Here is a 209,401-nt window from a genome sequence, read left to right as displayed (position 1 = left end):
ACCGCTGGGCCGTCCCAAGGTAAAAAGCGCCCCCTCGGGGGGCAGCAAGCCGAAGGCGCGGCGTGGGGGCTATTTTTTACCGCTGGGCCGTCCCAAGGTAAAAAGCGCCCCCTCGGGGGGCAGCAAGCCGAAGGCGCGGCGTGGGGGCTATTTTTCATTTGCTCTGTACGCGCAGACGCGGGTCCACGGCGAAGTACAGCAGGTCGACGACCAGATTGATGACAACGAACATGAACGCGATCAGCACCAGGTAGGCGGCCATCACGGGGATGTCCACCATGCTGATGGCCTGGATGAACAACAGCCCCATGCCGGGCCACTGGAACACCGTTTCGGTGATGATGGCGAACGCGATGATCGAGCCCAGCTGGAGTCCCGTGATGGTGATGACGGGCACCAGCGTGTTCTTCAACGCGTGACGGAAATTGATCAGCCGTTCGGGCAGGCCGCGGGCGCGCGCGAACTTGATGAAGTCGGCGCGCAGCACCTCCAGCATCTCGGCGCGTACCAGGCGCATGATCAGCGTCATCTGGAACAGCGCCAGCGTGATGGCCGGCATGATCAGCGCCAGCCAACCCGATTTGGTTAAAAAGCCGGTCGTCCACCACCCCAGGCTGACGACGTCGCCGCGCCCGAAGCTGGGCAGCCATCGCAGCTGCACGCCGAAGACCAGGATAAGCAGGATGCCGATCAGGAACGTGGGCAGCGAGATGCCGGCCAGCGAGATCGCCATGAAGGCCTTGGACAGCACGCCGTGCCGCTTGAGCGCGGTGTAGATGCCCATCGGGATGCCCAGCGCCAACGCCATCACGGCGGACACGAACGACAGCTCCAGCGTGGCGGGCATGCGCTCTTCGAGCAATTCGCTGACGGGGCGGCGCTGGCGGTACGAGATGCCGAAATCGCCCTGCGCGGCATTGCCGACAAAGCGGGCGAACTGCACGACGAAAGGGTCGTCCAGGCCCAGCTCGACACGCAGCTGCGCGCGTTGTTCAGGCGTGGTGTCCTGGCCGACCATGCTGGCGATGGGATCGCCCACATAGCGGAACATGGAGAACGCGATCAGCGCCACCGTCAACATCACCAGCACCGACTGGATAAGCCGTTGCGCAATAAAAGAAAGCATTATCGGGTGCCCTCGTTTGCAGATAACGCCGGGCCGCGTTTCCGTTGATGGCGGGAAGCGGGGCTGGGCCGGGCGCGCCCGGATGGCTTACGCCATCCGGGGCTCACATCGTCAGGAAATCAAGGCAGGGTGACGCAACGGGTTACGGCAACACCACGTCGCGCAGGTCCAGCACGTCGTCGGCGCGCTGGATGACCTTGATGTTGTCCTTCACGCCCCACGACATCGGCTGCTGGTGCAGCGGCAGATAGCCGAAGTCGCTGCGCACGATCTCGAAGGCTTCCTTGATCATGGCATTGCGCTTGGTCTGATCGGTTTCAACCCCGATCTTGTTGGTCAGGTCGTCGACCTTTTTGTTGCAGTAGCCGCCCAGGTTGAACTGGCCGGCGGCTGTCTTCGCGTCGCGGCAGGCCGCCAGGTTCAGCAGCGCGTTGTGCGCGTCGGTGGAGCTGGGCGTCCATCCCAGCATGTACATGCTGGTCTGGTTGCCCGCCTGCAGCAGGATCTTGCCGAAGTACTTGGACTTGGTCTGCGCCAGCAGGTTGATCTTGATGCCCACGCGGGCCAGCATGCCGGCGACCGCTTGGCAGACCTTTTCGTCGTTGACGTAGCGGTCGTTCGGGCAGTCCATCGTGACCGTGAAGCCCTTCGGGTAGCCCGCTTCAGCCAGCAATTTCTTGGCGCGTTCGGGATCGGGCTTGTACGGCGCGCCGTAGGAATCGGCATAACCGTTGATGGCGGTGGCCACCAGCGAGCCCAGCGGCTTGGCCGCGCCGCGCATGATCTTGTCGTTGATGGCTTTGGTGTCGACGGCCAGCACGACGGCTTCGCGCACCTTCGCGTCCTTGAAGGGGTTCTTGCCCTTCACATCCGAGAACAGCAGTTCGTCGCGGTCCTGGTCCATGCCGATGAAGATGGCGCGCGCTTCCGGCGCCGTCAGCGGTTTCACGCCCTTGGCGTCTTCAAGGCGCTTCCAGTCCTGGACGGGAACAGGTTGCACCAAATCCATTTCGCCGGAGATCAACGCGGCCACGCGCGTGGCTTCCTGCGTGATCGGCTGGAAGATGACTTCGTCGACGTTGGTCTTGATGTCCTTGTTCCAGTAGCCGTCATAGCGTTTGAGCACGGTCTTTACGTCGGGCTGGCGCGAGACCAGCATGAAGGGACCGGTGCCGTTGGCGTTCAGGTTGGCGTAGTTACCCTGGTTGTCGCCCTTGACGTTGGTGGCCTCGGTGGTCTTGTTTTTCTCGGCCCACGTCTTGCTCATGATGTACAGGAACACCCATTCGCGCGGCAGGATGGGGTTGGGCGTGGGGGTGGTGACTTCAATGGTGTAGTCGTCCACCTTCTTGATGTCGGAGGCTTTGGCGCCGTAGCCCTTCATGTCGGAGCCGGGCGTCAGGCTGCGCTTCCAGGAAAAGATGACGTCGTCGGCAGTGAAAGGCGAACCGTCATGGAACTTGACGCCCTTGCGCAGCTTGAACACCCATTTGGTGGGTTCGGGGTTTTCCCAGCTTTCGGCCAGCAGCGGGGTCAGTTTCAGATTGCCGTCGTAACCGGCCAGGGTCTCGTAGATGTTGCCCTGAAAGCCCAGCGTGAAGGTCTCGTTCAGGGCCATTGGGTCCATCGACGTGGCGTCGCCTTGATAAGACCAGTGGAACGTCTTGGCGGCCGCGCCGGCGCTGAATGCCAGCGATGCCGCGACGGCGGCCGCGAGCGCAGCTTGCTTTAGGTGGGGAAAAGTACGCATAGCCCTCATGCTCCGTGTGGTGCGCGGATCGCGCGACAGAAGTGACAGGGCCCCGGCCCCATCGGGATCCGGGGCATGGCGTTGCTGCTTACGACGAAAGACGGCGTGGGGCCAGAAGGCGCGTGGCGCGGACTGCGCACGCGCCTTGGAGGGCGATGCCGGGAATCACTGCCGAAGACTTCGACTTCACGATAGACCCAACCCCTTGTGAATGTCATGGCGGGGACGGACCGCGCCGATGCAGAACGAATCTTATAGATCCATTCGTTTAAGCGTCAATCGGTTTGAATTGGGGTTAGTCCGCGCTTGCCGTCGGCGTTGAATGGTGCGTTTGACGGCGTGGACAGAGGCGGATTCATGCGTCCGGCCGAGGCGTTGCGGCAAGGGTTTTCGCCAACTCGTGGACGATGCGCTTCCTGCGGTCGCTGTCTTCGTAGTGCTTGCCCAGCGCCGACCATTCGGGGCGGCTGCGCGCTTCTTTCAGCGCCTCGGGCAACGGCCCTTTTCGCCAAGCTTCGTCATCCGGAAGGGCGAGTTTCAATGGCTCTCGCGCGGCGTGGCCGCGGCGTTCCAGGGCATCGATCAATCGCCGCTGGCGCAGGGCCAGCAAGCGCAGGACGGCATCGTCCACACTGATCTCGCGCCAGCCGCGCAGTTTGCCGGCGACGCGCTTGCCCAGCTTTTCGACCCCTTGCCACAGCCCGCCGGCCGCCGCGCCGATCAGCATGCCGGTGCCCAGGCTGAGGCCCGCGCTGAACAGGTCTACCGCGGCACCCGCCATCGCGCCGGCGGCGGCGCCCATGCCGACCTGCACGCCCATGTCTTTCAGCGCCTGAGGATGGAACAGGTCCATGCCCCAGCGTTCGCCTTGCAAGGGCAGCGTGTCGTCCGAAAAATCAGACGGACGGAAGTTGTAGAGCGCCAGCAAGGCGTTCACGCAGGTCTGTTCACGTTGCCGGACCTGATCGCGCAATTGGTTCGATGTGGCGGTAAGCGCGGCCTCGTCGCTGGCGCTGGACAGGCGCAGCGCCGCGACGTCGACCAGCAGATCGGCCAGCAGTTCGTAGGCGGCGGCGTGGCGTTCGCGGCGTTGCAGCGACAGGCTGTCGGCCAACCGGGCCAGTGCGTCCGCGTGCCGGTCCAGCAGCACCCCCAGTTTGCTGTACAGCTGCTGTTCGCCATCGAGCGGCGGCGCGACCGTGTCGAATTCCACTACCGCATGCAGGCCCAGCCGCGCCATTGCGCCCCGCCATTCGTCGGCGCGGTGGGCGGGCGCATTCACAAAATTCAGCACTGGCAGCAAGGGCCGGCCGCAGGCGGCCAGGACGGAGAGTTCGTCACGATGCTTGCCCAGCACGGGATCGCGCGCGTCGATCACGTACAGGGCGGCGTCGCAGTCCAGCATCTTCGTCAGGACGCGGGCTTCCTGCTCGTAGCGGCCATGGGCTTCGGGCGTGTCCAGGAAGCGGCGGATGCGCGCGGGGCCGTCCAGCCGTTCGTCGGGGCCGTCCAGCCGTTCCAGGTATTCCAGCAGGGCGATGCTGTCTTCCATCCCCGGCGTGTCGAACCATTCCAGCACGGCGCGGCCTTCCAGGCGCAGCCGAGCGCCTTCGACGTGGCGGGTGGTGCCTGGGCTGTCGGCCACCTGGCCGAACGCGGTGTCCCGCGTAAGGGTGCGCAGCAGCGAAGTCTTGCCGGTGTTAGTGTGGCCCACCACCGCGATCTTGATGACGCCGTCAGCCATGGCCGAACTCCAGCCACGCCAGCGGCGCGGCGGGGGATTGCAGGATGGCATCTGCGGCCAGGCCTAGCGCCAGCAGCCGTTCGCGCCACAAGGCGGCGCGCGTACCCGCGCCGGTCACCTCGTCCGGGGACGGGGGGGTAATGAGCCAGACGCCGGTGGCTTGCGCGTGCGCGGACAGTTCGGCGATCAGCGACAGGGTGCCGCGATCAGGCGTTTGGCGCGCATCGCAGGCGATCAGCAGGCGCGACGCCGCGGCCTGGGCCAGCGCGTCCAGCACGCGGTTGCGTTCTTCCCGCGTGTCCAGGTTGCCGGCCAGCCGGATGCCGTCGGGCACGCCGGCGGGCGGCCAGGCCAGGTCGGCGGGCAATTCCAGGCCCAGCATCACGGGTTGTCCGGCCAGCCCGGCCAGCGCGGGCCCACGCACGCGGGGTTCGTGCAGCGGGTCCACGGGACGGTCGATGCCAGTGGATTGCGCCGGGGGCTCGAGGCGGTCGCGCAGCGGTGAAAAACCGGCAAGCAAGGGGTCGATGCGCAAACGACGCAGGGCGCGCAGCGCGGCGGCCCCGCACAGCGCGCCTGCCAGCAGACGGGGCAGGATGCCGTAGACCACCAGCACGCCGATCAACCACAGCGACCACTGCACCTGCGCGTCGGCTGACAGCGTCTGCGCGCCGTCGCTGGCGCGGATGATGGCGGCGTCTGGCATCGGAAAGCCCAGGTGCGCGGGCAGCCAGCCGATGGCCTGCGTCAGCCCCACGAAGGTGTCGGGCGCCAGCAGCGTGGTGGCCCAGATGAAACGGTAACTGGCGGTGGACAGCACCGCCAGCAAGGCGGCCAGCGCGGCGCACAACGCCGTTAGCCACAACAGATGGCTGATGGCCCCGAAGAGCCAGCGCAACGCGCCTGCGCGCGCCAGAAGGTTCAGGAGGGCCTGCGGCACCAGCGCGCCGTCGGGACCTCGCGACAGCTTGCGGGTGGCCCACAGCCACAGGCGGCCTAAGACGGTCACGGCCGACGGCCTGAGCAGAAAGCTGGCCAGCCACAGCAGGAAGGTCAATGCGTGCAGGCCGAGCAAGGCGCCCAGCGCCCAGAGCACGTTGACGGGGCGCGACCCATCGCCCAGCGCGCCCAGGGCCACGCCGATGCCGGACAACAGGGCCAGGACGAACAGCACGGCCAGGATGCCGCGCGCGCTGCGGCGCCAGGCATCGACCATGGGGGTGAGGTTTTCGCGTTGCGCCAGCAGGTCGGCGCGGGCCAGGATGCGCGAAGGCAGGTCGGCATCCAGCTGCCGCACGCGCCGGACGGCGTCGGCATCGTCCAGCGGGCCCCAGTGGGTTTCACGCAGGCGGATGAGTTCGGCCAGCCAATGCGCGCGCAGCGGGCGCGGGGCGGCCGGGCCGGCCAGGGGTTCGGAATCGCGAGAGGGCGAAGGCGGCATCGCGTCGTGGGCAAGCGCGGTTGGACCGCGGTGTCAGGCCGCTAAGGGCGATGCGCCATTGTAGACGCGCGGGTCGGGAAACGGGGCCGGACTGCTGCCGTGTTCAGTGCTGGCGGCGCGCGTTGCGGTACTGGCCGGGCGTGACGCCGACGGCGTCGCGGAAGACCCGGGACAAGTGGCTGGCGTTGCCGAAGCCGCTGGCCTGCGCGATGCCGGCCAGATCGCCTTTGCCGGCCGCCAACAGGCTGCGGGCGTGCGCCAGGCGGCGTCCCCGCACCCAGGCGTGCGGCGGTTCGCCGAACGAGGTGTGGAACATGCGGGCGAAATGGTAGGTAGACAGCGCGGCGATTCCCGCCAGCTGGTCCAGTGTCAGGGGTTCGTGCAAGTGCGCGTCCACGTAGTCCATGATGCGCCGGCGCACGGCGGGCGCGAGGCCGCCGCGGGCGGGTTGCGCGGTCTTGCGGGCCACGCCCTGGTTCAGCAAGTGATGCAGCACGGTTTCGGCGGCGCTGCTGGCCGCCAGCCGGTCCGCCGGTTGCGCCCAGTCGGTGCCCAGCAACTGGCGGCACACGTCAATCAAGGAATCGTCCTGGATGTAGGTGCGGTCGCGCAGTTCCAGCGTGCGGGGTTCGCAATCCAGCCGCATGACGGCTTCGCGCGCCAGCCGTTCGGGCGCGATGTACAGGTGCAGGAAATGCACGGTGTCGTTCATGCACCAGCGCGAATAGTGTTCGGCCGGCAGCACGCAGAACTTGCCGGCGCCGCCGTGCAGGGTGTCGTGGCCGACGCGGAACGACTTGTCGCCGCCGTGCAGGTACAGGGACAGCGTGTGATGCCCCGGCATGTCGTAGCCCAGGGTTTCATTGGCGCTGCGCGCCCATTGCGAAATGGCGATGCCTTCGCCCAGCGGCGCGGCGCGCTCCAGCGTGGCGGTGGAGCGCGACAGGGTGCGGAAGACGGAGAAGTCGGCGGGGGCCGACGCGATAGTGCCCATAGGACTGAAATGCTACTGCGATCTCGCGCACGCCGCGCGCGCGACCCTGCAAAAACCGCAAGAACCGGCAATTCCGGACCCCGGCGGCGGCGCACACTCGCGGCGAACGGATCGGCTGTCTGGCTGGCCCGTATCGCGTCCCTTTATTTTCGTCCCGCGCATCGTGAATCTCTTCCTGTATTTCCTGACTGTCGTCATCTGGGGCACCACCTGGATCGCCATCAAGCTGCAACTGGGCGTGGTGGCCATTCCCGTCTCCATCTTCTACCGCTTCGCGCTGGCCGGTCTGGTGCTGTTCGCCGCTTTGCTGCTGACCCGTAAATTGCAAAAGCTGGACCGGCGCGGCCATTGGCTTTGCGTGGGCCAGGGCCTGTGCCTGTTTTGCCTGAATTTCCTGTGCTTCTACACCGCCACACAGTGGATCCCCAGCGGATTGGTGTCGGTGGTGTTTTCCGCCGCGACGCTATGGAACGCGTTGAACGCCCGCGTGTGGTTCGGCACCCGCGTCGCGCCGCGTGTGATGCTGGCCGGGGCGTTTGGCTTTTCGGGGCTGGTGCTGCTGTTCTGGCGCGAGCTTGCCAGTCAGCAGGCCAGCCACGAAACGCTGTTGGGGCTGGGCTTCGCGCTGCTGGGCACGTTTTGCTTTTCCACCGGCAACATGTTGTCGTCGCTACAGCAGCGCGCCGGGATCCGGCCGCTGACGGGTAACGCCTACAGCATGCTGTATGGCGCGGCTATCCTGCTGGCGGGGTGCGTGGTGGCGGGCCTGCCGTTCCAGTTCGACCCGTCGCCGTCCTATGTCGGCGCCCTGCTCTATCTGGCCATTCCCGGGTCGGTGATCGGTTTCACCGCCTATCTGACGCTGGTGGGCCGCATGGGACCCGCCCGCGCCGCGTATTGCACCGTGCTGTTCCCCGTGGTGGCGCTAAGCGTGTCGACGGTGGCCGAGGGCTACCAATGGACGCCAGCGGCCTTCGCCGGCCTGGCGCTGGTGATGGTTGGCAACTTGCTGGTTTTCACGAAATGGTCGCCGTTCATACGCCGCGCGGCGGCTTGAGGCTTGTGCCGCCGGCTATCGCGCCAGCTGCCGCAGCCCGTCGAGCAATCGAGATATTTCGTCATCGCTGGTCAGATAGCTGACCGAGGCGCGCGCGATCTGGGTCAGGCCGCGCGCGTGCATGTCCAGCGGCGTATACGGGACGCCGTTGCTGCCAATGGTGATGCCCTGTGCCGCCAGCGCGCGTTGCACGGCCGTTGCGTCCTGGCCCGCCACATTGAAGGACACCAGGCCTGACAATTCCCGGCCTTGATCCAGCACCGTGATGCCCGGAATGGCCGCGAGTTCTGCGCGCAGCAATCGGGCGTTTGCATCGATGGTGGCGCGGATGGCCGCAAGGCCGATGTCCAGCGCTTCCTGCAAGGCATGGGCCAGGCCGCAGCGCAACGCCAGCGAGTTTTCGGCGGATTCCAGCCGGGCGGCGTCAGCACGCAATCGGGGCTGGCCGTCGTCGCCCAACGGGGCCGAATGGGTATCCACGAAAGCGGGCGTCAGCTGATCCAGGAAACCCTGCCGCACATACAGCAGGCCCGTGCCGCGCGGCCCGCGCAACGCCTTGCGGCCGGGGCCGCTCAAGACATCGCAGCCCACTTCCGCCACATCAATGGGTAGCTGGCCTACCGCTTGCGCGGCATCCACGAAATACGGAATGCTGTGCTGCCGCGCCACGCGGCCGATGGCGGCGGCGGGGTTGATCAGGCCGCCGTTGGCGGGCAGCCAGGTCAGCGCGATCAGGCGCACGCGCTCGTCCAGCATGCCGGCCAGCGCGTCGGCGTCCACGCAGCCGGTGTCGTCCGACGGGATGGTTTCCAGCACGGCGCCGGCGCGTTCGGCCCGCAGTCGCATGGCCGCCAGGTTGCCGCCCCATTCATGGCGGCCGACCAGGATGCGGTCGCCGGGCCGCCAAGGCGCAAGCGCCGCGAAGGCCGCGCCCCAGCCGGGAGAGTTGCCGGTGGTCAGGGCGATCTCTTCCGGCTGGGCATTCAGTAGCTGCGCCGACAGCGTGCGGGCGCTTTCGGTTAGCGCCCGCGAGGCCACGCCAGCCTCCATCGGGCCCTGGGTCGCTTCGCGCAGCAGATGCGCATGAATCGCTTCCAGCGTGCCGGACGAGGGCAGCGACGAGCCGGCGTGGTTGAAGTGGACGCTGGTTTGCGCGCCGGGCGTCCGGGCGCGCAGCGCCTGAATGGCGTCTGGGGTCAGAGGGGCGGGCATGGCAAAAGCGCTCAGGCGGGCGTCAAGGCGATGACGGCTTCGATTTCCACGGCCACGCCTTGCGGCAGGGACGCCACGCCAACCGCGCTGCGCGCGTGGCGGCCGGCGTCGCCGAACACGGCGACCATCAAGTCCGACGCGCCGTTGGCGATGGCGCTCTGGCGATTGAAATCGGGCGTGCTGGCCACGAAGACGCCCAGGCGCACGACGCGTGCCACGCGATCCAGGCGGTCGCCGGTGGCGGCGGCGATCTGCGACAGGATGCCCAGGCCCGACAGCTTGGCGGCTTCGACGCCGTCGGCGTCGGATACCTGGTTGCCCAACTGGCCCAGATAGCGCGGCTTGCCGTCCTGGCGCGAGATCTGGCCCGAGATGGTGAGCAGGTTGCCCTCCAGGACGAACGGCACGTAGTTGGCGGCGGGGGCGGCGGCGGCTTCCAGGGTATAGCCCAGTTCGGCCACGCGGCCGGAGATGGTGCGGGTCATGTTGATTCACCTGCAAAAGAGGTTAGCGAAAAAGTGCGAACTTCGATGCTATCGGGCACGGCGGCGCGTGACCAATCAATTCTTGCCTTATACGCATGAGCAAAACTAATGCGTATGGCGATTGGCCGGGTCTGCACCAGCGCCTGCCTCTGCGTCTGCCTCTGCCGTAGCCGAGGCAGCCAGCCAGTCATGGAAGGCTTGCGCCAAGGGTGTCAGCGCGCCGCGGGGGGCTACGAACCACCAGCCGATGCGGGGATCTTCCAGCACCGTGCCCGGCAGTGCGTCCACCAGCGCGCCGCTGGCCAGGTGCGGGGCGATCAGCCGGTGGCGGCCCATGGCCAGGCCCTGGCCAGCCAGCGCGGCTTCGACGACGATGTTGTAGTCGTGCAGGCGCACCGTCTGGGCGCGGCCCAGATCCATGCCGAAGCGTCGCGACCAGGCGTCCCATTCAAACGGCTGCCTGGCGTGCGAAGCCAGCAGCGGGTGGCGCAGCAAGTCGTCCGCTGTGCGGGGGCGCTTGCGGCCAGCGATCAAGGCGGGCGCGCACACGACGGACAGCCGTTCAGCCATCAGCAGGCGCGAGGCGACGCCCGGCCAGCCGCCGCGGCCGTAGCGGATCGCCACGTCCACCTCGCCGCCCGCCACATCGGCCAGGCCGATGTCGGTTTGCAGTTGCAGATCGATGTCCGGATGCGCGGCGGCGAACGCCGGCAGGCGCGGGGCCAGCCAGCGCGTGGCGAACGACGCCAGCAAGCCGACCTTTAGCGTGGCGCGGGCCGTGGCCGGCGCACGGATGTCGTCGGTGCCCTGGCGCAACAATTCAAAGGCGGCATGCACGTGTTCGTAATAGGCCTGCCCGGCGGGCGTCAGCGCCACGGCCCGCGTGCGCCGTTCAAACAGCGCCACGCCCAGTTCGCTTTCCAGCCGCTGGATGTGATGGCTGATCGCGCTTTGCGTGACGAAAAGTTCTTGAGCCGCCAACGAAAAGCTCAAGCGCCGCGCCGCCGCTTCGAAGGCGCGCAGGGAAACCAGGGCAGGCAGGGATCGCGTGGAACGCATGGGACGGATGGCGAAGCGCGTCGGAACGGGATGCGCGTCATCCTACGCGTTGTGGGCCGGTTGTGGGCCGGTTGTGGGCCGGACTTGTGAGCGGGTTGTGAGCCGATTGCGGGCCGCAATGCAAAAAGCCCGCAAACAAGTTGCGGGCTTTTTTAAGGGTACTGCGGGTATTGCTTGGTCTTGCAGATACAGCTTGTCTTGCTAGCGGTGCGGATGAACATTGCACGGCTGAATTCTTGGCTCCCCGAGCTGGGCTCGAACCAGCGACCTGCGGATTAACAGTCCGTCGCTCTACCGACTGAGCTATCGGGGAACAGGTAGAGGGGCCGAATTATGCACAAAAAATCGAAAGAATGCAAAACAGCGTGAAAAATTTCGATCAAGCGTGCTGGATCGCCTGCGCCGTGCGAAATAGCTGCGGCACGATGTCTTGCAGCAAGCGGTCAGCGGGATAGTCGTTGCGCGGCGCGCTGACACTGATCGCTGCCAACGGCTGGCCGCGCGCATCGCGCAGCAGCACGGCCGCGCCCACTTGGTTCTGTAGTACTTGGTCTTCGGTCAGCGCGTAGCCGTCTTCGCGCGCCTGGCGCACGAGCGCCAGCAGCGCGTCCGGGTCCACGACCGTGCGCGGCGTGAACGGGCGCGGCGGCGCGCGCAGCAGCGCCTGGCGGATGGCGTCGTCGTCCTGCGGGGTCAGCAGCATGCGGCCGCCACTGTTGCACCAGGCGGGCATGCGGCGGCCCGGCAGCATTTCGGCCAGCGTCATTTGCCGGCTGGGCAGGCGCAGCAGATAGATCATGTCGCCGCCGGCCAGCACGCTCATGTGCACGGCCAGGCCGCAACGGTCGCGCAATGCCACCAGATGCGGCGCGGCCATGGAGACCAGCCGGTCGCTGCGCAGGAAGAAGTAGCCCAATTCCACGACGCGCGGCCCCAACCGGTAGCGGCGCGATGATGCGTCCTTGATCAGGTAGCCCAGGCGCTCCCACGTGTGGATGAAGCGCTGCGCGGCGCTTTTCCCCAGGCCCGTCAGCGTGGCGATATCGGTCAGGCCCAGCGAGTCCGAGGCGTCGCGGAACGCGTCCAGCACCCGCATGCCTTTTTCCAGCGACGCGACGAACAAGGGATCGTCGGCGTTCGCCAGGGAGGGAGCGGCAACGGGGGGCGGGCGTGTCGTCATGAGTTTTTAGGCCGGGCGGCGCAAGGGGGCGGATGCGGTGGCGTCATGGGCAGCGCTAGTTTCCCCGAATTGTCCAGGGGCAGAATACCCACTATAAAGTTGATTATTCAATACTTTATATCGCATAGCAATACATTGCAGCTGCCCATGACCCAGAATTCTTCCTTATGCGACATGACCGCCGTGGCCTTGCGGGCCGACATCGCCGCCGGCCATATCAGCGCCCGCGACGTGACGGCCGCGCATCTGGCGCGCATCGACGCCTGCAATGCCCACGTGAATGCGGTGGTCACGGTAGACGCCGAAGGCGCGTTGGCGTGCGCCCTTTTAGCCGACGAACGCCAGGCGGCCGGCCATCCGTTGGGCCTGTTGCACGGCTTGCCCATCTTGCATAAGGATTCCTTCCTGACGGCGGGCATGCGCACCACCTACGGGTCGCCGCTATACCGCGACTTCGTGCCCGAGCGCGACAGCCTGATCGTCACCCGAGAGCGCGCGGCCGGCGCCATCACGCTGGGCAAGACCAACCTGCCAGAGTTCGGCGCCGGTTCACAGACGTTCAATCCGGTATTCGGCGCCACCCGCAATCCCTACGACCTGCGCCTGACCGCCGGCGGCAGCAGCGGCGGGGCCGCTGCGGCGCTGGCCTCCCGTATGGCGCCCTTGGCCGACGGCACGGACATGGGCGGATCGCTGCGCAACCCGGCATCGTTTTGCAACATCGTGGGCCTGCGTCCGTCGCCCGGGCGCGTCCCCCAATGGCCCACCGCCAATCCGTACAACGCATTGACCGTCGCGGGCCCGATGGCGCGCACGGTCGCCGACGTGGCGCTGCTGCTGGCCGCCACGGCAGGGGCGGATGCGCGCGACCCGCTGGCCATCGATCAGCACCCCACCCGCTTCCTGGACAGCCTGTCGCGCGATTTCAAAGGCGTGCGTATCGCCTACGCGCCGACGTGGGGCGGCTTGCCGGTGGAAGCCGCCGTGGTGCAGGCGCTGGAGCGCCAACTGCCTGTATTCGCAGACCTGGGCGCCCAAGTCGAAGCGGCTTGCCCGGACTTCACCGGCGCGGACGCCGCATTCCAGGCCCTGCGCGGGCAGGCCTTCGCGGTGGGCTACGAAACGGTGCTGCGCGAACACAGGCACCTGCTCAAGGACAGCGTCATCTGGAACATCGAGCTGGGCCTGCAACAACCGGCTGCCGCCATCGTCCAGGCCGAGCGCGACCGCGCCGCCTTGTTCGCGCGCATGCACGCCTTCATGCAGCAGCACGAATTCCTGATCGGGCCGGTCAGCCAAGTGCTGCCGTTCCCGGTCGAACAGGAAACCGTAACTGGCATCGAAGGCACGCCGATGCACAACTACATCGACTGGATGCGTTCGGGCTACTACCTGTCGCTGACCGGCCATCCGGCCATTTCGGTGCCCTGCGGCTTCAGCGACGCGGGCCTGCCCGTCGGCATCCAGATCGTCGGCCGCTATCGCCAGGAACATGCGCTGCTGCAACTGGCGCACGCGTTCGAACAAGCCACGCAGTATTGGCGCCAGGCGCCCGTGCTGCCGCACTGACTGACCACCACACCAACAACACAAGGGGAAAATAATGAACCACACCGTCGCCCGCGCTATTGCGCTGTGCGTCCTGACCGCAGCGCCGCTGATGGCCTCGGCACAGGCCTACCCGGAAAAGCCCATCACCATGGTGGTGCCGTTCCCGCCTGGCGGATCCACCGACGTCATCGGCCGCCTCTTCGCCGCGAAGCTGGGCGCGCGTCTGGGCCAGACCGTCGTCATTGAAAACAAGCCCGGCGCCAATACCGGCATCGGCGCCGCCGCCGTCGCCCGCGCCGCGCCCGACGGCTACACATTGATGATCACCGGCGCCCCGACGTTCACGTCGAACCCGCTGCTGTATCCCAACCTGAGCTACGACCCGATCAAGAGCTACGAGTACGTTGCCGTCGCGGGCAGCACGCCGTTCGTGATCCTGACGAACCCGCAGTCCGGCATCGGCACGGTGGCCGACATCACGACAAAATCCGCTGCGCAACCGCTCAGCTTCGGGTCGTTCGGCAACGGCTCCACGCCGCACATGGCGGGCGAATCGCTGGCCCAGCGTACCGGCGCCAAATTGCTGCATGTGCCCTACCGTGGCAGCGCCCCGGCCATGACCGACCTGATCGGCAACCAGATTCCGTTGTCGATCGACACGCTGGTGGCGGGCCTGCCCCAGATCAAGGCCGGCAAGGTCCGCGCCGTGGCGCTGACGGGCCGCGCGCGCTCGCCCCTGGTACCCGACGTCCCTGCCGTCGCGGAAGGCGGCGTGGCCGGCTACGACTTCGAAACGTGGTTCGGCGTCGTCATGCCCAAAGGCACGCCCGCGCCCATCGTCGCCCGGATGTCCAAGGAGATCGAAGCGGTGATGGCGGAACCGGACACGCGCGCCAAGCTGCAGGACCTGGGCTTTGACGCCACTTACCAGGACCCGGCCGCGTTCCGCCGCAAGGTGGAGACGGAACTGGAGCGCAACGCGGCGATCATCAAGGCGGCGGGTATCAAGCCGGATTGACGGATCGGCGCGTGGCGCCACGGTTGCGGTTTTGCCATGCTGCACGCGCGGTCACTCCGGTGGCCGCGTGTGTGACGAAGACGGGATTTTTTCTTGGATATTCGTCACGAGCTGATCGAAATCCGAGGTGAAGGTTTGATCTTGAACGACGCGGAATTTTTCATATTCCGATGCCGCTTTCTGTTTTGCGATGTCGGCTGGAATGCCCCCAGCGCCGATCAGCACGTCATACTCGTTGAATCGCAGGAAGTCGTCCAGCTTGACGGCCCATTGAGCCATGGTCATGGTGCGCCGACGTTCCGCCATTCCTTCAGCGAAGTCCAGGTACTGACCCACCAGACGATTCAGATGGCGGATCTCGTCTTCGCTGAGATAGTTTTTCGCGACGGAGATGTCGGACTTCAGGACTTTGCCGCCGATACGTTCATTCTTCCATGACGTCAATCCCATATTCGGCTTTGACGCGTCGGATCTGGCATTGATGAGTTCTGCCGCAGTTCCGCCATGGATGGCAAAGTGGAATTTGTTTTGCACCGCTGAATAGAAGCGCTGAGCGGTGCCTGAGGTCTTGTCATAGTCGACGCTACATTGAGCGAAGACATCGGTCAGCTTCTGGTAGAAGCGGCGTTCAGATGCTCGGATCTCACGGATTCGTTCAAGCAGTTCCTGGAAATAGTCGATTCCAAAGAGTTGCTTGCCCTGTTTGAGGCGGTCGTCGTCTAGCGAGAAACCCTTGATCAGGTGTTCCCTTAGGACGCTGGTTGCCCAAATCCGGAACCTGGTGGCTCTGGACGAGTTGACCCGGTAGCCGACGGAAATGATGCCGTCCAAGTTGTAGTGGTTGGTCGAATAGGTCTTGCCGTCGGTCGCAGTTATCCGGAATTTCCGGATAACTGCGGTTTCCTCCAGTTCATCGGAATTGAAGATGTTGCGCAGATGCTCGCTTATCGTGCGGACGTCGACACCGAAGATCTCCCCCATCCCCTTTTGGCTGGCCCAGACAGTCTCGCTATCCGTGATGACTTGAACGCGGGCTTCACCCTCTTTTGACGTATAGAAAAGGAACTCGGAAGGATTGTGTGTGGGAGATTCCATGGTATCGGCGCAAGGCATGATGACTGGATAAATATACAGTCATCATGCCTGTTGGCGTTACCTCGGCAATGGTGGATTCGGTCTGATATGTGCGAACAGCAGCCGTAAGGCCGATCCCTTATGATGGCACCCGGAAGGCTCGCGACCTCTCTCGTTTTTCTGGGTTCACACATGTCATCGTTCGACATTCAATTGCTGCTCACCGCCCTGGTGAGCGTCCTGGTGCTGGTCGCGCTGATTGTTTCGCGCATCCGCATGCACCCGCTGCTGGCGCTGCTGATCGTTTCCATCGGCGTCGGTTTCGCTACGGGCATGGAGCCCGTGGCCATCGTCAAGAACCTGACCGACGGTGCGGGCAAGACCCTGGGCGCCGTCGGCGTGGTGATCGCGCTGGGCGCGATGCTGGGCAAGATTCTGGCGGACTCGGGCACCACCGAACGCCTGGCCAATGCCATCCTGCGCCACACGTCGCCCCGCATGATTCCGTGGGCCATGACGCTAGTGGCGTTCGTCATTGGCATCCCGATGTTCTTCGAAGTGGGCCTGGTCGTGATGCTGCCGCTGATCTTCAGCGTGGCGCGCAAACTGGAAAGTCAGCAGCGCTTCAAAGGTTCTGCCTACGTATATGTGGGCGTGCCGGTGATTTCCGCGCTGGCGGCCATGCACGGCATGGTGCCCCCGCACCCGGGCCCGCTGACCGCCATCGCCACGTTGAAGACCACCGTCGGCCCAACGATGATCTACGGCTTCATCGCCGCGCTGCCCGCCATGGTCTTCGGCGGCCCGCTGTATGGCGCGTTCATCGCCCCGCGCATGACGACCCGCCCGGACGAAGCCCTGCTTGAGCAGTTCACCAACACCCGCGAAGCCGCCGCCGGCAACGGCGCGCCCAGCGTGGGCCTGGGGATCCTGGCGGCCCTGCTTCCCGCGCTGCTGATGCTGGTGCATGCCTTGGCCGAAATGTTGCTGCCCAAGGGGTCCAGCGGGCTGCACGTGGCTGCCTTCCTGGGCAACCCGGTGGTCGCCATGCTGCTGGGCGTGCTGTTTGCAGCCGTGACGCTGGTGTTCATGCGCCGCGGCGACGCGGAAAAGCTGCGCGAGGCGCTGGGCCAGAGCTTAAAACCCATCGCCGGCATCATGCTGATCATCGCTGGCGGCGGGGCGTTCCAGCAGGTGCTGACCAGCGCCAAGGTCGGCGACGCCATCGTCCACCTGACGCACCAGTTCGCCTTCCCGCCGTTGATCCTGGGCTGGCTGATTGCCATGCTGCTGTCGGTGTCCACCGGCTCGGCCACGGTCGGCATCGTGGGCGCGGCCGGCCTGCTGGCGCCGCTGGCGGGCGCCGACCCCACGTTGAATCTGCCGCTGCTGGCGCTGTCGATCGGTTGCGGTTCGTTGTTCTTCAACTACGCCAACCACGCCGGTTTCTGGATGGTGAAGGAATCCTTCGGCATGACGATGGGCGAGGCCACCAAGACGATCTCGGTGGTGCAGTCGATCGTGTCCGTGGTGGGCCTGATCATGGTGCTGTTGTTCAACCTGCTGCCGCCGCTGGGTTGATACGTGGCCTGGATAGCCGGTCGACGAATGGCCGGCTTTTCAGCGGTAGTCATGGGGCAGGTTGTGATTCGTCGTTCGGCGCCAGTATGGCCATTAAGCCTGCGGTTCCATCGAGACAGCCGCCGCGGCTGGTTTCCACGTACTTTCTTATCGCTTCCGCGAGAGGTCCCTTCGGACCTTGGATTCGTCTTAAGGTCGCCACTACCTTACCGACGGACTCAGCGGCCCCAATGGGCCTGCCGCCATCCATATCGGTTTCCAAATCATCATAAGGATCTTCGACGGCGGCTTGCACTTCGACCCGTCTTTTTCTCTGTTCGAGTTCCCAATACTGATTCAAGGCGACGAGTTTTGCTGCGTGGTCAGCGGGTTTCTGTCTGAACGCGTGATCCGAATCATTGACCAGGTAAGGCCGGATAATGTGCGTGCCCTGCTGGCGTTCGATGTAACGCTCACAATATTCTTTCACGAGCGTCGCGTTGACGGGTTGTCGGCCCTCCAGGCGATCCTCTATTGCAGTCAGCGGTGACGGCGTAGCGGCATCAATCCAGAAAACGGGATACGGGACGTCATTGGTCACCCCCTTCAGGGGGATACGGCCGAGGTAGTAATAGGTGAGCGGGGCAACGGATGTACTGGCCGCCGGGATCGCGGCCGATGCCGCGGCGAGCAACAGCGCCAAGTCGACCGTGAAGACAAATTGCCGCGGGTTCGACAGCGAAGCCACCCGGAAGCCTGTGTCTATGGACGGCCCGATGAAATCGCGAATCGCCGTGGGATCCTTGCCCATATCGTGCAGGCGGGTCAGGTTGGCAAAAATGAAGTCGCCATCGTCGTAGCCCAGGGAATCCTGGACGCTGGTGGTGCTGAGCACGACCTCCGCGTTATTGACCGGAAATCCCGCGATCCACGCAGCGCATTTCAGGTCAAGCCCGGAACTATGCGCCTTGATCGTATTCCGAAATTCGTGCACCGTTTTCAGCATCGCGGCGACACAAATGTAAGCTTCCTGGTGACTGCCCAGCTTCTTGGTGAAGATCAATTCGTCGCCCACGGCCTTCCATAGCTGCGGGGCGTCGCCTGGAGTCCAATGGCACTCAATGCGCGCCGCTTCGGACAGTGTCCGCCATTCATGCCCGAATCGCGCTGCCATCTGATCGTAAAACTGCAAGATCGGATTGAGCCACTTTCTGCCGGGGTGGGTTGCCGCTTCCCCGTTTGGTGTGTGTTGTTCGTCCGAAACCTTGGACGCCAACAATTGTTTGAAATTGGTAGAGCCAACAATGTCCACGCTAATGAAGATGCGCAGACAGGGGGCCAGAAATGCAGGTGACAATTCGGGTGATTGCGACATGTGCATCGATATGTCTACAGTCCGGCCAGATGCAGTGATTTCGCCCGCATCGAAACGGTCGATGTAGAGACGACGAAGTACTTGGCGATATCGTATGCGTCCCCGCCGGCGTTGTTATATACCCGCCTGAATTCAGCCTCCGGCATGAGGAAGGATGCGGCGAACCAATTCGCTTGCCATTCAGCTAGATCGCTTCCGTATCGCGTCGCTCGCATGGGTACAAAGTCTGCCTCTGCTTTAAGCGGCAAAAGGCAGTGCAAAAAGTAGTGGCCCAGCTCATGTGCGACCGTGAATCGGTCTCGCTCTTTGCTGGTATGGCTGGTGAGGACGATTCGGAATTTGTCCAGAGCGTCAATGATGATGGAACCGGGTTCTTCATCATTCAGGTCCCATATGCTTTGGTACCCGATCGTGCCGCCAAGGTTCCGTACTACAGCCTCGATATCGTCGCCAGCGTTGAAGCCAAGCAGTTGCGCTATGCGTTCAGCAAACTCGGCAACTTGAGCCTTGTTTAAAGGGGCTGCCACGGGAGTCCGCATTGACGTTTCAGACATCACAACGCCGCCGTTCTTAACGGCGTGTGGATCGGATTTATGCTGATCATGCGAAAGGCGGTCGATGCCATGCGACACCTCGTTTTCGTTGATAACGGAAAGCACGGGTAAAAATATACAGGGGCATCCGCACGCCAGGATGGTTGGCCAAGCCCGCGGAGCAAAAAAAAACCGCAACGCGTCAGCAGTTGCGGAGTTTCATGCAGCCTTAGGAGAATTTGGGCTGCGAACTGGTGCCGGTGAAAGGAATCGAACCCTCGACCTTCTCATTACAAGTGAGCTGCTCTACCAACTGAGCTACACCGGCACGGCGTGCAGGGCACGCGCAGGGACTGCATTGTAATGAAAAAACGCTTGCGCCGTGTACCGCCCATGCACACCGGCGTACCCCATTCCCCACTGCAGCGGTTCACGCTCAATGTGCGGTCTGGGGGGCACACGTAAACGTCGGGCAGCAAAACGCGCTGCGCGGGCAGGATGAACATCCTGCCACGCACAGTAAGCGGGAATCCGTCGGGCTTGCGGGGACATTGCGCCGGGCGCGCCGTCCCCGCGTCGCAGCGGCTATTTGACGATGGTCAGGCGCGGACGCTTGGGTTCGTCGTCATCGCCGCCGTCGTCGCCAGGCGCCACGTCGGCGTCGGTGCTTTCAGGCGCGTCGGCATCCGCCGCGCCTTGCGCACCCGCCGCCGGCGGTTCGTAGGGCTGCACTTCGAAGCCCATGCCGGCGCCGGTTTCGCGCGCGTAGATGGCGCTGACGGCGCCGACGGGGACGTAGACGTTTTCGGTCACGCCGCTGAAGCGGGCCTGGAATTCGATGAATTCATTGCCCAGCACCAGACGGTTGGTGGCCAGCGTGCCCACGTTCAGTGTGATCTGACCGTCACGGACATGCGCGACGGGCACCATGGTGTGCTCGTCGACCTGCACGGTGATGTACGGTGTGTAGCCGTTGTCGGTGCACCATTCATGCAGCGCGCGGATCAGATACGGTTTGGTCGAAGTTTCACCCATCACACAACCAGCCTTAACGACGCATCACTTTTTCCGAAGGCGTCAGCGCTTCGATGTAGGCCGGACGCGAGAAGATGCGTTCGGCGTACTTTTGCAGCGGGGCCGCGTTCTTGGGCAGTTCGATGCCGTAGTGGTCCAGGCGCCACAGCAGCGGAGCCACGGCCACGTCCAGCATGGAGAACTCTTCGCCCAGCATGTACTTGTTCTTCAGCAGCATGGGGGCCAGCTGGGCCAGGCGGTCGCGGATGTTCTGGCGGGCATTGGCCAGCTTCTTCTCGTCCGGCTTGGCGCTGCGGTCTTCCAGCGTCGAGACGTGAACGAACAGTTCTTTCTCGAAGTTGTAGAGGAACAGGCGGGTGCGGGCGCGCATGACCGGGTCGGCGGGCATTAGCTGCGGGTGCGGGAAGCGCTCGTCGATGTACTCGTTGATGATGTTCGACTCGTACAGGACCAGGTCGCGTTCGACCAGAATGGGCACTTGACCGTACGGGTTCATCACCGAGATGTCTTCGGGCTTGTTGTACAGGTCGATGTCGCGGATCTCGAAATCCATACCCTTTTCGAACAACACGAAGCGGCAGCGTTGCGAAAACGGACACGTGGTTCCGGAATAGAGCACCATCATGGTGTAAGTCCTTTATGAAAAACGAAAGGCCAGCGCCTAAATCTAGCAGGCGCTGGCCCCGATTGCCAGGCGGGATAGGCGTACAGCCCTATCCGCCACTGCTGTCCCTGTTTTTAAAGGGGGACGGCTTTCATGCCTGGCGGGGCGTTGCGGTTAGCGCACGTGCTTCCAGTACGAAGCGTTCAAGCGCCACGTAACCAGGAAGAACAACAGCAGGAACAACATGACACCGACGCCGATACGGACGCGTAACGTCTGGACGGGCTCGGCCATCCAGGACATGAACGCGGTCAGGTCTGCGACGTCGTTGTCGTATGTTGCGACTTGGGCCGGGTTGGCGGCCTTAAATTTGGCCTCAAAGGTGGTATGGCCGTGGTAATCAGCTACCGGTTCGGCCTTGACCGTGGAAAAACCTTGAGCATCGTACACCGTCGTGACGCGTTCCCAGGTTTTGGGTGCGCCTTCCTTGGCGTCCTTGACTTCCACTTCGTGCATGGCCACGGTCGTCAGCTCGCGCGGACCCTGAAGCTCCCAGAGCGCATGGGGCATGCCCACGGCCGGGAAAACCAGATTGTTCCAACCGGTGGCGCGCGACGAATCGCGGTAGAAAGTGCGCAGGTAGGTGTAAATGTAGTCGGCGCCGGACGGGCCGGCGTTGACCGATTTGGCGCGCGCGATCACGGACAGGTCCGGGGGCGTCGTGCCAAACCACTTCTTGGCGTCCTTGGGCGACATGGCGACGGTCATCATGTCGCCCACCTTTTCGCCGGTGAACAGCAGGCTTTCCTTGATTTGCTGGTCAGTCAGCCCGATGTCCTTCAGCTTGTTATAGCGCATCGACGATGCGCTATGACAGTTCAGGCAGTAGTTGACGAACAGCTTGGCGCCGTTTTGCAGCGACGCCATGTCGTTGACGCGATACGGCGCCTTGTTGAGCGGGAACCCGCCTTCGGCGGCGAATGCGGCGGTACACGTGAGCATCAAGGCCACGGCACCAATCAGCTTCTTGATCATGGTTAGTCCGTTATCTGGTGGGGCTCAGTGGGCGTGGAACGTAACGCGCTCGGGCACGGGCTTGAACGTGCCAAGGCGGCTCCAGACCGGCATCAGGAAGAAGAATGCCAGGTACAGCAGCGTGCCGATTTGCGACGTGATGTTCAACGGCGGACTGGGCGGCTGCGTACCGATGTAGCCAAGCACCAGGAAGTTGACCATGAAGATGCCGTAGATCCATTTGTGCCACGTGGGGCGGTAGCGGATCGACTTGACCGGCGAATGGTCCAGCCACGGCAGGAAGAACAGGATGACGACCGTGCCGCCCATGGCGACCACACCCCAGAACTTGGCGTCGATCGCGCGCAGCAGCACGGCCACGACGATCAGGATGCCGGGGATGGCCACGCGCAGGATGCCCTTCAGGTTGCTCTTGACGAGCAACGCGATGGCGCCCAGCACCGATGCGCCTGCCAGCACCCACGTGAATTCGTCGGTGGTGGCGCGAAGCATCGAGTAGAACGGCGTGAAGTACCAGACCGGCGCGATGTGCGGCGGCGTCTTCAGCGAGTCGGCGGGGATGAAGTTGTTGAACTCCAGGAAGTACCCGCCCATTTCAGGTGCGAAGAACACGATGAAGGCGAACACGAGCAGGAAGCCCGCCACGCCCATCAGGTCATGCACCGAGTAGAACGGGTGGAACGGGATGCCATCCTTCGGCCGGCCGTACTTGTCTTTCGGCCCCTGCTTGATCTCGATGCCGTCCGGGTTGTTCGAGCCGACTTCGTGCAGCGCCACCAGGTGGGCCGCCACCAGACCCACCAGCACCAGCGGAATCGCGATGACGTGGAAGGCGAAGAAGCGGTTCAGGGTGGCGTCCGACACGACGTAGTCGCCGCGGATCCAGATCGACAGTTCAGGGCCGATGAACGGAATGGCCGCGAACAGGTTCACGATCACCTGGGCGCCCCAATACGACATCTGGCCCCAGGGCAGCAGGTAGCCGAAGAAAGCTTCGGCCATCAGACAGAGGAAAATCGCCACGCCGAAGATCCACACGAGCTCGCGCGGCTTGCGGTAGGAACCGTAAAGCAGCCCGCGCAGCATGTGCAGGTACACGACGACGAAGAACATCGACGCGCCGGTGGAGTGCATGTAGCGCACCAGCCAGCCCCAGGGGACCTCGCGCATGATGTATTCGACGGACTGGAACGCGCGTTCGGCGTCCGGCTTGTAGTGCATGACCAGGAAAATGCCGGTCACGATCTGCAGCACCAGGACCAATAAGGCCAAGGAGCCAAAGAAATACCAGAAGTTGAAATTCTTCGGTGCGTAGTACTCGGACAGATGGGCTTTCCAGGTGGATGTCACCGGAAAGCGCCGGTCCAGCCAGCCCAACAGGCCTGTCGTCTCGACGGTTTTCTCGCCAGCCATGTAACGGCTCCTTCTCTAATACGTGGCGTATTTGTTTTACTTACGTAATCGGGAAAAAAGCGCGACGCGAGCGTCAGGCCTTGTTGTCTTCATCGACGCCCACGATGATGCGGGTGTCGCTGAGATATTGGTAAGGCGGTACTTCGAGGTTGTCGGGGGCGGGCTTGTTCTTGTAGACCCGGCCAGCCAGGTCGAACGTGGAGCCGTGGCAGGGACAGAGGAATCCGCCTTGCCAATTGGCGCCCATGCCGCCACCGCCGCCCGTTTCGAAGTGCGAGGTGGGCGAGCAGCCCAGGTGCGTACAGATGCCGACACAGACGAAGATCTCGGGCTTGCGCGAACGAGCCTCGTTTTCGGCGTATTTGGGGGTATAGCCAGGCCGTTTGGAATCAGGGTCGGCCAATAAAGGATCCAGCGTTTTCAGGGCAGCGAGCTGTTCGGGAGAACGGTGAATGATCCACACCGGCTTCCCACGCCATTCCACTGTCTTCATGGTGCCGACGGGAATGTCGCCGATATCCACTTCTACAGGGGCCCCGGCCGCGCGGGCCTTTTCAGAGGGAGAAAACGTGCTCACAAGCGGCAATGCCGTTGCGACACCTGCTACGCCACCCACGGCACAGGCGGTGGTAACCCAGAAACGTCGCGAAGGATCAGGTGGCAGGTTGGGATCAACCGCACCGTCATCATCGTGCACCAGCGTATCCTGACTCATCTTCCTATCCTTGTTGATGCGCCCGCTCTACGAGTAGCATCACCTCTGCGGCATCGGGTTCGCGGGAATATGTAACAACATAGCAACCGCGTATTATAGCGCCAGCCCACTGATGGGCGTATCACGAAGGGAGTGCTTTTATGAGCAAAGCGACTGGTTTCGTCAAAGAATTCCGAGATTTCGCGGTAAAAGGCAATGCGGTCGACTTGGCAGTGGGTGTCATTATCGGTGCGGCGTTCGGCAGAATTGTCGACTCGCTGGTGAAAGACATCGTCATGCCGCTGGTCAACTTCATCCTTGGCGGCTCGGTCGATTTTTCGAACAAGTTCCTGGTGCTATCCATGCCCGCCGGCTACAACGGCCCCATGACGTATGCCGACCTGACCAAAGCGGGCGCAAACGTCTTTGCGTGGGGTAATTTCGTCACCATCATCATCAACTTCGTGCTGTTGGCGTTCGTGATCTTCTGGATGGTCAAGGCCATCTACAAGGCGCGCACCAAGGCCGAGGAAGCGCCGGCCGCACCGGCCGCGACGCCCGAAGACGTGGCGCTGCTGCGCGAAATCCGCGATCTGCTCAAAAAGCCCTGATTCGCTGCCGCCGCGAACCCGGTATCCGCACGGATCCGGGCCGCGGCCAGCGGACGTTCCCGCCGGCGTAGGGTCCGCATGGTTGCGCGTGCGCCGGCCCCGCTGAACAATCCGCTGTTTTCTCCTGCTGGCCCTATTCCGCTGCCATCTGCCGTTCGACGCGTCGCGCGAACATGGCGAAGCTTGCGCGCACGATGCTGGGTTTCAGCAGAAAGTCGTGCGATTCGGCGGCCAGCTCGTCATTGACCGGTTTCACCTCGCCGTATGCGGCGGCGGCCAGCAGCTGGTTGCGGGCCGCGCGTTCGATCAGCACCGACAGGTACAGCGCTTCTTCCACGCAGGATCCGGCCGCCAGGAAGCCATGGTTGGCCAGCAGGATGCAGCGCTTGTCGCCCAACGCCGCGGAAATGATCTCGCCTTCCTGGTCGGCGATGGGTAGCCCGGGCCATTCCTTCAGATGAGCGCAGTCGTTGTGGAACGGCGTGGCGTCCATGTGCGCGACGACCAGCGGCTGGCCCGTCATCGACAGCGTCGAGACATGCGGCGGGTGCGTGTGAATGATGCACTGCACGTCGGGGCGCTGGCGATAGACCCAGAAATGAAAGCGCACGGCGGGGTTCGGCGTACCCGCGCCCTCAAGCACTTCCATGCTGTCGTTGATGCGGATGACCGAGGACGGGAGGATCTCGTCGAACGCCTGGGCCAGCGGGGTGGTCAGGAACGTGCCGTCGGCGTTGCGCACCGTGATCTGGCCTGCCAGCGTTTCCGAATGGCCTTCGCTGGCGAGAATGCGGCAGCTAAGCGCCACTTTTTCCTTCTCGCCCCAGTTTCCGAAGTCGAGCTTGTTCGCGGAGCGCGCAAAGAAGGCGTCGGCATGGGCTTGTTTTTCCAGCATGGGGTCTCCTTGGGGATAATGGCTTAATTACACGCCCGCCTCTGCAGCCTGCGATTGACCGATCACGAACGCGGGTTGACTCAACGCGACAGGAGGGCGGGCCCCCCTCGGCCCTTGTTGGCCGGCCCGACAGAGAGCTCCGAGCATGCCAAGCGCCAGCCAGACCGTGAATCGACCCGCCCGGCCCGCCTGTTCCGAGGCGGATCTCAACTTTGCGCCCCAGTTCCGCCCGTTTTACGCGCAGGAGATCGCCGGCTATGAGCGCGAGCTGGACAAGCTGGTCCTGCCGGGAGAATTCCGGGCGTTGACGGAACAGCCCCGGCTGCAATTGCAGGCCTGTCGACTGCGCGCGGGCGGGCTGGTGGTCAGCCTGGAATCCACGCCGATAAGCGTGCACCACCGTGCGGAGCACGCGGCCGATCTGGACCACGCGGAGTTCCTGGCCAGCTTCGTGGTCGCCGGGCATGGCGTCATCGTCCAGAATGACGCCACCCTGCCGCTGGAACCCGGAGACATCATCTTCCGCACGACCGCGCTGCCCTCCGACATCCGGATGTACACCGATTCGCGGATCGTGGTGGTGAAGGGGCCGCTGTCGCGCCTGCTGGGCGCGCACAGCCTGGCGATGTCCCAGTTCACCGCGCAACGCGGCGCGGCCGGCTTGCCGATGGTGCAAACCGCCCATCGTTGCCTGCATCATGTTTTTTTCGACAAGGCGGAATCCAACCCTACGTCGTCGCTCTTTGCCGAGCAGGCGCTGCTTGCCCTGCTGGCCTCGATATACACCAGCCAGGCGTTGGAGAAGATTCCGGGCGATGCGCGGGCGCCTGCCGATAACTGGCAGGTGCTGGCCAGTTACATCGATGCCCACATCACCGATCCGGAGCTGTCGGTGCAGGCGGTAGCGGACGTGCTGCGCGTCACCACGCGTTGGGTGCATCGGCTGTTCAAGACGCGTTCGCTGCAATACACCAGCTATGTGCGAGAACGCCGGCTACAACTGGCCAGGGAAGCGCTCGAGGACCCGCGGCGTTCGCACGTCGAGGTCAAAGAAATCGCTGCCTCTTGCGGCTTCCAGCATGCCAGCCATTTCATCCGCCGTTTCCATGAACGCTTCGGCATGTCGCCCGCCCTGTATCGCAAGACAGCCAGAAGCGGCAGCGGCGGCGCGTAACCCACGCCGCCCGCTCACATCGCGTGGCGCGTCATCCCCGGCGCAAATCCTGGGGCGTGGGTTTCATGAGAAACGCCGAGGTGCCGGCGACGATACCCAGAACCGCCAGATAGACGCCGACGGGAACAATGCTGTTGAACTTCTGGACCAGCGTGGCCGAGATCAGCGGGGCCAAGCCGCCACCAATGGCCGCCGAGAACTGGACCCCGATCGACAACCCGGAATAGCGCAGCTCGGCAGGGAACTGGGCGCTGTACAGGCTGGACTGAGGGGCGATCATGACCGCGTAGTTCAAGGCCATGGCGATGAAGACGGCAAGGCTGTACGCCATCAACGAACCGCTGCCCACCGCGAGGAAGATGGGAATGGCCATGAGCCCCAGGAGCATGCCGCCCCAGCCGCAGACCCGGCGCGCGCCGATGCGATCGGCCAGCATGCCGAACAACGGAATGGTGAACATCAACACGCCTGCGCCGTAGAGCAAGGCGTGCAGCGCGTCGGCGCGGCTGAAGCCTAGCTTGGACACGGCGTAGGACACCGAGAACACCAGGAAGGTGTAGATCAGGGTGACCTCGGCAATCTTGCAGCCTATGCACAGCAAGAGCGATTTGCCATGTGCGCGCAGCAGTTCGCGCAGGGGCATTTTGTCTTCCAGAGGCTGCCTGGTCCGTGCGCGTTCGCGTTTGACCTGCTCGAACTCAGGAGATTCGTCGATGCCGTGGCGGATGAACAGGCCTACGACGATGAGTACGGCGCTGGCCAGAAACGGCAGGCGCCAGCCCCAGGACAGGAAGTCTGCTTCCGGCAGCCGCGTCACCAGTGCGAAGGACCCTACCGACAGCAGGATGCCCAAGGGCGCGCCCACCAACGGCAGGCTGCCGAAGAACGCCTTCCACTTTGGCGGCGCGTGTTCCACCGCCATCAGCATGGCGCCGCCCATTTCGCCGCCGAACGATAGCCCCTGGCCGATGCGCAGGACCACCAACAGCACCGCCGCCGAGATGCCGATCTGTTCATAGGTCGGCAGCAGGCCGATGAGCACGGTGCACAGGCCCATCAACAACAGGCTCAGCGTCAGCATGGATTTGCGGCCGACGCGATCGCCGAAGTGGCCGAACAGGATGCCGCCGATGGGACGCGCCAGCATGCCGCTGGCGAAAGCGCCAAAGGCCGCCAGCGTGCCGGTTGCCGGATCGAACTGCGGAAAGAAGATCTTGTTGAACACCAGGGCCGCGGCGGTCCCGTAGGCGAGGAAGTCGAACGCCTCCACGGCGGTGCCGATGACGGTCGCGACGGCGACCCGGAACAGGTTCGGCTTCTTGTGTGGTCGGGCAGCGGGCTGCGCGGCGGGTATGGCGTCCATGTCGTTTCCTCTTGTCTTGTCGTAATGGTTTTGTGTCGTGGCGCGGCAGCTCAGGGGCCTGGCGTCACGTATCCCGGCAACTGCCGTATGCGTTCGCGCCATGCGGCCATGGCGGGATAGGCGGCAACGTCGATGGCGGCTTCTTCGGCCAGCGCCGCGTAGCCGTAGCAGGCGATGTCGGCCACGGTGGGCGCATCGGTACCGGCCAGCCAGCCGTTTTCCGCAAGGTGCTTGTCCATGCGGCGAAGCACGCGGTCCGTGCGGGCCTGCATGCCGGGAATGTCGAGCAGCGCTTCGCTTACGCCCAGGTGGTGCGCGGCCTCGGCGTTGCTGACGACGCGCGTCAACCGCAGCGGCTGCAGGCTGTTCGCGATTTCATTGGCGGAGACCGATAGCCAGGCGTGCATGGCGCCGATGCGGGGCAATGGCGCCAACCATTGGGGGGCGTAGTGATGCGCAAGATGCAGCAGGATGGCGTGACTGTCCCAGAGCGCGATGCCGCCATCGGTCATTGCGGGGATCTGCTGGAAGGCGCTGATGCGCTCAAACGCCGCGGTCTGGTTCTTGCGGGCCAGCACGTCGACAAATGTGCGTTGGTAGGCCTTGCCGATAAGGGCAAGAAATAGGCGGACCTTGTAGCAGTTGCCAGAGCGCGGGTGGTCGTAGAGGGTCAGCATTCAGTGGCTCCGTATGAAGGAGGCCCGGCCGGGAAGAGGCCAGCGGCGGGCAACTGCATGGAATGCTAGGGCGCGGTTTTCAGCCAGAATTGACAGGGAGAGAACCGCGATTGACCAGACGCGACGCACAGGCGCGGGTTTGATCAAACCCTCTGGTTTTCCCGGAGCCTGGTCCGGTGGATTCCCGGGGGCGTGGCGCACATGGCGACCGCAGGCGTCGTGAAATGAAAACGCCCCCTTTCGGGGGCGGATGGCAGGCCGTGCGCGACGCGTGTCAGGCCGGGTTATCGATGTCGACGAATTCGACCTTGATCCCGAACCGTTCGGCCACCGCCTGGCCCAGCGCTTCTGCGCCATAGCGCTCGGTTGCGTGATGGCCGGCGGCGATGAAGCCCACGCCGGTCTCACGTGCCAGATGCACGGTGGATTCCGAGACCTCGCCGGTGATGTAGGCGCTGGCGCCCGCGTCCACGGCGTCAGCCAGCATGCCCTGCGCGCCGCCCGTGCACCACGCCAGGCGCGATACGGGCTGGTCCGGGTCGCCCACGACCAAGGGCTGACGGCCCAGGCGTTCGGCCACGCGCGCGCCTAGTTGCGCAAGCGTTTGCAGGCCGGGCGCCTGGCCCAGCCAGACCAGGTTGTCTTGGCCACAGGTGCGCGGCGCGCCGTCGTCGCGGCGTTCCGGCGCCAGGCCCAGTACCCGCGCCAGTTGCGCGTTGTTGCCCAGCGTCGGATGCGCATCCAGCGGCAGATGGTAGGCGTACAGATTCAGGTCGTTCTTCAGGGCCAGGGCCATGCGCGTGCGGCGTGTGCCGATGACGCGGCGGTCTTCGTTGCGCCACATCCAGCCGTGATGCACCAGCACCGCGTCGGCCCCGCGTTCGACCGCCGTGCGCAGCAGGGCTTCGCTGGCGGTGACACCGGTGATAATGTGTCCGACTTCAGATCGGCCCTCCACTTGCAAGCCGTTGGGGCAGTAGTCCTTGAAGCGGGCGGCTTGCAGGGTGTCGTCCAGCCAGCTGGCCAGCACGTGGGAGTCCACTTTTTTCATTGCTCGTCCTATCAGAATCATGCGCCGATATTGGCTGATATTCGCTCAGGCCGTCACGGTCTGCCTGGCTATTCTATTCGTCGTCACCACCCTGCGGCCCGACCTGCTGCGCCTGGCCGGTCCGGGAACCGCGCCGCCCGCCGTGGCGGCTGCCGGGGCGCCGCGTCCGTCCGCGGGGCGCGGCGTGGGGCCGGTGTCCTATGCGGACGGCGTCGCCCGCGCGGCGCCGTCGGTGGTGAACGTCTACACCACCAAGCACGTCAACGTGCCGCTGGTTCCGCTGCCCGACGATCCCGTGCTGCGCCAGCTATTCGGCCAGATGCCGGGCATGAGCCGGCGGCAGGCCACGACCAGCCTGGGGTCTGGCGTCATCGTCAACCAGGACGGCCACGTGCTGACGAACTACCACGTGGTGCAGGCGGCGGACGCCATCGAGGTGGCGTTGGCCGACGGCCGCCGCGATACCGCCAAGGTCGTGGGGGCGGACCCCGATACCGATCTGGCCGTGTTGAAGCTGAGCACGTTGCGCGCCCTGCCCGCCGCCACCTTGGCGGCCGACCGCGGCTTGCGCGTGGGAGACGTGGTGCTGGCGATCGGCAATCCGTTCGGCGTGGGGCAGACCACCACCCAGGGCATCGTGTCGGCGCTGGGCCGCAATGGGCTGGGCCTGAACACGTATGAAAACTTCATTCAGACGGACGCCGCGATCAACCCGGGCAACTCGGGGGGCGCGCTGGTGGACGCCGAAGGCAATCTGGTCGGCATCAACACCGCCATTTATTCGGAATCGGGCGGGTCGATGGGCATCGGCTTCGCCACGCCCATCGAGATCGCGCGCAAGGTCATGGACGACATCGTCAAGACCGGCAGCGTCAAACGCGGCTGGCTGGGCGTGGAGCCGCAGGACGTTACCCCCGAACTGGCGCGCGCCTTCGGGCTGGGCGCCGACGCAAAAGGCGCGATCATCGCGGGCGTGATGCGAGATGGCCCGGCGGCGCGCGGCGGCCTGCGGGTGGGCGACATCGTGCAGTCGGTCAACGGCAAACCCATGGCCGACACGGCCCAGTTGCTGTCGGAAATTGCGCAACAGCCCCCTGGCCAGCGCGCGACGCTGGGCATTTTGCGTGCGGGCAAGCCGCAGGACGTGACCGTCGTGGTGGGCACGCGGCCCGGAAAGCCCCGATAGCCCTTCAAGGAACGTGCGCGGCGCCCTCCACCAAGATGCGCACCATCGACAGCACGGTTTTTTTCGTGCTGTCGGGTTGCTGGCGCAGCAGGGCGCAAATTTCAGCGCAGTAGCCGTCGATCGCGGGCGCGGTGGCCGGCATGGCGGGCAGCACGCCGGTGCTGGAAGGCACGCCGTGGGGGCCGGGTTCGGCGCCGCTGAGCACGCCGTCCGTCAGCCACGGCACGCTGGTTTCAAGCGCGACGGCCAGGCGTAGCAGCGTACTCCGGGACGGCGAGTAGCGATCTTCGCGGGTAAGAATGCGATGGATGCAGGATTGCGGCACGCGAGAGATGCGTGCCAGTTGATTCTGGCTGTGGATGCCGCGCCATCGCATCAGGGCGCGCAGCCTTTGGGCAAGCGACATACCTGCAATGTAGGATTGCAGGCATGTGCGGGCAAGAGTCAATCAGTCCTATCTTGCCCGCACATGCCGCGCCGGGGACGGTATCAGTGCCGTTCGGTCAGCGAATCCGTGGTGTCGTCGGCCGTGGCCGCGCCGGGCTTGGGCGACACCATTCGCGCGCAAATCAGACCCACCTCATAGAGCAGGCACAGCGGCACGGCCAGCATGAACTGGCTGACCACGTCGGGCGGCGTGACCACCGCGGCGATGATGAAAGCGCCGACCACGACATAGCCGCGCGCGGCGCGCAGCTTGGACAATTCCACAATGCCCGTCTTCACCAGCAGCACCACGGCCACGGGCACCTCGAAGGTAATGCCGAAGGCCATGAACATCGTCATGACGAAGCTCAGGTAGGCCTCGATGTCAGGCGCCGGCGTGATGGATTGCGGCGCGAAGGTGGCGATGAAGTGGAAGACCGTGCGGAACACCACGAAATAGCAAAACGCCATGCCCGCGATGAACAGGAACGTGCTTGAGATGATCAGCGGCAGCGCCAAGCGCTTTTCGTGCCGGTACAGGCCGGGGGCGACAAAGGCCCATGCCTGGTACAGGACAACCGGCAGCGCCACGATGAAGGCGGCCATCATCGTGACCTTGACGGGCACCATGAACGGCGTGATGACGCCCGTGGCGATCATGCGGGTGCCCTCGGGCAGCGAAGCCAGCATGGGCGCGGCCAGCACGTCATAGATGGCGGACGCGCCGGGGTAGATGAACAATACGATGAACACGGCCACGACGGCGCCGACGGCGCGCAGCAGGCGGGTACGCAATTCGACCAGGTGGGAGATGAAGGTCTCTTGCTGGCCTTCTTCTTGGGAGGCGTCCTGGGTCACGTCGGTGTTCCAGAGGGCGTGACGGGCTTGGCGGCGGGCGCGGCGTCGTCGGCCTTGGGCGCGCTGGGCGCCGGGGCGGGTTGTTGGGGGGCGGACGCGGCCGGCACGGGGGCCGGGGCGGGCACGGCGGGCAGCTCCAGGTCCAGGCTGTGATTCTGGCCGGGCGGGGCGATCGTGCGGGCCGGTTCGACGGATGCTTCCCCGGCCGGGGCGGGCCCGACCGAAGCGTCTCCAACGATCACCGGCGCGACCTTGCCGCTGGCTTCGCGGGCGACTTCATCGAGTTCCGCCCGGAATTGCTGAACCGGTTCCTGCAGCGAGGCCTGCGTGTCGTTCAACGACTGTTGCACGCCCTGCGCGGCGTCTTCCATTTCGTTCTTGAATTTGCGCAGCTCGTCGAGCTCGATTTCGCGCTGGATATCGGATTTCACGTCATTGACGTAACGCTGCGCGCGCCCAAGCAGGTGGCCGACGGTGCGGGCTACCTTGGGCAGGCGTTCGGGGCCAATGACGATCAAGGCGACGACGCCGATCACCATCAGTTCAGTGAGGCTGACATCAAACATTCGACGGCCGCTCGGGAATTGAAGCAATAAGGGCCGGCCCGTTCAGGGCGGGCCCGGGAGACGAGCCGCGGCTCAGGAGTTGGTCTTTTCCTTGGCTTGCACGTCGATGGTTTCACCGGAAACGCGCTGCTGCGCGATCGGATCCGCCGGCTTTTCGCCGTTGGCGTCCTTCATGCCTTCCTTGAACCCCTTCACTGCGCCGCCCAGGTCCGAGCCGATGTTGCGCAGTTTCTTGGTGCCGAAAATCAGCGCCACGATGACCAGAACGACCAACCAATGCCAAATGCTGAAACTACCCATGATGTTTCTCCGAATTACGCGGTGGGGGCTACGCGCCCTTTCCAGGGCCGCGAGCCGCCGATGATGTGGAAATGCAAATGCGGGACTTCCTGGCCGCCTTCGACGCCAGAGTTGATCATGATGCGAAATCCGCCATCAGGGCCCGGACGGCAACCGTTTTCGGCTGCTAGCCGCGGCGCCAACGACATCATTCTACCCAACCAACCTGCGTCCTCGCCCGTAATATCCTGCATGGATATGACATGACGTCGAGGGATCAGCAGTAAATGCACCGGTGCGGCCGGATTAATATCGTGGAATGCAACAAAGTCCTCGTCTTCGTAGACTTTTTTGGACGGGATGTCGCCACTGGCGATCTTGCAGAAAAGACAGTTGTTGCTCATTTTCCGGGCTCCGTGGTCAGTCTTTGGGGCGGCTTGCCTTCTCGGCCAGGCCCGACAAGCCTTCGCGGCGGGCCAATTCTGCCAGCACGTCTTCGGGCCGCAGCTTGAAATGCGTCAGCGCGACCAGGCAGTGGAACCACAGGTCGGCGGTTTCGCTGACGATGCGGTCCGGCACGCCGTCTTTGGCGGCCATGACCAGTTCCGTGGCTTCTTCGCCGATCTTCTTCAGAAAGGAATCGGGGCCTTTAGCCAGCAGCTTGGCGGAATACGATGCGGCGGGATCCCCCCCGTTTTCGGGGCGGCGGGTTTCCAGCGTGTCGGCGATGCGCGCCAGGATATCGGCGGCGCTTGCGGCGTGATCGGTCATTTGTAGATCATTTCCGGGTCTTTGAGCACCGGGTCCACCGTGACCCAGGACGCTTGGTCCGTCTGGCCTTCCAGGCGGCGGTAGAAACAACTGGCGCGCCCCGTATGGCAGGCGATGCCGCCTTCCTGGTGGATCTTCAGCAGGATGACGTCGCCGTCGCAGTCCAGGCGCAGTTCATGCACTTCTTGAATGTGGCCGGATTCCTCGCCTTTGCGCCACAGGCGCTGGCGTGAACGCGACCAATACACCGCGCGGCCGGTGGCGGCGGTTTCGGCCAGCGATTCGCGGTTCATCCAGGCCACCATCATGATCTGGCCGTTGTCGGCGTCTTGGGCGATGGCGGGGATCAGGCCGTTTTCGTCGAAAACGACGTCGGCCATCCAGGTGGGTTCAGTGCTCATATCAATCCAACCTTACTGCAATGCCTTGTTCGGCCATGAAGCGCTTGCATTCGCCCACGGTGTGTTGGCCGAAATGGAAGATGCTGGCGGCCAGCACGGCGCTGGCACGGCCGGTGGTGACGCCGTCGGCCAGATGTTGCAGATTGCCCACGCCGCCGGAAGCGATGACGGGCACCGGCACGGCGTCCGACACGGCACGGGTCAGTTCCAGGTCGAAGCCCGACTTGGTGCCGTCGCGGTCCATGCTGGTCAGGAGGATCTCGCCCGCGCCGTAGGCGGCCATGCGACGCGCCCATGCCACGGCGTCCAGGCCGGTGGCCTTGCGGCCGCCGTGCGTGAACACTTCCCAGCGCGCGGGTTCGCCCTCGGCTGATACGCGACGCGCGTCGATGGCGACGACCACGCATTGCGAGCCGTGGTAGTCGGACGCGGCGCGGACCAGTTCGGGATTGGCCACGGCGGCGCTGTTGATACTGATTTTGTCGGCGCCGGCGTTCAGAAGCCGCTGGATATCGGAAACCTGGCGCACGCCGCCGCCCACCGTCAGCGGGATGAAGACCTGCGAGGCGACCTGCTCGATGATGGGCAGGATCAGGTCGCGGCCGTCGCTGGTGGCGGTGATGTCCAGGAACGTGAGTTCGTCGGCGCCCTGCTCGTTGTAGCGGCGGGCGATCTCGACGGGGTCGCCCGCGTCGAGCAGGTTGACGAAGTTCACGCCCTTGACGACGCGGCCGGCGGTGACGTCAAGGCAGGGGATGATGCGGCGGGTCAGCGCGCTTGCTACGGGCGCGCCGGCCTCGGTGCTGCTGCTGGAGGTGGTCATTTTGCCAATTCGTCGGCGCGAGCCTGGGCTGCCTGGAAATCAAGCGTGCCTTCGTAGATGCTGCGGCCCAGGATGGCGCCTTCGACACCTTCTTCCTCGACCGCGCAAAGGGCTTCGATGTCCTGGATGCCGGCGATGCCGCCCGAGGCGTAAACGGGAATGCGCACGTGCTGGGCCAGGCGGACCGTGGCTTCGACGTTGACGCCCGACAGCATGCCGTCGCGGCCGATGTCGGTGTAGATGATGGCCTCGCAGCCGTAGTCTTCGAATTTCTTGGCCAGGTCCAGCACGTCGTGGCGGGTCAGCTTGCTCCAGCCGTCGGTGGCGATCTTGCCGTCGCGGGCGTCCAGGCCGACGATGATCTGGCCGGGGAATGCGCCGCAGGCGTCTTGCAGGAAGCCCGGGTTCTTGACCGCGGCAGTGCCGATGATCACGTAGGAGATGCCGGCGTCAAGGTAGCGCTCGATGGTGTCGAGGTCGCGGATGCCGCCGCCGATCTGGACGGGGATGTCGTCGCCGACGGCTTCCAGGATGGCCTTGATGGGCGCTTCGTTCTTCGGTTTACCGGCGACGGCGCCGTTCAGGTCGACCAGATGCAGGCGGCGCGCGCCTTGGTCGAGCCAACGGGTGGCCATGGCGGCGGGGTCTTCGGAGAACACCGTTGCATCGTCCAGGTCACCCTGGCGCAGGCGCACGCAGCGCCCGTCTTTAAGATCGATGGCGGGGATCAGCAGCATGGTGGGCAGCAAAAAAGAAAGAGGGGTTGAATGGGCTGGCGCACGTGGGCTCTAGGCCTACGGCTGCCAGTCTACAAAATTGCGATACAGGCGCAAACCGTGTTCGGCGCTCTTTTCGGGGTGGAACTGCACCGCGAAAATGTTAGCTGCCGCCACTGCGCAGGTAAAGGCGACGCCATAATCGGTTTCACCAACAGTCAGGCCGGCATCGTCCGGATCGGCGTAGTAACTATGGACGAAATAGAAGTGCGTGTCGTCCGGAATGCCGTCCCAGATAGGATGAGAGCGCGTCTGGCGGACTTTGTTCCATCCCATGTGCGGGACTTTCAGCCGTTCCGGGCGGGTGTCGGCCAGGCCCGCAGCGCCGGTGTCGGCCAGGCAGGCTTCATCGTCGGTGGCGATCAGGTCCGCGAAACGCGGCCCCGAGAAGCGGCGCACGACGCCGGGGAACAGGCCCAGGCAGGACGTGCCGCCTTCTTCAGACGAGTCGAACAGCATCTGTTCGCCCACGCAGACGCCCAGCAGCGGTTTGTTGCGGGCGGCGCGGACGACGGCTTCGCGCAGGCCGGATTCATTCAGGGTGCGCATGCAGTCCGCCATGGCGCCCTGGCCCGGGAAGACCACGCGGTCGGCCGCGTCGATGTCTTGGGGCTGGTTGCAGATGCGGATGTCCGCATCGGGGGCGGCGAACGTCAGGGCGCGAGCGACGGAGTGGAAATTGCCCATTCCATAGTCGACGATGGCGATAGTGGTCACTTCTTTTGCCTGGTGCGGTGGGTTTGGCGAACGGTTACAGCACGCCCTTGGTGGAGGGCACGACGTCGCCCATGCGCGGGTCGACTTCCATGGCCATGCGCAACGCGCGGCCACAGGCCTTGAACACGGTTTCCGCCTGGTGGTGGGCGTTGAAGCCGCGCAGGTTGTCGATGTGCATCGTGATCAGCGCGTGATTGACCAGGCCCTGGAAGAATTCGCGCGTCAGGTCGACGTCGAAATTGCCGATGTGGGCGCGCGTGAACGGGATGTGGTATTCCAGGCCGGGACGGCCCGAAAAGTCCACCACGACGCGCGACAGCGCTTCGTCCAGCGGCACATAGGCGTGGCCGTAGCGGCGCAGCCCGGCCTTGGTGCCGACCGCTTTCGCGATTGCCATGCCCAGGGTGATGCCCACGTCTTCCACCGTGTGGTGCGCATCGATGTGCAGGTCGCCCTCGGCTTTGATGTCGAGGTCGATCAGGCCGTGGCGCGCGATCTGGTCCAGCATGTGGTCCAGGAACGGCACGCCCGTGTCGATCGTCTGCTTGCCGGTGCCGTCGATATTGATGGCCACGCGGATGCGGGTTTCGTTGGTGTTGCGGGTGATCTCTGCGGTACGCATGTTAAGCACTCAAAATCTCTTGCAGGGCAGCCAGCAAGGCGGCGTTCTCGGCCGGGGCGCCCACCGAGATGCGCAGGCAGTTGGCCAGGAGCGGATGGGCGTTGGAGAAGTTACGAATCAATATTTTGCGCGTTTTCAGCGCAAGATGCACGGCGTTGCCGTCCAGCTTGCCGGAAAAGCGCGCGAGTATGAAGTTGCCGGCGGAAGGGAATACCCTGACGCCGGGCAGCGCCGCCAGGGCCGTGGCCAGCGGTTCGCGGTCGGCGCGCAGGCGCGCGGCCTGCTCGTCCAGCACGTCCTTGTGGCGCAGAACCGTCATCAGCGTGGCCTGGGTCAGCACGTCCAGGTTGTAGGGCGGGCGCACTTTATTCAGTTCGGCGATCCAGTCCGGGTGGCCGGCCATGTATCCGAAACGCAAGCCCGCCAGGCCGATCTTGGAGACCGTGCGCATCACGACGACATTGGGCGCGTCCAGCACCTGGGCCATCCAGGTGCGGTCGGCAAAGGGCTGATAGGCCTCGTCCAGCACCACCAGGCCCGGGGCGGCGGCGATGATCGCCTGCACGTCGCGGTCGGACCAGAGGCCGCCGGTGGGGTTGTTGGGCACGGCCAGGAACACGACCTTGGGTTGGTGCTCGCGGATGGCGGCCAGCATGGCCGGCAAATCCAGGGTCAGATCATCGGTCAGCGGCACGCCGACGAAGCGAGCGTGGTCGAACCGGGCCGCCATGTCGAAATAGACGAACGACGGCCACGGCGACATCACGGTGTCGCCGGGGTTGCAGCAGGCTTGCACGACGATGTGGATGAGTTCGTCGGAGCCGTTGCCGAACAGCACGTCGGCGGCATCGGGCACCCCGAACGCGGCCTTCACCGCCTGCTGCAGCGCGGTCAGGTCGGCGGCCGGGTAGCGGTTCAGCGCCGTGTCGCGCACGGCGCGGGCGATGTCGTCGCGGACCGCTTCGGGAAGCTCGTAGGGGCATTCCATCGCGTCCAGCTTGATGCAGCCTTCCGCGTTGGCCACGGGATAGGCGGCCAGTTCGCGGATGTCGGCGCGCACGGTGCCGGCGATGCGGCCGGCCACGCTCATGGTTTGTCGATCCGGTACTGGGCGCTGGCGGCATGCGCCTGCAGGCCCTCGCCCAGCGCCAGTTCGGCGGCGATGCGGCCCAAGGTCTGGGCGCCCTGATGCGATACCTGGATCAGGCTGGAACGCTTTTGGAAGTCGTACACGCCCAGCGGCGATGAGAAACGCGCGGTGCGCGACGTTGGCAGCACGTGGTTCGGGCCGGCGCAGTAGTCGCCCAGCGCTTCCGAACTGAAGCGGCCCATGAAGATGGCGCCGGCATGGCGGATCTTGGCCGTCCAGATTTCGGGCTGCTCGGTGGAGATCTCCAAGTGCTCCGGCGCGATGTCGTTGGCGATCTGGCAGGCTTCTTCCAGGCTTTGGACCTGGATCAGCGCGCCGCGGTTCGCCAGGCTGACACGCAGGATGTCGGCGCGCGGCATCGTCGGCAGGAGGCGCGCGATGGCGGCTTCGACTTCCGCGATGAAGGCGGCGTCCGGACAGAGCAGGATCGATTGCGCCAGTTCGTCGTGTTCGGCCTGCGAGAACAGGTCCATGGCGATCCAGTCGGCCGGCGTCTTGCCGTCGCAGATGACCAGGATTTCGCTGGGGCCGGCGATCATGTCGATGCCGACCACGCCGAATACGCGGCGTTTGGCGGCGGCGACATAGGCGTTGCCCGGGCCGACGATCTTGTCCACGGCGGGCACGGTATCGGTGCCGTAGGCCAGCGCGCCCACGGCCTGCGCGCCGCCAATGGCGAACACGCGGTCCACGCCGCCGATGGCGGCCGCGGCCAGCACGATGGGGTTGCGCACGCCGTCGGGCGTGGGCGTGACCATGATCAGTTCCTGCACGCCCGCGACCTTGGCCGGGATGGCGTTCATCAGCACCGACGACGGATAGGCGGCCTTGCCGCCCGGCACGTACAAGCCCACGCGGTCCAGCGGCGTGACCTGCTGGCCCAGCATCGTGCCTTCGGCGTCGGTGTAGGTCCAGGTCTCGGCGCGTTGGCGTTCGTGGTAGCTGCGGACGCGGTCGGCGGCGGCTTCCAGCGCGTTGCGCTGGGCGGCCGGCAGCGAAGCCAGCGCGGCATGCCAGTCTGCCTTGGGAATTTCCAGCGCGGCGGCCGATACGCCCGGCATGCGGTCGAAGCGTTGCGTGTATTCCACCAGCGCGGCGTCGCCGCGAGCGCGCACGTCGGCCAGAATGCTGGCCGCGGCGCGGTCGATGGACTCGTCCTCGTTGGCTTCGAAGGCCAGCAGCTTGGACAGGGCGGATTTGAATCCGGGATCGCGGGAGTCGAGACGATTGATCAGGGCCATGGCGTCATGGAGCAAAGCGGAAAGCGGCCGCCGCGGCATCGCGGCGGGCGGGGGTCAGGCGTTGCGGGAGGCAGCTCTTTCGAAGGCGTCCAGCAGCGGTTGCAGGCGGGCGCCGCGGGTCTTCAGTGCAGCCTGGTTGACGATCAGGCGCGACGAGATCGGCATGACGTCTTCAACGGCGACCAGGTCGTTGGCGCGCAGCGTGCCGCCGGTGGACACCAAGTCGACGATGCAGTCGGCCAGGCCAACCAGCGGCGCCAGTTCCATCGAACCATACAGCTTGATGATATCCACGTACACACCCTTTGCCGCAAAGTGTTCACGGGCTGAGTGGACGTACTTGGTGGCCACGCGCAGGCGCGCGCCCTGGTGCACGGCGCCTTCGTAGTCGAAGCCGTTGCGCACCGCCACGGCCAGGCGGCACTTGGCGATGTTCAGGTCGATGGGCTGGTACAGGCCGCCGGGCTGTTCCTTGGCGTGCTCGATCAGCACGTCCTTGCCCGCGATGCCCAGGTCGGCCGCGCCGTACTGCACGTAGGTCGGCACGTCGGAGGCGCGCACGATGATCAGGCGCAGGCCAGGGTCGCTGGTCGGCAGGATCAGCTTGCGCGAGCTTTCCGGGCTTTCCGTCACTTCGATGCCGGCCTCGGCCAGCAACGGCATGGTTTCTTCAAAGATCCGGCCCTTGGACAGGGCCAGGGTCAGGGGCTTCATCGTGGTGGCATTGTTCATTGCCGGGCAGCCTCAAAATGATCGGACCCAATCGGGGAGCAGCAAGCCGACGGCGCGGCGTGGGGGCTATTACTTTTCATGCCTGTTCCTTGCCGGTCACGCGTTGGATGTTCGCGCCCAGGGCGCGCAATTTGACTTCCATCTGGTCGTAGCCACGATCCAGATGGTAGATGCGGTCGACCAGCGTGTCGCCGTCGGCCGCCAGGCCGGCGATGACGAGGCTGGCCGAGGCGCGCAGGTCGGTGGCCATCACGGTGGCGCCCGACAGGCGCTTCACGCCGCGCACGATGGCGGTGTGGCCATCGATGTCGATGTCGGCGCCCATGCGGCGCAGTTCCTGCACGTGCATGTAGCGGTTTTCGAAAATCGTCTCGACGATGACCGAGGTGCCTTCCGCCACGGCGTTCAGCGCCATGACCTGCGCCTGCATGTCGGTGGCGAAACCGGGGTATTCCCGCGTGCGCAAGCCCACGGCCTTCGGGCGCGTGGACATGGCGCCGCGGATCCAGTCCGGGCCGGTTTCGATGGTCAGGCCGGCTTCGGCCAGCTTGTCCAGCGTGGCACCCAGGATGCCGGCGTCAGTGTTCTTCAGCAGGATGTCGCCGCCTGCCGCGCCCACGGCGCACAGGAACGTGCCGGCTTCGATGCGGTCGGAGATGACGCGGTGTTCGGCGCCGTGCAGACGCTCGACCCCATCGATCACGATGCGGTCCGTGCCGTGCCCCTGGATGCGGGCGCCCATTTTGATGAGCAATTCGGCCAGATCGACCACTTCGGGTTCGCGCGCGGCGTTTTCGAGCACGGTCCGGCCGTCGGCCAGCACGGCGGCCATCAGCAGGTTCTCGGTGCCGGTGACGGTGACCATGTCGGTGCGCACGGAGGCGCCCTTCAGGCGCTTGGCGCGCGCGACGACAAAGCCGTGTTCGATGCTGATCTCGGCGCCCAGCGCGGCCAGGCCCTTGATGTGCTGGTCGACCGGCCGCTGGCCGATGGTGCAGCCGCCAGGCAGGCTCACGCGCGCTTCGCCGAAGCGGGCGAGCAGCGGGCCCAGCACCAGGATGGAGGCGCGCATCGTCTTGACCAGGTCGTATGGCGCTTCCAGGTTGTCGACCTTGTTGGCCTGCAGCGTGACCACGCCGTCCGCGCCGCGCTCGGCGCGCACGCCCATGCGGTCCAGCAGGCGCAGCATGGTGGCGGTGTCGTTCAGGTGCGGAACGTTGGCAAGCGTCAGCGCGTCGGCGGTCAGCAGACCCGCGCATAGAATCGGCAAGGCCGAATTCTTGGCGCCGGAAATGGTGATTTCGCCGTGTAGCGGCGTGCCGCCGGTGATGCGCAGTTTGTCCATCACTTGCCTGCTTGCTGGTATTCGTCAGGGGTCAGGGTGCGCATGGACAAGGCGTGGATCTCGGCTTTCATGCGGTCGCCCAGCGCGGCATAGACCATCTGATGGCGCTGGATCAGGCGCTTGCCTTGGAAGGCCGCGCTGACGATGACGGCGTCGAAATGCGAGCCGTCGCCCTGCACGTCAAGATGTTCACAGGACAGGCCGTCCGCGATGTATTGGCGGACTTGCGCGGGAGTGGGAAGCATAGGACGTCAGTTCCTGAGTTTGTAGCCGCTGGCCAGAAGCCGCAGCGCGTAAAGCGATAGCGCCAGGAACACCGCCGTCACCACCGCCAGGCTGCGCCAGGGCGAGACGTCCGACACCGCGAAGAATCCGTAGCGGAATCCGTCGATGGCGTAGAAGATGGGGTTCCAGTGGGACACGCTCTGCCAGAAGGGCGGCAACGTGTGGATGGAATAGAACACGCCGGACAGGAACGTCGCGGGCATGATCAGGAAATTCTGGAAGGCGGCCAGCTGGTCGAATTTTTCGGACCACAGGCCCGCGACCACGCCCAGCACGGCCATGATGCCGCAGGACAGTACGGCGAAGGCAAGCAGCCACAGCGGGTTGGCGGGGATCAGCGACACGAAGAACAACGCCACGGCCCAGACGCACAGCCCCACGGCCAGGCCGCGCACGATGGCCGCCAGCACGAAGGCGCCGAACATGTCGCGGTGCGACAAAGGCGGCAGCAGCATGAAGACGAGGTTGCCGGTGATGCGGCTTTGGATCAGCGACGACGACGGATTGGCGAACGCGTTCTGCAGCATGCTCATCATCATGAGCCCGGGGATCAGGAACGCCGTGTAGGGCACGGTGCCATACACCATGAGGCGCCCTTCCAGCACGTGCGCGAACACCAGCAGGTACAGCAGCGCCGTGATCACGGGGGCGGCGATGGTCTGGAAGCCGACCTTCCAGAAGCGCAGCAATTCCTTGCGCAGTAGCGTCGGGAAACCGGAGCCCGCATCCAGGCGGGGCTGCACCAGCGGTTGGCTGGCGGTCGCGGTGGGCGGCGTCATGACGAAATCTCTTCGGGTTGCAGGGCAGGCGCGGCGGGCTCGTCGCCCTGATGCATGATGCGCACGAACGCGTCTTCCAGGTCGACGCCGCCAACGCGGGCCATCAGGGCCTGGGTGGTGTCCAGCGCCACGATGCGCCCGCGCTTGAGCATGGCGATGCGGCCGCACAGGGCTTCCGCTTCTTCCAGGTAGTGCGTGGTCAGCATGATGGTGTGGCCCGCCTTGTTCAAGCGCGAGATGAATTCCCACAAGGTGCGGCGCAAGTCGACGTCGACTCCCGCGGTGGGTTCATCCAGCACGATCACGGGGGGGCGGTGCACCAGGGCCTGCGCCACCAGCACGCGGCGTTTCATGCCGCCGGACAGCGCGCGCATGTTGTTGTCGGCCTTGTCGGCCAAGCCCAGGTTGAACAGGATCTCGTCGATCCAGTCGTCGTTGTTGCGCAGGCCGAAATAGCCGGACTGAATGCGCAGGGTCTCGCGCACCGTGAAGAACGGGTCGTAGACGAGCTCTTGCGGCACCACGCCCAGTGAGCGCCGCGCCGACTTGTAATCGGCGATGACGTCGTAGCCACAGACGGTGGCCCTTCCGGAAGACGCGTGCGCCAGGCCGGCCAGGATCGAGATCAGGGTGGTCTTGCCTGCGCCGTTCGGGCCGAGCAGGCCGAAAAACTCGCCGTGCTCGATATTCAGGCTGACGTGGTCCAGCGCCTGGAAGCCCGGCGCGGGCGTGCGCCCAAGCAGCTTCTGCCAGCCACGCTGGCGTGGCGAGTAGACCTTGGAGACGTTTTCTAGACTGACGGCTGACATGACGGCGGGGGACTGCCCGGAAAGAGCGAATTGATCATTATATAAGCGCGCCGTGGCGGCAAGCGCCTATGGCCCCGGGAATCGTAGGGGTGGCGGCTTTATCTGTCCCTTAAATAATCGGCCCGGCGGGCCGCTAGGGGCGCGCCGGGCCGGATGCAGCCGGAACCGGGGAATTGAATTACTGGTTGCGCTGGTTCAACGCCTTGATCAGGCCATCAATGCCGTTCTGGTTGATCTGCTGCGCGAACTGGTTGCGGTAGTTCTCGATCAGCCAGATGCCTTCGACGTTCATGTCGTAGATCTTCCAGCCTTGCGGCGTCTTTTCCAGGCGGTAGTCCACGCCCGTGGGCTGGCCGTTGTCCTGGCTGATCAGCGTGCGCACGACCACGTCGTCGGCCTTGGGGTCGCCGCGGAACGGCAGGGCCTTGACGGTGGTGGTGGGCGTCACGCGGGTCAGCGCGCCGCTGTAGGTGCGCACCAGCGTGCCGCGGAACGCGTCGGCCAAGGCCGTCTTCTGCTGTTCCGTCGCCTGGCGCCAGAAGCGGCCGGCGGACAGGCGGGTCGTTTTCTGGAAGTTGACGTAGGGCAGGATGTGCTGGTTGACGACTTCGTTGATACGGGCGGTGTTGCCGGCTTTGACCGAGCCGTCCGCTTTCAGCACGTCGAGGGCTTCATTGGCCGTGGCGACGACGAATTGGTCCGGAGGACCGTTGGGGTTGGGCTTGGCCTGCGCGGCGCCAGCCACGGCAAGGCCCAGCAGGCCCGCGAAGGCCAACCGCTGCAACAGGGAAATAAAAGCAAATCGCATCAAGACTCCTTACTGTACCGATGAACGCAAGCAACAGCTTACTTGGTTGCCGGCGCGGGCGCCGGGGCGCCCTGGGCCGGAGCATCGCCGTCGTCGTCCTCGTAGTTGGGCAGCGCATCGTCGTCGTTCACGCGTTGGCCCAGCACCATGGCGTTGCGGCGCTGCAGGTAGGCGTCGCGGATGAAGCTGTACGGATCCAGCGCGACGCGGTCGATCGTGTCGGTGGCGTTAAGCAGGCTGGCGCGCGTATCGACGAGACGCAGGCCCCACAGCGAGTTGCGCAGGCGCACGTTGTCGATGGAGTCGACGCCCATGTAGCCGTAGGTCGTGCCGTAGTAATCGCCGATCAGGCCCGCGCCGTCGCGCACCGTCGACGAACCGAAGATCGGCAGCACCAGGTACGGACCCTGGCCAAAGCCCCACACGCCCAGCGTCGTGCCGAAGTCGTTCGGGATCTTGCGCGCGCCGTTGGCCGAGGCGACGTCGAAGCAGCCGCCCACGCCCATCGTGGTGTTGAACAGGAACCGGCCCAGCGTGTTCACGAAGTCGTGGCCGCGGCCTTGCAAAAAGCTGTTGGCGCCGGACCAGAGGTCGCCGACGTTGCTGAAGATGTTGTGCACGCAACTGCGCACGGGCTGCGGCGTGACATAGGTGTAGGCCTGGGCAACCGGCTTGAAGACCGCGCGGTCGACCGTGTCGTTGAACTTGTAGACGCCCCGGTTGAAGCCTTCCCATGGATCGCGCGGATCCGGGTTCTGCGGCGCGGCGCAGCCGGCCATCAGCGCACCCGCCGCTGCGATGGTGGCGATTCGGGAAAGTGCGTTCTTGTTCATGATCAGGACATTCCTATCAACGATTCTTATGATGTTGCGATGGTGACGCGCAGCCTGTTACGGCGTCTGTCGCATCGTCTTCAATTTGGCGCTTTCGCGGCGGGTTCGGCTTCGGAGGCGGCGCCTTGCTTCTCGGCGGAGCCGTACAGGAACTGGCTGATCAGCTGCTCCAGCACGACTGCGCTTTGTGTATAGCGGATTTTTCCGCCGTCGGTAAAGTTCTCTTCTTCGCTGCCGGCCGTCAGGCCCAGGTACTGTTCGCCAAGCAATCCGGACGTGAGGATCGATGCCGACGTGTCCTTCGGGAACTGATAGGCTTTTTCCAGATTCACCGAGACGACTGCCTGGAAGGTCTTGTCGTCAAAGGTGATGCTGGACACGCGGCCCACGACGACGCCGGCGCTTTTGACGGCCGCGCGCGGCTTGAGGCCGCCTACGTTATCGAAATTGGCCGATAGCGTATAGGTCGGGGCGAAGGAAAACGTGCTGAGGTTGCCGGCGCGCAACGCCAGGAATACCAGCGCGATCGCGCCCAGCAGTACAAACAGGCCTACCCAGAAGTCGGTTTTTTCGCGTGACATGATCGATCCGTTTCAATTTCCAAACATCAAGGCAGTGAGCAGGAAGTCCAGCCCAAGTACTGCCAAGGAGCCCACCACCACGGTGCGCGTGGTGGCGCGGGCGACGCCTTCGGGCGTGGGCCGGGCCTGCCAGCCTTCGTAGAGCGCCACCAGCGTTACCGTGACGCCGAACACCACGCTCTTGATGACGCCGTTGGCCACGTCGTTCCAGACGTCCACGCCGTTTTGCATCTGCGACCAGAACGCGCCTGCGTCCACGCCGATCATCACGACGCCGACGACCCAGCCGCCCAGGATGCCCACCATGGAGAACACCGCCGCAAGGATGGGCATGGCGATGATGCCGCCCCACAGGCGCGGCACCAGCACGCGACGGATCGGGTCGACGGCCATGACTTCCATGGCGGACAGTTGTTCGCCGGCTTTCATCAGGCCGATCTCGGCGGTCAGCGAGGTGCCCGCGCGCCCGGCGAACAGCAGCGCCGTGACGACAGGCCCCAGTTCGCGCACAAGCGACAAGGCCACCAGCAGGCCCAGCGCCTCTTCGGAACCGTAGCGGTTTAGCGTGTAGTAGCCCTGCAGCCCCAGCACGAAGCCCACGAACATGCCGGACACGGCGATGATCAGCAGCGAATAGTTGCCGATGAAATGGACTTGCTGGGACACCAGGCGCGGGCGCGAGAACACGATGCCGCTGCGCGCCAGCATGCCGGCGAAGAACCGGGTGAAGTAGCCGACGCCGGAGACGACGCCGCGCACCCATCCGCCGAGCGCGCTGACGGGATTGTTGAAGCCGCTCATGCTTTGCGCCCTTTCTGTTCGGAAAGCCACTTTTGGAAGGCCGGCGTTTCAGGGTATTGGAACGCGACCGGGCCGTCGGGCTGGCCTTTCAGGAATTGCTGGACATAAGGGTCTTGCGACGCCGACAGCGTTTCCGGCGTGCCGGCGGCGGCCAACTTGCCTTGGCCGACCAGATACACCTGGTCGGCGATGGCGAAGGATTCCTGCACGTCGTGGGTAATCAGCACCGAGGCGCATCCCAGGCGGTCGGCCAGGCTGCGGATCAGGCGGGCAGTGATGCCCAGCGAGATCGGGTCGAGTCCGGCGAAGGGTTCGTCGTACAGGATCAGTTCGGGTTCCAGCACCACGGCGCGGGCCAGGGCCACGCGGCGCGCCATGCCGCCGGAGATCTCGGCCACTCTCAGGTGCGCGGCGGCCCGCAGGCCGACGGCGTCGAGTTTGTCGAGTACGCGGTCGGTGATGTCGGATTCAGACAGTCTGGTGTGTTCGCGCAGCGGGAACGCGACGTTTTCGAACACATTCAGGTCGGTGAACAGCGCGCCTTGCTGGAACAGCACGCCCATGCGCTTGCGCAGGGATTGCAGTTCGGCCGGCGTGGCGTGACCGATGTCCTGGCCGAATGCCAGGACCCGGCCCTTCTGCGCGACGAGCTGGCCGGTGGCCGCCCGCAGCAGCGTTGTCTTGCCGGAACCCGAGCCGCCCATGACGGCGACCACTTGGCCCGCGCGCACGTCCATGGAGATGTCGCGCAACACGGTGAAATCACCGTAGCCTAGCGCCACACCTTCCAGGCGCAGGGCGAATTCCGGGGTGCTGCTTGTTTGAGCGGGCATGGGCAACAAAATGGGTGTTTTGCAAGGACCAAGGCGGACTCTGGCCCCCAGCGGCGAGGCGCCATTGTAGCCCGACGCTTTGTAATCACAATGCGATACGCCGTGAATGGAACAGTGTATTCAGTGCCAGGGACAATCACCCGCCCTGCGACCGCCCGGAGAGCGGCTGCGGGGGCCCCGCCCGGCGCTCAGCGGCGCGCCTGGGCCGCCAACGTTTCGCGGGCCAGCCGCTGGACCAGTTCCGCCGTGCTTTCGCGGCGGGCCAGCGGCGCGGCCTGGCCGGCCCAGAGCGACAGCACGTTGATATTGCCGGCTTTGCCGCCGGCCGTGCGCATGGGGCGCGTCAGCGCATTCTGAAGGGGATACGGCAGGATGTCGGCGGCAAGCGCGTCGGCGTCCCGCATGAAGGCGTTGGAGATGCCGCGCGCCGGGCGGCCCGAGAAGGCCCGGGTCACGCGGGACTGCTCGGAGCGCGATGCCGGCAGCACGGCCTTGTAGGCGTCGCTGATGCCGGATTCATGCGTGGTCAAGAAGGCCGTCCCCATTTGTGCGGCATCTGCGCCCAGCGCCAGGGCGGCGGCGATGCCGCGGCCGTCCATGATGCCGCCGGACGCGATCACCGGGATGGACACGGCATCGGCTACCTGCGGCGCAAGCGCCATGGTGCCGATCAGCGATTGTTCGAAATCATCCAGGAAGGAGCCGCGGTGCCCGCCCGCTTCGGCGCCCTGTGCCACGACGGCGTCCACGCCGTCCTGTTCCAGCGCGACCGCCTCGCGCACGGTGGTCGCCGTGCCGATGGTCAGGATGCCCAGGTCGCGGCAGCGTGCCAGCACGTCGGCCGGGATCCGGCCAAAGGTGAAGCTGAAGACGGCCGGGCGCAGCCGCAGGACGGCGTCGATCTGTCCGGGTAGCGGATCGGGCTGCGGGCCGGGCGCGACGGGGGCCGGCAAGCCCAACTGTTCGTGGTAGCGGGCCATCAGGGCCAGCATGCGGCCCGTGTCGCCCTGCATGGGCACGTCGGGTACGGATGCGAAGAGGTTGATGGCGAAGGGCCGCGGCGTGCGGGCGCGGATGTCCGCCGCCGCCGCGTCGATCTGTTCGGGGCTCATGTAGGCCGCCCCGAGCGATCCCAGGACACCCGCTTTCGACGCCTCGGACACCAGTTCCACCGTGGTTGCGCCGCCCGCCATGGGGGCCTGGATGATGGGATGGTCCAACTTCAGAAGGTCAAGCAGACGGGTGGCCATGGGAAGACTCCTAGGGGTTATTGAAGCTGGATGTTCCCAGCTTTGATGACGTGGGCCCACTTCTCGGTTTCGCTCTTGATGAAGGCGGCGAATTCCTCGGGCGTGCCGCCGCCGGCCTGGCTGCCGGTGTCGGCGATGGCTTTCTGCACATCCGGTTCTTTCAGGATGCGGTTGAATTCGGCGTTCAGCTTCGCGATGATCGGGGCCGGCGTGCCGGCGGGGGCGACGATGCCCTGCCAGTTGTAGGACTCGAAGCCCGGCAGGCCGGATTCGGCCATCGTGGGCACGTCGGGCAGCACGGCCAGGCGCTTGGCGGACGTGACGGCGATGGGATGGATCTTGGCGCCCTGGATGGCGGGCAGCGCGGAATAGCCCATTTCGAACATCATCGAGATATGGCCGCCCATCAGGTCGGTCGCGGCCAGGCTGCCGCCCTTGTACGGCACGTGCACGATGTCGATCTTGGCCTGTTCGCGGAACATTTCACCCGACAGATGGTGCGCGCCGCCCACGCCCGACGAACCGAACGACAGCTTGCCAGGCTGCTTCTTGGCCAGCGCGATCAGATCGGCCAGCGTCTTGACCGGCAGCTCGTTGTTCACGCTCAGCACCAGCGGGCTGTTTTCGATCAGGATGATGGGCGCCAGGTCCTTTTGCGGGTTGTAGGGCATTTCCTTCATCAAGGACGGGTTCACGGCCATCGGGGCCAGGTTGCCCGTGCCGATGGTGTAACCATCGGGTGCGGCCTTGGCAATCAGGTTGGTGCCCACCACGCCGCCTGCGCCCGCCTTGTTTTCGACCACGATGGGCTGGCCCAGCGTTTCGCCCAGCTTGCGCGCCAGCAGCCGCACGCGCGTGTCGGCAAAGCCGCCCGGCGCGTAGGGAACGATCATGGTGATGGGTTTGGCGGGCCAGTCGGCGGTCTGGGCCTGCGCGGCGCCGCTGAAAGCGGCAACGGTCGCCAGGGCGGCGATCAGGGGGCGCAAAGATTTCATGCTGGGTGACTCCTCTTTCTTGTCTCTAATGTGTACAGCCTTGCGGGCCGATCGCATTATGCCCAGCGCCTATGTCTTCTGTCGTGATTTTTCCCAAGCGCCAGGCCGACAGCGCCAGCAACGCCGCGCCGGCCCCCAGCACTTGCGGCAAGCCCGCGCCCCAGTGGGACGCCCACGAAGCCAACAGCGGCCCCAATATCTGTCCGGCGGCGAACGCGGCGGTCATGATGGCGGCAGCCCGGGGCGCGGCGGCGCCAGCGGCGCGCCGCGCCGTCAGCATGCCGGCCTGGGTGATCACCATGAACGTGCCGCCCACCAGCAGCGCAGCCACGATCACGGCCGCGATGTGGTGCCACAGCGCCACGGCCAGCATGCCAATCGCCATCAGCGCCTGCGCGCCCTGCCAGACGCGCTTGTCGTCGCGGCCGCGCGCAAGCTTGGGCACCAGCAGGCAGGACACGGCCGCCGCCAGCCCGAACAACGGCCAGGCCCATCCGAAGACCGCCGGGTCTGCAATGACCTCCTTGGCCAGCGCGGGCAGGAACGTGGCCGGAATGATGTAGCCCACGCCGAATACCCCGTAGTGCAGGGCCAGGCGGGGAACCGCGCGGGATAGCCCGGCGGGGCGCGCGGTGGCGGCCGGCGGCCGGCCCGAGGCGGCGGGCCGGTTCAGCCCGGGCCAGGCGATGACGGACAAGGCCAGCGTCAATCCACCCAGGGCCAGCCACATGCCGTCGGCACGGACGCCCCAGGCCATCAGACCCAGGCAGGCCAGGCCGGTCAGCGCGATGCCCGCGCCCACGCCGGCATAGGTCAGCCCCGCGGCGGCGGGTTCGCGCGGGTCTCCCGCTGGCACGGGCCGCCAGCCGGCCACGCAGATGAAGGCGCTGGCGCTGGCGTAGCCTGCGGCCAGCCGCAGCGCACACCAGAACGCGACGTCGTGCATCAGCGGCATGGCCAGCGTCAGCAGCGCCACGGCCAGCAGGCTCAGCGCCAACTGGCCCCGGGGGTGCCGCACCGGCCAGACCACGGCCGCCAGGGCGCCCAGCAGGTAGCCGGCATAGTTGGCCGAGGCGATCCAGCTGCCCTGGGCCAGCGATAAGCCGCCTTCCTGCGCCATCAGCGGCCAGACGGGGGTAAAGGCGAAACGTCCAATCCCCATGGCGGCGGCCAGCGCCAGGGCGGCCGGCCAAGCCAGGCTGGCGGCGCTGCGGGAGTCGGGAACGGAAGGGTAAGCAGGCGTTGACATGCGTCCACTCTACGGCTGTACTAATATCTTTAATAGTGAATTATTAAGAACATAGGTTCTTGAAATGAGAAACTTGGATCTCGACGCATTGCAGATCTTCAAGGCGGTGGCCGATCAGGGCGGCGTGGCGCGCGCGGCCCAGCACCTGAACCGGGTGCAGTCCAATGTATCGACCCGCTTGAAGCAACTGGAGGCCTCGCTAGAGGCGCCGCTCTTTCGCCGCCAGAACCGCCGGCTGGTGTTGTCGGACCAGGGGCGCGTGCTGCTGTCTTACGCCGATCGCCTGTTGCGCTTGTCGGACGAGGCGCAGGCCGCAGTGCGTGATGGCGCGCCGCAAGGCGTGCTGCGTATCGGCACCATGGAAAGCACGGCCGCCGCACGCCTGCCCCCCATCCTGGCGGCCTATCACGCAGCTTGGCCGCAGGTAGGGATAGAACTCGTCACCGGAACGTCGGGCGCGCTGGCGACCAAGGTGCGCAATTACGAAATCGAGGCGGCGTTCGTGGCCCAGCCGTTTCCGGCCGATGGCCTGGCTGTCATGGATGCCTTCAACGAAGACCTGACGCTGATTTCGCCGCTGGCTTGGGGCAAGATCGCAAGTGCCCGCGATCTGGGCGGCCGTACCGTCATTGCGTTTGCGGCGGGGTGTTCGTACCGGCGCATCCTGGAATCGTGGTTGAACCACGAAGGCCTGGCGCCAGGCAGGGTGATGGAGTTTGCGTCGTACCACGCCATCGTGGCGTGCGTGGCGGCAGGCTCAGGTGTGGCCATCGTGCCGCGTTCGGTGCTGGCCGTCTTGGGAGCGGAACACTCGGTCTGTGTCAGTGCGCTGACCGGCCCGTATGCGCACGCGCAGACCCAACTGGTCTGGCGTGCAGATGACGACGCGCCTGCTTTGCAGGCGCTGCGGCAACAGTTGATGGCTTAGAACCGGTAACCAACGCCCAGCGTGGCTACCCACGGATCGATCCGTGCGGTGCCGATGTGCTGGCCGTCCAGCTTCACCTTCGATCTGATGTCGATGTAGCGGATGTCGGCGTTCATGAACCAGCGTTCGTTGATCTTGAAGTCCGCGCCCAATTGCGCGGCCACGCCCCAGGAATCGCCCAGCTTCAGGTCCGAACCCTTCAACGCGCCTTCGGCCTTGGTGTCGAAGAAGTGCGTGTAGTTGATGCCCACGCCGATGTACGGCTGGATCATGCTGTCCGGCAGGATGTGCCATTGCAGGCTGAGCGTGGGGGGCAATTGCTTGCTGGAGCCGATCTTGCCCAAGCCGCTGCCGCTGACGTCGTGCTGGAACGGCCAGGCACCCAGCAGTTCGATGCCGATGTTGCGCGTGACCATGTAGCCCAGCGTGAAGCTCGGGCGGACGTTGTTGTTGACGTCGAGTTTGACGCTGCCGTCCAGCACCGTGCCATTGTTGGACGAAGGACGGACCTGTGTCACGCCCACGCGGAACAGCACGTCGCCTGCCTCATGGGCATGCGCAGGAGCGGCGAGTGCGCCGGCGGCGATCAGTCCGGCGATGGCGGTGGCGCGGATACGCCCGTTCAGCGAAAACATTTTTCTTCTCCGATCTTTCCATGAGGGTGAGACGACAGGTTCTCAAACCTGGCTCTGGGCCAGATTGATATGTGTCAAACCGTGAAAAGATGGGGCACGCCCGTGGCCGTCAGGCAACAGGAATCAGACGGATCCTACGCAAACGCGACCAGAAATACCGCTGCGCCCACGCCCAGCATGATGAAAGGGCTGAACCGTGTGTAAATCAACGCGATGGTCGACAGCGCCGCAACCCCCCAGGCCCACGCCCCGCCCTCCGCCGCGCGCAACAAGGTGCAGGACGATGCCAGGATCATGCCCGCTGCCACCGGCACCAGGCCCGCTTCGATCGCGCGGATGCAGACGGTGCGCCGGTACCTCGCCCACACGCGCGCCAATGCGTAGATCAGTAATGAGCACGGCAGGAAGATGGCGATGGAAGCGGCGATGGCGCCACCCCAACCGCCCACGTGCCAGCCGATCAGCGTCACCAGCAGCGAAGCCGGCCCGGGCGTGATGCGCGACAACGCGAAGTAATCCAGGAACTGCGCGTCGTTGATCCAGCCATACCCGTCTACCGCTTGCCGATGGATGTCCGGCAGGATGCTCTGGCCGCCGCCGACCGTCAGGAACGACAGTGGCGTGAACACCGCGAACAGGTCGTGCAGCGTCGCCAGGTTCATTTTCCAGGCTCCTGCCGGCGCAGGCGCGTGTAGGCGATGAAGATCGACAAAGGAGCCATCACGCCCACCACCCACAGCAATGGCAGGCGCAGCAGGAAAATGGCGGCGAACGTACAGGCCATGACCGCGGCAGGCAGGCGGCCCATCAACGCACGACGCGCCGCGCGCAGGCCCGTTTGCAGCGACACGCCCACCGCGGCGGCCGCCACGCCGGCCATCGCCACGTGCAGGCCATGCGAATGCGCCATGCTGGCGAACACCGCCGCCAGCGCGATCGCCACCAGCATGGGCGGTACGGTAATGCCCAGGCCGCCCAGCAAAGCGCCGGGGCCGCCACGCAGCCGGAAACCGATCCAGATGGCCAGGTTCACGACGTTCACGCCGGGAAAGGACTGCGCCAGAGCCAGCCCGGACAGGAAGTCGGATTCGGACATCCAGCGCCGGTGCTGCACGAATTCACGCATCATCCAGCCGCTCAAGCCGCCGCCGAAACTCGTCAGGCCGACCTTGGTGAAGGCCAGGAATATCTGCGGCAAGGCAGGTGCATCAAGGGGCGCGTCGGCGGGCATGGCGAAACCGGGAAGGTGCGATGGCGCATCTTACGGAAATGACAATGTCGGCCGCCTGAATGCACTCGCCGCCTTGGCGCAGGAGCGCGAAGGCGGCGAATGGGGCATTGCCAGCGTCGGAAGGATCAGCGCGGCAATTCGCTAGCGCCCATCAGGTAGGCGTCCACCGAACGCGCGCACTGGCGGCCTTCGCGGATGGCCCAGACCACCAGCGACTGGCCCCGGCGCATGTCGCCCGCGGCAAACACTTTTTCCACGTTGGTGCGGTAGTCGTCGGTGTTGGCGCGCACGTTGCCGCGTGCGTCGCGGTCCACGCCGAACGCGTCCAGCACGGTCTGCACCGGCGATACGAAGCCCATGGCCAGCAGCACCAGATCAGCCTTGATCTCGAATTCCGAGCCCTCGACTTCGCGCATCTTCATCTGGCCGGTGGCGTCGTCCTTGAACCATTCGACGCGGGCGCCGACCAGCTTTTCGACCTTGCCGTTGCTACCCTTGAGCAGCTTGGTGGTGACGGACCAATCGCGTTCGCAGCCTTCTTCGTGGGAAGACGAGGTGCGCATCTTCAGCGGCCAGTACGGCCACGTCATGGTCTTGTTTTCGGACTCGGGCGGCTGGGGCATCAGTTCGAACTGCGTGACCGAGGCTGCGCCGTGGCGGTTGCTCGTGCCCACGCAATCGGAACCCGTATCGCCGCCGCCGATCACGACCACGTGCTTGCCCTTGGCCAGCGTCTGGTCGGTCAGGCGATCGCCGGCGACGGCCTTGTTCTGCTGACGCAGGAAGTCCATCGCGTAGTACACGCCCGACAGTTCGCGGCCCGGCACCGGCAGGTCGCGTGGGGTCTCGGAACCGCCCGTCATGACGATCGCGTCGAATTCGGCCTTCAGCGAATCCGGCGTGCGCACCGTCAGGCCGTCGGCCACGGGGTCCTTCGGGTTGCCGATGTAGGTCGACGGCGCGAATTCCACGCCCTCGGCTTCCATCTGCGAGATGCGGCGGTCGATCTGGTGCTTTTCCAGCTTGAAATCGGGGATGCCGTAACGCAGCAGGCCGCCGATGCGGTCGCTCTTTTCGAACAGCGTCACCGAGTGGCCGGCGCGCGCCAACTGCTGCGCGCACGCCATGCCGGCGGGGCCGGAACCCACCACCGCGACCTTCTTGCCGGTCTTCTTGGCCGGCACCAGCGGTGCGACCCAACCCTCGGCCCAACCCTTGTCGATGATGGCGTGCTCGATGGACTTGATACCGACAGCGTCGCTGTTGATGTTCAAGGTACAGGCGGCTTCACACGGCGCCGGGCAGATGCGGCCGGTGAATTCCGGGAAATTGTTGGTGGAGTGCAGCACGTCCAGCGCGCGGCGCCAGTCCTGCTTGTACACCAGGTCATTCCAGTCGGGGATGATGTTGTTGACCGGGCAGCCGTTGTTGCAGAACGGGATGCCGCAGTCCATGCAGCGCGCGGCTTGCTGCTTGGCCTGGTCGTCGGTCAGGTGCAGCACGAATTCGCGCCAGTTCTTCAGCCGCTTCTGCGGGGCCTCGGAGGCCTCCTGCAGACGCTGAAATTCCATAAAGCCGGTAATCTTTCCCATGGTATCCCTCACGCAGCCAGTTGTTGCTGGTTGGCTGCACGCCACATTTCACCCAATGCGCGACGGTAGTCCGTCGGCATGACCTTTACGAATTTGCCGCGCGAGGCTTCCCAGTCGCCCAGGATCTCGCGGGCGCGGTAGCTGCCGGTGTAGCGGAAGTGGTCTTCCACCAGGAGGCGCAGGATGGTTTCATCCGTCTCGCGTTCGCCACCGCGCTGCGCGCTGTGCCAGATGTCGATATTGTTCAGCGCTTGCTGTTCCGCATGCGGCGCCACGCCTTCCAGTTCCACCATCGACAGGTTGACGCGGTGCTTGAGCGTGCGTTCCGGATCCCAGACATACGCGACGCCGCCCGACATGCCGGCCGCGAAGTTGCGGCCCGTGGCGCCCAGCACCACGACCGTGCCGCCCGTCATGTATTCGCAGCCGTGGTCGCCCGTGCCTTCGACAACCGTCGCCGCGCCCGAGTTACGCACCGCGAAACGTTCGCCGGCCACGCCATTGAAGAACGCCTCGCCTGCCAGCGCGCCGTACAGCACGGTGTTGCCGGCAATGATGTGGTCGGGGCCGAAGCCGCGGAAGTCGTTGGGCGAACGCACGATGATGCGGCCGCCGGACAGGCCCTTGCCGACGTAGTCGTTGCCTTCGCCCACCAGGTCCATCGTGATGCCGTGCGCCAGGAACGCGCCGAAGCTCTGGCCGGCGGTGCCGTTGCACTGGATGTGGATGGTGTCGTCCGGCAGGCCGTCATGGCCATAGCGCGAGGCCACGGCGCCCGACAGCATGGCGCCGATCGTGCGGTTGCGGTTGCGCACCGGCACGATGAAGGACACCTTTTCGCCGCGTTCCAGCGCAGGGCGGCTGCGGTCGATCAATTGGTGGTCCAGCGCGCCGGCCAGGCCATGGTCCTGCTCTTCGGTCTGGCGCACGTCGGCATCCGACTGCGTTTGATGGAACACGCGGGCAAAATCCAGCCCCTGCGCTTTCCAGTGCTCAACACCCGAACGCATGTCCAGCAGATCGGCGCGGCCGATCAGGTCGTCGAACTTGCGGATGCCCAGTTGCGCCATGATTTCGCGCACTTCTTCGGCGATGAAGAAGAAGAAGTTGACGACGTGTTCCGGCTTGCCCTGGAATTTCTTGCGCAGGACCGGGTCTTGCGTGGCCACGCCCACCGGGCAGGTGTTCAGGTGGCACTTGCGCATCATGATGCAGCCTTCGACGACGAGCGGCGCCGTGGCGAAGCCGAATTCATCGGCGCCCAGCAGCGCGCCGATGACGACGTCGCGGCCCGTCTTCATCTGGCCGTCGGCCTGCACGCGGATGCGGCTGCGCAGGCGGTTCAGCACCAGCGTCTGCTGCGTTTCGGCCAGGCCCAGTTCCCAGGGCGTGCCTACGTGCTTGATGGACGACACCGGCGAGGCGCCCGTGCCGCCGTCGTGGCCGGCGATCACGACGTGATCGGCCTTGGCCTTGGCGACACCGGCGGCCACCGTGCCCACGCCCACTTCGGACACCAGCTTGACCGACACCGACGCCTTGGAATTCACGTTCTTCAGGTCGTGGATCAGCTGGGCCAGGTCTTCAATGGAATAGATGTCGTGGTGCGGCGGGGGCGAAATCAGGCCCACGCCCGGCACGGAATAACGCAGCTTGGCGATGTATTCCGACACCTTGTGGCCGGGCAGCTGGCCGCCTTCGCCGGGCTTGGCGCCCTGGGCCATCTTGATCTGGATCTGGTCGGCGGACGACAGGTATTCAGCGGTCACGCCGAAACGGCCCGAGGCCACCTGCTTGATCTTCGAGCGCAGCGAATCGCCCTTCTTCAACACGACGTCGGCTTCGATGCGGTCCGAGCCCAGCAGCGAGGCCAGCGTGTCGCCGTCCTTGATGGTGCTCTTGCCTTCGCGCATTTCGGCGCGGTAGCGCAGTTCGTCCTCGCCGCCTTCGCCGGTGTTGGACTTGCCGCCGATGCGGTTCATGGCCACGGCCAGCACCGAGTGGGCTTCGGTCGAGATCGAACCCAGCGACATGGCGCCGGTGGCAAAGCGCTTGACGATGTCCTTGGCGGACTCGACGTCATCCAGCGGGATGGCGCGCGACGGGTCGAAGCGGAATTCGAACAGGCCGCGCAGGGTCATGTGGCGACGGCTTTGGTCGTTGATGATCTGCGCGTATTCCTTGTAGGTGCGGTAGTTGTTGGCGCGCGAAGCGTGCTGCAACTTGGCGATGGAATCCGGCGTCCACATGTGCTCTTCGCCACGCACGCGGTAGGCGTATTCGCCGCCGGCGTCCAGGTCGTTGGCCAGCACGGGGTCGGTGCTGAACGCCGCGCGGTGCTGGCGCAGCGCTTCTTCGGCCACTTGGAAAATGCCGATGCCTTCGATGTTGGACGAGGTGCCGGTGAAGTACTTGTTCACCAGGTTGCTTTGCAGGCCCACGGCTTCGAAGATCTGCGCGCCGGTATAGGACATGTAGGTCGAGATGCCCATCTTGGACATGACCTTGTTCAAGCCCTTGCCGATCGCCTTGATGAAGTTCTTCACGGCCTTTTCGGGGTCATTCATCTTGCCCAGCGATTCCAGCGCCAGGTAGGGGTGAATGGCTTCGGCGCCGTAGCCGCCCAACAGCGCGAAGTGGTGCACTTCGCGGGCCGAACCGGTTTCCACGACCAGGCCGGTGTTGGTGCGCAGGCCGGCGCGGATCAGGTGCTGGTGCACGGCCGACGTTGCCAGCAGCGCGGGGATGGCCACGCGTTCGCTGTCGACCAGGCGGTCGGACACGATCAGGATGTTGTAGCCGCTTTGCACGGCATCGACGGCGCGCGCACACAGCGCGGCCACGCGGGCTTCAATGCCCTCGGGGCCCCAGGCGGCGGGGTACGTGATGTCGAGCTCGAAGCTGCGGAATTTCTTGCCCGTGACCTGCTCGATGTCGCGGATCTGCGCCATGGCGGCAAAGTCCAGCACCGGCTGGGACACTTCCAGGCGCAGCGGCGGGTTGACGTTGTTGATGTCCAGCAGGTTGGGCTTGGGGCCGATGAACGACACCAGCGACATCACCAGCTGTTCGCGGATGGGGTCGATGGGCGGGTTCGTGACCTGCGCGAACAACTGGCGGAAATAGTTGTAGAACGGCTTGGCGCGGTCCGACAGCACGGCCAGCGGGGCGTCGTTGCCCATCGAGCCGATGACTTCTTCGCCGGTGGACGCCATGGGTTCCAGGATGAACTTGTAGTCTTCCTGGGTCCAGCCGAAGGCTTGCTGGCGATCCAGCAACGATACGGACGACTGCGTGGCGACGGCGGCCTGGCGCGGGGCCGGCAGCGATTCCAGCTTGATCTGCAGGCGCTCGATCCACTGGCGGTACGGGCGGCTGTTGGCCAGTTGCAGCTTGATTTCAGCGTCGTCGATGATGCGGCCCTGTTCCAGGTCGATCAGGAACATCTTGCCCGGCTGCAGGCGCCACTTCTTGACGATGCGGTTTTCGGGAATCGACAGCGTGCCGGCTTCGGACGCCAGGATGACCATGTCGTCATCGGTGACCAGGTAGCGGGCGGGGCGCAGGCCGTTGCGGTCCAGCGTGGCGCCGATCTGGCGGCCATCGGTGAAGGCGACGGCGGCGGGGCCGTCCCACGGCTCCATCATGGCGGCGTGGTATTCGTAGAACGCGCGGCGCGACTCGTCCATCTGCGTGTGCTGTTCCCAGGCTTCCGGGATCATCATCATCATGGCGTGGGCCAGCGAGTAGCCCGAGTTGACCAGCAGTTCCAGGCAGTTGTCGAACGTGGCGGTGTCGGACTGGCCTTCGTAGACGATCGGGTACAGCTTTTTCAGATCGTCGCCCAGCACGGCCGACTGCATCATGCCTTCACGGGCGCGCAGCCAGTTGAAGTTACCTTTGACCGTATTGATTTCGCCGTTGTGGGCGATCATGCGGTACGGGTGGGCCAGCGGCCAGGCGGGGAATGTGTTGGTCGAAAAACGCTGGTGAACCAGCGCCAGGGCGGATACGGCGCGCGTGTCGGCCAGATCGCGGTAATAGCGGCCGACCTGGTCGGCCAGCAGCAGGCCCTTGTAGACCACGGTGCGCACCGACGCCGACGGCACGAAATATTCCTTGCCGTGGGCCAGATGCATGTTCTGGATGGCGTGGCTGGCGGTCTTGCGGATCACGTACAGCTTGCGTTCCAGCGCGTCGGGCACCATCACGTCGGCGCCGCGGCCGATGAACAGCTGGCGGATCACGGGTTCGCATTCACGCACGGTGGGCGACATCGGCATGTCGACATCCACCGGCACATTGCGCCAGCCCAGGACGACCTGGCCTTCGGCGCGCACCGAACGTTCAAGTTCTTGCTCGCAAGCCAGGCGCGAGGCGGTTTCCTTGGGCAGGAACACCATGGCCACGCCGTACTCGCCGGGAGGCGGCAGGACGATGCCTTGCTGGCTAAGCTCGTCGCGGTAGAGCGTGTCCGGAATCTGGATCAGGATGCCCGCGCCGTCGCCCATCAGCTTGTCCGCGCCGACTGCGCCGCGGTGGTCCAGGTTTTCAAGGATCTTCAGACCCTGCTGGATGATCGCGTGGCTTTTCTTGCCCTTGATGTGCGCAACGAAACCGACACCACAGGCGTCGTGCTCATTCTTGGGGTGGTACAGCCCTTGAGCCGCAGGCAAACCGATGCGGCTGGCATCGATAGGGGTCGCCTTAGGGGTGGGACAGGATTCGATCGGGGTAATTTGGGGCATGGCGCGCTCCGCAGTGGGCCTGCGTCGTAATGTTGCAGTGCAGGAGACGGACAATACCCCCGCAGCAAGTAGGGTGCAATAGGAATAAACGGGGTGTGACCCTATTTATATTAATGCTCCATCATAGTGCGTAAATATGGGGACGCATTAACATCCGCGCCGGTATTGGCTTGCCACGGCGAGTGCCCAGGGCGTCGCATGCCGACGGGGGTGAAATCCCTGAATTTACCTTTATGCGTCCCTAATTTTATGGAGATTTGCGGCCGGGAAATTGACGCGTCGATTTGGCGAAAAGTGCACGCGGACCTGCGTCGCGCCAAAAAAAACCCGCCATGCAGGCGGGTCGGGATGTCAGGAGCTTGTGGTCGGAGGGGATGGCGAGGGGACCGGAACACCGGACTCGGCATCCGCCGGCGCGGCCGGCTTCTTACGCGGCCGGCCGCGCTGGCCGGGGGCGACACGCCGGCTGGCGGTATGTGCCAGGCTGGCGATGAAGCTTGCGCCGCCCAGCGCCCATTGGCCCGAGACAGCTTGATCGATGCGTTGCGATTCTTCGCGCGACAGGCCGTCCTGCAGGCGTTTGCGGTAATTGGCCTGACGGTCGAACGGCGTATTGCCGCACGCCCAGTAGTCGGCGTGATCGGATTGCCACTGCGCGGGCGCCGCCGTCGTGTTGCCGGTATGGCTGGCCGCCGAAGACCAGGGCCAGGAATCGGGGTCTTGCGACGCGCCGCTGCGCACCGGGTAGGTTTCCAGCCAGACCAGCGCTGGCAATACCCAGGCGCCCGGTTCCAGCAGCGCGGACCGGTACCGGCCCGCGAACACGCGGCCACCGCGCAGGCGCGCCGCCAGATTCCGGCCCAGCGTCTGCATCAGCCTGGGCAGGCCTTCTTCGTCGGCCGGGGTGGCCAGCAGCAGGATGCGGTCATTGGCAAGCAGCCACCCATGAACCGACACCCGATGGCGTTGGGCGGATTCGCCCAGCCAAGTGGCCAGTTGGTTCAAGATATCGGCGGGCGCGGGTTGCGATGGCGCAGCCAGCGGCGAAATGAAGTTGGCCTGCACCAGTTGGGGCAGCCCAGGGGCGTACAGACGGGGCAGACGGGCCATAGTGTCAGGGCTTGCGTATCTGGAAGAACGGGTTGTCTTCGCTCACGGTATATAAATAGTGCCACGGTGGGCGCTGGTCAAGTCCCGTGATCACAATATGGGCACGGAATCTGTTTTTTTTTGCCGCCGGGCCCGTATGAAGCGCAGGTTAACATTCGGCGACGGAACGTCGTACCGTGGATATACCCTAACCCGTCGACGTTTTTTTCACCCCTGACCGGAGAAAATCCATGCCTGTGGCCTTGGAGCTCATTTCCCAGCATCGCTGCTTTGGCGGTACGCAGCGCTACTACCGCCATGAGTCCGCGGCGATCGGCCTGCCGATGCGCTTTTCGGTCTACGTTCCGCCGCAAGCGGAACACGGACCGGTGCCGGTGCTGTTCTATCTGGCGGGGCTGACCTGCACCGAAGAGACCTTCATGATCAAGGCGGGCGCGCAGCGTCTGGCGGCCGAACTGGGTGTGATGCTCGTCGCTCCGGACACCAGCCCGCGTGGCGCCAACGCGCCGGGCGAAGACGAAAGCTGGGATTTGGGCACGGGCGCCGGCTTCTATGTCGACGCGACGACGCCGGCGTGGCGTGGCCACTACCGCATGTACAGCTACGTTACCGACGAACTGCATGGCATCGTCACGGGCGAGGCCTTGCCCGGCGACGCGTCGCGCACCGGTATTTTCGGGCACTCCATGGGCGGCCACGGCGCTTTGGTGCTGGCGCTGCGCAATCCGGGCAAGTTCCGTTCGGTGTCTGCGTTCGCGCCCATCGCCGCGCCCAGCCAGTGCCCGTGGGGCAAGAAAGCGTTTGGCGCCTACCTGGGCGACGACGTCCAGGCCTGGGCGGCATACGACGCCTCTGCCCTGATGCGCGGCCTGCGGCAGCCCTTCCCGGCAGGCATCCTGATCGACCAGGGCGAATCGGACCAATTCCTGGCCGAGCAGTTGTATCCCGACGTGTTCGAGGCGGCCTGCGCCGCCGCCGGGCAGCCGCTGACGCTGCGCCGCCAGGCCGGTTACGACCACGGCTACTACTTCATTTCGACTTTCATCGAAGATCACATCCGGTTTCACGTCGAGCGGCTTGGAAAACCGGCGGCCTGAACACGCGCTTCTATACTGGGGAGCCTGCCGCGGCAGGCTCGTGGCGCCCTGGGCGCGCCGGGCTTGGCCCCGCGGCACCCTGAATAGGAACGCCTGACTTGATCAACGGTATCGCTCCCTTCGTCTGGATACTCCTGGCCGCCGTCGTCGTCCTTCTGCCCGGCATGATCATGCTGCTGGGCCGGGGCGGCCCGCGCGACGAACGCGGCCGCAAGATGTTCCAGTTCCGGCCGGTGCGCCGCCTGTTCGGCTTGATGCTGGTGCTGCTGGGATGCGTGTCCGGTCTGCTGGCGCTGTCGCTGGTCCAGTTCTTCCGGCTGACCACGGACGAATCCGTGGCCCGCATCGAGGTGCGCCAGCAGGCGGAGGGCCAGTTCCAGGTCACCGCCACGGCGCCGGGCGTCAGCCCGAAGCAATACGTGCTGTACGGCGACCAATGGCAGATTGACGCCCGGGTCGTGCGCTGGAAGCTGCCGGCGCTGATGGCGGGCGTGCCGCCCCTGTACCGGTTGGAGCGCCTGTCCGGCCGCTATAGCGACACGGCGCGCGAAGCCTCGGCCACGCGTTCGGTCCATGCGCTGGACGACTGGCCGGCGCCCGACCTGGGGTCGCTTAAGAAGACCTTCCCGAACTGGTTCCCCTTCGTTGATGTCCAATTCGGAAGCGGCGCCTATATGCCGCTGTTCGACGGCGCCAAGTACCAGGTCTTCATGGACCCCCGTGGTGCCTTGTTCATCCGGCCTGACGGTGAGGCGACGGCCGAAGGCCTCAAACGCCTGGGCTGGTAAGGGAAAGGCCCCCACGCGGCACGCGCGTTGCGCGCTTGCTGCCCCCCGAGGGGCCGTCTTTCCCTTGGGGCGGCCCGGCGGGAAAGAGTGCCCCCACGCTGCGCGCGTTGCGCTTGCTGCCCCCCGAGGGGGTGTCTTTCCCTTGGGGCGGCCCGGCGGGAAAGAGTGCTCCCACGCGGCGCGCGTTGCGCTTGCTGCCCCCCGAGGGGTGTCTTTCCCTTGGGGCGGCCCGGCGGGAAAGAGTGCCCCCACGCTGCTGCAGAGCGGTGTTTGAAATAAATGGGGACATGTTATTTTCTTGAAACTTTGACGCGCCGCAATAGTCGAATTAGCACTCCCTTTACTAGAGTGCTAACATCGAATCCATGTCGTTACCCCTTCGCTTTCCGGAGACCACCGCTATGAAACAACCCAGTACCTCGTTGGCCGCTTCTGGCAACGCCCTGGCGTTGGCCATTGCCAATCCGGGCGCACTTGGCACGATCGACGCGTATATTTCTTCGGTCAACCGCCTGCCGGTCTTGTCCGCCGAGCGTGAAACCGAGCTGGGCCGTCGCCTGCGCGACCAGGAAGACCTGGGCGCCGCGCGTGAACTGATTCTGTCGCACCTGCGCCTGGTGGTGTCGGTTGCCCGCCAGTATCTCGGGTATGGCTTGCCCCACGCCGACCTGATCCAGGAAGGCAACGTCGGCCTGATGAAGGCCGTGAAGCGTTTTGATCCCGAACGCGGCGTGCGCCTGGTGTCGTTCGCCGTGCACTGGATCAAGGCCGAAATCCACGAATACATCATCCGCAACTGGCGCTTGGTCAAGGTGGCTACCACCAAGGCCCAGCGCAAGCTGTTCTTCAACCTGCGCAGCATGCGTCCCGATGGTCAGACGCTGGACCCGGAACAGGTTGATCACATCGCGCGCGAACTGAACGTGCGCCGTGAAGACGTCAGCGAAATGGAAGTGCGCCTGTCCGGCCGCGACATGTCGCTGGAGAACCAGGACGACGACGACGACAGCTACGCACCGATCGCCTACCTGTCCGACGATGGCCGCCAGGAACCCACGCGGGTGCTGGAACGTGCCGCGCGCGATCAGTTGCAAAGCACCGGGCTGAATACTGCCCTTGAAGCGTTGGACGCCCGTTCGCGTCGTATCGTCGAAGCCCGCTGGCTGCAAGACGACGGCGGCGCCACGCTGCATGAACTGGCCCAGGAATTCGGCGTATCGGCCGAACGCATCCGCCAGATCGAAGCGGCCGCGTTGAAGAAGATGCGCGGCAACTTGGCCGCTTGATCCGCCGCCTTCGATCCGCTGGATCCACACCCATTCAGGGCCGCGCTAGCGGCCCTTTTCTTTTGCGCGGCGCCGCCGGCGATGCCGCAATCATTCGGGCGCTTGATCGATCAATAAATTGATACAAATTTAGCCCTGAATTTCGCGTGATCGCAGAAACTTAATGGGGATCGCGCCGACTAACTTCATGTAGACCGCGAACTTCGGTTAGCAGTCTTGTCATCCGTCTCGGCTTCTCCTCTTTCCCCTCCCCTATGAGACGGATGCTTGCGGGGCACCATGCATATCTTGGTGCCCCGTTTTTTATGCACGGCCGGAACGCGGATGCCTTGCCGTCCGAGGCCGATGCAGGGTTTTGCGTTGTAGATGCATGGTGCCAGGTCGTTCGATGGGTTGCGCGCGATGGGCGGTGCCGTCCTTTACGCAGGGATTGCCGCGCTCCACCCATCCTACAAGGACGGGTGGAGCTTCGTAGGATGGGTGGAGCGCGGCAATCCCGAAACAAGAACAGGGTCGCTACGCCGCGCGCAACCCATCAAGCCTCCACCTCAAGCCCCCACCTCAAGCCCCCACCTCAAGCCCCCACCTCAAGCTTCCGCCTCAGGCCGCCTGTGCGTCGTCGGGCGTCAGCGCTGTATGCCAGAGCGCATCTTGTACGCGGCGCACGCCGGTCGCCATCGATCCGTCCTGATAGAGCTTGATCCAGCGGTAGCCGGGCGCCATGTTGTCGACCACGTGCTTGCCGTCGCGGATGCTGAACTGAAAGCAGGTTGACGGCGTGGCGAGCATGCGCAGGTTGTGCCGGCGGCGGTCGAACTCATGGTGGACGTGCCCCCATAGCAGCACGCGAGCCTGCGGCCATCGGGCCAGGCGCTTGAACAGCGCCTGCGGGTTGTCGATCATCATCGAGTCATGCCAGTGGCTGTCGATCTGCATCGGGTTGTGGTGCATCGCGATCAGCGTGTGGCGGTCGGGGGCCTCGGCCAGGGCCGCCTCCAGCAGGTCAAGCTGGCTGTCGGGCAAGTGGCCGGCATTGGATCCGGGCACCGTGGTGTCCAGCGCCACGACGCGCCAGGCGCCGACGTCGGTCACCGGTGCCGACCATTGCGCCAATTCCTGGCGCAGTACGGCTGGCTGATCGTGGTTGCCTGGCAGGCAGCGGATCTGCGCGCGCGCCAACCCATCGGCTTCGCCCAGGATCGCGGCAAAGCGGCGGTAGGAGGCGGCTTCGCCATCTTGCGACAGGTCGCCCGTGGCCAGCAACAGGTCGGGATGCTTGCCGTCGGCCTCGATCTGGCGCAGCACGGCACGCAGGCTTGCGTCGGTATTGACGCCCAGCATCGCGGTGTCGGGTTCGCCGAACAGATGGCTGTCGGTCAACTGGACGAGCATGGCGGGCGCGTCGTGACGCCGGGCCAGGGAATGGACGCGAGGCAAGTGCGGCTCCTGCGGAGTGGATACGTTTGCACATTACCCAAAAAACAGAACCTGGCGCGCATTTCGCGAGCGCCTTGGGGTAACGAAACGTGCGTTGCCCGCGATTCTCTTCGATTTGCCGCCAGGGGCCGCAAGAAAAAGCCGCTATTCTTGGAAAACTTCACATTCGCTTCATGTTCGGGACACGGCGCTATCCATGGATGTCGGTTTTCTTGTTTTCGGTCTGGCCGGTTTGCTTACGCTGGTCTGCTTCATGCCTCCGCTGGCCGGCCGCCTCAAGCTGCCGTACTCGGTGCTGCTGGCTATCGTCGGCTGTTTGCTGGGCATCATCATTCACGTGCACGGCTGGGCGCCCAACTGGATCGCCGATTTCCTGGACTCGCTGGAACGTTTCGAGATCTCGTCTGAAACTTTCCTGATGGTTTTCCTGCCGGTGCTGTTGTTCGAGACCGCGCTGTCCATGAACGTGCGCCGCCTGATGGACGATATCGGCCCCATCCTGATGATGGCCATCGTGGCCGTGGTGGTGTGCACGGTGGTGGTCGGCGTGACGCTGGACGCAATCTCGTCTTACGGCCTGGTGGTCTGCCTGCTGCTGGGCGCCATCGTCGCCACGACCGACCCTGTCGCCGTGGTGGGCATCTTCCGCGAGGTGGGCGCGCCCAAGCGCCTGACGACGCTCGTCGAAGGCGAAAGCCTCTTCAACGACGCTGCGTCCATCGCCCTGTACTCCGTGTTGCTGGCCGTGCTGAGCGGCCATGGCGAACTGACCGCCAGCGGCATTTTCAACGACTTCATCGTGCACTTCATCGGGGGCGGCATTGCCGGCTTCGCGATGGGGCGGCTGGCCTGCTTCCTGTTTGCGTGGCTGCGTGGCTATCCCACGGCCGAGATCACGCTGACGCTGACGCTGGCCTACCTGTCCTTCTTTATTTCCGAGCACTACCTGAACGTTTCGGGCGTGGTCGCCACCGTGATCGCGGGCCTGGTCGTGGGGTCCACCGGCCGCACGCGCATGTCCCCGACCACCTTCGAATATCTGTCCAGCGCCTGGGGGCAGTTCGGGTTCTGGGCCAACTCGTTGATTTTCCTGTTCGCGGCCATGCTGATCCCCAAGCTGATGGCCGCCGCCGATTGGCAGGAACTGGTGCTGGTGGCCGTGGTGTTCGTCGCGACGCTGGTCGCGCGCGCCATCGTGGTCTTCGGGCTGCTGCCGTTGCTGGGGCTGACCAAACTGGGCACCAAGGTCAGCAACCCGTATAAGGTGGTGATGCTGTGGGGCGGGCTGCGCGGCGCCGTGTCGCTGGCGTTGGCGCTGGCCGTGACCGAGCAGACCGGCGTGCCCGAAGAGGCGCGCCAGTTCATCGCGGTGGCCACGACCAGCTATGTTCTATTGACGCTCTTCATCAACGGCATCAGCCTGCGGCCGCTGATCCGCATGCTGGGCCTGAACCAGCTATCGTCCGTGGAACGCACCATCCGCAATCAGGCGCTGGCCGTGGCGTTGGAAGACCTGCAAGGCAAAACCGACGAAGTGGCCAAGACGGAGCACATCGGCACCGAGGTCCGCGACCGCATCCGCGCCGTGTTCGACGCCAGCCTGACCAGTGTGCATGACGGCCAGGTGGGCCAAATGAGCGACGAGCAGCGCGTGGCCGTCGGCTTGGCCATCGTGGCGCAACGCGAAGAGGAAATGTTCTTCGACATTCTGAAGGCGCAGATCGTGGACTGGCGCATGGCCGAAGCCTTGCTGGCGCGGGCCGAACGGCTGGAGGACGCCATCCGTCTGGGCGGGGTGCCGGGCTTTGAACGCGCCATCGTGGCGGACGTGCGCTATTCCACCGGCTTCCGCGTGGCGCTACGCATGCATTATTTGTTCGGCTTTCAGGGCTGGCTGGCGCGCGAACTGGGGCAACGCTTCGCCAACCTGATGAGCAAGCGCTCCGTCGCGCAGCGGCTGATCGTCTTCGCGCGAGAGCAGATCACCCCGCTGCTGGGCGAAGACGCCACGCAGCACATCGTGTCGCTGCACCAGCGCCGCCTGGACCTTATCGAAAGCGCCATGCAGGCCCTGAACCTGCAGTACCCGTCTTACGCCCAGTGGTTGCAGGAAAGCTATCTGGGCCGGGTGGCCCGCGAGCTGGAGCGCATCCGCTACCGCGACATGCTTGAGCAGTTCCTGATCAGCGGCGAGGTCTATGCCGACCTGATGGCGCAATTGAAGAGCCGGTGGGCGCATATCGATACGCATCCCCCGCTGGATATCGAAATGAGCGCGGCCGAGCTTATCAAGCGTGTGCCGCTGTTCGAGGGCCTGTCGCCCGATTCGCTGCGCGCGATCAGCAAGCTGCTCAAGCCGCGCCTGTCCCTGCCCGATCAGCGCGTACTGACTAAGGGCCGCCATGGCGAGGAAATGTGCTTTGTGGCGTCGGGCGCCGTGGCCGTGCATCTGCCCGATCACACCATGATCGAACTGGGCAGTGGCGAATTCTTCGGTGAACTCGGGCTGCTGGGCGAACAGCAGATCACGCCGGACGTCACGTCGCTGGGCTATAGCAAGTTGCTGATGCTGTCTTCGCGCGATTTTCACGCGCTGCTGTCGCGTGACGAGCATCTGCGCGAACGCATTCAGGTCGTGGCCAAACAGCGGCTGCGCGCGATCGAGGTCTGGAAGCAGTTTTCGCAGGCTTCCGCGGCAGCGGCCGCGCCCATCCCCACCCCCGCCCCGGTGTCTGTCCCCAGCCCGGCCCAGGCCGCCGAAGCGGCGGAAGCCGCAGGCGTCGAAGCGCCGGCCGAGCCGCAGTCCGGCCTGGTGGGCGAGCCAGACACCGCCTCGCGCTGATTCAGATCTGGCCGGCGGCCTGACGCTGCATGATGTCTTCGATGATCACCAGCGCCGCTTCCAGCGTGAATTCGCCTTCGGCGACCTGCCGCACGGCGGTCGCTACGTCCACGGTGGCGATCTGCATGACTTCGCCGTCCCGGTTGGCGGGACGGGCGTCGGCCGCCAGCACGCAGGTGCTGGTCAGCACGTCTTCGACCTGATACCCCTCTGGCAGCCGGCGATGGATGCGCAGAATGGTGCGCAAAGGCGTGCGCCGGGCCAGGTCGGGCGCGTCCAGGCCCGCCTCTTCGCCGCATTCGCGCAGCAAGGCCAATTCCAGATCTTCACCGCAGCCGGCCAGGCCGCCCACCAGGGTGTCCCACATACCGGGATCGGTGGACTTGCTGAGCGCGCGCCGCGCAACCCACAGCCGGCCGTCCGGGGTCCAGGCGTTCAGGTGCACTGCCTTGGTCAACAGGCCCAGGGGCCGCACCGCCGCGCGCTCGATCACGCCCAGGGGCAGCACGCCGTCCATCACATCCAGCAACTCGTCGCGCCAGCCGCGCAGGCAGTTGGCTTGGCGCAACAGTTCCGCGGTGTTTTCCAGCACGGCGTTCAGCTCGGCGCCCGGCGCCAGGTCGCGGCCGATATGCAGCGACGTGTCATCGCACACGATGCGGGGTGCGTCGCGCAGCGCGTCGCATGCCGCATGCGTCACCCAGCCGCAGCGGCGGCCCGCTATATATAAAGCGTGCGCGCCGTCGGGGGCGGCTTCCTGTGCGCGGGCGCATAGGTCGGCATACAAATCGGACAACTGCTTGGGCATCGTTGGGCGCCGTGATGAAGTTGGCGGTGATTTTATGCCACCCTGTTTATGGCGCGCGGTCAAGAGGCGCGTGCAGATGGGGGCGGGGCCCACGAAATCAAGAGGCCTGTCTTACAACTGTTTGCGTGTCCGCTATAATCCGCCAGTTTCTTTGTGATTTCGAGTGGGAATGCGGGGGCCGCTCTATCTCCCTGCCTAGCCCTGCCATCTAATAATTGCGCGTAGTCCTGTTGAAGTGACACTCGTGCCACTAGGCGACAAGGGCCCTCGCGCCGTGTTTCGAGGTAAGCATGAAGAAGTGGAGAGGGATACTGGGGGCTTGTGCGATGCTGATTGGCAGCGTGGCCAGCGCTCAGGTGCAAGACATGCCCGGCGGCCCGAAGGTCAATCAGCTGAACCTGCATGAGGGTGTCACGGCGATTTCGCGCGACATCATGTGGCTGCATTGGTTGCTGCTAACGATCTGTATCGTGATTTTCATTGGTGTGTTCGGGGTGATGTTCTACTCCATCTGGGCACACCGGAAGTCCCGCGGGCACAAGGCCGCGACCTTCCATGAGCATCTGGGCGTGGAAGTCGCCTGGACGGTCATTCCCTTCATCATCGTCATCGCCATGGCGCTACCGGCCACCAAGACGGTCGTGGCCATGAAAGACACCTCAAGCGCCGACCTGACCATCAAGGTCACGGGCTATCAGTGGAAGTGGGGGTATGAATACCTCGACGGCTCCGCTGCCGGCGTCAAGTTCCTGTCCACGCTAGCCACGCCCCGCGCGCAGATCGAGAACCGCGAGCCCAAGGGCGAGTTCTACCTGATGGAAGTGGACAACCACATGGTCGTCCCGGTGGACAAGAAGGTCCGGGTCGTGCTGACCGCGGCCGACGTCATCCACTCCTGGATGATCCCGGACTTCGGCGTCAAGCAGGATGCCATCCCCGGTTTCCTGCGGGACGCCTGGTTCCGCGCGGAAAAGCCCGGCATCTACCGCGGCCAGTGTGCGGAGCTCTGTGGCAAAGACCACGCCTTCATGCCCATCGTCGTGGAAGTCCTGGCGCAAGCCGACTACGATAAGTGGGTTGAAGACCAGAAAAAGAAGATGGCGGCAAACGCCGACGATCCCAATAAAGAGTGGACGGAAGCCGAACTGGTTGCCCGTGGCGAGAAGGTCTTCGCCGCCAATTGCGTCGCCTGTCACCAGGCCAACGGCAAGGGCATTCCGGGCAGTTTCCCACCGCTCGACGGAGACAAGGTTGTTCTGGGCCCCAAGGCGGGCCAGATCAACACCGTGCTCAAGGGCAAGCCCGGCACCGCGATGGCGGCATTCGGCGGGCAGCTCAATGATGTCGAGATCGCAGCGGTCATCAGCTATACGCGCCATGCCTGGAGCAATGCAGGCAAGGGGCAGGACCCGACGGTTCTACCGAAGGACGTCGCGGCCGCGCGTTGATCGCGCGCCTGCGTTCCCACCGTTAGAACCGGTTCCGTTTAGTTAGAGATACCCTGCCGTCCCCGTGGAACGGGGGCGGCACTCAGCAGGAAGGAGTCCATCATGAGCAGCGTCACTGTAGACCACGTGTCGCCGGGCCACGGCCACGGTCACGATGACCACCATCACGCCATGCCCACGGGCTGGCGCCGCTGGCTATTTGCCACGAACCATAAAGACATCGGGACGATGTATCTCATCTTCTCGTTTGCCATGTTGCTGGAAGGTGGCACGCTTGCCTTGCTGCTGCGCACCGAATTGTTCGAGCCGGGCCTGCAGTTCTTCCGCCCCGAACTGTTCAACCAGTTCACCACCATGCACGGCATCATCATGGTGTTCGGCGCCATCATGCCGGCCTTCGTGGGCTTCGCGAACTGGATGATCCCGATGCAGATCGGCGCGTCCGACATGGCGTTCGCGCGCATGAACAACTTCAGCTTCTGGCTGCTGCCGGTGGCCGCGATCATGCTGACGGCGTCGTTCTTCGTGCCGGGCGGCGCCACCGCTGCGGGCTGGACGCTGTATGCGCCGCTGTCCCTGCAGATGGGCCCGGGCATGGACCTGGGCATTTTCGCGATGCACATCATGGGCGCGTCGTCGATCATGGGCGCGATCAACATCATCGTGACCATCCTGAACATGCGCGCGCCCGGCCTGACGCTGATGAAGATGCCGCTGTTCTGCTGGACCTGGCTGATCACCGCGTTCCTGCTGCTGGCCGTGATGCCGGTGCTGGCCGCGGCCATCACCATGGTGCTGACCGACCGTCACTTCGGCACGGGCTTCTTCAACGCGGCCGCCGGTGGCGACCCGGTCCTGTACCAGCACGTGTTCTGGTTCTTCGGGCACCCCGAGGTCTACATCATGATCTTGCCGGCGTTCGGTATCGTGTCGGCCATCGTGCCCGCGTTCGCCCGCAAGAAGCTGTTCGGTTATGCCTCGATGGTGTACGCCACCGCTTCCATCGCCGTGCTGTCGTTCATCGTGTGGGCCCACCACATGTTCACGACGGGCATGCCGGTGACAGGCCAGCTGTACTTCATGTATGCCACCATGCTCATCTCCATCCCCACCGGGGTGAAGGTGTTCAACTGGGTCGCCACGATGTGGCGCGGCTCGATGACGTTCGAAACGCCGATGCTGTTCTCGATCGGCTTCATCTTCGTGTTCACGATGGGCGGCTTCACCGGCCTGATCCTGTCCGTGGCCCCGATCGACATCCAGGTGCACGACACCTACTACGTGGTGGCGCACTTCCACTACGTGCTGGTGGCGGGTTCGTTGTTCGCGCTGTTCGCAGGCGCCTACTACTGGGTGCCCAAGTGGACCGGCCGCATGTACAGCGAAAAGCTGGGCAAGCTGCATTTCTGGTCGACGCTGATCTCGTTCAACGTGACCTTCTTCCCGATGCACTTCCTGGGCCTGGCCGGCATGCCGCGCCGGTATGCCGACTACGCCGCGCAATTCACGACGTTCCATCAGATGGCCACCATCGGTGCGTTCTGGTTCGGCCTGTCGCAATTGATCTTCCTGTGGGCGATCATTCGCTGCTACATGGGCAAGGGCGAAGTCGCCGCGGCCAAGCCGTGGGAAGGCGCCGAAGGGCTGGAATGGACGGTGCCCTCGCCGGCCCCGTTCCACACCTTCGAAACGCCGCCCGAAGTGAAGTGAACCCGCCTTTCATGTTCCAGGTAGCACAGCAATGACACCCGAGCAGCGCCGCCGTAACAAAATTGCAGGGCTGGTCCTGCTGGCTTTCGTCCTTGCCGTGTTTGCCTGGACCGTGTTGCGGGGCTCGGCGCTGCTGACCGGCAACGCGGTCGGCTAGGCCACGGCCATGAGCGACGACCTGCACGAAACCACTCAGCGCAAGCTGAGCTTCCTTCAGACGATGAAGGCGGTGGCGTGGGGGTTCTTCGGCGTGCGCAAGGGCGCGGGCTACCGGGAAGACAGCGCCAAGCTGAACCCGGTGCACGTGATCGTGGCTGGACTGCTGGCAGCGGCAATCTTCGTTACTGTGCTGGTATTAATTGTGCGTTGGGCCGTTTCCAGCCTGACTTGAATCACTTAATCTATAAATCTGTACCAGGGAGAAAGCCATGAGTGCAAGCCACTCGGTTCAAGGTAAAGAGGCACCGTACTACTTTGTGCCCGCCGACTCGGGGCATCCCGTGCGCACGGCGGTGGCGCTGCTGTTCATGGGGCTGGGCGCCGCGGCCTGGATCAACGGCGTCGACTGGGCCAAATGGGCGGTGCTGGCGGGGTTCATCGGCCTGATCGTCGTGCTGTACTACTGGTTCGGGGACGCCATCCAGGAATCCGAAGCCGGCATGAACAGCAAGCGCATCGATGGTTCCTACCGTTGGGGCATGAGCTGGTTCATCTTCTCTGAAGTGATGTTCTTCGCCGCGTTCTTCGGCGCGCTCTGGTACACCCGCACGATCACGACGCCGTGGCTGGGCGACATCGACCACCGCCTGATGCTGTGGCCCGACTTCAAGGCGGCCTGGCCCAACTTCGGCCCGGCCGGCGTGGTCGAGCAGTTCCAGACGGTGGGCCCCTTCTGGCTGCCCACGATCAACACCGCGCTGCTGCTGTCCTCGGGCGTCACGCTGACGATCGCGCACCATGCGCTGCGCGAGAACCACCGCGGCAAGACGATGTTCTGGCTGGCCGCGACGGTCATCCTGGGCTTCATCTTCGTGGCCTGTCAGGCCGCCGAATACCACCATGCGTACACAGAGCTGAACCTGAAGTTCAACTCGGGCGCCTATGGCTCGCTGTTCTACATGCTGACCGGTTTCCACGGGTTCCACGTGATCCTGGGCGCCACGATGCTCACGGTCATCCTGATCCGCCTGATCCGGGGCCACTTCACCGCCGACCATCACTTTGGCTTTGAAGGCGCGGCCTGGTACTGGCACTTCGTGGACGTGGTGTGGCTGGGCCTGTACCTGTTCGTCTACTGGTTCTGAGGCGAATCGGGACGTAGGATGGGTGCAGCGCGAGACGATCTCGCGCCAGCACTCGGGCGCCCAGCGCGCGAAACCCATCAAGCAGCGCCGCGGCGCTTGGCGGCTTCAGCCATGACGCCATCATGCAGCGATGCGGTGCTTGGCAGCTTCAGCCATGACGCCACCGCTGCTTGATGGGTTTCGCGCGCTGGGTGCCTGGGTTCTTGTTGGGGGGCGGGCGCGCTGCACCCATCCTACATGGGTACGTCACGCGGCGTGGGGCAATCGGGAACCTGCGCCCCGCGGGCCTATCTAAGCCCGGTGCTTTCTATCCAGCCCATGTGATGGGCGAACAGCACGAACAGGAACAGGGCAACCGACAGCCCGATGCGCACGGTCAGCGCATTGACAGTGCGGCTGGTAGTGCCTTTGTCCCGCATCAGGTAGACCAGGGCGGATGCCAGGCTGGCCAGAATCCCGATGAAGGCCAGTACGACGAAAACGCGCATGGTGGTCTCCGGACAAAACAGAGTTAGCAACGATACATGGCCCGACCGCATTCAACCCGCTACACGGTAGCCGCCTTACTGCTGCTTGGCATCGCCGTGGTGATTCTGGTGTCGCTGGGGCAATGGCAGTTGCGTCGCAGCGACGAGCGACGCGCCATTCTGGCGGCGATCGAGGCGGGCCGCAAGCAGGCGCCGCTGATGCTGACGCCGGCAACGCCTTCCGACGACATGACCGCATGGCGCGTGGCCCAGGCCAGCGGCACATGGTTGCCGCAGTTCAGTGTACTGCTGGACAACCGCAACCACGACGGCAGGCCGGGTTACTGGCTGGCCACGCCGCTGCTGCTGGATGCGTCGTCGCGGCAGGCGGTGGTGGTGCTGCGGGGCTGGCTGCCACGCGTGATCCAGGGCCAGGGCGAACCCAAGCTGCCGGCAACGCCCGACGGCGCGCAGACCGTCACGGGCGAACTCTCCGACCGCGTGCCCCGCATGTTCGAGCTTTGGTCGATGGGCGGGCAGGATCAATCCGCGCTGCCCCGCGCGCTGCCCGTGGCAAACGGCAGCGTGCCGCAGGTGCAGAACCTGCCGCTTGCCGACTATGCCCGCGCGACGGGGCTGAACCTGTTGCCGGTGGTGCTTAGCCAGACGGGCCCGGCGGGCCAGGGCGCCGCGGGCGACCTCGTTCGGGACTGGCCGCAACCGTCGGTGGATTTTCAGAAGAACACGTCTTACGCCGTGCAGTGGTTCGCGTTTGGTCTGATAGCCGCCATCGCATGGCTGGTGGTGCTGGGGGGCGCCATCAAGCGCATGCGCCAGCGCGCGCGGAATGGCCCCCGGGCCTGACGCGTGCGTCCATGAACGAATCATCCAGGATATAAAGTGGCTCGCGATATTTCATCCAACAAGCCTGCAGGCAAGCGCTCATTGATGCCCATGCTGCTGGTGTTTCTGTGTTCACTGGCGCCGATCGTGGCCGCCTTCGTGGTGTACATGAACCCGCAATGGTGGCCGGCGGATTCCAGCAATTACGGCACGCTGGTGTCGCCGCAGCGCCCGATGCCGGCGGCGGCCGAGCTTACGCTGACCACGCTGGACGGCAAGCCTTTCGACCTGCAAAGCTTGAAGGGCAAGTGGCTGCTGGTGACCGCCGACGGCGCGGCTTGCCCTGAAAGTTGTGCCCGCAAGCTCTACATCACGCGCAACAGCCACGCCAGCCAGGGCAAGAACGTGGACCGCCTGGCGCGCGTCTGGTTCATCACCGATGACGCGCCGGTGCCGGACAAGGTGCTGGAAGCCTACAAGGGCACGGTCATGCTGCGCGCCGACCCGGACCAGCTGGCGCGCTACCTGTTGGCGCGGCAAACGGCCGCCGGCCAGCCTGGATTGCCCGAGCCGATGTGGGTGATCGACCCGCTGGGGAACCTGATGATGCAGTACCCTGCCGAAGCCGACGGCGTGAAAGTGCGCAAAGACATCAGCAAGCTGGTCTATAACTCAAGAATAGGGTGACCCCCGATCGTGGGATGGCCGAGTGCCGCGGGATTCGCGCGGCGCGGCAGAGTAATGGTAGGGAAATGGAACGTATCAAAGCGCGGTATCGCAAACTTGTTTTTTTCACCTGGTTCCTGACGCTGGACCTGATCATGTTCGGCGCCTTCGTGCGCTTGACGGATTCTGGCCTGGGCTGCCCCGATTGGCCTGGCTGCTACGGCAGCGTGACGCCGCTGGGCGCGCAGGGCGACATCCACCAGGCGTCGCAAGCCATGCCCTTCGGTCCCGTGACGATGTCCAAGGCCTGGATCGAGATGATCCACCGCTATGTCGGAACCATCCTGGGCATGCTCATCATCGGCATCGTCTATATGGCGTGGCGCTATCGGCGCGAACTGGGCCGTTCGCCCGCGTTGGCCGTCACGACGCTGGTCGCCGTGTGCGTGCAGGGCGCGTTCGGCGCCTGGACGGTGACCCACAAGCTGATGCCCGTCGTGGTGACGTCCCATCTGGTGTTCGGGTTGTCGGTGCTGGCGTTGATGACCTGGTTGTCGGCCCGCGAGCGCCCGCATTTACCTATTGGCGCGGCGGCCGCCCGTTGGAAGCCGTGGGTGGCGGTGGGGTTCGGTCTGCTGCTGGTGCAGGTGACGTTGGGCGGTTGGGTCAGTACCAACTATGCCGCGCTGGCCTGCATGGATTTCCCCATGTGCCACGGGAAGTGGGTGCCGGACATGGACTTCCATGGCGGCTATTCGGTGATCCGCGGCCTGGGCGAATTGCCCTCGGGCGAGATGATCTCGCAGCCCGCTCTGACGGCCATCCATTGGGTGCACCGCAATTTCGCCTTTGTCGTGTTTCTGTACCTGGGCACGCTGGCCTGGCGGCTGCGGGCCGAGCCGGGCCTGCGCGGCCCCGCCACGCTGATGCTGGCGCTGCTGACCGCGCAGTTGTTCACCGGCCTGACCACCATCTTCTTTCAGTGGCCGCTGCTGATCGCCGTGCTGCACAATGGCGGAGCTGCTGGCCTGACGCTGGCCGCCGTGGTGCTGATGGTGCGTTTGTCCACAGCGGGACGCGCGCCGGCGGCGGGCTATGGCCCCAATTCGGTGCGCGTTTAAAATAGGGTCCACTATGACCAGTCTTGCCGCTCCCCAATCCGGATTGTTCCGCCAATACTTCGTACTCACCAAGCCGCGCGTCACGCAGCTGGCGGTGTTTTGCGCAGTCATCGGCATGTTCCTTGCCGCGCCGGGCATCCCCGACATGCGCCGCGTGCTGTTCGGCACCATTGGCATCTGGCTGCTTGCCGCGGCTGCTTTCGCCATCAACTGCCTGATCGAACAAGAGGTAGACGCGCGCATGCTGCGCACGGCCCGCCGCGCCACGGCACAAGGCACCATTTCGGCTTTCCAGGTGCTGAGCCTGTCGGGGCTGCTGGGCGGCGCAGGCATGTTCGTGCTGTACACGCTGGTCAATCCCCTGACCATGTGGCTGACCTTCGCCACTTTTGTGGGCTACGCCGTCATCTATACCGTCATTCTCAAGCCGCGCACGCCGCAGAACATCGTGATTGGCGGCTTGTCGGGCGCGATGCCCCCGGCGCTGGGTTGGGCCGCCGTGGCGGATTCGGTGCCCGCGGAAGCATGGGTGCTGGTGCTGATCATCTTCATCTGGACGCCGCCGCACTTCTGGGCGCTGGCGCTGTATCGCAACCACGATTACGCCAAGGCCGGCCTGCCGATGCTGCCGGTCACCCACGGCAACCAATTCACGCGCCTGCATATCCTGCTGTACAGCGTGGCGCTGGTGGCCACGACCCTGTTGCCCTACGCCATCCGCATGAGCGGCGAACTCTATCTGCTGTCGGCGCTGGTGCTGGGCGGGATGTTCGTGTCGTATGCGTGGCGCCTGTACCGTGCCTATAGCGACGAGCTGGCGCGCAGCATGTTCCGTTTTTCCATTCTCTACCTGGCGCTGTTGTTCGGCGCCCTGCTGGTGGACCACTGGGTCGGCCTGCTGCGCTGATCCCCTGGAGGTTGTCGATGTCCGTGTTTTCCGCCAGCCGCCGGCTGGCCCTGCGCTTCGGCGCCGCCGCCGCCTTCACTGCCGCCCTTGCCGCTTGCGGCGAAAGCGCGCCCACGTTCAAAGGCAGCGACATCAGTGGCACCCAGCTGGGCCGCGGCATGGAACTGACCGACACCAATGGCAAGACGCGTCAGTTGTCCGACTTTGCCGGCAAGGTGGTCGTGGTGTTCTTCGGATTCACGCAGTGCCCCGACGTGTGCCCCACGTCGCTGGCCGAGCTGACCGAGGTCATGAAAAAGCTGGGTCCGGACGCCGAACGCGTGCAGGTGCTGCTGATCACCGTGGACCCCGAGCGCGACACGCAAGAAGTGCTGAAGCAGTACGTCACGGCTTTCGACCCGCGCTTCCTGGGCCTGACCGGCACGCCGGACCAGGTCAAAAAGGCTGCCGCGTCGTTCAAGGCGTATTACGCCAAGGCGCCCACCAAGGACGGCAACTACACGATGGACCATACCGCCGCGTTCTACTTGCTGGACGGCAAGGGGGAATCCCGCGTGCTGGCCAACAATAATCTGGGCGTGGACGCCCTGACGCACGACATCAAGGCCCTGCTGAAAGGCTGATCAGGGGTCGGTCGGGGTGCGCGCGCCCGAAGCAGCCCAGCCGGCCAGCGCCGCCTGGGCTTTTTCATTGAGTTCGGCCACCGGGATGTCGTGCCGGTGCGTGATGATCATCAGGGCATAGGGCGTGGCCAGCGCCGCGGCTTCAGGGCACAGGCGAGATTCGTCGCCGACCGATGGCGACACGTTGCGCCAATAGTTGATCGCCTGTTCGAGCTGGGGCAGAGAAATGGAATCCATGCGCCTATTGTCCACGAATGGCATGGCCTGTCCACCGGCCCGGGGCTGCAAAGAAGCGTCACCATCGCAACATGCCGAAACGGCGCCCGAGTGCTATACCGATGCCGGTTAGTTACGATGGAGCTTCGTCATGAATACCACCCGAATAGACACCCCGCGCCGCGGCCTGCATCCGCTGGTCGCCGCCGCGGCGATAGCCGTCATTGTCATGTGCGCGGTGGGCGTGGCTGCGGTGATGGGCTGGTTGCCCTCGCCGTCGGCCAATCCCCACGCGGATACGCCCGTGGTCAGCGCTGGCCCCGAAAGCGCCAACCTGGCGCCCGCGCCCCAGGCTTCCGCCTCGCAAGCCTCTGAGCCGCCTGCGCCTGCGCCGGCCCAAACCGGCCGTCCGGCCTCTGCCGCGGCGCCCCGTCCCGCCGCCTCCGCCCCGGCCCCGGCGCCGCAAGCCTGCAAGAACTGCGGCGTGGTGGAGTCGGTGCGCCAGGTGCAAGTCCCCGTGAAGGACGATAGCAATCATCTGGTCGGCACCATCGGCGGCGGCGTCGTGGGAGGCGTTGTGGGTAATCAGTTTGGCGGAGGCAGCGGCAAGACGGCGCTGACCGTGCTGGGCGCCGTGGGCGGCGCTTTGGCAGGCCGTGAAGTTGAGCGTAATATCAGACAGCAACAAACGGTGACGCACTATGAGCTGACGGTCCGCATGGGCGACGGTAGTGCGCGCCAGTTCCGCAGCGCGCAGCCGTTCGCCTTTGCCTCGGGCGACCGGGTGCGCGTGGAGAATAACCAGCTGGTGCCGGGTTGACCGGCAGCCGGCGGAAACCATCCGCATTTGGGGAGACCTGGCATGAGCGACCAATTCACGAATCCGTTCGTCCTTCCTGGCATGGGACAGAATTCCGACCTGTCGGGCAATCCCCTTTTGGCCAGCATGGAAATGATGCGCCAGGCGTGGGCGGGCTTGACCGGGCCTGGCGGTCTGGCCAGTAGCTTGCCGATGGCGCCTCCCATGAACCTTGAAGACCTGGACCGCCGCATCGCGGAACTGCGCTCGGTTGAAAACTGGTTGCGCATGAACCTGTCCATGCTGTCGTCCACCATCCAGGGCATGGAAGTGCAGCGCTCCACCATCAGCACGCTGCGCGCGTTCGTGGATAGCGCGGCCAATATGGATATGGGCGCGATGCGCGATAGCGGCGCGGCGTCTCCCCTTGAAGTGGTGCTGGGCCTGAAACCCGCGCCCAAGGCCGCGGCCAAGCCAGCGTCGAATTCGTCGTCGACGCAAGGCCGCGCGCAAGATGCGCCGGCCGGCAAGGACGCGGAGGCGGATGGGGCCGCGGACCAGGCCACGCCGGAGTCGGCCATGCAAGGCATGAGCGAACAAATGGGCGCCGCCGCGCAATCGGCGTCCAAGGCGTGGTGGGATCTGCTGCAGCAGCAGTTCAACCAGATCGCGGCCGCCACCGCCGCGTCCATGCCGGGCGCGCCCGCCGCGCCAGGCGCGGAACCCGGTGCGGACACCGGTGCCAAGCCCGGCGAATCCAAGGCCGCCGCGAAGACCGAAGCGAAGGCTTCCAAACCGGCGTCGCGCAAACCTGCCGCGAAGACGGCCGGAAAATCCGCGCCGAAGGCCGCCAAGAAATCCGGGGCTGCCGACGGCAAGCCCTGACCCCTTTCAATCGACAAGCGAGCCGGCCGCCAGGCCGCTCGACCGTCCCAACCTTTCATGGAACTTATGCTTAACGTAGTGATTCTTGCCGCCGGACTGGGTAAACGCATGCAGTCCGATCTTCCCAAAGTGCTGCATACCCTGGCGGGCAAACCGATGCTAGGCCACGTGCTGGATAGCGCGCGCCAACTGAAACCGGCGCGCATCATCGTCGTGGTGGGCCACGGCGCCGATCGCGTCAAACAGGCATTCGACGGCCAGGCTGACCTGCACTTCGTGCTGCAGCAGCCGCAGCAAGGCACCGGCCACGCCGTGCAGCAAGCGGTGCCGCTGCTGCTGGAAGGCGACGGCAAGGACGACGTGACGCTGGTGCTTTACGGCGACGTGCCCCTGGTGCAGCCAGACACGCTGCAACGCCTGCTGACCGCGCGCGCCTCGGGCGCCGCCGTGCTGACGGAAGTGCTGACCGATTCCACGGGTTACGGCCGCATCGTGCGCGACGCCCAGGGCAATGTGTGCCGCATCGTCGAACACAAGGACGCCACGGAAGCGGAACACGCCATCAAGGAAGTGAACACCGGCATTCTGACCGCTCCGACCGCCAAGCTGAAAGACTGGCTGTCCCGCATCGACAACAAGAACGCGCAGGGCGAGTACTACCTGACCGACGTGGTCGGCCTGGCCGTGGTCGATGGCGTGCCGGTGGGCGCCGCCCAACCCGGCGCGGGCTGGGAAACGCTGGGCGTGAACAGCCGCGTGCAACAGGCCGAACTGGAACGCCGTTGGCAGGCCGAGCAAGCCCGCCGCCAGCTGGAAGCAGGCGTCACGCTGGCCGATCCGGCGCGCTTTGACGTGCGCGGCACGCTGACGTGCGGACGCGATGTGTTCATCGACGTGGGCTGCGTGTTCGAAGGCAACGTGACGCTGGCCGATGGCGTGCGCGTGGGCCCGCACTGCGTCCTGCGCGACGTGACCGTTGGCGCCGGCACCCAGATCGAAGCCTTCAGCCACTTGCAGCAAGCGGAAGTGGGCCGGGATGCGCGCGTGGGCCCGTATGCCCGCCTGCGCCCCGGTGCAGAACTGGGCGACCGCAGCCACGTCGGCAACTTCGTCGAGATCAAGAAGAGCGTGCTGGGCGCGGACAGCAAGGCCAATCATCTGGCCTATATCGGCGATGCCGACATCGGCCAGCGCGTGAACGTGGGCGCCGGCACGATCACGTGCAACTACGACGGCGTGAACAAGCACCGCACCGTCATCGAAGACGACGCTTTCATCGGCTCGGACACGCAACTGGTGGCGCCCGTGCGCGTGGGCCGCGGCGCGACCCTGGGCGCAGGCACGACCCTGACCCGCGATGCGCCGGCCGACAAGCTGACCGTGTCGCGCGCTAAACAGCTTACGGTCGAGGGTTGGCAGCGTCCGGTCAAAAAGTCGTGATGGCGGAGAACGACTCCGCGCAGGACAGGCCGCCGGGCGGGGGCGCCAAGCCCGCGCCGCCCGACGGTTTGCCGGCACCCCGCCGGTACTGGGCGGCCGCCACGGTGATGACGGGCATCAGCCTGTCGGTGCTGGACACCACGATCGCCAATGTGGCGCTGCCCACTATCGCCGTCGATCTTCACGCGTCGCCCGCCGAAGCCGTCTGGATCGTCAACGCCTACAACCTGGCGGTGGTGATGACACTGCTGCCCTTGTCGGCGCTGGCCGAACGCATCGGCTTTCGCCGCATGTTCACCTTTGGCTTGATGCTGTTCACCCTGGCTTCGCTGGGGTGCGCGCTGGCCGGCACGCTGTGGCAACTGACCGCGGCGCGGGTGTTCCAGGGCGTGGGCGCCGCCACCCTGATGTGCATGTTCGGCGGCCTGGTGCGCAACATCTACCCCCTGAAAATGCTGGGCCGGGGCATCAGCATCAACGCCACCACGGTGGCGGTGATGTCGGTGTTGGGGCCCACCATCGGGTCGGCCATCCTGTCGGTGGCCCCGTGGCCGTGGATCTTCGCGGTGAACCTGCCCATCTGCGTGCTGGCCATGTTCGGCCTGCGCCATCTGCCTGAAGTGCCGCGCAACGACGTGAAGCTGGACTGGGTCAGCGCCCTGCTCTGCATGGCGACGCTGGGCGTCTTCATTTCGGGCGTGGACATGATGGGTCAGGATCTGCTGCGGGGCATTGGCCTGGTGGCGATCGCGGCCGTGGCCGGCTGGGTGCTGGTGCGCCGCGTCAGCAAGCAACCGGCGCCGCTGGTACCGGTGGACCTGCTGCGCATCCGCCCGCTGGCGTTCGCCGTGGGCGCGTCGGCCTGCACCTTCGCGGCGCAAATGGCGTCGTATGTGTCGCTGCCCTTCTATTTCCAGCAGGTGCTTGGCCGTCCGTACCTGGAGGTGGGCATGTTGATGGGTGCCTGGCCCGTGGGTACCGCCATCATCGCGCCGCTGGCGGGCCGGCTGTCCGACCGCTATTCCGCCGCCACGCTTAGCGGCGTGGGGGCGGCGACCATGGTGGCCGGTATGCTGTGGCTGGCGTTGCTGCCGTCGTCGGTATCCAATTGGTTCATCGTGGCGGGCATGTTCGTGGCCGGAGTGGGTTTCGGCTTCTTCCAGACGCCCAACAACCGCGCCATGCTGTCGGCGGCGCCTCGCTCGCGCAGCGGCGCCGCGGGCGGTTTGCAAGCCACCACCCGGGTGTTCGGCCAGAGTTTCGGCACGGCGCTGGTGGCCATTGCGTTCAGCGTCAGCGTCGCGCATGGCCCCGGGCTGGCGCTGGTGCTGGGAACGGTTTGCGCCGCGCTGGCGGTGGTGGTCAACACCGTCCGGTTCAACAAACTGCGGGTCTAGCGCCGGTTAGTGTCGACGGGGCCTGGGGCGGGTCCGCCCTGGCGCCCTGGCCGCTTCTATAATGGCGGCCAGCGCCTGGTCCTGTGACCCGGCGCGCAAGATTCCCTATTTTGAAGGCGTGCAGGCATGAAAATCACGGTCGTGGGTACCGGTTACGTGGGGTTGGTGTCGGGAGCGTGCCTGGCCGACATGGGTAACGACGTCATGTGTCTGGACGTGGACGCGGCAAAGATCGCCCTGCTGCGCCAGGGCGGCATCCCCATCTACGAGCCCGGCCTGGAAGACCTGGTCCGCCGTAACGTGCAGGCGGGCCGCCTGCATTTCACGGACGACGTGGCGCAAAGCGTGGCCTTCGGCGACGTGCAGTTCATCGCCGTGGGCACGCCGCCGGGCGAAGACGGGTCCGCCGACCTGAAGTACGTGCTGGCCGCCGCCCAGAACATCGCGCGTCACATGACGTCCCGCAAGCTGATCGTGGACAAGTCCACCGTGCCCGTCGGCACGGCCGACCGGGTGCGCGCGGTGGTGGACAAGGAACTCGCCGCGCGCGGCGTCCAGCTTCCGTTCAGCGTGGCGTCCAACCCCGAATTCCTGAAGGAAGGGGCCGCCATCAACGACTTCATGAGCCCGGACCGCGTGATCGTCGGCGCCGACGACGACTACACGGTGGGCGTGATGCGCCGCATCTATGAACCGTTCCAGCGCACGCACGACCGGCTGATGGTGATGGACGTGCGCTCGGCCGAACTGACCAAGTACGCCGCCAACGCCATGCTGGCCACGCGCATCTCGTTCATGAACGAAATGGCGAACCTGGCCGAAGCGCTGGGCGCCGACATCGAGCAGGTGCGCCGCGGCATCGGCGCGGACCCTCGCATCGGCTACCACTTCCTGTACCCCGGCGCGGGTTACGGCGGTTCCTGCTTTCCGAAAGACGTGCAGGCGCTGGTCAACACCGCCGCGGAAAACGCCTTGCCCATGCGGGTCATCGAAGCCGCCGAGGCCGCCAACCATGCGCAGAAATTCCGCTTGTCGGAAAAGCTGGTGGCGCGCTACGGCGAAGATTTGCGCGGCCGCAAGATCGCGCTGTGGGGCTTGTCGTTCAAGCCGAACACCGACGACATGCGCGAAGCGCCCAGCCTGACGGTCATTGCCGAACTGACGCGCCGCGGCGCCGAGGTGCGCGCTTATGATCCGGTGGCCATGCACGAGGCCGCGCGCATCCTGGTCGGCCAGCCCGGCATCACGTTCGCCACCGACATGTACGACGCGCTGGACGGCGCGGACGCGCTGCTGATCGCGACCGAATGGAAGGTCTTCCGCGCGCCCGACTTCGACCGCGTGAAGGCCCTGCTCAAGACGCCGCTGATCATCGACGGCCGCAACCTGTACACACCGGCCGACATCCGCGGCCAGGGCTTCGAATATTCGGGCATCGGGCGCGCATGAAAATCCTGCAACTGAACTTCGAAAAAGGCTGGCGCGGCGGCGAACGGCAGACGCTGTATTGCATGCGCGCCTTCCGCAAGGCGGGCCATGACGTCGAAGTGATGTGCCGCGAGGGCGCGCCGCTTGCAGAGCGCGCCCGCCAAGAGGGTTTTGTGGCCCACACCTGCCGCAACGTGCCGGGCCAATTGGCGTTTCTGGCCGGCGCTGGCCGCTACGACATCATCCACGCGCAGACGGCCAACACCATCACGTGGGCCGTGCTGACGAAATGGCTGCATCGCAGCCCGGTGGTGTTTTCGCGCCGCACGTCGTTCGTGGTCAAGCCGGGCGATGAGTGGAAGACGGGTTTCAAGTGGCGCCACGCCAACCTGTTCGTGGCCATCAGCGAGATGGCCGCCAGCGAACCGCGCCGGCTGGGCATCGAACCGGTCATCATCCGCAGCGCCGTCGAACCGCACGAGATCAACGCGGAAAACGTTGCCGCCCTGGTCCGTGAATTCGATCTGGCGGGCAAAAAGGTCATGGCGACGTCGGCCGCGCTGATCCGCGACAAAGACCCGGTGACCTTGGTGCGCGCCGTGGGCGAGCTGGCCCAGACGCGCCGCGACTTCGTCTTCCTGCATTTCGGCGCCGGCGGCGACCGTGAGCAGCAGGCCAAGGACGAAGCCAAGAAGCTGGGCATCGAAGACGTCTACCGCTTTGCGGGCTTTCGCAAAGGGGTCGAAGACTTCTACAGCATTCTCGACGTGTTCGTGATGAGCTCCGAAGAAGAAGCGCTGGGCAGCAGCGTGCTGGACGCTTTCCTGCAGCGCGTGCCGGTGGTGTCCACCGACGCGGGCGGCTTGAAGGAAAGCCTGGCCGACGGCCGCGGCGTGCTGGTGGCGGTGGGCGACCACCAGGCCATGGCGGCCGGCATGGCCCGCTGCCTGGACGACGCCGCGTTCCGTGACGACGTCACGCAGCGCGCCTATGCCTACGTGAAGAGCGAACACGACGTCCAAGAGATGGGCAACCGCTACCTGGCGCAATTCGAGCGCCTGCTGGGCCGCCGGTAGACGGAACGCCTGGCGTTACCCGCGCACGTCGATCCGCGTCTCGAACTTGGCGCGGTGCACCGAGAAGAACGTGCGCACGTTGCGCACATTGGCTTGGGCCGTGAACGCCCGGTGCACCAACGCGTGATAGGCCGGCATGTCCTTGACCTGCGCGATCACCACGAAGTCCGGCCCTGGCGACACCCGATAGCACTGCAGCACGGCGGGTTCGACCAGCATGCTTTGCTCGAACGCATCCAGGCTTTCCGCTGCCTGCACGTCCAGTGTGATCTCGACGATCGCGGTCAGCGTGCTGCCCAGTTTTTCGGCAGCCAGGATGGCGACCTGACGGTCAATCACGCCTTCGTCCACCAATCGCCGCACCCGCCGCAGGCACGTCGGGGGCGACGCATGCACCCGCGCGGCCAGATCCTGATTGGTCAACGAGCTGTCTTCTTGTAACTGTTCAAGAATGCGCCGGTCCAGATCATCAAGTTCCGGTAGCAAAATCGGCACGTTTTGCATGATTAATTCAAAAATGTGGTTATTAAGAAAGATAATTTAATCACATTTATGTAAGGGAATTAAATTCCACTTATTTGTCTATAAAGAAATCATATTTCTTGGCGGGTCGCGCACAATGCGTCGGTACACGAACTTAGCGGAGTCTCTCCTATGTGCGGCATTGTTGGCGCCGTCGCCCAGCGCGACATCACCCCGATCCTCGTTGAAGGCCTGAAGCGGCTGGAATATCGCGGCTACGATTCCTGCGGCGTCGCCGTCTACGCCGACGGCCATCTGCGCCGCACGCGCAGCACGCAGCGCGTGGCCGAACTGGCCGAGCAGGTCGCCGAAGACAAGGTGCAAGGTTTCACCGGCATCGCCCACACCCGTTGGGCCACGCACGGCGTGCCGGCCACGCACAACGCCCATCCGCACTTTTCGCACCTGGGCAACGACGAACCGCGCATCGCGCTGGTGCACAACGGCATCATCGAGAACCACGACGAACTGCGCGCCGAGCTGCAGGCCGTGGGCTACGTCTTTGAAAGCCAGACCGACACCGAAGTCATCGCGCATCTGGTGAATCACCTGTACGCTGGCGACTTGTTCGAAGCCGTGCAAAACGCCGTGCGCCGCCTGCATGGCGCCTACGCCATCGCCGTGTTCTGCCGCGACGAACCGCACCGCGTCGTGGGCGCGCGCCAAGGCTCGCCGCTGGTGGTGGGCGTGGGCCAGAATGAGAACTTCCTGGCTTCTGACGCGCTGGCCCTGGCGGGCACCACCGACCAGATCATTTACCTGGAAGACGGTGACGTCGTCGACCTGCAGTTGTCGCGTGTCTGGATCGTGGACGCCGCTGGCAAGAACGTGGACCGCGAAGTGCACACCGTGCACGTGCACACGGGCGCCGCCGAACTCGGGCCCTACCGCCACTACATGCAGAAGGAAATCTTCGAGCAGCCGCGCGCCGTCGGCGATACCTTGCAAGACATCGAAGCCATCACGCCCGAGCTGTTCGGCGACGATGCCTTCAAGGTCTTCAAGGACATCGATTCGCTATTGATCCTGGCTTGCGGCACCAGCTACTACGCGGGCCTGACCGCCAAGTACTGGATCGAGTCCATCGCCAAGATCCCGGTCGCCGTTGAAATCGCCAGCGAATACCGCTACCGCGACAGCGTGCCCAACCCGCGTTCGCTGGTGGTGACGATCTCGCAGTCTGGCGAAACCGCCGATACGCTGGCCGCGCTGAAGCATGCGCGCTCGCTGGGGATGGAAAACACGCTGACCATCTGCAACGTGTCCACCAGCGCGATGGTGCGCGAGTGCAAGCTGTCTTACATCACGCGCGCCGGCGTTGAAATCGGCGTGGCGTCGACCAAGGCTTTCACCACGCAGCTGACTGCGTTGTTCCTGCTGACGCTGACGCTGGCGCAAGCGCGCGGCCGCCTGAGTGACGAACAGGAAGCCGAGCACCTGAAGGCGCTGCGTCACCTGCCGGTGGCCATCGGTTCGGTGCTGGCGCTGGAACCGCAGATCATGGCGTGGGCCGACCGCTTCGCGTCCAAGGAAAACGCCCTGTTCCTGGGCCGCGGCATGCACTACCCGATCGCGCTGGAAGGCGCGCTGAAGCTGAAGGAAATCAGCTACATCCACGCCGAAGCCTACCCGGCCGGCGAACTCAAGCACGGCCCGCTGGCGCTGGTGACGGAGCACATGCCCGTCGTGACCATCGCGCCCAAGGACGAGCTGCTGGAAAAGCTGAAGTCCAACATGCAGGAAGTGCGCGCGCGCGGCGGCGAGCTTTACGTGTTCGCTGACGCCGACAGCAAGATCCAGAGCGCCGAAGGCATGCACGTAATCCGCATGCCGGAGAACTACGGCAAGCTGTCGCCGATCCTGCACACCATCCCGCTGCAACTGCTGTCCTACCACACGGCATGCGCGCGCGGCACGGACGTGGACAAGCCCCGCAACCTGGCTAAGAGCGTGACGGTGGAATAGCGCGACGCCCGTAGCGGGCTTTCCTCGCTGTGAACATGACAAGGGCCGCTATTGCGGCCCTTCTTTTCGCTCGGGTGTATTGAGGCGGGGGCTCGTACCACTTCTGCCGGGCGCCCGACACCGGGGCGTCATGGCGCCAACGGCCTGTGCATTCAAGCCGTCGCGGTGCAGGTCCGTGCGACAGCTCGGGGAAGGCCTTGGCGCGCAGCGAAAACATGTTGCCCATGATGAAGCGTCGGCCGCCGGGGCCGGTTCTTCGCATCCATTGGAATAAAACGTACATATGTTGTTGCGGCAAATAGGGTGCCTAACACGGTATCCTTTCTGAATGATGGCGACTTCCCCGTTTGACTTTTATTTAGTCATATTTCGTGGCGCTATTAATAAATATCCCTGGGGATCGTATTATCTCTTTTCATTTTCGTTAAACCAAAATAAGAAAAACGAATTTTAATATTTATTAACAACCTCGCGATTCGGCTATGTTGCGGTTTGTGTAATGAATGTAATTATTTGAGGGGATTCCCTAGGTTTATTACGGACCCTCCGACTTATTTGCACAGCAATAAAAATTTTTAGAAAGAAGTTTGCTGTCTGCCCCCTTTACGATTCGTTGGCTCGTCGCCCAACACGTATATCTGGGTATCGAGCTGTAATCAATCTTAAGCAATCTGTCAGCCCAACCAGGACAAACGTCTCTCGATTTCATATCGAATTCGTGTCGTTGGGCGTCGATTTCTAGTGTCTCCGACACGACGAAAACAGTGAGGTCCCCGTGGTAAAGAGAATCGCAGTGTGTGGCCTTGGATATGTCGGCCTGCCCGTAGCCGTCGCATTTTCCAAGCGCTTTGATGTCATTGGCTTTGATGTGGATAAGCGTCGAATCGCACGGCTGAAAGAGGGTGATGACTGGACTGGCGAAATCGAACGCGACGCATTGCTGGCTTCCCCCATGCAGTTCACCGACCAGGTGACGGAATTGGAAGGCTGCGACTTTTTCGTCGTGGCCGTGCCGACACCCGTCGATGAGAAGAACAATCCGGATTTCTCGCTGCTGGTGCGCGCTTGCCGATCGATCGGCCCCGTACTGCGCCCTGGATGCATCGTGGTGTTTGAATCCACCGTCCACCCGGGCGCAACCGAGGAAATCTGCGGCCCCGAGCTGGAGAAGGTGTCCGGCTTGCGCTGCGGCGTCGACTTCAAGCTGGGGTACAGCCCCGAGCGGATCAATCCGGGCGACCGCGAGCATCCGCTGGAGAAGATCGTCAAGATCGTGTCCGGTCAGGACGAGGCCTCGCTGGAAGTCATCGCGGGCGTCTACGAGAAGATCATCGACGCAGGGGTGCACCGCGCCTCTTCGATCAAAGTGGCCGAAGCCGCGAAGGTGCTTGAGAACACGCAGCGCGATATCAACATCGCGTTGATGAACGAAATGTCGAAGATCTGCGATCTGGTCGGCATCCGCACGTCGGAAGTGCTGGCTGCGGCAGGCACCAAGTGGAACTTCCTGAAGTTCACGCCCGGCCTTGTCGGCGGCCATTGCATCGGCGTCGACCCGTATTACCTGACGTCCAAGGCGCAAGAGCTGGGTTATCACCCCGAGGTGATCCTGTCGGGCCGCCGCATCAATGACGGCATGGCCAATCACGTCGCCTCGCGCATCGTCCAGACCTTGGCCCGCAACGGCCGCCTGAATGCCTCGACCCGGGTCGGCATCCTGGGGATGACGTTCAAGGAAAACGTGCCGGACATCCGCAATTCGAAAGTGGTTGATCTGTACAACGCCCTGGGCAAGTACGGCATTACGCCGGTGGCCTGCGACCCGATGGCCGACGCGGGCCAGATGGAGCACGAGTACGGCATCAAGCTCGCCGACCGCGGCGATTTCCGAGACATGGATGTGCTGATTCTTGCCGTTCCGCACCGCGAAACCATGGACACCATCTGGGACGACATGCCCAGTCTGGTCAAGAGCGGCGGGATGGTCTGCGACCTGAAGTCCGTGCTTGACAGCAAACGGCTTGCTTCCGACCTCTTGTACTGGACTCTTTAAGTTCGGTCTCGCTACCCATCACTGCAGGAGAGACCCAGAATGACTGCATTTACCACTGCTCCGATTGGCACCTGCCGCATCCATACGCCGCTGCGCGATGCCGTGGGGCGCTATCCGATCAAACTGCAACTCGGGCGCAACTACGGTTTCGTGCATACCAGCGCCGAGGCGCTTCAGCAGGCGCGGTTCATGTTCGGCCAGGGCGATATTCCCGCCGACGTCCAACGTCTGATCTTTCGTCCCTCGAATGGCGAGCAGGCTCGCCGCGGAACGCATAAGCCGGCCGATCTTTACATGGTCGAGCTTTCTTCGCGCAAGCTGCTGACCATCGACGGCTATCCCATCCAGTCCAACTACGTGGTGCGCTACTTCAGCGAGTTCTTCGCCGACCGTACCCGCACCCGGACGTTCTGGTCGATGGCCCATGCTGACCGGCTGGCCGAAAGGCGCGCGTTGCTGGACCGGGACCCGGTCTTCAAGAGCCTGTCGTCCGAGGATCGCGAGCTGTTGGCGCGCATCGTCAAGCGCGATCAGACGGATGAAGAGATCGAGGCGGAAATGCGCCAGCTGGTCGATCTGATCGGCCATGACAAGGTGGTGTTCGTCACGCACGTCAACGCCCTGACGCCTGACAACATGCCAATCGAGCAGCGGCAGCAGTTGATCTCCGTCGTGACGGAAAGCGCGCAGCGCATCGGCGTGCCTTGCTACGATCCCACGCCGCTGATGAACAAGGTCGGGCAAGCCGAAGCGATGGAAGACGGCGGCCTGGACCTGACCCACTACACGCCGCTCTTTGCCGAGCGCCTGTACGTGGACTGGTTCAAGAACTTCATGCGTCCGCGGATGAGCGGCACCACGCCCCATATCGCCGTGCCCAAGCTCGCCGCCGAGGACAGCGTCGAACGCATCGAAAAGATCTGGGACTCGGGCAATTTGCGCGAGGCATCGCGCCGTGTGCGCGACGTGCTGCGCCGCCACCCCGGGCTGCCCGATCATGTTCTGCTGTTCGCCAGGATCCAGGAAGAACTGGGCGACTACGAAGGCTCGCTTGCGTTGCTGGGCAGCGCGGACGGCGCATTGGCGACCGGCAGCAAAGCCGAGCAGATCCTGATGCGCAATCAGTTCAAGCTGGGCCGTTTCGATGTGGCCTACTCGCTAGCGGCCGGCCTGCTGGGCGACGAGATCGAGACCCCCGAAATCGTCCGCATCGCGGCGGTGTCCGCGGGCCAGCTGGGCTACGTTGACGAGGCCCTGGGCAATTGGAAGCAGTTGTTCCGCATCTCGTCGCCGGAAGACGCGAGCGCGGTCGAAGCCGCCGATACGGTGCTGTCCCTGCTGCAGACGAGCGGCGACATGGAAGCCGCCATCCGCTGGGTCCATGAAGTCCGCGCGGTGATGCCCACGTATGGACGCGGCTTTGCCGTGCTGTGGCGAGACCGCCTGCTGGCCGGCGATCGCACCGGGCTGCGTGCCCTGGCCGCCGAGTCTCCCGCGCTGGATGGCGTCGTTGCGCTGGAGCTCGTCAAGGAAGCCTCGTGGCGCGGTTTCATCATGGCTTCGGCGGCGTTGGCCGCGTCTTGCCACCTGGCCGACAGCCAGCAGGAAGAGATTTCGGAATGGCTGCTTGCGCAGTCGGCGGCATGGGCCGAAGAAGGCAATCGCGCCTTGGAAGAAGGACGCCTGCGCGACGCGGCCGAAAGGATCTGCGCGCACCGCCTGCTTAATCCCAACGCCCTGACCGGCGCGCGCGCGCAGCGTGCATTCGAACGTGCCATGCGTCTTGGCGTGCGGGCCGCGCTGTTGGCGGGCAACCACAAGGAAGTGATCGACCTGACGGATATCGCCCTCGACACCCAGGTTGCCTTCCCCGAGTTGGACGCGATGCGAGGCCGCGCGGCCGACGCGCTGGGTGACAAGCAAACCGCCATGCGCCATCTTGCGCAGGCCGCAGCCGGCGAATCCGCTCCGCTCAGCGCGCAGCTGTTCTTCGCGCGCGCCGCGTTCAACGGTGGCTGGTACGGCGAAGCGATCGATGCCTACAAGATGGTTCTTGCCCATCCGTCGGCCGACCAGAGCGCCAAGGAAGAAGCAGAGCGCCAGTTGGGCAGGCTCGGGCCGCGCGCGATTCGCGGCGCCCGCGAGAGCCTGTCCGCCGGTGATCATCAAGCGGCCTGGACCTTGCTGGAGCGCGTTGCGCAGTCTTGGCCGGAGATGACCGAGGTCGACCGTGAAAAGCGCCGCATCCTTACCGTTTTGTATGCCGAAGCGCGTGCGCTGGACCCGGCGAGCGCAACCGAACGCCTGGCGCTTGGCGAGAAGATCGTGCAACTCGTGCCGGAAGATCCGATCGGCCTGCGTCTGGCCGCCGTTGGCGCCATGCGGCTGCATCGTTTCGAACAAGCGCTGCCGCACTGGAAAAAGCTCCAGGAACGTTCCGATAATCCGGCTCAGTTCGACCATTACATCGAGCGCTGCCAGGTCTGGATCGAGAAGATCAACCGGAGAAAGGCGGCATGAATCCACCACTGATTACCGAGCGTGCGGACGCCAAGTCCGACCTTCAATGGGTTCAGGCCCAATTAGAGGAAATCGTCGCGGCTTCAGGGCGGGTTCAAGTCGCACAGGAAAACCTGGCTCGCGCGAAAGTGCTGGCGCGCGATCACTTGGAAGATTCGAAGGTCCGTTTTCTTCTGCTCAGGCTGAAGGAGTCGGCGGGCTTGAACGAGGGCATGGCCGAACAGTGGGCAACGCTGTTGCAGGAATGCCCGGACGACCTTCAGATCGTCCGCTATTGCGCAACCCGCCTGGTGAAGGAGCGGCATGTCGACGCGGCGTTGGAGCTGGTCGACCGCCATCTACCCGAATCGGCGGAGAGCCCCGACCGCTTGTTCGCCCGGGCCAAGCTGCTTAGCGACATCCGCGCGCACGAGCAATCGGACGCGCTGTTCCGCCGGTTGATCACGCAATACACCGACCGGAATATGCGCGTCGAGTTCGCCAAGCGCTTGCGCAAACGCGGCTTGCTGGCCGATGCGTTCGAGGCGATTGCGCCGGTGGCCAAGCATCTGACGCCGGGCAGCAAGGCGGCGGAACTTGCCGACGGACTGGCAAGCGACTATGCCTTCTACCAGCGCTTCGAATCGGAAGAGGGACTGGTTGGAAAGGACATCAGGATCGTGTCGATGAAACACGCGATCTTGCACTTTCGGGATCGGAAGGTTGCCGAGAATTCGCCGGAAAAACCTGTGTCCGTGGCGCTTGTGACCGGCAGCCTTGGGCCGGGCGGCGCCGAGCGTCAGCTGACCCGGCTTGCCGGTGAACTGACCCGCTTGGCGGCGTTTCCCGAGCAGCGGCCGGCCGACGTGCTGATGAAGCCGAAGAAGGTGGAAGTGCTGGTGAAACAGCACACCGAGCCACCGGGTTCGCCCAAGAAGCAAGAGCTGGATTTCTTCCTGCCCGTGCTGGTCAAGGCGCAGATTCCGGTCACGGAAATCAATAAGCTTCCCGCTGTGTCCGTGTCCCATCAAGCCGTTCCCGAGGGCAGCCTGGGCCGGTTGCTGGAACAATTGCCTCCGCCGGTTCACTACGGCGTGACGCGGCTGGCGCCGGTGTTGCGCGCCGTCTCGTTCGACGTGGTGAGCCTGTGGCAAGACGGCACCTGCCTGTTTGGCGCGTTGGCGGCGCTGCTGGCCGGCACGCCGACCATTCACCTTGTCTTCCGCGGACTGCCGCCCAATATCCGCAAAGACCGCTTCCGCGAAGAGTATCCCGAGCTTTACCAGGCCTTGGCCCAGGTGCCCGGGGTGGTCTTCGTCAGCAATAGCCGCAAGGCGGCGGAAGCCTATTCCGAATGGCTGGGCATCCCCATCATGCGTTTTCACATCCTGTACAACGGCGTGCCGGATCTGGCGACTGACGCGTCCGACGCCGATAAGGAAAAGTGGAAGGCCTTCCAGGAAAGCACGACGGACGCCACCGAGACGATCGGCGGCGTCTTCCGGCTGGAGCCGGACAAGCGTCCGCAGCTGTGGATAAAGCTTGCCGCGCTCTATCTGAAGGAACGCCCGAAAGCGCGTTTCGTCATTGTGGGCGATGGACGCCTTCGAGAGAACATCGAGGCGTTGGCGCATGAGTTGAACGTGACCGAGCGGCTACTGCTTGTGGGCTTGTCGAACCACGTTGGTTATTGGTATTCGCAAATGGATGCCAGCGTGCTGCTGTCCCGGTACGAGGGGTTGCCGAATGTGCTGATCGAAGCCCAGTTGTTGGGGGTGCCGGTGATCTCGACGCCTGCCGGCGGCGCGGGCGAGTGTTTTGTCGAAAACGAGACCGGCCACTTGCTCAGCGATGTCGACCACCCGGACCTGCACGAGGCGTGCGAAAAAGTCGCGTCGATGGTGGACCAGGTGCGCAGCAACGAGCAATTGAGGGCGCATAGCCGCCACCGCGCGCAAAAACTGTTTTCGCTTGACGCCATGCTGACCAAGTTCCTGGCCTTGTGCATGCCCGTCTCCGAAAACGACGAACGCATGGATCTGCAGCCCATGCGCTTGATGCAAGCCTGATTGGCCGCTTATCTTTTCGAGCTGCTAACGCTAAAGGATTTTATGCAAATGAATGTCCCGGCTCCGGGCCTGCGGCGCAACGCGGCCCTGGCCCTGATGCTGCTTTCCGCGCTTTCACTCACGGGCTGCCAACTGCCGCGTTCTGGCCCGATGCTAAGCGAGATGACGGGGGCGCACGACGACAAGGATGTCGTGGTGATGCCTGTGTCGCGTGATCTGGTGCAGAAAAGCCGGGTGCCCGACGTTGCTGATTTTCCCGTGCGCTATCGCGATCTGACGCAAGCGGGATTCGACAGTCTGGTGCCTGGCGATGGTATCAATGTGAAGGTCTGGGAGCGGGGCGGGCTGGGCGTGTTCGCCGCCGACCCGTCTGGCGTGAGCGACCTGGGTAACCAGGAGATCGACCGGGCGGGGAATGTCACGTTCCCCATTCTTGGAAAGTTCCGGGCCGAAGGCCTGACGCTGGGCAAGCTGCATGACGCGATCGTCGCGCGCCTGTCCAAACTGGTCGTGGGCGCCGACGTCAGCGTGACGCGCGCGGCCGACGCGCGCGGGCAGATGGTGACCGTTCAGGGCAACCTGACCAAGCCCGGCATGTTCCCCATCACGCAGACCGCGCAGCGCCTGAGCAGCGCGCTGGCGCAGGCCGCGCCCGTGCAGACGAATCCCGAGCAGCTCGTCATCAGCTTGCGCCGCGATAACCAGGTTGCGTCGGTGCGGTTGTCGGACATCTATCGCAACCAGAACAACGACATCCTGCTGCGGCCGGGCGATGTCATCACCGCCTATGACTCGCGTGAATACCTGACTGTGCTGGGCGCGGCGGGCACGCAGGGGCGCGTGGCCATCAGCAAGCGCAACTACAGTGTGCTGGATGCCCTGGCCGATTCCCGGGGGCTTGACGACAAGCTGGCCGACCCGCGTTCGGTGTTCCTGTTCACGCCGGCAAAGGCCGGCGTTGCCGGCAAGCCCGACATGCTGCCCGTGGTCTACCAGTTTGACCTGACCCGGCCGGAGCAGGTGGCGCTGGCGCGCGAATTTACCGTGCAGGAAGGCCAGGCCATCTACATTTCGGATGCGCCGTTCACCCAGGTGCAGAAGGTCTTGTCGGCGTTCCGCGTCACGATGAGCGCAGGCTTCAGCGCCACGCGGGCTATCGACAGCGATTCGGGCTCCAGTTCATCCGGCGTATCGCAATAGCGTGTCGATGAGCAACGAGGATCGGATCAAGGGCTGGCGCTCGCGCCGGAAGGATAGTAACTACGCGGTGGGATCCGGCGTCGCCGCCTGGCGGCTGGATCCGGCAACGCTGTTCGAGGAAAAGGCCACGCCGGCCGTGTTGCTCAAGCCGTTGCTGGCGCGCCTTCAGGGCGAGCCGCACGACTCCGTGGGCGCCCGGCGGGTGGTGTACGAGGCCGTGCAGGCGGAGTTGGACGCGGAGATCGCGCGGAGCGCGGTCAACGAGACGCTGGCCGATTTTTCGCGGCGGCGCTTGCGGCTGATCGTGCGCCTGCTTGAGCAGGATATCCGCGCGGGCATCGACGTGTTCGTGCCGGGCCACATGCCCGCCAAGCTGGTGGCGGAAGATGAGCGCCTGGCCGCCGCGCACGCGCGGCGCGTTGAACGGCGCAAGCAGGACGAAGCGCGCGAGGCGCGGCGCCATGCGTCGCGCAACGATATCGCGCTGGAAGTCGAGCTGTCCGGGGACGAGGCCGGCGACCTTGCCATTTTGCGGGACCGCATGGCCGCGTTGCACGAAGGGGGCCACCCCCGGGATGCGGGACGCGGCCGGCCGGTCGGACGCACGCTGTTGGCGTTGTTCGTCTATCAGCTGCGAGTGATCCACGGCGAAAGCCGGATCGCTTTGCTGTGGGCCCTGGTGGGCCCGGTGGTGCTGCTGACGTTGATTTCGTCGCTGTACATCCTGATGGGCACGCATTACATCCTGGGCATGGACGTGCAAACGTTCTCGCTGTTGGGGGCAACCACGTGGATCATGTTCCGGCAGATCATCTTCAGAAGCAGCGCGGCGTACATATCGGCCCGCGGCTTGCTGAACTTTCAGGGCGTGACGCCATTGATGTGCGCGCTGGTGCAGGCGTTGATCTACCTATCGGTGTATCTCGTGGTGTTCGGGGTATTGATCAGCGCTGGCCATGCGTTGGGCCTCATCACGTTGCCGGAAAGCTGGGCGGGATTTTTGCTTTTCGTGGTGTTGATGGGCGTCTGCGGCGCGGCGATGGGGGTCTTGTTCGGGTCAATCGCAACCTTCTGGCATTTCTATCTGAGGCTTGCGCCGGTGATCGAGCGGTTCTTGCAGATTTTCTCCAGCGTCTTTTTTGTTTCGGAACAGTTGCCGGAACATCTGCGCCCGTGGATCCTTTGGTCGCCGTTCGCCCATGGCATGCAGCTTTTGCGCTCGGCGTACTTCGAGGCCTACGACTCCCAGGATGCAAGCTTGGGCTATTTCCTGACGTCGTTGGTGTTCTTGATGGTGGTCGCCCTGGCAGCCGAACGCTTGGCGCGTCCCAACGTCCAGCCGATGTAAGGGAAGACGATGATCCATTTGAATGGCGTCACTGACGAACCCTATGCTTTCGGAAGCCGGCAGCCGCTGCTGCTCAATGCCGACCTTGATATACCCGTTGGCCGCTACGCGTTGCTCTCGCATTCGCCGGAACTGCATCGTCAGATTGTCGACGTGCTGTGCTGCCTGCGTCCGCCGCGTCAGGGGTTCGTCAAGCACGACGGCGTCGTGTCTTGGGCGATCGGTCGGCAAGGTTTCATTCGCGGCAAGGCCAATGGCCTGAGCATCATCGATTTCGTCAGCGAGATGTACGAAATCGATGCGGCAGCCACGCACGAATTGGTCGCGGACCTGATCAGCGATCCCAAGTGCCTGGCCAAGCCGATGGAGCATTGGCCGCTTTACGCACGGCAGGAATTCTCGTTCGCCCTGGCGTTGGCGCCGGCGTTCGATGTGTACGTGATCGAAGGGGCCATTCCCTTCGAGCCTTGCCGTTTCACCCGCCTGTGGCTGGCTCTTTTTGAAGAGCGGCTGATTGGCCGGACACTTATTTTTTCCAGTTACCGCCAGAATCAGATGGCGGACTACTGCCTAAAAGGCTTGATTTATGAACGAAGCGCTCTCACCATCGAAGACGACCTCGACCAGTGCATCAGCAGGTTCCCCCCGCGACGATCACGGAGCGAATCCGGCACAGGCGACGACGGCTTCGGAGGCGGCTTCGAGGAAGGGCAGCTCGGCCTCTGAGGGCGGCTCCGAAATCGAACGGCGCCGCCGCGAACGGCAGTCGTCGCTGCGTGAACGCCGCCGCCACCGGTGGATCAACGCCTTCATTGTCGTTGCGCCGGTCGTCCTGGCCTTGGTCTACGTGCTGTGGATCGCGACGCCGCGCTATGAGGCGGAGTCGCGCTTCTTCGTGCAGTCGGGATCTGGCCAACAAGGCGGCGGAGGCGGCGCGGCAAGCCTGCTGACCACGGGAAACATGGGCGGCATGCTGGGCGGATTCGTGGACGGATGGGCGGTCGCCGACTTCCTGAAATCGCGCGATGCCATGCAGCAGCTGGACAGGAAAGTCGGCCTGCGCCAATACCTGATCCGTGCCGGCATGGACCCGTTCAGCCACCTGTCCGAAGATGCCAGCGAAGACGATCTTTATCGCGCTTACCGGGCGTCGGTTCAGGTGTCGTTCAACGCGTTGGAACAGATCGACGTATTGCGCGTCAGCGCGTTCTCCCCGGAAGACGCCGCGACCTTGTCGAAGGCGCTGATCGGCCTGGCGGAAGCGTTTGTCAGTTCCATGAACGAGAAAGGCGTGGCCGACAAACTGAAGGTCAGCGAAGAGTCTGTCCGGCTGGCCGAACAGAAGGCGTTTGCCGCGCGAGAGGCGCTGACGGCATGGCGGACCACGCACGGCAACATCGACCCGACCGCGACGGTGGCGATGTTGTTGAACTTGTCCAGCCAGCTGGAGTCGGAACTCAATAGCGCCCAGATCAATCTGGACAAGATCCGCGCGCTGGGCAACAAAGACCATTTCATGCTTAAACCCGCCGAATTGCAGGTGTCGGCCCTGAAGAAGCGGATTGCGTCATTGCGGCGCCGGCTTAGCGGCGAAGGCAATACGGAAGCGAAACAGTTGAAGTCGTATGAGGCGCTGCGCAACACCCAGGCCTTCGCGGATTCGAACCTGACGTTGGCGCAGCAGACCTACCAGCAGGCGGTGACGGATGCGCTGCGGCTGCAGCGGTACTTGTCCATCATCGCGCAGCCGGTGCCGACCGACCGGCCCAGCAGTCCGCGCATGGCAATCTTGCTACTGCAAGCATTGGCCCTGGGCTTTGTATTGATGTTCATCTTCCGCGTGGCGACGGCATTGTTGAGGGGGTTGCGTCATGGTTGAAACGGCTATTGCGAATCGCCAAGTGCAGGCCGACGCCACCACGCGGCTGCGCGAGGTCATCAAGGGCATCCATGCCGCGGACGACCCGGCGCGCGACATGGCGGCGCTGTCGCCAGCGTTGTTGCCGGTTGACGACGGCTGGCGCGATGTGCGGCGCTTGCTGGTGTCCCCCTTCGTGCGGGAAGGCAGGCTTGTTGCCGCGATTGCCGCACTTGAGGTGCTGGTCGCGGCGTATCCCTCGCGCGTCGATGATCGCCGCTTGCTGGCCAGCCTGCTGGGGCGCACGGAACAGTGGGACCGCGCCATCGCCGTGGCGGATGCCGCCGCCGGCATTGAGCCCGATACCGCGGCGCTGCATGCCGCGCGGATTCAGCTGCGGGTGCAGGCTGGACGGGTGGCCGAAGCCGCCGACGTCGCGCGCGCAACCGTTGGCCTGGTGCACCGCGAGCCCGGCGACGCCCATTCCTGGATGTTGGCCTTCGCGCGCAACGGCGACGTAGCCGACGCGGCCGGCATCGCGGCGGCCTTGGATCCGAATGCGTTGCCGAACGAACGCGTGGCGACGATGGCTGTGCGCGCTTTGCTTGAAGACGGCAGGGTGGCGGCGGCGATCCGGCTGGGCGATGCCGCCTTGGGCGCGGGCCACGATTGCGCCGCGCTGCGTTCGTCCCTGGGCTTGGCGCACCTGCGGCGCGGGTCCGAGGAAGATCGCAAGACGCATGCGCTGGCGCATTTCGAAGCGGGGCTGAAGGCGTCGCCTGCCGATGTCAGGCTGCTGACGCTCTATGGCGAAACCCTGTTGCGCGCGGGCCGCGCCAAGGAGGCGGTGACGCCGCTTGAGCAGGCCATCGCCTTGGCGCCGGATCTGGAACAGACGCGGGCCTTGTACGCGCGAGCCCTGCGCTACACGCTGCAATACGGCGAGGCCGCCGATCAGATGATGATGCTGGTCGAGAAATCGCCCGACAAGCTGCTTTGGCAGCGGGCCGCCATCGGTGCGCTGTCCCAGGCGGGCCGCAACGCAGAGGCCGAAGCGCTATACGCGCAATACGTGGCGAAACGCGGCGCCCATTTGCCGGCGACCTTCCAAGAGGCGCTGGACCAACTGGACGAGCGGCTGCATACCGCGCCGATACCGCAGGCGCGCCTGGACTGGGCCTGGTCGTTGCGCGGAGATCCCAACGCCGATCGGGCGGAATGGGAACGCCGCGCGCGGTGGGGCCACCTGGTCGACCACCTTTTGTACGACTGGCTTGAATGCCGCGAAGACAGTGCCGAAGAGGCCATGCAGGTGCTGGGCGAGCTCGACACCGGCGAACGTTTCTTTGCGCCGTTGTTGGCGGCTGGACGGGGCGTGGTGGTCGCCACCGCGCACGTCGGGCCCATGTATGCAGGACTGATGGCGCTGGAATTGCTTGGCATCCCGTCGCGCTGGCTTGCGACGGCGCCCAGCGTCGCCCAGAGCAGCTACGCCACGGCCCTGATTTCCACCGCGGACCAGACCGAGGCACAGGTCGCCAAGGCCTGCATGCGCGCGCTGGGATCGGGTTACGTGCTGTGCCTGGCCATCGACGGCGCGGCCAACCCCGCCGCCCCGCGCGTGACCTTTGAAGGGCAGGAAGTCACTTACTCCGGTTTTGCGGCCCATTTGGCACATCGCCTTCGGGTGCCTTCGGTGTTCTACGCGCCACGCTGGGAGAACGGTCACGTAGCGTATACGCTGGAGATGCTGCCCGCCGTCGAACCGGGCGAGGATGCCGATGCTTACTCGCTGCGATGGCAGAAGGCCTATTTCGAGCGGCTGCGTGAACACGTGGCCGGCCCGCCCGAGAACCTTCGCCTTAGCGGGGGAATCTGGCGTCATGTACAGGCCGCGGACCGGTCCGCGCAGCAATAGGAGCGATCGTCGATGAAGCCAGCAATGAATGCGATGCTGGGGCTGCTTGCCTTGGCGCTGTGGCACGGCGGGGCGGCGGCCGCGAAGGCATCATGCGAACGCCCCGATGAGCAGTGTCCGTTTGTCGCGTCGCTGCTTCAGCAACGCGAGGGCTATGGCGCCCGGGCCACGGGCGGCCTGGGTGGGAAGTTCATCGAAGTCACGTCCGACCAGGACGCCGGGCCCGGTACGCTGCGCGCCGCGTTGGCCCAAGCCAAGAAAGGCCCCACCTGGATCCGCTTCGCGTCCGACATGACCATCGTGCTGGATTCGCAGCTGCGCGTGCCGTCGAACATCACGATCGACGGGCGCGGTAAACGCGTCACCTTGATCGACGACGGCTTGGGCGTGTATGGCAGCCAGAACGTCATCCTGACGCATCTGACGATAGACGGGCGCTTGACCCGGCTGACCCAAGCGGTGAACGTGGCCAATGGCAGCCGCGACGTGTGGGTCGACCACATGGACCTGTCGCGGATGTCCGACCGGCTGCTCAATGTGAAGAACGGGTCGACCGACGTCACGATCTCGTGGACCAAATTCCATAATTCGAACAAGGTCATGTTGTTGAACAACATTACCTCGAAGAACCTGTTCCAGAATTACGACCGCGATTCGATCGCGCGGGTGACGCTGCACCACAATTACTTCTTCAATACCGTGCAGCGCAATCCGAGAGGGCAATTCGGCACGTTCCACCTTTTCAACAACCTGTTGGAGAACTGGGATTTCTACGGCATGAGTTTCAGCCTGGAAGCCAAGGCGTTTGTCGAAGGGAACATCTTCAGCAACGCCACGCAGCGCAAATGCGTAGAGCCCGAGTTTTCCCCCACGGTGGAAGGCATCAAGGTGAATTACTGCCACTACATTCCCATCGCCTCCAAACGTAGCGCGTTGGAGAATGGCGAATCGGATCGTGGCGCCTATGAAAAGCTGAAGGCGCAGCATGGCTACACACGGGATTACAAGGCGTTCTTACGCCTGAAAGACAACCTATACCTGGGTGATGCCAAGCCCGTGCTGGAAGACTATCGCCCCGAATCCGCGCCGACGCCGCCGTACTGCTACGGTTACGAGAAGGCCACGCCGGAATTGGCCGAAAAGATCCGCCAGTTCGCGGGCAATACGGCGGGGGATACGCCGTTACCGGCGTCACGGACGGGGTCGGGTTGCCCGGGGTTATAGTCGCGTCCATCCATAATCAGGCATGGACGCCCGCATGCCAACAGACAGGACGTGCAGAATGAATCAACAAGAACGCAACGGCGCTTCCTCCGAAGGGCGCGCGCCCACGGGCGGCTTCGCGGCGATGGTCCCGGAGCTGGACGTCACCAGCCTGCCGGCCAGCCTGGATTTCTGGTGTCGATTGCTGGGGTTTGAAATCGCCTATGCGCGAAGAGAGGCTGGCTTCGCGTATCTGGAGCGCGGGCCGCTTCAGATCATGCTGTGCGAAATCAATAATGCCTGGAACACGGCGCCGCTTGAGCGGCCGTTTGGTCGCGGCATCAATTTCCAGATGCAAGTGGATCGCGTGGAACCCATCGTGCAAGCGCTTGCGGATGCCGGATGGCCGCTCTTTCGGCCCATCGAGGAAAAGCGCTATCGGGTCGGCGCGGGCTGGTCGTCATGCAAGGAATTCCTGGTGCAAGACCCGGACGGTTACTTGTTGCGGTTTGCGGCGGACGCGGCCCCCGAATCTGCTGGCGCCTCGGTTGCCTGACTGCCGGTGATCCGCGGGCCACGCTGTGATCTATAAAAAGGGCCAGATGCCCTCGATTCGCATCAACTGCTCACATTAGACAGTTCTTGTCATTCCCCGTTACCACGGCGAAAATCCCCTCTTGGCGCGGCGCAGCTAGCGCAAGGACGATGCTGGATCCCGCCGCCGGGGGAATCGCACGTGAAGGATGCTGGCCAGTACCAGACGCACAACGCTACCGTGCTTGAAACCAGTCCGTCGTCGGACTGGCTGTATCACTGCGCGATGAGCCTGCTGAAACACCCGGTCGACGACGCGATTTCGGCGCTGCTGGCATTCATGGGCGAGACCTCGGACGTGGACCGGTCCTGGATGATCGAATACCGCCAAGACATGCTGCGCCTGCGCAATACGCATGAATGGTGCCGGGGCCAGACGCAGCCGTTCGTGGCCGAACTGCAGGATGTGCCCACCACCTTGATCGCATGGCTGCACCGGTTCATGGTGAAAGGCCAGGCCGTGGCCATCCATGATGTGAACGACCTGCCGCGCACCGCGCGAGCCATCCAGGTCGAGTTCCAGCGCCAGGGGAACAAAAGCGTGCTGAGCGTGCCGGTGTTCCATGACAAGAAGCTCTACGGAATCATCGGTTTCGACACGACCGCCAAGCACAGGACCTGGTCCGCCGACGAGGTCCGGGCGCTGTACCAATGCGCCAACCTGATCGGACAGGCCAAGTACGCGAATCGCAGCGATTCCGGCCGCACGGCCCGGTACGACGGTTCGACCGCGGTGATCTATCTGAGCATGCGTGGCGTGGTCCGGGGCGTACAGCCCGAGGCGATCGTGGGGGTACGGTCGGCGGGCAACTACAGCGAAATCTGGCTTGAGGACGGATCGATGGTGCTGGATTCGCGCGCCTTGGGCATGTGGTCGACGCTGCTGCCCGAAAAGACATTCTTCCAGGTTCACCGGACCGCCATTGCGAACGCGTTGCATGTCATGGATGTCGACCGCCGCAGCGTCGACAAGTGGGTGATCAGGATGCGGTCGGTGGATGGCAAATGGCCGGTGTCGCGTTCGTACCGGAAATTGTTGCGCGAACGCCTGGGCATCTGACCCGGGTGAATCGGCGGGCGCCTGGCGGGCGTATGCAGTTCGTCATGCCGGCCTGTTGTTTCGTCCTGATGGATGACGCCGTCCGTCTAGTTTTTGGGATCATCCTGCATGCGGTGGAACTCCCGTTCCCCGGGCTACCTTGTGAGAATCGGCATGCTGGCGTCCCGCGCTTTTCTTCGCATTACTTCCTTGGCGATATCGGCCGCGTGCGTGCTGGGCGCAACGCCGGCGCGTGCCGCCGATCTGGCCTTGCAGGACGCCGTGTCCATGGCGGGCATGCAGCTGTATTTGAACTCGGGCGCGCCCGCCGTGATTATCGCCGTGGTGCGCGGCGACGACGTGGTCATCCAAGGTTATGGCGAGACGGCGCCGGGCAATGGCGTGGAACCGGATGCGAATTCCATCTTTCGGATCGCGTCGGTGTCCAAGGTTTTTGCCGCCGACGTGCTGGCGTCGCTGGCCGCCAAGGGCCAGTTGAAGCTGACCGACCCGCTGGCGAAATACGCCCCGGCCAATACGCGTGTCGAGACGAATGGCCGGCCCATCACGCTGCTGGACCTGGCCACGCATTCGGCCGGCCTGCCGCGCGAATTGCCGGATCCGAACGCCAAGCCGTCCGACAACCCCTTTGCCGCCTTCGATCGCGCCTACTACTGGAAGTGGATGGGCAGCCACAAGCCGGCCTACGCGCCCGGCACCACCACGCTGTATTCGAATCTTGGCTTCGGGTTGCTGGGCGACGCGCTGGCCAAGGCGGGCGGCGCGGACTACTCGACAGTGCTGGCCAACGAAGTCACCAAACCGGCGGGCCTGGCGGACACTACCAATGCGCTGAACGACGCGCAGAAAAAGCGCTTGATGACGGGGTTGGATCCATTCGGCAAGCCGGACCCGAACGCCACGGTACCCGACGTGATGTACGCAAGCGCGGGCATTTATTCAACCGCGGCGGACATGGCGCGCTGGATGCGTTGGCATCTGGACGGCGCCAGGCAAGCCAAAGAGGTTTTTGCGCTGGGCCATGTGATGTGGCTGCCGTATGACGGGCTGAAGTCAGTGGTGGGCACCGAAGTGACCGACGCCGATGGCATGGGACTAGGCTGGGTGGTGACGCTGCCGCGCAACGGCGCGCCTTTGCTGCTGGGAAAAAGCGGCGGCCTGGGCGGCTTCATGAGCTATGCCGTGCTGTCGCCGAATCGCGACCTGGGCGTGTTCGTGGTGGCCAGCCGCGTGAATTTCGCCATGTTCGGCAACATCCATTCCCAGGTGCGTGAACTGGCGGCCGAGCTGGCGCGGTGATCAGCCCGGGGGTGCGCATGGCAATGGGAAACCGCAAGGGAAAATCGCTGGGCGCGGCCGCGATCGTGACGGCATTGCTCACGCAGGGCGCCTTTGCGCAGGAAGCCAGGGACATCTTCAAGACAGAGATATTCCTTACTCCGTACAGCGAGTTGGGCGAAGGCGAGGACACGTATCCGCAGTTGAATGGCCGCTTTCTGCTGATGACGGGATACACCGGTTTTTTTGGCATCAAGGACGCCAACGGCCAGATTCCGCGGTCGCACTGGAGCAGCGTGCAGCCTACGGCGGAAGCCGCACTGGTATTGCAGCTGACACGGGAATTCTCGATCCGCGCGAAGGCGACGTTCAACTCGTCGACCAATGAAACGAAAGACAACGCCTTTTCGGATCTAGGCGTGGACCTGGACAATCTGTTTGCCGCCTATACCGCCGACCGGTACGCCCTGTACGGCGGCAAGATGGATCTGGGTTTTGGCGATGCCTGGCACGTCATCGACGGCCTGTATAGCGGCTTTAACGAGAATTCGGAATTTCGGGGATCGATCGGGCTGGGCGGGCGCTACACCTTTGCGCCCGCGGGTTTTGGTACGCATTCCGTGGCCGCCGTGCTGTTCAAGCGCGACGACACCGGCTTGAACCACCGGCTGAGCCTGGACCAGGGTTTCATTGGGCCGGACCAGCCGCCGCGCTTCAGCGACCAGTTGAAGTCGTTCATCCTGTCATACGATTTCCGCGATCTACCGGGGTTTGAACGCCTGTCGGGCGGAGTGGACGCCGGACGCCTGCACGTGGATCCGGGCCATGGCGAAAGCGCCAACACCGTGTCCGCGCGGCTTCGCTACGACGCGCCGCTGGGCAATGCGTGGAATGTCGGCTGGTTCAACGAGGCGACTTTCTCCAGTGCCTTCCGGGGTGCCCCGGTCTCTAACGGCAATGCCGTGACGTCGGTGTCGTTCTCCCGCGACCGCTGGCAACTGACCGCGACGGCGGCCCTGCGCAAGCTGTCGGGCAGCGAACAGAAGCTGGCGCGGTTCGGGCTGGAAGACGATACCGATTGGGCAATTTCTGGCGCGGTTACTTATGTGACGCCAGTCGGGTTCATTGTGCAGGCGGGGCTGACGCATCAGCGCGACCAGACCACCCGCATCAACCAGGGCGTTTTTCGCATCGCTTATCAAGCGGGATTCTGAGGGCATCATGACTAGCAAAACACGACTTATCGCCGGCGCATGCGTGCTGGCGCTTGGCGGCCCCCTGGCGGCGGCGCAGCCGGTGGCCATCGAAAGCGCGCCGAATCCGCCGGCGGATGCCGTGGCGATCCCCGCCGCAAGCAAGACACAGGCGCTCCAGGCCCTGCCGGGCATCGTGGAAGACATCATGACGCGCAGCCGGGTGCCGGGCATGGCCGTCGCCGTGGTCATCGATGGCAAGACGGTGCTGGTGAAGGGCTACGGCACGCGAGAGGCGGGCAAAAAGGCGCCCGTGGATGCGCAGACCGTGTTCCAGATTGCCTCCATCTCCAAGTCGCTGTCCGCGACGGTGGCGGCGATGGAAATCTCGAAGGGCGCGGTTTCGTGGGACGATCCGGTCGCGCGGTATCTGCCGGACGCGAGGCTAAGCGACGGCTATGTGTCCACGCACGCCACGATCGGGGATTTCTTCGCGCACCGGTCCGGCCTGCCGGGCACGGCTGGCGACGATCTGGAAGACCTGGGATTCAAGCGGGACGACGTGATTGCCCGGCTGCGCCTGTTGCCGCTGGATACCTTCCGCACGTCCTATCACTACGCGAATTTCAGCACCACCATCGGCGCCGAGGCGGTAGCCCGCGCCGCCGGCCGACCCTGGGACGCGCTGGCCGATGAACGGCTGTTCAAGCCGTTGGGGATGAAGGCGACCAGCTATCGGTTCAGCGACTTCATGGCGCACGATAACCGCGCGGTGCTGCACGGTTACCAGAACGGCGTGTTCGTGCCCATGGGGCAGCGCGACGCGGATCAGCAGGCGCCGGCGGGCGGCGCGTCGTCGACGGTCGTGGATATGGCGGAATGGCTGAAGCTGCTGCTTGCCGACGGCCAATATCAGGGCAAGCGGTTGATCGACGCCGGCGCGCTGTTGCCGGCGCTGACGGCGCAGGCGTTCAGTGCGCGGGCGCATGACCTGAATTCTCGCGCAGGCTTTTACGGCTATGGCTTTAACGTCAATACCGAATTGGGCGGACGCCCATCCATGGGGCATTCCGGCGCGTTCCTGATGGGCACGGGCACCACGTTCAAGATCGTGCCGTCCGCCGGCATCGGCATCGTAGTGCTGACAAACGGCGCACCGGTGGGCGCGGCGGAATCCGTCGCCGCGTCGTTCATCGATACGGCGTTGTACGGGAAGCCGACGCGCGACTGGTACGCGGCGTACCACGGGGCGATGAAGGGCTTCTTTGAACCGCAGGCAGACCTTTCCGCAAAGGCCCCGCCCGCAAAGCCGGCGCCCGCGAAAGCGTTGTCGGCGTACACCGGCCGTTTCGACAATGCCTACTACGGCCCCGCCGACATCCAAGAATCGGAGGGCGGCCTGGTGCTGGTGCTGGGCCCCAAGGGCATGCGCTTTCCGGTCAAGCACTGGGACGGCGATACCTTCGCCTTCTCGCCGGCGGGGGAAGCCGAACTGGTCGATTCGCGGGCGTCCATCGTCTTCAAGACAGCGCAGGGCAAGGCTACCGGTTTCGATATCAAGTTCTATGACGACAACGGCCTGGGGCACTGGACGGGAAAGTAGCGGGGCCTTGGGCAAAGCCCGCCTGCCGCGCGGTCAAAAGCGGTAGGCGGCACGCAGCGTCAGCGATTGATCGCGGTATTGGCCGCTGCCGCGCAAGGCGTATTCCGTCTTCAGTTCCATGCCCTTGGGCGTGACGTACTCCAACCCGGCGGACAGGTTGCCGTAGGTTTTGGGCATACCCGACTTTAACGAGAATGGCGTGGTGTTGAACCCGCTTAACTGCATGGTCGTCACGACGTCGCCACCGCCCAGGAAGCTCATCCCGGCCGCCGCATAGGACCGCAGCGTCGCGCCATTGTCCAGGTCCGTGCGCGCGCCGACTTCGACCATGGGCGACACCATGAACGACGTCGTGTCGTTGCCGCGCACCTTCAGGTTGAACACGCTGGGGCCTTGTTCGCGATAGCCGTCCTGTCGGATATGGTTCACGTCCAGATCCACGTATGGCCGTAGATACCAGGACGGGTGGCTGAACTCGTAAGCCGTGCGCAGCCGCGCGGCCAGGAACGACGACTGCGGTTTGCTTTTGGCGACACCGTCCAGCGTGCCGCGCGCCATCCTGTTTTTCTCCACGCCGCCATGCACGGCGACGGCGACTTGCCAGGGCGCGTTGTTGTACTTCAAGGCCAGGCCGCCTGCATAGGTGTCGCTGTTGGCCGACAGGCTGGCTGACGACGAGGTCTTGCCAGCGGCATAGCTCAGCGATCCCCCCAGAAACCAATTAGTGACGAATTCGCGTTGCGCGCCGATCGTCAACGCCGTCTGGCGGATGCGATACCCCTGGTCATTCGACGTGCCTTCACGCGTCGTCCAGTTGGTGTCCAGGCGCGACCACACGCAGTTTCCTTCGCGCAGGATCGTGCTTTCGCCGACGAAACCCGGGCAGCTCATCATGCGGCCCATCGACGCGTAGGACGCGTGTATCTGATTCGAAGCGCGGGCGAATTGCCCATCGTGGGCGACGCCGTTCAGCGCGTCCCGGTACTGCTGCGGGGTCCGGACGCCGGTGAATTTGTCGAACAGCGAGGCGGTGCCTCTGCTGCCCTGGTTCCACAACGCTTGCAGCGAATTTGCGATGTTCCTGCGATCCGCGCTGAGGGGCAGCGCGGCCGGCGTGAAGTCGGCATCGACCGAAATCAGTGGGTCGCGAAAACCGTCGGCGCCATTGTTTTTCATCGCGAACTGGAATAGCGGGCTGTCGCTGGCCAAGGCCGGGACGTGGGTCTGCGCCGCATCGAAGTGGCCGATGCCCAGCCAGATGTTCTTGACGGGATTGCGTAGCACAGGATTGACGGTGCCGGCGAAGGTCGACGCACCGGATACGGAAATGAAATCGCTGTTGTGGTTGCCGAAATCCAGGTCCGGCCGATAGGTGCCGGTGTGGTTCAGCGCGCCCGTGATCCGTGTCGTCATGAACGTGCCCGGCCCGCCCGGGTTCAACGTGCCGGCGTTGTTCAGGTCACCCTGGAACCGGGCGCCGGTGTACAGGCTGGCGCCGGCATGGTTGTTGAAGGTGCTGCCGGCGCCCAACACAACATCGCCCGCCACGGTGCCGTTGTTGTCGACGACCGTCAGGCCGGACGCGTCGATCGCGGTCCTGGCCTGGATGGTGCCGGCGTTGGTGATGGTGGTGCGGGCCAGTGGCGCGATGGCAAGGATGGCGGTGCCGGATGCGCTATTGGCGCTTAGCAGCGCATTCGGGCCAACGCTGAGGGTGATGGGCCGGCCGCCGCCGTTGGCGCCATTGCTGACGGCGACGATAGCGGGCGAATTAGCGCCGCTGGCGACGACATGCGCGGCCTGTCCCACCGTGATGGAGATCGGCCCGCCGTATGTCAGGGCATTGTCCGGGGTGCCGTATTGATACAGCGTGCCGTCCTTGAAGACGCCGCCGCCGCCCACGCTCATCGCCAGGATCGCGGGGGCATTTGCCCCCGTGGTCTGAAGGGTGCCGCCCGTGCCGATGGATACGTTGACAGGGCCGCCATTGCCGATGCCGCCGTTAATCCCCGCGCTTTGGATGAGACCCGTCGTGTACCGCGCCGAGGATTGATCGCCCGTCAGCCCACCGCCGCCGCCCACGCTTTGCGCCAGGATGCCGGCGGCGCCGTTGCCGCTGGTGGCCACCAGGCCCGCGATGGTCAGGATGACCCCATTGCCGTCGCCGTCGATGGTGGAAGACGCCACGGGCTTCAGCGTTACCAGGCCAGGTTGGGTCGACAGCCCGGCGATGCCGCCGCCGCCACCGACGCTTTGCGCGACGATGCCGTGCGAGTTCACGCCGGACGTGGAGATGCGGCCGCCCACGTCCTGCGTCACCGTGACGGCGCCCGCGGCGCCGCTCATCGGCACATTCGACCCGAAGGTGATGTTCGCGGCATTGGCCGTGGGCTGCGCGCCATTGTCGATGGTGACCAGGCCGCCGCCGCCGCCAATGCTCTGCGCCAGCACTCCGAAGGACAGCACGCCGGAAGTCGTGATGCTGCCGCCCATGTTGGTGGCGCTGACGTTGCCGCCATTGCCGGTCGCCGTCGTCGGAAACGGGCCATTGTTGCTGGTCCCGATACTGCCCAGCTGGATATCGACGCTACCCAGCGACGCGCTGGACGACACGGCGGCCAGCCCGCCGCCGCCGCCCACGCTTTGCGCCAGGACCCCTGGCGACAACGCGCCTTGCGTCACGATGCGGCCCGTGTGGTTGCCGACGGTCACGGCGTCTCCGGACACCAGCGAAAAGTCGGACCCGCTAAAGCTGCCGTTCGGATATTCACCGCCCAACGTGATCGCCAGCGAGGCGGTCTGCGGCATGGCGGCCAAACTGGCATTGCGCAGGAGGAGCGTGCCGATGCCGCCGCCGCCGCCGACGCTTTGCGCGATGATCCCGGCGGATCCGCTGGCGCGGGTTCCAAGCGTGCCGCCATGAACAGCGTTGACGGCGCCGCCCATGCTGAGTTTTCCGCCGTTGCCATGATCGCCCGCCACGCCCAGCGCGATCGTCGTGGAGGCGGCGCTCCACAGGAACAAGGGCTGGTCGACCACCGATATGCCACCGCCTCCGCCCACGCTTTGGGCGACGATGCCGGGTGCCTGGTACCCCAGCGTGGTGATCCGGCTGGTTGAGGCGCTGGCGTCGACCGTGACCACGCCGCCCGCGCCATTGGCGCCGTCCAAGCCGCCATTGCGCACATTGATCAGCGACCCCAGGGCAGAGCCGCCTTTGGTGCCCAGGATGTTGATGATGCGGGTGATCTTGTCGATGATCTGGGGAGCGCCGCCGCCAGCTGCGGCGGACACCACTGATTGCAGATCCTGCCCGCTGGCTGCGCTGCGGCCGCCGCCGCCGCCAATGCTCTGCGCCACGATGCCGGCCGACCCGTCGCCTTGCGTGGTGATCGACCCCGTGTTCACGACCAGGGCGGGATCGGACGCCGTGCCGCCTCCCGAACCCGCCGCGCCGCCGCTGCCGCCGGTTTGATGCGTGATGCTGGTTTGCGGCAAGGCGACGGTAAACACGTTCTGCACGCCCGATTCGGCGGCCTTGATCAGCGCATCGATGCTGGAGAGCAGCGTGGAGGCGCCCGCCGAATCGATCATGCCGGCATTGCCGCCGCCGCCGCCCACGCTTTGCGCCAGGATGCCCGGCGCATGATCGCCGTGGGTCGAGATGGCGCCGTCGTTGCGCGCATTGAAGGGGCTTGCCGACGCGCCGTCGCCGCCGGTGCCGCCCGTCGTGACGCCGACGGACAAGCTGACCGCCTTGCTAAGCGCCATTTGCGGGCCGCTTTCCAGCCAGCTGGCGGCCTTGTCCAGCAAGCCGGCAAGGTTGGAGGGCGAACCCAGGATGTCATTGAAGGAATTGGCGTCGTGCGCCTGGACGATGCCGCCATTGCCCCCGCCGCCGCCCAGGCTCTGCACGACGATGCCGGCCGAGCCCGCTCCCGTGGTGGCGATGGTGCCCGAACCGGCATTGGCGATCCGCGCGCGGCCGCCATTACCGCCCTTGCCGCCTTGCGCGCCGTGCCGGATGCTCAGTTGCAGGTCGATCAGTGAATTGCCGATGGTCGGCGTCTTGACCGGCGCCAGGACGCCGCCGCCATTGCCGCCGCCGCCGCCAATGCTCTGCGCGACCACGCCGTGGCTTTGCGCGCCGGCCGTACTGACGGCTCCCTCGTTCGTGAGGATCGCCAGGTCGCCGTCGCCGGCCCCTTGCCCCACGCCGCCATTTGAAATCGCGAGCGTGACCGTGCCGCTGGGGTTGTCGCCCAATGGCGGTGCGATTGTGATGGCGCGGGCGTTCGCCAACCCACCGTTGCCCCCGCCGCCGCCGACGCTCTGCGCCAGCACGCCATGGCTTTGCGCGCCCAGCGTCGTGATGGCCGCCTGGCTTGCCTGCGTGAACGAGACGGTGCCGGCGCCGCCGCCGCTGCCTCCCCTGCCGCCCGTCGCCACCGTGACATTCAGCCCGATGCCCACGCCGACTGCGTTGGCGGACCCGCCGCTGCCGCCGCCACCGCCGATGCTTTGCAGCACGACGCCCGATGCGTTCCCCGCGCGGGTCAGAATCTTGCCTTGCGACGAAAACTGCACCAGGCCGCCGTGACCGGCCGCGCCGCCGGCGCCGCCGATCGCAATGGCCGCAATGACGCCGGTGGCGTTGGCGTCGCCGCCCATGCCGCCGCCGCCGCCGATGCTCTGGAGGATGACGGCGGCGCTGTTGTCGCCCGAGGTGTCGATGCTGCCGGCGTGGGTCATCGCTACGCCGCCGCCCGAGCCGCCCGTGCCGCCATGGCCGCCGCCCACGCCGATGATCCCGTTACTGGACGACGCCATGCCGCCGCCGCCGCCCGCGCTGTTGGCGACGATGGCCGCGGCGTCATTGCCAAAGGTGCTGATGGTTCCCTTGTTGGCGATGGTGATCGCTTGTCCGGCGACGGCGCCCGCGCCGCCATCGCCGCCTTGCCCGAACGCACCGTTGGCGCCGCCCGGCCCGCCTTCGCCGCCCAGTACGCTGGCCACGATGCCCTTGGCGCCCACGGTGCCAACCGCGCCGGCCGTGATCTGGCCGGTATGGGTGATGTTGATGGCGCCGGGCGCGCCGCCTGGGCCGCCGTTGTGCCCGTCGGCCCACGAACCACTGCCGCCGTTGCCGCCATTGCCGCCTTGTGTCAGCGCGTAGACGCCGATGGCGCGGTTGCCGGTCGTGGTGATCACGCCCCCGCTGGTGATGCTGACCTGCCCCGCGTTGCCGCCCGCGGCGGCCTTCGTGTCGGTGCCGTTGCGGGTCGACGCGCTGCCGGCGAGGGAACGGGCGATGACGCCATGCACGCCATCGCCGTGGCCGGTGACGGACGAACCGGCTGACGACACGAAGGTAACCGTCGACGCGTCGCCGCCCCGGCCGGCGTTCGCATGCCCGCCAAAGTCGCCGGTGTGCTCGGCGGCGCCGCCGCTACCGCCCGACGAGATCAAGCCAACTGCCGCGCTGACGTCGCCCGGCCCCGGGCCGCGTGCGGTGATCGATGTGCGGCCCTGCAAGGCCGCGTAGGCCTCGCCGGCGCTGCCCCCGTGCCCGGCGTTGTCCGCGCCGCCGAACCCGCCGACGATTCCACTGTCCGACCCCCCGCCGCCCCACGATTGCACCGCGACGCCAAAGCCGCTGCCCGTAATGGTGACGGCGTTCAGCGTGACGCCGGCCCGGTATCCATCGCCGCCGATGCCATAGCCGCCATCAGGCCCGTTGGCGTTCCCCCACAGGCCGCCGCTGCCTCCCGCCGAGTAAAGATCTATGCCGCGGCCGCTGGCGGTGACCGAGCTGGTTGCCAGGGTGTAGTCGATGATCCGCCCGCCTCCGCCGTTGCCGCCCCAGTGATTGGGGTTCGCGTCCCGGCCGTCGCCGCCCCGGCCGCCGCTGACATCGATGAGGATGCCGGTTTGGCCGGGCGCGGCCGCGTTGATGCGCTTATTACTGTCTTGGTGGACCAAGTCCGTAGGCGCCCATTGGCCGTCGTGGCCGTTGTCCGGGTAATCACCGCTAGAGCAGCAAGTCCCGTCCGCGCCCCGGTTGACATACGACAACGGTTCCGACTGCGCATAGGCCGGCCGGCCGAACACGTAAAGCGTCGAGATGCCGGCCTGCAGCAGGACGGCAAACCAGGGGAAGCGCAGGCGGTTGCGGCCCGGGTTCGAGAGAGCTTGCGTGGACATGGATGGCGGCGCGTCGACGGAGGATAGCGGCAGAGTAGAAATGACGCGCACCGCGGGACAAGGCCAAGATGACGAATCAACCATGCCGCCTGACGAGTCGCCTTCGGCGTCCTGTCACGCCGATGCAACGCCCCGGTGCGCTAATACCGGCGCCGAGGGCACGCGGCGATCTTGGCGCCGCCGCCTGCCCGATCCTTCCCTTGCGATGCCGCGTGTCGGCACCGCCTTACCGTGGGCATTCCTCGACATGGACCGCAGAAAATTCCTTAAGTGGGGCAGCTTCCTGACCGTCTCGGCGGCCACCGCCAGCCTGGCGGGGTGCAATAGCAGCGATGACGATGATGGCGACGACAATAGCGGCGGCGACCCCGGTGGCGGCACGCCGCCCGCCCGCTTCCAGTACCCGCAAGGCGTGGCGTCCGGCGATCCCCGTCCGGACAGCATCATCCTGTGGACCCGCGTGATGGGCGCCGACGATGCGGCGGTCCCGGTGCGGGTGCAGTTGGCGCGCGACGACGCGTTCACGCAATTGCTGGTCGACGCCAGCGTCAGCGCCGAGCCTGATTGGGACCATACGGTGCGCCACAAGGTCACGGGCCTGGATGCCGGCAGCAATTATTACTACCGCTTCGTGGCCGGCGCCAGCACGAGCCCCGTGGGCCGCACGCGCACGGCGCCGGCCGAGAATGCCGCCGTGGCGCAATTGAAGTTTGCCTTCATCTCCTGTCAGGATTGGAGCGTGAATCACTGGGCCGGCTTCGACGAACTCGCCGCGCAGGACCTGGATTTCGTGGTGCATCTGGGCGACTACGTATACGAGACCGTCAAGGCGGGCTTCCAGACGGGCGGCGTCGAAAGCGCGCACGCCCCGTTGTCGCTGCCCGACGGTACGGCGCGGGCCGATGGCGCGGTCTACGCCACCACGCTTGCCGACTACCGCAGCCTGTATCGCAGCTACCGCTCGGACCCGCGCCTGCAAGCGTTGCACGCGCGCTTTCCGATCATTGCCATCTGGGACGACCACGAGTTTTCGGATGATTGCTGGCAGGACCGCCAGACCTACGACGTTGCGGACGATGAAACCCCCAGGACGTCTCGGCGCCGCAGCGCCAGCCAGGCCTGGTTCGAATTCATGCCGGCCGATGTCTCGCTGGATCTGGCCAACCCGTCGTTCCAGAACCTTCAGATCTACCGCGCGTTCCGCTTTGGCAGCCTGGCCACGCTGTTGATGACGGATGAACGCCTGTACCGCGCCGACCACGTCATTCCCGAACAACAGGTCGGCAGCGAGATCGGCAGCCGCTATTTCGTACCCAAGCGCCTGCTTTCGCAAGTCGAGGCGCTGAAGATAAGCAACGCCGGCGGACAACTGACGCCCGTTTCCATCTTGGGCAATACCCAGCGCGACTGGTGGAAGGCGCAGCTGGGCGCAAGCACCACGGCGTGGAACCTGTGGGGCAATGAAGTCTCGCTGTTGCGTATGCAGTTCGACGGCACGCAGGCCGTTGCCGGCTTGCTGGCCCAGGGGCTGGCGGCGGCGCAGCCCGGTCTGCAGCCCTTGGTCCCCTTCATGACCGCGGCGCTGGCCCAGGACCTGGCGGGCGCGGATCACAGCAGCGGCAAGCCCGTCACCGCGTATCCCGCGTTGTCGGCGTTACTGGACGCGCAAGCGGGCATTCCCGCGCCCGCGTTCGCGGCGCAGATAAAACCTTTGCTGGACGCGCAATTGCCGCCGTCGCTGTTGTTGGACCAGTATCTGCTGAATGCCGACCAATGGGATGGGTACAACGCCGAACGCAAGGACCTGATGGCCTTTGTGCGCGACGCGGGCGTGCGCAACCTGGTGGCGTTGACGGGCGATATCCACGCCTTCTTCGCTGGCCCCGTGATGGACGACTACGACGCCGCGACGCCCAGGCCCGTGATGGTGGACCTGGTGACCGCGGGCATTTCCAGCAATTCGTTCTTCAGCTATTTCAAGAGTGTCGTGGACACCGATCCCACCTTCGCGCCGGCCAAGCCGCTGATCTACACCCAGGCCGCAGACGTGGTGAAGAACGCGTTCAACGATACGTTGAAGCAGTTCAATTCGAATTGGCTGCGCTACATCGATACCGACGCGCAAGGCTTTGCCGTGGTGACGCTGACGCCGACGGAACTGCGTTGCGTCTTCAACAAGCTCAAGCCTTTGGACGGCACGAAGGCGCCCGCGCTGCCGGCGGTGGCATCGCAAACGGTGCTGACGGTGGCATCCGGCATGCCCGAGGTAAGCGTGGCGGCCTGATCGGGACGGGTGGCGGGTGGTATCTTGTGCCTGTTTTCTCCACCCGCCCTTCCCAATGTCCGACACCACGCACTCCGCCGATTCGCCGCAACCCGACGAGCCGGCGGCCATTCACCGCCCTTTCGTTCAGAACAACGGCACCCGCCGCACCCTGCATTTCACGCAGAAAGAGATCCAGAGCAGCATGTCCGTGCTCAATCCCGATGCGCTGGAGCTTGAGTACACGCGGATGATGATGGGCTTTGTGCTGTTCAACCCCGAGCCCGCCCGTATCCTGATGGTGGGCCTGGGCGGCGGGTCCCTGCCGAAGTTCTGCTACCGCCACTTGCCCCGCACGGCGATCGACGTGGTCGAGATCGATCCCGCCGTCATCGCCTTGCGGGATGCCTTCATGGTGCCGCGGGACGATGCGCGCTTCTCGGTGATCCAGGCCGACGCGGCCGAGTATCTGCGCGGGCTGTCGGATCATGCCGACGTGATTTTCCTGGACGGCTTCGGCGTGGGCGGCATCCCCGATGCGCTCTGTTCCGAGGCGTTCTACGCCGACTGCCACCGTGCGTTGCGCGACGACGGCATCCTGGTCATCAATTTCCACGTCAACCACCCCAAGCACCACGACTACCTGAGCCGCGTGCGTGCCGCCTTCGGGCCCGCGATGTTCGAAGTGGTGGATGACGACATGACCAACAGCATTGTCTTCGCTTGCAAGGGCGACCTGCTGAACGACCCGGCCGCCGCGGAACTGACGCGCCCCGCCTCGATCGCGAAGGATGCGTGGCGGCAGCTGATGCCCACCCTGCGCGTGATCGGGGCGACGCTGGAGCTTCGATAGGCCGGCGGATAGGCCTCGCCGCGATTGCGGCGCGATGACCGGCGTGGGGCGCGGAACGGAATCAAAAAGATATAAAATGTATTAATGTGTATATAATCGCCGGTCCATTCCGTGACTAGAAATGCTTCCCCGGACGTAGGCGAGAAGGGTGGCTGGAGAAAAAAATGTTGAATAGGCTTGTGAAGATCGGCGCGCTGGCGATGTTGTCGGCGGTGATTTCGGGTTGTGCCACCGAGCGTTCGCAAGCACTGGCGGTGCCCGCCGTGGCAGCGGCCAGCAAACCGTACCAGGGCGTCCGCAGCCCGATCTCGGTGGGCAAATTCGACAACCGGACCAACTATCTGCGTGGTGTCTTCTCTGACGGCGTGGACCGCCTGGGCGGACAGGCAAAGACGATTGTGGTCAGCCACCTTCAGCGCAGCGGCCGCTTCCAGGTCATGGACCGGGAAAACCTGACGGAGATCGCGCAAGAAGCCGGCTTCAACAAGAAGGCCAGCCAGATCAAGGGCGCGCGCTACGTGGTGACGGGCGACGTGACGGCGTTTGGCCGCAAGGTCACCGGCGACCAGCAGTTGTTTGGCATTCTGGGCCGTGGCAAGGAGCAAGTCGCCTACGCGAAGGTAGACCTGAATGTCGTCGACGTCGTGACGTCCGAAGTGGTGTATTCCGCATCCGGCGCCGGAGAGTACAGCCTGTCGAACCGTGAAGTGATCGGCTTTGGCGGCACGGCGGGATACGACTCCACGCTCAACGGCAAGGTGTTGGACCTGGCGATCCGCGAGGCAGTCGATCGGCTGGTCGAAGGCATCGAGCAGGGCGCCTGGCAACCTGCCGCCAACTAAGGGGATCCCGTCATGTTGAATGCTCAGGCGATGCGTCGCCGGAACGTCGTTGCGCGCGCGGGGCGCGGCCTGGCTATCGCGGCCCTGGCCGGGTTGCTAAGCGCCTGCGTGCAGCAGCCCAAGCTTATGTACACCTGGCAGTCTTACCAGCCTTCGGTCTATGCCTACCTCAAGGACGACGGCGCCGACAGCACGCTGCAAATCCAGGCGCTGGAGAAGAATATCGAGACCGCGCGGTCGGCCAATGTCGAGTTGCCGCCGGGATTCCGCGCGCATCTGGGCATGCTGTACCTGAAGACTGGGGATGGCGATAAGGCGGTCGAACAAATGCAGGGCGAGAAGGTGGCTTTTCCGGAGTCCACGCCGTTCATGGATTTCCTGATGCGAAATGTCGGCAAGCCCAAGGCCGCTGCCGAGGCGGCGGGCACGCCCGCCGCCGGTATGCCCGCTGCCGGTATGCCCGCTGCCGGTATGCCCGCCGCCACCTCCAAAGCGCCTGGCGAGACGCTTGCTTCGAAGAAGGGGTCGTGATCATGACCAGGCTGTTCCGAGTGGGTCTGCTGGCCGCTGTCGCGTTGCTGGCAGGTTGCGTCGCACCGCCAAAAGACGTGGATTACACGGCATTCCGCGAAAGCAAGCCGGCGTCGATCCTGGTGCTGCCGCCGTTGAATACTTCGGTGGACGTTGCGGCCGCCGCGGCGGTGCTGTCCCAGGCGACTTTTCCGTTGGCCGAGTCGGGCTACTACGTGATCCCGGTCGGGGTCATGGACGAGACGTTCAAGCAGAACGGCATGAGCACACCCGACGAGATCCATGAATTGCCGCCGGCCAAGCTGCGCGAGATCTTCGGCGCCGATGCCGCGCTCTATATGGTCGTGAAGCAATACGGATCCAGCTATGCGGTGCTGCAAAGTTCGGTCACGGTGTCGATCGACGCTCAGCTCGTCGACCTGCGCAACGGCGCCAAACTGTGGTCCGGCAGCAAGCAAGTGGTGCATGCCAACAACAGCAGCGGCGGCTTATTGGGCATGCTGGTCCAGGCCGTGGTGGATCAGATCGTCAACACCTTGTCCGACCGTAGCTACAGTGTGGCGGGTATGACGAATAACATGCTGCTTGGCGCAGGCCGGCCCGGCGGCATCCTCTACGGCCCCCGTTCGCCGCGCTACGAGACGCAGTAGGACGGCGCATGGCCGTCTGGCCGTCCGGTCGTCCGTCCCACCCTGCCGGCCGCTTAGTCCCAGGCGGCCGCCAGGCCTTCCGGGCTGACTTCGCGGCCGTTGCGTTCCAGCGTGGCGATCGCGGCCATGTCGTCCGCCGTCAGCCGCAATTCCTGGGCAAGCAGATTGCTGGCCAGGTTGTCGCGTTGGGTTGAAGACGGAATTACGGCATAGCCCAGCTGCAGCGCCCAGGCCAGCGCAACCTGCGCGGGCGTGGCGTCGTGGCGTTCGGCGATTCGGTTGATGACGGGGTCTTTCAGCACCTTGCCGTAGGCCAGCGTCATGTAGGACGTGACGGGGATGCTCTGCGCTTTCAGGAAGGCGGTCAGCGCGGCGTTCTGCAGGTAGGGGCTAAGCTCGATCTGGTTGGTGGCGATCGCGTCCTGGCCCACGGCGGCGATGGCCTCGCGGGTTTCGGCGATGGGGAAATTCGAAATGCCGATCTGGCGGGTCAGCCCTTGCGCCTTGGCCTCGGCCAGCGCCGTCATGAATTCCGCGATGGTCACGCCATTGCCCGGCGCCGGCCAGTGGATCAGGGTCAGGTCGACGTAGTCGGTGCGCAGTTTGGCCAAGCTGTCTTTCAGGCTGGGCGCAAGCTTGTCCCGGGCATAGTTAGGCACCCATATCTTGGTGGTGATGAACAGGTCTTCGCGGGCGACGCCCGACTCGGCGATGGCCTGGCCGACGGCCGCTTCGTTTTCGTAGATCTGCGCGGTATCGATGGCGCGGTAGCCGACGTCCAGCGCATTGCGCACCGAATCGATAGCGACTTGGCCTTGCAGGCGGAACGTGCCGACGCCAAATGCGGGAATGCTCATGTAAAACTCCATGGTAGGGGTGCGGGGCCGGCGGATGTCGTCCGGGAATGCAGCAAGTGTGCCCGGGCGATACTTGCCGAAAAAGCCCTGTATTGGCGAAATACTTTTGATATAACGTCAATGATGAAAACCACACTCGACGAAATGCAGGTCTTTATCGCCGTGGTCGATAGCGGGTCGATCACCGCTGCCGCCGACGTGCTGGGACAGACCATTTCCGCCACCAGCCGGACGATGACCCGGCTGGAAGAGAAGCTGCAGACCACACTGATGCGACGGACCACGCGCCGGCTGGCGCTGACCGAAGAGGGCAAGGCCTACCTGGAACAGGTGCGGCGGATCGTGGCGGCGGTGGAAGAAACCGAAGACCTGATGAACGTGCGCCGCAACCAGCCGGCCGGGCTGCTGCGGGTGGACGCCGCATCGCCTTTCATGTTGCACGTGATCGCGCCGCTGGTGCCCGGCTACCGCAAGCGCTATCCGCAAGTGGAGCTGGAGCTCAACAGCAACGAGGGCAATATCGACCTGTTGGAACGCCGCACGGACCTGGCCATTCGCATCGGGCGGCTGAAGGATTCGTCGCTGCACGCGGTGCCGCTGGGCGCTAGCCGCGTGCGTGTGCTGGCCAGCCCCGGCTACCTGGCCGCGCAGGGCACGCCAAAGCGGGTGGCGGATCTGGCCTCGCATACGTTGCTGGGCTTTTCCCAGCTGGAATCGCTGAACGAATGGCCGTTGCTGGACAGCGACGGCCAGCCGCTGCACGTCAAGCCCGGCGTGCGCGCCTTCAGCGGCGAAACGTTGCGGCAGCTGGCGTTGAACGACGGCGGTATCGTCTGCCTGTCGGATTTCATGACGCGCGGCGACCGCGCGTCGGGCGCGTTGCAGCAGCTGCTGGTCAAGCAGACGCAGGACGTCCGGCAGCCGATCAACGCGGTCTACTACCGCAACACCGCGATCTCGTCGCGCATCAAGTCGTTCATCGATTACGTGGTGGAGACGATCGGCAAGGACGGCTTCTTGGAGCCCGCCTCGCGGTGAGAGATGTGTCCATTGGCGACATCGCCGGTGTGGGGCAACGGGGCAACCTTATACTGCCCCCGTTTATTTTCCAGGTCCCCGAATCATGAGCATCTTCTCCCGCTTTTTTGGCCGCAAGGAAGAAACCACGGACGCCCGCGCGCTGTCCGCCAACCCGGCCATCGAGAACCCCCTGAGCCTGCAGGTGCTCTTCAACGCGCCGCTGGCGGTCGCCGAAGACACGCTGACGGCGGCGCTGCGCGCCTATCATCCCTCCATGGGCGAGGCGCGCGCCGAGATCGCGCCCGACATGCCGGAATTCCTGGGCCTGGCAGGCTGGGACAAGCACGTGGTGCGGATGGTGGGCTTCAATGCGCCCTATCCCAAAGACGCACTGGAAGCCTGCGTGGCGCCCGCGCACTACCCGGCCACGGTGAAGGACGAGATTCGCGGCCACGCCAGCCACATCATTCTTTACTACGCCGGCTTTGAAGAAGACCCGTTGGAGCAATACGTGGCGCTGGCCGCCGCGGCGGGCGCGCTGACGGGCTTTGGCGCAATGGCGGTGCTGAACGAGCATGCGCGCGCGTCGTTGCCGGCCGGCGTGTTCGATGCCGAATCGCTGGGCGAAGAAAGCCTGGACCTGCTGCGCACCTTGCCGCTGAACATGCTGTATTGCGGCTTCGTGAAGTACGAAGTCGAAGGCGTGGACGGGGTGTGGATGCGCACGTTCGGCGGCGACGTGTTCGGCTTGCCCGATTTCGCGGCGCTGGCCGACGGCCACCACGAAGGCGAGACCTACTCGAACATGTTCAACAACATCATGGGCTACCTGCGCGAGAGCGGCGCAGAACTGGCTGCCGGCCATACGATGCAGATCGGCGAAAACGCCTACATGAAGCTGCGCGAACCGAGCAAGGAAGAGTATTTCCTGGACGGTCCGGGCCAGGTGCTTGTGGCGGAAATCATCACGGCCGACCAGATCAACCAGCCGGAATAAGCCGCAGCGCGCCGCCTACAGCAGCCCCGCGCTGCGGGCACGCGCCACGGCCTGGGTCCGGCTGTCCGCGCTGAGCTTGACGTTCAGATGGCGCAGGTGGGTGCGCACGGTGCTTTCCGAGACGAATAGCTGCTGGGCGATGGCGCTGTTGGAGTGGCCTTCGGCCAGCAGGCGCAGCACGCGCAGTTCCTTCGGCGTCAGCGCTTCCGCGCCATCGACGGCCGCTGCGGGCGCGACGGACTCGGCTTCGATGGGCGCCTGGGCCTGAAAGCGTGCCCACCAGTCGCGCGCGCCGTCGGACGCCATGGCGGCGCTGCCCGCGGCCGTGGCGACATGACGGTGGATCAGGCGATGCAACAACACGCCTTCGTCCACCAGCACCCGGCACAGGCCTTCCGCTTGCGCCGTCGCGATCACCGCCGCCAGTTGGTCGCCGGCCTTCGCTTCTTCGCCCGCCCGGTCCAGCGCCACCGCGCGAAACAGCTGCAGCTTGTAGGCGCGGCGCACGCGCCGCGTGGCTTCAGCCTGGCTGATGTCCTGATCCAGCTGGCGCAGCGCGGTAGCAGGGTCGCCTGCGTAGGCCTCCCATCGCAAGCGGCCAAGCCGCGGCGTCAGCAGATCGTTGGCAGGTAGTCGCAACGCTTCCACCCGGGTCCACAAGTCAGCATCGTCGGCGCGCCGCAGTTCGTCGCGCGCGGCCTGCGGATGCCCTTGCAGCAACAGCACGCGCGCGCGTTCAACGCGGGCGCTTGCCGCAATGCGGGGCAGGCGCCGCTGGTGGCCCAGATATTCCAGTTCGCCCAGCAAGTAGAAGGTCTGCTCGACATCGCCGTCGTAGAACGCCACGCGCGACAGCATCAGATAGCCCATGATCAGATGATCGGGGTGCGCCACGTCGCGGCCCAGCGGCACATACACCTGCAATAGCCGCGCGGCTTGCGCCAGGTCGCCCGTTTCGTACACCCATGCCGCATACAACACGCCGGCCCAGGCGTTGCCGTTGGCCTGGCCATAGGCGCCGTTGCGGGTGGCGCGCACCGCCATGCGAAAGCGCGCGCCGGCCTGCCGCATGCGTCCTTCCTGCAGATCGATAATGCCTTCCACCGCCTCGGAGTACATCAGATTGAATGTGCCGGCTGCGCCGCCTTGCGCGCGGCGCGCCGTGTCCAGCAACACGCGCGCTTCGTGATACCGGCCCAGTACCGCCGCGACGTTGGCCATGGCGTTGGCCAGCGCCGTCTCGGTAAACGACAACGTGCCGCCCAGGGCCTGGATGCTGGGCATGCCGATGGCGTAGGCGTCTTCTTGCCGATCCATCATCGACAACAGCAGCGGCTGCAGCGCGCGCACATGCGCCTGCACACCGGGATCGGCGCTGCGGGCGAGGCCCAGCTCTTCCAGTTGTTGCGAGGCCTCGCTAGGGCCGCGCGTAAAGCACGTGGCCCATATCTGCACTGCCAGCAGATGGGGCCGCGTGGCCAGCACCGTGGGCGGGACTTGCGTGAACCACCGCGCCAGCAGCCGCATGCGGCCCTCGGCCAACAGGGCGTCCGCATGCGTCTGCAGCAGCGACAAGGCGCGCGCGAAGTCGCCGCCGTCGATGGCGTGGTCGATGGCGGGAACGGGCCGGCCCTGTTCGTCGTACCAACGCGAAGCGGCCAGATGCAGCCGTGCGATGTCGCCGGGCGCTTGTGCCCGCAACTGCGATTGCAGGTAGCTGGCGAACAGGCTGTGATAACGGTAGTGGCGCGCGTCCGTGGCCGAACGCGTCAGCAGCACGTGGCCGTGTTCCAGCTGCGCAAGCAGCCGCGCGCAGTCCAGGTCCGGCAGCAGCGCCTGGCATAGCGGCGCGCTTAGTTGCTTGAGCAGGCTGGTGTGCAGCAAAAAGCGCTGCAGCTCGGGCGGCTGGCTGGCCAGCACGTCTTCGGCCAGATAGTCGGCCACGGATTGGTCGCTGCCCGAAAAGCGTTCGATAAAGGCGGCGGCGGACGGCTGGCGCGACAGGCTGGCGCCGGCCAGGCATAGCGCCGCGATCCAGCCTTCGGTCTTGCGATGCAGCTGGCCGACCTCGGCAGGCGTCAGTGCCGGCAGGCGGCGCGCAAAGAAATGGCGCGCTTCGTCCACCGAAAAGCAGAGCTGCGCGGCGTCGATCTCCAGCAGCTGGTTGGCGGCGCGCAGCCGCCCCAGCGCCAGGCCGGGCGTATGCCTCGACGCGATCAGCAGGCGGCCGTGCGCGGGCAGGCTGCCGATCAGATCCTGCACCAGGTCCAGCACGGCGGGCGCGGTGATGGCTTCGAATTCGTCCAGGATCAGCGCAAAGGGCGCGGACTGCGATGCGACGGCTTCGACCAGCGCCAACGCCAGCGCGTCGTCCGGCCCGTTGCCTTCGCGCAGCGAGGCCGCGGCATTACCCGACAGCGGACCCAGCGCCGCCGTCAGGCACCGCAGGAACCGCGACAGGTCGTTGTCGGCGCGGTCCAGCGTCAGCCACGCCGTGCGCATGGGCCGCGCCTGCATCAGCGCCTGGCATTGCGCCAATAACGTCGTCTTGCCATAGCCGGCCGGACCGCGCGCCACGACGACCTTGGGGCCGTCCGGGCGGCAGATCTGTTCGCATAGCCGCTGCCGCGCGATGTGGTCGCCATGAGCCGCCGGCGCGCTGAACTTGCCGCTGGCCTGCGCGTGTTCCACCGAATACGAATGACGCATGAGCTGCCTGTGGGACGAAGGGTCTATGCAGTGCGGCATCGCCCCGGGTTAACCCGCGTGGAACTGAAAAATCGTCGCTTTGGACGAAGGCGAAAACGCGTGCCTACGATACAAAAGGACGCTCCCCAGAGCAATACGCCGCATAGACGGCGCAAACCGATAACGGAGACAAGTCATGGCAATTCTGAAACTGACGTTCGCGCTGGCGGGCGCGGCCCTGGCCGCTGGCAGCGCGCAGGCGCAACCCGCGGCGGGCCCCGTGAAGATCGGCGTCATGGCCGATATGAGTTCAGCGTATTCGGACATCGGCGGCAAGGGCCTCGTTGAAGCGGCGCGCATGGCGGTACAAGATTTCGGCGGCTCGGTGCTGGGCAAACCCATCGAGCTGGTGTTCACCGACGGGCAGAACAAGGTTGACGTGGCCAGCGCGGCCGCGCGCCGCTGGATCGACCAGGACGGCGTGGACATGATCACCGATTTGCCCACGTCGGCGTTGGCGCTGGCCATCAGCGAATTGGGGCGGGAGAAGAAGAAAGTCGTCATGGTGACCAGCGCGTCCACCTCCGAGCTGACGGGCAAGGCGTGTTCGCCCTACACCGTGCACTGGACCTACGACACCTATGCGCTGGCCAACGGCACGGGCGCGGCGGTGACTGACCAGGGTGGCAAGAACTGGTACTTCCTGACGGCGGATTATTCGTTCGGCTACGCCTTGCAGGGCGACGCGTCGGCCGTCATCGAAAAGAAAGGCGGAAAGGTGCTGGGCGCGGTGCGCTCACCGTTGAATTCGCCGGATTTCAGCTCCTACCTGTTGCAGGCGCAAAGCTCCAAGGCGGGCATCATCGGCCTGGCGCTGGGGGGCAACGACGTCATCAGCGCCATCAAGCAGGCGGCTGACTTCGGCATCGGGCGCCCGGGCAGCCCGCAAAAGCTGGTGGCGTTGCTGGCGTTCCTGTCAGACGTGAAGTCCATCGGCTTGCCACTGGGGCAAGGCTTGCTGCTGACCGAGGCCTTCTACTGGGATCAGACCGACGCCACGCGCGCCTGGTCGCAGCGCTTTCAGGACAAGATGGGCCGCAAGCCCACCATGACGCAGGCGGGCACATACGGGGCCGTCACGCACTACCTGAACGCCGTGAAGGCCGCAGGCACCAAAGACGCCGACGCCGTCATGGCGAAGATGCGCGAGACGCCCGTCAACGACTTCATGACTAAAAACGGCACGCTGCGCGTGGACGGCCGCGTCGTGCGCGACATGTACCTGTTCCAGGTGAAGAAGCCCGAAGAATCCAAGGGCGAATGGGACCTCTACAAGCAGGTCGCCGTGATCCCCGGCGACGTGGCGTTCCGCCCGCTGGACAAGGGCGGCTGCGCGTTGGCCAAATCCGCCGGAGGCGCGGAATGATCAGTTACGACGTCGCGGCATTCGGCGAACCGCTGGCCCGTAACGAACGCCCGACGCCGGCCCCCGCGGGTGCCCAGGTGTTGTTGCGGGTGTTGGCGGCGGGCGTGTGCCACACCGATATCCATACATGGGAGGGCGCCTACGATCTGGGCGGCGAGAAGCGCCTGCGCATGGCGCAGCGCGGCGTGACGCTGCCGCTGACGCTGGGCCATGAAACCGTGGGCGAAGTCGTTGCGGCTGGCCCCGATGCGCGTGGCGTGCGGCCGGGTCAACGCTTTCTGGTCTACCCGTGGATCGGTTGCGGCGAATGCAAGGTGTGCCGCCGTGGCCGCGAAAACCTCTGCGCCGCGCCGCGATTTCTGGGGATCTTCCGGCCGGGCGGTTATAGCGATCACATCATGGTGCCGGACGCGCGCTATCTGGTCGGCATCGGCGACCTGCCGCCCGCGCAGGCCGCGCCCTATGCCTGTTCGGGGCTGACGACGTACAGCGCCATCCGCAAGATCCCGGCCGAAGTGCTGGCCGAAGAGACCGTGGTGGTGGTGGGCGCCGGAGGCCTGGGCTTGATGTGCGTCACCTTGTTGTGCGCCCTGGGTTGCCCGAACGTCGTGGTGCTGGAGCCCGACGGCGCGCGCCGAGGCGCGGCGTTGGCCGCGGGGGCGCATGCGGCAGTGGATGCCCGCGCGCCGGATGCGCTGGATCAGGTGCGGCACGCGGCCGGCGCCGTCTGGGCGGTGATTGATTGCGTGGGCGCGGCGACGACGGTGCAGCAAGGCATGGACCTGCTGACCAAAGGCGGGCAGTTGATCCTGGTGGGCCTGTTCGGCGGTGAACTTACCGTGTCGCCCGCGCTGATCCCCATGCGAGCCATCAGCATCGAGGGGTCCTACATTGGAAACCTGGACGAACTCAAGGCGCTGATGGCGCTGGTGCGCGAGCGCAAACCCCGCGCCATTCCCACGGCATGCCGGTGCCTGGACGATGCGCAATCCGCCCTGGCCGACCTGGCCGCGGGGCGCGTCGTGGGACGGCTGTTACTTACCCCTGGCTGGCTCGACGCCGATGCGGCCTTGATCCCTTCTTCACAGGCAATTCACCCATGACGTTGAATCTGGATTCCGATTACACGATGACGCTGGACGGCCGCGGCGAGTCTTCCGCGCAGACCTTCGATGTGTTGAACCCCGCCACGGAGGCACGCATTGCCACGGCGCCCGACGCGTCGCTTGAGCAATTGAACGCCGCGATTGCCGCCGCGCGCGCCGCGTTCGCCCCATGGCGCGACCGGCCCATCGCCGAACGCCAGCAGGCCTTGCGGGCGATGGCGGACCGCCTGGAGGCGCATGCCGACGGTTTCATGCGCCTATTGACGCGCGAACAGGGCAAGCCGCATGCGGACGCCAAGTCGGAAGTCGGCCGGTGCGTCGTGTGGCTGCGCGAATTCGCCGCGCGGGAGCTGCCCGTGGACCGCTATGACGACGGCGCGGGTCATCTGTTTGAAACGCGGCGCGTCGCGATCGGCGTGGTGGCGGCGATCTCGCCCTGGAATTTCCCGATGACGCTGGCCATCTGGAAAATCGCGCCCGCGCTGCTGGCGGGCAACACGGTGGTGCTCAAGCCTTCGCCGTTCACGCCGCTGACGTCGCTGAAAATGGGCGAGCTGTTCCGCGACGTATTGCCGCCCGGCGTGCTGAACGTGATCAGCGGCGGCGACCGCCTGGGGCCATGGCTGACCGAGCATCCGGGTATCGACAAGATCGCCTTCACGGGGTCGACGGTCACGGGCCGCCGCGTGATGCAAAGCGCCTCGGCGCGTCTGAAGCGCGTGACCCTGGAATTGGGCGGCAACGACGCCGCCATCGTGCTGCCCGATGTGGATGTTAAGGACACGGCCGCCAAGCTGTTCTGGGGCGCGTTCCGCAACTCGTCGCAGTATTGCCTGGCCACCAAGCGCCTGTACGTGCATGAATCCATCTACGACGCCTTCGCCGACGCGCTGGCAACGGTTGCCGCCGGGGTGGTGGTGGGCGACGGCGCGCAGCCCGGCACGGGGTTGGGCCCCATCCAGAACCGGGGCCAATACGAGCGCGTGAAGGAACTGATCGCCGATGCCCACCGCACCGGCGTGCGCTTTCTGGCGGGCGGAGAGGTGCCGGAGGGCAAGGGTTACTTCGTGCCAGTCACCATCTTGGACAACCCGCCCGACGATGCGCGCAGCGTGGTCGAAGAGGCGTTTGGTCCGGTGCTGCCCTTGCTGAAGTACCGCGACATCGACGAGGTCGTCCGCCGCGCCAACGACACCGAGTATGGGTTGGGCGGGTCGGTCTGGTCCCGTGATGTGGCCCGGGCACAGGCAATTGCCCGCCGGCTGGAAACCGGCACGGTGTGGATCAACCACATCCATGTCATGTCGCCGAACGTGGCCTTTGGCGGCCATAAGCAGTCCGGCGTGGGCGTGGAGAACGCGTTGGACGGACTGCTGGAATACACCAACGTGCAGACGGTGTCGGTGCTGGCCTAGGCGCTTATGCCGCGCAGCGGCCGGCGGGGCGGTTGCGGCAGACGCTTGGCCACACTCGCAGGGCCAGCGCCGCGGCCGCCGCGCCGGTCGCCACCAACGTAACGCCCGTCCAGCCCCATTGGGCCAGCGCCAGGCTGCCCAGCGCGCCGCCGGCGGCCATACCGATGAACACGCCCGTCATCAAAATGGCGTTAAGGCGGCTGCGGGCGGCGGGGTCGATACCGTAGACGATGCTTTGATGCGCGATCAGCGACGTCTGAATGCCCAGGTCGAACCCGATGGCGCTGCCCGCGATCAACCACAGCGCGGCATGCGCCGGCAACAGCGGCAACAAGAACATCGCGGCGAACGACACCATGGTCAGCCCCGCGCCCAGGCTGGCGACGGCCTGCGGACCCCGCGTGTCGGCCACCCGGCCGGCCAGCGGCGCGGCCAAGGCGCCCGCCGCGCCGGCCAGGCCGAACGCCCCTGCGGCGCCTGCGCCCTGGTGGAACGGCGCGCCGTGGAGCATCACGGCCAGCGTCGACCAGAACGCGCTGAAGCCTAAAGACAGCAAGCCCTGCGCCATGGCGGCGCGGCGCAGCGCAGGATGTTGGCGCCACAGGGTCGCAAGCGATCCCAGCAAAGCGCGGTAAGCCAGTTGCGTCGTGGGTACGAAACGCGGCAGGCCGCGCCAGAGCGCCGCGCCCAGCGCCACGATGGTCGCGGCTGCGGCGACGAACATCGCGCGCCAGCCGAATTGTTCGGCCACGAAACCGCTGACCACCCGCGAAAGCAGGATGCCCAGCAGCAGGCCGGTCATGACGGTGCCGACGATCTTGCCCCGTGATTCGGCGGGCGCCAGGTGGGCGGCGGCCGGCACGATGTCTTGGGCCAGCGTGGCCGACAGGCCCACGGCGAAGCTGGCCGCCAGCAGCAGGCCGATGGACGGCGCCACGGCGGCCGCCAGCAGCGCCAGGCTCAACACCGCTGCCTTGATCAGAATGATGTGCTTGCGGTCATGGCGGTCGCCCAGCGGCGCCAGCAGCAGGATGCCAAAGGCATAACCAAGCTGTGTCAGCGTGGGAATCCAGCCCAACGTCGCGGCGCTGGCGTCGATGTCCGCGCCCAGCACGCCCAGCATGGGTTGGCTGTAATACAGGGACGCAACCGCCAGGCCAGCGCCGACGGCAAGAAGAAGAACCAGGCTGCGGGACAGGGCAGCGGGAGAAGTCCGGGAGGTCATGTTGGCTATCCGAGGGATCAGGTACGGAACGGATTCTGGGCGCCGCGCCCGGGTTTTGGTAGCCGATCCCAAGGTACATCCGTTATACGATAGACGTATGACCCCCTCTGCCCTGAACGCCGCGGCCGGCACCGACCGCCTCCTGCTGATTGAAACTTTCGTGCGCATCGTCGAGGCGGGCAGCCTGTCGGCCGCCGCCGCGCAGATGGGGGGCACGCAGCCCACGGTCAGCCGGCGCCTGCAGCTGCTGGAACGCACGATGGGCGTGCGGCTGCTGCAGCGGTCCACGCATGCGATTCGCCTGACGGAAGACGGCCAGCGCTGCTACGAGCGCGCCAAGGACCTGATCGCCACCTGGCAATCATTCGAAAGCGAGGTGCGGGGCGCGGGCGATGAACCCATCGGCACGTTGCGCGTGGTGGCGCCGCATGCGTTTGGGCAGGATCAGTTCGTGGAGCCGCTGGCAAAGTACCTGCAGCAGTATCCGAACATGCGGGTGGAATGGCTGCTGCACGACCGCATGCCCGACCTGATCGCCGAGAACGTGGATTGCGCGATTCGCGTGGGGGCGGTCACCGACCCGTCGGTGATCGCCGTTAAGCTGGGCGACGTTCCGCGCATCGTCGTCGCGTCGCCCGCCTTGCTGCAAGGCGCGCCGGTGCCGCAACAGCCCGCCGAACTGGCGCGCCTGCCCTGGTTGGCGCTGCGCACGTTTTATCGCACCGAAGTCAGCTTGACGCATTGCGGGTCGGGCGATTCGGAGCGTTTCGGTATTCAGCCCCGCCTGTCCACCGATGGCTTGCATGCGCTGCGCAAGGCCGCCGTGCTGGGATTGGGCGTGGCGCTGGGGTCGGCCTGGGCCATGCAGGAAGATCTGGCGGCGGGCCGGCTGGTGCATCTGGCGCCGCAATGGCAGGCGGACCCGTTGCCGGTGTCCCTGGTCTATGCGCCCTCTCGTTTCCAGCCCGCGCGGTTGCGCCGCTTCATCGAAACCATGCGCGAACACCTGCCCATGGAATTGGCCGGCGGTTGACACACGCTTCGCAGCGTTATTGAAACAAACGGGTCTGCCGATGCGGATTCGGCGCCCCGGCCGCCTTCCTACGAGGCTTTGGCGCTATCCGACGCTTGCACCGCTTCATAGACCAGCGTGGCCAGCGTCAGGTCTTCCAGTGCGCTGCCCACCGCCTTGAACACGGTGATCTCTTGCGCGTTGCGCCGGCCCGGACGTTCGCCTGTCGTCAACTGGCGCAAGTCGCCCTGAATGGCCTCGCGCGTCAACACGCCGGCCTCGAAGGCGGACAGCAGGTCGCCCGATTTGGTGGGCGCTTCGTCGGTATCCACATAGACCGTCGTGCCGTCGAAGCAGGCGGCATCGGTCTCGCGCATTTCAGGTTTGAAACTGCCGATCAGGTCCAGGTGCGTGCCGGGCCGCAGCCACGCGCCCTGGATCAGCGGCACGGTGGACAGGGTGGCGCAGCTGATGATGTCCGCTTGGCGAACGGCCGCTTCCAGGTCGGTCGTGGCCTGGGCGTCGAAACCCTGTTCGCGCAAGCCTTGCGCCAGCGCTTCGGCGCCCGCGGCCCGCACGTTCCACACCCGCACGCGCTGGATGGGGCGCACCGTGCGCATGGCCTGCGCCACCAGCCCGGCGATGCGGCCCGAGCCCACGATCAGCAGCGTGCCGGCGTCCGGGCGGGCCAGGTAATCCGCGCCCAGCGCGGCGGCGCCGGCCGTGCGGTAGACGGTGACGATATCGCCGTCCACCTGGGCGATGGGTACGCCGGTCGTGGCGCTGTACAGGTTGTACGTGGCGTGCAGGCCCGGCAGGCCCAAGTGCGTGTTTTCGGGAAAGATGTTGATGATCTTCACGCCAAAATAGCCACGGTCGCTCCAGGCCGGCATGATCAGCGACGTGCCATGGGCCGTGCCGGACTGGATGGCGTGGACATGCCGCCCGGGCACGGTCGCGCCTTCGCGGAACGCGTCGCGCAAAGCCGGGATGACGGCGTCGAAGGACAGGGCGTCCCGGGTCTGTTCCGTGTCGATGAAGCGCATGGAGTCACTGCCTGAAGGAGGTCAATCAATCGAAGGGCCGCAGGCAGTCTAGCACCGCGCCTATTCGATCGGCGCCGCCGGCAGCGGGTCGCCCGCGCCCGTGCGCTCGGTGATCAGCTTGTAGTGCTGCGGGCTGCGGTGCTTGGCGAAATTGAAGACGTGGTCGCGGAACAGCTGGCCCATTCCCAGGTCGATCTTCGCCGTGATGACTTCGTCTTCTTCGCCGCTCGCGCGCGCCACGATCTCGCCGGAAGGCGCCACGATCATCGAACTGCCAATCATGTGGTGGCCGTCTTCGTGGCCGCACTTGGCGGCGGCGCCGACCCACACCGCGTTCTGGTAGGCGCTGGCTTGCAGCACGATCTCGTGCGTGGTGGTGCGCAGGTGCGCCGGCTCGTTCCAATGGATGTTGAGCGACGGCGTGTTGTAGCCCAGCACGATCAGTTCCGCGCTTTGCAGCGACATCACCCGGTACGTTTCCGGCCAGCGCCGGTCATTGCACAGGCACATGCCGATCTTGATGTCGTTGGTTTCCCAAACGCCGAAGCCCAGGTCGCCCACTTCGAAGAACTTCTTCTCCAGATGCTGGAAGGGCGCGCCGATCTTATGGTCGGAATGCCCCGGCAGATGGATCTTGCGGTACTTGCCGATAATCTTGCCGCCGCGGTCCACCAGAATAGCGGTGTTGAATTGGCGGCCTTCCGGCGTCAGTTCCGCATAGCCGAGATAAAAACCGATGCTAAGTTCGCGTGCGGTGTCGAACAGCGGCTGCACGTCGGCATTGGGCATCGCCTTTTCGAAGAAGCGGTCCACGGCCTCGGCGTCGTCCATCCAATAGCGCGGAAAGAACGTCGTCAAGGCCAACTCGGGAAATACAACGAACTCCGCCTGGCGGGCAGCGGCCTCGCGCATCATCTCGACCATTCGGCGGACCACGGCGGCGCGGGTGTCGGCAAGGTTCACGGCGCCCATCTGGGCGACCGCCAGGCCCATTTTGCGGGCGGGGGTGGCGTGGCTCATGGTGTCAATCTCCATAAAATTTCAGCCTTCAAGCATGCATGCGCGTGCCGAAATTCGATAGCGCAGGGGACGCCGCCGCGTCACGGGACAGCGCGCGCGCCAGCTGCGGCTAACGCGCTGATTGCATTGACGTTTTACGGAAATGGCTAGCTTGCGTCCGGGCGCGGGCATAACGCCAGCTGATGGACGGCATGCAAAGTTCTATATAGGGTTTACCCGCTTTTTTTAACGCCGCGACGGCGGCCTAGAACGCTTTGAACGTCTTCAGGTGGATGCTGGTTTCGGTGGCCGAAATGCCTTTCAGCGTGCGCAGGCGGTCCAGCACTTCGGACAACTGCTCGATGGTGGGCACGCGCAATTCGGCCAGCAGGTCCCAGCGGCCGTTCGTGTCGTGCAAGCCGGCAACGCTGGGTTCGCCCATCAGCAGGTTCACGATCTTGCGGGTCTCGTGGCCTTCGACGGCGATGCTCATCCAGGCCACGATGTCTTCGGTTTCGACTTCGGGGCGCAGCCGCACGGTATAGCCCACGATGATGCCCCGCTCTTCCAGCTTGCGGATGCGGTTGTCGATGGTGCCGCGCGAGACATCCAGCTTCTTCGCCAGCGTGGCGACGGATAAGCGGGCATTGGCGCGCAATAGGCCCAGCAGGCTCTGGTCTAGCGTGTCCATTGTGAAAAATGCTAAATGTTGCTGACGTAATGCCAGAATCTTAGCGTTTCGTATTGAATGTTGTCACTATGAATTGGTTTGGCCGTCCGCCAGAATTTCTGTTCCATAACTCGGGGAGAACATTTTGACGACACTGCTGACGACTTCGGACGTAGCCAACATCGTGGCCCTGCAAGGGCCGCGCAAGGTCTTCACCGACCTGCTGGACTATGTGCTGGCCGACTTTCTGCGATGGCAGGAATTCGATAAATGCCCACGCGTGGCCAGCCATTCCGCCGCCGGCGTCATCGAACTGATGCCCACTGCCGACAACGAGCTCTACAGCTTCAAATTCGTGAACGGCCACCCCGACAACCCGCTGGCCGGCCTGTCCACCGTGATGGCCTTTGGCGCCCTGGCGCAAGTCAGCACGGGCGAACCGCTGCTGATCAGCGAATTGACCCTGACCACCGCCTTGCGCACCGCCGTGACCTCTGCCTTGGCCGCGCGCGCTCTGGCCCGGCCGGATTCCCGCACGATGGCGCTGATCGGCAACGGCGCACAAGCCGAATTCCAGGCCCTGGCGTTCCATTACATTCTTGGCATCGACACGCTGCACGTTTACGACGTGGACCCCGAGGCCACGCGCAAGCTGGAAAGCAATCTGGCCGCCGTCGCGCCGTCCCTGCGCGTGGTGCGTTTCGACGGCACGGCCCAGGCCGTGCAGGGCGCCGACATCGTCACCACGGTGACGGCCGACAAGACCTACGCCACCATCCTGACCGCCGACATGGTCAAGCCGGGCATGCACATCAATGCGTTGGGCGGCGACTGCCCCGGCAAGACGGAATTGCATGCCGACGTGCTGCGCATGGGGCCGGTGTTTGTCGAATACGAACCGCAGACGCGTATTGAAGGCGAGCTGCAACAGATGCCTGCCGATTTTGCCGTGACGGAACTGTGGCGTGTGCTGACCGGCCAGCGCAGCGGCCGCCAAAGCGCTGCCGACGTGACCCTCTTCGACTCGGTTGGCTTTGCGCTGGAAGATTTCTCGGCCCTGCGTTGGCTGCGCGATAGCGCGGCCCGGCACGGGATCGGCACCCGCATTGAAGTGGCGCCGCAATTGCACGACCCCAAGAACCTGTTCAACGTGGTGCGCACGGCCCGTAACGGCCAATTCGCCCTGGCGCAGGGCTAGCTCGGGCGGTTTTCGCCAAAAAAGACGCCCCTTCTCAAGAATCGGCGTTTTTTTTTGGGGCGGAAGGGCAGGTTGCGGTTACATTGCCTTACGCGCTGCGCTTCCTCTTGATCGGCGCGGTGCCAGCGCCCCTTCCCCTGATGTCACGTTTCCGAATTGCGGCTGTAGTCCTGTCGATGTCGACGCTGGGTTTCCTGGCGGGACTGGCGGGCGGGCGTCTGATCGAAGTCAACCAGGTCGACGACAGGCTGGCCCGGCACAATACGCGCTTGCTGGCGCAAGCCGTGCGCGTGACCCAGGAAAGCCAGCGCCTCATCCAGGCGGCCACGCACAGCGCCGATCTGTGTTCGGACTCCGACGTGGCCACGTTGCGGGTGCTGCTGTTCAATGCCACGTTCCTGCGCGACGTCGGTCGCCTGAGCGACGGCATGCTGGTGTGTTCCGCCGCCTGGGGCGTGCTGGCCGCGCCCCACCCGCTGCCCCCGGCCACCTTCACGACGCGAAGCGGGACATCCTTGTGGGTAGGGGCCGCCAACATCATCGACCGCCGGATCATCGGCGACATGGCGGCGCGCAACGACGTGATCGTGTTTACGGCGCCAGGCGCCTTCGACGGTTTCCCGGAGCCCGGTTCAGGGATCGATTCCCTGGTGATGACCCGCGACGGCGCGCATGTCTTCCGCCGCTTTGGCCGCACGGATGGCCTGGCGCTCTATCGCGGCGACAGCCCGCCTGAAAACCGTTTGCGGGCCGAGCGCCTCATCGCGGAATGCGCCCCGCCCGCGACCTCGGATACTTGCGCGGTGTCGCGTGTCAGCTCGCATGACTGGTTCACGCTGCCCGCGCTGATCCTGGCGTGCACGGGCGCGCTGGCCGGGGGCTTGCTGGCAGGCTTGTGCGTGTTGTGGCGCCAGCAATCCAAGAGCGAGCGGACCGCGCTGCGCAAAGCCATCCGCGGCGGCGGCGTGCAAGTCCGCTATCAGCCGCTGCGCGAACTGTCGACGCGCCGCCTGGTGGGGGTCGAAGCCTTGGCGCGTTGGCGCGCGCGTGACGGATCGGCTGTGCCGCCCGCGCTGTTCGTGCCGCTGGCTGAAGAGATGGGCCTGGGGCGCGAGTTATCCCGCGTGGTGACGCAGCAGGCGTTGCACGATCTTGCCGGCCGGCTGCGGGACGCCTCCGGCTTCTACGTCAGCATCAACGTGTCGGCGAAGGACCTGCAGGACGACGCCTACCCCGACTTCCTGCTGCGCACGGTAAACGAACAGGGCATTGCGCCGCCGCGCGTAGCGCTGGAGATCACTGAAGGCTCGCCGCTGTCGGACGGCCACGTGCGGGGCATTATCCGTACCTTGCAGCGCCAGGGGTTCCGCATCCTGATCGATGACTTCGGCACCGGAAATTCCAATTTGAACTACCTGGCCGAAATGCAGGCCGACGCCATCAAGCTGGACCGCCGTTTCACGCAGGCCATCGGCGCGGAACCGGCGGGCACGCTCATCATTGACCACGTCATTGATATCTCTCGTGCGTTGGGCGTGGGGCTGATCGTCGAAGGCATCGAAACCGAAGCCCAAGCGCAATATCTGTCGGCGCGCCAACCGGCGGCCGTCGGCCAGGGATGGCTGTTGGGCCGGGCGGTGAGGCCGGAGGACATCCCGCCGGAATGAGCTCCGTGCCGTCAAACCTCAAACTCGGGCCGGCGCTTCCGCCGGCGGCGAGCCGTCATGGAACAGGCCCTTGAGCTGTGTGCGCAGCTCCGGCGAATCCGTATGTTTATGCACCGTGGTGGCATGCTGCACGGCGGCTTCCAGCAACTCATCGTCGGAATCCGCCGCCAGCGCCACCGAGCAGTTCATCTCGCTCGGGTACTCGCGGCAGTCGATGTATTTACGGGTCATGGCGTTCTCCCGACGCAGCGCGCCAAGGGCGGCTTGCGTGATGGAACATCCGACGCGCGGCGTGGAGGGCATCGGGTCGATGGCGCGTCGCAGCGCGCCCGATGGTGAGAAAAGTATAGGCTTGTCGGCGCCGGGTTGGGGCCCGTAATGCGGGGTCGGCCCCTGTTTGAAGCCGGTTAGTGGGGACGCGCCAAGCGGGTTTTCCGCAGGGCGCGACAAGCGCTAGGCGTAGGACGCGATGATGGCCTTGGATTCCACCAGCTCGCTGACGATCCAGTCTTCCACCAGTTTGACCTGCCTGCGATGGCGCAGCGCGGGTTGGCGCACCAGGTAATACGACACGCCGGTAGGCACCGCGCGGCGAAGCGGCACGACGACCCGGCCATCCCGGATGGCTTGATCGGCAAGCACGACGTCCGCGATGGCCACGCCCAGGCCGGCCTCGGCGGCGCTCAACGCCATGTCCAGCGCGTCGAAATCCAGGCCGCCTCGGGTGAATAGGTCGATGCCGGTCTTCTCGGACCACGTGATCCAGTCCTGGTGATCCGGCAGGGGATGCAGCAGCGTGGATTCCTGCAAGCCGCGCTCGGGGTCGGCCGCATCGATATGGCCGGGCGCGCACACCGGCACGATCCATTCGGCGTAGAGCTCGGTGGCGTCTTCGTGCGAAAAATTGCCCAACGCGTAACGGATCCCCAAGTCGGAATCCGTCTCGTCGGCCGTCATGTCGTTGAGCCGCGTGCGGACCACGACCTTGATCATCGGGTACTGCTCGTGAAAGCGCCGCAGCCGGGGGAAAAGCCAGCGCAACGCAAAGGTGGGGATCACCCGCAGCGTGACGATGTCCTGGTCGGTGTGCGTGGGGTCGATGGCGTGGCCGGATTGCTGGTGATGAAGGACGGGCAGGTCGCGTTCGAGACCTACCAGCGTGGCATCGCGCCGGAAACCCGCTGGAATTCGTGTTCGCTGGCCAAGTCGGTGGCGGCCACGCTGGTGGGCGTGGCGTTGAAGGAAGGCCTGATCGATTCGCTTGACGACCCGGTGACCCGGTACGCGGAGTTGGGCGGCGTCTACCGCGAGGTGTCGTTGCGCCAGATGTTGCGCATGTGTTCAGGGGTGCAGTGGAACGAGGACTACGGCGATCCGGCTTCCCAGCGCCGCCAGCTGCTGGATATCCAGACCCGGTGGCAACCGGGTGGCATTCGCGATTTCATGAAACGCCTGCCGGCGCGCCAGCCCGCCGGACAGGCTTGGGCCTACAACACAGGCGAATCGTATCTGCTTAGCGCGGTGATGGAAGGCGCCACGGGGCAGCGGTTGGTGGATTACCTGCAGTCGCGCCTGTGGTCGCGCATCGGCATGGAATCCGACGCCACCTGGTGGGCCGAATGCCCCGGGGGCATGACGATCTCGGGCAGCGGCATGAATGCGACGTTGCGCGATTACGCGCGGTTCGGGCAATTCGTGCTGGAAGGCGGGCAGGTGGACGGCGAACGCCTGCTGCCGGATGACTGGGTCGCGCAGGCAGGCTCGCCTTACCGCATTGGCGATACCGAGGTCCCGTATGGCTACATGTGGTGGGTGCCGGAATTGAAAGACCCCGCGTTGGCGGGCGCTTTCCAGGCCGAAGGCATCTACGGCCAGTTCATCCACATCAATCCGGCGCACAAGCTCGTTGCCGTGGTGCTTAGCGCGCGAAACAAGCCCAGCTATAAAAAGCGCGTGGAGATCAACGACGACGCGTTCTTCGCCGCGCTGGCCAGGGCGTTCTGACTGCGTTTGCCCGGCGGCGTTACCGCCGGATTTATAGCTTTACCCGCTGCTTCAGCGCCTGCGCGATCATGCCGATGTCGATATCCTTGCCAGGATTGTTCTGGCAGAAGTCGTACAGCACCGCCACGTAGGCGTTGCCCATCAGCTTGGTAATGGCGCCAGCGGTGGTGGCGGCGATGGTGCCGCCCACCGCGCTGCCCGCGCCCGGGATGAATTTCAGCATGCCCGACACGACCGAGCGCCCGATCAGCGTGGCGGCGGATGCCCCCAGCGTGGACGTCACCAGGGTGGTTATCGCGGTGGTGTCCAGTTCCATGCCGAAGGTGATGCCGATCTTGGCGATCATCCCCACCTGGATCGGCACCAGCGCGAACGCGTCCGAGAACGGGATGGGCGCGGCAGCCGCCGACGCGGCCAGGCCCGCAGCGATGTTGACCTCTATCTCAGCCCGCTTTTTTTTTACTTCCAGGGCTTTCTTGTTGCGCGTCGATAGCGCATTGGCGTAGGCGCGCTGCTGGCCTTCGGGAATGTATTCGGCCGTGACGCCGATCAGCGCGTCCAGCCCCATTGGCGGCAGTTCGGCATCCAGCTCTTCAATCCATTCCGGCAGCGCGCGCACCGCCACGACATCCTTGGCGCGCGGCAGCAGCCTGCGCGCTTCATCCACGAAGGGACTGCCTTTGCGGGCCTTGGTCAGCACCGCGATGACGGGGATGCCGGCATTGGCCAGCATGTCGCAAAGCTCGATCTCGGCGTCTTCAACGCGGTGGCTGCTGTCCTGGATGCAGAGCCAGGCCACATGCAGGTGCTTGTCCTGGTCGTCGGACGCCGCGCGTTCCTGGATCAGGTCGGCCAGTTGCTGGCGCGAGCGCGCGTAGTCGCTGACCTCCAGGCCACGGGTGTCGATGATGGTCAGCGGATGGCCTGGCCTGCTGTAGGCCTGGGTGGACTGGGTGACGGGCTTGCCCGCGCCGGTCTTGGCCAGGTCGCCGCGGAACACGGCATTGATCAGCGTGCTCTTGCCGACCCCCGTCTTGCCGGCGATCAGGATGTTCACGCGGCCCGCGCCGCGCGTCGCCGTGCTGATGGCGTCGGCGATGGCGTCCTGCAGGGCGGGAGAGTCGGGGCGAAGGGCGTTCATCAGTCAGTTGGGGAAAAGCCGGGGAGAGTTGGGGAACGATATCAGATGCGTCCGATTTGCGCGTGCATATCGAATTTCGGGCGCGGCTTGGGAGAAGATCGCTGTGCACATTGATGCAACGGCAGTCACAACACACAAAAGCGGGGGGGCATATGCACCAAGAGGGGACGCAGTTGCGGCGCGGCTTGAACGCGCGGCATATTCGTTTCATGGCGCTCGGGTCGGCGATCGGCACCGGGCTGTTCTACGGGTCGGCGGGCGCGATCCAGCGCGCTGGCCCGTCGGTCCTGCTGGCCTACCTGATCGGCGGGGCCGCCATCTTCCTGACCATGCGTGCGTTAGGCGAAATGGCGGTCAGAACGCCGGTGTCGGGCTCGTTCGGCCACTACGCCACGCGCTATCTCGGGCCGTATCTGGGTTTCCTGACCGGCTGGAGCTACGCGTTCTCGATGCTGATGGTGTGCCTGGCCGACGTTACCGTATTCGGCCTGTACATGGGCTTCTGGTTCCCCGATACGCCGCGCTGGATATGGGTGCTGGGCATCGTCCTGCTGATCGGCGGGCTGAACCTGTGTTCCGTGCGGGTTTTTGGAGAGCTCGAATTCTGGCTGTCGCTGTTGAAGATCGTGGCCATCGTCGCCATGATCGCGGCGGGGCTGGGCGTGCTGCTGGCGGGCATTCAGCCGGGCGGCGGCGCCAAGGTGTCGGGGTTCTCCAACCTGTGGCGGCACGGCGGCTTTTTCCCGAACGGGGTGCAAGGCATGATCGCGTCGTTCTCGGTGGTGATGTTCGCGTTTGGCGGCATCGAGGTCATCGGCATGACGGCGGGCGAAGCCCGCGATCCCCAACGCATGATTCCCCGGGCCATCAACTCGGTTCCGCTGCGCATCCTGCTGTTCTATGTGCTGACGTTGACGGTGCTGATGGCCATTTTCCCGTGGCCCGGCATCACCGGCGACAGCAGCCCGTTCGTGCAGATTTTCAGCCAGCTGGGGCTGGCTTCCGCCGCCTCGGTGTTGAACCTGGTCGTGATATCGGCCGTGATATCGGCGATCAACAGCGACATCTTTTCCACCGGCCGCATGCTGTACGGCATGGCCGCCAACGGCCAGGCGCCGATGGTGTTTTCGCGGCTGTCGCGTTTTGGCGTGCCATGGATGACGGTGCTGGTGATGGGCGTGGCCTTGTTGGGCGGCGTCGTGCTGAACTACCTGCTGCCCGACAAACTGTTCATGGCCTTCGCATCGATGGTCACGTTCTCAGTCGTATGGGTGTGGCTGATGATCCTGCTGTCGCAGGTGGCCATGCGGCGCGGCCTGAGCGCGCCTGAATCGGCCGCCCTGCATTTCCCGGTGCCGTTCTGGCCTTACGGGCAGCTATTCGCCATTGTCTTCATGCTCTTCATCTTTGTCGTGCTGGGCGTGTTTCCAGATACCCGCCTGGCGCTCTTTGTCGGCGCGGGCTGGTTGGCGCTGCTGACCGTGGCGTACTGGCTGTGGGCGCGGCCGAACCGCCCCGGCGACCGTGCACCGTCACCCCGGCATCCATGATTTTTCAGGAGGAACCCATGTTGTCGAACCGTCATGAATTCGAACTTCCCGCCTTGATGATCCAAGCCTTTCAGGAAGATGGCGCCGTCTGCGTGCGCCAGTTGTTCACGCCTGACGAAGTCGCGCTGTTGACGCGCGGCATCGAATCCAACCTGGCCGCGCCCAGTCCGCGCGCCAAGGTTGCCAGCACCCCTGACGACCCCGGCTGGTTCTTCGAAGATTTCTGCAACTGGACCGAGAACGACGACTACCGCCGATTCATCTTCGACAGCCGCGTCGGGTCTGTCGCCGCGCAGTTGATGTGCTGCCCCAGCGCGCGCCTGTATCACGACCATCTTCTGGTCAAGGAACCGAACACGCGCCAGCCAACGCCCTGGCACCAGGACCAGCCCTACTACAACGTCGAAGGCCAGCAGAACTGCAGTATGTGGATGCCGGTGGACCCAGTGGCGCGCGCATCCACGCTGGAGTTCGTGGCCGGGTCGCATCGGGGGCCGTGGCTGATGCCGCGCACGTTCCTGGACAACCAGGCCAGCTGGTTCCCCGAAGGCAGCCTGGCGGATTTGCCGGACATCGAATCGGACCGTTCGGCCTGGAATATCCTGGGATGGGAACTGCAACCCGGCGACGCGGTGTTCTTCCATATGCTGACCCTGCATGCGGCGGGCGGCGTAAGCGGCAACCGTCGCCGGCGCGCGTTTTCGCTCCGCTTTCTGGGCGAGGACATGCGGCACGCGCCGCGTCCGTGGCGGACCTCGCCAGAGTTTCCGGGCCTGGCCGACTCCCTGGCCGCAGGCGCACCTTTGGCGCACCCGCTGTTTCCGGTGCTTTGGCCCCGCGTCGCTGCGTAATTCGCTTTCAATTACCTTTCGCTTTGGCGCTAAACGTAATGGAAAGTACGGGCGCGGCGCATGCCGCGCCCGCACCCAAGCGCCATAAGAATGGCGGCGCTTGCACGGAAATGGTGCAGTTGCGGGGGCCAGGATTCGCTTTGTTCCGGAATGTGGGACATCGCCCGCGCACCCGCGAAAACGGGCAAAAAAAGGGCGGGAACAACGCCCCACCATGCGGTTACATCTCAAATGTTTCGAACCGGCCTTTGACGGGGATGCCTGCGTAGAATCAGGCGCTCGTAAGGTTTCGCCGCGTTTTCCGCGGCATCGTTCATGCCCCGTTTTGCCCTCGTTCCCCGCCTGTTGCGCTCGCGTCCTTTGACCAAGGGCTTTCGATATTTTTACCGCTATACGCGCGCCGCGGCCGATCGGCACAACGAGACGCTATGGCCTTTGGTGAAGATTCGCCGCCATGGCGGCGAACGGCTGGTGGGATGCGAACTGGTGGGCGTGAAAGGCCCCGCGACCCTGCCGATGGACGATGTGCCCCGCAATATCGAAGGCGATGCGCACTTGATCCTGAGCGGCCCATCGATCGCGCAGATCGACTACGCGCAATGCCGTCTTGGCGCCGTCATGGGCGTCAACGGTTCCATCGCGCTGCGTCGCCAGCATCCGTCGCTGCGCTTTGACTACTACGCGATGCTGGACGCCGGATTCGTCAAGCGGCGGCGCGACTTGGTGGCCGACGTGCTGTCGCAAGACCTGCTGCTGTTCGTGACGCCCGAGGTGTACCGCTGGATCGCGTTCCTGTTCGCCGCGCAGGACATTCGCTGCCGCATTGCCTTATTCGAAGAAGTGCATCAACGCGCCATGCAGCCGCGGGCAAGCCCCGAAGCCCTTGAGGCGCACTTGGCCGACGACCCTGAACTGGTGCTGTTCGACGCCTATCACCCGCAGCACGCGCATGGTTTCAGCTTGAATCCCGCACGCGGGCTGTTCGGCGGAGGCACCGTCGCCTACACCGGCTTGCAATTGCTGGCCTGGATGGGCGCCCGCACCTTGTACGTGCATGGGCTGGACCTGACCGCCAGCGCCGGGCCGCGCTTCTACGAAAACGCGGGCGCGCAGCTTGCCACGGCGTTGGACCGCCAATTCGCCAGCCATATCGAACCCGCGTTCCGCCAGGCCAGCCGGCTGCTAAGCGCGCGTGGCGTCAAGGTCTACAACTTGTCGCCGGGCAGCCGCCTGGGCGACGACGTGTTCGAAAAACGCCATTGGAGCTGTTTGCTCAATCAGGCGGAATCGCCGCCTTCCCCGCCTTCCCCGCTTTCCCCGCATTCGCTTTCGAGCCTGACATCATGAAGATCCTCTACACCAACTTTCACCAGGGCGACGGCGGCGGGCACACGACTTATGTCATGTCGCTGGCGCGCATGTTGCGCCAGCGCGCGCAGATCACCGTTGCCGCGCCTCGCAGCAGCCGCTTGCTGGCCGAAGCCGAGGCCTTGCCAGGCGTGCAGGCGATCGACCTGGAATTCAAGGGCCGGCCATTCCAACAGTTGAGCGCGCTGCGCCGCCTGCGCGCGTTGCTGCGCAAAGAACAGTTCGACGTGATCCATGTGAACGGATCCGCCGATCATCGTCTGTGCATGTTGGCCACGATGGGCATGGGCGCCAAGCGTCCGTTCATCGTGCTGACCCAGCACACCGACCGCACCGCCAACAGCTTGGGCGTGCGCATGCGCGCCAAGTGGGGCACCAACCGCGTCATCTGCGTCTGCGGGCATACGTTCCGCCGCATGAAGGACTCGGTATTCCGCGACGAGGACCTGCGGGTGGTGCACAACGGTGTTGATACCACGCAATTCCGGCCGGCCAGCGCGCGCGACGCGGAGCAGGCGCGCGCCGCGCTGTTGCCGGCCGCCATGCGGCGCCGGTTGGTGATTGGCAGCAACGCCGGCACCGCCAGCTACAAGAACTGGTTGGACATGGTGGCCGCCGTGTCGCTGTTGCCCGATTACCTGCGCGATCAGGTCGTGATCCTGATCGCCGGCAAGGAACCCGACGACGGCCAACGCCAGCGCGTGGCCGAGCTGGGCATGACGGACCAGGTGGTGTTCACGGGCTTGCTGGAAGACGTGGGCCCTTTCCTGTCCGCGCTGGACGTGGGCTTCGTGCTGTCGTCGCGGCTTGAGACGATCTCGTTCGCCTGCCGTGAAATGATGGCCTCCGGCAAGCCGGTCATCGTCAGCAAGGTGGGCGGCCTGACCGAGAACGTCACGGACGGCCGCAATGGCTGGGTGGTGCCGCCGGGCTCCGTAAACAGCGTGCTGAAAACCCTGGTCGAGATCCTGAAGAATCGCAGCCTGGTGGCGAAGATGGGCATCGACGCGCGCGACACCGCGCAGCGCGAGTTTTCGCTGGCGCAGTTCGTCGGGCGGACGGAAGAGGTCTACCTGGAACGCCCGACCGAGGCGCGCGGCCAGCTGCGGCTGACGTCCTGAACGCCGGCCGGGCCCGCCGGACGTTCACGCCGCCAGATTGAAGGCCAGGAACATCAGGCACGACCACAGCAGCAATGCGATGTGCGTTAGCTGCAGGGTGTCCTGGCGGATCCAGTAGCCAAACCACAAGCCGCTCAGATGCATGGCCAGCAGGCACGCAGACAGGGCGGCCAGCGCGCCGTTCAGCCAAGGGCGGGCCGCTTCCAGATCGCCCTGGATCATCAGCGCATAGCAGCCGGCCCAGGCCAGGGCAGCGCCAGCGGTCTGGACCACCAGCAACAGCCCCAGTGCCGCGCGATGCAGTGCCGGGGCGCGTTGCGCGCGGCTGAGCAAGGGCGTGGGGATGCGCGGCTCTTGCGTCAGCGGCAGCATCGCCATCGTGGCACCGACCGCGGCTGCCGCGCCGGTGAAATCGCGCCGGTTGTTCAGCGCCGCAAGGGTCAGCCATAAAGCCAGCCCCAGGGCCTGGACGGACAGGAACAGCCAGATCGCAATGGATGAACTCAAAAGACGGCCCTCATATTATGCAAGTATTTCCTTGCATAATATGAGGGCCGTCCGGTTAGCGCAATAAAGACCCTGCGGTCAGGTCAGGGGCGCGGCGGTCACTCGCTGTACGTCTTGGTGCTGTACAGGCTGACGGGCAGCAGGTTCAACACCGGCAGGCCGGATACCGGGTCCTTGGCCTGCTTGTCGATATAGCTTTGCAACACGTCGGCATCCAGCACGCCGATGTCCTGACGGCGGGCGGCGGGAACGTTGGCCAGGGTTTTGTAGCCGTCGCCGCCGGTGGCGTTGAAGCTCAGCACGAACAGCTTGTAGGTGCGCCCCGCGTCCAGCGGCAGCCAGTTGCCGCTGGCGGCATCCCGCACTTCAATGTTCGTCACACGGCTGCCCTGCGCCTGCGCCGCGTTTACATCCCAGCGCAAGCCGCCAGCATAGGGGTACGGGCCGGTCGATCCGCCTGGGCCGTAGACGGCCTGCATGCCGTCTTCCAGCATGCTCTTGACCTCGGCGCCCGTGACGTCCAGACGCCAGAGCATGTTGCCGAACGGCACCACTTCGATCACGTTGGCGGCCGTTACGTTGCCCAGCAGAGGCACGCGCACGCCGCCGCCGCTTTGCAACGAGATATCGGCGCCGCCGTAACTGGCGTTGGCGACTTCCAGATAGGCTTGCGCCACCAGCTGCTGGATGTCGCCGCCGCGCAGGCTGACACTGCCCAACGTGTTGCATGCGGCGCTGGAGCGACCGTAGTCGCGCGAGCCCGGGCCGCCCGGCACCCGGCGCGAGCAAAGCTCCTGCGGCACCGAGGCGACCAGGCTGGCGCTGAAGGCGTCGACACGGGCCTTGAAGGGCTGCAACACGGTGGCGGCCTGCGCGTCGGGTTGCTGGATGCGCAGAAAGCCGCTGGCGGCCACGTCGGCCAGGATGGCCGCTTTGTCGGCCGGGGCCGGCGCTGCGCCGGCCACCGTGAACGCATCGCCCATCAGCACGTGCGGCGTGCCGGCGCAAGCCGTGACGTCGCCGTTGGCGTCGAAGCTGACCTTCAGTTCACCAACCACTTGCGAGTATTCCCAGGCCTGCACCAGGCACACACGCTTGCCGTCCTTGTTTTGCAGCACGGTCGGGTAGGCGCCGGCGGGCGACCCCACGCCGTAAGCCGTCATCGCGTCGGGACCCAGCAACGTGTGAGAGTCGCCGCCGACCACCACGTCCACGCCGCTCAGATTGGGGATGATCTGCTTGTCGTAGCCGTAGCCGACGTGGCTCATCACCACGATCTTGTTCACGCCCTTGGCGCGCAGTTCGTCGATTTGCGTCTGCGCCGCCGCCGTTTCGTCCGAGAACAGCGTGCCGGCGTCCGGGCTGGACGACTGCTGCGTTTTGTTGGCGATCGTCAGGCCGACGATGCCGATAGGCTGGCCGTCGCGCTGCAGCACGATGGAAGGCTTGACCAGGCCGGGCGCGCGCGACGGATGTAGCGCCGACGTGGCGGCGAACGTGACGTTCGCGCTCAGCAGCGGCGTCTGGCAGGCGCCGGCATGCAGCAGGTCGATGAAGCGCTTCAAACCGCTGTCGCCCTTGTCGAACTCATGGTTGCCGAGCGTCATCGCATCAAAGCACACCGTGTTCATCAGGGCCGCGTCGGCCTCGCCGGCTTCGCCCGCGCGGTTGAAGTACAGCGTGCCGGTATTGGCGTCGCCCGCGTGCAGTTTCAGCACGTTGGCCGACTGCGAGGACAGCGCGTTGAAGGCGCCCGTCACGCGCGGAAATCCGCCGACTTCCACGTTCACGGCCACCGCCGCGCCGGCTGCATTTTTGAGCTTCAGGTCTTTCTTCTTGCTGTCCAGGTTGGAATGGTGATCGTTGATGTGCAGGATCGTCAGTTCCATCGGCCGGCTGGCGGCCGGCTGTTCGGGCGCGGGCTGTTCCGGCGCCGGGCTGGTCGTGTCGTCGTCATCATCGTCGCTGCCGCCGCAACCGGCCAGCAACAGGGCGCTTAGTATCGCCGCGCTTGCATTCCTCTTCCACGTAATCATTCGTGTGATCCCTCGTTATTGGAAGGGCGAATGGTTGCGGCCGAAGATGACGTCAAGATGAATGACAGGGTTGTCATGCGCGGGCGTCGCGCTGTCTTGCCCGTGTCACAAAAAAACAGGCCCGGCGCATCGCGCCGGGCCTGCTGGATGCCGCCAGTGGGAGGGCGGGCTTAGAAGTGGATCACGGTGCGGATCGACTTGCCTTCATGCATCAGGTCGAAGGCCTCGTTGATGCGCTCAAGCGGCAGCGTGTGCGTCACGAACGGGTCCAGGTCGATCTTGCCGCTCATGGCGTCTTCCACCATGCCCGGCAGTTGCGTGCGGCCCTTGACGCCGCCAAAGGCGGAGCCTCGCCAGACGCGGCCGGTGACCAGCTGGAACGGACGCGTGCTGATTTCCTGGCCGGCGCCGGCCACGCCGATGATGATGCTCTCGCCCCAGCCCTTGTGGCAGCATTCCAGCGCGGCGCGCATCACGTGCACGTTGCCGATGCACTCGAACGAGAAATCCACGCCGCCATCCGTGAGTTCGACGATGACGTCCTGGATGGGCTTGTCGTAGTCCTTGGGGTTGACGCAGTCCGTGGCGCCCATGGCGCTTGCCAGCACGAACTTGTTCGGGTTGGTATCCACGGCGATGATGCGGCCGGCCTTGGCCTGCACCGCGCCCTGGATCACGGCCAGGCCGATGCCGCCCAAACCGAACACGGCGACCGTGTCGCCCTCTTTGACTTTCGCGGTGTTGTGCACGGCGCCCAGGCCGGTCGTCACGCCGCAGCCCAGCAGGCAGACCTTTTCATGCGGCGCGGCCGGGTTGATCTTGGCCAGCGAGATTTCGTTCACGACGGAGTATTCGCTGAACGTCGAGCAGCCCATGTAGTGGTAAAGCGGCTTGCCTTCGTAGCTGAAGCGCGAGGTGCCGTCGGGCATGACGCCCTTGCCCTGCGTGGCGCGCACTTTCTGGCACAGGTTGGTCTTGCCGGACAGGCAGAACTTGCATTCGCGGCATTCGGCCGTGTAAAGCGGGATGACGTGGTCGCCGGGCTTCAGGGACGTGACGCCTTCGCCGACTTCCACGACGATGCCGGCGCCTTCATGGCCCAGCACGGCGGGGAACAGACCTTCGGGATCGTCGCCGCTTAGCGTGAAGGCGTCGGTGTGGCAGACGCCGGTGTGCGTGATCTGCACCAGCACTTCGCCGCGTTGGGGCGGCGCGACGTCGATTTCAACGATTTCCAGCGGTTTGCCGGGTCCGAATGCGACTGCTGCGCGTGATTTCATAGCGTTACTCCACGAATGTCGGGTGGGCTTATTTCAAATAGGAACGGACGATGCGCATCAGCTGATCGACCTCGGCTTCGGCATCGATCGTGGCGTCTTGCTGCCCGCCCTGTGCGGATTGCAGGAAGGTTTCCCGGAGATGGCTTTCCAGCACTTCGGCCATCAGGCCGGTGGCGGCGCCGCGCAAAGCGGCCAGCTGCTGCAGCAGGGCCCCGCACTCCGTGCCAACGTTTACCGCGCGTTCCAATGCTAACGCCTGCCCTTGAATGCGGCGCAGGCGGGTGACGACACGTTTTTTCTCTTCCGGCGAATGCGGCACGGCAGGCTCCGAAAACGATACAGGGGGGGAGTATAGGGAATCCGGCGCCGTCCGTCCACTGCCGGGAGCGCAAGGGGGACTGCAAGGGTGCCGGGGGTGTGCCGCAGGGCCGCTGCCGAGGCTGGCGCCGGTTTCGCCGCCCCATTCAGTCATGCAGCGGGTCCGCAAGATATCTATACCTGTCTATACTTGATGGTGATCGATTTCCGCAGCCTAGCAGCGCCCAACAGGAATTCCCGTGGCCTCTTCTCCTCCCAGATTACCCGCCCAGGCCAATGCCCTTCCCGCCCCGCTTTATGCGCAGGTCAAGCAGATGATCGCGCAGCAGATCCGCAGCGGCGCTTGGCCGGCGCACTACCGCGTGCCCTCGGAAAGCGAACTGGTCGATGAACTGGGGTTCAGCCGCATGACGATCAACCGCGCGCTGCGCGAGCTGACGTCGGAAGGGCTGCTGGTGCGCATGCAGGGCGTGGGCACGTTCGTGGCGCAGCCCAAGGCGCGCTCGGCGCTGTTCGCCGTCAACAACATTGCCGACGAGATCGCCGCGCGCAACCACCGGCACCATAGCCGCGTGGTGCGCCTGGCCGAAGAGCCGGCGGGCGCCGAGCAGGCGCAGGCGCTGGAGATCCGCGCGGGGCAGCCGGTCTACCACTCGGTCATCGTGCACTACGAAGACGACATTCCGATCCAGCTGGAAGACCGCTATGTGAATGTGCGCCTGGCGCCCGACTATCTAAAGCAGGACTTCACGCAAAGCACGCCCTATGAATACCTGACGCGCGTGGCGCCGCTGAGCGAGGGCGAACACGTCGTCGAGGCCATTCTGGCCAAGCCCCGGGAATGCCAGCTGCTGCAGATCGAGCGCGACGAACCGTGCCTGCTGATCAGCCGGCGCACCTGGTCCGGCGACCGCGCAGTCACGCTGGCCCGCCTGATCCACCCCGGATCGCGGCACCGTCTGGAAGGCAAATTCTCGTCATGATGCAACCCGAAGTCCGTCTCTATCGCGCCGTAGACTACCCGCGCATGCCGTGGCGCAATGGCGCTGGCACTACGCAAGAGGTGGCCTGCAACCCCGGGGGCAGCACGGCCGCCTTCGACTGGCGCCTGTCCATCGCCGATGTGGCGCAGGACGGCGGGTTCTCGGCGTTTACCGGGTATCAGCGCATCATCACCGTGCTGGAAGGCGCGGGCATCCAGTTGACCGTGAACGGATGCGAACAAGCGCCGCTGGCGCCGCGCCGGGCCTACGCGTTTTCGGGCGAGGCCCAGGTGCAGTGCCGCCTGCTTGACGGCCCGATTCGAGATTTCAATCTGATCTACTCTCCGGCGCGCTGCCATGCCCGGCTGCAATGGGCGGCGGGAGCCGGCCCATGGATCTTCCATAGCGCCGCGCCTAGCGTGCTGGTGTTGAACGCGGGCGCTGCGATGTCGGTGCGCGTCGATGCCGCAGCGCACAGGCTGCCGTCGCGCTACGACTGCCTGCATGTCGAAAGGCAGGACGGCGTGGCTGAATACCGGCTAGAGGGCGACGCCCCGCTGGACGCTTGCGTGATCGAACTGCTGCCGCGCGCGGCCTGATCCCATGGGATCCCCTTCTTGCCGCCTCCGGGCGGCATTTTTTTGCACGCAAGGCGCGGGGCCTTGTGCCACGGTCCGGGTCGCCGATAGGGGAAATCCCTGATCTAAATTTCAGTCTTACTATCTTGTATATACAAGCATAGGCATCCTATGATGCAGGCAACCGGCGCGCAGGCAATGGGCGCGCGAATGAACTGATCAAGGAGAGCCTCTTGGACCAATCGAACCGATACCGCGATGTCGTCATCCGCGCGCCGCGCGGCAATAAACTGACGGCCAAGAGCTGGCTCACTGAAGCCCCCTTGCGCATGCTGATGAACAACCTGGACCCCGACGTCGCCGAGAACCCGAAGGAACTGGTCGTCTACGGCGGCATCGGCCGCGCCGCCCGCAATTGGGATTGCTACGACAAGATCGTCGAATCGCTCACGAACCTGAACGACGACGAGACCCTGCTGGTGCAATCGGGCAAGCCGGTCGGCATTTTCAAGACGCACGCCAACGCGCCGCGCGTGCTGATCGCCAACTCGAACCTGGTGCCGCACTGGGCTACCTGGGAACACTTCAACGAGCTGGATGCCAAGGGTCTTGCCATGTATGGCCAGATGACGGCCGGCAGCTGGATCTACATCGGCAGCCAGGGCATTGTGCAAGGCACCTACGAGACCTTCGTCGAAGCCGGCCGCCAGCACTACGGCGGCAACCTCGCGGGCCGCTGGGTGCTGACCGCAGGCCTGGGCGGCATGGGCGGCGCGCAGCCGTTGGCCGCCACGCTGGCGGGCGCCTGCTCGCTGAACATCGAATGCCAGCAGGCCAGCATCGATTTTCGCCTGCGCACCCGCTACGTCGATGAACAGGCCCAAGACCTGGACGACGCGCTGGCACGCATCGCCCGCTACACCAAGGAAGGCCGCGCGGTTTCCATTGCCCTGTGCGGCAACGCCGCCGAGATCCTTCCCGAAATGGTACGCCGCGGCGTGCGCCCGGACATGGTCACCGACCAGACCAGCGCCCACGATCCGCTGAACGGCTACCTGCCTGCGGGCTGGACCTGGCAAGACTACCGCGAACGCGCCAAACGCGAACCGGCCGCCGTCATCAAGGCCGCCAAGCAATCGATGGCCGTGCACGTGCAAGCCATGCTGGCGTTCCAGCGCCAGGGCGTGCCCACCTTCGACTACGGCAACAACATCCGCCAGATGGCCAAGGAAGAAGGCGTGGCGGACGCGTTCGATTTCCCGGGCTTCGTGCCGGCCTACATTCGCCCGCTGTTCTGCCGCGGCGTCGGCCCGTTCCGCTGGGCCGCGCTGTCGGGCGATCCCCAAGACATCTACAAGACCGACGCCAAGGTCAAGGAATTGATTCCCGACGACGCGCACCTGCACCACTGGCTGAGCATGGCGCGTGAACGCATCAGCTTCCAGGGCCTGCCGGCACGCATCTGCTGGGTGGGCCTGGGCCAACGCGCCAAACTGGGCCTGGCGTTCAATGAAATGGTCCGTTCCGGTGAACTGTCGGCGCCTATCGTCATCGGCCGCGACCACCTGGATTCGGGGTCCGTCGCCAGCCCCAACCGCGAAACCGAATCCATGCGCGACGGTTCGGACGCCGTGTCCGACTGGCCGTTGCTGAACGCCCTGCTTAACACCGCCAGCGGCGCCACGTGGGTGTCGCTGCATCATGGCGGCGGCGTGGGTATGGGGTTCTCGCAGCACGCCGGCATGGTCATCGTGTGCGACGGCACGGACGAGGCCGCCGAACGTATTGCCCGCGTGCTGGCCAATGACCCCGGCACCGGCGTGATGCGTCACGCCGATGCCGGCTACGACATCGCGATCGACTGCGCCCGCGAACAAGGCCTGAACCTGCCAATGGTGACCGGCGGCCGCTAAGCAGGCAGATCGCCGCAACCCTGAACCCGCGGGCGCCGCGACCGGTAACGGGCGGTCCTCCCGCATCCCACGAGGCAATGCGATGGCAGACGATAGTGAAGCGGTACAGGCGCCATTGATCGAGCGGCGCTCCATTGATTTCATCCCGGAATCCGAGCGCCACGGCAAGCTGTACAGCCAGTTCACGCTCTGGATGGGCGCGAACTTGCAGATCACCGCCATCGTTACCGGTGCGTTGGCCGTAGTGCTGGGCGGCGACGTGTTCTGGTCATTGATCGGGCTGTTCATCGGGCAGGTGCTGGGTGGCGGCGTCATGGCGCTGCACGCGGCGCAGGGCCCCAAGCTGGGGTTGCCGCAGATGATCTCCAGCCGGGTGCAGTTTGGCGTCTACGGCGCGGCGATCCCGATCGTGCTGGTGTGCCTGATGTACCTGGGCTTCACGGCCACGGGCACCGTGCTGTCCGGGCAGGCGCTGGGCCAGCTGTTCGGCGTCAGCGATACCACCGGAATCTTGATTTTCGCGGCGGTGATCATCGCGGCCACCTTGTTCGGCTACCGGGTCATTCACATCATCGGGCGCATCGCGACCGTTCTTGGCATCGTCGCCTTCGTCTATCTGTTCAGCCGCGTGATGGCGGTGGGCGACGTGGGCCAGTTGCTGCAGATCCGGCATTTCAGCTGGAGCTCGTTCCTGCTGGCGGTGTCGCTGGCGGCGTCCTGGCAGATCGCCTACGGCCCTTATGTGGCGGACTACTCGCGCTATCTGCCCAGCGCCACCTCATCCACCAAGACGTTCCTGGCCGTGGGGCTGGGGTCGGTGGTGGGGGCGCAGATCGCGATGGTGCTGGGCGTGCTGGCCGCCGCCATGGCCGCGGGCCAGTTCGCGGGCCGCGAAGTGGCCTACATCGTAAGCCTGGGCGGAACGGGCACGATGGCCGCGTTGCTGTACTTCAGCATCGCCTTCGGCAAGATCACGATTTCCACGCTGAATTCCTACGGCAGCTTCATGTGCATCGCCACGATCGCCAGCGGCGTCAGGGGGCAAGTCCAGATTACGCGCCGCCAGCGGGCGGTTGCCGTGGTGTTGATCGTGGCCGCGGCCACCGCCGTGGCGCTGATCGGCCAGCATTCGTTCCTGAATGCGTTCAAGTCGTTCATCCTGTTTTTGCTGGCGTTCTTCGTGCCCTGGAGCGCGGTGAACCTGGTGGACTACTACTTCGTGAACCGCGGGCAGTATGACGTGGCCGCGCTGTCGGACCCCAACGGACGCTACGGGCGCTGGAACCTGCCCGGCATCCTGGTCTACGCCTTCGGCGTGCTGGTGCAGATGCCCTTCATCTCGACCAAGCTCTATACCGGCCCGATGGTCGAACGGCTGGGCGGCGTGGACATCTCGTGGATTATCGGCCTGATCGTCCCCAGCATCCTTTACTACCTGTTCGCGCGCCGTGATGCGCGGCCCGCCCTTCACGACCCGGCCCAAAAGCCGGCGTGACAATGAAATTGCATGATGCCGACGACCGGCACAGGAGACCTAGAATGGATTTGCATCTGAAACCCGGCCATTTGACGCTGTCGGATCTGCGGCGCGTGTACCAGCAGCCGGTGCGCGTGACGCTGGATCCCGGTGCGGGTGAAGCCATCGACGCCAGCGTGGCGACCGTCGAGCGGATCATCGCCGAAGGCCGCACCGTCTATGGCATCAACACGGGTTTCGGCCTGCTGGCGTCCACCAAGATCGCCCGCGAAGACCTCGAGGCGCTGCAAAGTTCGCTGGTGCGCTCGCACGCCGCTGGCGTGGGCCAAGCGCTGGACGACGCCATGGTCCGGCTGATCATGGTGCTGAAGATCAACAGCCTGGCCCGAGGCTACTCCGGCATCCGCCGCCATGTGATCGACAGCCTGATCGCGCTGGTGAACGCCGAGGTCTATCCGCACATTCCCCTGAAGGGCTCGGTGGGCGCCTCCGGCGACCTGGCGCCCCTGGCGCACATGTCGATGGTGCTGCTGGGCGAAAGCCGTGCCCGTTATCAGGGCGAATGGCTGCCCGCGCAAGACGCGCTGGCGCGCGCGGGCCTGGCGCCGCTGACGCTGGCGGCCAAGGAAGGCCTGGCGCTATTGAACGGCACGCAGGTGTCCACCGCGTATGCCTTGCGCGGCCTGTTCGAGGCCGAAGACATGATGGCGGCCGGCCTCGTGTGCGGCAGCCTCAGCGTGGAAGCAATGTTGGGTTCGCGTGTGCCGTTCGACGCCCGCATCCATGCCGCGCGCGGCCAGCTCGGGCAGATCGACGTGGCGGCCGTCTATCGCGCACTGCTGGACAACGACAGCGAGGTTGGCCATTCGCACGCGGATTGCGAAAAGGTGCAAGACCCTTATTCGCTGCGCTGCCAACCTCAAGTCATGGGCGCCTGCCTGACGCAGATCCGCCACGCCGCGCAGGTGCTGCAAATCGAAGCCAACGCGGTGTCGGACAACCCGCTGGTGTTCGTGGACCAGGGCGACGTAATCTCGGGCGGCAACTTCCATGCCGAACCCGTGGCGATGGTGGCCGATAACCTGGCGCTGGCCCTGGCCGAAATCGGCGCGCTGTCGGAACGGCGCATCGCGCTGATGATGGACAAGCACATGTCGCAACTGCCGCCGTTTCTGGTGGCGAAGGGCGGCGTGAACTCGGGCTTCATGATCGCCCAGGTGACGGCGGCGGCGCTGGCCAGCGACAACAAGGCGCTGGCGCATCCCGCCAGCGTGGACAGCATGCCCACGTCCGCCAACCAGGAAGACCACGTGTCCATGGCGCCCAACGCGGGCAAACGGCTTTGGGCAATGGCCGAGAACGTGCGCGACATTCTGGCGATCGAATGGCTGGGCGCTTGCCAGGGCCTGGATTTCCGGGAAGGCCTGAAGACGTCGCCGCAGCTTGAGCAGGCACGCCGCGCTTTGCGCGAACAGGTACCGCACTACGAAGAAGACCGCTTCTTCGCGCCAGACATCGCCGCCGCCAGCGGCCTGATCGCCGCGCAAGTCCTGAACGGTCTGATGCCGGCGGGCCTGCTGCCCAGCCTTTGAATCCGATGCGGCGGCCCCGATAGGGGCTGCGGTGACTTCCCGCCCGATGACAGCGCCCGCAGATGGCGCGCGCGGGCGGTCGACGGTGCTCGCCTATTACAAGTGTGTGGAGACAAGAATGCAGGCAAGAACACGGGCAACAGCGCAGGCAACAGCGCAGGCAACCGCGCAGGACCTGAAACGCGGGCTCAACGCTCGGCACATCCGCTTCATGGCCCTGGGGTCCGCCATCGGGACCGGGCTGTTCTACGGGTCGGCCAAGGCCATCCAGGAGGCCGGGCCTTCGGTGCTGCTTGCCTACCTGATCGCGGGCGCCGCCGTGTACATGGTGATGCGGGCGTTGGGCGAAATGGCGGTGCACAACCCGGTGTCGGGGTCGTTCGGGCAGTACGCCACCAGCTACCTCGGGCCTGTCGCGGGCTTTCTGACCGGATGGACCTACGCCTTCGAGATGATCATCGTCTGCCTGGCCGACATCACGGCCTTTGGGCTGTACATGGGCTTTTGGTATCCCGATGTGCCGCGCTGGATATGGGTGCTGTCCATCGTGTGCTTTATCGGCGCGATCAACCTGTGCTCGGTCAAGGTGTTTGGCGAACTGGAGTTCTGGCTGTCGCTGCTGAAAGTGGGCGCCATCATCGCCATGATCGCGGGCGGGCTGGGCATCATGCTGTTCGGCTTTGGGCTGAACGCGGACAGCGCGGCGACCGGCGTGCATAACCTGTGGGCGCACGGCGGTTTCATGCCGAACGGCGTGGGCGGACTGATCGCGTCGCTGGCGGTGGTTGTTTTCGCGTTCGGCGGCATCGAGATCATCGGCATCACCGCGGGCGAGGCCAAGGACCCGGGCCGCACGTTGCCGCGCGCCATCAACGCGGTGCCCCTGCGCATCCTGCTGTTCTACGTGCTGACGCTGTTCGTGCTGATGTCCATCTTCCCGTGGACGCAGATCGGCAGCAAGGGTAGCCCGTTCGTGCAGATCTTCGACAGCCTGGGCATCAGCTCGGCGGCCACGATCCTCAACATCGTGGTGATCTCCGCAGCCGTGTCGGCGATCAATAGCGACATCTTCGGCGCGGGCCGCATGCTGTATGGCATGGCGCAGCAGGGCCAGGCGCCGCGGGGGTTCGGCGCGGTGTCGCGTCACGGCGTGCCGTGGATGACCGTCGTCGTGATGTCGGCGGCGCTGCTGCTGGGCGTCGTGCTGAATTACCTGATTCCCGAAGGCGTGTTCGTGCTGATCGCCTCGATCGCCACCTTTGCCACGGTATGGGTCTGGCTGATGATCCTGTTGTCGCAAGTGGCGATGCGGCGCAAGATGAGCCCGGAAGCCGTCGCGGCGCTGAAGTTCCCGGTGCCGTTCTGGCCCGTGGGACCGATCGCGGCGATCGCGTTCATGCTGTTCGTGTTCGGAGTGTTGGGCTATTTCCCCCGGACGCAGGCAGCGCTGGCCGTTGGCGTGGTGTGGATCGCGCTGCTGTGCGTGGCGTACCGCATGTGGGTGCATCCCAACCATCCCTCGGGCGGCATGCCGGCGCCGGTGGCGCAGGGTTCGGATTGATGGGCGATTTTCAGGAGAAAGGGATGAGACAGGTCTGGCGCAATTGCCATGCCGCCACGATGGCGGACGGCGTCTATTCGGCGGTCGCGCAAGCCGCTATCGTGACGCTTGCCGACCGCATCGAATGGATAGGCCCCGAAACAGACCTGCCCGCCGTCGATGCCGCGCAGGTGCATGACCTGGGCGGCGCGTGGGTCACGCCCGGCTTGATCGATTGCCACACGCATCTGGTGTTCGGCGGCAACCGCAGCCTGGAGTTCGAGCAGCGCTTGCAAGGCGTGGACTACGCCACGATCGCGGCACAGGGCGGCGGTATCGCCAGCACCGTGCGCGCCACGCGCGCCGCCTCGGAAGATGCGCTGTACGTCAGCGCGCGCAAGCGGGCCTTGCACCTGCTGCGCGATGGCGTCACCACGCTAGAGGTCAAATCCGGCTACGGCCTGGATCTGCCCAACGAACGCAAGATGCTGCGGGTGGCGAGGCGGCTGGGCCAGACGCTGCCGCTGACGGTCCAGGCCACCTGCTTGGCCGCGCACGCGCTGCCGCCGGAATTTGCCGGGCGCGCCGACGACTACATCGACGAAGTGGCGCGCCGCATGCTGCCCGTGCTGGCGGCGGAAGGCCTGGTTGACGCGGTCGATGCGTTCTGCGAACACCTGGCGTTTTCGCCTGAACAGGTCGAACGTGTTTTCAAGGCCGCGGCGCATTTGAATCTGCCGGTCAAGCTGCATGCCGAGCAATTGTCGTCCTTGCATGGGGCGACGTTGGCGGCGCGCTATGGCGCCTTGTCGGCCGACCACCTGGAATACCTGACGGAAAGCGATGTGGTGGCGATGGCGGGCGCCGGCACTGTGGCCGTACTGCTGCCGGGCGCCTTCTACGCGTTGCGTGAAACGCAGTTGCCGCCGCTGGACCTGCTGCGCCGGCACGGCGTTCCCATCGCCATTTCCAGCGACCTGAACCCGGGCACGTCGCCCGTCCTGTCGTTGCGGCTGATGCTTGGCATGGCCTGCACGCTTTTTCGCATGACGCCCGAAGAGGCATTGGCGGGTGTCACCACGCATGCGGCCCGCGCCTTGGGCTTGCAGGCTACCCACGGCGTACTGGCCCCCGGCAAGACCGCGGACTTCGTGGCGTGGGACATCGCCCATCCGTCCGAACTGGCCTATTGGATCGGCGGCGATCTTCCCAAGCGCATCATCCGGCACGGCGGCGTGGTGGACATGGCGGCCCTGTACTGATCGCGCGGCATGGCCGCATTGCGCGGATCGCCCGCCATGGTCCAGCCCGGCAGCCGCTGCGGCAAATTCGGACCAACAGGCGTCCGATCCGGACCTGATGCGCCGCCGCCGTGCCGTGGGCCCGCGTGCTGTTTTACGATGTAGCGGGAAGGCGCCCGACGGCGGGCGCGCACGACGACGGCGTAGGGGCAAACGTATGCGGATCTGCATGATGGAAGGGCCGGTGGACCTGGCGCCGGAAGGCGCGACCTGGGAGGGCATCGCCGACCGTATCGGCGAACTGGCGCCTGACTTGCTGGTCACCAACGAGATGCCGTTCGGCCCCTGGCTGGCGGCGCTGCCCGCCTATGACGCCGCGCTGGCCGCCGAGTCGGTGCGTATCCACGAGGCCGGCTTGCGCGCGCTGGCGGCGCTGGAACTGCCCGCCGTCGTGTCGTCGCGCCCGGTGCCGGCCGGCGGGCGCCTGGCCAACGAGGCCTTCGCATTGCAGGGCGGGCGCTACACCCCGTTGCATCACAAGCAATTTTTCCCCGAAGAACCGGGCTTCTTCGAGGCCACGTGGTTCCAGCCCGCAATGCCGGGCTTTGAAGTCTTCGAAGTGGGCGGCATCCGCCTGGGTGTGCAACTGTGCACCGAGCTTATGTTCAACGAACGCGCGCGCCGTTACGGACGAGACGGGGCCGAACTGATCGTAGTGCCGCGCGCAAGCGGCGCCTCCGTGGGGCGCTGGTTGACGGCGGGTGCGATGGCGGCGCTGGTATCCGGCTGCTATGTGGTCAGCTCCAACCGGGCGGGCCGCGCCGCCGACGGGCAGGTATTCGGCGGCCGTGCGTTCGCTTTCCAGCCCGACGGCGAACCGTTGGCGCAGACCACCGACAGCGAGTCGATCGTGGTGGTTGACGTGGACCCGGCCCGGTCGCGGGCGCAGCAGGGACGATACCCCTGCTACGTGCGGGAGTGATTCAGGAACGGCTGCGGCAGGGGCCGCCGACGCCTTCGGCCCCTGCCCGCGCGCCGTTCAAGCGGCGATCGCCACGGCGCGCGCGTCCCGCACCCGCGCGGGCAGCTGGAACGCGCTGACCGCCTCTTGCAGCCGCTGCGCCTGGGTCTCCAACGAGGATGCCGCCGCGGCGGCTTCTTCGACCAGCGCCGCGTTCTGCTGCGTCACCTGGTCCATCTGGTTCACGGCGGTGTTCACCTGGTCGATGCCCGTGACCTGTTCGCGCGAGGCCGTCGCGATGTCGCTGACCAGCAGCGTCAGGCGTTCGATGGTGGCCAGGATCTCTTCCATGGTGCGGCCGGCGGTTTCGACCTGGGCCGACCCCGCCTGCACCGTGGCGCCAGACTCGCTAAGCAGTTGTTTGATCTCCTTGGCGGCGCCGGCGCTGCGTTGCGCCAGCGACCGGACTTCCGCCGCCACCACCGCAAAGCCCTTGCCCTCTTCGCCCGCCCGGGCCGCTTCCACCGCTGCGTTCAGCGCCAGGATATTGGTCTGGAAGGCGATGCCGTCGATGACGCTTACGATGGCCTCGATGCGGCCGGCGTCCTGCGCGATCTCGCGCATGGTGCTGACCGCTTCTTTCACGGCCTGGCCGCCGCGCTGTACCACCTCGCTGGCCGCGGCCGCCATCTGGTTGGCCTGACGGGCGTTTTCGGCGTTGCTGGTGACGGTGGACAGCAATTGCTCCATGCTGGCCGCGGTTTCTTCCAAGGACGCTGCCTGCTGCTCGGTGCGGCTGGACAAGTCCTGGTTGCCGGCGGCGATCTCGCTGGAGCCGGCGTTGATTTCGACCACGCCGTCGCGCACGGCGTGCACGGTGCGCACCAGGCTGGCCTGCATGTCCTGCAGATAGGGGATGATCTGGCCCACGCAGTTGTTGCCATACGGCGCGATGGGCGTGGTCAGGTCGCCGCCGGCGATCCGCCGGAAATGGCCTTTGATCGCATCCAGCGGTTGCCGGACGAACGTCACGACGTAGCGGTCGCCCAACGCCAGCAGCAACAGGCAGATGCCCAGCACGACCCCCATGCCGATGTAGGCCTGTTGGCGCGTGGCGGCGGCGTCTTCCCACAGCAGGGTCTCGCGTTGCTTGGCATAGGCCTCGTAGCTTTCGATGCTCTTGCCGAAAGCGCGGCTGGCCGTCACGACGGCGGTGGCTGCGTGCGCTCGGGCGCGGGCGATGTCGCCGGCCTCCAGGTGCTGGCGCTGCACGGCGATGCCGCCCGTGACAAGCGCGTTGAAACCGGCCTGCATGGATTCCAGGATGGCGGGCGGCGCGTCTTTGCGCGCCAGGTCCACGAATATCGCCTGCTGGCGCCTGGCCTCGTCCAGGGCGGTGTCGATGCTGCGGCCTTCTTCCGCCGCCTGCGCGGTCTGGCCTTCGCTGGCGTACTCCAGCTGGCGCGACAGCCGCAGCCGCGCGCGCATGATTTGATCGTTGACCCGGGACAGGGCGGAGACTTCGTGCAGGAGTTCGCTACTGGCGTTCAGCGCTTCGCCGGCACTACGCAAACCGTTGATGCTGATGGCCGACAGGCCGGTGAGCAGGGCGCTGATCATGAGCAGGGTGCACAGGATCATGCGGCGGATGGTGATGTCTTTCAAGAACTGTGTCATACGAGTCGTATCCCTGATACAGCGAGTGCTGCATCAGCAACAACGACCCGGCTTCACCGATATTTAGCGGCTGTTTCACAACTTACGAATATATCGGCTAGATGCCCGTATATATCGGAAAATAACGCAACATTGTTGCTTGTTAGCGTTTTCACGCGGCGAAACGCAAGCGGGAAAAACTGGCGATGCAGGCCAGCGCGGCGCACAAACCGCCCAGCCACAAGGCGGCGATCGCGCCGTGCGTCGTGGACACATGAAAGCAGGCGGCCACCAGCGCCGCGCCGCTGGCTTGCCCCAGCAGGCGCACGGTGCCGATCATGCCGCTGGCGCCGCCTGCCCTTGAGGCGGGCGCCGACGTCATGATGGCGCGCAGGTTGGGCGATTGAAAAAAGCCGAATCCCGCGCCGCAGATGGCCATGCGCCACGAGATGTCCCAGGCCGACGGCGCGGCGGGCATCAATGCCAGCAGCACCATCCCCAACGCCAGCAGCGCCAGGCCGACGCCGCCCAGAATGCCGGCGGGATAGTGGTCGGACAGGCGTCCGGCGATCGGGGCCATGATGGCCACCACGACCGGCCAGGGCGTGATCAGGAAACCCGTATGCACCTGGCTGTAGCCCAGCACGGACTGGAACAAGAAAGGCAGCGACACGAATGCCAGCGCCTGCGCCGCGAACGCGCACACGGCGGTAGCGGCGGACAAGGCGAACAAGGGCCGGCGCAGCAGGTCCACCGCCAGGATTGGCGCCGGGTGGCCCGCCTGCCGGCGCATCAGCAGCCACAAGCTGGCAATGGCGCCGCCCCACTCCAGCGCGATGCGCGGCCACGGCGCGCCGTGCGCCAGTTCATTCGAGCCCAGCACGAACAGGCCGAGCGTCAGCGCGCACAGCAAGGCGGCGATGCCGTCGAAGCCGTGCGGCGCGCGCGCGGTTTCGGGCAGGCCGCGCAGGGCCAGCACGGCGGCCACGATGCCGATGGGCACGTTGACCAGGAACAGCCAGTGCCAGGACCCCAACAGCAGAATGGCGGATGCCGCGGTGGGGCCGGCCGCGAACGACAGGCCGACCACCATTGCGTTCAAGCCCAGCCCGCGGCCCAGCATGTGCGACGGATAGATGAAGCGCAGCAATGCGCCGTTCACGCTCATCACGCCGGCCGCGCCCAGCCCCTGCAGGATGCGCGCCACCACCAGCACGGGCAACGATGGCGCCAGGCCACAGGCCAGCGACGACACGATGAACACCACCAGCCCCACGATGTAGACGCGCCGGTGGCCCAGGATCTCGCCCAGGGCGGCCGCGGGCAACAGCCCCGCCACCATGGCCAGCTGATAGCCGCTGATGACCCAGATCGACCCCGCGTCGCTGGCTTGCAGGTCGCGCGCGATGGTGGGCAACGCGGTATTGGCGATGGCCGTGTCCAGGCTGGCCATGCAGACCGCCAGCATGACGGCCAGCAATGCGCCCAGGCGTTCGGTGGCGGGCAGGCCGGCGCCAGCCGGATAGACGGTATTGCGGGAAAACGAGAGCATGGGGCGGGGGGCGGGCGAGGCGTCCGGGCGGAGCGTCCGGAATCAGGAGAACTGATTCTAATGCGGCATCGGGATTCAACGCTTCGTCAGCAACGGGCGCGGCCGCGCAGCATGTCTGTCAGTTCCGCATAGCAGCGCTGCACGGCGGCGCGCGCCTGCGTTTCGGGGGCGCGGGTCATCAGGCAGATGCGGCGCGTCATCTGCGGGCGTTGCACGGGCACGATGGCCAGGCCGTCCAGGCGCTGGCCTTGCGTGTACAAGCGCGAGATCAGGCCCACGCGCAGCCCGGCCCGCACCAGGCTGTAGAGCGTGTCGGTGTAGTTAAGCGTGTCGGTCGCGGCCAGGCCGGCGCCCTGCTGACGCAAGGTGGAGACGATCATCTCGTAGGTGCTGCCGCGCGACAGGACCGCCAGCGGCTCGTGCTTCAAGTCCTGCCAGGTGACCGCGCTGCGGCGCGATAGCCGGTGCGTGTCGGCCATGACCGCGACCAGCTCGTCTTCGGCAACGAAGGCGGCGGCCACGCCAGGCATCAAGCCGAAATCCAGCCCCAGGCCGATGTCGAGTTCGCCATTGTCCAGGGCGGCCATTAATTCATCGTTCAAGTGGTCGCTCAGGATCAGCACGGTCTCGGGGTGCCGCAAGCGCCACTGCGCCACGGCGGGCGCCAGCAGGTGCATGGTGGACGGAATGCAGCCGATGCGCACCGTGGCAGCCTGGGTATCCAGCAGGCGTTGCAGGTCGTCGGCGCCCTGCGTGTAGGTGTTCAGCAGCCATTCGATCTGAGCCCGCGCGGCAAGCCCCGCCGGGGTCAGGCGCACATGATGCGTGCTGCGTTCAAACAGCGCCACGCCCATCAGCGTTTCCAGTTCACGAATCGCCGAGGACAGGGCGGGCTGGCTCAGCGCCAGCGCCTGGGCGGCGCGGCTGAAGCTGGCGTGCCGAGCCACTTCTTTGAAACCGCGCAGCTGGCGTAGCGTGGGCTGGCGCGGCGGCGTGGCCGGGCGGTCCGGCTCGGGGCGCTTGGTCATAGATTTACCTGATGAATCTATAAAAATATACCATTTCAGTTATTACCCCGGGCTGCGTAGGATGACGCCGTCGCCTCCTTGCGCGCCCTGCCTTTCGCGCGCGTACCCGTCCCGTTCGCCCTCATCATGTTCAAACGCCTGCTCCTGTCCGTGTCCGCGCTGGCGGCCGCGCTTTGCCTCGCCCCTGCCGCGTGGGCCCAGACGCCTTGGCCCGGCGCGAAGCCGTTGACCCTGATCGTGCCCTTCAGCCCCGGCGGCAACGTGGACACGACGGCGCGCCTGGTGGCGCAGAAACTGTCGGAACGGCTGAACCAATCGATCATCGTGGACAACGTGGCGGGCGCGGGCGGCGTGCTGGGCGTGGCCCGCGCCACCCATGCCACGCCCGACGGCTACACGCTGGTGATGGGGTTCGACGGCCCCATCAGCGTGGCCAGGCTGATCAATTCGGCCGTGAAGTACGACGCCGAGAAGGACCTGGCGCCCGTCGCCCTGGTCACGACCGCGCCCGTGGTGCTGCTGGCGCGCCCGGGGCTGCCCGTGAACGACATGAGCGAGCTGATCGCGCTGGCGCGCGCCAAGCCGGATACGCTGACGTATGCGTCGTCGGGGGTTGGCACCGTGCTGCACCTGTCGATGGAAGTGATGCAGGACCAGGCCAAGGTGAAACTGGTCCATGTGCCCTATCGCGGCGGCGCGCAGATCACCAACGATGTGATGGGCGGCCAGGTGGACCTGGGCTTGCTCGTGACCACCAGCGCCACGCCGCTGGTGCGGCAGAACAAGCTGCGCGCGCTGGGCGTGACGTCGGCAGCGCGCGTGGCCACGCTGCCGGGCGTGCCGGCTTTCGGCGAAACGGCCCAGCTGAAAGGCTTTGAACTGAACACCTGGATGGGCGTGTTTGCGCCCACCGGCACCGACCCGCAAGTCGTGCGCCAACTGAATCAGGCCGTGAACGCCGTGCTGCAGCTGGACGACGTGAAAAAGCGCCTGGCCGAAGGCGGCGCTATCGCCGGTGAAGGTTCGCCGGAGGACTTTGCCGAGTTCCTGAAAAAGGAAAAGGCCGTGTACGCGCACATTGTGAAAAGCGCCAATATCCAGCAGGAATGACGCTGCTGACTTCCCAAGGATGTGCCACGACATGAACGATTCCGCGCTGGGGCCCGTGCTGCCTGAAATCCGGGCGATTCAACAAGAGATGGTGGCGCTGCGCCATCACATCCATGCGCATCCCGAACTGGCCTACCAGGAGGTCGCCACCGGCGATCTGGTGGCCGAGCGCCTGGAGGCCTGGGGCTACGAGGTGCATCGCGGCCTGGGCGTGACCGGGGTGGTCGGCACCTTGCGCCGGGGGCCGGGTGCGCGCCGGCTGGGCCTGCGCGCCGATATGGACGCCCTGCCCATTGACGAGACCACGGGCCTGTCTTATGCAAGCCAACACCCCGGCAAGATGCACGCCTGCGGGCATGACGGGCACACCGCCACCCTGTTGGCCGCGGCCCGGGCGCTGGCGCAGCGCGCGCAGTTCGACGGCACCGTGCACTTGATCTTCCAGCCCGCCGAAGAGGGCCACGGGGGCGCGCAGAAAATGATCGCCGACGGATTATTCGACCGCTTTCCGTGCGACGCCATCTACAGCTTCCACAACGAGCCCGGCTACCCGGCCGGCCACTTCGGCTTCCGGTCCGGCGTGATGTACAGCTCGTCCGACACCGTGGTGTTGACGGTCAGCGGCGTGGGCGGGCACGGCGCCATGCCGCACGTGGCCGTGGACCCGATCGTGGCCGCCGCCAGCATCGTCCTGGCCTTGCAGACCATCGTCTCGCGCGAGGTCGATCCCAACGACATGGCGGTCGTGACCATCGGCGCCATTCATGGCGGCGACGCGCCCAACGTGATCCCGAAGTCGGTGGAACTGCGCCTGACCGTGCGCGCCCGCCGCCCCGAAACGCGCGCCCTGCTGCGCGAACGCATCACCGCGATTGCCACGGCCCAGGCGGCGGTGCACCGCGCCACGGTCCAGGTCGACTACCGGTGGCGCTATCCGCCGGTCGTCAATGACCACGCCGCGACCCAATTCGCCGTCGCGGTCGCGCACGAGTGGCTGGGCGCCGAACGGGTGATCCCGGACCTGGCGCCCCTGCAGGCCAGCGACGACTTCGCCTTCATGCTGGAAGCCGTGCCGGGCAGCTACTTCATCGTTGGCAACGGCGAGGGAGAAGGCGGCTGCATGGTGCATAACCCCGACTACGATTTCAACGACGACATCCTGCCGGTCACGGCCAGCTATTGGGTCACGCTGGCAGAGCGCTTCCTGGCTGCCGGCTCGCCCGCGTTTTGAACCCGGCGTTCTCCGTATGACTGCTTCCCAAATGCCGCCCGCCGATCAGGCCCCGGCCTTCGACCCCACCACCGGCTACTGGCAAGAGATCGTGGCGGCCGGCGCGCTGTCCGTTCCGGCGGATCCGCCCTATTCCCGTGGCTATCCCGCGCGCTTGCCGGATGGCCGTTATCTGGTGCTGCCGCTGCGCAGCGTGCCGGGCGACCCCGACCGTTGCGTCGCGTCGCTGATCGCCAACCACGCCAGCCTGGATGTGGTCGAGACGCTAGCCGGGTTCATGGCCGACCGGGCGCGGGTGTTCGGGGCCGATGGGGTCGTGGGGCTGCCCACGCTGGGCCTGGCGTTTGCGCCGCTGGTGGCACGCGGGCTGGGCTTCACGCGCTACGTGCCGTTCGGCTATTCACGCAAGTACTGGTATGACGAAAATCTGTCCGTGCCGGTGCAGTCCCTGACCACGCCCGAGGCCGGCAAGCGCTTGTATGTCGACCCGAATCTGGCCGGCATGCTGCGGGGCCGCCGCGTGCTGGTGGTGGACGACGCCGTCAGCACGGGGCAGACGATGGCGTCCGCGCTGACGCTGCTGGCGCGTTGCGAAGCCGAGGTGGCGGGCATCGTCGTGGCCATGCGCCAGGGCACGCGTTGGCACGGGCGGCTGGTCGACCCGCAGGGCGTGCCGTTGCCCGTGGCCTGCGCGTTCGAGTCACCGCGCCTGCAGCGGGTCGCGGGGGGCTGGGCGCCCGAAACTCAGGCTTAAACGCGTTCGGGCGCCGGCCGGGGCTTGACCGGCCAGAACAGCGTTGCCGGCCGCTGCCAGATGCGCTGGCGCACGCTGGCGGACAGCGAATCGCGGTCGCCGCGGCGCAGGTTGCGCGAGCGTAGCGCCACATTGAACGCCAGCGCGAAACTCACGCCCACGTTCAGCAGCCCCGTCATGGCGGTGCCCGCCACCGCCATCCAGAACACTTGCGTGTGCACGACCTCCCATCCCAGCGTGCCCAGCGCGGTGCCGATCTGGCCCGCGCTGAGCGTCACGTGGCGAACTTCCACGTGCGGGCCGAAGAAGCTCACGATGGCCGGGCCCAGGCCCAGCATCAGGCCTAGCGACACGTTGCCCGCGATGCCCGAGATATTGCGTTGCCAGAATCCGGCCCAGCGCGCCGCGCCGCGTTCGCCGAACAGATGCCGGGCGCGCCGGTTGTAGGCCATGACGTCATGCACCCGGTGCAGCGCGAACCAGTTGTCGGCCCAGCCCGCGATCAGGCTGGACAGCCACAGCAGCACGCCGGTGGCGGCCGCATAGATGGGCGTGGCGCCCCAGATCGAAAACGACGCCAGCGTGTCGTGCGCCTTGTCGGCGCTGATCAATGGCCGGTCCAGGCCGTTCACGGCAATCCACTGCACCGCCCAGGCCAGGGGAAAGACCACGGCCAGGTTGCCCAGAATGGCGGCCGCGTTGGAACGGATCATGGACAGCGTGTCGTCCAGGAACGCGTCGCGGCCTTCGGGCGTATAGGCGTCATCCAGCCGATGGGCCAGCGCGGGGCCTGTCATGGCGGGCTGCTTGGTGGCCAGCGTGAAGTGGGCGAAGTGGATGGCGAGGAAGCCGCCGGCGTAGTTCAGCGACGCCAGCAGCCCTTCGATGAACTTGTCCAAATGCAGCGAGACGATGAAGAATTTCAGGTAGACCGTGAACACCATGATGAAGCCGCCGCCCAGCGACGCCTTTAACATCGTCAGGTACTCGGCGGCGTCGCGCGCGATGTAGTGTTCGCCGGTTTCGGCGGTGCGCTCCATGACGCGTCGCGCCAGTTGCGCGAACGACGAGGCGGCCAGGTGCCGGATGCTGCTGCGGGCCTGGGTCGAGCGGATCAGCTCGGCCGTCAGATGCACGTATTTGTGGCGCTGCGTAGGGTCCACCCACACGCTCAGCAGCAGTTCGATGCGGGCCAGCCGCAGCTTCATGCGTTCGATCTGGAACACCACTTCGACGGATACGCCGTTTTTCTCCAGTTCGTCGTAGACGCCTTGCGTGGCGGTGCGGCAACCGTCCAAGAGCGCGCGGAACATGTTCAGCCGCCGGCCGAACACATCGCGCGGGGTGTCCGGCCCGCTATCGCACAGTTCGGCCGCGGCGGCGGCCAGCGCGAAGAATGGCGTGTCCTGCACGCGGCCGGGCAGGCGCGTGCGGATGTCCTGGCTTAAACCGGTTGCGCGGACCTGGCTGACCAGCACCTGGATGCTGCTGGTCAGCGCCTGTTCAAGCCGCAGGGCGGGCGGCGCGGGGGCGGCCGGATCCTCGCGCGCGACGCCGTCGCCATGCCGGTACAGTGCGCGCATGCGGGCCAGGGTGTCGTCGTCCAGCGATTCGATCCAGCGCGCGTCGCCGGCCCGGCGGAAAATCAGCGAGAACAGGCCGAACATGTCACCGCGGTTGGGGGGTGGAGGCAGCAGCCGGGCCTGCGCGCGCTCCCAGAATTCGCCCCAGAAGCCGGGATGCGAGGCCACGCCCGTATCGCACAGGAGCGAGGTGGGGTCGTTGTCGGCCACCAGCGAACGCAGGGTGGCGGCGACGGGGGCGGCGCGGTCTGGATTGTTTTCCAGCACTTGCAGCAGGTAGCGCAGCCGCGCGTGCTGCGGGTGCCGAATGGCGTCGGGCGGCGTATCGGAGTCAGGGGCCGAAGAGGGGGAAGCCGCGGGCCGGCCGGGGCGGTCCAGCCACCGGCTCAGGTCCACCATCCACAGGTTGCGGTCGGCTAGCGGGGCATCGGGGTCGGCGCTGGACAAGATGACGTCCAGCTGCGGGCCGCCATGCCGCGAAGCCCGCCACTTGCGCCAAAGGGAGGAAAGCATGGACGGGCCTCGCGGGTCATAGGGATTCGGGGTCTCGGCGCAGGGAGAAACCTTGCGCTTCGTTCATGGCCAGGTAGCTGACGTTGCGCGACACGACCGGCGGCGTGTCGCCGCTGTGCAGGGCGCGCACTTCGTCCAGCACCATCTTGTCGGCCAGCGTCATGCGGTCGATCATGCGCAGGTATTGCATCCAGCTTTCCACCAGGAACACTTCGCGCCACACGCCTTCGCGTTCCAGGTCGCGGAACAATTGCCATTGCTGCGCGCCGTTGCGCAGGCGCAGCAGCCGCAGCGGATGCGCGGCGCCGATCAGCGCGGACAGTTTGTCGTGTTCGATCAGGTATTCCACCGCCACCAGCACCGCGCCGTGCTGGGTGTTGAAGCCGGCCGCGGCCATCGCGGGTTCGGTGCTGTCGACGCGCGCCAGGGACTGGGTGTCCACGTGTTCGGGCAGGCGGGACCGGTACAGCAGCGCGACGGTGATGCCCAGCATGATGCCGGCGCTGCTGAGCGCGCCGGATACGCCCATGGTGCCGGCGAAGTGGCCCCACATGAACGAGCCCGCCGCCAGGCCGCCGAAAATGGCCGTCTGGTAGAGCGCCAGCGCACGCGCCTTGACCCAGTCGGGCACGAGCATCTGGACGGTGGTGTTGTAGGTGGCCAGCACGCCGATCCAGCAGCTGCCCGACAGCAGTAGCGCGGGAAAGACGACCCACAGGGTGCTGGTCAGCCCCAGCGCCAACAGGCAGGCGGCCAGCAGCGCGGCGGCCACGGTGACCAGTCCGCCCGCGCCCCAGGCGGCCTGCACGCGGCGCACGAAGGCGCTGCCCAGGATGGCGCCGACGCCTAGCGCGCCCAGCATGTAGCCGTACAGCAGGGCGCTGCCTTCCTCGTGGTCGTGGGCCAGCAGCGGCAGCAGCGCCCACAAGGCGCTGGCCGACAGGCCGAAGGCAAACGAGCGCAGCATGACGACGCGCGTCACGGTGGAATGCTGGGTGTAGCGCAGGGCGGCGACGACGCCTTCGAACAGGCCCTCGGGCGGCAGGCGGCGCACGGGCAGATCACGCCGCCAGCGCCAGATCGCCCAGATCAGGCCGCCGTAGCAGAAGCAGTTCAGCAGGAACACCCAGGGTGCGCCCAGGGCGCCCAGCAGCAGGCCGCCGATGGCGGGGCCGACGGCACGCGCGACGTTGTAGTTGACGCTGTTGAGCAGGACGGCGCTGCCGACGTGGGCGCGCGGGACTTGTTCGCCGACGGCGGCTTGCCAGGCGGGGGTGACGATGGCGCTGCCGATGGCGATGCAGAAGACCGAGGCGATCAGCGTGATCGGGTGCAGCAGGCCGGCGAATGCCAGCAGGGTGATGAAGAGGCCGCCGGCCAGTTCCAGCAGCATGCCGGTCAGCATGACTTTGCGGCGGTCGTAGTTGTCGGCCAGCACGCCGGTCAGGATGGACAAGGCCACCAGCGGGAAGGCGGCGGCCACCTGGATCATGGCGACCATCAGGGGGCTGCTCTGTTCGGTGGTGATGATCCAGGCGGCGGCGACGGATTGCGCCCAGGTGCCCAGGTTGGCGAACAGGTTGGCGATCCAGATGATGCGGAACGCGGGGAAGGCGAAGGGGGAAAGCGTGCTGACCGTGAGGGGGGCGGCGGGCGCTGCGGGCGTGCCAGGGGGGAGGTCGGCGGAGGGAGAGACGGGGGTGAGCATACGGAGGGCTCGGGGGCGCGTCTTTTCTTGGGTCGTTTTTGGGGCGAAAGGGGTCGGGTAATGGTACGCCTGAATGATGGCGGGTTGTGTTGCGGGGAGTGTCTTTGGGGCGGTGGGTTTGCTTGGCCGTTGCGGGCGGGTTCTTGGGCCGCCCGGCGTGGCGGGGGCACGGGGTGCGCGGGTCAACGATTGCGGTCCGGAGCCTTCGCTCCGGACGGCCCCTGCGTCATCCTCGTCACTGCCTTTGGCAGTTCCTTCGGATTCCCTTGGGCGCATCGACTCCCCGCGCACCCCGTGCCCCCGCCACGCCGGGCTGCGGCGTAGAGGGTCGGGCGTCGCTGGGGAGGGTGGGGGGCTTGGCGTGTTGTTGACGCGCTAGCGGGTGGGGGGAGGAGTGTGCAGGGCCGCCAAAAGCGGCCGCGCGGGCGGCCTTTTTTGGCATAGGGATGGCTTGGCTTGGGGGTGGTTCGCTGGCGCGCTTGGGTGGACGCGGCCGCCCGGGGGCGGTGGATAAGGGTGTGGGTAAGTCGGTGGATTGGGGGTGGATAGGCAGTGGATAGGCGGTGGATAAGACGGGATAACTTTTGGGGCGGCTGGCCGCATAACCTTTGGTGACGCTTGTGTCGGAGGGGGACTCGGGTTTTCCCGTGGATATCTAGTACCCTGCTTCGTTGCCCGATGTTGATGCTCCGGGCTGCGACGGAGGCGCGTGAGGCGCATCCGCCCTTTCACTTCTTGCTGTTTGTAGCCATGACCCTGACGTTCAATGGGCGCGCGTTCGCCGCCCTGCTTGCCGTAACCGCGCTGTTGGCGCTGATTGCCCTGTATGGCGCGCCCTATCCGTTCTTGCGCGGATTCGTGGGGGATGTGATGGCCGTGGGCTGGGTTTATTTGGTGTATCGGACGTTCATCCGTGCGCGCGTGGGCGCGCTGGCCGTGGCGGCGTTGCTGACGGGGTATGCGGTGGAGTTCGGCCAATATCTGGCGCGGCAGAACGGGTGGCAGATCGAACAGCCGGTGTTGCGCGTGGTGTTTGGCAGCGTGCCGGATTGGTGGGACGTGGTGGCCTACACCGTGGGGTTCGCGGTCGTGCTGGTGCTGGCCCTTGCCAATGCGCACCGCCAGCGCAATGCCGCGTTGCGGGATGCCCGCGCACGGGCCAGCTTGCGCGCCCGCCGCTAAGCGACGGGGCGTTTTGGCCGGGGCGTGCGCCCCGGCGTCTTCCGATGGGTCAAGCCTGGCAGACCGGTTCGTTGTCGTTGTGACGGACCGCGGGGGCGCTTGCGCGCAGCGGTTGCAGACGCGCATTGCGGAACGGGGCGAACAGCTCGGCCCAGGACGACGGGAACAACGGGGTGGCGTGGCGCACCGCATCGCGGCGGGCGTAGTGCGTCAGCAACTGCTGGCCGATCGGGGTGTCTCCCAGGGGGTGTGGCGTATTCATGGTATTTCCGTATTGCATTGAAAGTGTATTCATTGTACTGGCGTGAGGTCGACGCGTCTACTTTCGCCCGTTCTGGCCTTGCGGCAGGTCAAGTGATTGATCTGAAAAGGTATGACCCTATTTTTGTGGCGTTATGCCTGCGCTCTGCGGGATTGCCCTAGGCGTCCAAAACGGTAGACGGTATACAATGTTCATCATGCCCGGGCTAAACCAGCCTGGAATCTCCCCACTGGACTGGAGCGCGTCATGGCAGAACTGATGAACCGAGATGAATTCCGTACCGCGTTGGAAAACGCGATCAAGGGCAAGAGCGCCAACGCGTCGCCCTTTTCCATTGCCTGGGCCGAAGGCAAGCTCAGCCGCGAGCACTTGTCGCGGTGGGCCGAGAACCACTATCACTACGTTGGTCCGTTCGCGGACTATCTGGGTTATCTGTATGCCCGCACGCCCGACACCTATACCGAGGCCAAGGATTTCCTGCTGGCCAATATGTATGAAGAGGAAATTGGCGGCGACCGCCACACCGATCTGCTGATCCGCTTTGCCGAGGCCTGCGGCACCACCCGGGAAAGGGTGACTAACCCCGACAACATGTCGCCCACCACGCGCGCGCTGCAAAGCTGGTGTTACGCCGTGGCCATGCGCGAAGACCCCATCGTGGCGGTGGCGGGCCTGGTCGTCGGGCTGGAATCGCAGGTGCCGTCCATCTATCGCAAGCAGACGCCGACGCTGCGCGACAAGTATGGCTTTACCGATGAAGAGGTGGAGTTCTTCGACCTGCACATCGTGTCGGACGAAATCCACGGCGAACGCGGCTACCAGATCGTGCTGGAACACGCCAACACGGTCGAACTGCAGCAACGCTGCCTGAAGATCTGCGAGATCGGCGCCCAGATGCGGCTGCTGTACACCACGGCGCTTTATACCGACTACGTGCAGCACGAGATCAAGCTGCCTGAGCTTGGCCTGGCAGCCTGACGCGTTGCCCCGCCCTATCCGGCCACGCCGCGACTGGCGCGGCCGATCCGCAGCTTCTGGACGACAGACCCATGCCTACCGTTGTATTTCATAAAGGCGGCCAGACCTACACCGATGTGGTGAAGGACAACACCAACTTGGTGGTGCGGGCCGGCATCAAGCAGTTTCCGTATCCGCACCTGCGCTACGAGTGCGGTATGGGCAAATGCGCCAAGTGCGCGTGCCGGGTGTTGGCCGGGGCCGAGCACCTGCCGCCCGTTAACTGGAAAGAGAAAAAACAGTTGGGCGACCGCGTCGACCAAGGCTATCGGCTGGCGTGCCAGTTGTGGCTCAGCAGCGACGTCGAGCTGATGCAGGATATGGAGGCATAGCAGCCATGGGCGCGGTATACGTGATCCTGACGACCAAACCCGGCGTGTTCCGCACCGAGGTGGGCGACGACGTCGACATCATCGAGACCTACGACTATGTGTTCTATGGGCGCGCGCTGGCGGTCTTTCGCATTGCGCGGCTGCATGGCGACACGCGGCTCATCGTGACGGAAGAGACCCCGCCTTATGTGGTGAACCGGGTGCCGTCCAAGTTCCTGGAGGCGTTCGCCTCGGTCGAGGCGGCCCGCAAGGAACTGGCGCACCTGACGCGCTTTGGCAGCATGGAATCCACCTTGACGCTGCGGGCCGGTACCGCGGCGGCGGAGCACTGACCGACATGGTCCAGATCACTTTTATTTCGAACGGCGGCAAGGTGGCGACCGCGCCCGAGAACAGCAATCTGCTGCGCGTGTCGCTGAAGGAAAAGGGCGGCATCCCGTTCAAATGCGGGGGCGGCCTGTGCGGCACGTGCAAATGCCGCATTGAAGAAGGGCTTGAAAACACCGACGCGATCAAGCCGAAAGAGCGCAAGCACCTGCGTCCCGAAGACTTCCAGGCCGGCTACCGCATGGCCTGCCAGACGTTCGTGAACGGCGACGTGAAAGTGTCGTGGGTGGTGCAGAACGGCAAGGGCGTGGTGGTGGGTGCGGCGTCCGACCCCGTCGAGGCCGCCACCTGAAGGCGCGGACGGCAGCGCCGCCCGCGTTGCTGCGTCAGTCCGCCGACCCGTGCTGTTGCGTGTCGGTATAGGCCTTGGCCGCGTTGTGCACGTGCTGGCTGGCCAGCAGCGCCGCCAGGTCGCCGTTGCCGGCAATGACCGCATTCAGAATCTGCGAATGCTCGTCCCAGTTTGCCTTGGCGCGGTGCATGTTGCTGGGTGCGAACAGCAGCGCCGTGCGGTCGCGCAGCGAACGCATCAGGTCGGTCAGCACCACGTTGCCGCCGATTGTGGCCAGCATCTCGTGAAACTGCGAATTCAGCGCCAGGAACTTGTCCAGTTGTTCGCCGCGTGCGGCTTCCGTGCCTTCGCGCAGGAAGGCCTGCAGGCGTTCGACGGTTTTCGCGTCGCGCCGCTGCGCCGCCAGTTTGGCGTTCAGGCCTTCCAGCGTGGCGCGCACTTCCACCATGTCGTAGGCCACGGCGTCCGACAGCACCGATACGGACGCGCCGCGGCGCGGTTCGATGGTGACAAGTCCCTCGGCCGCCAGCGCGCGCAAGGCTTCGCGCACCGGAATGCGCGACACGCCCATTTCTTCGGAAAGCCGGCCTTCGACCAGGCGGTCGCCCGGCGTGAATTCGCCGCTAAGGATGCGTTCGCGCAGCTTGTCGCGGATGACCGCGAACAACTGCGGGTGCTGCTCGCCGATCTTCAGCGGAGCGGAAGACTGCGTCTGTACGGCTTGCGGGCTGACGGGCGAAGTGGTCATGGCGAGCAGGTCTGGATTAATGGATACAGTCTCCATTGTATTACCGGGTGTAGCCGCGTGCCGTGGCGAAGGCGGCGCATCAGGCGCCCCAGAAGGCTTTGACCAGCACGCCTGCCGCGCCCAGCGCGCACACCGCCAGCAGCACGCCGCGCACGGCTTGCGGCGGCAGCAAGGCGCGCAACCGGTTGGAGACCGCGAAACCGGCCAGCAGGAAAGGCGCCAGGCTAAGCGCCAGCCCGGCGTGGTAACCCGTATACCGCTTGGCCAGCGCCAGCATGGCAAGCGAGAAGATCGACCCCAGAAACAACACCACGCCCAGGGTCGCGCGCAGCCGCGGCGGCGCCGCATGCTGCAGCACGATGGCGATGGGCGGCGCGCCCACCGAGGTCATCGTGCCCATCAGCCCCGAGGCCACGCCGGCGCCGGATACGCGGCCCGGCGTGGCGGTGAAGCGCAGGCCCGCCACGCTGAGGGCCACGGCGGCCAGGATCAGGCAGGCAAACAACACGCCCAGCGCCTGTGGCGCGAAGCTGGCCATGGCGTAGATGGCGATCAGCGTGCCGACTACGCGTCCCGCCAGCGCGTATGACACGGCGGACCAGTCGATGAACGCACGCTCGCGCAGCGCCGTCAGAAGCGAGATGAAGCCGCCTAACGTCAGCAGCGGGCCCGGGGCCAGTTGCGGAAAGAACATCGCGGCCACTGGGGCCGCGAACATCGCGAAGCCGATGCCGCCCACGCCTTGCGCCAGCGCGGCGCCAAACACCACCAGCGCCATCGCGGCGTAGTGCCATACATCGGGGAACGGCAAGTCGACAGGCATGCGAAGTTGTGGCCTTTTATGTATACGATAGTCAATTCGTGACAATCGTCGGGTTTCGCGGCAGCGAAAAATATCAGGGTAAATCCCTGATATTTCGGCGTAATTCAACCGTTTTTCAGAATTATCGGTTTCCCTATGCGCTGCATATTTCGATTGGTATGGCTTAAAACGAAATATAGTATACCGAATGTGGCGACCCAACAGCCACGTCACAAGGGGAATCTCGCATGCAATCCGACGTCGTGCTCAACGCTGCCCATTGGATGTACCTGCTGAGCGTTGCCGCGATCATCTTGACGATGATCTTGCGGGCCAACGTGGTGGTGCCTTCGGTGATTGGCACGTTCCTGGTAGTCCTGGCCATCACGGGCAATCCCATCAGCGCGCTGATTGGTATCTTTTCGGCCAGTTTCGTGGCCGCCAAAGAGCTGTTCAACATCTTCCTGGTCATCACCTTCATGACCGCCCTGCTCAATGCCTTGAAGACCTTGCAGGCGGATGTGCGCATGGTGCAGCCGTTTCGGCGGGTGATGCGCGGGGGGCATTCCTCGTTCATCATCATCGCCCTCTGTACCTATGTGATTTCGCTGTTCTTCTGGCCAACGCCGGCGGTGCCGCTGGTGTCCGCCATCCTGCTGCCCGCGGCGATCGCGGCGGGCTTGCCGCCGTTGGCCGGCGCCATGGCCATCGCCATTGCCGGCCAGGGCATGGCGCTGTCGTCGGACTATGTGATCGGCGTGGCGCCCAGCATCAGCGCCAAGGCGGCCGGCGCGGCGGTCAGCGCCGCGGTCGTGGCCGACCGCGCGTTGGTGCTGTCGCTGATCACCGGCGCCGTGGCGCTGGTGGCGGCCTATCTGCTGATCCGCAAGCACATCGTGCCCGCCAACCCGGCCTTGCTGGACGCCTGGCAGGCCCGCGCACAGGACGGCAGCCTGGCGCGCATCGAACAATCGGGCTCCTTCGACAAGGCCGAACTGGCGCGCGGCACGATGGGCGCCGACCCGGCCCTGCCGCAAGACGCCGCGCTGAGCGACGAAGCGCGCCGCCGCGTGCGCTGGTCCAAGACCTTCGCGGTGGTGACGCCGCTGGCGTTCCTGGCCGTGATCGCCGTGATGGTGGTGCCGCGGCTGTTCCCGTCGCTGCCCGCCCTGCGCGGCGGCGACGCGGCGGCGCTGGTCGGCGGCGTGGCCTTCGTGGTGATGATGCTGGTGACGCTGGCCGCCGAAGGCCCGCGCAAGATGCTGGACGTGTGCCCCGAGCACGTGACGGACGGCTTCGTCTTTGCCTTCAAGGCGATGGGGTCGGTGCTGCCGATCGCGGGGTTCTTCTTCGTGGGCGCGAACGAGACCGCCGCCCAGATCCTGGGCGTGCCTCAGGCACAGGCGCCGGGCCTGCTGTTCGAGGTGATCTCGGCCGGTCAGCACCTGATTCCAGAAAATCATTTCCTGGTGGCGTTCGGCGTGCTGCTGGTGGGCATGATCACCGGCATCGACGGCTCGGGATTCGCCGGCTTGCCGCTGACCGGCACGCTTTCTGGCGCGCTGGGCCCGGTGGTGGGCGTGGACCCGGCGACCTTGGCCGCCGTGGGCCAGATGGGCGCGGTCTGGACGGGCGGCGGCACGCTGATCGCGTGGTCGTCGCTGATCGCGGTGGCGGGGTTCGCGCGGGTGAATGTGCTGTCGCTGGTGCGCGCCCTGTTGCTGCCCGTGCTGCTGGCGCTGACCGTCTCCACCATCTGCGCCGTCCTGATCTGGCGTTGATTCCCTGGCCGGGACGGGCAGCGCGAAAAAGGGCTCTGCGGGGCCCTTTTTCATGGGCAGCCCTGGGGTTTCCACGTATTAGTAGAAACAGATTAAAGTATACAATGTTCACAGGCTATTCAAGACGACCGATTTCCGGCCATTCCCGTACAGGTAAAGGAAGCGCTTCCGTGGACGATCTCTCGCAGCAGTCATTCATGAACCACATCGGCGGCGCCTGGGTGCCCGCCGCTGCCGGGCGGACGGCCCCGAACCTCAACCCGGCGGACACCGCCGACATCGTGGGCCGGTTTCCGGTGTCGGACGCCGAAGACGCCCAACGCGCGGTGGATGCGGCCGATGGCGCCTTCGCCGCCTGGCGCGACATGCCGATTTCCAAGCGGGCCGCCATCCTGTTCCGAGCCGCCCAATACCTGGAAGACCACGCGGACGCCTTCGCGCGGGAACTGACCCGCGAAGAGGGCAAGAGCCTGAACCTGGCGAAAGACGAAGTACTGCGGTCCGCGCAGACGATCCGCTTCTACGCGGTGGAAGGCCAAAGCTTCACCGGCGAGACCTTCGTCAACGATGATCCCGACATGGTCGTCTACAGCCAGCGCGAACCGCTAGGCGTGGTTACCGTGATCTCGCCCTGGAACTTCCCCATTTCGATTCCCGCCCGCAAGATCGCGCCGGCGCTGATCACCGGCAACACCGTGGTGTTCAAGCCGTCTTCCGACGCGCCGTTGTCGGGCTATCGGTTGACCGAGGCGTTTGTGCAGGCGGGCTTGCCCGCGGGGGTGCTGAACCTGGTGATCGGCCCTGCCAGCGCGGTGGGCCCCGCCATCACCACCGCCCGGGCGGTCCGTGCGATTTCTTTCACCGGTTCGACCGCCGCAGGCAAGCAGATCCACCGGGGCGCGGGCCTGACCACCCGCACGCAGATGGAGCTGGGCGGCAAGAATCCGCTGATCGTGCTGGCCGACGCCGACCTTGACCGCGCCGTGGACCTGGCGGTGAAGGGCGGCTTTTCGCTTAGCGGCCAGGCCTGCACGGGCACCAGCCGCGTGCTGGTCGACGCCAAGGTGCGCCAGGCGTTCACCGACAAGCTGGTGGCGCGGATCAAGGCGCTGACCATCGGCAACGGGCTGGACGGCAATTTCGACCTGGGCCCGCTGGCCACGCGCAAGCAGTTGGACAACGTGTTGAGCTACGTGGCGGTGGGTAAAGAAGAGGCGACGCACGTATGCGGCGGCGACGCGCTGACGGGTCCCGGCTACGACCGCGGCTACTACGTCACGCCCGCATTGTTCACCGACGTGACGCAACAGATGCGCATCGCGCGTGAAGAGATCTTTGGCCCGGTCATCGCGCTGATCGAGGTCGACGGTTATGACGACGCCATCGCCAAGGCCAACGACACCGAATACGGCCTGTCGGCCGCCATCGCCACCACGGATGCGCGTTACGCGCACCGCTTCGCCCGCGACATCCAGGCCGGCACGGTGAAGATCAACCGCACCACCACCGGCAACCTCATCAATGCGCCCTTCGGCGGCCTGAAGCACTCCAGCACGTCCACGTTCCGCGAATCGGGCCGCGTGGGCCTGGAGTTCTATACCCAGATCAAAACCGTCTACCGCGCCGGTTAAGGCGCGGACAACCGAAAAGGCTACCCCTATGAAACAGATCTATCGGCTGGAACTGGAAGAAGCGCGCGTCATGGTGCGCGCCGCCATCGCCAAATCAGAAGCCATCGGCGTGCTGGAATCTATCTGCATCGTGGATGACGGCGGTTATCCCATCGCCTTGGAACGCATGGACGGCGCCCGCATCACCGGCCCGCAAATCGCCTGGAACAAAGCGTTCACCGCAGCCGGGCACAAACGGTCGACCCATCTGTTCAACACGCCGCCCAACGGCCCGGCGTTGCCCGGCAACGAGGCCTTTGGCATCCAGTGGAGCTTCGACGGAAAATTCGCCGTGTTCGTCGGCGGCTTTCCCATTGTCGTGAACGACGAAGTGATCGGCGGCATCGGGCTTAGCGGCGGCAACGGCGAACAGGACACGCAGGCAGGCGTGGCCGCGCTGGCGGCACTGGCCGAACTGCTGGAGCCGCGCGGCATGAAAGTGGTGGTGCAGGCCGACATCAAGAAATAAGCGAGGCCGGCCATGGCATACCGCGTGCACATCCTGGAAACCGGCGCCGTCTTCGACGTGGAGGCGGGCGAATCGGTGCTGGAGGCGGCCGGGCGTGCGGACGTCAGGCTGCCGCATGAGTGCACCTTCGGCGGCTGCGGCACGTGCCGCATCAAGCTGGCCGAAGGCACCGTGCGCTATGAGGAATTTCCCATGGCGCTGACACCTGAAGAGGCGGCCGAAGGCTACGCGCTGGCTTGCCAGGCGCGGCCGGAAAGCGATCTTTGCATCAGCGTGGCCAGCAGCCGCCAGGTGTTTCCCGAGCCGCGCCGCCTGCCGGCCACCGTGCAGCGCATCGACGCCTATACCGACGACATCGTTCATTTGACGCTGGCGTTGCCCGATGGGGGACTGGATTTCGTGCCCGGTCAGTACATGAACGTGCTGCTGCCCGACGGCGAAACGCGCAGTTTTTCCATGGCGTCGGCGGCGGCCGATGGGCAGCTGGATTTTCATGTGCGGCGCATTCCGGGCGGCCGCTATACCGACCATTGGCTGGGCCAGGCGCAGCCCGGCGCGGCCGTGGAGATCGAAGCGCCGTTGGGCGTCTTCAGCTATCACGAGGAAGACTGGCGCCCGCTCATCATGATGGCCACCGGCACCGGCATCGCGCCCATCAAGGCCATCCTGGAGTCCTTGCTGGACAAGGAAGATTGTCCGCCCGTCAGCCTGTATTGGGGCATGCGGACCGAGGCCGACCTGTACCTGCAAGACGAGATCGCGGGTTGGGCCGGCCGGTTGTACGAGTTCAATTTCGTGCCGGTGCTGTCGCGCGCCGGCGCGGGCTGGCAAGGCCGGCGCGGCCATGTGCAGGACGCCGTCCTGGACGACCACGACGATCTGTCCGAACACGCCTTCTACCTGTGCGGCGCGCCCGCCATGATCCAGCAGGCCAAGCCTATGCTAGCCGCACGCGGCGCCAGCCTGGATCACATGTACGCAGACAGCTTTACCTTCCAGCACGCGCTGGCCGCCGCCGGCTGACGTGGCCAGCGCGATAGGCGGGTATCGGCCCCGGCGGCGCGGCGAATCCTAGCGGAACACCAGCACCGGCAGGCGGGTCTTGGCCAGCACGCGCTGGGTTTCGCTGCCCAGCAGGAATCCCGTCATGCCATGGCGTCCGTGCGAGCCCATGATGATCAGGTCGCAACCCTGGGTCTTCCCAGCCTCGACGATCGCCTCGTGCGGGTGGTCGTTGACCACCACGACGGTGTTGCAAGGCACCAGGGCATGGCGCGCTTCCATTTCCAGGCCGTCCAGGTAGCCTTGCGCGTTCTTTCGCGCCTGGTCGGTGTGATGCGTCTGCGTGGTGCCCAGCATTTCGGCCTGATAGACCAGCAGGTGGTCCTCCGGGATGGCGCGGATGAGGGTGATGGTGGCGCCCATTTCCTTCGCGAAAACGAGCGCGCGCTTGAAAGCCGATTCAGACAGCAGGGAGCCATCCACGGCGATGAGCAAGTGCCTGTACATGTTGCCTCTCCTTTAGGAAAAGGAATGTCGAGCAACGGCGAATCCAGTATAGGCCCGCCGTTGTCCGCAATCCAGTCCCGCGTAAGGAGGAGGCGAACCCGCCCGCCCGGGTTGGCTCAGGCCGTCCTGCGCAGCGCCTCGCCACTTGGGGAAAGCCCTTGGGGCAGCGCATCGATCAGGCTGCGCGTATAGGGATGGCGCGGGTGGCGCCACAACGTGGCATTGGGGCCTTCTTCCACGATCCGACCCGCATTCATCACCAGCACCCGATCGGCCAGATAGTGAACCACTGACAAATCGTGCGAGATGAACAGGTAGGACAGCTGGAATTCGGCCTTCAGGTCCACCAGCAGGTTCAGGATCTGCGCCTGCACGGACACGTCCAGCGCCGACACCGGCTCGTCGCAGATGACCAGCGCGGGGCGCAGCACCAGGGCGCGGGCGATGCCGATGCGCTGCCGCTGCCCGCCGGAGAATTCGCTGGGATAGCGCGCCAGCGCCTCGCGCGGCAGGCCCACGGCGTCCAGGATCCGGGCGATGCGCAGGCGGCGTTCGTGCCGGTCCTTTACCCGGTGGATGCGTAGAGCGGCTTCCAGGATGTCGTTCACGGTATGGCGCGGGTTCAGCGACGCATAAGGGTCCTGGAAAATCATCTGCACGTTCTGCCGGTAGGCGGCCAGGCGGGCGCGGTCCAGCCGCGCGGTGTCTTCGCCGCGCAGCAGGATCCGGCCGGATGCCGGCGCAAGCAGTCGTACCAGCGTGCGGGACAGCGTGGATTTTCCGCAGCCGGATTCGCCGACCAGTCCAAGGGTTTCTCCGGGGGTCAACTGAAACGACACGCCATCCACCGCGTTGGTGACGCCGTGCGCGGTCTGGTATTGCACGCGCAGGTCCTGCACCTGCAGCAAGGGCGTCGCGCCGATGGGGGCAGGCGCATTGGCGGCGGCCCCGTTGGGCAGGGCCACGCGGGGAGGGGTGACCAGGTCGAACGTTGGACGCCCCGAGGCAGGGTCGAGCTGGGTGCGGATTTCGGGCAGCCGTAGCGTGCTGTAGTGCGTGGCGTCGTCCAGGCGCAGCGACGCCCCAAGCAGGCCGCGGGTATAGGGGTGGCGCGGCTGGCCCAGCAAGGTCGCCGCGGGACCTTCTTCGACCTTTTCGCCGCGCACCATGACGGCGACCCGGTCGGCCCATTCTCCAACCACGGCCAGATCATGCGTGATCAGCAATAGCCCCATGTTCAATTCCGCCCGCAGGTCATCCAGCAACTGCAGGATTTGCGCCTGGACGGTGACATCCAGCGCGGTGGTCGGTTCGTCGGCCACCAGCAGGGCGGGCTGGCAGGCGATGGCGGCGGCGATCATGGCGCGCTGGCGCTGCCCGCCCGACAGCAGATGGGGGTAATCGTCGACGCGGCGCTGGGGCTCGGGCACGCGCACCAGGTCCAGCAATTCGATGGCGCGGGCGCGGGCGGCGCGGGCGCTGGCGCCCCGGTGCAGGCGCAGGGCTTCGCCGATCTGGTCGCCCAGGGTCAGCACGGGGTTCAGGCTGGTCATCGGCTCCTGGAAGATCATGGCGATGCGGTCGCCGCGCAGCGCGCAGCGCTGGCGTTCCGGCAGCGCCAGCACGTCCTGGCCTTCGAACAGGATGCGGCCCGTCACGCGGGCCTGCCGCGGCAGCAGGCCCAGCAGGGCAAGCGCGGTCGTGGACTTGCCGCAGCCGGATTCGCCGACGAGCGCCAGCGTTTCGCCGCCGCGCAGTTGCAGGTCCAGCCCGTTCACGGCCTGGTGGCCGGGGAAGGCGACGTTCAGCCCTTGGATGTCGAAAAGCGTAGTCATGATGTCCTGGGGGCGGAATCGCGCACGGCGGTGGGCGCGGCGGTAACGCGCTGCCGGCGCAGTTTGGGATTGAGTGCGTCGTTGATGGCGTCGCTAAGCAGGTTCAGGGCCAGTACCGTGGCCATGATCGTCAGGCCGGGCAGGGCGGTCATGTACCAGGCGGTGCGCAATGCCTCGCGCCCCGCGCCGACCATGCTGCCCCAGCTGACCACGTTGGGGTCGCCCAGTCCCAGAAACGACAGACCGGCTTCCGACAGGATGGCTTGGGCCACCAGCACGGCGGTGGTCACGATGATGGGGGGCAAGGCATTGGGCAGGATTTCCAGGAAGATGATGCGGGCATGGCCGGCGCCCAGTGTCTGCGCCGCGCGGACGAACTCGCGTTCGCGCAGCGAAATGAACTCGCCCCGCGTCAGCCGTGCGATGCCGGTCCACGATGTAACGCCCAGCGCAAGGATGATGGTGGTCAGCGACGGGCCCAGGATGGCGACCAGCACGATGGCCAGCAGGAAGGACGGCACGGTCTGGAAGAGTTCGGTGATGCGCATCAGCACAGCGTCGGTGCGCGGGCCGGCATAGCCGGCGACTGCGCCCACAAGCAGGCCGATCGCCAGCGCGATGGCAGCCGACGCCCCGCCCACCAGCAAGGACACACGGGCGCCATGGAACAGACCGGCCAGGATGTCGCGGCCCATCAGGTCGGTGCCCGCGGGAAAGGCGGCGTCTTCGCCAGGCCAGGTGAAGGGCGCGCCGACCATCTCCAGCGGATCGTCCGGGAACAGCCAGGCGGCGCTGGCGGCAGCGGCCAGCACGACCAGCAGGATGGCGGCGCCGACGGCGGCGGACGGCGTGCGCAGCAGATGCGCGGCGGCGCGGGCAATCGGCTTCATGCTTTCCTCACACGGGGGTCCAGCAGACCGTAGCAGGCATCCACGGCGATATTCATCAGGGCCACCAGCGCCGCGCTCATCAGCAGAATGCCCAGCAGCAGGTTGACGTCGCGGCTGGCGATGGCCTCGAACGACAACTGCCCCAGGCCCGGCCACGCGAACACCGTTTCCACCACGATGCTGCCGCCCAGCAGCGCGCTGCTCTGCAGGCCCAGCATGGTGACGACGGGCAAGATCGCGTTCTTCAGCGCATGGCGCCAGATCACGCGCGCTTCGCCGTTGCCGCGTGCGCGGGCGGTGCGGATGTAGTCTTCCTGTAGCGTTTCGATCATCGACGCCCGCGACAGCCGCGCATAGATGGCCACGTAATAGATCGCCACCGTCGTCACCGGTAGCGCCAGGTGTCGCGCATAGTCGGCCCATAGCGCCCAACCTTGATACGCCGCGCCTACGTCGCGGATCCCGCCAACCGGCAGCCAATTCAAGTGCACGCCGAACCCGACGATCAGCATCAGCGCCGTCCAGAACATCGGCGCGGAATAGCCTGCCGTGGCCAGCGCGGACAGCAGGGTGTCCAGCCCGCCATGCGGCCGGCGCGCGGCCAGTACGCCCAGCAGCACGCCCACCGCCACCGACAGCGCCAGCCCGGTGCCGATCAACGCCAGCGTGGCGGGCAGCCGACCGAAGATCAGATCGGCCACGGGTTCGCCATAGCGAAACGAATAGCCCAGGTCCAGCGACAGCAGGCTTTTTAAGTAGTAGCCCAGCTGCGTCAGCACGCTTTGGTCCAGGCCGTAAGCGACTCGCAGTTGGGCAACGTGTTCGGGCGTGATGCCGCTGTTCTCCGACGCGATCACGTCGACCAGGTCGCCCGGCACCAACTTGAGCAGGAAGAAATTGGCGATGGCGGTCGCGCCCACCACGAAGACGATCTGGAGCAGGTAGCGAAGCGGACGGGGCAGGCGCAGAGGCATGGCGGATTTCCGGGGGGCCGTCAGGCCTTGCCCAGCCAGACGTTGGCGAAGTTGTTGCGTGAATGCGAGGACGCGTCGGTGACGTTACGCACCTGCTTGTCCCAGACGCCGAACCACCGGAACTCGAACAGCCCGATCAACGGCAGGTCGCGCTGCGCCAGCCGCTGCACCTCGTTGTATTGGTCGATGCGCTTCTTCGGATCTGTCTCGATCTGCGCGGCCTCGATGGCGCGGTCCATGTCGGGGTTGCTGTAGCCCGACGCGTTATACCAGGGCGTGCCTTTGGCTTCTGCCTTGCTCCAATACCTCGTCTCTACACCCAGCTGCGGATCGATCAGCACGGTGCCCCACGAACTGATGAGCTGAAAGTTGTAATCGGTGAAGACATTGCGCGTCCATGTGGCCAGGTCCAGCCCGCGCAGCGTTACGTCGATGCCGATCTTGCGCAGCGCCTGGCGCACGAACTCGCCGGTGCGGCGGTAGTCGTCACCGAACGGGATGTAGTCGTGCGTCAATGCAAAGCGCCAGCCGTCCGCCTTGCGGGGGTACCCGGCCTCGTCCAGCAGTTTTTCGGCCAGCGCCGGGTCATACGGGTATTGCTGCACGTTGGGGTTGTGATACGGCTTCACCAGCGACGGCACCGGGCTCACGAAGGGTTCGGCATAGCCATTCCACACGGTCTTCACCAGCACCTGCTTGTTGACGGCGTGCGCGATGGCCTGGCGGACTTTCAGGTTGGACAGGATAGGGTCGCGCAAGTTGGCTTCCAGCCAGAGCCAGGCGGCAAAGCCGTTGTAGCCCGAGGTGTCCACCGCCAGTTTGGACAGCCTGGACAAACGCGTGGCGTCCGTGAAGGCCACGGGGTTGCGTTCGCCGTATGCCACGCCGCCCGTTTCCAGCGCCGTGGCCCGGCCGGACACGTCGGGAATGATCTTCCAGACGATGCGATCCAGGTAGGGGCGTTCGGGCTGCCAGTACTTGTCGTTGCGCTCCAGCACGATGTAGTTGCCCCGGTTCCACTCCTTGAATACGAAGGGGCCGGTGCCGACGGGCTTGTTGTTGTAGGGATTGTTCTGGATGTCCGTGCCTTCGAACAAATGGCGCGGCAGGATGGGCGCGCCCAGCGAATCGATGGCGTTCAGCGCCACCGGCGTAGGCTGTGACAGGTGCAGCACGACAGTGTGGTCATCCGGGGTCTCGACCTTCTGCAGGTACTGGAACACCCGGCGCGCGCTGGGCGCGTGCTTGCGCCACACCTCTTCAGCCGACCATTTCACGTCGGCGGCGGTAAACGGCTTGCCGTCATGCCACAGCACGCCTTTGCGCAGCTTGAACGTGATGGTCTTGCCGTCGTCGGACACGCTCCAGCTTTCAGCCAAGACGGGGCGCGGCTTCAAGTCGGGGCCGTACTCGACCAGCCCGTCGAAGATCTTGCTGACCACCGCACCCGTGGGCGTGGACGAATTCAGGTAGAAGGCCAGCGTCGGTGGTTCCGGGTGGACCACCGCGTTGAGCACGCCGCCGCGCACCGCGCCGTCCACGGTATTGGGCAGGCTTTGGGTGTCGGCGTAGGCGGGCGCGAAGATCACGTTGGGAAAAAGCGCGCCTGCGCCCATCAGGGCGCCGGCGCTCATCAGCCAGCGGCGCAAGGGGTTGGCGGGCACGTCTTCGTGGCCGGGAGCATCGGCGGGGGGCAACGGTTGCGTCATGAAGGTTTCCTTCTGTTGTCGTGAAGTGCGGCCGGCTGTTTCAGGCGGCCAGGCTGGTCAGGGCGGGAAGATCGTCGGGGTCGCGGCGCACCAGCGTGGCCAGCAATTCGCGGCGCCACGCGTCGTACAGCGCGATGTGGCCGCGCGTGTCCAGGCCGGTGGCGCGCTGGTTCAGTTGCCAGGAATCGCGCAGATAGGGGCCAAGCTTGCGCTGGACGTCTTCGTCCGCCTGGATAAGGCTGGCCACCCAGTCTTCACGCTGCGCGGGTTCCGCGCGTTCCAGCTTGTTCAGCCACCATTGCGTGATACGAATGCGGTGCGCCTCTTCATCGGGAAGGATGCGGTTCTCGCCGAACTCGCGATGGCCGAAGTCCAGTACCTGCGCGGTGCGCCGGTTCACGAACAGGCGCGCCAGGATGTAGTGTTCGTAATGGAACTGCCATGCCAGAAAGTTCTGCCAGTTGCGCAGCGCGAAACCGCCAATCAGGTCCCAGGATTTCTGCACGCCTTGCAGCACCTGCGCTAGCGGGTCAGCGCCCAGCAGCACCGCCGCGCGTCCACGCGAGAACTCCGCGTGAGCGCCGTCGTCGCCAAGCTGGCGCGCCAGCGCGAACTGGAACTCGATGTCGTCCTTGAACAGGCCGGCAATCGCGTGGGCGGCAATCTGGGTGATGAAGAGGTCATGCACCGTGTTCCACACAGCGTACTCAGCGGCGTTGCGGCGTTCGTCCTCGCTTGCCAGATCGCGCGGCGGATCGATGCGCGCCGCGGGCAGATGCGGCGCGACGGCCAGGCGGACGTCGTCGAACAGGCGCGCTTCCAGCGCGCCGTCGTAATCCAGCGTCAGGGGCGATTGGGGAAAATCCAGTTCAGGCATGGCGAGTGACGGACGCGGAAAAGTCTCGACTCTAAGCAAGCGCGGACGTCGTCCACAAACATTCTTTGGTGATTTCGATATATGCGCGCAACGCTCGCTAATAGAAGGCGGACGGGGCGTGCCGGGCATATACCGATTTCAAATAACCGCATGCGGATTCCGTCCTTCCGTGTGCGGCGCGGCACCGATAGGCTGCATGTTTTCCCAATGCCGGGGCGCAACATGCCGCACGCTTCAAGTACTCCCTCACGCCAGGACGCGGACGAGGCGCCGCGCCTGGTCCCTGCCGCCCGCATCCGCGACGATGCGCACGCGGTCGAGTCGGCCCACGCACTAGCGGCCGATTTCGCGTTGGGCGCGGCGCAGCGCGACAGGGAACGTTCGTTGCCCTGGCGCGAGATCGAACGCTATTCGGCCAGCGGCCTGGGCGGTATCACGGTGCCGCGCGAATACGGCGGCGCGGATGTTTCGCATGTGACGCTGGCCGACGTGTTCCGCATCATCAGCGCGGCGGACCCATCGCTGGGCCAGATCCCACAGAACCATTTCGGATTCCTGAACCTGCTGCGGCTGGCCGGATCGCCCGCGCAGCAGCGCCACTACTACGCAGGCGTGCTGGCCGGGCGCCGATTGGGCAACGCGGGGCCGGAACGGCACACTCGCCATACGCGCGATATCGAGGCGAGGCTTGTGCCGGACGGCGACGGCTATCGCGTCAGCGGGCGCAAGTTCTATTCGACGGGCGCGCTGTTCGCCCATTGGATTCCGGCAAAAGTGCTGGATGGCGAAGGCAGGCTGGTCACCGTCGTCTTCGAGCGCGGCGCGCCGGGCGTGTCGGTGGTGGACGACTGGTCCAGTTTCGGCCAGCGCACCACGGCCAGCGGCACCGTGCTGCTGGACAACGCGCGCGTGGAGGCCGATAGCATCCTGCCCGCCTGGCGGGTGCAGCAAGCTCCCGTCCTGCTGGGGCCGTTCGCGCAGCTGATGCAGGCCGCGATCGATGTGGGCATCGCCGAGGGCGCTTTGCAGGACACCGTGGCGTTCCTGCGGGAGCGTTCGCGGCCCTGGATCGAGGCCAACGTGGAACGGGCCACGCAGGATCCTTACGTGATCGCGGACGTGGGCCAGCTCTATATCGATTTGCATGCCGCCCAGGCGCTGTTGACGGAAGCGGCGCAGTTCCTGGACGAGGCTCGCGGGCGGACGCTGGACGCGGATGACGTCGCCGCCGCGTCGATCGTGGTCGCCCGCGCCAAGGCCGTGTCCACCGAAACCGCGCTGGCCGCCGGCGAAAAACTGTTCGAACTGTCGGGCGCGCGGGCCTCTCTGGCCGAGTTCGGGCTGGACCGCCATTGGCGCAATGCGCGTGTCCACACCCTGCATGATCCCGTGCGCTGGAAGTATCACGCGGTGGGCAATTATCTGCTTAACGGCCAACGCCCCAACCGGCACTCCTGGATCTGACACCATGCCCACCGACAACATATCGTCCCTGGCGGTGCGCCGCGCCGCCGTGATCGACTCCGACGCGCAGGCGCTTGAGGTCGCGCGTGCGCTGGCCGGGGATTTTGCCCGCGAAGCGTCTCAACGCGACCGCGAACGCCGGCTGCCGCTGCCCGAGCTGGAACGCTATTCCCAATCCGGCCTGTGGGGCATCACCGTGCCGCGCGAGTACGGCGGCGCGGGGGTGTCGCGGGCGACGCTGGCGGAAGTCACGGCGCTCATTTCTGCCGCCGACGGTTCATTGGGCCAGATCCCGCAGAACCACTACTACGCGCTGGAAGTGCTGCGCGTGAACGGCAGCGCGGACCAGCAGCGACGCTTTTATGCGCGCGCGCTGGCGGGCGAACGCTTCGGCAATGCGCTGGCCGAGACCGGCACGCGCACGGCCGCCGAACGCCGCACGCGCCTGAATGCCAGCCCGGACGGCGGCTGGCGCATCAACGGCAGCAAGTTCTATTGCACGGGTGCGCTGTATGCCCAATGGATCCCGACCGCCGCCGTGGACGATGACGGTATGCAGCGCCTGGCCATCGTGCGCCGCGATAGCCCGGGCGTTGAAATCATCGACGACTGGTCGGGCTTCGGCCAGCGCGTCACCGGCAGCGGCACCGTCCATTTCAAGGAGGTGGCGGTGCCGGCCGAAGACGTCCTGCTGCTGGCCGACCCCGCCGCGCCGCCCAACACGATCAAGCCGCTGGCGCAGATCGTCCACGCGGCCATCGATCTGGGCATTGGCCAGGCCGCGCTGCAAGACGCCGTCGCGTTCGTAAGCGAGCGCTCGCGCCCGTGGATCGATGCCGGTGTCGAGCGCGCGGCGGACGACCCGCTGACCATCAGCGAATTCGGCCGCCTGTCCATCCGCCTGGAGGCCGCGCGTGCGCTCGTGTCGCGGGCGGGCCGCCTGCTGGACACGGCAACCGCCAGCGGCACGGCCGCCGATGTGGCGGCCGCGTCCATCGCCGTGGCGGAAGCCCGTGCGCTGACCACCGAAGCCTCGCTTGCCGCCGGCACCAAGCTGTTCGAACTGGCCGGCACGCAAGCCACGCTGGACCACCTGAACCTGGACCGCCATTGGCGCAATGCGCGCACGCACACGCTGCACGATCCGGTCCGCTGGAAACGGCACGCCGTGGGCAACTACTACTTGAACGACATCGCGCCTGGCCGCGTGGGCACCACCTGATCCTGACGGAACCGCACATCATGGCGAAGAAGCAAATCCTCCTGAACGCGTTCAACATGAATTGCGTGGGACACATCAACCACGGTTTGTGGACGCATCCGCGCGATACGTCGACGCAATACAAGACCCTGGAATACTGGACCGATCTGGCGAAGCTGCTGGAGCGCGGGCTGTTCGACGGCCTGTTCCTGGCCGACATCGTGGGCGTATACGACGTCTACGAGGACTCGGCCGACCTGACGCTGCGCGAGTCGGTCCAACTGCCGGTGAACGACCCATTGCTCACTATTTCGGCGATGGCGGCGGCGACGCGGCATCTGGGGTTCGGCGTCACGGTCAACCTGACCTATGAGGCGCCCTACCTGCTGGCGCGCCGTTTCTCCACGCTGGACCATCTGACCAATGGCCGCATCGGCTGGAACATCGTGACGGGCTATCTGGAAAGCGCGGCGCGCGCGATGGGGTTGTCCGAGCAGATCGCGCACGATGAACGCTATGACCGTGCCGACGAGTTCCTGGAGGTGGCGTACAAGCTGTGGGAAGACAGCTGGGACGGCGATGCGGTGAAAGCCGACAAAGGCAAGCGCATCTATGCGGATCCCGCCGCCGTGCGTCGGGTGGATCACGAGGGCAAGTACTACAAGGTGCAGGGCTTTCACTTATCGGAGCCGTCGCCGCAGCGCACGCCCGTGCTGTACCAGGCGGGCTCGTCGGGCCGTGGCCAGGCATTCGCGGCGCGGCATGCGGAATGTGTGTTCGTGTCCAGCCAGACCAAAGAGGGGTTGCGCAAGCTGGTGGCGGAGGTGCGCGAGTGGGTCGCCCGCGAGGGCCGCAATCCGCGCGATATCAAGTTCTTCATGGGCGTGACGGTGGTGGTGGGCAAGACGGAGGCCGAGGCGCGCGAGAAGCACGCGGAGTATCTGCGTTACGCGAATCCGGAAGCGGGGCTGGCGCACTATGCCAGTTCGACGGGCATCGATTTTTCGCGCTACGGCGCGGACGAGCCGATCCGGTATGTGAAGAACAACGCGATCGAGTCGGCCGTGAAGAACCTGACGGTGGCCAGGACGGACCGGACGGTGACGGACCTGCTGGCGGATATGGCGCTGGGGGGCCGATACCCGGCACTGGTAGGCAGCGCCGCGCAGGTGGCGGACGAGCTTGAGGCCTGGGTGGCCGAGACGGATATCGACGGCTTCAATCTGGCGCGAACGGTAACGCCGGAATGCTATGGCGATTTCATTGATCTGGTGGTGCCGGAGTTGCAGAGCCGGGGGTCTTATAAAACGGCATATGCGGAAGGGGCGTTGCGGGAGAAGCTGTTTGGGGCGGGGAGGGCGGAGTTGCCTTTGGAACATGTGGGACGGAAGGGGCTCATTGGGGCTTTGTAGGTTGCTTGTTAGCGCTTCGTAGGTCGCCCGTCGTCGGGGTCGGGCTGATGGCGCAGGCGGCCGCATTCTGCATACGTGGCGTTGATGCGTCGTGGCGATGATCGCTTGCGCGAAGCGTCCTACATCCCAAGACATAACTTCATACCGACTAAGTATTTTTCGCCGTTGATCCGCGATGACAGAATCCATCAATCACTTTTTATCCCGGGCTTTCAAACATGTCATCGCTGCTTCGCCTCTTGGCTGCATCCACGCTTGCCATTGCCTTTGCCGCGCCTGCGCAGGCTGAAGACAAGAACACCATCACGGTCGGCATCTCCGTGGGTACCGCCGAAAAGATCTTTGATGTTGTCCAGAAGGTTGCCGCCCGGGACGGTCTTGTCATCAAGCTCGTCAAGTTCAACGATTATCAACTTCCCAATGCCGCCCTTAACGCGGGCGATCTCGATGCCAACGCGTTTCAACACAAACCGTTCCTGGACAATCAGATCAAGGCGCGAGGGTTTGATATCGTGCCTGCGGGCTTGACCGTGACGGCGCCGCTGGGTTTTTACTCGCGCAAGATCAAGTCGTTGAATGACTTGCCCGAGGGCGCGTCGGTCGGGATTCAGAATGATCCCTCGAATGGCAATCGCGCGCTGCGCCTATTGGCGGCGTACAAGATCATCACGCTGAAGCCGGAAGCGGAACAGAAGAACACCGCGACGCCGCTGGATGTGGTGTCGAACCCGCGCAAGATCAAGCTGGTGGCGCTGGATGCCGCGCAGTTGCCACGGTCGCTGGACGATCTGACGGCGGCCTCCATCAATAACGATTACGCCGAACAGGCGGGGCTGGTGCCGGCGCGCGATGCGATCGGGCGCGAGGCCGCTGACGGGCCCTACGCCAATCTCATTGCCGTGCGGACGAAAGACCGCGACCAGCCCTGGGTGAAGCAGCTGGTGGCCGCGTACCAATCCCCCGAAGTGCGCGCCTATATCGAGAAGGAATTCAAGGGTTCCCTCATCCCCGCTTTCTAACGCGCGACTTTCGGCGAATCATCATGAGCATCATCACGTTGGCGGGCAGCCCGTCACAACGTTCCCGTTCTTCCGCGTTGCTGCGCCATGCCGCCCATCTGCTGCGTTCGCGCGGACTCGGGGTGGTGGAATTGGGCTTGCGCGACATACCGGCCGAAGAATTGATCGAAGGCTATTACTCAGGCGCCGCGGCCGGCGCGTTGCGGGCGCGCGTGTCGACCGCGGATGCCGTGTTGATCTCGACCCCGGTCTACAAGGCGTCGTTCTCCGGCGGGCTGAAGGCCGTGCTGGATTTGTTGGATGAAAAGGCGCTGGCGGGGAAGGTCGTGCTGCCTATCGCCACGGGCGGCAGCCCGGCGCATCTGCTGGCGTTGGAATACGGCTTGAAACCGGTGCTGTCGGCCTTGGGCGCGCGCCACATCCTGGCCGGCGTCTACGCCACCGACAAACAGGTCCAAGTCGAAGACGACGGCCGTATCCATATCGACGACGACGTCCGCGAGCGGCTGGAAGACTCCGTTGACCGGCTGGCCGAGCTGGTCTTGCCGCGCGGCGCCGTCGCCCATGAAGCCTATGACCTGGGACGCCTCGCGCTTGCGGGCGGCTTCAGCGTCTGACCCGGAGTTATGCAATGGACGTTTTCTGGTTCATCCCCACGCACGGCGATTCGCGCTACCTGGGCACCAGCCAGGGCGCGCGCGCCGCAAGCTACGACTATTTCCGGCAGGTGGCCGTTGCCGCCGACACGCTGGGCTACGACGGCGTACTGCTGCCCACCGGCCGGTCCTGCGAGGACGCATGGGTCGTGGCATCCAGCCTGATTGGCGCCACCCGCAAGCTGAAGTTCCTGGTGGCGATCCGTCCGGGTGTCAGTTCGCCGCAGTTCTCGGCGCGCATGGCCGCCACGTTCGACCGCCTGTCCGAGGGGCGGTTATTGGTCAATGTGGTGACGGGCGGCGATCCGGGCGAACTGGAAGGCGACGGCGTCTTCGTCAGCCATGACGAACGCTACGCCATCACGGCCGACTACCTGAACATCTGGCGCGGCATCCTGGAACGCAGCCACGACGCGGAAGGCTACAGTTTCCAGGGCGAACAACTTGTCTCCAAGGGCGGGAAGGTCATCTATCCGCCCGTGCAGAAGCCGTATCCGCCGCTGTACTTTGGCGGTTCGTCCGAGGCCGCCCATGAATTGGCCGCCGAACAGCTTGACGTGTACCTCACGTGGGGCGAACCGCCCGAGGCAGTGGCCAAGAAAATCGCGGACGTGCGCGAGCGCGCTGCCAAACACGGCAGGACCGTGCGCTTCGGCATCCGCCTGCACGTCATCGTGCGCGAAACGGAGGCGGCCGCGTGGGCCGCCGCCGACGAATTGATCAGTCACCTCAGCGAAGACTCGGTGCGCGCCGCGCAAGCCGCATTCTCCAAGATGGATTCGGAAGGCCAGCGTCGCATGGCTGCCCTGCATGGCGGCAAGCTCAGCGATGATCGGGGCGGCCGCTCGCACCTGGAAATTTCCCCCAATCTGTGGGCCGGCGTGGGCTTGGTGCGCGGCGGCGCGGGCACGGCGCTGGTCGGCGATCCGCAGACGGTGGCCGCGCGCATCCAGGAATACGCCGACCTGGGCATCGACACGTTTATTTTCTCAGGCTATCCGCATTTAGAGGAGTCCTACCGGTTTGCCGAACTGGTGTTTCCGCTGTTGCCCGGCAAGACGCAGCGCCAGGTCGGCAACACCGTGCTGACGGGGCCCTTCGGCGAAGTCATGGCGACCGAATTGGTGCCGAAGGAATCGGCAAGCTGATGTCCGCCTTTGGTCCATCTCGTCGCCGTCGCAAGGCGCTTGCGCCTTGGCTGGCGGCCGCCGCGTTGCTGGTGGCGTGGCAGTTGGCATCGCTGCTGGGGTGGCCGCTGCTTCGGGTCGACCTGCCGGGTGCGGTCGTGGCGCTGCTGCTGGGTGCAGGCCTGGGCGGCTGGCGGGGCGTGCGCGCCGCGGATCCGAAACTGATCGAGATGGGCCGATCGGTCGGGCTGGCCGGCTGGCCGCTGTGGCGCGACGTGTTTCTTCCCGGCGCTTTGCCCGCGTCGCTGTCCGGCGCGCGGCTGGCGCTGGCGCTGTTCTGGACGTGGCGGGGGATGGCCCAGACCGCCATCGTGCGATCCGGCGACGGCGCGGCGACGCTGGCGCCCATTTTTTCCTATGTGCTGTTGGCCTTGGCAGCCGATACGTTGATCCGCATGTTGGCGCGCCGCGCCTTGCCCTGGAATGCCGCCGCGTACTCCTGATGCGCCAAACCCTGACCGGAACCCAGCGATGAACCCGATTTCTCCCCTTCCCGCCGTGCCGCAGACGGTGATCCGCCTGGACGCGGTCAGCAAGTCCTACGCCACGCGCGCCGGCCGCTTCGACGCCGTGCGTGACGTGTCGCTGTCGATCCGCGCGGGTGACACCTTCGGCATCATCGGCAAGAGCGGCGCGGGCAAGTCCACGCTGCTGCGGCTGATCAACCTGCTGGAACGCCCGGATGCGGGCGCGGTGCATGTGGCGGGCACCGAGCTGACGGCGCTGTCCAAGCGGGATTTGCGCGGCGCGCGCCAGCATATCGGCATGATCTTCCAGCAGTTCAATCTGCTGCAGAACCAGACCGTGTTCGAGAACGTGGCGTTTGCACTTCGCGTGCACGGCGGGCGCAGCCGCGAACAGATCGCGCAGCGCGTGCGGCAGTGCCTGGAGATCGTCGGGCTGACGGACAAGACGGCCAGCTACCCCGCCCAGTTGTCGGGCGGCCAGAAGCAGCGTGTGGCCATCGCCCGCGCGCTGGCCAGCGAGCCGGCGGTGCTGCTGTGCGACGAGCCCACGTCCGCGCTTGACCCCGAGACCACGCGGTCCGTGCTTGCCGTGCTACGCGACATCAACAAGCGCCTGGGCGTGACCATCGTCATCGTCACGCACGAACTGGCGGTGGTGCGCGCCCTGTGCCGCCACGTGGCCGTCATGGAAAACGGGCAGGTGCTCGAGCAAGCCGAAATCTCGGGCGCCAATGTGCAGCTGTCGTCCGCGCTGGGCCGCGAACTCATCCGCGAGGCCACCCACCCTTATGAAGAGGTCGCATGATGCTGGATACCTTTGTGCAGTTGCTGCCCGAGCTGGGCGTGGCGGTCGGCCAGACCTTCCTGATGCTGGCGATCGCGCTGGCGGCGTCCATCTTGCTGGGCGGGCCGCTTGGGGTGCTGGTGTTCCTGACGGGGCCCGGCCAATCGCTGGACCGCCCGGTGCTGCACCGAGTGCTCAGCTGGACCGTGAATACCGTGCGCTCGTTCCCGTTCATCATCCTGCTGGTGGCGCTGGTGCCGTTCACGCGGGTGATCGCGGGCACGTCCATCGGACCCGTGGCGGCGGCCGTACCCTTGTCATTCGCGGCGATCCCGTACTTTGCGCGGCTGGTCGAACAGTGCTTGCGCGATGTGCCGCGCGGCGTGATCGAGGCCGCGCATGCCGCCGGCGCGTCGGAGCTGCAAATTGTGCGCCGCGTGCTGTTGGTGGAGGCGCGTTCCGGCCTGGTGCTGGCCCTGACGGTGCTGGCCGTCAGCTTTCTTTCGTATTCGGCGGTGGCCGGGGTGGTGGGCGGCGGCGGCATCGGCGACCTGGCCATCCGGTATGGCTACTACCGTTTCCAGACCGACGTGATGGTGCTGACCGTGGCGCTGCTCGTCGTGCTGGTGCAGATCATCCAGGTCGCCGGCAATACCGTCGCGCGCCGCATCGACAAGCGTTGATTCCAATGAGAACTCCCATGGCATTCCCCCGTTCGTCCCTGATCGCGGCGCTGATCGCCCTGTCCGTGGCCGGCGCCGCGCAAGCTGCGGACCCGGCCAAGAAAGAGATCGTGTTTGGCGCTACCGCCGGCCCCTATAGCGACCAGATCAAGCTGGGCATCAAGCCCATCCTGGAAAAGCAGGGCTACACGGTCAAGATCGTGGAATTCAACGACTACATCCAACCGAACTTCGCGCTGGCGCAAGGCGCGCTGGACGCCAACGCGTTCCAGCACGTGGTCTACCTGAAGAATTTCGCGGCCAAGAACAAGCTGGAACTGTCCGAATTGGTGAAGGTGCCCACCGCGCCCATCGCCATCTATAGCAAGAAATACAAGGGCGTGGACGCGGCGCCCGACGGCGTCAGCGTGGCGGTGCCCAATGATCCGACCAACCAGGCGCGCGCGCTGGTGGTGCTGCAGGACCTGGGCTGGGTGACGCTGCGCGAAGGCTATGACCCCTTGCAGGTCTCTGAAAAAGACGTGGCCGTCAATGTAAAGAAGATCAAGCTGATCCCGCTTGAAGCGGCGCAACTGCCGCGTTCGCTGGACGACACCGACTATTCGTTCGTGAACGGTAACTTCGCCCTGGCGTCCGGCCTCAAGCTGACGGCCGCGCTGGCGTTGGAGAAGACCACGCCCACCTATCAGAACCTGGTGGCGGTGCGCACGGCCGACATCGACAAACCCTTCGTGAAAGACATCGCGGCGGCGTATGCGTCGCGGGAGTTCCTGGCGGTCACCGAGCAATCGTTCGCCGGTTTCGTGAAAACCGATTATCAGCAGAAGCTGGAAGCGGCCCGCTAGGGTCATCCGGCGGGAGTGCAGGGCCATGTTTGTCCACCCGAACGAGTTCGAACTGCTGCAGCACCTGGAGGTGCCGGGGCGGGCGCGGCACGACGAGGCGCCGAACGCGGGGCAGGACGACTGGCGGGCGCTGCGCGTCACCGTGCGCAAGCTGAACAAGCGCCATGGCGCGCGCGATGTGCTCAAGGGATTGGACATTGATATCGCCGCCGGCGAATTCGTGGCGATCGCGGGCCGCAGCGGCGCGGGCAAGAGCACCTTGCTGCGCATCCTGGCGGGGCTGGAGCGCCCCAGCGGCGAGCAGGGCGGACCGCCCGCGCGATCCCCCATCCTGTTCGACGGCTTTCCGCAATGGGTCTCCGACGAACGGGTGCGGCTGCTGTTTCCCGACGCCCGCCTGCTGCCGTGGAAACGTGTCTGGCAAAACGTGGCGCTGGGCCTGCCGGGCGACGCGCGGGCACGGGCCGGCGAGGCCTTGCGGCAAGCGGGGCTGGGCGGGCATGGCGGCGACTGGCCGGCCCGGCTGACCGAGGCCCAGCGCCAGCGGGTGGCCTTGGCGCGTGCGCTGGCGCGCCGGCCGGGCCTGTTGCTGCTGGACGAACCGTCCAGCGGCCTGGATGCCCTGACCCGCATCGAGGCTCAGGCCGCCATCGAGCAAGCGTGGCGGCACGCCGGATTCACCGCCGTGTTGGCCACGTGCGACGTCTACGAGGCGGTGGCGCAGGCCGATCGCATCTTGGTGATCGACGACGGCGTATTGGTGTACGACGAACGGGTCGAACTGGCACGGCCGCGCGCCCGGGGATCCCCCGCCTTCGCGGCGATGGCGGCGCGCGTGTTGCGCGCCGTATTGCAGGAACCCGACCCGCCGGACGCGGACCGGCACTTGGCGCCGGTGGTCCAGCTTCGGCATTTACGGCTGGCGGTATAGCGCCGCGCGGCCAGCATTCACGCAATGGCGCCATGATGGCGCCGCCTTTTCCCTTTCAGGAGCAAGACCATGACTATTCAATCCATCAACGCCCGCAACCAGTTTCGCGGCAAGATCAAGGAAATCATCCTGGGCCCGGTGGTGTCCGAAGTGGATGTGGATACCCCGGCGGGCATCGTCACATCGGTGATCACCACGCGTTCCGTCAAAGAGTTGGACCTGCAGGTCGGCACCGAAGTGCTGGCCTTCGTGAAGGCGACCGAGGTGTCCGTGGCCAAACTGTGAAAACGAATAGATCGGCGCCGGCGCTTTCCTTGTGCCGGCGTTAGGCATATATTGTCAGCGCGATATCCGGCGGTTTCCTCCTGGCTTGTGGCTTCATGCGTTGCTTCACGGAGAACGGTTCATGCGTCGACTGCAAGGGTGGTTCATCGGCTGGTTATGCCTGGGGTTGGCGGTCTGCCTGCCTGCCATGGCGCAGACCAAGCTCGACAATGGGCAGTTGGATCAGTTGATGGCGCCGGTGGCGCTATACCCTGATGCCTTGCTGTCGCAAATCCTCATGGGGGCGACCTACCCCGATGACATCGCCGCCGCGGCGAAGTGGTCGGCCGCGCACACGTCGGAATCCGGCGATCAGGCCGTGAAGGCGGTCGAAGGCGAAGCCTGGGACCCCAGCGTCAAATCGCTGGTCGCGTTTCCATCCGTCATGGACATGATGGGTCGTCAGCCTGACTGGGTGAAATCGGTGGGCGATGCCTTTTTGGCGCAACCCGACGGCGTGATGGATTCTGTCCAGCGGCTGCGCGTGCAGGCGGAAAAGGCGGGCAACCTGAAGAGCACGCCGCAGCAGAAGGTCACCTCAAGCACCACCAACGACAAAACCGTGGTCGTGATCGAGCCGGCCGACCCGCAAGTCGTCTACGTGCCCAGTTACAACCCCACGGTGGTCTACGGGGCCTGGGCGTACCCCTCGTACCCCCCTTATTACTACCCGCCGCCGCCGGGTTCGGTCTTCGCGACTTCGCTGGTGGCCGGCATCGGTTTTGGCCTGGGCGTGGCCGCCGTCGATTCGATGTGGGGCGGATTCAACTGGGGACATAACGACGTCGATATCAACGTCAACCGGTACAACAACGTCAACGTCAATCAACGAATCGACAACGCCCGGAACAATAACGTGTCCTGGCAACACAATCCGGCCAACCGCGGCAACACGCCTTATGCGGATCAGGCCAATCGCCAGCGCTTCGACAGCCAGCGCCAGGCAGGCCTGCAGAATCGGCAGGCGGGGCAACAACGCGCGGGCCAAGGCGGCAGGGCGTCCGTGGGCGCCGCTGCACCGAATTCCCGCGATGCGGCGCGCGACCGCGCGGCGCAATCCTTCCAGGGGCGCACCGGGCAGCCGATTGCGGGCCATGCCGAACCGGGCGCCGGGCGCGGACAAGGCGCGGCCGGACGGGGTGGCGACGGCGCGGGTGGCCGGGCTCAGGGCGCGGGACAAGGCGCGCGTGACCATGCCCAGGGCGCAGGCGCGGGACAGGGCGCACGTGATCGGGCGCAGGGCGGGCAGACACAGCATGCCTCCGGCGCATCCACGCATGATCGCCAGGCGGCGGCGCAACGCCAGCGCGCAGATGAATCCGCGGCGCGTGACCGGGCGCGGGCGTCCAACAGCAGCAGCGCGCTGCACGACGCCGGCAACGGTGACCGCATGCGTCAGCAAAGCCACCGCAGCGACATGAACCGGGGCGGCGGCGGCGGCGGCTTCCAGCGAGGCGGCGGCGGGGGCGGCGGGCATCATATGGGCGGCGGTGGCGGCGGCGGTCATTTCGGCGGCCGGAGGTAAGCACCATGGACAAGGGAGCTTTCATGACGAATGCCTGGGTTCGTGCCCGCGTGCTGGGCGCCGCGACATTGCTGGCGTTGGGGCTGGCGGCACCGGCCGCGGCGCAAAGCGTGTATCCGACCTCGCAGGCAGCGGCGGATGCCTTTGCCGACGCGCTGGCCACCAGTGACCCGGTCGCCATTGCGAAGGTGTTGGGGCCTGATCACAAGCAGATCGTGCCGGGCGGCGTGGCGCAGGACGATATCTACCGTTTCCTGGCCGCGTGGGCGAAAAAGCACGAGATCGTCGCGGACGGCGGCCGCTCGTGGCTGGCCGTCGGCGATTCCGGATGGACCATGCCAGTGCCCATCGTGCAAACAGGCAAGGGCTGGCGGTTCGACCCGGCGGCGGGCAAGGCCGAAATCCAGCGCCGTGCCATTGGCCGCAACGAACTGACTGCCATCGAAACCCTGCAGCAGCTGCAGGCGGCGCAGACCCGCTATCAACAAGGCGTGGGGCAGGGCCGCTATGCGACCCGCCTGGTCAGCCGCCCCGGCACGATGGACGGCTTGTACTGGCCCGAGGTGCCGGGCGCGCCGCCGCAGGCCTTTGGGCCGGACGCGTTGGTGATGGGGCCTGAAGTGCCGGTGGAGGACGCCTATGCCGGCTACCGCTACAAGGTGCTGCCGGGTGGGCAAGACACGGCGTATCGCATCGTGGCGTGGCCGGCGCGCTACGGCAAGACCGGCATCGGCACCTTTGTCATCGGTCCGCAAGGCGGCGTGCGCGAAGCCGATCTGGGCCCCTCGTCGGCGGCCCGCGCGGCAGCCTTGCGCGAACGCGATATCGCGTCCGACGCCTGGGCCGACGCTGATGCGCAACCCGTTGGCGCCAAATGACTTTTCAGTGAATTCAGAGGGTTTTCAGGCGGGGGTTGTTGCGGGGTCGCAACAGGCGTGTACGTTTGTCGCCAAACCCCCGGCTGATGCCCTTTTGAAAGGTGGCTGTGCCTAAAATGGCGGGCATTGGGATCGGTGCCCGATCCTTACTTGCCGGACCTTGAAATTGAACCCCTTGCATTTTGTCCGCTACGCCCTGGCCGGCGTAGGGATGGCGCTTAGCGCAGCGGCGGCATCCGCCCCGATTTTCGTCCTGAACTCCCTGGACGCCAATGTCAGCATCGTCGATCCGGTTTCCTACAAGGAACTGCGGCGCGTGCCCACCGGCAAGGAACCGCACCACCTGTATCTGACCCCGGACGAAAAGTCGCTGATGGTGGCCAACGCCACGGGCGATTCCATCACGCTGATGGATCCCAAGACCGGTGAAGTACAGCGCACCCTGACCGGCATCGTCGACCCCTACCAGCTGCAATTCTCGCCGGACATGAAGTGGTTCGTCACGGCGGCCAACCGCCTGGACCATATCGACATCTACGCCTGGAAGCCGCTGGAAAAGGGGTTTGACCTGACGCTGGTCAAACGCATCCCGGCAGGCAAGACGCCCAGCCACATCATGATCGACAAGGCGAGCACGACGGCGTATGTGACCCTGCAGGACAGCGACCAACTGATCGCCATCGACCTCGCCACGCAAACGCCCAAGTGGACGGTGTCCGTGGGCAAGACGCCCGCCGACGTGTTCCTGACGCCTGACCAGAAGACGCTGCTGGTGGCGCTGACCGGCGACGCCTTCGTCGAAGCCTACGACGTCAGCAATGGCCCGGCCAAACTGGTCAAGCGCATCCCGACGGCCGCCGGCGCGCACGCCTTCCGCGCGCAGGGCGACAAGCGCCATCTGTTCGTCAGTAACCGCACCGCCAACTCCATCAGCCGCATCGACATGCAGACGCTGGCCGTCACCGACACCTTCGCGGTGCCTGGCGGCCCCGACTGCATGGACGTCCTGGCCGACGGCAAGACGCTGCTGGTTACGTCGCGCTGGGCGCGCAAGCTGACCGTGGTGGACCTGGAACAGAAGAAGGTCGTCAATCAGGTCACGGTGGGCAAGTCGCCGCACGGCGTCTGGACGCTGAACCATGCGCCAACCCGATAGGTGTAAGGGCCCCCACGCCACGCCCGCTGCCGCGGGCTTGCTGCCCCCCGAGGGGGCTTTTTCACCTTGGGGCGGCCCTGCGGTGAAAAGCCTTCTTGCCGCCGTCCTGGCGTTTGCCGTCCCGATGGTGCATGCGGCTGCGCCGACGACGTGCGACAAGCCGGTCTACCTGACCTTCGACACCGGCCACATGGGCGTGGCGCCGCTGATTGCCGATGTGCTTAACCGCCATCACGTCAAGGTCACCTTCTTCCTGGCCAATGAACGCACGAAGACCGACGGCGCCAGCCTGGACGACGTCTGGGCGCCGTGGTGGAAGGCGCGCGCGGCGGAAGGCCATGCCTTTGGCTCGCACACCTACGACCATGTCTACTGGCGGGGCGACCTGCCGGGCGGCAAGTTCCGCGTGAAGCCCAGCGCCGGCCCCGACACGGGCAATACCGCCGAATGGACGGCCGAGCAGTACTGCGCCGAGATCAAACGGTCCGCCACCCGATTCCACCAGATGACGGGCCAGAACATGCTGCCGCTGTACCGCGCGCCGGGCGGCAAGACCTCGCCCGCGTTGCTGAAGGCGGCCAAGGCCTGTGGCTTCGAGCACGTGGGCTGGGCCCCTGCCGGTTTCCTGGGCGATGAACTGCCCAGCGACAAATTCCCCAATGCCCGCCTGCTGGACCAGGCGCTGCGCACCATCAAGCCCGGCGACATCCTGCTGGCGCACTTGGGCATCTGGTCGCGCCAGGATCCCTGGGCCCCCGCCGTGCTTGAGCCCCTGATTGTGGGCCTGCAGCAGAAGGGCTATTGTTTCGCCACCTTGAATACGCATCCCGCCTACCGCGATTGGATCGCTACGCATCATTGATCATGGATACCCTCAGTCAATTGTTCGGGGAATGCCAGCAATGGCTTTTCGAGACCCTGATCCAGCCTGCGCTGTTTCACCTGGGGATGAGCAACCTTATCGAAGACGGCTACGACGCCACCATGTGGCTGCTGGTGGGCCTGGTGCAGGTCGCCGTGCTGGTGCTGGTGTTCGGGCCCTTGCAGCGCCTGCGGCCGGTTGAAGCGGTTACCGACCGCCGCCAGATCGGCATTGACGTGCTGTACACGTTGATCCACCGCCTGGGCGTATTCCGCCTGGCGTTGTTCTTCACGATCGACCCGTTCTGGGACAGCGTCTTCGGACAACTGCACATCTGGGGGTTCGCGCCGTTCCAGCTGGACCAGTATTGGCCGGGCGTGACCGACAAGGCCTGGGTCAGCCTGATCATCTACCTGCTGCTGTTCGACGCGGTCGACTACGTCTACCACCGGGCCCAGCACCGTTTCAGCTGGCTCTGGGCGCTGCACGCGGTGCATCACAGCCAGCGCCAGATGACCATCTGGAGCGACGACCGCAATCACCTGCTGGACGACATGCTGCGCGACGTGCTGGTCGTGTTCGTGTCGCAGCTGGTGGGCGTGCCGCCCGCGCAGTTCGTGGTCGTGGTGGCGATCACCCAGCTGGCGCAGAGTTTTTCGCACGCCAACCTGCGCATGCACTTCGGCGCGCTGGGCGAGCGCCTGCTGGTCAGCCCGCGCTTTCACCGCCATCATCATTCCATCGCCTACGACGCATCGTCGCCGGGGCCGGTGGGCGGCTACAACTTCGCCGCGCTGTTCCCGATCTGGGACGTGCTGTTCCGCACCGCCCGCTTCGGCGTGGGCTACGGCCCCACGGGCATCCACGACCAGCAGGCGGAATTGGGCGGCCGCGACTACGGCCGCAGCTTCTGGTCGCAGCAATGGCTGGGGTTGAAACGCATGGTGGGCCGCGACCGCGAACCCGCCTCCGCGCCGCCCAGCCCCCCGGGCGCCGCGGAACGCGCCTGACGGCGTCAGCCCCGCCCTGGCGCATGCAAGAAAAAACCGAGCCTGCGGGGCTCGGTTTTTTTTGTCTGGCGCGGCGTGCTCAGGCAGCCGGCGTGTCGTGCGTGGTTTCGCGCTTGATCTCGTCGTGGCGGCGTTCCATTTCCTGGCGCAGTTCGCGGCGCAGGCGCGCGGCCTCGAAGCGCTGTTTCTCTTCCAGGTTGCGCGGCGCAAGCGGCGGCACGGCGGTCGGCGCGCCTTGGTCGTCCACGGCCACCATCGTGAAATAGCAGCTGTTGGTATGGCGCACGAGTTTCTTGCGGATGTCCTCGGTGACGACCTTGATGCCGATCTCCATCGAGGTGCGGCCGGTGTAGTTCACCGCGGCCAGGAAGGTCACCAGTTCACCCACGTGAATGGGTTCGCGGAACACCACCTGATCCACGGACAGGGTCACCACATATTGGCCGGCGTACCGGCTGGCACAGGCATAAGCCACCTGATCCAGGTACTTGAGGATGGTTCCGCCGTGCACGTTTCCTGAAAAATTCGCCATATCCGGCGTCATCAGGATGGTCATCGACAATTGGTGGCTAAAGGCGTCGTCCATGGCGGGCGCTCATCATTCATGAATAAAACGCCTATGGTAGCGGCAGGCGCCTGTCATGGCGCCGTCATTCCTGCGCCGTCTAGGGTTTCTTGGCGGCGGGAGCCGGTGCCGGGGTAGCGGCCTTGGCCGGGGCGGCGGGCATCGCCTCGGCCACCGGTTCCGCCACAGGCGCGGCCTCCGGCTCCGCCAGCGGTGGCGGCGCATCGCGTACCAGTGGGGGCGGCATCCACAACCCGTCCAGCAGCGCGGGGCCGGGCTCATAGACGCGCAGTAGCAGCGTTACCGGCTCCGCGGCCGGGATGGACAGCCAATTGGCCTGATCTTCAGGCGGGGGCGGCGCCTGGCTTACGTGCACATCCAGCGAACCATCGGCGTTGTAGCGCAAGGGCGCGCGGTCACCCAGCGCGTAGCGGTTCAGCATGTTGGCCACCGGCATGCCCTGGCCGTCATAGGCGGCCAGCGACCATAGCGCGCCTGCGGGCGGCAACTGGCCGCTGTCAAAGCGCAGCACGTAGCGGTGCGCGCCATCGATCGGCGCGCCCTGGCTGTCGGCGGCCAGCAGCAGCACCGCCAGATCTTCGGGCAGGCCCGAACCGGGTTGCGCCTGGGCGGCCAGCGCGCGGCGCAGATAGGCGCTGCCGTAAACGCCGACGCTGGCCGTTTCCTGCTGCCAGCCGTTCAGGGCGCGCAGCGTGCCGCCGGCTGCAGCTTCCATGCGTTCGCGGCCTGCCCGCAGGCCACGGCGCATGCCCTGCTTGGCGGGATGCTCCAGGCGGTCGAAGTCGAAAGTCCTGCCGGGTATCAGGCCGACCCGGCGCAGTGGGGCCAGCACGGGCTGGTCGTTGGCGTGCGGCGGATGCTTGCGCAGCAACTCGGCCGCATAGGTGAAGAAGGCGTCGGTGGGCATGGATTCGACTTGCTCGCGCACCGGCACTTTCAGGTCCAGGTTCGGGTCGGACTTCACGCGTTGCGACTGGGCGGGCAGGTTCCACTGAGACAGCGGCGTCAGTGTGAATCCGTCCTGCAAGGTGTTGACGGCGGGGTAGTCCGCGGGTCCGTCGGCCTGGATCAGGGCCTTCGCCCAGACGTAGGCCGTGGGCGCATCGATGCGTGCCATGCCCGACGGCAGCGTGCCAGTCCAGCCCGGCGGCACGATCACGGTATTGCCCTTGGCCGTGCCCGTCGTGCGCTTGCCCAGCGTGGCGAACACGTCCGTCCACATGTCCAGCAGCGTCAGCGTGTACAGCCGCCCCTGGGTGTCCGGCACTGACAGCACCACGGGGCCGGCCGTCAGGTCCAGCCAGCCGGTGCTGCGCAGCATGTCGGGGTTGGCCCACGGCGTGGCCGCGCCCGGCTGGGGCAGGGCGCGGACATGCAGGAAGGTGTTGGACGGCGCGCCTTGGGCGCCCTGCGACGGATGCGTGAACTGGCGCCGGGTCAGGTCCATCGTGACCAGGGGATAGAAATACAGATAGCCGTCCATGGCCGCTTGATGGGCGGCTTCGGTGGCGGCCGCGGCCGGCGACAAGGCAGCCCGGGCGGGGGCGGCGGCGGCAGGGGCGGCGGTAGCAGGGGCGGCGGCCCCGGCCAGCGCGGCAAGGGACAGGGCCAAGGGGGCAAAGCGGCGCATCGGCGCTCCAGCGAATCAGGCGGTAAAGATGGAAAAGCGATGGAAAAGCGATGGAAAAGCGGCCGATCCAGCCACGGCCGCCGGCAATGGTAGCAGCCACCAGACCATCCAAAATCTGCGAACAACTCCCATTTCGCCGCCAAATCCCGGCTGAAAGCGGGGACTACCCATGGCACGGCGATGCGGCTTCGGAATATACTTGTTGAAATATCCTTGGAAGTTGTAGGGCTTTTTCCTTCGGGCGAGCCTCCGGCTTTCGTCATTCACCAGGAGAGGAGTGCTTCATGGTCAACATGAATCGCCGCCAGTTCTTCAAGGTGACAGGTGCAACCCTGGCAGGCTCCAGCCTGGCATTGCTCGGGGTTGCTCCCGGCACAGCCATGGCTGAGGTGCGCCAGTACAAACTTGCGCGCATGACCGAAACGCGCAACACCTGTCCCTACTGTTCGGTCGCCTGCGGTTTGCTGATGTACGGTCTGGGCGATGGGTCCAAGAACGCGCGCGCCAGCATCATGCACATCGAAGGCGACCCCGATCACCCCGTCAACCGCGGCACACTCTGTCCGAAGGGCGCTGCCCTGATCGACTTCATCCACAGCCCCAATCGCCTGAAGTACCCGGAATACCGGGCGCCCGGGTCGGATAAATGGGTGCGGATGTCGTGGGACGACGCGCTGACCCGCATCACCAAGCTCATGAAAGCCGACCGCGACGCGAACTTCGTCGAGAAGACCGCGGACGGCAAAACGGTAAACCGGTGGTTGACCACCGGCATGCTGGCCGCCTCGGCAAGCAGCAACGAGGTTGGCTACATCACGCACAAAACCGTGCGCAGCATGGGATTACTGGCGTTCGACAATCAAGCCCGTGTCTGACATGGCCCGACGGTGGCAGGTCTTGCCCCGACGTTTGGCCGTGGAGCGATGACGAACCATTGGGTCGACATCAAGAACGCGGACGTAGTGCTTATCATGGGCGGCAATGCCGCCGAGGCCCACCCGTGCGGGTTCAAGTGGGTCACGGAAGCGAAAGCCCATAACAAGGCGAAGCTGATCGTCGTGGATCCGCGCTTCACGCGCTCGGCATCCGTGGCGGACTTCTACGCGCCCATACGCACCGGCACCGACATCATCTTCCTGGGTGGCGTCATCAAGTACCTGTTGGATCACGACAAGATCCAGCACGAGTACGTGCGCAATTACACCGACTTTTCTTTCATCGTCCGTGAAGACTTCACGTTCGAGGAAGGCTTGTATTCCGGCTACAACGCCGACAAGCGTTCCTACGACAAGGCCAGCTGGGACTACGAGCGCGGCGAAGACGGCTTCGTCAAGACGGATCCGACGCTTGCGCATCCGCGCACCGTCTACCAACTGATGAAGAAGCACTATTCGCGCTACACCGAAGACATGGTCGAGCGCGTGTGCGGCACGCCCAAGGACAAGTTCCTGAAGGTGTGCGAAATGCTGGCATCCACCGCCAGCCCCAACCGCGCCGGAACCATCTTGTACGCGCTGGGCTGGACGCAGCACTCCATCGGTTCGCAGATCATCCGCACCGGGGCGATGGTGCAGCTGCTGCTGGGCAACATCGGCATCGCCGGCGGCGGCATGAACGCGCTGCGCGGGCACTCGAACATCCAGGGCCTGACCGACCTGGGCCTGATGTCGAACCTGCTGCCGGGCTACATGACCCTGCCCAACGAGCCCGAACAGGACTACGGCAAGTACATCGAAGCGCGCACGCAGAAGCCGCTGCGCCCCAACCAGCTCAGCTACTGGCAGAACTACAACAAGTTCCACGTCAGCCTGATGAAGGCCTGGTGGGGGGCTGCCGCCACGGCGGAAAACAATTGGGCGTTCGACTACCTGCCCAAGCTGGACAAGCTCTACGACATGCTTCAAGTCTACGAGCTCATGGTCCAGGGCAAGATGAACGGCTACATTGCGCAGGGCTTCAACCCGCTTGCCGCCGCGCCCAACAAGGCCAAGCTGAACGACGGGTTCGCCAAGCTGAAGTTCCTGGTCATCATGGACCCGCTGGTCACCGAGACCTCTGAGTTCTGGCGCAACGCGGGCGAAGCCAACGATGTGGATCCCACCAAGATCCAGACCGAAGTCTTCCGCCTGCCCACCACCTGCTTTGCCGAAGAAGACGGCGCGCTGGTCAATTCCGGCCGCTGGCTGCAATGGCACTGGAAGGGCGCCGAGCCCCCGGGCGAAGCCAAGAGCGACATCGAGATCATGGCGCTGATCTTCACGCGCCTGCGCAAGATGTACCAGGAAGAAGGCGGCAAGTATCCCGACCCCATCGTCAACCTGTCCTGGCCTTACTCCAATCCGCAGAACCCCACCGCGGAAGAGCTGGCCAAGGAATACTCGGGCCGCGCGCTGGTGGACTTGGTCGACCCGAAGGACCCCGCCAAGGTCACCCGCAAGGGCGGCGAGCAACTGGCCGGATTCGCCGAGCTGCGCGACGACGGCTCCACGGCCAGCGGCTGCTGGATCTTCGCTGGCGCCTGGGGGCCGGGCGGCAACCTGATGGCGCGCCGCGACAACAGCGACCCGACCGGCATCGGCCAGACCCTGAACTGGGCCTGGGCGTGGCCGGCCAACCGCCGCATTCTGTACAACCGTGCGTCGTGCGACGTGGCCGGCAAGCCGTTCGATCCCCGCCGCAAGCTGATCTCCTGGACCGGCAAGATCTGGGCGGGCGCCGACATCCCCGACTTCAAGGGCGACGAGAACCCCGACGGCGGCATGGGCCCGTTCATCATGAACCCGGAAGGCGTGGCGCGCTTCTTCGCGCGGGCGGGCATGGCCGAAGGGCCGTTCCCCGAGCACTACGAACCTTTCGAGACGCCGCTGGGCTACAACCCGCTGTATCCGAAGGCCAAGGGCGTTACCAGCAATCCGGCCGCGCGCGTCTTCAAGGACGACCTGGCCGCGATGGGCACGGTGGACAAGTTCCCGTATGTAGCCACCACCTACCGCCTGACCGAGCACTTCCACTACTGGACCAAAAACGTCCGCATCAACGCGATCCTCCAGCCGGAGCAGTTCGTCGAGATCGGCGACGCGCTGGCCAAGGAACTCGGCATCGCCAACGGGACGCGGGTGAAGGTGTCGTCCAACCGCGGCTACATCAAGGCGGTGGCGCTGGTCACCAAGCGCTTGCGGGCGCTGACCATCGAGGGCAAGACCGTGCACCACGTGGGCATCCCCATCCACTGGGGCTTCGTGGGCCTGGCCAAACCCGGCTTCCTTACCAACACCCTGACGCCGTTCGTGGGCGACGGCAATTCCCAGACACCGGAATTCAAGTCGTTCCTGGTCAAGGTCGAGAAGGCTTAGGAGAACCGACATGTCCATGCAATCCCTAGACATCAAGCGGCGCTCCGCCACGACCACGCCGCCGCCGGGCATCCGTGAACCCGTCACGGGTTCGGTCGCCAAGCTGATCGACGTCTCCAAGTGCATCGGGTGCAAGGCTTGCCAAAGCGCCTGTATGGAATGGAACGACCTGCGCGACGAGATCGGCACCAACGTGGGCGTCTACGACAACCCGGCCGACCTGACCGAGCATTCCTGGACCGTCATGCGCTTCTCGGAATACGAGAACCCCGCTGGCGACCTGGAATGGCTGATCCGCAAGGACGGCTGCATGCACTGCGAGGACCCCGGCTGCCTGAAGGCCTGTCCCTCGCCGGGCGCCATCATCCAGTACACCAACGGCATCGTGGATTTCCACGAGGAAAA

At 65.4% G+C, this 209,401-nt stretch carries 188 protein-coding genes and 2 tRNA genes (1 of these 190 running past the window's edge); 100 read left to right on the top strand and 90 right to left on the bottom strand.

Going from position 1 to position 209,401, the window contains the following annotated elements:
- Positions 1 to 154: 154 nt before the first annotated feature.
- The 5 genes from ACI0FO_RS19520 to ACI0FO_RS19500 form a co-directional block, all read right to left on the bottom strand.
- The gene (locus ACI0FO_RS19520; RefSeq protein ID WP_416029271.1) at positions 155 to 1,126 is read right to left on the bottom strand and encodes an ABC transporter permease; all 972 of its coding nucleotides are present in this window, start codon (positions 1,124 to 1,126) and stop codon (positions 155 to 157) included.
- Between the two features lie 142 nt (positions 1,127 to 1,268).
- Positions 1,269 to 2,876 carry an ABC transporter substrate-binding protein gene (locus tag ACI0FO_RS19515; protein WP_416029269.1) on the bottom strand — a complete coding sequence of 536 codons (1,608 nt, stop codon included), beginning with the start codon at positions 2,874 to 2,876 and terminating at the stop codon, positions 1,269 to 1,271.
- 355 nt (positions 2,877 to 3,231) lie between these two features.
- A complete protein-coding gene (locus tag ACI0FO_RS19510; protein ID WP_416029267.1) occupies positions 3,232 to 4,620 on the bottom strand; it encodes a GTPase/DUF3482 domain-containing protein in 1,389 nt (462 codons plus the stop codon).
- Positions 4,613 to 6,061 (bottom strand): DUF2868 domain-containing protein, encoded by a 1,449-nt coding sequence (locus tag ACI0FO_RS19505; protein ID WP_416029266.1) that lies wholly within the window; start codon positions 6,059 to 6,061, stop codon positions 4,613 to 4,615. The genes ACI0FO_RS19510 and ACI0FO_RS19505 overlap by 8 nt, the downstream gene beginning before the upstream one ends.
- Positions 6,062 to 6,164: 103 nt before the next feature.
- Positions 6,165 to 7,055, bottom strand: coding sequence for a helix-turn-helix domain-containing protein (locus ACI0FO_RS19500; protein ID WP_416029264.1), 891 nt, complete (start codon positions 7,053 to 7,055; stop codon positions 6,165 to 6,167).
- Between the two features lie 163 nt (positions 7,056 to 7,218).
- Here ACI0FO_RS19500 and ACI0FO_RS19495 point away from each other — a divergent pair, with 163 nt between their 5' ends.
- Positions 7,219 to 8,112: a DMT family transporter gene (locus ACI0FO_RS19495; protein ID WP_416029262.1), complete on the top strand. Its 894-nt coding sequence runs from the start codon at positions 7,219 to 7,221 to the stop codon at positions 8,110 to 8,112.
- A 15-nt stretch (positions 8,113 to 8,127) separates the two neighbouring features.
- Here the strand turns inward: ACI0FO_RS19495 and ACI0FO_RS19490 are convergent, their stop codons facing one another.
- From ACI0FO_RS19490 to ACI0FO_RS19470, 5 genes are all read right to left on the bottom strand, one after another.
- Positions 8,128 to 9,324 (bottom strand): aminotransferase class V-fold PLP-dependent enzyme, encoded by a 1,197-nt coding sequence (locus tag ACI0FO_RS19490; protein ID WP_416029260.1) that lies wholly within the window; start codon positions 9,322 to 9,324, stop codon positions 8,128 to 8,130.
- Between the two features lie 11 nt (positions 9,325 to 9,335).
- Positions 9,336 to 9,809: a RidA family protein gene (locus ACI0FO_RS19485; protein WP_416029258.1), complete on the bottom strand. Its 474-nt coding sequence runs from the start codon at positions 9,807 to 9,809 to the stop codon at positions 9,336 to 9,338.
- Between the two features lie 105 nt (positions 9,810 to 9,914).
- Positions 9,915 to 10,868, bottom strand: a complete 954-nt coding sequence (gene gcvA, locus ACI0FO_RS19480; RefSeq protein ID WP_416029256.1) for a transcriptional regulator GcvA — start codon at positions 10,866 to 10,868, stop codon at positions 9,915 to 9,917.
- Between the two features lie 237 nt (positions 10,869 to 11,105).
- Positions 11,106 to 11,181, bottom strand: a tRNA-Asn gene (locus tag ACI0FO_RS19475).
- Between the two features lie 66 nt (positions 11,182 to 11,247).
- Positions 11,248 to 12,048 (bottom strand): IclR family transcriptional regulator, encoded by an 801-nt coding sequence (locus tag ACI0FO_RS19470; RefSeq protein WP_416029254.1) that lies wholly within the window; start codon positions 12,046 to 12,048, stop codon positions 11,248 to 11,250.
- A gap of 147 nt (positions 12,049 to 12,195) precedes the next feature.
- On the opposite strand from ACI0FO_RS19470, the gene ACI0FO_RS19465 reads away from it, so the two are divergent.
- Together ACI0FO_RS19465 and ACI0FO_RS19460 are read left to right on the top strand one after the other, a co-directional pair.
- Positions 12,196 to 13,617 (top strand): amidase, encoded by a 1,422-nt coding sequence (locus tag ACI0FO_RS19465; RefSeq protein WP_416029252.1) that lies wholly within the window; start codon positions 12,196 to 12,198, stop codon positions 13,615 to 13,617.
- Between the two features lie 34 nt (positions 13,618 to 13,651).
- Positions 13,652 to 14,617, top strand: coding sequence for a Bug family tripartite tricarboxylate transporter substrate binding protein (locus ACI0FO_RS19460; protein ID WP_416029250.1), 966 nt, complete (start codon positions 13,652 to 13,654; stop codon positions 14,615 to 14,617).
- 51 nt (positions 14,618 to 14,668) lie between these two features.
- Here ACI0FO_RS19460 and ACI0FO_RS19455 read toward each other — a convergent pair whose 3' ends face one another.
- Positions 14,669 to 15,712 carry a virulence RhuM family protein gene (locus ACI0FO_RS19455; protein WP_416029248.1) on the bottom strand — a complete coding sequence of 348 codons (1,044 nt, stop codon included), beginning with the start codon at positions 15,710 to 15,712 and terminating at the stop codon, positions 14,669 to 14,671.
- Positions 15,713 to 15,883: 171 nt separating this feature from the next.
- Here ACI0FO_RS19455 and ACI0FO_RS19450 point away from each other — a divergent pair, with 171 nt between their 5' ends.
- Complete coding sequence (locus tag ACI0FO_RS19450; RefSeq protein WP_416029246.1) at positions 15,884 to 17,272, top strand: GntP family permease; 1,389 nt, start codon at positions 15,884 to 15,886, stop codon at positions 17,270 to 17,272.
- Between the two features lie 49 nt (positions 17,273 to 17,321).
- Here the strand turns inward: ACI0FO_RS19450 and ACI0FO_RS19445 are convergent, their stop codons facing one another.
- The 8 genes from ACI0FO_RS19445 to petA form a co-directional block, all read right to left on the bottom strand.
- On the bottom strand, positions 17,322 to 18,626 hold the full coding sequence (locus ACI0FO_RS19445; protein ID WP_416029244.1) for a hypothetical protein: 1,305 nt from the start codon (positions 18,624 to 18,626) through the stop codon (positions 17,322 to 17,324).
- 14 nt (positions 18,627 to 18,640) lie between these two features.
- Entirely contained in the window at positions 18,641 to 19,285 is a 645-nt protein-coding gene (locus ACI0FO_RS19440; RefSeq protein WP_416029242.1) for an ImmA/IrrE family metallo-endopeptidase, read from the bottom strand.
- Positions 19,286 to 19,411: 126 nt separating this feature from the next.
- Positions 19,412 to 19,487 (bottom strand) — tRNA-Thr (locus ACI0FO_RS19435).
- Positions 19,488 to 19,744: 257 nt separating this feature from the next.
- Positions 19,745 to 20,194, bottom strand: a complete 450-nt coding sequence (locus tag ACI0FO_RS19430; RefSeq protein ID WP_105560500.1) for a ClpXP protease specificity-enhancing factor — start codon at positions 20,192 to 20,194, stop codon at positions 19,745 to 19,747.
- A gap of 13 nt (positions 20,195 to 20,207) precedes the next feature.
- Complete coding sequence (locus ACI0FO_RS19425; protein ID WP_006388039.1) at positions 20,208 to 20,819, bottom strand: glutathione S-transferase N-terminal domain-containing protein; 612 nt, start codon at positions 20,817 to 20,819, stop codon at positions 20,208 to 20,210.
- A 153-nt stretch (positions 20,820 to 20,972) separates the two neighbouring features.
- Positions 20,973 to 21,833 (bottom strand): cytochrome c1, encoded by an 861-nt coding sequence (locus ACI0FO_RS19420; RefSeq protein ID WP_416029239.1) that lies wholly within the window; start codon positions 21,831 to 21,833, stop codon positions 20,973 to 20,975.
- A 24-nt stretch (positions 21,834 to 21,857) separates the two neighbouring features.
- Positions 21,858 to 23,246, bottom strand: a complete 1,389-nt coding sequence (locus tag ACI0FO_RS19415) for a cytochrome b (protein ID WP_416029237.1) — start codon at positions 23,244 to 23,246, stop codon at positions 21,858 to 21,860.
- Positions 23,247 to 23,319: 73 nt separating this feature from the next.
- Positions 23,320 to 23,961: a ubiquinol-cytochrome c reductase iron-sulfur subunit gene (petA, locus tag ACI0FO_RS19410; RefSeq protein WP_416029235.1), complete on the bottom strand. Its 642-nt coding sequence runs from the start codon at positions 23,959 to 23,961 to the stop codon at positions 23,320 to 23,322.
- A gap of 140 nt (positions 23,962 to 24,101) precedes the next feature.
- Here petA and mscL point away from each other — a divergent pair, with 140 nt between their 5' ends.
- Positions 24,102 to 24,551: a large conductance mechanosensitive channel protein MscL gene (gene mscL, locus ACI0FO_RS19405; protein WP_006224521.1), complete on the top strand. Its 450-nt coding sequence runs from the start codon at positions 24,102 to 24,104 to the stop codon at positions 24,549 to 24,551.
- Between the two features lie 133 nt (positions 24,552 to 24,684).
- Here the strand turns inward: mscL and ACI0FO_RS19400 are convergent, their stop codons facing one another.
- Positions 24,685 to 25,446 (bottom strand): aldolase, encoded by a 762-nt coding sequence (locus ACI0FO_RS19400; protein WP_416029232.1) that lies wholly within the window; start codon positions 25,444 to 25,446, stop codon positions 24,685 to 24,687.
- Positions 25,447 to 25,591: 145 nt separating this feature from the next.
- Here ACI0FO_RS19400 and ACI0FO_RS19395 point away from each other — a divergent pair, with 145 nt between their 5' ends.
- Entirely contained in the window at positions 25,592 to 26,620 is a 1,029-nt protein-coding gene (locus tag ACI0FO_RS19395; protein ID WP_416029230.1) for an AraC family transcriptional regulator, read from the top strand.
- A 31-nt stretch (positions 26,621 to 26,651) separates the two neighbouring features.
- On the opposite strand, the gene ACI0FO_RS19390 is transcribed toward ACI0FO_RS19395, so the two are convergent.
- From ACI0FO_RS19390 to ACI0FO_RS19380, 3 genes are all read right to left on the bottom strand, one after another.
- Positions 26,652 to 27,983: an MFS transporter gene (locus ACI0FO_RS19390; protein ID WP_416029228.1), complete on the bottom strand. Its 1,332-nt coding sequence runs from the start codon at positions 27,981 to 27,983 to the stop codon at positions 26,652 to 26,654.
- A gap of 50 nt (positions 27,984 to 28,033) precedes the next feature.
- Positions 28,034 to 28,660 carry a glutathione S-transferase family protein gene (locus ACI0FO_RS19385; RefSeq protein ID WP_416029226.1) on the bottom strand — a complete coding sequence of 209 codons (627 nt, stop codon included), beginning with the start codon at positions 28,658 to 28,660 and terminating at the stop codon, positions 28,034 to 28,036.
- Between the two features lie 274 nt (positions 28,661 to 28,934).
- Positions 28,935 to 29,711 carry a Nif3-like dinuclear metal center hexameric protein gene (locus ACI0FO_RS19380; RefSeq protein WP_416029224.1) on the bottom strand — a complete coding sequence of 259 codons (777 nt, stop codon included), beginning with the start codon at positions 29,709 to 29,711 and terminating at the stop codon, positions 28,935 to 28,937.
- A gap of 19 nt (positions 29,712 to 29,730) precedes the next feature.
- Between ACI0FO_RS19380 and ACI0FO_RS19375 the strand changes: the two genes are divergently transcribed.
- Positions 29,731 to 30,897 carry a trypsin-like peptidase domain-containing protein gene (locus ACI0FO_RS19375; protein WP_416029222.1) on the top strand — a complete coding sequence of 389 codons (1,167 nt, stop codon included), beginning with the start codon at positions 29,731 to 29,733 and terminating at the stop codon, positions 30,895 to 30,897.
- A gap of 4 nt (positions 30,898 to 30,901) precedes the next feature.
- On the opposite strand, the gene ACI0FO_RS19370 is transcribed toward ACI0FO_RS19375, so the two are convergent.
- The 26 genes from ACI0FO_RS19370 to ACI0FO_RS19245 all read right to left on the bottom strand — a co-directional run bounded on the left by ACI0FO_RS19370 (position 30,902) and on the right by ACI0FO_RS19245 (position 50,827).
- Positions 30,902 to 31,303: a helix-turn-helix domain-containing protein gene (locus ACI0FO_RS19370; RefSeq protein ID WP_416029220.1), complete on the bottom strand. Its 402-nt coding sequence runs from the start codon at positions 31,301 to 31,303 to the stop codon at positions 30,902 to 30,904.
- An 83-nt stretch (positions 31,304 to 31,386) separates the two neighbouring features.
- The gene (gene tatC / locus ACI0FO_RS19365) at positions 31,387 to 32,181 is read right to left on the bottom strand and encodes a twin-arginine translocase subunit TatC (RefSeq protein ID WP_416029218.1); all 795 of its coding nucleotides are present in this window, start codon (positions 32,179 to 32,181) and stop codon (positions 31,387 to 31,389) included.
- Complete coding sequence (gene tatB, locus ACI0FO_RS19360; RefSeq protein WP_416029216.1) at positions 32,178 to 32,747, bottom strand: Sec-independent protein translocase protein TatB; 570 nt, start codon at positions 32,745 to 32,747, stop codon at positions 32,178 to 32,180. Before tatB ends, tatC begins: the two co-directional genes overlap by 4 nt.
- A gap of 72 nt (positions 32,748 to 32,819) precedes the next feature.
- Entirely contained in the window at positions 32,820 to 33,047 is a 228-nt protein-coding gene (tatA, locus tag ACI0FO_RS19355) for a Sec-independent protein translocase subunit TatA (protein ID WP_006216828.1), read from the bottom strand.
- A gap of 14 nt (positions 33,048 to 33,061) precedes the next feature.
- Positions 33,062 to 33,430, bottom strand: coding sequence for a histidine triad nucleotide-binding protein (locus ACI0FO_RS19350; RefSeq protein ID WP_416029213.1), 369 nt, complete (start codon positions 33,428 to 33,430; stop codon positions 33,062 to 33,064).
- 16 nt (positions 33,431 to 33,446) lie between these two features.
- Positions 33,447 to 33,797, bottom strand: coding sequence for a phosphoribosyl-ATP diphosphatase (locus tag ACI0FO_RS19345; RefSeq protein ID WP_416029211.1), 351 nt, complete (start codon positions 33,795 to 33,797; stop codon positions 33,447 to 33,449).
- Positions 33,794 to 34,198 carry a phosphoribosyl-AMP cyclohydrolase gene (gene hisI / locus ACI0FO_RS19340; protein ID WP_416029209.1) on the bottom strand — a complete coding sequence of 135 codons (405 nt, stop codon included), beginning with the start codon at positions 34,196 to 34,198 and terminating at the stop codon, positions 33,794 to 33,796. Before hisI ends, ACI0FO_RS19345 begins: the two co-directional genes overlap by 4 nt.
- A gap of 1 nt (position 34,199) precedes the next feature.
- Complete coding sequence (gene hisF / locus ACI0FO_RS19335; protein WP_416029207.1) at positions 34,200 to 35,021, bottom strand: imidazole glycerol phosphate synthase subunit HisF; 822 nt, start codon at positions 35,019 to 35,021, stop codon at positions 34,200 to 34,202.
- On the bottom strand, positions 35,018 to 35,758 hold the full coding sequence (hisA, locus tag ACI0FO_RS19330) for a 1-(5-phosphoribosyl)-5-[(5-phosphoribosylamino)methylideneamino]imidazole-4-carboxamide isomerase (RefSeq protein ID WP_046805342.1): 741 nt from the start codon (positions 35,756 to 35,758) through the stop codon (positions 35,018 to 35,020). Before hisA ends, hisF begins: the two co-directional genes overlap by 4 nt.
- 57 nt (positions 35,759 to 35,815) lie before the next feature.
- Positions 35,816 to 36,514 (bottom strand): imidazole glycerol phosphate synthase subunit HisH, encoded by a 699-nt coding sequence (locus ACI0FO_RS19325; protein WP_416029205.1) that lies wholly within the window; start codon positions 36,512 to 36,514, stop codon positions 35,816 to 35,818.
- A 34-nt stretch (positions 36,515 to 36,548) separates the two neighbouring features.
- Positions 36,549 to 37,136, bottom strand: coding sequence for an imidazoleglycerol-phosphate dehydratase HisB (gene hisB, locus ACI0FO_RS19320; RefSeq protein ID WP_416029203.1), 588 nt, complete (start codon positions 37,134 to 37,136; stop codon positions 36,549 to 36,551).
- A 1-nt stretch (position 37,137) separates the two neighbouring features.
- Complete coding sequence (gene hisC, locus ACI0FO_RS19315) at positions 37,138 to 38,226, bottom strand: histidinol-phosphate transaminase (RefSeq protein WP_416029201.1); 1,089 nt, start codon at positions 38,224 to 38,226, stop codon at positions 37,138 to 37,140.
- Positions 38,223 to 39,527 (bottom strand): histidinol dehydrogenase, encoded by a 1,305-nt coding sequence (hisD, locus tag ACI0FO_RS19310; protein WP_416029199.1) that lies wholly within the window; start codon positions 39,525 to 39,527, stop codon positions 38,223 to 38,225. Before hisD ends, hisC begins: the two co-directional genes overlap by 4 nt.
- Positions 39,528 to 39,581: 54 nt before the next feature.
- Positions 39,582 to 40,259: an ATP phosphoribosyltransferase gene (hisG, locus tag ACI0FO_RS19305; protein ID WP_100853529.1), complete on the bottom strand. Its 678-nt coding sequence runs from the start codon at positions 40,257 to 40,259 to the stop codon at positions 39,582 to 39,584.
- Positions 40,260 to 40,335: 76 nt separating this feature from the next.
- Positions 40,336 to 41,604, bottom strand: a complete 1,269-nt coding sequence (gene murA, locus ACI0FO_RS19300) for a UDP-N-acetylglucosamine 1-carboxyvinyltransferase (protein WP_416029197.1) — start codon at positions 41,602 to 41,604, stop codon at positions 40,336 to 40,338.
- Positions 41,604 to 41,849 carry a BolA family protein gene (locus ACI0FO_RS19295; protein ID WP_416029195.1) on the bottom strand — a complete coding sequence of 82 codons (246 nt, stop codon included), beginning with the start codon at positions 41,847 to 41,849 and terminating at the stop codon, positions 41,604 to 41,606. The genes murA and ACI0FO_RS19295 overlap by 1 nt, the downstream gene beginning before the upstream one ends.
- Positions 41,850 to 41,855: 6 nt before the next feature.
- Positions 41,856 to 42,668 (bottom strand): ABC transporter permease, encoded by an 813-nt coding sequence (locus ACI0FO_RS19290; protein ID WP_416029193.1) that lies wholly within the window; start codon positions 42,666 to 42,668, stop codon positions 41,856 to 41,858.
- A complete protein-coding gene (locus ACI0FO_RS19285; protein ID WP_416029191.1) occupies positions 42,665 to 43,477 on the bottom strand; it encodes an ABC transporter ATP-binding protein in 813 nt (270 codons plus the stop codon). The genes ACI0FO_RS19290 and ACI0FO_RS19285 overlap by 4 nt, the downstream gene beginning before the upstream one ends.
- 178 nt (positions 43,478 to 43,655) lie before the next feature.
- On the bottom strand, positions 43,656 to 44,285 hold the full coding sequence (locus ACI0FO_RS19280) for an MlaC/ttg2D family ABC transporter substrate-binding protein (protein WP_416029189.1): 630 nt from the start codon (positions 44,283 to 44,285) through the stop codon (positions 43,656 to 43,658).
- A gap of 38 nt (positions 44,286 to 44,323) precedes the next feature.
- Entirely contained in the window at positions 44,324 to 45,118 is a 795-nt protein-coding gene (locus ACI0FO_RS19275; RefSeq protein ID WP_416029187.1) for an MlaA family lipoprotein, read from the bottom strand.
- Positions 45,119 to 45,198: 80 nt separating this feature from the next.
- On the bottom strand, positions 45,199 to 45,699 hold the full coding sequence (gene mlaD / locus ACI0FO_RS19270; RefSeq protein WP_310033754.1) for an outer membrane lipid asymmetry maintenance protein MlaD: 501 nt from the start codon (positions 45,697 to 45,699) through the stop codon (positions 45,199 to 45,201).
- 12 nt (positions 45,700 to 45,711) lie between these two features.
- Positions 45,712 to 46,500 (bottom strand): lipid asymmetry maintenance ABC transporter permease subunit MlaE, encoded by a 789-nt coding sequence (gene mlaE, locus ACI0FO_RS19265; protein WP_416029185.1) that lies wholly within the window; start codon positions 46,498 to 46,500, stop codon positions 45,712 to 45,714.
- Complete coding sequence (locus ACI0FO_RS19260; protein ID WP_416029183.1) at positions 46,497 to 47,333, bottom strand: ABC transporter ATP-binding protein; 837 nt, start codon at positions 47,331 to 47,333, stop codon at positions 46,497 to 46,499. Before ACI0FO_RS19260 ends, mlaE begins: the two co-directional genes overlap by 4 nt.
- A gap of 188 nt (positions 47,334 to 47,521) precedes the next feature.
- Entirely contained in the window at positions 47,522 to 48,583 is a 1,062-nt protein-coding gene (locus tag ACI0FO_RS19255; RefSeq protein ID WP_416029181.1) for an NAD(P)H-dependent flavin oxidoreductase, read from the bottom strand.
- Positions 48,584 to 48,600: 17 nt separating this feature from the next.
- Positions 48,601 to 49,578 carry a Bug family tripartite tricarboxylate transporter substrate binding protein gene (locus ACI0FO_RS19250; RefSeq protein WP_416029180.1) on the bottom strand — a complete coding sequence of 326 codons (978 nt, stop codon included), beginning with the start codon at positions 49,576 to 49,578 and terminating at the stop codon, positions 48,601 to 48,603.
- Positions 49,579 to 49,603: 25 nt separating this feature from the next.
- Positions 49,604 to 50,827 (bottom strand): YbfB/YjiJ family MFS transporter, encoded by a 1,224-nt coding sequence (locus tag ACI0FO_RS19245; RefSeq protein ID WP_416029178.1) that lies wholly within the window; start codon positions 50,825 to 50,827, stop codon positions 49,604 to 49,606.
- A gap of 64 nt (positions 50,828 to 50,891) precedes the next feature.
- Between ACI0FO_RS19245 and ACI0FO_RS19240 the strand changes: the two genes are divergently transcribed.
- The gene (locus tag ACI0FO_RS19240; RefSeq protein WP_416029176.1) at positions 50,892 to 51,755 is read left to right on the top strand and encodes a LysR family transcriptional regulator; all 864 of its coding nucleotides are present in this window, start codon (positions 50,892 to 50,894) and stop codon (positions 51,753 to 51,755) included.
- On the opposite strand, the gene ACI0FO_RS19235 is transcribed toward ACI0FO_RS19240, so the two are convergent.
- The 6 genes from ACI0FO_RS19235 to ACI0FO_RS19210 all read right to left on the bottom strand — a co-directional run bounded on the left by ACI0FO_RS19235 (position 51,752) and on the right by ACI0FO_RS19210 (position 61,071).
- Positions 51,752 to 52,390 (bottom strand): OmpW/AlkL family protein, encoded by a 639-nt coding sequence (locus tag ACI0FO_RS19235; protein WP_105560391.1) that lies wholly within the window; start codon positions 52,388 to 52,390, stop codon positions 51,752 to 51,754. The genes ACI0FO_RS19240 and ACI0FO_RS19235 overlap by 4 nt on opposite strands.
- 134 nt (positions 52,391 to 52,524) lie before the next feature.
- Positions 52,525 to 53,052 (bottom strand): chromate transporter, encoded by a 528-nt coding sequence (locus ACI0FO_RS19230; protein WP_416029171.1) that lies wholly within the window; start codon positions 53,050 to 53,052, stop codon positions 52,525 to 52,527.
- The gene (locus ACI0FO_RS19225) at positions 53,049 to 53,621 is read right to left on the bottom strand and encodes a chromate transporter (RefSeq protein ID WP_416029167.1); all 573 of its coding nucleotides are present in this window, start codon (positions 53,619 to 53,621) and stop codon (positions 53,049 to 53,051) included. The genes ACI0FO_RS19230 and ACI0FO_RS19225 overlap by 4 nt, the downstream gene beginning before the upstream one ends.
- A 125-nt stretch (positions 53,622 to 53,746) precedes the next feature.
- Complete coding sequence (locus ACI0FO_RS19220) at positions 53,747 to 55,213, bottom strand: glutamate synthase subunit beta (protein ID WP_105560390.1); 1,467 nt, start codon at positions 55,211 to 55,213, stop codon at positions 53,747 to 53,749.
- 8 nt (positions 55,214 to 55,221) lie between these two features.
- Positions 55,222 to 59,961: a glutamate synthase-related protein gene (locus ACI0FO_RS19215; protein ID WP_416029165.1), complete on the bottom strand. Its 4,740-nt coding sequence runs from the start codon at positions 59,959 to 59,961 to the stop codon at positions 55,222 to 55,224.
- A gap of 351 nt (positions 59,962 to 60,312) precedes the next feature.
- A complete protein-coding gene (locus ACI0FO_RS19210; RefSeq protein WP_416029163.1) occupies positions 60,313 to 61,071 on the bottom strand; it encodes a hypothetical protein in 759 nt (252 codons plus the stop codon).
- Positions 61,072 to 61,301: 230 nt separating this feature from the next.
- Here ACI0FO_RS19210 and fghA point away from each other — a divergent pair, with 230 nt between their 5' ends.
- The 3 genes from fghA (at position 61,302) to rpoH (ending at position 64,242) form a co-directional block, all read left to right on the top strand.
- The gene (gene fghA, locus ACI0FO_RS19205; protein ID WP_416029161.1) at positions 61,302 to 62,168 is read left to right on the top strand and encodes an S-formylglutathione hydrolase; all 867 of its coding nucleotides are present in this window, start codon (positions 61,302 to 61,304) and stop codon (positions 62,166 to 62,168) included.
- 98 nt (positions 62,169 to 62,266) lie between these two features.
- Complete coding sequence (locus ACI0FO_RS19200) at positions 62,267 to 62,956, top strand: hypothetical protein (protein WP_416029159.1); 690 nt, start codon at positions 62,267 to 62,269, stop codon at positions 62,954 to 62,956.
- A gap of 401 nt (positions 62,957 to 63,357) precedes the next feature.
- Complete coding sequence (gene rpoH, locus ACI0FO_RS19195; RefSeq protein WP_105560385.1) at positions 63,358 to 64,242, top strand: RNA polymerase sigma factor RpoH; 885 nt, start codon at positions 63,358 to 63,360, stop codon at positions 64,240 to 64,242.
- A 600-nt stretch (positions 64,243 to 64,842) separates the two neighbouring features.
- Here rpoH and cpdA read toward each other — a convergent pair.
- Positions 64,843 to 65,679 carry a 3',5'-cyclic-AMP phosphodiesterase gene (cpdA, locus tag ACI0FO_RS19190; RefSeq protein WP_416029157.1) on the bottom strand — a complete coding sequence of 279 codons (837 nt, stop codon included), beginning with the start codon at positions 65,677 to 65,679 and terminating at the stop codon, positions 64,843 to 64,845.
- A gap of 196 nt (positions 65,680 to 65,875) precedes the next feature.
- Here cpdA and ACI0FO_RS19185 point away from each other — a divergent pair, with 196 nt between their 5' ends.
- A complete protein-coding gene (locus ACI0FO_RS19185) occupies positions 65,876 to 68,521 on the top strand; it encodes a cation:proton antiporter (protein ID WP_416029155.1) in 2,646 nt (881 codons plus the stop codon).
- A 1-nt stretch (position 68,522) separates the two neighbouring features.
- On the opposite strand, the gene ACI0FO_RS19180 is transcribed toward ACI0FO_RS19185, so the two are convergent.
- Positions 68,523 to 69,329, bottom strand: coding sequence for an NUDIX hydrolase (locus ACI0FO_RS19180; protein ID WP_416029153.1), 807 nt, complete (start codon positions 69,327 to 69,329; stop codon positions 68,523 to 68,525).
- 290 nt (positions 69,330 to 69,619) lie between these two features.
- Here ACI0FO_RS19180 and coxB point away from each other — a divergent pair, with 290 nt between their 5' ends.
- The 5 genes from coxB (at position 69,620) to ACI0FO_RS19155 (ending at position 73,791) form a co-directional block, all read left to right on the top strand.
- Positions 69,620 to 70,777 (top strand): cytochrome c oxidase subunit II, encoded by a 1,158-nt coding sequence (gene coxB / locus ACI0FO_RS19175; protein ID WP_416029152.1) that lies wholly within the window; start codon positions 69,620 to 69,622, stop codon positions 70,775 to 70,777.
- Between the two features lie 102 nt (positions 70,778 to 70,879).
- Positions 70,880 to 72,487 (top strand): cytochrome c oxidase subunit I, encoded by a 1,608-nt coding sequence (ctaD, locus tag ACI0FO_RS19170; RefSeq protein ID WP_105559029.1) that lies wholly within the window; start codon positions 70,880 to 70,882, stop codon positions 72,485 to 72,487.
- Between the two features lie 31 nt (positions 72,488 to 72,518).
- Positions 72,519 to 72,644, top strand: coding sequence for a cytochrome oxidase small assembly protein (locus ACI0FO_RS19165; RefSeq protein ID WP_006224567.1), 126 nt, complete (start codon positions 72,519 to 72,521; stop codon positions 72,642 to 72,644).
- Between the two features lie 9 nt (positions 72,645 to 72,653).
- Positions 72,654 to 72,878 (top strand): DUF2970 domain-containing protein, encoded by a 225-nt coding sequence (locus tag ACI0FO_RS19160; protein ID WP_105559028.1) that lies wholly within the window; start codon positions 72,654 to 72,656, stop codon positions 72,876 to 72,878.
- Between the two features lie 37 nt (positions 72,879 to 72,915).
- Positions 72,916 to 73,791, top strand: a complete 876-nt coding sequence (locus ACI0FO_RS19155; protein WP_105559027.1) for a cytochrome c oxidase subunit 3 — start codon at positions 72,916 to 72,918, stop codon at positions 73,789 to 73,791.
- Between the two features lie 287 nt (positions 73,792 to 74,078).
- On the opposite strand, the gene ACI0FO_RS19150 is transcribed toward ACI0FO_RS19155, so the two are convergent.
- Entirely contained in the window at positions 74,079 to 74,279 is a 201-nt protein-coding gene (locus ACI0FO_RS19150; protein WP_006224570.1) for a twin transmembrane helix small protein, read from the bottom strand.
- 36 nt (positions 74,280 to 74,315) lie between these two features.
- On the opposite strand from ACI0FO_RS19150, the gene ACI0FO_RS19145 reads away from it, so the two are divergent.
- The 5 genes from ACI0FO_RS19145 (at position 74,316) to ACI0FO_RS19125 (ending at position 78,418) form a co-directional block, all read left to right on the top strand.
- Complete coding sequence (locus ACI0FO_RS19145) at positions 74,316 to 75,122, top strand: SURF1 family protein (RefSeq protein ID WP_416029149.1); 807 nt, start codon at positions 74,316 to 74,318, stop codon at positions 75,120 to 75,122.
- An 84-nt stretch (positions 75,123 to 75,206) separates the two neighbouring features.
- The gene (locus tag ACI0FO_RS19140; protein ID WP_416029302.1) at positions 75,207 to 75,788 is read left to right on the top strand and encodes an SCO family protein; all 582 of its coding nucleotides are present in this window, start codon (positions 75,207 to 75,209) and stop codon (positions 75,786 to 75,788) included.
- A gap of 65 nt (positions 75,789 to 75,853) precedes the next feature.
- Positions 75,854 to 76,888 (top strand): COX15/CtaA family protein, encoded by a 1,035-nt coding sequence (locus tag ACI0FO_RS19135; RefSeq protein WP_416029147.1) that lies wholly within the window; start codon positions 75,854 to 75,856, stop codon positions 76,886 to 76,888.
- A 13-nt stretch (positions 76,889 to 76,901) separates the two neighbouring features.
- Positions 76,902 to 77,795 carry a heme o synthase gene (gene cyoE, locus ACI0FO_RS19130; RefSeq protein WP_416029146.1) on the top strand — a complete coding sequence of 298 codons (894 nt, stop codon included), beginning with the start codon at positions 76,902 to 76,904 and terminating at the stop codon, positions 77,793 to 77,795.
- A 17-nt stretch (positions 77,796 to 77,812) separates the two neighbouring features.
- On the top strand, positions 77,813 to 78,418 hold the full coding sequence (locus tag ACI0FO_RS19125) for an SCO family protein (protein ID WP_416029144.1): 606 nt from the start codon (positions 77,813 to 77,815) through the stop codon (positions 78,416 to 78,418).
- Here the strand turns inward: ACI0FO_RS19125 and ACI0FO_RS19120 are convergent, their stop codons facing one another.
- Positions 78,419 to 78,655: a DUF3717 domain-containing protein gene (locus ACI0FO_RS19120; RefSeq protein WP_416029142.1), complete on the bottom strand. Its 237-nt coding sequence runs from the start codon at positions 78,653 to 78,655 to the stop codon at positions 78,419 to 78,421. It abuts the gene before it with no gap.
- A gap of 130 nt (positions 78,656 to 78,785) precedes the next feature.
- Between ACI0FO_RS19120 and ACI0FO_RS19115 the strand changes: the two genes are divergently transcribed.
- The 6 genes from ACI0FO_RS19115 to ACI0FO_RS19090 all read left to right on the top strand — a co-directional run bounded on the left by ACI0FO_RS19115 (position 78,786) and on the right by ACI0FO_RS19090 (position 85,659).
- A complete protein-coding gene (locus tag ACI0FO_RS19115) occupies positions 78,786 to 79,454 on the top strand; it encodes a glycine zipper 2TM domain-containing protein (RefSeq protein WP_416029141.1) in 669 nt (222 codons plus the stop codon).
- 42 nt (positions 79,455 to 79,496) lie between these two features.
- On the top strand, positions 79,497 to 80,318 hold the full coding sequence (locus ACI0FO_RS19110) for a PhaM family polyhydroxyalkanoate granule multifunctional regulatory protein (protein ID WP_416029139.1): 822 nt from the start codon (positions 79,497 to 79,499) through the stop codon (positions 80,316 to 80,318).
- 66 nt (positions 80,319 to 80,384) lie between these two features.
- Complete coding sequence (gene glmU, locus ACI0FO_RS19105; protein ID WP_416029300.1) at positions 80,385 to 81,758, top strand: bifunctional UDP-N-acetylglucosamine diphosphorylase/glucosamine-1-phosphate N-acetyltransferase GlmU; 1,374 nt, start codon at positions 80,385 to 80,387, stop codon at positions 81,756 to 81,758.
- Entirely contained in the window at positions 81,758 to 83,155 is a 1,398-nt protein-coding gene (locus ACI0FO_RS19100; protein ID WP_416029137.1) for an MFS transporter, read from the top strand. Before glmU ends, ACI0FO_RS19100 begins: the two co-directional genes overlap by 1 nt.
- 126 nt (positions 83,156 to 83,281) lie before the next feature.
- A complete protein-coding gene (locus ACI0FO_RS19095; protein ID WP_416029135.1) occupies positions 83,282 to 84,604 on the top strand; it encodes a UDP-glucose dehydrogenase family protein in 1,323 nt (440 codons plus the stop codon).
- Positions 84,601 to 85,659: a glycosyltransferase family 4 protein gene (locus ACI0FO_RS19090; RefSeq protein ID WP_416029134.1), complete on the top strand. Its 1,059-nt coding sequence runs from the start codon at positions 84,601 to 84,603 to the stop codon at positions 85,657 to 85,659. The genes ACI0FO_RS19095 and ACI0FO_RS19090 overlap by 4 nt, the downstream gene beginning before the upstream one ends.
- A gap of 15 nt (positions 85,660 to 85,674) precedes the next feature.
- Here ACI0FO_RS19090 and ACI0FO_RS19085 read toward each other — a convergent pair whose 3' ends face one another.
- Positions 85,675 to 86,163 (bottom strand): Lrp/AsnC family transcriptional regulator, encoded by a 489-nt coding sequence (locus ACI0FO_RS19085; RefSeq protein ID WP_416029132.1) that lies wholly within the window; start codon positions 86,161 to 86,163, stop codon positions 85,675 to 85,677.
- A gap of 150 nt (positions 86,164 to 86,313) precedes the next feature.
- On the opposite strand from ACI0FO_RS19085, the gene glmS reads away from it, so the two are divergent.
- The 15 genes from glmS (at position 86,314) to ACI0FO_RS19010 (ending at position 108,022) form a co-directional block, all read left to right on the top strand.
- Positions 86,314 to 88,146, top strand: coding sequence for a glutamine--fructose-6-phosphate transaminase (isomerizing) (gene glmS / locus ACI0FO_RS19080; protein ID WP_105559014.1), 1,833 nt, complete (start codon positions 86,314 to 86,316; stop codon positions 88,144 to 88,146).
- Positions 88,147 to 88,939: 793 nt separating this feature from the next.
- On the top strand, positions 88,940 to 90,199 hold the full coding sequence (locus tag ACI0FO_RS19075; protein WP_416029130.1) for a nucleotide sugar dehydrogenase: 1,260 nt from the start codon (positions 88,940 to 88,942) through the stop codon (positions 90,197 to 90,199).
- 39 nt (positions 90,200 to 90,238) lie between these two features.
- Positions 90,239 to 92,719: a hypothetical protein gene (locus ACI0FO_RS19070; protein ID WP_416029128.1), complete on the top strand. Its 2,481-nt coding sequence runs from the start codon at positions 90,239 to 90,241 to the stop codon at positions 92,717 to 92,719.
- Positions 92,716 to 94,767, top strand: coding sequence for a glycosyltransferase (locus tag ACI0FO_RS19065; protein WP_416029126.1), 2,052 nt, complete (start codon positions 92,716 to 92,718; stop codon positions 94,765 to 94,767). The genes ACI0FO_RS19070 and ACI0FO_RS19065 overlap by 4 nt, the downstream gene beginning before the upstream one ends.
- Before the next feature lie 42 nt (positions 94,768 to 94,809).
- The gene (locus ACI0FO_RS19060) at positions 94,810 to 95,967 is read left to right on the top strand and encodes a polysaccharide biosynthesis/export family protein (protein ID WP_416029124.1); all 1,158 of its coding nucleotides are present in this window, start codon (positions 94,810 to 94,812) and stop codon (positions 95,965 to 95,967) included.
- Positions 95,968 to 95,974: 7 nt separating this feature from the next.
- The gene (locus ACI0FO_RS19055) at positions 95,975 to 97,315 is read left to right on the top strand and encodes an ABC transporter permease (protein ID WP_416029122.1); all 1,341 of its coding nucleotides are present in this window, start codon (positions 95,975 to 95,977) and stop codon (positions 97,313 to 97,315) included.
- A gap of 9 nt (positions 97,316 to 97,324) precedes the next feature.
- Entirely contained in the window at positions 97,325 to 98,041 is a 717-nt protein-coding gene (locus ACI0FO_RS19050) for an ATPase (protein WP_416029120.1), read from the top strand.
- A 121-nt stretch (positions 98,042 to 98,162) separates the two neighbouring features.
- Positions 98,163 to 99,194, top strand: coding sequence for a sugar ABC transporter (locus ACI0FO_RS19045; RefSeq protein WP_416029298.1), 1,032 nt, complete (start codon positions 98,163 to 98,165; stop codon positions 99,192 to 99,194).
- Entirely contained in the window at positions 99,187 to 101,091 is a 1,905-nt protein-coding gene (locus ACI0FO_RS19040; protein ID WP_416029118.1) for a tetratricopeptide repeat protein, read from the top strand. The genes ACI0FO_RS19045 and ACI0FO_RS19040 overlap by 8 nt, the downstream gene beginning before the upstream one ends.
- A 12-nt stretch (positions 101,092 to 101,103) precedes the next feature.
- On the top strand, positions 101,104 to 102,315 hold the full coding sequence (locus tag ACI0FO_RS19035; RefSeq protein WP_416029116.1) for a pectate lyase family protein: 1,212 nt from the start codon (positions 101,104 to 101,106) through the stop codon (positions 102,313 to 102,315).
- A 58-nt stretch (positions 102,316 to 102,373) separates the two neighbouring features.
- The gene (locus ACI0FO_RS19030) at positions 102,374 to 102,850 is read left to right on the top strand and encodes a bleomycin resistance protein (protein WP_416029114.1); all 477 of its coding nucleotides are present in this window, start codon (positions 102,374 to 102,376) and stop codon (positions 102,848 to 102,850) included.
- Between the two features lie 180 nt (positions 102,851 to 103,030).
- On the top strand, positions 103,031 to 103,948 hold the full coding sequence (locus ACI0FO_RS19025; RefSeq protein WP_416029112.1) for a GAF domain-containing DNA-binding protein: 918 nt from the start codon (positions 103,031 to 103,033) through the stop codon (positions 103,946 to 103,948).
- Between the two features lie 153 nt (positions 103,949 to 104,101).
- Complete coding sequence (gene ampH, locus ACI0FO_RS19020; RefSeq protein WP_416029110.1) at positions 104,102 to 105,247, top strand: D-alanyl-D-alanine-carboxypeptidase/endopeptidase AmpH; 1,146 nt, start codon at positions 104,102 to 104,104, stop codon at positions 105,245 to 105,247.
- A 17-nt stretch (positions 105,248 to 105,264) separates the two neighbouring features.
- Positions 105,265 to 106,440, top strand: coding sequence for a hypothetical protein (locus tag ACI0FO_RS19015; RefSeq protein WP_416029108.1), 1,176 nt, complete (start codon positions 105,265 to 105,267; stop codon positions 106,438 to 106,440).
- Between the two features lie 7 nt (positions 106,441 to 106,447).
- Positions 106,448 to 108,022, top strand: a complete 1,575-nt coding sequence (locus ACI0FO_RS19010) for a serine hydrolase (RefSeq protein WP_416029106.1) — start codon at positions 106,448 to 106,450, stop codon at positions 108,020 to 108,022.
- A 33-nt stretch (positions 108,023 to 108,055) separates the two neighbouring features.
- Here ACI0FO_RS19010 and ACI0FO_RS19005 read toward each other — a convergent pair whose 3' ends face one another.
- Entirely contained in the window at positions 108,056 to 114,226 is a 6,171-nt protein-coding gene (locus ACI0FO_RS19005; protein WP_416029104.1) for an autotransporter outer membrane beta-barrel domain-containing protein, read from the bottom strand.
- 247 nt (positions 114,227 to 114,473) lie between these two features.
- Between ACI0FO_RS19005 and ACI0FO_RS19000 the strand changes: the two genes are divergently transcribed.
- The 5 genes from ACI0FO_RS19000 to ACI0FO_RS18980 all read left to right on the top strand — a co-directional run bounded on the left by ACI0FO_RS19000 (position 114,474) and on the right by ACI0FO_RS18980 (position 119,365).
- On the top strand, positions 114,474 to 116,510 hold the full coding sequence (locus tag ACI0FO_RS19000; RefSeq protein WP_416029102.1) for an alkaline phosphatase D family protein: 2,037 nt from the start codon (positions 114,474 to 114,476) through the stop codon (positions 116,508 to 116,510).
- A 55-nt stretch (positions 116,511 to 116,565) separates the two neighbouring features.
- The gene (locus tag ACI0FO_RS18995) at positions 116,566 to 117,342 is read left to right on the top strand and encodes a fused MFS/spermidine synthase (protein ID WP_416029100.1); all 777 of its coding nucleotides are present in this window, start codon (positions 116,566 to 116,568) and stop codon (positions 117,340 to 117,342) included.
- A 164-nt stretch (positions 117,343 to 117,506) separates the two neighbouring features.
- The gene (locus ACI0FO_RS18990; RefSeq protein WP_416029098.1) at positions 117,507 to 118,184 is read left to right on the top strand and encodes a CsgG/HfaB family protein; all 678 of its coding nucleotides are present in this window, start codon (positions 117,507 to 117,509) and stop codon (positions 118,182 to 118,184) included.
- A gap of 12 nt (positions 118,185 to 118,196) precedes the next feature.
- On the top strand, positions 118,197 to 118,715 hold the full coding sequence (locus ACI0FO_RS18985) for a DUF4810 domain-containing protein (protein WP_416029096.1): 519 nt from the start codon (positions 118,197 to 118,199) through the stop codon (positions 118,713 to 118,715).
- A gap of 2 nt (positions 118,716 to 118,717) precedes the next feature.
- A complete protein-coding gene (locus tag ACI0FO_RS18980; protein ID WP_416029094.1) occupies positions 118,718 to 119,365 on the top strand; it encodes a DUF799 domain-containing protein in 648 nt (215 codons plus the stop codon).
- Between the two features lie 53 nt (positions 119,366 to 119,418).
- Here the strand turns inward: ACI0FO_RS18980 and dkgB are convergent, their stop codons facing one another.
- Positions 119,419 to 120,222: a 2,5-didehydrogluconate reductase DkgB gene (gene dkgB, locus ACI0FO_RS18975; protein WP_416029092.1), complete on the bottom strand. Its 804-nt coding sequence runs from the start codon at positions 120,220 to 120,222 to the stop codon at positions 119,419 to 119,421.
- Positions 120,223 to 120,345: 123 nt separating this feature from the next.
- On the opposite strand from dkgB, the gene ACI0FO_RS18970 reads away from it, so the two are divergent.
- Both ACI0FO_RS18970 and ACI0FO_RS18965 read left to right on the top strand, forming a co-directional pair.
- Positions 120,346 to 121,260 (top strand): LysR substrate-binding domain-containing protein, encoded by a 915-nt coding sequence (locus ACI0FO_RS18970; protein ID WP_416029296.1) that lies wholly within the window; start codon positions 120,346 to 120,348, stop codon positions 121,258 to 121,260.
- Positions 121,261 to 121,345: 85 nt separating this feature from the next.
- Positions 121,346 to 122,239, top strand: a complete 894-nt coding sequence (locus ACI0FO_RS18965) for a DUF4261 domain-containing protein (RefSeq protein WP_416029090.1) — start codon at positions 121,346 to 121,348, stop codon at positions 122,237 to 122,239.
- Positions 122,240 to 122,254: 15 nt separating this feature from the next.
- On the opposite strand, the gene ACI0FO_RS18960 is transcribed toward ACI0FO_RS18965, so the two are convergent.
- A complete protein-coding gene (locus ACI0FO_RS18960) occupies positions 122,255 to 124,948 on the bottom strand; it encodes a LuxR C-terminal-related transcriptional regulator (protein ID WP_416029088.1) in 2,694 nt (897 codons plus the stop codon).
- A gap of 175 nt (positions 124,949 to 125,123) precedes the next feature.
- Here ACI0FO_RS18960 and ACI0FO_RS18955 point away from each other — a divergent pair, with 175 nt between their 5' ends.
- From ACI0FO_RS18955 to ACI0FO_RS18945, 3 genes are read left to right on the top strand one after another with little or no spacing between them, the layout of a single operon-like run.
- Positions 125,124 to 126,353 carry an ABC transporter substrate-binding protein gene (locus tag ACI0FO_RS18955; protein ID WP_416029086.1) on the top strand — a complete coding sequence of 410 codons (1,230 nt, stop codon included), beginning with the start codon at positions 125,124 to 125,126 and terminating at the stop codon, positions 126,351 to 126,353.
- Positions 126,350 to 127,456 (top strand): alcohol dehydrogenase, encoded by a 1,107-nt coding sequence (locus ACI0FO_RS18950; RefSeq protein ID WP_416029084.1) that lies wholly within the window; start codon positions 126,350 to 126,352, stop codon positions 127,454 to 127,456. The genes ACI0FO_RS18955 and ACI0FO_RS18950 overlap by 4 nt, the downstream gene beginning before the upstream one ends.
- On the top strand, positions 127,453 to 128,874 hold the full coding sequence (locus ACI0FO_RS18945; protein ID WP_416029082.1) for an aldehyde dehydrogenase family protein: 1,422 nt from the start codon (positions 127,453 to 127,455) through the stop codon (positions 128,872 to 128,874). The genes ACI0FO_RS18950 and ACI0FO_RS18945 overlap by 4 nt, the downstream gene beginning before the upstream one ends.
- 4 nt (positions 128,875 to 128,878) lie before the next feature.
- Here ACI0FO_RS18945 and ACI0FO_RS18940 read toward each other — a convergent pair whose 3' ends face one another.
- Positions 128,879 to 130,099, bottom strand: a complete 1,221-nt coding sequence (locus tag ACI0FO_RS18940) for an MFS transporter (protein ID WP_416029080.1) — start codon at positions 130,097 to 130,099, stop codon at positions 128,879 to 128,881.
- Positions 130,100 to 130,196: 97 nt separating this feature from the next.
- Between ACI0FO_RS18940 and ACI0FO_RS18935 the strand changes: the two genes are divergently transcribed.
- Positions 130,197 to 131,132, top strand: coding sequence for a LysR family transcriptional regulator (locus ACI0FO_RS18935; protein ID WP_416029078.1), 936 nt, complete (start codon positions 130,197 to 130,199; stop codon positions 131,130 to 131,132).
- A 68-nt stretch (positions 131,133 to 131,200) separates the two neighbouring features.
- Here the strand turns inward: ACI0FO_RS18935 and ACI0FO_RS18930 are convergent, their stop codons facing one another.
- The 3 genes from ACI0FO_RS18930 to ACI0FO_RS18920 form a co-directional block, all read right to left on the bottom strand.
- The gene (locus ACI0FO_RS18930; protein WP_416029076.1) at positions 131,201 to 132,157 is read right to left on the bottom strand and encodes an ornithine cyclodeaminase family protein; all 957 of its coding nucleotides are present in this window, start codon (positions 132,155 to 132,157) and stop codon (positions 131,201 to 131,203) included.
- A 60-nt stretch (positions 132,158 to 132,217) separates the two neighbouring features.
- Entirely contained in the window at positions 132,218 to 133,150 is a 933-nt protein-coding gene (locus tag ACI0FO_RS18925; RefSeq protein WP_416029294.1) for an N-carbamoyl-D-amino-acid hydrolase, read from the bottom strand.
- 271 nt (positions 133,151 to 133,421) lie between these two features.
- A complete protein-coding gene (locus ACI0FO_RS18920; RefSeq protein ID WP_006226764.1) occupies positions 133,422 to 133,847 on the bottom strand; it encodes an Lrp/AsnC family transcriptional regulator in 426 nt (141 codons plus the stop codon).
- Between the two features lie 124 nt (positions 133,848 to 133,971).
- Between ACI0FO_RS18920 and ACI0FO_RS18915 the strand changes: the two genes are divergently transcribed.
- Positions 133,972 to 135,024, top strand: coding sequence for an ornithine cyclodeaminase (locus ACI0FO_RS18915; RefSeq protein ID WP_416029074.1), 1,053 nt, complete (start codon positions 133,972 to 133,974; stop codon positions 135,022 to 135,024).
- 176 nt (positions 135,025 to 135,200) lie between these two features.
- Positions 135,201 to 136,691, top strand: coding sequence for an EAL domain-containing protein (locus ACI0FO_RS18910; protein WP_416029072.1), 1,491 nt, complete (start codon positions 135,201 to 135,203; stop codon positions 136,689 to 136,691).
- A gap of 18 nt (positions 136,692 to 136,709) precedes the next feature.
- Here ACI0FO_RS18910 and ACI0FO_RS18905 read toward each other — a convergent pair whose 3' ends face one another.
- Together ACI0FO_RS18905 and ACI0FO_RS18900 are read right to left on the bottom strand one after the other, a co-directional pair.
- A complete protein-coding gene (locus ACI0FO_RS18905) occupies positions 136,710 to 136,922 on the bottom strand; it encodes a DUF1059 domain-containing protein (RefSeq protein ID WP_416029071.1) in 213 nt (70 codons plus the stop codon).
- 222 nt (positions 136,923 to 137,144) lie between these two features.
- Positions 137,145 to 137,750, bottom strand: coding sequence for a LysR substrate-binding domain-containing protein (locus ACI0FO_RS18900; RefSeq protein ID WP_416029069.1), 606 nt, complete (start codon positions 137,748 to 137,750; stop codon positions 137,145 to 137,147).
- Positions 137,751 to 137,795: 45 nt separating this feature from the next.
- On the opposite strand from ACI0FO_RS18900, the gene ACI0FO_RS18895 reads away from it, so the two are divergent.
- On the top strand, positions 137,796 to 138,695 hold the full coding sequence (locus ACI0FO_RS18895) for a serine hydrolase domain-containing protein (RefSeq protein WP_416029067.1): 900 nt from the start codon (positions 137,796 to 137,798) through the stop codon (positions 138,693 to 138,695).
- A gap of 31 nt (positions 138,696 to 138,726) precedes the next feature.
- Here ACI0FO_RS18895 and ACI0FO_RS18890 read toward each other — a convergent pair whose 3' ends face one another.
- A complete protein-coding gene (locus ACI0FO_RS18890; protein WP_416029065.1) occupies positions 138,727 to 139,836 on the bottom strand; it encodes a YcjF family protein in 1,110 nt (369 codons plus the stop codon).
- A 152-nt stretch (positions 139,837 to 139,988) separates the two neighbouring features.
- Here ACI0FO_RS18890 and ACI0FO_RS18885 point away from each other — a divergent pair, with 152 nt between their 5' ends.
- The 4 genes from ACI0FO_RS18885 (at position 139,989) to ACI0FO_RS18870 (ending at position 144,726) form a co-directional block, all read left to right on the top strand.
- Positions 139,989 to 141,386, top strand: a complete 1,398-nt coding sequence (locus ACI0FO_RS18885) for an amino acid permease (protein ID WP_416029063.1) — start codon at positions 139,989 to 139,991, stop codon at positions 141,384 to 141,386.
- A 17-nt stretch (positions 141,387 to 141,403) separates the two neighbouring features.
- Positions 141,404 to 142,237, top strand: a complete 834-nt coding sequence (locus tag ACI0FO_RS18880; RefSeq protein ID WP_416029061.1) for a phytanoyl-CoA dioxygenase family protein — start codon at positions 141,404 to 141,406, stop codon at positions 142,235 to 142,237.
- A 315-nt stretch (positions 142,238 to 142,552) separates the two neighbouring features.
- Positions 142,553 to 143,584: a hypothetical protein gene (locus tag ACI0FO_RS18875; RefSeq protein WP_416029059.1), complete on the top strand. Its 1,032-nt coding sequence runs from the start codon at positions 142,553 to 142,555 to the stop codon at positions 143,582 to 143,584.
- The gene (locus tag ACI0FO_RS18870) at positions 143,581 to 144,726 is read left to right on the top strand and encodes a glycosyltransferase family 4 protein (RefSeq protein ID WP_416029057.1); all 1,146 of its coding nucleotides are present in this window, start codon (positions 143,581 to 143,583) and stop codon (positions 144,724 to 144,726) included. Before ACI0FO_RS18875 ends, ACI0FO_RS18870 begins: the two co-directional genes overlap by 4 nt.
- A gap of 24 nt (positions 144,727 to 144,750) precedes the next feature.
- Here the strand turns inward: ACI0FO_RS18870 and ACI0FO_RS18865 are convergent, their stop codons facing one another.
- From ACI0FO_RS18865 to ACI0FO_RS18850, 4 genes are all read right to left on the bottom strand, one after another.
- Positions 144,751 to 145,233: a DUF2165 family protein gene (locus ACI0FO_RS18865; RefSeq protein ID WP_416029055.1), complete on the bottom strand. Its 483-nt coding sequence runs from the start codon at positions 145,231 to 145,233 to the stop codon at positions 144,751 to 144,753.
- A gap of 98 nt (positions 145,234 to 145,331) precedes the next feature.
- Complete coding sequence (locus ACI0FO_RS18860; RefSeq protein WP_416029053.1) at positions 145,332 to 147,269, bottom strand: bifunctional metallophosphatase/5'-nucleotidase; 1,938 nt, start codon at positions 147,267 to 147,269, stop codon at positions 145,332 to 145,334.
- Between the two features lie 170 nt (positions 147,270 to 147,439).
- On the bottom strand, positions 147,440 to 148,549 hold the full coding sequence (locus ACI0FO_RS18855) for an S-(hydroxymethyl)glutathione dehydrogenase/class III alcohol dehydrogenase (RefSeq protein WP_306939568.1): 1,110 nt from the start codon (positions 148,547 to 148,549) through the stop codon (positions 147,440 to 147,442).
- Between the two features lie 28 nt (positions 148,550 to 148,577).
- Positions 148,578 to 148,868 (bottom strand): metal-sensing transcriptional repressor, encoded by a 291-nt coding sequence (locus ACI0FO_RS18850; protein ID WP_416029050.1) that lies wholly within the window; start codon positions 148,866 to 148,868, stop codon positions 148,578 to 148,580.
- Between the two features lie 238 nt (positions 148,869 to 149,106).
- Here ACI0FO_RS18850 and hutC point away from each other — a divergent pair, with 238 nt between their 5' ends.
- The 8 genes from hutC (at position 149,107) to ACI0FO_RS18810 (ending at position 159,173) form a co-directional block, all read left to right on the top strand.
- On the top strand, positions 149,107 to 149,850 hold the full coding sequence (gene hutC / locus ACI0FO_RS18845; protein ID WP_416029048.1) for a histidine utilization repressor: 744 nt from the start codon (positions 149,107 to 149,109) through the stop codon (positions 149,848 to 149,850).
- The gene (locus ACI0FO_RS18840) at positions 149,847 to 150,449 is read left to right on the top strand and encodes a HutD family protein (RefSeq protein WP_416029046.1); all 603 of its coding nucleotides are present in this window, start codon (positions 149,847 to 149,849) and stop codon (positions 150,447 to 150,449) included. Before hutC ends, ACI0FO_RS18840 begins: the two co-directional genes overlap by 4 nt.
- 212 nt (positions 150,450 to 150,661) lie before the next feature.
- Complete coding sequence (hutU, locus tag ACI0FO_RS18835; RefSeq protein WP_416029044.1) at positions 150,662 to 152,341, top strand: urocanate hydratase; 1,680 nt, start codon at positions 150,662 to 150,664, stop codon at positions 152,339 to 152,341.
- An 82-nt stretch (positions 152,342 to 152,423) separates the two neighbouring features.
- Positions 152,424 to 153,836 (top strand): purine-cytosine permease family protein, encoded by a 1,413-nt coding sequence (locus tag ACI0FO_RS18830; RefSeq protein ID WP_416029042.1) that lies wholly within the window; start codon positions 152,424 to 152,426, stop codon positions 153,834 to 153,836.
- A 44-nt stretch (positions 153,837 to 153,880) separates the two neighbouring features.
- On the top strand, positions 153,881 to 155,410 hold the full coding sequence (gene hutH, locus ACI0FO_RS18825; protein WP_416029040.1) for a histidine ammonia-lyase: 1,530 nt from the start codon (positions 153,881 to 153,883) through the stop codon (positions 155,408 to 155,410).
- A gap of 118 nt (positions 155,411 to 155,528) precedes the next feature.
- Positions 155,529 to 156,971: an amino acid permease gene (locus ACI0FO_RS18820; RefSeq protein ID WP_416029038.1), complete on the top strand. Its 1,443-nt coding sequence runs from the start codon at positions 155,529 to 155,531 to the stop codon at positions 156,969 to 156,971.
- A 23-nt stretch (positions 156,972 to 156,994) separates the two neighbouring features.
- On the top strand, positions 156,995 to 158,212 hold the full coding sequence (gene hutI, locus ACI0FO_RS18815; RefSeq protein WP_416029036.1) for an imidazolonepropionase: 1,218 nt from the start codon (positions 156,995 to 156,997) through the stop codon (positions 158,210 to 158,212).
- A 208-nt stretch (positions 158,213 to 158,420) separates the two neighbouring features.
- Entirely contained in the window at positions 158,421 to 159,173 is a 753-nt protein-coding gene (locus tag ACI0FO_RS18810) for a carbon-nitrogen hydrolase family protein (protein ID WP_416029034.1), read from the top strand.
- Positions 159,174 to 159,230: 57 nt separating this feature from the next.
- Here the strand turns inward: ACI0FO_RS18810 and ACI0FO_RS18805 are convergent, their stop codons facing one another.
- The 3 genes from ACI0FO_RS18805 to ACI0FO_RS18795 form a co-directional block, all read right to left on the bottom strand.
- The gene (locus ACI0FO_RS18805) at positions 159,231 to 160,829 is read right to left on the bottom strand and encodes a methyl-accepting chemotaxis protein (RefSeq protein ID WP_416029032.1); all 1,599 of its coding nucleotides are present in this window, start codon (positions 160,827 to 160,829) and stop codon (positions 159,231 to 159,233) included.
- Positions 160,830 to 160,980: 151 nt separating this feature from the next.
- Complete coding sequence (locus tag ACI0FO_RS18800; RefSeq protein WP_416029030.1) at positions 160,981 to 162,360, bottom strand: MFS transporter; 1,380 nt, start codon at positions 162,358 to 162,360, stop codon at positions 160,981 to 160,983.
- A gap of 86 nt (positions 162,361 to 162,446) precedes the next feature.
- Positions 162,447 to 163,388: a LysR family transcriptional regulator gene (locus ACI0FO_RS18795; RefSeq protein WP_416029028.1), complete on the bottom strand. Its 942-nt coding sequence runs from the start codon at positions 163,386 to 163,388 to the stop codon at positions 162,447 to 162,449.
- Between the two features lie 126 nt (positions 163,389 to 163,514).
- Here ACI0FO_RS18795 and ACI0FO_RS18790 point away from each other — a divergent pair, with 126 nt between their 5' ends.
- The 3 genes from ACI0FO_RS18790 to ACI0FO_RS18780 are packed head-to-tail and all read left to right on the top strand — an operon-like array spanning position 163,515 to position 166,483.
- Positions 163,515 to 164,498, top strand: coding sequence for a Bug family tripartite tricarboxylate transporter substrate binding protein (locus ACI0FO_RS18790; protein ID WP_416029026.1), 984 nt, complete (start codon positions 163,515 to 163,517; stop codon positions 164,496 to 164,498).
- Between the two features lie 31 nt (positions 164,499 to 164,529).
- Entirely contained in the window at positions 164,530 to 165,729 is a 1,200-nt protein-coding gene (locus tag ACI0FO_RS18785; protein WP_416029024.1) for a M20 aminoacylase family protein, read from the top strand.
- A 16-nt stretch (positions 165,730 to 165,745) separates the two neighbouring features.
- Entirely contained in the window at positions 165,746 to 166,483 is a 738-nt protein-coding gene (locus ACI0FO_RS18780; protein ID WP_416029022.1) for a phosphoribosyltransferase, read from the top strand.
- Here ACI0FO_RS18780 and ACI0FO_RS18775 read toward each other — a convergent pair.
- Positions 166,480 to 168,579, bottom strand: a complete 2,100-nt coding sequence (locus tag ACI0FO_RS18775; protein WP_416029020.1) for a site-specific recombinase — start codon at positions 168,577 to 168,579, stop codon at positions 166,480 to 166,482. The genes ACI0FO_RS18780 and ACI0FO_RS18775 overlap by 4 nt on opposite strands.
- A gap of 16 nt (positions 168,580 to 168,595) precedes the next feature.
- Positions 168,596 to 170,287 (bottom strand): MFS transporter, encoded by a 1,692-nt coding sequence (locus tag ACI0FO_RS18770; RefSeq protein WP_416029018.1) that lies wholly within the window; start codon positions 170,285 to 170,287, stop codon positions 168,596 to 168,598.
- A gap of 750 nt (positions 170,288 to 171,037) precedes the next feature.
- Here ACI0FO_RS18770 and ACI0FO_RS18765 point away from each other — a divergent pair.
- Complete coding sequence (locus ACI0FO_RS18765; RefSeq protein WP_416029016.1) at positions 171,038 to 171,469, top strand: DUF2809 domain-containing protein; 432 nt, start codon at positions 171,038 to 171,040, stop codon at positions 171,467 to 171,469.
- A 49-nt stretch (positions 171,470 to 171,518) separates the two neighbouring features.
- On the opposite strand, the gene ACI0FO_RS18760 is transcribed toward ACI0FO_RS18765, so the two are convergent.
- Positions 171,519 to 171,731, bottom strand: coding sequence for a hypothetical protein (locus ACI0FO_RS18760; RefSeq protein WP_313462041.1), 213 nt, complete (start codon positions 171,729 to 171,731; stop codon positions 171,519 to 171,521).
- 246 nt (positions 171,732 to 171,977) lie between these two features.
- Between ACI0FO_RS18760 and ACI0FO_RS18755 the strand changes: the two genes are divergently transcribed.
- From ACI0FO_RS18755 to ACI0FO_RS18740, 4 genes are all read left to right on the top strand, one after another.
- A complete protein-coding gene (locus ACI0FO_RS18755) occupies positions 171,978 to 172,709 on the top strand; it encodes a TenA family transcriptional regulator (protein WP_105559541.1) in 732 nt (243 codons plus the stop codon).
- Positions 172,710 to 172,780: 71 nt separating this feature from the next.
- The gene (locus tag ACI0FO_RS18750; RefSeq protein WP_416029014.1) at positions 172,781 to 173,080 is read left to right on the top strand and encodes a 2Fe-2S iron-sulfur cluster-binding protein; all 300 of its coding nucleotides are present in this window, start codon (positions 172,781 to 172,783) and stop codon (positions 173,078 to 173,080) included.
- 5 nt (positions 173,081 to 173,085) lie between these two features.
- Entirely contained in the window at positions 173,086 to 173,412 is a 327-nt protein-coding gene (locus ACI0FO_RS18745; protein WP_105559543.1) for a ferredoxin, read from the top strand.
- Complete coding sequence (locus ACI0FO_RS18740; RefSeq protein WP_416029292.1) at positions 173,409 to 173,759, top strand: 2Fe-2S iron-sulfur cluster-binding protein; 351 nt, start codon at positions 173,409 to 173,411, stop codon at positions 173,757 to 173,759. The genes ACI0FO_RS18745 and ACI0FO_RS18740 overlap by 4 nt, the downstream gene beginning before the upstream one ends.
- Before the next feature lie 34 nt (positions 173,760 to 173,793).
- Here ACI0FO_RS18740 and ACI0FO_RS18735 read toward each other — a convergent pair whose 3' ends face one another.
- Together ACI0FO_RS18735 and ACI0FO_RS18730 are read right to left on the bottom strand one after the other, a co-directional pair.
- A complete protein-coding gene (locus ACI0FO_RS18735) occupies positions 173,794 to 174,507 on the bottom strand; it encodes a GntR family transcriptional regulator (RefSeq protein ID WP_416029011.1) in 714 nt (237 codons plus the stop codon).
- Between the two features lie 79 nt (positions 174,508 to 174,586).
- On the bottom strand, positions 174,587 to 175,330 hold the full coding sequence (locus ACI0FO_RS18730) for a sulfite exporter TauE/SafE family protein (RefSeq protein ID WP_416029009.1): 744 nt from the start codon (positions 175,328 to 175,330) through the stop codon (positions 174,587 to 174,589).
- 227 nt (positions 175,331 to 175,557) lie between these two features.
- Here ACI0FO_RS18730 and ACI0FO_RS18725 point away from each other — a divergent pair, with 227 nt between their 5' ends.
- From ACI0FO_RS18725 to ACI0FO_RS18710, 4 genes are all read left to right on the top strand, one after another.
- Complete coding sequence (locus ACI0FO_RS18725) at positions 175,558 to 177,090, top strand: hypothetical protein (protein WP_416029007.1); 1,533 nt, start codon at positions 175,558 to 175,560, stop codon at positions 177,088 to 177,090.
- Positions 177,091 to 177,287: 197 nt separating this feature from the next.
- Positions 177,288 to 178,721, top strand: a complete 1,434-nt coding sequence (locus ACI0FO_RS18720; protein WP_416029291.1) for an aldehyde dehydrogenase family protein — start codon at positions 177,288 to 177,290, stop codon at positions 178,719 to 178,721.
- A 28-nt stretch (positions 178,722 to 178,749) separates the two neighbouring features.
- On the top strand, positions 178,750 to 179,229 hold the full coding sequence (locus tag ACI0FO_RS18715) for a GlcG/HbpS family heme-binding protein (protein WP_416029005.1): 480 nt from the start codon (positions 178,750 to 178,752) through the stop codon (positions 179,227 to 179,229).
- Between the two features lie 12 nt (positions 179,230 to 179,241).
- Complete coding sequence (locus ACI0FO_RS18710; protein WP_416029003.1) at positions 179,242 to 180,252, top strand: 2Fe-2S iron-sulfur cluster-binding protein; 1,011 nt, start codon at positions 179,242 to 179,244, stop codon at positions 180,250 to 180,252.
- Between the two features lie 48 nt (positions 180,253 to 180,300).
- Here ACI0FO_RS18710 and ACI0FO_RS18705 read toward each other — a convergent pair whose 3' ends face one another.
- From ACI0FO_RS18705 to ACI0FO_RS18680, 6 genes are all read right to left on the bottom strand, one after another.
- Positions 180,301 to 180,738, bottom strand: coding sequence for a universal stress protein (locus ACI0FO_RS18705; RefSeq protein WP_313462026.1), 438 nt, complete (start codon positions 180,736 to 180,738; stop codon positions 180,301 to 180,303).
- A gap of 116 nt (positions 180,739 to 180,854) precedes the next feature.
- Positions 180,855 to 182,573, bottom strand: a complete 1,719-nt coding sequence (locus ACI0FO_RS18700) for an ABC transporter ATP-binding protein (protein WP_416029000.1) — start codon at positions 182,571 to 182,573, stop codon at positions 180,855 to 180,857.
- A complete protein-coding gene (locus ACI0FO_RS18695; RefSeq protein WP_416028998.1) occupies positions 182,570 to 183,463 on the bottom strand; it encodes an ABC transporter permease in 894 nt (297 codons plus the stop codon). The genes ACI0FO_RS18700 and ACI0FO_RS18695 overlap by 4 nt, the downstream gene beginning before the upstream one ends.
- Positions 183,460 to 184,437, bottom strand: coding sequence for an ABC transporter permease (locus ACI0FO_RS18690; protein WP_416028996.1), 978 nt, complete (start codon positions 184,435 to 184,437; stop codon positions 183,460 to 183,462). The genes ACI0FO_RS18695 and ACI0FO_RS18690 overlap by 4 nt, the downstream gene beginning before the upstream one ends.
- Before the next feature lie 20 nt (positions 184,438 to 184,457).
- Entirely contained in the window at positions 184,458 to 186,146 is a 1,689-nt protein-coding gene (locus tag ACI0FO_RS18685) for an ABC transporter substrate-binding protein (RefSeq protein ID WP_416028994.1), read from the bottom strand.
- A 40-nt stretch (positions 186,147 to 186,186) separates the two neighbouring features.
- Positions 186,187 to 187,023: a hypothetical protein gene (locus ACI0FO_RS18680; RefSeq protein ID WP_416028992.1), complete on the bottom strand. Its 837-nt coding sequence runs from the start codon at positions 187,021 to 187,023 to the stop codon at positions 186,187 to 186,189.
- Between the two features lie 222 nt (positions 187,024 to 187,245).
- Between ACI0FO_RS18680 and ACI0FO_RS18675 the strand changes: the two genes are divergently transcribed.
- The 17 genes from ACI0FO_RS18675 to ACI0FO_RS18595 all read left to right on the top strand — a co-directional run bounded on the left by ACI0FO_RS18675 (position 187,246) and on the right by ACI0FO_RS18595 (position 203,427).
- Positions 187,246 to 188,487, top strand: coding sequence for an SfnB family sulfur acquisition oxidoreductase (locus ACI0FO_RS18675; protein WP_416028990.1), 1,242 nt, complete (start codon positions 187,246 to 187,248; stop codon positions 188,485 to 188,487).
- 4 nt (positions 188,488 to 188,491) lie between these two features.
- Entirely contained in the window at positions 188,492 to 189,709 is a 1,218-nt protein-coding gene (locus ACI0FO_RS18670; RefSeq protein WP_416028988.1) for an SfnB family sulfur acquisition oxidoreductase, read from the top strand.
- A gap of 20 nt (positions 189,710 to 189,729) precedes the next feature.
- Positions 189,730 to 191,100 carry an LLM class flavin-dependent oxidoreductase gene (locus ACI0FO_RS18665; RefSeq protein WP_416028986.1) on the top strand — a complete coding sequence of 457 codons (1,371 nt, stop codon included), beginning with the start codon at positions 189,730 to 189,732 and terminating at the stop codon, positions 191,098 to 191,100.
- Between the two features lie 218 nt (positions 191,101 to 191,318).
- Positions 191,319 to 192,119 (top strand): MetQ/NlpA family lipoprotein, encoded by an 801-nt coding sequence (locus ACI0FO_RS18660; RefSeq protein ID WP_310033961.1) that lies wholly within the window; start codon positions 191,319 to 191,321, stop codon positions 192,117 to 192,119.
- A 23-nt stretch (positions 192,120 to 192,142) separates the two neighbouring features.
- Entirely contained in the window at positions 192,143 to 192,736 is a 594-nt protein-coding gene (gene ssuE / locus ACI0FO_RS18655; RefSeq protein ID WP_416028983.1) for an NADPH-dependent FMN reductase, read from the top strand.
- Between the two features lie 14 nt (positions 192,737 to 192,750).
- Positions 192,751 to 193,923: an FMNH2-dependent alkanesulfonate monooxygenase gene (gene ssuD / locus ACI0FO_RS18650; protein ID WP_416028982.1), complete on the top strand. Its 1,173-nt coding sequence runs from the start codon at positions 192,751 to 192,753 to the stop codon at positions 193,921 to 193,923.
- The gene (locus ACI0FO_RS18645; RefSeq protein WP_416028980.1) at positions 193,923 to 194,405 is read left to right on the top strand and encodes a hypothetical protein; all 483 of its coding nucleotides are present in this window, start codon (positions 193,923 to 193,925) and stop codon (positions 194,403 to 194,405) included. The genes ssuD and ACI0FO_RS18645 overlap by 1 nt, the downstream gene beginning before the upstream one ends.
- A 28-nt stretch (positions 194,406 to 194,433) precedes the next feature.
- Positions 194,434 to 195,234 (top strand): methionine ABC transporter ATP-binding protein, encoded by an 801-nt coding sequence (locus tag ACI0FO_RS18640; RefSeq protein ID WP_416028978.1) that lies wholly within the window; start codon positions 194,434 to 194,436, stop codon positions 195,232 to 195,234.
- Positions 195,234 to 195,896, top strand: a complete 663-nt coding sequence (locus ACI0FO_RS18635) for a methionine ABC transporter permease (protein WP_416029289.1) — start codon at positions 195,234 to 195,236, stop codon at positions 195,894 to 195,896. Before ACI0FO_RS18640 ends, ACI0FO_RS18635 begins: the two co-directional genes overlap by 1 nt.
- A 17-nt stretch (positions 195,897 to 195,913) precedes the next feature.
- Positions 195,914 to 196,741 carry a MetQ/NlpA family ABC transporter substrate-binding protein gene (locus tag ACI0FO_RS18630; RefSeq protein WP_416028976.1) on the top strand — a complete coding sequence of 276 codons (828 nt, stop codon included), beginning with the start codon at positions 195,914 to 195,916 and terminating at the stop codon, positions 196,739 to 196,741.
- Positions 196,742 to 196,766: 25 nt separating this feature from the next.
- Positions 196,767 to 197,672, top strand: a complete 906-nt coding sequence (locus ACI0FO_RS18625) for an ATP-binding cassette domain-containing protein (RefSeq protein ID WP_416028974.1) — start codon at positions 196,767 to 196,769, stop codon at positions 197,670 to 197,672.
- Positions 197,673 to 197,741: 69 nt separating this feature from the next.
- The gene (locus tag ACI0FO_RS18620; RefSeq protein WP_046805592.1) at positions 197,742 to 197,957 is read left to right on the top strand and encodes a TOBE domain-containing protein; all 216 of its coding nucleotides are present in this window, start codon (positions 197,742 to 197,744) and stop codon (positions 197,955 to 197,957) included.
- A gap of 121 nt (positions 197,958 to 198,078) precedes the next feature.
- The gene (locus ACI0FO_RS18615) at positions 198,079 to 199,521 is read left to right on the top strand and encodes a DUF3300 domain-containing protein (protein ID WP_416028973.1); all 1,443 of its coding nucleotides are present in this window, start codon (positions 198,079 to 198,081) and stop codon (positions 199,519 to 199,521) included.
- A gap of 5 nt (positions 199,522 to 199,526) precedes the next feature.
- Positions 199,527 to 200,399, top strand: coding sequence for a DUF2950 family protein (locus ACI0FO_RS18610; RefSeq protein WP_416028971.1), 873 nt, complete (start codon positions 199,527 to 199,529; stop codon positions 200,397 to 200,399).
- 211 nt (positions 200,400 to 200,610) lie between these two features.
- On the top strand, positions 200,611 to 201,555 hold the full coding sequence (locus ACI0FO_RS18605; protein WP_416029287.1) for a YncE family protein: 945 nt from the start codon (positions 200,611 to 200,613) through the stop codon (positions 201,553 to 201,555).
- Positions 201,556 to 201,679: 124 nt separating this feature from the next.
- The gene (locus ACI0FO_RS18600) at positions 201,680 to 202,417 is read left to right on the top strand and encodes a polysaccharide deacetylase family protein (RefSeq protein WP_416029285.1); all 738 of its coding nucleotides are present in this window, start codon (positions 201,680 to 201,682) and stop codon (positions 202,415 to 202,417) included.
- A gap of 2 nt (positions 202,418 to 202,419) precedes the next feature.
- Positions 202,420 to 203,427: a sterol desaturase family protein gene (locus ACI0FO_RS18595; protein WP_416028969.1), complete on the top strand. Its 1,008-nt coding sequence runs from the start codon at positions 202,420 to 202,422 to the stop codon at positions 203,425 to 203,427.
- A 79-nt stretch (positions 203,428 to 203,506) separates the two neighbouring features.
- Here ACI0FO_RS18595 and ACI0FO_RS18590 read toward each other — a convergent pair whose 3' ends face one another.
- Complete coding sequence (locus ACI0FO_RS18590) at positions 203,507 to 204,013, bottom strand: acyl-CoA thioesterase (protein ID WP_105559569.1); 507 nt, start codon at positions 204,011 to 204,013, stop codon at positions 203,507 to 203,509.
- A 79-nt stretch (positions 204,014 to 204,092) separates the two neighbouring features.
- A complete protein-coding gene (locus tag ACI0FO_RS18585) occupies positions 204,093 to 205,643 on the bottom strand; it encodes a DUF1254 domain-containing protein (protein ID WP_416028967.1) in 1,551 nt (516 codons plus the stop codon).
- 284 nt (positions 205,644 to 205,927) lie between these two features.
- Between ACI0FO_RS18585 and fdnG the strand changes: the two genes are divergently transcribed.
- The gene (fdnG, locus tag ACI0FO_RS18580) at positions 205,928 to 208,996 is read left to right on the top strand and encodes a formate dehydrogenase-N subunit alpha (RefSeq protein WP_146121063.1); all 3,069 of its coding nucleotides are present in this window, start codon (positions 205,928 to 205,930) and stop codon (positions 208,994 to 208,996) included.
- A gap of 10 nt (positions 208,997 to 209,006) precedes the next feature.
- On the top strand, positions 209,007 to 209,401 hold the beginning of the coding sequence (fdxH, locus tag ACI0FO_RS18575; RefSeq protein WP_416028965.1) for a formate dehydrogenase subunit beta. The gene runs 505 nt beyond the window's last position; the window shows 395 of its 900 coding nt (coding positions 1-395); its start codon is at positions 209,007 to 209,009; its stop codon lies off the right edge, out of view.

Source organism: Achromobacter marplatensis (assembly GCF_049060505.1).
In the GTDB taxonomy this organism is placed as follows: domain Bacteria; phylum Pseudomonadota; class Gammaproteobacteria; order Burkholderiales; family Burkholderiaceae_B; genus Achromobacter; species Achromobacter marplatensis_A.
The sequence above is the reverse complement of the archived record's forward strand: the minus strand, read 5'-3'. Positions and strand labels throughout refer to the sequence as shown.

Excerpts from the sequence above, each read along its gene's own strand:
- ACI0FO_RS19520 (WP_416029271.1), bottom strand. The coding sequence starts at position 1,126 with ATGCTTTCTTTTATTGCGCAACGGCTTATCCAGTCGGTGCTGGTGATG.
- ACI0FO_RS19515 (WP_416029269.1), bottom strand. The coding sequence starts at position 2,876 with ATGCGTACTTTTCCCCACCTAAAGCAAGCTGCGCTCGCGGCCGCCGTC.
- ACI0FO_RS19510 (WP_416029267.1), bottom strand. The coding sequence starts at position 4,620 with ATGGCTGACGGCGTCATCAAGATCGCGGTGGTGGGCCACACTAACACC.
- ACI0FO_RS19505 (WP_416029266.1), bottom strand. The coding sequence starts at position 6,061 with ATGCCGCCTTCGCCCTCTCGCGATTCCGAACCCCTGGCCGGCCCGGCC.
- ACI0FO_RS19500 (WP_416029264.1), bottom strand. The coding sequence starts at position 7,055 with ATGGGCACTATCGCGTCGGCCCCCGCCGACTTCTCCGTCTTCCGCACC.
- ACI0FO_RS19490 (WP_416029260.1), bottom strand. The coding sequence starts at position 9,324 with ATGCCCGCCCCTCTGACCCCAGACGCCATTCAGGCGCTGCGCGCCCGG.
- ACI0FO_RS19485 (WP_416029258.1), bottom strand. The coding sequence starts at position 9,809 with ATGACCCGCACCATCTCCGGCCGCGTGGCCGAACTGGGCTATACCCTG.
- gcvA (WP_416029256.1), bottom strand. The coding sequence starts at position 10,868 with ATGCGTTCCACGCGATCCCTGCCTGCCCTGGTTTCCCTGCGCGCCTTC.
- ACI0FO_RS19470 (WP_416029254.1), bottom strand. The coding sequence starts at position 12,048 with ATGACGACACGCCCGCCCCCCGTTGCCGCTCCCTCCCTGGCGAACGCC.
- ACI0FO_RS19465 (WP_416029252.1), top strand. The coding sequence starts at position 12,196 with ATGACCCAGAATTCTTCCTTATGCGACATGACCGCCGTGGCCTTGCGG.
- ACI0FO_RS19460 (WP_416029250.1), top strand. The coding sequence starts at position 13,652 with ATGAACCACACCGTCGCCCGCGCTATTGCGCTGTGCGTCCTGACCGCA.
- ACI0FO_RS19455 (WP_416029248.1), bottom strand. The coding sequence starts at position 15,712 with ATGGAATCTCCCACACACAATCCTTCCGAGTTCCTTTTCTATACGTCA.
- ACI0FO_RS19450 (WP_416029246.1), top strand. The coding sequence starts at position 15,884 with ATGTCATCGTTCGACATTCAATTGCTGCTCACCGCCCTGGTGAGCGTC.
- ACI0FO_RS19445 (WP_416029244.1), bottom strand. The coding sequence starts at position 18,626 with ATGTCGCAATCACCCGAATTGTCACCTGCATTTCTGGCCCCCTGTCTG.
- ACI0FO_RS19430 (WP_105560500.1), bottom strand. The coding sequence starts at position 20,194 with ATGGGTGAAACTTCGACCAAACCGTATCTGATCCGCGCGCTGCATGAA.
- ACI0FO_RS19425 (WP_006388039.1), bottom strand. The coding sequence starts at position 20,819 with ATGATGGTGCTCTATTCCGGAACCACGTGTCCGTTTTCGCAACGCTGC.
- ACI0FO_RS19420 (WP_416029239.1), bottom strand. The coding sequence starts at position 21,833 with ATGATCAAGAAGCTGATTGGTGCCGTGGCCTTGATGCTCACGTGTACC.
- ACI0FO_RS19415 (WP_416029237.1), bottom strand. The coding sequence starts at position 23,246 with ATGGCTGGCGAGAAAACCGTCGAGACGACAGGCCTGTTGGGCTGGCTG.
- petA (WP_416029235.1), bottom strand. The coding sequence starts at position 23,961 with ATGAGTCAGGATACGCTGGTGCACGATGATGACGGTGCGGTTGATCCC.
- mscL (WP_006224521.1), top strand. The coding sequence starts at position 24,102 with ATGAGCAAAGCGACTGGTTTCGTCAAAGAATTCCGAGATTTCGCGGTA.
- ACI0FO_RS19400 (WP_416029232.1), bottom strand. The coding sequence starts at position 25,446 with ATGCTGGAAAAACAAGCCCATGCCGACGCCTTCTTTGCGCGCTCCGCG.
- ACI0FO_RS19395 (WP_416029230.1), top strand. The coding sequence starts at position 25,592 with ATGCCAAGCGCCAGCCAGACCGTGAATCGACCCGCCCGGCCCGCCTGT.
- ACI0FO_RS19390 (WP_416029228.1), bottom strand. The coding sequence starts at position 27,983 with ATGGACGCCATACCCGCCGCGCAGCCCGCTGCCCGACCACACAAGAAG.
- ACI0FO_RS19385 (WP_416029226.1), bottom strand. The coding sequence starts at position 28,660 with ATGCTGACCCTCTACGACCACCCGCGCTCTGGCAACTGCTACAAGGTC.
- ACI0FO_RS19380 (WP_416029224.1), bottom strand. The coding sequence starts at position 29,711 with ATGAAAAAAGTGGACTCCCACGTGCTGGCCAGCTGGCTGGACGACACC.
- ACI0FO_RS19375 (WP_416029222.1), top strand. The coding sequence starts at position 29,731 with ATGCGCCGATATTGGCTGATATTCGCTCAGGCCGTCACGGTCTGCCTG.
- ACI0FO_RS19370 (WP_416029220.1), bottom strand. The coding sequence starts at position 31,303 with ATGTCGCTTGCCCAAAGGCTGCGCGCCCTGATGCGATGGCGCGGCATC.
- tatB (WP_416029216.1), bottom strand. The coding sequence starts at position 32,747 with ATGTTTGATGTCAGCCTCACTGAACTGATGGTGATCGGCGTCGTCGCC.
- tatA (WP_006216828.1), bottom strand. The coding sequence starts at position 33,047 with ATGGGTAGTTTCAGCATTTGGCATTGGTTGGTCGTTCTGGTCATCGTG.
- ACI0FO_RS19350 (WP_416029213.1), bottom strand. The coding sequence starts at position 33,430 with ATGAGCAACAACTGTCTTTTCTGCAAGATCGCCAGTGGCGACATCCCG.
- ACI0FO_RS19345 (WP_416029211.1), bottom strand. The coding sequence starts at position 33,797 with ATGACCGATCACGCCGCAAGCGCCGCCGATATCCTGGCGCGCATCGCC.
- hisI (WP_416029209.1), bottom strand. The coding sequence starts at position 34,198 with ATGAGCACTGAACCCACCTGGATGGCCGACGTCGTTTTCGACGAAAAC.
- hisF (WP_416029207.1), bottom strand. The coding sequence starts at position 35,021 with ATGACCACCTCCAGCAGCAGCACCGAGGCCGGCGCGCCCGTAGCAAGC.
- hisA (WP_046805342.1), bottom strand. The coding sequence starts at position 35,758 with ATGCTGCTGATCCCCGCCATCGATCTTAAAGACGGGCGCTGCGTGCGC.
- hisB (WP_416029203.1), bottom strand. The coding sequence starts at position 37,136 with ATGCGTACCGCAGAGATCACCCGCAACACCAACGAAACCCGCATCCGC.
- hisC (WP_416029201.1), bottom strand. The coding sequence starts at position 38,226 with ATGAGCGTGGCCGGCCGCATCGCCGGCACCGTGCGCGCCGACATCCGC.
- hisD (WP_416029199.1), bottom strand. The coding sequence starts at position 39,527 with ATGGCCCTGATCAATCGTCTCGACTCCCGCGATCCCGGATTCAAATCC.
- hisG (WP_100853529.1), bottom strand. The coding sequence starts at position 40,259 with ATGAACAATGCCACCACGATGAAGCCCCTGACCCTGGCCCTGTCCAAG.
- murA (WP_416029197.1), bottom strand. The coding sequence starts at position 41,604 with ATGGACAAACTGCGCATCACCGGCGGCACGCCGCTACACGGCGAAATC.
- ACI0FO_RS19295 (WP_416029195.1), bottom strand. The coding sequence starts at position 41,849 with ATGCTTCCCACTCCCGCGCAAGTCCGCCAATACATCGCGGACGGCCTG.
- ACI0FO_RS19290 (WP_416029193.1), bottom strand. The coding sequence starts at position 42,668 with ATGACGCCGCCCACCGCGACCGCCAGCCAACCGCTGGTGCAGCCCCGC.
- ACI0FO_RS19285 (WP_416029191.1), bottom strand. The coding sequence starts at position 43,477 with ATGTCAGCCGTCAGTCTAGAAAACGTCTCCAAGGTCTACTCGCCACGC.
- ACI0FO_RS19280 (WP_416029189.1), bottom strand. The coding sequence starts at position 44,285 with ATGCGATTTGCTTTTATTTCCCTGTTGCAGCGGTTGGCCTTCGCGGGC.
- ACI0FO_RS19275 (WP_416029187.1), bottom strand. The coding sequence starts at position 45,118 with ATGAACAAGAACGCACTTTCCCGAATCGCCACCATCGCAGCGGCGGGT.
- mlaD (WP_310033754.1), bottom strand. The coding sequence starts at position 45,699 with ATGTCACGCGAAAAAACCGACTTCTGGGTAGGCCTGTTTGTACTGCTG.
- mlaE (WP_416029185.1), bottom strand. The coding sequence starts at position 46,500 with ATGAGCGGCTTCAACAATCCCGTCAGCGCGCTCGGCGGATGGGTGCGC.
- ACI0FO_RS19260 (WP_416029183.1), bottom strand. The coding sequence starts at position 47,333 with ATGCCCGCTCAAACAAGCAGCACCCCGGAATTCGCCCTGCGCCTGGAA.
- ACI0FO_RS19255 (WP_416029181.1), bottom strand. The coding sequence starts at position 48,583 with ATGGCCACCCGTCTGCTTGACCTTCTGAAGTTGGACCATCCCATCATC.
- ACI0FO_RS19250 (WP_416029180.1), bottom strand. The coding sequence starts at position 49,578 with ATGAAATCTTTGCGCCCCCTGATCGCCGCCCTGGCGACCGTTGCCGCT.
- ACI0FO_RS19245 (WP_416029178.1), bottom strand. The coding sequence starts at position 50,827 with ATGTCAACGCCTGCTTACCCTTCCGTTCCCGACTCCCGCAGCGCCGCC.
- ACI0FO_RS19240 (WP_416029176.1), top strand. The coding sequence starts at position 50,892 with ATGAGAAACTTGGATCTCGACGCATTGCAGATCTTCAAGGCGGTGGCC.
- ACI0FO_RS19235 (WP_105560391.1), bottom strand. The coding sequence starts at position 52,390 with ATGTTTTCGCTGAACGGGCGTATCCGCGCCACCGCCATCGCCGGACTG.
- ACI0FO_RS19230 (WP_416029171.1), bottom strand. The coding sequence starts at position 53,052 with ATGAACCTGGCGACGCTGCACGACCTGTTCGCGGTGTTCACGCCACTG.
- ACI0FO_RS19225 (WP_416029167.1), bottom strand. The coding sequence starts at position 53,621 with ATGCCCGCCGACGCGCCCCTTGATGCACCTGCCTTGCCGCAGATATTC.
- ACI0FO_RS19220 (WP_105560390.1), bottom strand. The coding sequence starts at position 55,213 with ATGGGAAAGATTACCGGCTTTATGGAATTTCAGCGTCTGCAGGAGGCC.
- ACI0FO_RS19215 (WP_416029165.1), bottom strand. The coding sequence starts at position 59,961 with ATGCCCCAAATTACCCCGATCGAATCCTGTCCCACCCCTAAGGCGACC.
- ACI0FO_RS19210 (WP_416029163.1), bottom strand. The coding sequence starts at position 61,071 with ATGGCCCGTCTGCCCCGTCTGTACGCCCCTGGGCTGCCCCAACTGGTG.
- fghA (WP_416029161.1), top strand. The coding sequence starts at position 61,302 with ATGCCTGTGGCCTTGGAGCTCATTTCCCAGCATCGCTGCTTTGGCGGT.
- rpoH (WP_105560385.1), top strand. The coding sequence starts at position 63,358 with ATGAAACAACCCAGTACCTCGTTGGCCGCTTCTGGCAACGCCCTGGCG.
- ACI0FO_RS19185 (WP_416029155.1), top strand. The coding sequence starts at position 65,876 with ATGGATGTCGGTTTTCTTGTTTTCGGTCTGGCCGGTTTGCTTACGCTG.
- ACI0FO_RS19180 (WP_416029153.1), bottom strand. The coding sequence starts at position 69,329 with ATGCCCAAGCAGTTGTCCGATTTGTATGCCGACCTATGCGCCCGCGCA.
- coxB (WP_416029152.1), top strand. The coding sequence starts at position 69,620 with ATGAAGAAGTGGAGAGGGATACTGGGGGCTTGTGCGATGCTGATTGGC.
- ctaD (WP_105559029.1), top strand. The coding sequence starts at position 70,880 with ATGAGCAGCGTCACTGTAGACCACGTGTCGCCGGGCCACGGCCACGGT.
- ACI0FO_RS19165 (WP_006224567.1), top strand. The coding sequence starts at position 72,519 with ATGACACCCGAGCAGCGCCGCCGTAACAAAATTGCAGGGCTGGTCCTG.
- ACI0FO_RS19160 (WP_105559028.1), top strand. The coding sequence starts at position 72,654 with ATGAGCGACGACCTGCACGAAACCACTCAGCGCAAGCTGAGCTTCCTT.
- ACI0FO_RS19155 (WP_105559027.1), top strand. The coding sequence starts at position 72,916 with ATGAGTGCAAGCCACTCGGTTCAAGGTAAAGAGGCACCGTACTACTTT.
- ACI0FO_RS19150 (WP_006224570.1), bottom strand. The coding sequence starts at position 74,279 with ATGCGCGTTTTCGTCGTACTGGCCTTCATCGGGATTCTGGCCAGCCTG.
- ACI0FO_RS19145 (WP_416029149.1), top strand. The coding sequence starts at position 74,316 with ATGGCCCGACCGCATTCAACCCGCTACACGGTAGCCGCCTTACTGCTG.
- ACI0FO_RS19140 (WP_416029302.1), top strand. The coding sequence starts at position 75,207 with ATGCCCATGCTGCTGGTGTTTCTGTGTTCACTGGCGCCGATCGTGGCC.
- ACI0FO_RS19135 (WP_416029147.1), top strand. The coding sequence starts at position 75,854 with ATGGAACGTATCAAAGCGCGGTATCGCAAACTTGTTTTTTTCACCTGG.
- cyoE (WP_416029146.1), top strand. The coding sequence starts at position 76,902 with ATGACCAGTCTTGCCGCTCCCCAATCCGGATTGTTCCGCCAATACTTC.
- ACI0FO_RS19125 (WP_416029144.1), top strand. The coding sequence starts at position 77,813 with ATGTCCGTGTTTTCCGCCAGCCGCCGGCTGGCCCTGCGCTTCGGCGCC.
- ACI0FO_RS19120 (WP_416029142.1), bottom strand. The coding sequence starts at position 78,655 with ATGGATTCCATTTCTCTGCCCCAGCTCGAACAGGCGATCAACTATTGG.
- ACI0FO_RS19115 (WP_416029141.1), top strand. The coding sequence starts at position 78,786 with ATGAATACCACCCGAATAGACACCCCGCGCCGCGGCCTGCATCCGCTG.
- ACI0FO_RS19110 (WP_416029139.1), top strand. The coding sequence starts at position 79,497 with ATGAGCGACCAATTCACGAATCCGTTCGTCCTTCCTGGCATGGGACAG.
- glmU (WP_416029300.1), top strand. The coding sequence starts at position 80,385 with ATGCTTAACGTAGTGATTCTTGCCGCCGGACTGGGTAAACGCATGCAG.
- ACI0FO_RS19100 (WP_416029137.1), top strand. The coding sequence starts at position 81,758 with ATGGCGGAGAACGACTCCGCGCAGGACAGGCCGCCGGGCGGGGGCGCC.
- ACI0FO_RS19095 (WP_416029135.1), top strand. The coding sequence starts at position 83,282 with ATGAAAATCACGGTCGTGGGTACCGGTTACGTGGGGTTGGTGTCGGGA.
- ACI0FO_RS19090 (WP_416029134.1), top strand. The coding sequence starts at position 84,601 with ATGAAAATCCTGCAACTGAACTTCGAAAAAGGCTGGCGCGGCGGCGAA.
- ACI0FO_RS19085 (WP_416029132.1), bottom strand. The coding sequence starts at position 86,163 with ATGCAAAACGTGCCGATTTTGCTACCGGAACTTGATGATCTGGACCGG.
- glmS (WP_105559014.1), top strand. The coding sequence starts at position 86,314 with ATGTGCGGCATTGTTGGCGCCGTCGCCCAGCGCGACATCACCCCGATC.
- ACI0FO_RS19070 (WP_416029128.1), top strand. The coding sequence starts at position 90,239 with ATGACTGCATTTACCACTGCTCCGATTGGCACCTGCCGCATCCATACG.
- ACI0FO_RS19065 (WP_416029126.1), top strand. The coding sequence starts at position 92,716 with ATGAATCCACCACTGATTACCGAGCGTGCGGACGCCAAGTCCGACCTT.
- ACI0FO_RS19060 (WP_416029124.1), top strand. The coding sequence starts at position 94,810 with ATGCAAATGAATGTCCCGGCTCCGGGCCTGCGGCGCAACGCGGCCCTG.
- ACI0FO_RS19055 (WP_416029122.1), top strand. The coding sequence starts at position 95,975 with ATGAGCAACGAGGATCGGATCAAGGGCTGGCGCTCGCGCCGGAAGGAT.
- ACI0FO_RS19050 (WP_416029120.1), top strand. The coding sequence starts at position 97,325 with ATGATCCATTTGAATGGCGTCACTGACGAACCCTATGCTTTCGGAAGC.
- ACI0FO_RS19040 (WP_416029118.1), top strand. The coding sequence starts at position 99,187 with ATGGTTGAAACGGCTATTGCGAATCGCCAAGTGCAGGCCGACGCCACC.
- ACI0FO_RS19035 (WP_416029116.1), top strand. The coding sequence starts at position 101,104 with ATGAAGCCAGCAATGAATGCGATGCTGGGGCTGCTTGCCTTGGCGCTG.
- ACI0FO_RS19030 (WP_416029114.1), top strand. The coding sequence starts at position 102,374 with ATGAATCAACAAGAACGCAACGGCGCTTCCTCCGAAGGGCGCGCGCCC.
- ampH (WP_416029110.1), top strand. The coding sequence starts at position 104,102 with ATGCTGGCGTCCCGCGCTTTTCTTCGCATTACTTCCTTGGCGATATCG.
- ACI0FO_RS19015 (WP_416029108.1), top strand. The coding sequence starts at position 105,265 with ATGGCAATGGGAAACCGCAAGGGAAAATCGCTGGGCGCGGCCGCGATC.
- ACI0FO_RS19010 (WP_416029106.1), top strand. The coding sequence starts at position 106,448 with ATGACTAGCAAAACACGACTTATCGCCGGCGCATGCGTGCTGGCGCTT.
- ACI0FO_RS19005 (WP_416029104.1), bottom strand. The coding sequence starts at position 114,226 with ATGTCCACGCAAGCTCTCTCGAACCCGGGCCGCAACCGCCTGCGCTTC.
- ACI0FO_RS19000 (WP_416029102.1), top strand. The coding sequence starts at position 114,474 with ATGGACCGCAGAAAATTCCTTAAGTGGGGCAGCTTCCTGACCGTCTCG.
- ACI0FO_RS18995 (WP_416029100.1), top strand. The coding sequence starts at position 116,566 with ATGTCCGACACCACGCACTCCGCCGATTCGCCGCAACCCGACGAGCCG.
- ACI0FO_RS18990 (WP_416029098.1), top strand. The coding sequence starts at position 117,507 with ATGTTGAATAGGCTTGTGAAGATCGGCGCGCTGGCGATGTTGTCGGCG.
- ACI0FO_RS18985 (WP_416029096.1), top strand. The coding sequence starts at position 118,197 with ATGTTGAATGCTCAGGCGATGCGTCGCCGGAACGTCGTTGCGCGCGCG.
- ACI0FO_RS18980 (WP_416029094.1), top strand. The coding sequence starts at position 118,718 with ATGACCAGGCTGTTCCGAGTGGGTCTGCTGGCCGCTGTCGCGTTGCTG.
- dkgB (WP_416029092.1), bottom strand. The coding sequence starts at position 120,222 with ATGAGCATTCCCGCATTTGGCGTCGGCACGTTCCGCCTGCAAGGCCAA.
- ACI0FO_RS18970 (WP_416029296.1), top strand. The coding sequence starts at position 120,346 with ATGAAAACCACACTCGACGAAATGCAGGTCTTTATCGCCGTGGTCGAT.
- ACI0FO_RS18965 (WP_416029090.1), top strand. The coding sequence starts at position 121,346 with ATGAGCATCTTCTCCCGCTTTTTTGGCCGCAAGGAAGAAACCACGGAC.
- ACI0FO_RS18960 (WP_416029088.1), bottom strand. The coding sequence starts at position 124,948 with ATGCGTCATTCGTATTCGGTGGAACACGCGCAGGCCAGCGGCAAGTTC.
- ACI0FO_RS18955 (WP_416029086.1), top strand. The coding sequence starts at position 125,124 with ATGGCAATTCTGAAACTGACGTTCGCGCTGGCGGGCGCGGCCCTGGCC.
- ACI0FO_RS18950 (WP_416029084.1), top strand. The coding sequence starts at position 126,350 with ATGATCAGTTACGACGTCGCGGCATTCGGCGAACCGCTGGCCCGTAAC.
- ACI0FO_RS18945 (WP_416029082.1), top strand. The coding sequence starts at position 127,453 with ATGACGTTGAATCTGGATTCCGATTACACGATGACGCTGGACGGCCGC.
- ACI0FO_RS18940 (WP_416029080.1), bottom strand. The coding sequence starts at position 130,099 with ATGACCTCCCGGACTTCTCCCGCTGCCCTGTCCCGCAGCCTGGTTCTT.
- ACI0FO_RS18935 (WP_416029078.1), top strand. The coding sequence starts at position 130,197 with ATGACCCCCTCTGCCCTGAACGCCGCGGCCGGCACCGACCGCCTCCTG.
- ACI0FO_RS18930 (WP_416029076.1), bottom strand. The coding sequence starts at position 132,157 with ATGCGCTTCATCGACACGGAACAGACCCGGGACGCCCTGTCCTTCGAC.
- ACI0FO_RS18925 (WP_416029294.1), bottom strand. The coding sequence starts at position 133,150 with ATGGGCCTGGCGGTCGCCCAGATGGGCGCCGTGAACCTTGCCGACACC.
- ACI0FO_RS18920 (WP_006226764.1), bottom strand. The coding sequence starts at position 133,847 with ATGGACACGCTAGACCAGAGCCTGCTGGGCCTATTGCGCGCCAATGCC.
- ACI0FO_RS18910 (WP_416029072.1), top strand. The coding sequence starts at position 135,201 with ATGTCGACGCTGGGTTTCCTGGCGGGACTGGCGGGCGGGCGTCTGATC.
- ACI0FO_RS18905 (WP_416029071.1), bottom strand. The coding sequence starts at position 136,922 with ATGACCCGTAAATACATCGACTGCCGCGAGTACCCGAGCGAGATGAAC.
- ACI0FO_RS18890 (WP_416029065.1), bottom strand. The coding sequence starts at position 139,836 with ATGAACGCCCTTCGCCCCGACTCTCCCGCCCTGCAGGACGCCATCGCC.
- ACI0FO_RS18885 (WP_416029063.1), top strand. The coding sequence starts at position 139,989 with ATGCACCAAGAGGGGACGCAGTTGCGGCGCGGCTTGAACGCGCGGCAT.
- ACI0FO_RS18880 (WP_416029061.1), top strand. The coding sequence starts at position 141,404 with ATGTTGTCGAACCGTCATGAATTCGAACTTCCCGCCTTGATGATCCAA.
- ACI0FO_RS18875 (WP_416029059.1), top strand. The coding sequence starts at position 142,553 with ATGCCCCGTTTTGCCCTCGTTCCCCGCCTGTTGCGCTCGCGTCCTTTG.
- ACI0FO_RS18870 (WP_416029057.1), top strand. The coding sequence starts at position 143,581 with ATGAAGATCCTCTACACCAACTTTCACCAGGGCGACGGCGGCGGGCAC.
- ACI0FO_RS18860 (WP_416029053.1), bottom strand. The coding sequence starts at position 147,269 with ATGATTACGTGGAAGAGGAATGCAAGCGCGGCGATACTAAGCGCCCTG.
- ACI0FO_RS18855 (WP_306939568.1), bottom strand. The coding sequence starts at position 148,549 with ATGAAATCACGCGCAGCAGTCGCATTCGGACCCGGCAAACCGCTGGAA.
- ACI0FO_RS18840 (WP_416029046.1), top strand. The coding sequence starts at position 149,847 with ATGATGCAACCCGAAGTCCGTCTCTATCGCGCCGTAGACTACCCGCGC.
- ACI0FO_RS18830 (WP_416029042.1), top strand. The coding sequence starts at position 152,424 with ATGGCAGACGATAGTGAAGCGGTACAGGCGCCATTGATCGAGCGGCGC.
- hutH (WP_416029040.1), top strand. The coding sequence starts at position 153,881 with ATGGATTTGCATCTGAAACCCGGCCATTTGACGCTGTCGGATCTGCGG.
- ACI0FO_RS18820 (WP_416029038.1), top strand. The coding sequence starts at position 155,529 with ATGCAGGCAAGAACACGGGCAACAGCGCAGGCAACAGCGCAGGCAACC.
- hutI (WP_416029036.1), top strand. The coding sequence starts at position 156,995 with ATGAGACAGGTCTGGCGCAATTGCCATGCCGCCACGATGGCGGACGGC.
- ACI0FO_RS18810 (WP_416029034.1), top strand. The coding sequence starts at position 158,421 with ATGATGGAAGGGCCGGTGGACCTGGCGCCGGAAGGCGCGACCTGGGAG.
- ACI0FO_RS18805 (WP_416029032.1), bottom strand. The coding sequence starts at position 160,829 with ATGACACAGTTCTTGAAAGACATCACCATCCGCCGCATGATCCTGTGC.
- ACI0FO_RS18800 (WP_416029030.1), bottom strand. The coding sequence starts at position 162,360 with ATGCTCTCGTTTTCCCGCAATACCGTCTATCCGGCTGGCGCCGGCCTG.
- ACI0FO_RS18795 (WP_416029028.1), bottom strand. The coding sequence starts at position 163,388 with ATGACCAAGCGCCCCGAGCCGGACCGCCCGGCCACGCCGCCGCGCCAG.
- ACI0FO_RS18790 (WP_416029026.1), top strand. The coding sequence starts at position 163,515 with ATGTTCAAACGCCTGCTCCTGTCCGTGTCCGCGCTGGCGGCCGCGCTT.
- ACI0FO_RS18785 (WP_416029024.1), top strand. The coding sequence starts at position 164,530 with ATGAACGATTCCGCGCTGGGGCCCGTGCTGCCTGAAATCCGGGCGATT.
- ACI0FO_RS18780 (WP_416029022.1), top strand. The coding sequence starts at position 165,746 with ATGACTGCTTCCCAAATGCCGCCCGCCGATCAGGCCCCGGCCTTCGAC.
- ACI0FO_RS18775 (WP_416029020.1), bottom strand. The coding sequence starts at position 168,579 with ATGCTTTCCTCCCTTTGGCGCAAGTGGCGGGCTTCGCGGCATGGCGGC.
- ACI0FO_RS18770 (WP_416029018.1), bottom strand. The coding sequence starts at position 170,287 with ATGCTCACCCCCGTCTCTCCCTCCGCCGACCTCCCCCCTGGCACGCCC.
- ACI0FO_RS18765 (WP_416029016.1), top strand. The coding sequence starts at position 171,038 with ATGACCCTGACGTTCAATGGGCGCGCGTTCGCCGCCCTGCTTGCCGTA.
- ACI0FO_RS18760 (WP_313462041.1), bottom strand. The coding sequence starts at position 171,731 with ATGAATACGCCACACCCCCTGGGAGACACCCCGATCGGCCAGCAGTTG.
- ACI0FO_RS18755 (WP_105559541.1), top strand. The coding sequence starts at position 171,978 with ATGGCAGAACTGATGAACCGAGATGAATTCCGTACCGCGTTGGAAAAC.
- ACI0FO_RS18750 (WP_416029014.1), top strand. The coding sequence starts at position 172,781 with ATGCCTACCGTTGTATTTCATAAAGGCGGCCAGACCTACACCGATGTG.
- ACI0FO_RS18745 (WP_105559543.1), top strand. The coding sequence starts at position 173,086 with ATGGGCGCGGTATACGTGATCCTGACGACCAAACCCGGCGTGTTCCGC.
- ACI0FO_RS18735 (WP_416029011.1), bottom strand. The coding sequence starts at position 174,507 with ATGACCACTTCGCCCGTCAGCCCGCAAGCCGTACAGACGCAGTCTTCC.
- ACI0FO_RS18730 (WP_416029009.1), bottom strand. The coding sequence starts at position 175,330 with ATGCCTGTCGACTTGCCGTTCCCCGATGTATGGCACTACGCCGCGATG.
- ACI0FO_RS18725 (WP_416029007.1), top strand. The coding sequence starts at position 175,558 with ATGCAATCCGACGTCGTGCTCAACGCTGCCCATTGGATGTACCTGCTG.
- ACI0FO_RS18720 (WP_416029291.1), top strand. The coding sequence starts at position 177,288 with ATGAACCACATCGGCGGCGCCTGGGTGCCCGCCGCTGCCGGGCGGACG.
- ACI0FO_RS18715 (WP_416029005.1), top strand. The coding sequence starts at position 178,750 with ATGAAACAGATCTATCGGCTGGAACTGGAAGAAGCGCGCGTCATGGTG.
- ACI0FO_RS18710 (WP_416029003.1), top strand. The coding sequence starts at position 179,242 with ATGGCATACCGCGTGCACATCCTGGAAACCGGCGCCGTCTTCGACGTG.
- ACI0FO_RS18705 (WP_313462026.1), bottom strand. The coding sequence starts at position 180,738 with ATGTACAGGCACTTGCTCATCGCCGTGGATGGCTCCCTGCTGTCTGAA.
- ACI0FO_RS18700 (WP_416029000.1), bottom strand. The coding sequence starts at position 182,573 with ATGACTACGCTTTTCGACATCCAAGGGCTGAACGTCGCCTTCCCCGGC.
- ACI0FO_RS18695 (WP_416028998.1), bottom strand. The coding sequence starts at position 183,463 with ATGAAGCCGATTGCCCGCGCCGCCGCGCATCTGCTGCGCACGCCGTCC.
- ACI0FO_RS18690 (WP_416028996.1), bottom strand. The coding sequence starts at position 184,437 with ATGCCTCTGCGCCTGCCCCGTCCGCTTCGCTACCTGCTCCAGATCGTC.
- ACI0FO_RS18685 (WP_416028994.1), bottom strand. The coding sequence starts at position 186,146 with ATGACGCAACCGTTGCCCCCCGCCGATGCTCCCGGCCACGAAGACGTG.
- ACI0FO_RS18680 (WP_416028992.1), bottom strand. The coding sequence starts at position 187,023 with ATGCCTGAACTGGATTTTCCCCAATCGCCCCTGACGCTGGATTACGAC.
- ACI0FO_RS18675 (WP_416028990.1), top strand. The coding sequence starts at position 187,246 with ATGCCGCACGCTTCAAGTACTCCCTCACGCCAGGACGCGGACGAGGCG.
- ACI0FO_RS18670 (WP_416028988.1), top strand. The coding sequence starts at position 188,492 with ATGCCCACCGACAACATATCGTCCCTGGCGGTGCGCCGCGCCGCCGTG.
- ACI0FO_RS18665 (WP_416028986.1), top strand. The coding sequence starts at position 189,730 with ATGGCGAAGAAGCAAATCCTCCTGAACGCGTTCAACATGAATTGCGTG.
- ACI0FO_RS18660 (WP_310033961.1), top strand. The coding sequence starts at position 191,319 with ATGTCATCGCTGCTTCGCCTCTTGGCTGCATCCACGCTTGCCATTGCC.
- ssuE (WP_416028983.1), top strand. The coding sequence starts at position 192,143 with ATGAGCATCATCACGTTGGCGGGCAGCCCGTCACAACGTTCCCGTTCT.
- ssuD (WP_416028982.1), top strand. The coding sequence starts at position 192,751 with ATGGACGTTTTCTGGTTCATCCCCACGCACGGCGATTCGCGCTACCTG.
- ACI0FO_RS18645 (WP_416028980.1), top strand. The coding sequence starts at position 193,923 with ATGTCCGCCTTTGGTCCATCTCGTCGCCGTCGCAAGGCGCTTGCGCCT.
- ACI0FO_RS18640 (WP_416028978.1), top strand. The coding sequence starts at position 194,434 with ATGAACCCGATTTCTCCCCTTCCCGCCGTGCCGCAGACGGTGATCCGC.
- ACI0FO_RS18635 (WP_416029289.1), top strand. The coding sequence starts at position 195,234 with ATGCTGGATACCTTTGTGCAGTTGCTGCCCGAGCTGGGCGTGGCGGTC.
- ACI0FO_RS18630 (WP_416028976.1), top strand. The coding sequence starts at position 195,914 with ATGGCATTCCCCCGTTCGTCCCTGATCGCGGCGCTGATCGCCCTGTCC.
- ACI0FO_RS18625 (WP_416028974.1), top strand. The coding sequence starts at position 196,767 with ATGTTTGTCCACCCGAACGAGTTCGAACTGCTGCAGCACCTGGAGGTG.
- ACI0FO_RS18620 (WP_046805592.1), top strand. The coding sequence starts at position 197,742 with ATGACTATTCAATCCATCAACGCCCGCAACCAGTTTCGCGGCAAGATC.
- ACI0FO_RS18615 (WP_416028973.1), top strand. The coding sequence starts at position 198,079 with ATGCGTCGACTGCAAGGGTGGTTCATCGGCTGGTTATGCCTGGGGTTG.
- ACI0FO_RS18610 (WP_416028971.1), top strand. The coding sequence starts at position 199,527 with ATGGACAAGGGAGCTTTCATGACGAATGCCTGGGTTCGTGCCCGCGTG.
- ACI0FO_RS18605 (WP_416029287.1), top strand. The coding sequence starts at position 200,611 with ATGGCGCTTAGCGCAGCGGCGGCATCCGCCCCGATTTTCGTCCTGAAC.
- ACI0FO_RS18600 (WP_416029285.1), top strand. The coding sequence starts at position 201,680 with ATGGTGCATGCGGCTGCGCCGACGACGTGCGACAAGCCGGTCTACCTG.
- ACI0FO_RS18595 (WP_416028969.1), top strand. The coding sequence starts at position 202,420 with ATGGATACCCTCAGTCAATTGTTCGGGGAATGCCAGCAATGGCTTTTC.
- ACI0FO_RS18590 (WP_105559569.1), bottom strand. The coding sequence starts at position 204,013 with ATGGACGACGCCTTTAGCCACCAATTGTCGATGACCATCCTGATGACG.
- ACI0FO_RS18585 (WP_416028967.1), bottom strand. The coding sequence starts at position 205,643 with ATGCGCCGCTTTGCCCCCTTGGCCCTGTCCCTTGCCGCGCTGGCCGGG.